The sequence below is a fragment of the Paenarthrobacter histidinolovorans genome (genome assembly GCF_014647595.1).
GTDB lineage: Bacteria > Actinomycetota > Actinomycetes > Actinomycetales > Micrococcaceae > Arthrobacter > Arthrobacter histidinolovorans.
On record NZ_BMPM01000003.1, the window covers coordinates 171206 to 401891 of the forward strand.

At 60.2% G+C, this 230686-nt stretch carries 186 protein-coding genes, 8 tRNA genes, 3 pseudogenes and 1 riboswitch (2 of these 198 cut by a window edge); of the genes and pseudogenes, 127 read left to right on the forward strand and 70 right to left on the reverse strand.

All coding sequences use genetic code 11. From position 1 onward, the window contains the following. The 5 genes in view from dxs to IEY62_RS08825 are tightly spaced (at most 54 nt apart) and all read left to right on the forward strand, a layout consistent with a single transcriptional unit that may run on beyond the window. Nucleotides 1-88: the 3' end of a 1-deoxy-D-xylulose-5-phosphate synthase gene (gene dxs / locus IEY62_RS08805; protein WP_189016197.1), read on the forward strand. Its footprint begins 1886 nt before the window's first position; only the last 88 of its 1974 coding nucleotides appear in the window; its start codon lies beyond the left edge, outside the window; its stop codon occupies nt 86-88. Next, the gene (locus IEY62_RS08810) at nt 85-654 is read left to right on the forward strand and encodes a DUF402 domain-containing protein (RefSeq protein WP_189016199.1); all 570 of its coding nucleotides are present in this window, start codon (nt 85-87) and stop codon (nt 652-654) included. Before dxs ends, IEY62_RS08810 begins: the two co-directional genes overlap by 4 nt. Next, complete coding sequence (locus IEY62_RS08815; protein ID WP_189016202.1) at nt 651-1211, forward strand: hypothetical protein; 561 nt, start codon at nt 651-653, stop codon at nt 1209-1211. Before IEY62_RS08810 ends, IEY62_RS08815 begins: the two co-directional genes overlap by 4 nt. Nucleotides 1212-1255: 44 nt before the next feature. Continuing rightward, nucleotides 1256-1480, forward strand: coding sequence for a helix-hairpin-helix domain-containing protein (locus IEY62_RS08820; RefSeq protein ID WP_189016205.1), 225 nt, complete (start codon nt 1256-1258; stop codon nt 1478-1480). A 54-nt stretch (nt 1481-1534) separates the two neighbouring features. Continuing rightward, nucleotides 1535-2512 (forward strand): aldo/keto reductase, encoded by a 978-nt coding sequence (locus IEY62_RS08825; protein WP_189016208.1) that lies wholly within the window; start codon nt 1535-1537, stop codon nt 2510-2512. 66 nt (nt 2513-2578) lie between these two features. Here IEY62_RS08825 and IEY62_RS08830 read toward each other — a convergent pair whose 3' ends face one another. The 9 genes from IEY62_RS08830 to IEY62_RS08870 form a co-directional block, all read right to left on the reverse strand. Next, a complete protein-coding gene (locus IEY62_RS08830; protein WP_189016211.1) occupies nt 2579-4723 on the reverse strand; it encodes a 3-hydroxyacyl-CoA dehydrogenase NAD-binding domain-containing protein in 2145 nt (714 codons plus the stop codon). Continuing rightward, nucleotides 4720-5997 carry a thiolase family protein gene (locus IEY62_RS08835; RefSeq protein ID WP_189016214.1) on the reverse strand — a complete coding sequence of 426 codons (1278 nt, stop codon included), beginning with the start codon at nt 5995-5997 and terminating at the stop codon, nt 4720-4722. Before IEY62_RS08835 ends, IEY62_RS08830 begins: the two co-directional genes overlap by 4 nt. Nucleotides 5998-6201: 204 nt before the next feature. Further along, the gene (locus tag IEY62_RS08840; protein WP_189016217.1) at nt 6202-7542 is read right to left on the reverse strand and encodes an HRDC domain-containing protein; all 1341 of its coding nucleotides are present in this window, start codon (nt 7540-7542) and stop codon (nt 6202-6204) included. 80 nt (nt 7543-7622) lie between these two features. Continuing rightward, nucleotides 7623-8279 (reverse strand): DUF3000 domain-containing protein, encoded by a 657-nt coding sequence (locus tag IEY62_RS08845; protein WP_189016220.1) that lies wholly within the window; start codon nt 8277-8279, stop codon nt 7623-7625. Between the two features lie 71 nt (nt 8280-8350). Then, the gene (locus IEY62_RS08850; RefSeq protein ID WP_189017234.1) at nt 8351-9424 is read right to left on the reverse strand and encodes a threonine aldolase family protein; all 1074 of its coding nucleotides are present in this window, start codon (nt 9422-9424) and stop codon (nt 8351-8353) included. A gap of 43 nt (nt 9425-9467) precedes the next feature. Beyond that, the gene (locus IEY62_RS08855; RefSeq protein ID WP_189016223.1) at nt 9468-10193 is read right to left on the reverse strand and encodes an SDR family oxidoreductase; all 726 of its coding nucleotides are present in this window, start codon (nt 10191-10193) and stop codon (nt 9468-9470) included. Then, the gene (locus IEY62_RS08860) at nt 10193-11560 is read right to left on the reverse strand and encodes a DUF6421 family protein (protein WP_189016226.1); all 1368 of its coding nucleotides are present in this window, start codon (nt 11558-11560) and stop codon (nt 10193-10195) included. The genes IEY62_RS08855 and IEY62_RS08860 overlap by 1 nt, the downstream gene beginning before the upstream one ends. 154 nt (nt 11561-11714) lie before the next feature. After that, nucleotides 11715-12155 carry a peptide-methionine (R)-S-oxide reductase MsrB gene (msrB, locus tag IEY62_RS08865; protein ID WP_189016229.1) on the reverse strand — a complete coding sequence of 147 codons (441 nt, stop codon included), beginning with the start codon at nt 12153-12155 and terminating at the stop codon, nt 11715-11717. 14 nt (nt 12156-12169) lie between these two features. Then, nucleotides 12170-12661 carry a hypothetical protein gene (locus IEY62_RS08870; RefSeq protein WP_189016232.1) on the reverse strand — a complete coding sequence of 164 codons (492 nt, stop codon included), beginning with the start codon at nt 12659-12661 and terminating at the stop codon, nt 12170-12172. A 119-nt stretch (nt 12662-12780) separates the two neighbouring features. Between IEY62_RS08870 and IEY62_RS08875 the strand changes: the two genes are divergently transcribed. Beyond that, entirely contained in the window at nt 12781-14067 is a 1287-nt protein-coding gene (locus IEY62_RS08875; protein WP_189016235.1) for an alpha/beta hydrolase family protein, read from the forward strand. A 2-nt stretch (nt 14068-14069) separates the two neighbouring features. Here the strand turns inward: IEY62_RS08875 and ybaK are convergent, their stop codons facing one another. From ybaK to IEY62_RS08890, 3 genes are read right to left on the reverse strand one after another with little or no spacing between them, the layout of a single operon-like run. After that, nucleotides 14070-14567 (reverse strand): Cys-tRNA(Pro) deacylase, encoded by a 498-nt coding sequence (gene ybaK, locus IEY62_RS08880; RefSeq protein WP_189016250.1) that lies wholly within the window; start codon nt 14565-14567, stop codon nt 14070-14072. 18 nt (nt 14568-14585) lie between these two features. Continuing rightward, nucleotides 14586-15044, reverse strand: a complete 459-nt coding sequence (locus IEY62_RS08885) for a SufE family protein (RefSeq protein WP_189016281.1) — start codon at nt 15042-15044, stop codon at nt 14586-14588. Nucleotides 15045-15083: 39 nt separating this feature from the next. Then, nucleotides 15084-16010, reverse strand: a complete 927-nt coding sequence (locus IEY62_RS08890; RefSeq protein ID WP_189016284.1) for a sulfurtransferase — start codon at nt 16008-16010, stop codon at nt 15084-15086. Nucleotides 16011-16216: 206 nt separating this feature from the next. Here IEY62_RS08890 and zapE point away from each other — a divergent pair, with 206 nt between their 5' ends. Next, nucleotides 16217-17257 (forward strand): cell division protein ZapE, encoded by a 1041-nt coding sequence (gene zapE, locus IEY62_RS08895; RefSeq protein WP_189017238.1) that lies wholly within the window; start codon nt 16217-16219, stop codon nt 17255-17257. Between the two features lies 1 nt (nt 17258). Here zapE and IEY62_RS08900 read toward each other — a convergent pair whose 3' ends face one another. The 9 genes from IEY62_RS08900 to IEY62_RS08940 form a co-directional block, all read right to left on the reverse strand. Then, nucleotides 17259-18476, reverse strand: coding sequence for a benzoate/H(+) symporter BenE family transporter (locus IEY62_RS08900; RefSeq protein WP_189016303.1), 1218 nt, complete (start codon nt 18474-18476; stop codon nt 17259-17261). 114 nt (nt 18477-18590) lie between these two features. Next, complete coding sequence (locus IEY62_RS08905; protein WP_189016306.1) at nt 18591-18824, reverse strand: antitoxin; 234 nt, start codon at nt 18822-18824, stop codon at nt 18591-18593. A 94-nt stretch (nt 18825-18918) separates the two neighbouring features. Further along, a complete protein-coding gene (locus IEY62_RS08910; protein WP_189016309.1) occupies nt 18919-20373 on the reverse strand; it encodes an amino acid permease in 1455 nt (484 codons plus the stop codon). Nucleotides 20374-20548: 175 nt separating this feature from the next. Further along, nucleotides 20549-20624: transfer RNA gene (locus IEY62_RS08915), tRNA-Gly, on the reverse strand. Nucleotides 20625-20680: 56 nt separating this feature from the next. Continuing rightward, nucleotides 20681-20755: transfer RNA gene (locus IEY62_RS08920), tRNA-Val, on the reverse strand. A gap of 24 nt (nt 20756-20779) precedes the next feature. Further along, a tRNA-Gly gene (locus IEY62_RS08925) sits at nt 20780-20852 on the reverse strand. 56 nt (nt 20853-20908) lie between these two features. Beyond that, nucleotides 20909-20983: transfer RNA gene (locus IEY62_RS08930), tRNA-Val, on the reverse strand. A 39-nt stretch (nt 20984-21022) separates the two neighbouring features. After that, nucleotides 21023-21093, reverse strand: a tRNA-Cys gene (locus tag IEY62_RS08935). A 46-nt stretch (nt 21094-21139) separates the two neighbouring features. Then, a tRNA-Gly gene (locus IEY62_RS08940) sits at nt 21140-21212 on the reverse strand. A 249-nt stretch (nt 21213-21461) separates the two neighbouring features. Here IEY62_RS08940 and IEY62_RS08945 point away from each other — a divergent pair. The 15 genes from IEY62_RS08945 to hisF all read left to right on the forward strand — a co-directional run bounded on the left by IEY62_RS08945 (nt 21462) and on the right by hisF (nt 33461). Next, a tRNA-Val gene (locus tag IEY62_RS08945) sits at nt 21462-21536 on the forward strand. Nucleotides 21537-21866: 330 nt separating this feature from the next. Further along, nucleotides 21867-22769 carry a cytochrome gene (locus IEY62_RS08950; protein WP_189016312.1) on the forward strand — a complete coding sequence of 301 codons (903 nt, stop codon included), beginning with the start codon at nt 21867-21869 and terminating at the stop codon, nt 22767-22769. A gap of 49 nt (nt 22770-22818) precedes the next feature. Beyond that, the gene (gene def, locus IEY62_RS08955; protein WP_189016315.1) at nt 22819-23391 is read left to right on the forward strand and encodes a peptide deformylase; all 573 of its coding nucleotides are present in this window, start codon (nt 22819-22821) and stop codon (nt 23389-23391) included. Then, entirely contained in the window at nt 23388-24308 is a 921-nt protein-coding gene (gene fmt / locus IEY62_RS08960) for a methionyl-tRNA formyltransferase (RefSeq protein WP_189016318.1), read from the forward strand. Before def ends, fmt begins: the two co-directional genes overlap by 4 nt. Continuing rightward, nucleotides 24305-25855: an RsmB/NOP family class I SAM-dependent RNA methyltransferase gene (locus tag IEY62_RS08965; protein ID WP_189016321.1), complete on the forward strand. Its 1551-nt coding sequence runs from the start codon at nt 24305-24307 to the stop codon at nt 25853-25855. Before fmt ends, IEY62_RS08965 begins: the two co-directional genes overlap by 4 nt. A 79-nt stretch (nt 25856-25934) precedes the next feature. Further along, the gene (gene rpe, locus IEY62_RS08970) at nt 25935-26609 is read left to right on the forward strand and encodes a ribulose-phosphate 3-epimerase (protein WP_189016323.1); all 675 of its coding nucleotides are present in this window, start codon (nt 25935-25937) and stop codon (nt 26607-26609) included. Nucleotides 26610-26704: 95 nt separating this feature from the next. Next, nucleotides 26705-26861: riboswitch (FMN riboswitch) on the forward strand. An 89-nt stretch (nt 26862-26950) separates the two neighbouring features. Next, a complete protein-coding gene (gene pnuC, locus IEY62_RS08975; protein WP_189016325.1) occupies nt 26951-27643 on the forward strand; it encodes a nicotinamide riboside transporter PnuC in 693 nt (230 codons plus the stop codon). Further along, on the forward strand, nt 27640-28779 hold the full coding sequence (gene ribD, locus IEY62_RS08980; protein ID WP_189016327.1) for a bifunctional diaminohydroxyphosphoribosylaminopyrimidine deaminase/5-amino-6-(5-phosphoribosylamino)uracil reductase RibD: 1140 nt from the start codon (nt 27640-27642) through the stop codon (nt 28777-28779). The genes pnuC and ribD overlap by 4 nt, the downstream gene beginning before the upstream one ends. Next, nucleotides 28779-29408, forward strand: a complete 630-nt coding sequence (locus IEY62_RS08985; protein ID WP_189016329.1) for a riboflavin synthase — start codon at nt 28779-28781, stop codon at nt 29406-29408. Before ribD ends, IEY62_RS08985 begins: the two co-directional genes overlap by 1 nt. Continuing rightward, nucleotides 29405-30100 (forward strand): 3,4-dihydroxy-2-butanone-4-phosphate synthase, encoded by a 696-nt coding sequence (gene ribB / locus IEY62_RS08990; RefSeq protein ID WP_189016331.1) that lies wholly within the window; start codon nt 29405-29407, stop codon nt 30098-30100. Before IEY62_RS08985 ends, ribB begins: the two co-directional genes overlap by 4 nt. After that, complete coding sequence (gene ribA, locus IEY62_RS08995) at nt 30097-30804, forward strand: GTP cyclohydrolase II (protein ID WP_189016333.1); 708 nt, start codon at nt 30097-30099, stop codon at nt 30802-30804. The genes ribB and ribA overlap by 4 nt, the downstream gene beginning before the upstream one ends. A gap of 17 nt (nt 30805-30821) precedes the next feature. Further along, nucleotides 30822-31307, forward strand: a complete 486-nt coding sequence (gene ribH, locus IEY62_RS09000; protein ID WP_189016336.1) for a 6,7-dimethyl-8-ribityllumazine synthase — start codon at nt 30822-30824, stop codon at nt 31305-31307. 104 nt (nt 31308-31411) lie between these two features. Further along, nucleotides 31412-31675 carry a phosphoribosyl-ATP diphosphatase gene (locus tag IEY62_RS09005; RefSeq protein WP_018778638.1) on the forward strand — a complete coding sequence of 88 codons (264 nt, stop codon included), beginning with the start codon at nt 31412-31414 and terminating at the stop codon, nt 31673-31675. An 86-nt stretch (nt 31676-31761) separates the two neighbouring features. After that, entirely contained in the window at nt 31762-32622 is an 861-nt protein-coding gene (hisG, locus tag IEY62_RS09010; RefSeq protein ID WP_189016339.1) for an ATP phosphoribosyltransferase, read from the forward strand. Nucleotides 32623-32684: 62 nt separating this feature from the next. After that, on the forward strand, nt 32685-33461 hold the full coding sequence (hisF, locus tag IEY62_RS09015) for an imidazole glycerol phosphate synthase subunit HisF (protein WP_189016342.1): 777 nt from the start codon (nt 32685-32687) through the stop codon (nt 33459-33461). Between the two features lie 84 nt (nt 33462-33545). Here hisF and IEY62_RS09020 read toward each other — a convergent pair whose 3' ends face one another. Further along, on the reverse strand, nt 33546-34190 hold the full coding sequence (locus IEY62_RS09020; protein ID WP_018778635.1) for a TIGR03085 family metal-binding protein: 645 nt from the start codon (nt 34188-34190) through the stop codon (nt 33546-33548). A 90-nt stretch (nt 34191-34280) separates the two neighbouring features. Here IEY62_RS09020 and hisI point away from each other — a divergent pair, with 90 nt between their 5' ends. The 11 genes from hisI (at nt 34281) to pyk (ending at nt 49511) form a co-directional block, all read left to right on the forward strand. After that, nucleotides 34281-34697: a phosphoribosyl-AMP cyclohydrolase gene (gene hisI, locus IEY62_RS09025; RefSeq protein WP_189016344.1), complete on the forward strand. Its 417-nt coding sequence runs from the start codon at nt 34281-34283 to the stop codon at nt 34695-34697. A 59-nt stretch (nt 34698-34756) separates the two neighbouring features. Beyond that, entirely contained in the window at nt 34757-36337 is a 1581-nt protein-coding gene (locus tag IEY62_RS09030; RefSeq protein WP_189016346.1) for an anthranilate synthase component I, read from the forward strand. Then, nucleotides 36334-36936: a Trp biosynthesis-associated membrane protein gene (locus IEY62_RS09035; RefSeq protein ID WP_189016348.1), complete on the forward strand. Its 603-nt coding sequence runs from the start codon at nt 36334-36336 to the stop codon at nt 36934-36936. Before IEY62_RS09030 ends, IEY62_RS09035 begins: the two co-directional genes overlap by 4 nt. Before the next feature lie 131 nt (nt 36937-37067). After that, nucleotides 37068-37340, forward strand: a complete 273-nt coding sequence (locus IEY62_RS09040; protein ID WP_090825336.1) for an HGxxPAAW family protein — start codon at nt 37068-37070, stop codon at nt 37338-37340. 2 nt (nt 37341-37342) lie between these two features. Then, nucleotides 37343-38161, forward strand: coding sequence for an indole-3-glycerol phosphate synthase TrpC (gene trpC, locus IEY62_RS09045; RefSeq protein WP_189016350.1), 819 nt, complete (start codon nt 37343-37345; stop codon nt 38159-38161). Between the two features lie 114 nt (nt 38162-38275). After that, nucleotides 38276-39652, forward strand: coding sequence for a tryptophan synthase subunit beta (gene trpB / locus IEY62_RS09050; protein ID WP_189017241.1), 1377 nt, complete (start codon nt 38276-38278; stop codon nt 39650-39652). Beyond that, nucleotides 39652-40464: a tryptophan synthase subunit alpha gene (trpA, locus tag IEY62_RS09055; RefSeq protein WP_189016352.1), complete on the forward strand. Its 813-nt coding sequence runs from the start codon at nt 39652-39654 to the stop codon at nt 40462-40464. The genes trpB and trpA overlap by 1 nt, the downstream gene beginning before the upstream one ends. Nucleotides 40465-40484: 20 nt before the next feature. After that, nucleotides 40485-41639, forward strand: a complete 1155-nt coding sequence (gene lgt, locus IEY62_RS09060; RefSeq protein WP_189016354.1) for a prolipoprotein diacylglyceryl transferase — start codon at nt 40485-40487, stop codon at nt 41637-41639. 259 nt (nt 41640-41898) lie between these two features. Further along, on the forward strand, nt 41899-46512 hold the full coding sequence (gene gltB / locus IEY62_RS09065; RefSeq protein ID WP_189016357.1) for a glutamate synthase large subunit: 4614 nt from the start codon (nt 41899-41901) through the stop codon (nt 46510-46512). Next, nucleotides 46505-47962: a glutamate synthase subunit beta gene (locus tag IEY62_RS09070; protein ID WP_189016360.1), complete on the forward strand. Its 1458-nt coding sequence runs from the start codon at nt 46505-46507 to the stop codon at nt 47960-47962. Before gltB ends, IEY62_RS09070 begins: the two co-directional genes overlap by 8 nt. Before the next feature lie 55 nt (nt 47963-48017). After that, a complete protein-coding gene (pyk, locus tag IEY62_RS09075) occupies nt 48018-49511 on the forward strand; it encodes a pyruvate kinase (protein WP_189016363.1) in 1494 nt (497 codons plus the stop codon). Between the two features lie 155 nt (nt 49512-49666). Here the strand turns inward: pyk and IEY62_RS09080 are convergent, their stop codons facing one another. Then, on the reverse strand, nt 49667-50272 hold the full coding sequence (locus IEY62_RS09080; RefSeq protein WP_011774540.1) for an ANTAR domain-containing response regulator: 606 nt from the start codon (nt 50270-50272) through the stop codon (nt 49667-49669). A gap of 187 nt (nt 50273-50459) precedes the next feature. Here IEY62_RS09080 and IEY62_RS09085 point away from each other — a divergent pair. From IEY62_RS09085 to IEY62_RS09105, 5 genes are all read left to right on the forward strand, one after another. Continuing rightward, nucleotides 50460-50541 (forward strand) — tRNA-Leu (locus IEY62_RS09085). A gap of 87 nt (nt 50542-50628) precedes the next feature. Beyond that, nucleotides 50629-51759, forward strand: coding sequence for a tyrosine-type recombinase/integrase (locus tag IEY62_RS09090; protein WP_189016366.1), 1131 nt, complete (start codon nt 50629-50631; stop codon nt 51757-51759). Between the two features lie 801 nt (nt 51760-52560). Beyond that, entirely contained in the window at nt 52561-52746 is a 186-nt protein-coding gene (locus tag IEY62_RS21665; RefSeq protein WP_229785155.1) for a recombinase family protein, read from the forward strand. 160 nt (nt 52747-52906) lie between these two features. Further along, complete coding sequence (locus IEY62_RS09100; protein WP_189016369.1) at nt 52907-54055, forward strand: AlbA family DNA-binding domain-containing protein; 1149 nt, start codon at nt 52907-52909, stop codon at nt 54053-54055. 677 nt (nt 54056-54732) lie between these two features. Then, nucleotides 54733-55695, forward strand: a complete 963-nt coding sequence (locus tag IEY62_RS09105) for a hypothetical protein (protein ID WP_189016372.1) — start codon at nt 54733-54735, stop codon at nt 55693-55695. 40 nt (nt 55696-55735) lie between these two features. Here IEY62_RS09105 and IEY62_RS09110 read toward each other — a convergent pair whose 3' ends face one another. Together IEY62_RS09110 and IEY62_RS09115 are read right to left on the reverse strand one after the other, a co-directional pair. Next, nucleotides 55736-56575: a hypothetical protein gene (locus IEY62_RS09110; RefSeq protein WP_189016376.1), complete on the reverse strand. Its 840-nt coding sequence runs from the start codon at nt 56573-56575 to the stop codon at nt 55736-55738. A 134-nt stretch (nt 56576-56709) separates the two neighbouring features. Continuing rightward, nucleotides 56710-57654 carry a hypothetical protein gene (locus IEY62_RS09115; protein WP_189016379.1) on the reverse strand — a complete coding sequence of 315 codons (945 nt, stop codon included), beginning with the start codon at nt 57652-57654 and terminating at the stop codon, nt 56710-56712. 366 nt (nt 57655-58020) lie between these two features. On the opposite strand from IEY62_RS09115, the gene IEY62_RS09120 reads away from it, so the two are divergent. From IEY62_RS09120 to IEY62_RS09135, 4 genes are all read left to right on the forward strand, one after another. Further along, nucleotides 58021-58512, forward strand: coding sequence for a hypothetical protein (locus IEY62_RS09120; protein ID WP_189016382.1), 492 nt, complete (start codon nt 58021-58023; stop codon nt 58510-58512). After that, entirely contained in the window at nt 58509-59531 is a 1023-nt protein-coding gene (locus tag IEY62_RS09125) for a hypothetical protein (RefSeq protein ID WP_189016385.1), read from the forward strand. Before IEY62_RS09120 ends, IEY62_RS09125 begins: the two co-directional genes overlap by 4 nt. Further along, a complete protein-coding gene (locus tag IEY62_RS09130) occupies nt 59521-59979 on the forward strand; it encodes a hypothetical protein (RefSeq protein WP_189016388.1) in 459 nt (152 codons plus the stop codon). The genes IEY62_RS09125 and IEY62_RS09130 overlap by 11 nt, the downstream gene beginning before the upstream one ends. A 298-nt stretch (nt 59980-60277) precedes the next feature. Further along, the gene (locus IEY62_RS09135) at nt 60278-61174 is read left to right on the forward strand and encodes an alpha/beta hydrolase (RefSeq protein ID WP_189016391.1); all 897 of its coding nucleotides are present in this window, start codon (nt 60278-60280) and stop codon (nt 61172-61174) included. On the opposite strand, the gene IEY62_RS21905 is transcribed toward IEY62_RS09135, so the two are convergent. Beyond that, nucleotides 61143-61427: a winged helix-turn-helix domain-containing protein gene (locus tag IEY62_RS21905; protein ID WP_189016394.1), complete on the reverse strand. Its 285-nt coding sequence runs from the start codon at nt 61425-61427 to the stop codon at nt 61143-61145. The two genes, IEY62_RS09135 and IEY62_RS21905, sit on opposite strands and share 32 nt — an antisense overlap. A 133-nt stretch (nt 61428-61560) precedes the next feature. On the opposite strand from IEY62_RS21905, the gene IEY62_RS09145 reads away from it, so the two are divergent. After that, nucleotides 61561-62118 carry a hypothetical protein gene (locus IEY62_RS09145; protein ID WP_189016397.1) on the forward strand — a complete coding sequence of 186 codons (558 nt, stop codon included), beginning with the start codon at nt 61561-61563 and terminating at the stop codon, nt 62116-62118. Here the strand turns inward: IEY62_RS09145 and IEY62_RS09150 are convergent. Next, the gene (locus tag IEY62_RS09150) at nt 62072-62395 is read right to left on the reverse strand and encodes an ArsR/SmtB family transcription factor (protein ID WP_091466822.1); all 324 of its coding nucleotides are present in this window, start codon (nt 62393-62395) and stop codon (nt 62072-62074) included. The genes IEY62_RS09145 and IEY62_RS09150 overlap by 47 nt on opposite strands. 182 nt (nt 62396-62577) lie before the next feature. Between IEY62_RS09150 and IEY62_RS09155 the strand changes: the two genes are divergently transcribed. Both IEY62_RS09155 and IEY62_RS09160 read left to right on the forward strand, forming a co-directional pair. Further along, nucleotides 62578-63477 carry a sigma factor gene (locus IEY62_RS09155; RefSeq protein ID WP_189016400.1) on the forward strand — a complete coding sequence of 300 codons (900 nt, stop codon included), beginning with the start codon at nt 62578-62580 and terminating at the stop codon, nt 63475-63477. Between the two features lie 1325 nt (nt 63478-64802). Further along, on the forward strand, nt 64803-65348 hold the full coding sequence (locus tag IEY62_RS09160) for a C40 family peptidase (RefSeq protein WP_229785208.1): 546 nt from the start codon (nt 64803-64805) through the stop codon (nt 65346-65348). 74 nt (nt 65349-65422) lie between these two features. Here the strand turns inward: IEY62_RS09160 and IEY62_RS09165 are convergent, their stop codons facing one another. From IEY62_RS09165 to IEY62_RS09175, 3 genes are read right to left on the reverse strand one after another with little or no spacing between them, the layout of a single operon-like run. Then, on the reverse strand, nt 65423-65887 hold the full coding sequence (locus tag IEY62_RS09165; protein ID WP_189016405.1) for a hypothetical protein: 465 nt from the start codon (nt 65885-65887) through the stop codon (nt 65423-65425). Next, nucleotides 65884-66300 carry a helix-turn-helix domain-containing protein gene (locus IEY62_RS21910; RefSeq protein WP_407671489.1) on the reverse strand — a complete coding sequence of 139 codons (417 nt, stop codon included), beginning with the start codon at nt 66298-66300 and terminating at the stop codon, nt 65884-65886. Before IEY62_RS21910 ends, IEY62_RS09165 begins: the two co-directional genes overlap by 4 nt. Then, entirely contained in the window at nt 66291-66653 is a 363-nt protein-coding gene (locus tag IEY62_RS09175) for a hypothetical protein (RefSeq protein WP_189016410.1), read from the reverse strand. Before IEY62_RS09175 ends, IEY62_RS21910 begins: the two co-directional genes overlap by 10 nt. 258 nt (nt 66654-66911) lie before the next feature. On the opposite strand from IEY62_RS09175, the gene IEY62_RS09180 reads away from it, so the two are divergent. The 8 genes from IEY62_RS09180 (at nt 66912) to IEY62_RS09215 (ending at nt 75692) form a co-directional block, all read left to right on the forward strand. Continuing rightward, complete coding sequence (locus tag IEY62_RS09180; RefSeq protein WP_091551245.1) at nt 66912-67226, forward strand: hypothetical protein; 315 nt, start codon at nt 66912-66914, stop codon at nt 67224-67226. A gap of 12 nt (nt 67227-67238) precedes the next feature. After that, the gene (locus tag IEY62_RS09185) at nt 67239-68657 is read left to right on the forward strand and encodes a type IV secretion system protein (protein ID WP_189016413.1); all 1419 of its coding nucleotides are present in this window, start codon (nt 67239-67241) and stop codon (nt 68655-68657) included. Continuing rightward, nucleotides 68650-70140 carry an SCO6880 family protein gene (locus IEY62_RS09190; protein WP_189016416.1) on the forward strand — a complete coding sequence of 497 codons (1491 nt, stop codon included), beginning with the start codon at nt 68650-68652 and terminating at the stop codon, nt 70138-70140. The genes IEY62_RS09185 and IEY62_RS09190 overlap by 8 nt, the downstream gene beginning before the upstream one ends. Next, the gene (locus tag IEY62_RS09195) at nt 70137-71597 is read left to right on the forward strand and encodes an ATP-binding protein (RefSeq protein ID WP_189016419.1); all 1461 of its coding nucleotides are present in this window, start codon (nt 70137-70139) and stop codon (nt 71595-71597) included. Before IEY62_RS09190 ends, IEY62_RS09195 begins: the two co-directional genes overlap by 4 nt. A 485-nt stretch (nt 71598-72082) precedes the next feature. Then, on the forward strand, nt 72083-73393 hold the full coding sequence (locus IEY62_RS09200) for a type IV secretory system conjugative DNA transfer family protein (protein WP_189016422.1): 1311 nt from the start codon (nt 72083-72085) through the stop codon (nt 73391-73393). Then, the gene (locus tag IEY62_RS09205) at nt 73390-73890 is read left to right on the forward strand and encodes a hypothetical protein (protein ID WP_189016425.1); all 501 of its coding nucleotides are present in this window, start codon (nt 73390-73392) and stop codon (nt 73888-73890) included. The genes IEY62_RS09200 and IEY62_RS09205 overlap by 4 nt, the downstream gene beginning before the upstream one ends. An 84-nt stretch (nt 73891-73974) precedes the next feature. After that, nucleotides 73975-75132: an ImmA/IrrE family metallo-endopeptidase gene (locus IEY62_RS09210; RefSeq protein ID WP_189016428.1), complete on the forward strand. Its 1158-nt coding sequence runs from the start codon at nt 73975-73977 to the stop codon at nt 75130-75132. A gap of 53 nt (nt 75133-75185) precedes the next feature. Then, nucleotides 75186-75692, forward strand: a complete 507-nt coding sequence (locus IEY62_RS09215) for a single-stranded DNA-binding protein (RefSeq protein WP_189016431.1) — start codon at nt 75186-75188, stop codon at nt 75690-75692. 2018 nt (nt 75693-77710) lie between these two features. Here IEY62_RS09215 and mobF read toward each other — a convergent pair. Continuing rightward, nucleotides 77711-81277, reverse strand: coding sequence for a MobF family relaxase (mobF, locus tag IEY62_RS09220; RefSeq protein WP_189016434.1), 3567 nt, complete (start codon nt 81275-81277; stop codon nt 77711-77713). Between the two features lie 693 nt (nt 81278-81970). Beyond that, the gene (locus IEY62_RS09225) at nt 81971-82597 is read right to left on the reverse strand and encodes a TetR/AcrR family transcriptional regulator (protein WP_189016437.1); all 627 of its coding nucleotides are present in this window, start codon (nt 82595-82597) and stop codon (nt 81971-81973) included. 161 nt (nt 82598-82758) lie between these two features. Between IEY62_RS09225 and IEY62_RS09230 the strand changes: the two genes are divergently transcribed. From IEY62_RS09230 to IEY62_RS09250, 5 genes are read left to right on the forward strand one after another with little or no spacing between them, the layout of a single operon-like run. Then, complete coding sequence (locus IEY62_RS09230; RefSeq protein ID WP_189016440.1) at nt 82759-84102, forward strand: ABC transporter substrate-binding protein; 1344 nt, start codon at nt 82759-82761, stop codon at nt 84100-84102. Nucleotides 84103-84111: 9 nt separating this feature from the next. Further along, entirely contained in the window at nt 84112-85047 is a 936-nt protein-coding gene (locus IEY62_RS09235; protein ID WP_189016443.1) for a carbohydrate ABC transporter permease, read from the forward strand. After that, nucleotides 85044-85928, forward strand: coding sequence for a carbohydrate ABC transporter permease (locus IEY62_RS09240; RefSeq protein ID WP_189016446.1), 885 nt, complete (start codon nt 85044-85046; stop codon nt 85926-85928). Before IEY62_RS09235 ends, IEY62_RS09240 begins: the two co-directional genes overlap by 4 nt. Before the next feature lie 50 nt (nt 85929-85978). Then, entirely contained in the window at nt 85979-86740 is a 762-nt protein-coding gene (locus IEY62_RS09245; protein WP_189016449.1) for a sugar phosphate isomerase/epimerase family protein, read from the forward strand. Next, nucleotides 86737-87858, forward strand: a complete 1122-nt coding sequence (locus IEY62_RS09250) for a Gfo/Idh/MocA family protein (RefSeq protein ID WP_189016452.1) — start codon at nt 86737-86739, stop codon at nt 87856-87858. The genes IEY62_RS09245 and IEY62_RS09250 overlap by 4 nt, the downstream gene beginning before the upstream one ends. A gap of 248 nt (nt 87859-88106) precedes the next feature. Here IEY62_RS09250 and IEY62_RS09255 read toward each other — a convergent pair whose 3' ends face one another. Further along, nucleotides 88107-88667, reverse strand: a complete 561-nt coding sequence (locus tag IEY62_RS09255; protein ID WP_189016454.1) for an OsmC family protein — start codon at nt 88665-88667, stop codon at nt 88107-88109. A gap of 345 nt (nt 88668-89012) precedes the next feature. Here IEY62_RS09255 and IEY62_RS09260 point away from each other — a divergent pair, with 345 nt between their 5' ends. Beyond that, nucleotides 89013-89804: an IclR family transcriptional regulator gene (locus IEY62_RS09260; protein ID WP_229785157.1), complete on the forward strand. Its 792-nt coding sequence runs from the start codon at nt 89013-89015 to the stop codon at nt 89802-89804. Between the two features lie 84 nt (nt 89805-89888). Here IEY62_RS09260 and IEY62_RS09265 read toward each other — a convergent pair whose 3' ends face one another. Next, the gene (locus IEY62_RS09265) at nt 89889-91394 is read right to left on the reverse strand and encodes an amino acid permease (protein WP_189016458.1); all 1506 of its coding nucleotides are present in this window, start codon (nt 91392-91394) and stop codon (nt 89889-89891) included. A gap of 418 nt (nt 91395-91812) precedes the next feature. On the opposite strand from IEY62_RS09265, the gene IEY62_RS09270 reads away from it, so the two are divergent. Further along, the gene (locus IEY62_RS09270) at nt 91813-92229 is read left to right on the forward strand and encodes a RidA family protein (protein WP_189016460.1); all 417 of its coding nucleotides are present in this window, start codon (nt 91813-91815) and stop codon (nt 92227-92229) included. A 71-nt stretch (nt 92230-92300) separates the two neighbouring features. Next, nucleotides 92301-93470 (forward strand): MalY/PatB family protein, encoded by a 1170-nt coding sequence (locus IEY62_RS09275; RefSeq protein ID WP_308424485.1) that lies wholly within the window; start codon nt 92301-92303, stop codon nt 93468-93470. Nucleotides 93471-93508: 38 nt separating this feature from the next. On the opposite strand, the gene IEY62_RS09280 is transcribed toward IEY62_RS09275, so the two are convergent. Together IEY62_RS09280 and IEY62_RS09285 are read right to left on the reverse strand one after the other, a co-directional pair. Further along, nucleotides 93509-94306, reverse strand: coding sequence for a helix-turn-helix transcriptional regulator (locus tag IEY62_RS09280; protein ID WP_229785159.1), 798 nt, complete (start codon nt 94304-94306; stop codon nt 93509-93511). An 85-nt stretch (nt 94307-94391) separates the two neighbouring features. Further along, nucleotides 94392-94982 carry a TetR/AcrR family transcriptional regulator gene (locus tag IEY62_RS09285; protein WP_189016462.1) on the reverse strand — a complete coding sequence of 197 codons (591 nt, stop codon included), beginning with the start codon at nt 94980-94982 and terminating at the stop codon, nt 94392-94394. Between the two features lie 107 nt (nt 94983-95089). On the opposite strand from IEY62_RS09285, the gene IEY62_RS09290 reads away from it, so the two are divergent. The 4 genes from IEY62_RS09290 to IEY62_RS09305 all read left to right on the forward strand — a co-directional run bounded on the left by IEY62_RS09290 (nt 95090) and on the right by IEY62_RS09305 (nt 97916). Then, nucleotides 95090-95839: an SDR family NAD(P)-dependent oxidoreductase gene (locus IEY62_RS09290; protein ID WP_189016464.1), complete on the forward strand. Its 750-nt coding sequence runs from the start codon at nt 95090-95092 to the stop codon at nt 95837-95839. A 23-nt stretch (nt 95840-95862) separates the two neighbouring features. Next, entirely contained in the window at nt 95863-96255 is a 393-nt protein-coding gene (gene trxA / locus IEY62_RS09295) for a thioredoxin (protein WP_268241113.1), read from the forward strand. Between the two features lie 68 nt (nt 96256-96323). Continuing rightward, nucleotides 96324-96701 (forward strand): carboxymuconolactone decarboxylase family protein, encoded by a 378-nt coding sequence (locus IEY62_RS09300; protein ID WP_189016468.1) that lies wholly within the window; start codon nt 96324-96326, stop codon nt 96699-96701. 126 nt (nt 96702-96827) lie between these two features. Next, the gene (locus IEY62_RS09305; RefSeq protein ID WP_189016471.1) at nt 96828-97916 is read left to right on the forward strand and encodes an alkene reductase; all 1089 of its coding nucleotides are present in this window, start codon (nt 96828-96830) and stop codon (nt 97914-97916) included. Nucleotides 97917-98197: 281 nt separating this feature from the next. Here the strand turns inward: IEY62_RS09305 and IEY62_RS09310 are convergent, their stop codons facing one another. Further along, nucleotides 98198-99232 (reverse strand): LacI family DNA-binding transcriptional regulator, encoded by a 1035-nt coding sequence (locus IEY62_RS09310; RefSeq protein ID WP_189016474.1) that lies wholly within the window; start codon nt 99230-99232, stop codon nt 98198-98200. 265 nt (nt 99233-99497) lie between these two features. Here IEY62_RS09310 and IEY62_RS09315 point away from each other — a divergent pair, with 265 nt between their 5' ends. From IEY62_RS09315 to IEY62_RS09330, 4 genes are read left to right on the forward strand one after another with little or no spacing between them, the layout of a single operon-like run. Next, a complete protein-coding gene (locus IEY62_RS09315) occupies nt 99498-100697 on the forward strand; it encodes an MFS transporter (protein ID WP_189016477.1) in 1200 nt (399 codons plus the stop codon). Nucleotides 100698-100725: 28 nt separating this feature from the next. After that, nucleotides 100726-103215, forward strand: coding sequence for an alpha-L-rhamnosidase (locus IEY62_RS09320; RefSeq protein ID WP_189016480.1), 2490 nt, complete (start codon nt 100726-100728; stop codon nt 103213-103215). After that, complete coding sequence (locus IEY62_RS09325; protein ID WP_189016483.1) at nt 103212-105476, forward strand: glycoside hydrolase family 3 C-terminal domain-containing protein; 2265 nt, start codon at nt 103212-103214, stop codon at nt 105474-105476. The genes IEY62_RS09320 and IEY62_RS09325 overlap by 4 nt, the downstream gene beginning before the upstream one ends. Beyond that, nucleotides 105473-106921, forward strand: a complete 1449-nt coding sequence (locus IEY62_RS09330; protein ID WP_189016487.1) for an NAD-dependent epimerase/dehydratase family protein — start codon at nt 105473-105475, stop codon at nt 106919-106921. Before IEY62_RS09325 ends, IEY62_RS09330 begins: the two co-directional genes overlap by 4 nt. A 191-nt stretch (nt 106922-107112) precedes the next feature. On the opposite strand, the gene IEY62_RS09335 is transcribed toward IEY62_RS09330, so the two are convergent. After that, on the reverse strand, nt 107113-108057 hold the full coding sequence (locus IEY62_RS09335) for a LysR family transcriptional regulator (protein WP_189016489.1): 945 nt from the start codon (nt 108055-108057) through the stop codon (nt 107113-107115). Between the two features lie 396 nt (nt 108058-108453). Between IEY62_RS09335 and IEY62_RS09340 the strand changes: the two genes are divergently transcribed. From IEY62_RS09340 to IEY62_RS09440, 21 genes are all read left to right on the forward strand, one after another. Continuing rightward, on the forward strand, nt 108454-109047 hold the full coding sequence (locus tag IEY62_RS09340; RefSeq protein WP_189016492.1) for a cupin domain-containing protein: 594 nt from the start codon (nt 108454-108456) through the stop codon (nt 109045-109047). Between the two features lie 344 nt (nt 109048-109391). Further along, the gene (locus IEY62_RS09345; RefSeq protein WP_189016495.1) at nt 109392-110168 is read left to right on the forward strand and encodes an enoyl-CoA hydratase/isomerase family protein; all 777 of its coding nucleotides are present in this window, start codon (nt 109392-109394) and stop codon (nt 110166-110168) included. A gap of 68 nt (nt 110169-110236) precedes the next feature. After that, complete coding sequence (locus tag IEY62_RS09350) at nt 110237-111154, forward strand: LysR family transcriptional regulator (protein ID WP_189016498.1); 918 nt, start codon at nt 110237-110239, stop codon at nt 111152-111154. A gap of 217 nt (nt 111155-111371) precedes the next feature. Continuing rightward, a complete protein-coding gene (locus IEY62_RS09355) occupies nt 111372-112991 on the forward strand; it encodes a class I adenylate-forming enzyme family protein (RefSeq protein WP_189016501.1) in 1620 nt (539 codons plus the stop codon). A 12-nt stretch (nt 112992-113003) separates the two neighbouring features. After that, nucleotides 113004-113966, forward strand: a complete 963-nt coding sequence (locus tag IEY62_RS09360) for an amino acid ABC transporter permease (RefSeq protein ID WP_189016505.1) — start codon at nt 113004-113006, stop codon at nt 113964-113966. Beyond that, entirely contained in the window at nt 113963-114721 is a 759-nt protein-coding gene (locus tag IEY62_RS09365; RefSeq protein WP_189016507.1) for an amino acid ABC transporter ATP-binding protein, read from the forward strand. Before IEY62_RS09360 ends, IEY62_RS09365 begins: the two co-directional genes overlap by 4 nt. A 38-nt stretch (nt 114722-114759) precedes the next feature. Beyond that, nucleotides 114760-116010 (forward strand): aspartate aminotransferase family protein, encoded by a 1251-nt coding sequence (locus IEY62_RS09370; RefSeq protein ID WP_189016510.1) that lies wholly within the window; start codon nt 114760-114762, stop codon nt 116008-116010. 252 nt (nt 116011-116262) lie between these two features. Beyond that, nucleotides 116263-117111, forward strand: a complete 849-nt coding sequence (locus IEY62_RS09375; protein WP_189016514.1) for a transporter substrate-binding domain-containing protein — start codon at nt 116263-116265, stop codon at nt 117109-117111. Nucleotides 117112-117524: 413 nt separating this feature from the next. Further along, nucleotides 117525-119477, forward strand: a complete 1953-nt coding sequence (locus tag IEY62_RS09380) for a flavin-containing monooxygenase (protein WP_189016518.1) — start codon at nt 117525-117527, stop codon at nt 119475-119477. Nucleotides 119478-119601: 124 nt separating this feature from the next. Beyond that, complete coding sequence (locus IEY62_RS09385) at nt 119602-120009, forward strand: RidA family protein (RefSeq protein WP_189016520.1); 408 nt, start codon at nt 119602-119604, stop codon at nt 120007-120009. Further along, nucleotides 120009-120488 carry a MaoC family dehydratase gene (locus IEY62_RS09390; protein WP_189016524.1) on the forward strand — a complete coding sequence of 160 codons (480 nt, stop codon included), beginning with the start codon at nt 120009-120011 and terminating at the stop codon, nt 120486-120488. The genes IEY62_RS09385 and IEY62_RS09390 overlap by 1 nt, the downstream gene beginning before the upstream one ends. Nucleotides 120489-120558: 70 nt before the next feature. Continuing rightward, nucleotides 120559-120924 (forward strand): hotdog family protein, encoded by a 366-nt coding sequence (locus IEY62_RS09395; protein WP_189016527.1) that lies wholly within the window; start codon nt 120559-120561, stop codon nt 120922-120924. A gap of 62 nt (nt 120925-120986) precedes the next feature. Further along, the gene (locus IEY62_RS09400) at nt 120987-122363 is read left to right on the forward strand and encodes an aminotransferase class III-fold pyridoxal phosphate-dependent enzyme (protein WP_229785161.1); all 1377 of its coding nucleotides are present in this window, start codon (nt 120987-120989) and stop codon (nt 122361-122363) included. Nucleotides 122364-122420: 57 nt separating this feature from the next. After that, entirely contained in the window at nt 122421-123131 is a 711-nt protein-coding gene (locus IEY62_RS09405) for a CoA transferase subunit A (protein WP_189016530.1), read from the forward strand. 261 nt (nt 123132-123392) lie between these two features. Next, nucleotides 123393-124202, forward strand: a complete 810-nt coding sequence (locus IEY62_RS09410) for a nitroreductase family protein (RefSeq protein WP_189016533.1) — start codon at nt 123393-123395, stop codon at nt 124200-124202. 7 nt (nt 124203-124209) lie between these two features. After that, the gene (gene cofD / locus IEY62_RS09415; protein WP_189016536.1) at nt 124210-125169 is read left to right on the forward strand and encodes a 2-phospho-L-lactate transferase; all 960 of its coding nucleotides are present in this window, start codon (nt 124210-124212) and stop codon (nt 125167-125169) included. A gap of 38 nt (nt 125170-125207) precedes the next feature. Next, nucleotides 125208-127760, forward strand: a complete 2553-nt coding sequence (locus IEY62_RS09420; RefSeq protein WP_189016539.1) for a bifunctional FO biosynthesis protein CofGH — start codon at nt 125208-125210, stop codon at nt 127758-127760. Between the two features lie 206 nt (nt 127761-127966). Then, the gene (locus tag IEY62_RS09425; protein ID WP_189016542.1) at nt 127967-129007 is read left to right on the forward strand and encodes a YeiH family protein; all 1041 of its coding nucleotides are present in this window, start codon (nt 127967-127969) and stop codon (nt 129005-129007) included. 93 nt (nt 129008-129100) lie between these two features. Then, nucleotides 129101-130216, forward strand: a complete 1116-nt coding sequence (ald, locus tag IEY62_RS09430; protein ID WP_189016545.1) for an alanine dehydrogenase — start codon at nt 129101-129103, stop codon at nt 130214-130216. A 68-nt stretch (nt 130217-130284) separates the two neighbouring features. Beyond that, the gene (locus tag IEY62_RS09435; protein WP_189016548.1) at nt 130285-130551 is read left to right on the forward strand and encodes a hypothetical protein; all 267 of its coding nucleotides are present in this window, start codon (nt 130285-130287) and stop codon (nt 130549-130551) included. Between the two features lie 142 nt (nt 130552-130693). After that, nucleotides 130694-132850, forward strand: a complete 2157-nt coding sequence (locus tag IEY62_RS09440) for an amylo-alpha-1,6-glucosidase (protein WP_189016551.1) — start codon at nt 130694-130696, stop codon at nt 132848-132850. A 205-nt stretch (nt 132851-133055) separates the two neighbouring features. Here the strand turns inward: IEY62_RS09440 and IEY62_RS21915 are convergent, their stop codons facing one another. The 4 genes from IEY62_RS21915 to IEY62_RS09460 form a co-directional block, all read right to left on the reverse strand. Then, complete coding sequence (locus tag IEY62_RS21915; protein ID WP_407671491.1) at nt 133056-133493, reverse strand: ACT domain-containing protein; 438 nt, start codon at nt 133491-133493, stop codon at nt 133056-133058. A 462-nt stretch (nt 133494-133955) separates the two neighbouring features. Beyond that, the gene (locus IEY62_RS09450) at nt 133956-135170 is read right to left on the reverse strand and encodes an NAD(P)/FAD-dependent oxidoreductase (protein ID WP_229785162.1); all 1215 of its coding nucleotides are present in this window, start codon (nt 135168-135170) and stop codon (nt 133956-133958) included. Next, a complete protein-coding gene (locus IEY62_RS09455) occupies nt 135167-135364 on the reverse strand; it encodes a ferredoxin (protein WP_189016557.1) in 198 nt (65 codons plus the stop codon). The genes IEY62_RS09450 and IEY62_RS09455 overlap by 4 nt, the downstream gene beginning before the upstream one ends. Next, nucleotides 135361-136308 carry a cytochrome P450 gene (locus tag IEY62_RS09460; RefSeq protein ID WP_229785163.1) on the reverse strand — a complete coding sequence of 316 codons (948 nt, stop codon included), beginning with the start codon at nt 136306-136308 and terminating at the stop codon, nt 135361-135363. The genes IEY62_RS09455 and IEY62_RS09460 overlap by 4 nt, the downstream gene beginning before the upstream one ends. Before the next feature lie 1390 nt (nt 136309-137698). Between IEY62_RS09460 and IEY62_RS09465 the strand changes: the two genes are divergently transcribed. From IEY62_RS09465 to IEY62_RS09480, 4 genes are all read left to right on the forward strand, one after another. Beyond that, the gene (locus IEY62_RS09465; RefSeq protein ID WP_189016563.1) at nt 137699-138661 is read left to right on the forward strand and encodes a LacI family DNA-binding transcriptional regulator; all 963 of its coding nucleotides are present in this window, start codon (nt 137699-137701) and stop codon (nt 138659-138661) included. A 129-nt stretch (nt 138662-138790) separates the two neighbouring features. Further along, nucleotides 138791-141022, forward strand: coding sequence for an MMPL family transporter (locus IEY62_RS09470; protein WP_189016566.1), 2232 nt, complete (start codon nt 138791-138793; stop codon nt 141020-141022). Beyond that, the gene (locus IEY62_RS09475; RefSeq protein WP_189016569.1) at nt 141023-142159 is read left to right on the forward strand and encodes a sensor histidine kinase; all 1137 of its coding nucleotides are present in this window, start codon (nt 141023-141025) and stop codon (nt 142157-142159) included. After that, entirely contained in the window at nt 142156-142827 is a 672-nt protein-coding gene (locus IEY62_RS09480; RefSeq protein WP_189016572.1) for a response regulator transcription factor, read from the forward strand. Before IEY62_RS09475 ends, IEY62_RS09480 begins: the two co-directional genes overlap by 4 nt. Nucleotides 142828-143138: 311 nt before the next feature. Here IEY62_RS09480 and IEY62_RS09485 read toward each other — a convergent pair whose 3' ends face one another. Next, entirely contained in the window at nt 143139-143807 is a 669-nt protein-coding gene (locus IEY62_RS09485; protein ID WP_189016576.1) for a GDSL-type esterase/lipase family protein, read from the reverse strand. A 528-nt stretch (nt 143808-144335) separates the two neighbouring features. Between IEY62_RS09485 and IEY62_RS21795 the strand changes: the two are divergent. Both IEY62_RS21795 and IEY62_RS21675 read left to right on the forward strand, forming a co-directional pair. Further along, nucleotides 144336-144470, forward strand: a pseudogene (locus IEY62_RS21795) (LacI family DNA-binding transcriptional regulator); the annotation flags it as partial. Between the two features lie 222 nt (nt 144471-144692). Then, a complete protein-coding gene (locus IEY62_RS21675; RefSeq protein WP_229785212.1) occupies nt 144693-145298 on the forward strand; it encodes a substrate-binding domain-containing protein in 606 nt (201 codons plus the stop codon). Nucleotides 145299-145549: 251 nt separating this feature from the next. Here the strand turns inward: IEY62_RS21675 and IEY62_RS09495 are convergent, their stop codons facing one another. From IEY62_RS09495 to IEY62_RS09505, 3 genes are all read right to left on the reverse strand, one after another. Then, nucleotides 145550-148186 carry a glycoside hydrolase family 3 N-terminal domain-containing protein gene (locus IEY62_RS09495; RefSeq protein WP_189016583.1) on the reverse strand — a complete coding sequence of 879 codons (2637 nt, stop codon included), beginning with the start codon at nt 148184-148186 and terminating at the stop codon, nt 145550-145552. A 37-nt stretch (nt 148187-148223) separates the two neighbouring features. After that, nucleotides 148224-149396, reverse strand: coding sequence for a glycoside hydrolase family 1 protein (locus IEY62_RS09500; protein WP_189016586.1), 1173 nt, complete (start codon nt 149394-149396; stop codon nt 148224-148226). A gap of 69 nt (nt 149397-149465) precedes the next feature. Further along, entirely contained in the window at nt 149466-150833 is a 1368-nt protein-coding gene (locus tag IEY62_RS09505) for an MFS transporter (protein WP_189016588.1), read from the reverse strand. A gap of 296 nt (nt 150834-151129) precedes the next feature. Here IEY62_RS09505 and IEY62_RS09510 point away from each other — a divergent pair, with 296 nt between their 5' ends. The 3 genes from IEY62_RS09510 (at nt 151130) to IEY62_RS09520 (ending at nt 156655) form a co-directional block, all read left to right on the forward strand. Continuing rightward, a complete protein-coding gene (locus IEY62_RS09510) occupies nt 151130-153493 on the forward strand; it encodes a glycoside hydrolase family 2 TIM barrel-domain containing protein (RefSeq protein ID WP_229785164.1) in 2364 nt (787 codons plus the stop codon). 75 nt (nt 153494-153568) lie between these two features. After that, on the forward strand, nt 153569-155782 hold the full coding sequence (locus IEY62_RS09515) for a glycoside hydrolase family 3 C-terminal domain-containing protein (RefSeq protein ID WP_189017260.1): 2214 nt from the start codon (nt 153569-153571) through the stop codon (nt 155780-155782). An 18-nt stretch (nt 155783-155800) separates the two neighbouring features. Continuing rightward, entirely contained in the window at nt 155801-156655 is an 855-nt protein-coding gene (locus IEY62_RS09520; RefSeq protein ID WP_229785165.1) for an SDR family NAD(P)-dependent oxidoreductase, read from the forward strand. A 397-nt stretch (nt 156656-157052) separates the two neighbouring features. On the opposite strand, the gene IEY62_RS09525 is transcribed toward IEY62_RS09520, so the two are convergent. From IEY62_RS09525 to xylB, 3 genes are read right to left on the reverse strand one after another with little or no spacing between them, the layout of a single operon-like run. Then, entirely contained in the window at nt 157053-157601 is a 549-nt protein-coding gene (locus IEY62_RS09525; protein WP_189016590.1) for an SIS domain-containing protein, read from the reverse strand. After that, a complete protein-coding gene (locus IEY62_RS09530; protein ID WP_189016592.1) occupies nt 157598-158290 on the reverse strand; it encodes a beta/alpha barrel domain-containing protein in 693 nt (230 codons plus the stop codon). Before IEY62_RS09530 ends, IEY62_RS09525 begins: the two co-directional genes overlap by 4 nt. Then, a complete protein-coding gene (gene xylB / locus IEY62_RS09535) occupies nt 158263-159729 on the reverse strand; it encodes a xylulokinase (RefSeq protein WP_189016595.1) in 1467 nt (488 codons plus the stop codon). Before xylB ends, IEY62_RS09530 begins: the two co-directional genes overlap by 28 nt. A gap of 259 nt (nt 159730-159988) precedes the next feature. Between xylB and IEY62_RS09540 the strand changes: the two genes are divergently transcribed. The 7 genes from IEY62_RS09540 (at nt 159989) to IEY62_RS09570 (ending at nt 168290) form a co-directional block, all read left to right on the forward strand. Next, a complete protein-coding gene (locus IEY62_RS09540; protein ID WP_189016597.1) occupies nt 159989-160927 on the forward strand; it encodes a sugar-binding transcriptional regulator in 939 nt (312 codons plus the stop codon). A 155-nt stretch (nt 160928-161082) separates the two neighbouring features. Continuing rightward, nucleotides 161083-161736, forward strand: coding sequence for a KpsF/GutQ family sugar-phosphate isomerase (locus IEY62_RS09545; protein ID WP_189016599.1), 654 nt, complete (start codon nt 161083-161085; stop codon nt 161734-161736). Between the two features lie 132 nt (nt 161737-161868). Next, the gene (locus tag IEY62_RS09550) at nt 161869-162915 is read left to right on the forward strand and encodes an ABC transporter permease (protein WP_189016602.1); all 1047 of its coding nucleotides are present in this window, start codon (nt 161869-161871) and stop codon (nt 162913-162915) included. A 22-nt stretch (nt 162916-162937) separates the two neighbouring features. Continuing rightward, nucleotides 162938-163939, forward strand: a complete 1002-nt coding sequence (locus tag IEY62_RS09555) for a substrate-binding domain-containing protein (RefSeq protein ID WP_189016605.1) — start codon at nt 162938-162940, stop codon at nt 163937-163939. Between the two features lie 48 nt (nt 163940-163987). After that, nucleotides 163988-165523 (forward strand): sugar ABC transporter ATP-binding protein, encoded by a 1536-nt coding sequence (locus tag IEY62_RS09560; RefSeq protein ID WP_189016610.1) that lies wholly within the window; start codon nt 163988-163990, stop codon nt 165521-165523. 344 nt (nt 165524-165867) lie between these two features. Then, complete coding sequence (locus IEY62_RS09565; RefSeq protein WP_189016613.1) at nt 165868-167274, forward strand: glycoside-pentoside-hexuronide (GPH):cation symporter; 1407 nt, start codon at nt 165868-165870, stop codon at nt 167272-167274. Then, complete coding sequence (locus IEY62_RS09570; protein ID WP_189016616.1) at nt 167271-168290, forward strand: Gfo/Idh/MocA family protein; 1020 nt, start codon at nt 167271-167273, stop codon at nt 168288-168290. The genes IEY62_RS09565 and IEY62_RS09570 overlap by 4 nt, the downstream gene beginning before the upstream one ends. Before the next feature lie 386 nt (nt 168291-168676). Here the strand turns inward: IEY62_RS09570 and IEY62_RS09575 are convergent, their stop codons facing one another. Beyond that, nucleotides 168677-169720, reverse strand: coding sequence for an alcohol dehydrogenase catalytic domain-containing protein (locus tag IEY62_RS09575; RefSeq protein WP_189016619.1), 1044 nt, complete (start codon nt 169718-169720; stop codon nt 168677-168679). Between the two features lie 787 nt (nt 169721-170507). After that, complete coding sequence (locus tag IEY62_RS09580) at nt 170508-173987, reverse strand: putative Ig domain-containing protein (RefSeq protein ID WP_189016622.1); 3480 nt, start codon at nt 173985-173987, stop codon at nt 170508-170510. 484 nt (nt 173988-174471) lie between these two features. Here IEY62_RS09580 and IEY62_RS09585 point away from each other — a divergent pair, with 484 nt between their 5' ends. The 9 genes from IEY62_RS09585 (at nt 174472) to IEY62_RS09625 (ending at nt 186180) form a co-directional block, all read left to right on the forward strand. Then, nucleotides 174472-175455 (forward strand): ABC transporter permease, encoded by a 984-nt coding sequence (locus IEY62_RS09585; protein ID WP_189016626.1) that lies wholly within the window; start codon nt 174472-174474, stop codon nt 175453-175455. Continuing rightward, on the forward strand, nt 175452-176450 hold the full coding sequence (locus tag IEY62_RS09590) for a carbohydrate ABC transporter permease (RefSeq protein ID WP_189016629.1): 999 nt from the start codon (nt 175452-175454) through the stop codon (nt 176448-176450). The genes IEY62_RS09585 and IEY62_RS09590 overlap by 4 nt, the downstream gene beginning before the upstream one ends. An 84-nt stretch (nt 176451-176534) precedes the next feature. Then, a complete protein-coding gene (locus IEY62_RS09595) occupies nt 176535-178091 on the forward strand; it encodes a DUF3502 domain-containing protein (protein WP_189016632.1) in 1557 nt (518 codons plus the stop codon). A gap of 41 nt (nt 178092-178132) precedes the next feature. Further along, on the forward strand, nt 178133-179953 hold the full coding sequence (locus tag IEY62_RS09600) for an alpha/beta fold hydrolase (protein WP_189016635.1): 1821 nt from the start codon (nt 178133-178135) through the stop codon (nt 179951-179953). Between the two features lies 1 nt (nt 179954). Continuing rightward, nucleotides 179955-181652, forward strand: a complete 1698-nt coding sequence (locus IEY62_RS09605; protein ID WP_189016638.1) for a family 43 glycosylhydrolase — start codon at nt 179955-179957, stop codon at nt 181650-181652. Further along, nucleotides 181649-182731 (forward strand): LacI family DNA-binding transcriptional regulator, encoded by a 1083-nt coding sequence (locus IEY62_RS09610; protein WP_189016641.1) that lies wholly within the window; start codon nt 181649-181651, stop codon nt 182729-182731. The genes IEY62_RS09605 and IEY62_RS09610 overlap by 4 nt, the downstream gene beginning before the upstream one ends. Then, a complete protein-coding gene (locus tag IEY62_RS09615) occupies nt 182728-182991 on the forward strand; it encodes a hypothetical protein (RefSeq protein WP_229785167.1) in 264 nt (87 codons plus the stop codon). The genes IEY62_RS09610 and IEY62_RS09615 overlap by 4 nt, the downstream gene beginning before the upstream one ends. Before the next feature lie 17 nt (nt 182992-183008). Then, nucleotides 183009-185258: a glycoside hydrolase family 36 protein gene (locus tag IEY62_RS09620; RefSeq protein WP_189016644.1), complete on the forward strand. Its 2250-nt coding sequence runs from the start codon at nt 183009-183011 to the stop codon at nt 185256-185258. A 4-nt stretch (nt 185259-185262) separates the two neighbouring features. Continuing rightward, complete coding sequence (locus IEY62_RS09625) at nt 185263-186180, forward strand: glycoside hydrolase family protein (RefSeq protein WP_229785169.1); 918 nt, start codon at nt 185263-185265, stop codon at nt 186178-186180. On the opposite strand, the gene IEY62_RS09630 is transcribed toward IEY62_RS09625, so the two are convergent. Both IEY62_RS09630 and IEY62_RS09635 read right to left on the reverse strand, forming a co-directional pair. Further along, a complete protein-coding gene (locus IEY62_RS09630) occupies nt 186149-187201 on the reverse strand; it encodes a LacI family DNA-binding transcriptional regulator (RefSeq protein WP_229785171.1) in 1053 nt (350 codons plus the stop codon). The genes IEY62_RS09625 and IEY62_RS09630 overlap by 32 nt on opposite strands. A 385-nt stretch (nt 187202-187586) precedes the next feature. Beyond that, the gene (locus IEY62_RS09635; RefSeq protein WP_189016648.1) at nt 187587-188957 is read right to left on the reverse strand and encodes an NAD-dependent succinate-semialdehyde dehydrogenase; all 1371 of its coding nucleotides are present in this window, start codon (nt 188955-188957) and stop codon (nt 187587-187589) included. Nucleotides 188958-189142: 185 nt separating this feature from the next. On the opposite strand from IEY62_RS09635, the gene IEY62_RS09640 reads away from it, so the two are divergent. Together IEY62_RS09640 and IEY62_RS09645 are read left to right on the forward strand one after the other, a co-directional pair. Next, nucleotides 189143-189904, forward strand: coding sequence for a FadR/GntR family transcriptional regulator (locus tag IEY62_RS09640; RefSeq protein ID WP_189016651.1), 762 nt, complete (start codon nt 189143-189145; stop codon nt 189902-189904). Then, a complete protein-coding gene (locus IEY62_RS09645; protein WP_189016654.1) occupies nt 189901-190611 on the forward strand; it encodes a cache domain-containing protein in 711 nt (236 codons plus the stop codon). Before IEY62_RS09640 ends, IEY62_RS09645 begins: the two co-directional genes overlap by 4 nt. Nucleotides 190612-190615: 4 nt before the next feature. Here the strand turns inward: IEY62_RS09645 and IEY62_RS09650 are convergent, their stop codons facing one another. The 13 genes and pseudogenes from IEY62_RS09650 to IEY62_RS09710 form a co-directional block, all read right to left on the reverse strand. Beyond that, complete coding sequence (locus tag IEY62_RS09650; RefSeq protein ID WP_189016657.1) at nt 190616-191473, reverse strand: gamma-glutamyl-gamma-aminobutyrate hydrolase family protein; 858 nt, start codon at nt 191471-191473, stop codon at nt 190616-190618. After that, on the reverse strand, nt 191470-192276 hold the full coding sequence (locus IEY62_RS09655; RefSeq protein WP_189016660.1) for a gamma-glutamyl-gamma-aminobutyrate hydrolase family protein: 807 nt from the start codon (nt 192274-192276) through the stop codon (nt 191470-191472). Before IEY62_RS09655 ends, IEY62_RS09650 begins: the two co-directional genes overlap by 4 nt. After that, the gene (locus IEY62_RS09660; protein ID WP_189016663.1) at nt 192276-192989 is read right to left on the reverse strand and encodes a substrate-binding periplasmic protein; all 714 of its coding nucleotides are present in this window, start codon (nt 192987-192989) and stop codon (nt 192276-192278) included. The genes IEY62_RS09655 and IEY62_RS09660 overlap by 1 nt, the downstream gene beginning before the upstream one ends. After that, nucleotides 192986-194407 (reverse strand): glutamine synthetase family protein, encoded by a 1422-nt coding sequence (locus IEY62_RS09665; RefSeq protein ID WP_189016666.1) that lies wholly within the window; start codon nt 194405-194407, stop codon nt 192986-192988. The genes IEY62_RS09660 and IEY62_RS09665 overlap by 4 nt, the downstream gene beginning before the upstream one ends. 19 nt (nt 194408-194426) lie before the next feature. Beyond that, complete coding sequence (locus tag IEY62_RS09670) at nt 194427-195686, reverse strand: NAD(P)/FAD-dependent oxidoreductase (RefSeq protein ID WP_189016670.1); 1260 nt, start codon at nt 195684-195686, stop codon at nt 194427-194429. Further along, nucleotides 195683-195877: a ferredoxin gene (locus IEY62_RS09675; RefSeq protein ID WP_189016673.1), complete on the reverse strand. Its 195-nt coding sequence runs from the start codon at nt 195875-195877 to the stop codon at nt 195683-195685. Before IEY62_RS09675 ends, IEY62_RS09670 begins: the two co-directional genes overlap by 4 nt. A gap of 41 nt (nt 195878-195918) precedes the next feature. Further along, nucleotides 195919-197118 (reverse strand): cytochrome P450, encoded by a 1200-nt coding sequence (locus IEY62_RS09680; RefSeq protein WP_189016676.1) that lies wholly within the window; start codon nt 197116-197118, stop codon nt 195919-195921. A 10-nt stretch (nt 197119-197128) separates the two neighbouring features. Continuing rightward, the gene (locus IEY62_RS09685) at nt 197129-198679 is read right to left on the reverse strand and encodes an APC family permease (protein ID WP_189016679.1); all 1551 of its coding nucleotides are present in this window, start codon (nt 198677-198679) and stop codon (nt 197129-197131) included. A gap of 925 nt (nt 198680-199604) precedes the next feature. Continuing rightward, nucleotides 199605-201034: pseudogene (locus IEY62_RS09690) on the reverse strand (NAD-dependent succinate-semialdehyde dehydrogenase). A gap of 179 nt (nt 201035-201213) precedes the next feature. Continuing rightward, on the reverse strand, nt 201214-202053 hold the full coding sequence (locus IEY62_RS09695; RefSeq protein ID WP_229785172.1) for an alpha/beta hydrolase: 840 nt from the start codon (nt 202051-202053) through the stop codon (nt 201214-201216). A gap of 110 nt (nt 202054-202163) precedes the next feature. After that, nucleotides 202164-203651 carry a flavin-containing monooxygenase gene (locus IEY62_RS09700; protein ID WP_189016685.1) on the reverse strand — a complete coding sequence of 496 codons (1488 nt, stop codon included), beginning with the start codon at nt 203649-203651 and terminating at the stop codon, nt 202164-202166. A gap of 32 nt (nt 203652-203683) precedes the next feature. After that, nucleotides 203684-204838 carry an alcohol dehydrogenase catalytic domain-containing protein gene (locus IEY62_RS09705; protein ID WP_229785173.1) on the reverse strand — a complete coding sequence of 385 codons (1155 nt, stop codon included), beginning with the start codon at nt 204836-204838 and terminating at the stop codon, nt 203684-203686. 371 nt (nt 204839-205209) lie between these two features. Continuing rightward, on the reverse strand, nt 205210-206649 hold the full coding sequence (locus IEY62_RS09710) for a PucR family transcriptional regulator (RefSeq protein ID WP_189016691.1): 1440 nt from the start codon (nt 206647-206649) through the stop codon (nt 205210-205212). Between the two features lie 123 nt (nt 206650-206772). Between IEY62_RS09710 and IEY62_RS09715 the strand changes: the two genes are divergently transcribed. The 3 genes and pseudogenes from IEY62_RS09715 to IEY62_RS09725 all read left to right on the forward strand — a co-directional run bounded on the left by IEY62_RS09715 (nt 206773) and on the right by IEY62_RS09725 (nt 210598). Further along, nucleotides 206773-208131 carry an aminotransferase class III-fold pyridoxal phosphate-dependent enzyme gene (locus IEY62_RS09715; protein ID WP_189016694.1) on the forward strand — a complete coding sequence of 453 codons (1359 nt, stop codon included), beginning with the start codon at nt 206773-206775 and terminating at the stop codon, nt 208129-208131. A 34-nt stretch (nt 208132-208165) separates the two neighbouring features. Then, nucleotides 208166-209314, forward strand: a pseudogene (locus tag IEY62_RS09720) (CaiB/BaiF CoA transferase family protein); the annotation flags it as partial. An 81-nt stretch (nt 209315-209395) separates the two neighbouring features. Further along, nucleotides 209396-210598, forward strand: a complete 1203-nt coding sequence (locus IEY62_RS09725; RefSeq protein ID WP_189017275.1) for an acyl-CoA dehydrogenase family protein — start codon at nt 209396-209398, stop codon at nt 210596-210598. A gap of 727 nt (nt 210599-211325) precedes the next feature. On the opposite strand, the gene IEY62_RS09730 is transcribed toward IEY62_RS09725, so the two are convergent. Both IEY62_RS09730 and IEY62_RS09735 read right to left on the reverse strand, forming a co-directional pair. Continuing rightward, the gene (locus tag IEY62_RS09730) at nt 211326-212213 is read right to left on the reverse strand and encodes a carbon-nitrogen hydrolase family protein (RefSeq protein WP_189016696.1); all 888 of its coding nucleotides are present in this window, start codon (nt 212211-212213) and stop codon (nt 211326-211328) included. Then, entirely contained in the window at nt 212210-213538 is a 1329-nt protein-coding gene (locus tag IEY62_RS09735) for an MFS transporter (protein ID WP_189016700.1), read from the reverse strand. The genes IEY62_RS09730 and IEY62_RS09735 overlap by 4 nt, the downstream gene beginning before the upstream one ends. 115 nt (nt 213539-213653) lie before the next feature. Here IEY62_RS09735 and IEY62_RS21920 point away from each other — a divergent pair, with 115 nt between their 5' ends. Next, nucleotides 213654-214679, forward strand: a complete 1026-nt coding sequence (locus tag IEY62_RS21920) for a LacI family DNA-binding transcriptional regulator (protein ID WP_189016703.1) — start codon at nt 213654-213656, stop codon at nt 214677-214679. 824 nt (nt 214680-215503) lie between these two features. Beyond that, nucleotides 215504-216790, forward strand: coding sequence for a carboxylesterase family protein (locus IEY62_RS09745; protein WP_189016706.1), 1287 nt, complete (start codon nt 215504-215506; stop codon nt 216788-216790). A 128-nt stretch (nt 216791-216918) separates the two neighbouring features. On the opposite strand, the gene IEY62_RS09750 is transcribed toward IEY62_RS09745, so the two are convergent. Then, a complete protein-coding gene (locus IEY62_RS09750; protein WP_189016709.1) occupies nt 216919-217950 on the reverse strand; it encodes a DUF4192 domain-containing protein in 1032 nt (343 codons plus the stop codon). Between the two features lie 694 nt (nt 217951-218644). On the opposite strand from IEY62_RS09750, the gene IEY62_RS09755 reads away from it, so the two are divergent. The 5 genes from IEY62_RS09755 (at nt 218645) to IEY62_RS09775 (ending at nt 228497) form a co-directional block, all read left to right on the forward strand. Next, entirely contained in the window at nt 218645-218830 is a 186-nt protein-coding gene (locus tag IEY62_RS09755; RefSeq protein ID WP_189016712.1) for a hypothetical protein, read from the forward strand. Further along, nucleotides 218791-220656, forward strand: a complete 1866-nt coding sequence (locus tag IEY62_RS09760; RefSeq protein ID WP_456152520.1) for a DUF4209 domain-containing protein — start codon at nt 218791-218793, stop codon at nt 220654-220656. The genes IEY62_RS09755 and IEY62_RS09760 overlap by 40 nt, the downstream gene beginning before the upstream one ends. A 161-nt stretch (nt 220657-220817) precedes the next feature. Further along, the gene (locus IEY62_RS09765; RefSeq protein ID WP_189016717.1) at nt 220818-224693 is read left to right on the forward strand and encodes a hypothetical protein; all 3876 of its coding nucleotides are present in this window, start codon (nt 220818-220820) and stop codon (nt 224691-224693) included. Nucleotides 224694-225449: 756 nt separating this feature from the next. After that, nucleotides 225450-226352, forward strand: a complete 903-nt coding sequence (locus tag IEY62_RS09770; protein WP_189016720.1) for a hypothetical protein — start codon at nt 225450-225452, stop codon at nt 226350-226352. Between the two features lie 303 nt (nt 226353-226655). After that, nucleotides 226656-228497: a zinc-ribbon domain-containing protein gene (locus IEY62_RS09775; RefSeq protein WP_229785174.1), complete on the forward strand. Its 1842-nt coding sequence runs from the start codon at nt 226656-226658 to the stop codon at nt 228495-228497. 1140 nt (nt 228498-229637) lie between these two features. Here IEY62_RS09775 and IEY62_RS09780 read toward each other — a convergent pair. After that, nucleotides 229638-230686, reverse strand: partial view of a glycerate kinase gene (locus tag IEY62_RS09780; RefSeq protein ID WP_189016723.1) — the 3' portion only. Its footprint extends 112 nt past the window's final position; the window shows 1049 of its 1161 coding nt (coding positions 113-1161); the start codon falls outside the window, past its right edge; its stop codon occupies nt 229638-229640.

Sequence of the window (230686 nt, forward strand, 5' to 3'; positions counted from 1 at the left end):
TGCCCAGGTTTTGGGGACCAAGGTCCCCTTCGCACGCCCACTCCCTGGTCAGGAGCACCCGACCACCGGCAGTTTGCCCACTCTGTGAGGGAGGAACGCGGACCGGGCGCCCTGCAGCCCGGAGACCTTGTGGTGGCGCGGAACAGGAAGTGGGACGGCACCGCCCACTGGGTTGTTCCCAGCCGTTATCTTGGTGAAGACATTCACGGCTGGTGGATATTCCAGGGAGCGGGGGAGTTCTGTTCCCGGCCGGGGGCGGCGTTCTACACCGCTTCCGATGCCGTGCTGCTGGTCCCCAGGACAGGCGAGTACGTGGCAACGTTCTACGACGACAGCTACCCGGGCGACTTCCGCATTTATGTGGACCTGGCAACGGCGCACGCCTGGACTCCCATCAAGGCCGGTGTGACCGAGTTCCACATGATCGACATGGATCTGGACGTCATCCGCTCCACCAAGCACGGGGTGTTTGTGGATGACGAGGATGAGTTCGAGCAACACCGGGTGGCCATGGGCTATCCGGAAGAAACCGTGGATTCCATGCGCGCCGAGTGCGCAGCGCTTTTCGAAGCAGTGGACACCATGCAACCACCGTTCGACGTTCCAGGGTCCAACAGTCCCAGCGCCGAGTGGTTCAGGAAAGGACGCGCATGACCGGGATTATCCGGACGTACAAGACAGATGACGAGGGTGTCCTTCACTTTCGTGAAGCCTGGTACGACGACGAAGACCAGCAGTTCGTGGTTAACCACGGGGTAGTTGGCCACCAGAGCAAGACCAACGAAACCGGAGTGGATGACGAGTCCGCCGTTGAGGGGCTGATGACCGCCTTCGCTGCCCAGTGCGAGGAAGACGGCTACGCGGAGATTCCCGAATCCGAACAGTTCTGGGTGGTGGCGCAGATCGCGCTGAAGACCAAGGACGGCACTGAACGCGACAGGCACCTGGAACGGAAGGCGAAAGCTGCCCTGACCGGCGAACTCGCCTGGCGTGGCCTGGGGATTGTGGACCGCTCTGAAATCGGCAACGGCCACCTCAACATCTTTTGCCTGTGCCCGGACGTCAACAAGGCGGTCAACGCCATCAAGATCTGTGTACGCGGCGAAGACCTGGACTTCACCAAGCTCACGGTGGCTGCAGCGCCCCATGGCGATCCCACCGCGTTCAAGGTGAAGCACTCGCCCAAGCAGGGTATGGGCTTTAGTCTCTAAGTAGCACCCAAAGCACTGGCTTCATCGCACAAGGAGGGATCCCCATGTCGTCCAAGAGCAATTGGCCCGGACATACGCCTTTGCCCAAAGGCCTGGCAGCGCCGGCCAAACGGGCACTGGCCCATCAGGGCATAGAAACACTGGAGCAGCTTGCCGAGTACGGTGAGGGCCAGGTCTCCAAGCTCCACGGCATGGGGCCCGTGGCCATCGCCCAGCTTGAGGATGCCATGGAGGAATCGGGAATCTCGTACGGCACCGCAGGAGGCTAGGGTTTTGTTGCCCGGGGTGACTATCTTCCCGTGACGGCGGGATAGGGTGAATTCATGACTGAATACCGACGCCTTGGCCATTCCGGACTGACCGTCTCAGCTGTAGGGCTGGGCTGCAACAACCTGGGGCGTGCCAACACGCCCACGGAGTCCCAGGAAGGCACTGACGCAGTTGTCCGCGCCGCCGTTGAAGCCGGGGTGACGTTCTTCGACGTCGCCGATGTCTACGGACGCGAGCCGGGGCTCAGCGAAACCATGCTTGGAAAAGCGTTGAAGGGTCACCGGGACGATGTCGTGATCGGCACCAAGTTCGGCATGGACATGCGCGGGGTTAACGGCAACGACTTTGATGCCCGCGGTTCACGGCGGTACATCGTGAAGGCTGTGGAAGCGTCCCTGAGGCGGCTGGACACTGACTGGATCGACCTTTACCAGTTCCACACACCGGATGCCCGGACCCCGATCGAAGAGACCTTGGCTGCCTTGGATGATTTGGTCTCAAGCGGAAAAGTCCGCTACATCGGCCATTCCAACTTTGCCGGCTGGCAGATAGCACAGGCAGAGTATGTGGGACGCGAATCAGGTGGCGTCCGTTTCGTTTCCACCCAAAACCACTACAACCTCCTGGACCGCCGCGCTGAACTCGAGGTCCTTCCGGCGGCAGGGGCTTTCTCCCTGGGGGTGTTGCCGTACTTCCCGCTCGCCAATGGATTGCTCACGGGAAAGTACTCGGCCGGGAAGGCGCCGGAAGGCTCCAGGCTGAGCCACACCCGGACCAACCTGGTGCACGATGCCGACTGGGAGCAGCTGGGCCGTTTTAGCCAGTTCGCCAAGGAGCGCGGCATCAGCGAGCTGCAGTTGGCTTTCTCATGGCTCGCCGCCCAGCCCGGAGTCAGCAGCGTTATTGCCGGTGCGACCCGGCCGGAACAGATCCGCGAGAATGCTGAAGCGGTCTGCTGGGTACCAACACAGGATGACCGTGATGAGCTGGACGACATTTTCCCGAAGTCACCCAAGGTGGCGCTCTTCTGATCCAATGCAGAAAACGGGCCGGGCCCGGAGCAATTGCTCCGGGCCCGACCCATTTAATCGTTTGGCCTAGGCCGGGGCTGAAGCTGCTCCCGGTGCCAGGAACCGCTTGCCGTTGACCCTTTCAGAGGCGCCCACCCGGTCCAGGTAGGGGGTGATTCCGCCCAGGAACATCGGCCATCCGGCGCCCATGATGACGCACAGATCGATATCCTCGGGACCAGCCACGACGCCTTCTTCGAGCATGAGCCCGATTTCTTCGGCCAGGGCATCCTGGGTGCGGCGCAGCACTTCCTCGCCTGTGGACGGCGTGTTGCCGAATGACATGATGGCCAGAGTCTCGGCGGGAATGACCGGTTTCCCCTCGGGGCCCGGGACCCACAGGGATTTCACTCCGTTGTCGATCAGCTTCTGCAGGTTTTGCGAGACCGGGAAGCGGTCACCGAATGCTGCGTGCAGGGACTCTTGCACATGCTGTGCCACCGGAAGTCCCACCATGGCGCTAAGGGTGAACGGCGACATGGGCAGGCCCATGGGACGCAGTGCGGTATCGGCAACCTCTGCCGGGGTTCCTTCGTCGAAGGCTGCGATGACCTCGCCCATGAGGCGAAGCAGGATGCGGTTCACCACGAAGGCGGCCGCGTCCTTGACCAGCACCGCGGTCTTTTTCAGTCCTTTGGCGAGTTCGAACGCCGTGGCGAGGACGGCGTCGTCGGTCTTCGGCGCTTTCACGATCTCAAGAAGCGGCATGACAGCCACCGGGTTGAAGAAGTGGAAGCCCACCAGGCGCTCCGGGTGCTTCAAATCTTCGGCCATGGCGGTCACGGACAGCGAGGAAGTGTTGGTCGCCAGAATGCACTCCGGGGAGACGATTTCTTCCACCTCGGCGAAGACCTGCTTCTTGATGTGCAGTTCTTCGAAGACAGCCTCGATCACGAAATCAGCGTCGGCAAAGGCAGCCTTGGACACAGAACCGGTGACCAAGGCCTTGGTCCTGTTCGCGGCGTCGGGCTTGATCCGCTTTTTCGCCAGCATTTTGTCCACTTCCGCGTGGACGTAGGCTACGCCCTTGTCCACTCGCGCCTGGTCGATGTCCGTCATCACAACGGGGACCTTCAGTTGCCGCGCGAACAGCAATGCCAACTGGCTGGCCATGAGTCCAGCACCCACTACGCCGATTTTGCTTACAGGACGTGCGAGCTTGCGGTCCGGGGCGCCGGCAGGGCGCTTGGAGCGCTTCTGCACCAGGTCCAGGAAGGCGTAAACAGTGGAACGGAATTCGTCCGTCTGCATGAGTCCGGCGAGCGTTTCGCATTCGAGTTCTGCCGACTCCTGCTGCGTCATGGTCCTGTTGGCTTCCATGACGTCCAGGACTTTGGCCGGCGCGGGCGACGCGTTGGAGGTTTTGGCCTCAACGAACGCCCGTCCTGCCGCCACCGCAGCGGCCCAGCGGGCGGCCACGGCATCGTCGGCGGCGTTCACGGCGTTCTTTCGCTCCGGTGTGGCTTCCCCTGCGATGACACGTGCGGCCCACGCCAGGGACTGTTCCACGAAATCTGCGGGCTCAAAGAGAGCATCTGCTATCCCCAGCTCGTAAGCCTGCGGCCCGGTGAGTGTCCTGTTGTTGGTCAGCGGGTTCTCGATCATAACCTTGACCGCGTTCTCGGGGCCGATCAGGCGCGGAAGGATGTAAACGCCACCCCAGCCGGGGACCAGGCCGATGAAGGCTTCGGGGAGCGCCAGCGCGCCGGCACCCGTGGAGACGGTCCTGTAGGTGGACTGCAGGGCGATCTCCAACCCGCCGCCGAGGGCCAGTCCGTTGATGAACGCGAAACTGGGAACGCCGAGATCGGCCAGCGTCGCGTAGACGGCGTGCCCGAGCTGGGCCATCCAGAGACCATGTTCGCGCTCCTTGAGGGTCTTCACAGCCGAGAGGTCGGCGCCGGCCACAAGGAAATACGGCTTGCCCGTGACGCCGACACCCACAATTTCGCCCCGCGAGGCGCGCTCTTTGAGCCCGTCCAGGACGTTGCCGAGTTCAACCAGCGTGTTGGGGCCCAACGTGGTGGGTTTTGAATGGTCCAAACCGTTGTCCAGTGTGATGAGTGCAAAGGTTCCCGCCCCGCCGGGGAGCTGGATGTCCTGGACGTATGAATGCGTGACGACCTCGTCGGGGAACAGTGCGGCGAGCTTCTGGAATTCTGAGGCGCTCATGCGGCGGCTCCTTCAGTGGGGGCGGAAATGGCGGTTGTGTCCTCAGAGGTGGACGATGCGTAGTCGGCGTGATGGGGGTTCTCCCAAATGACCGTGGCGCCCATTCCAAGGCCAATGCACATGGTGGTGATGCCGTAGCGGACGGAAGGGTCCTCTTCGAACTGGCGCGCGAGCTGGTTCATCAGCCTCACGCCTGAGGAAGCCAGCGGATGTCCGACGGCGATCGCCCCGCCATAGCGGTTAACCCGCGGGTCGTCGTCGGCGATTCCGAAGTGGTCCAGGAAGCTCAGCACCTGTACGGCGAACGCTTCGTTGATCTCGAACAGTCCTATGTCCTCGATGCCGAGCCCGGCATTCTTCAGCGCCTTTTCCGTGGCCGGGACAGGGCCGATGCCCATGACTTCGGGCTCGACGCCGGCGAAAGCGTAGGATACGAGGCGCATTTTGACGGACAGACCGAGTTCCTCGGCCGCTTCCGCTGAAGCCAGGACGGCGGCAGTGGCTCCGTCGTTCAACCCGGCGGCGTTTCCTGCGGTCACCCGACCGTGTGCGCGGAACGGAGTGCGCAGTTCAGCCAGGTCCGCCACGGTGGTGCCGGGGCGTGGCGGTTCGTCGGTGGTGTGCAGGGCCCATCCCTGGCCCGGTTTCATGGTGGCAACCGGTACGAGGTCGTGCTGGATCTGCTCGTTGGAGTAGGCGGCCGCCAGCTTGGCCTGCGAGGCTGCTGCGTAAGCGTCCGTCCGGTCCTTGGTGATTGCCGGGAAGCGGTCGTGCAGGTTTTCGGCGGTGTTGCCCATGTTCAGTGCTGCGGGGTCCACGAGCCGCTCGGACATGAAGCGCGGGTTGGGGTCCGCTCCAGCGCCCATGGGGTGGTTGCCCATGTGTTCCACGCCGCCCGCGATGACGACGTCGTAGGCGCCGAAGCCGATGCCGCTCGCCGTCGTCGTTACCGCGGTCATGGCACCTGCGCACATGCGGTCGATGGCGAAGCCGGGAACGGAGCGGGGGAGACCGGCCAAGAGGGCCGCTGTGCGGCCGATGGTCAGGCCCTGGTCTCCGGTCTGGGTGGTGGCGGCGATGGCTACTTCGTCGACGCGCTCTGCGGGAAGGGAGGGGTTTCGCCTCATGAGCTCGCGGATGCACTTGACCACCAGGTCATCGGCGCGGGTTCCAGCGTAGATACCCTTTTCGCCTGCTTTGCCAAAGGGTGTACGGACACCGTCCACGAAGACGACGTCCCGGACGTTCCGCTGAGCACTGCGTGATGGACTCATGTATTTACTCCTCGTTGAGACATGGCACCGTGTCCCGCTGGGCGGGAGCCGGGTTGGCATTACTGCAATGTTACTCGTGGGTAACTTAGCGTGCAAGGCCAGTGGCCTCACGCCGTCCGAGCACCACGCAAAAGGCCCGCCGCCACGAACATAGGTTCGGGCGGCGGGCCGGTGCGACGTGGGTGGCCACCAAGCTGGTGGGCACTAAGAGTCCTGGGACTGCTGTGCTTCTTTGGCCTTGGATTCCTTGGCCGGCAACGGATTCGGGTTCAAGCAGGACTCGGTCAGGATCGGTGCGGCGATGGCGATCTGCCACTGCCTTGCACCAAGTGTCTGCAGTTCCTGTGAAACGGACTCCAACGAAAGGTCCGCTGGCGGCCGCCACGTTATCCGCCTGAGGTAGTCAGGGGTCAGCAGGTTCTCTACGGGCAAGTTGAGTTCGTCGGCCTTGGCCTGGAGCGCCGGCCTCGCCGTGGCCAGTCGTGCAGCTGCTTCCGGGTCCCGGTCTGCCCACACCCGCGGAGGCGGTGGAGCGTTTGTTGGCAGGTGCAGGGGAGGCAGGTCCGTCATTGACCTGGCGTTCGTGATGCAGCGCAGCCAGCGCGGAGCTTCCCGTTGGGCTGACCTGCCGTGGAAGCCCTTGGTGGCCAGAAGTTGGGGGACGGTGGTTGGCATGGCCTTGGCCGCCGCTACCAGGGCAGAATCGGGGATGAGCCGGCCTGGCGCGACGTCGCGTTTGCGGGCCAGCTGGTCGCGTTCCTGCCACAGTTCCCGGACAGCAGCCAGTTGGCGGCGGTCGCGGATCTGGTGGAGGCCGGAAGTCTTGCGCCACGGGTCGACCCTGGGCGCCGGAGTACCGGCGGCGAGGATACCGGCGAACTCCTGTTCTGCGTATTCCAATTTGCCGTCGGCCTCGAGCAATTCAATGAGTTCTTCGCGCAGTTCGGCGAGGACCTCGACGTCGAGCGCTGCGTACCGCAGCCAGGGTTCCGGCAGCGGCCGGGTTGACCAGTCCGCGGCAGAGTGTTCTTTGGCGAGGCCGAAACCGAGCAGTTGCTCGATCACAGCCGCCAGGCCGACGCGGGGAAGTCCGGCGAGCCTCGCGGCGAGCTCAGTGTCGAAAAGCTTGTCCGGCCACATGCCAAGCTCCGACAGGCAGGGCAGGTCCTGCGTGGCGGCGTGCAGGATCCATTCGACCCCGCGCAGGGCGTCATTGACGATGTCCAGGTTGTCGAAAGGCTCGGGGTCGATAAGCCAGGTACCGGCGCCTTCGCGCCGGATCTGTACCAGGAAGGCACGCTGGCCGTAGCGGAACCCGGAAGCACGCTCGGCATCGACGCCGGCAGGTCCAGTGCCGGCCGCTATTGCAGCTGCGCATCGTTCCAGGCCGGCCGGTGTGTCGATGACCAGGGGGACACCCTCTCGTGGGGTGTCGAGATCAATGACTTCAGGGACGTGGCTGTCAAAGCCGTCAACCTTGATGTGGGTGGTGGGATCAGCAACCGGATCGCCGGCTGTGGTGTTTTCCAGGTTTTCAGGGGTCATGGTGGCTTAAGCTTACCGATTCGTCCCGCAACGGGGCGCTTTTGCCTTGCGGAGCGCAGGTGCCACGGCGAACCTGGCAGTCAATTGCGCCTCCTGTTGGGCAGGCCGGTCACCCCTGGCGGCAGGGGAGGCAGCCCGGCGAAGGTGCACACCATGTCGGACCAGGCTTCCAGGTGCGACTGGACGTCTGAGCTGGCAGGGGTCCAGGAAGCTCGGAGCTCGATGTCGATGGTGTCGGGCCGCTCAGCCAGGGTGCCGAAGCTTTCGGAGAGAATGCGGGTGGCCGTACCGCCGGCAGCCCTGTAGGGGGCTGAGCGGTGCTCCAGTGCTTCCACAAGCCACGTCCATGCCACCGATCCGAGCATGGAGTCGTTTCCCATTTCGGCATCCATCTGGGCCCGGATATACGTGACGATCCTGAACTCGCCTTCCCACACTGCCGAGCCTTCCGGATCGTAGAGGAGGATGAAGCGGCCGGTGGCCAGTTCGTCTTCGTCTTCGCTGGATGGGCTGCTGGCCTGGCTCTTGGCGAAAGCCTTGGCTGCGGGTCCGTGGACGGGAACCTGGCGGGTTTCGGCGGTGGGGCTGAAGACTTCAGCGCCCAAGGCCACTGCGTAGGGGGCCAAGCGTGCGGGGGCGGGGATTTCGTCCAGCCGCAACTCGCTGCGGCATTGGGCTTTTCGTAGCGTTCCCAAGGCGAAGAGAAAGTCCTGGGGAACTTGTGCGAGGGCGTTCACACTCGCAGATTATGCGTCCGGGGCGGCGAAGCTGTGCAGGCTCGCCGCCCCGGGCCACAGGCGAATCGGCGTTACGCCAGTTCCTGCTTGATCGCCGCAACGAAGGTGTCGATGTCTTCTTCGGTGGTGTCGAAGGAGCACATCCACCGGACCTCGCGCCGGGCGGCATCCCAATCATAGAAAGCGAAGGACTTCCGCAGGCGGTCGGCAACGCCTTCCGGGAGGACGGCGAAGACGCCATTGGACTGGGTCGCCTGGGTGGGCTCGACGCCGTCGATCCCTTCAACGGCGCTGCGCAGGCGGGTGGCCATGGCGTTGGCGTGAGCCGCGGACCGCAGCCAGAGCCCGTCCTCCAGCAGTGCAATGAACTGGGCCGAAATGAAGCGCATCTTCGAAGCCAACTGCATGTTCATCTTGCGCAGGAACTTCAGGCCGTCGGCGGCTTCAGGGTTGAGGGCCACCACCACTTCGCCGAAGAGCAGCCCGTTCTTGGTCCCGCCGAACGAGAGGATGTCCACTCCGGCGTCACGGGTAAATGCACGCAAGGGTACGTCCAGGTGAGCCGCAGCGTTGGCCAGCCGCGCGCCGTCCATGTGCAACTTCATGCCCTTGGAGTGGGCGTGGTCGGCAATGGCACGAACTTCTTCCGGCGTGTAGCAGGTGCCCAGTTCCGTTGTCTGGGTAATGGAAACAACCAGCGGCTGTGCGCGGTGTTCGTCGCCCCAGCCCCATGCCTCACGGTCGATGAGCTCCGGGGTGAGTTTCCCGTCCTCGGTGGGAACCTGCAGGAGCTTGATTCCGCCGATACGCTCCGGTGCACCGTTCTCGTCCATGTTGATGTGCGCGGTGGAAGCGCAGATCACCGCCCCCCAACGTGGCAGCAGCGACTGCAGCGACAGGACATTGGCGCCGGTGCCGTTGAAGACGGGGAAGGTCTCGATGCCTTCGCCGAACTGTTGTTCCAGGATTGACTGCAGCCGGGCCGTGTACACGTCCTCGCCGTACGAGACCTGGTGACCACCGTTGGCGGCCGCCAACGCTGCAAGAATCTCCGGGTGCACGCCTGAGTAGTTGTCGGAAGCAAAACCCCTGACCGCGGGGTCGTGCAGCTGGCCGGCCTCGGAAATGTGGCCCGTGCTGGGCATTGCCTCTGTTGTGCTCGTCACTTGTTCATTCACGCTTTCAAGTCTATTTGGCCAGCAGGATCCGCTGGCCGTTCAGGATAGAGGCCGGTTGATCGAAAAGGCCGACGGCGGCCGCGGCCAGTTCTTCGACGTCGGTATGTCCAGGGAACCGCCGTTCGGGATGTGCACGTCTCATGGCGTCGTCCACGAGCGCCTTGACCACGAAAACCACTGCTGCACTGTGCTGTGAGCTGGTGTCTCCGTCGACGGACTGCCCGCGCCGAAAGCCGTCAGCCACCGCAAGCGTCCAGGCCTCGGCAGCGGCCTTCGCCGCGGCGTAACTGGCCGCTGCCGCCGTGGGGGTGGCCACCGCGGTTGATGACACCATGGCGAAACGGCCATGGGGCGAGGCCTCGAGCTGGCCGTAGAAAACCCTGGACACGTTGCGCAGAGTGGTGATGGCGCTGTGTTCCAGCACTTCCCAATCTGCGTCCGTTTGGTCTTCAATGCCCTTGGCCCCGCGCCAACCACCGACGAGGTGGATGACCCCGTCGATGCCCCCAAAGCCGCGGTCCGCGATCACTGATGCCAGCCCACGAACGGCGTCCAGGTTGCCGAGATCGCACACAAGGGCAGTGACGGTGTCGCCGGCCTCCCGCGCTGCCGCCTCGATCCGGTCCTGGTCGGAACCGACAGTCAGGACCTGATGGCCGGCGGTGGACAAGGCCCGGGCGGCAGCGACGCCCGAAGCGCCGCTGCCGCCCGTTACCAAAATTGTCAGTGGGGACATCAGGCCGCCGTGGCGCCTGTGATGCCGGTGGTGGATTCGATAACAGGACGCATCTTCTTCTCCAAGGCTTCGTAGAACATGGACAGCGGGAATTCATCGTCCAGGACCTGGTCGGTCAGCCCGCGTGGGGCGCCGTCCAAGGGCAGGGCGTCCGGACCCTTTGCCCAAACCGAAGCCGGGTGCGGGGTCACGGTGCCTGAGATCAGTTCATAGGCGGCCAGCCAGTGGGCAGCCTTGGGACGATCAATGGAACGCCAGTATAGTTCCTCGATTTTGGCGCCGAGTTCGACCACAACCGCAGCTGCGTCATCCCAGTCAATGGAGAGCTTGCTGTCGGTCCAGTGGAGCACATGGTGCTGGTGCATCCACGCGAACAGGAGCTGCCCGCCCAGGCCGTCGTAGTTGCGTACGCGGTTGCCGGTGATGGCGAAGCGGAAGATGCGATCGAAGATCACTGCGTACTGGACAAGCTTTGCGTGCTTGCGGGCATCGGGATCGGCGTTTTCGTCCTTCTCGATCAGGACGGATTCGCGGAAGGCGGTCAGGTCGCAGCGCAGCTCTTCAAGGGAGTAGAGGAAGAACGGCATGCGCTGCTTGATCATGAACGGATCAAACGGAAGATCGCCACGCATGTGGGTGCGGTCGTGGATCAGGTCCCACATGACGAAGGTACGCTGCGTGAGCTCCTGGTCCTCGATCAGCTGGGCCGCGTCCTCGGGCAGCTCCAGGGAGGTTGTTTCCGCGGCAGCCTTGAGCACACGGCGGAAGCGGGCGGCTTCGCGGTCGGCAAAGATGGCACCCCACGTGAACGTGGGCGTCTCGCGTACGGCCACGGTCTCCGGGAAGAGTACTGCGGAGTTGGTGTCATAGCCGGGGGTGAAATCGATGAACCGGATGGGGACGAACAGCTTGTTCGAGTACTCCCCGGCCTCCAGGCCGGCGATGAATTCCGGCCAGATGACCTCGATCAGTACGGCCTCGACCAAACGGTTGGTGCTGCCGTTCTGGGTGTACATGGGGAAGACCACCAGGTGCTGGAGGCCGTCGATGCGCTGCTTCTGTGGTTGGAAGGCCTGGAGGGAGTCCAGGAAGTCCGGGACACCGAAGCCGTTGCCGGCCCAACGCTTGAAGTCCTCCACCAACAGCGCCAGGTACTGGGCGTCGTGTTCGAAGTCCGGGGCAAGGGCAGCGATGGATTTGGTGATGGTGGCTACAAGCTTTGCCGCTTCATCGTGGACAGCGGGATCGGCGATGGATCCGTCCTGCTCCTGGTACCCCTGGAGGGACGTGGCAGCGGCTTTGAGGGCTACCCATTCGGCGTTGTCGGCGGTGACACGCGGGAGGGTGGCGATTGTGGTGGTGGTCATGGTGCTCGGCCCTTTCCGAAGTTGTTGTTGCTTCTGGGCCGAGCGTAGCAAGCGAATAGCATCGCTAATTCAAGAATGAACTGAGCATAAGAAACTCTTGCTCATGGCCCCCGAACTTGGACCTTGAGATCCAGTCCGGGGGTCGCAGAGCCGCTTAGCGATCGTCCGGGTCCACCAGTCGGAGCGATATGGAGTTGATGCAGAAGCGCTGGTCCGTTGGCGTGCCGTAGCCTTCGCCCTCGAAAACGTGCCCCAGGTGCGAATCGCAGGTGGCACAGCGGACTTCAACCCGGTCCATGCCCATGGTGCGGTCATGGAGATACCTGACAGTACCTTCGGCCAACGGCGCCCAGAAGGACGGCCACCCGCAGTGGGAGTCGAACTTCTCCTTGCTGGTGAACAGCTCGCTGCCACAGGCCCGGCACTGGTAGACGCCCTCCGTGTGCGTATCCCAGTACTCTCCCGTGTAAGGGCGCTCCGTACCTGCCTGCCGAAGCACGCGGTATTCCTCAGGGGTCAACTCCTCGCGCCACTGGGCATCGCTCTTCTCCAGAGGCACAGAAGGTGTGTTGCTGATGTTTTCAGGAGTGTTCATGTCTTATGCAACGCTCACGAGTCGCCGATAAATCCCGAACCCGCGTACAGGTGGAGCACCGGTAGCCCCAACTGATCCTGTGCCTTGTTTGCCCAGTCCGTGTGGAACGTGTCAGAGATGGCATGGGGCCGGGTAATGACCACCGCCTGCGCCGCGCCCACCTCGCGGACCTTGGCCACCAGGCCGGCGACAGCACCGCCGTCGACGATTTCGCCGGCAACGCCGCTGCCCAATCCCTCCAGGGCTGCCAGGGAGGTCGACAACGTCTCTGCGGCCTCAGCGCGTTCAGCCGCGGGATCCGGTGACTGGGCAGTCAGTTCCCGGAACGCCTTCGCCACATCCAGCAACGAGAGGTTCTCGAGGAAGTCCACCAAAAGGTGGCGCTCAGTATTGGCGGGAACCAGCACTACCAACGGCGCGTCGCCGCCGTCGATCAGTTTGGCGATGTTCACGCGGTCGTCGGGGCCAAGGGGCTCTTCAGTCAGGATGACTATGGGATCACTCATGGCTACAGCGTAGTCCCGGGGGACGGCGTCCGCAGGGTTTCCGCGTCCGATTCGGCGCATCGTGCGCCGCGCGGGCCCGGCCTGCACCAGCCTGCGCAGACTCACGGCAAAATGGAACCATGGCATCAATGACAAGGCCGGCGAGCGACGCTGCTGAGAAAAAACTGTCCCCCCGCACCAAGTGGGCCATTGGAGGTTTCCTTGCAGGCGGGACCATCGCCGGACTTGTTGGTGCCGGTTCCTCTGCGCTCGCCGTCTACTTTGCCCGCCGGGTCATCACTCCTGCCGCGCGGCACGAGGACCAGGAAGTCCTGGCTGTCATCCGTGGAGACAACGGACTGCAGGTCATCCTTGCTGCCACCCCCGACTCCACCATCGACGGCGTCTTCAGCCTCTTCTTCTCGGGCGGCAAGGGACACGCCAGGATAGGCCGGATTGTCTCCTACTCGCCCGCCGAACAGACCGTCCTCCGGGAAGTCGAGGAGGTCTACAGCGGCGAACTGTCAGAAGCACGCCGGGCGTGGTGGAGCGGCGCTACCTATCCGGATCCGTCCGCGATCGGGCTTGCCGCCGAGGACGTGGACATCGACGTCGACGGCGGCAAGGCGCCCGCGTGGTTGATCCGCGCCGATGCCTCGACGCCGGCCCCGGTCTGGGCGATCATGGTCCATGGCCGGGGAGCCACCCGCCTTGAAGGACTCCGGGCAGTCCGCACCGCCCGGGACCTGGGCCTGGACAGCTTGCTGATCTCCTACCGCAATGATGGACTGGCGCCTTCTGCACTGGACGGCCGCTACGGTCTGGGTTCCACGGAATGGCGTGACGTAGAGGCTGCCATCGAATACGCCCTGGATCACGGCGCGCGTGAGGTGGTGCTTTTCGGCTGGTCAATGGGCGGTGCGATCAGCCTGCAGACTGCGGACCTCTCCAAGTACCGGCAAGTCATCAGGGCCCTGGTTTTGGATGCTCCGGTGATCAATTGGGTGGACGTCATGGCCCACCACGCCGAAATGAACAGGATCCCGTACACCGTAGGGCGGTACGGCCAGCTGATGCTGGGCCATCCCTTGGGGCGCAGGTTGACGGGGCTTGCAGCACCAGTGGACCTCAAAGCCATGGACTGGGACAGCCGCGCCGTTGAGTTGCGCACTCCAACGTTGCTGATTCACAGCGTTGACGACGACTACGTTCCTTTCGGCCCGTCGGCCAGCCTCGCCGAAAAGAACCCGGAGATGGTCACGTTCGAGCCGTTCCACGGTGCCCGGCATACCAAGGAGTGGAACGTGGATCCGGAGCGTTGGGAGCGGTTGGTGCGTTCATGGCTCCAAACCCAGCTCGCACCCCGAAACAACCCTGGCCAATCGGGCGAGGCCGACCGTCCTGCTGCTGCGGGGTCGACGGCCTGACGTCAGCTGCTTCCTGTGCCGATTGCTCCGGTGACACCGTTGGTGAGCCGGAGCAGGTCCGCAGGAGCGAGTTCTATGTCCAGGCCCCGCCGGCCGCCGGACACCAGGATGGTGTCAAAAGCCAGCGCTGAATCGTCCAGGACCGTGGGGGAAGGCTGGCGTTGGCCCAGTGGGGAGATACCGCCCAGTACATAACCCGTCCGGCGTTCAGCGGCCTTGGGATCTGCCATGGACGCTTTCTTGGACCCAAGGGCGGCAGCTGCGGCCTTCAGGTCGAGGTTCCCGGACACGGGGACAACGGCAACGGCCAGCTTGCCCTCCACCTCCACCATCAGCGTCTTGAAGACCCGCTTGGGGTCAATACCCAGGACTTCCGCCGCCTCCAGCCCGTAGCTGGCGGCGGCGGGATCGTGGGCATAGGGGTGCAGCACGAAGGGAACGCCGGCCGCAGTGAGTGCTGCAGTAGCCGGCGTTCCCTGTGAAGCCATCTTCCTGGCCATACCGTGTGGCGGTACCTTTCAGTGTTCCAGACGGCTTGCGGCCGCGACCTTCCGCTTGATGCGGCCAAGCATTGCCGTCATGCCCCGCATCCGCAGGGGAGTGATGGCCCGGGTCAGCCCCAGGAGCTCGGGCATGTCGTCCGGTACCGCGAGGATCTCCGCAGCGGTCAGCCCGTCCAGGCCCTCATGCAGCACGCCTGCGAAACCCCGGGTAGTCGGTGCTTCCGGTGGCGCTTTGAAGAAGAGGCGGTAGGCGCGGTCGCCGTCGGCGTTCTTCTCGGCCTCAATCGTCAGGAACAGCGGTGACTGGCACTCGACCACCTGCTCCAGCAGTTCCGGGTGGTCCTTCAAGCGCTCCGGCAGCTCAGGCAGGCCCCTGGAGAACTCCAGGAGGAGTTGGAGGCGGTCTGGTTCCGTCAACGCCTGGAAGTCGTCAACGATTTCCGCCAGGGCGGTGGGCAAAGTGTTCGTACTCATCTCTTCAAGCTTACGCACAAAGGTGACGGGAGAGCGGCTCTAGTTGTGGACCAGGGCGGACGGAACTGAGCCCCGCTCGGCTCCCTTGACGATGGGAACCCGCACTGCGTTGCCCCACTCAGTCCAGGAGCCGTCGTAGTTGCGGACGGTGTCAAAGCCCAGGAGGTACTTCAGGGCGAACCAGGTGTGGCTGGACCGCTCGCCGATGCGGCAGTACGCCACGACGTCGTCGCCCGGCTTCAGGCCCGCCTCACCCAGGTAGAGGGCTTCGAGTTCTTCCCGGCTGCGGTAGGTGCCGTCTTCGGCGGCGGCACGGGCCCACGGAATAGAAGCGGCCGTGGGGATGTGGCCGCCACGCAGGGCGCCCTCTTCGGGGTAGGCGGGCATGTGGGTGCGCTGGCCCGTGTATTCCTCGGGGGAGCGGACATCGATCAGGGGATTGCCCAGGTGCGCCAGGACGTCCTCCTTGAAGGCCCTGATGGGGGCGTCGTCGCGTTCGACGTCCGGGTATTCGCCCGCAGTGGGCCGGGCGACCTCCGTGGTCAGTTCGCGGCCTTCGGCGATCCACTTGTCGCGGCCGCCGTCCAGGAGGCGGACATCCTGGTGGCCGAACAACGTGAAAACCCACAGGGCGTAGGCGGCCCACCAGTTGGATTTGTCGCCGTAGATCACCACGGTGCTGTCCCGCGAGATGCCCTTGGAAGCGGCGAGGGCGGCAAAGGCCGCACCATCGACGTAGTCCCGGGTGACCTCATCGTTCAGGTCTGTGTGCCAGTCGATCTTGACTGCTCCAGGGATGTGCCCGGTTTCGTACAGCAGGACGTCCTCGTCGGATTCAACCAGTACCAGCTTGCCGTCGGCTACGGCGCCGTCGGCAATTGCTGCCGCGAGCCACTCGGTGGAGACGAGGCGTTCAGGGTTGGCGTACGAGGCAAACTTTTCGTTCTGTTCAACGGGGTAGGACATGATGGCCTTTCACTGACAACGGACGGAGCCAGGCCGTGGAAGGTGGTACAGGTGGGGGCCCGGCCTGCTTCAACACTAACCACGGGCTGCACGGATTGCTTCCCGGTGGTCATACGGTGAAACATGGGCTTGGTCACGTGTCAGTTAATGGGACGGCCGTAGCCGGTATTCTTGCTGGGGACCCAATGCCGAAGGAACGGACCACCGTGGTAAAGATCGAACAACTGGCTGCCCGCACACCGGCAGTCTCCGTGGAGGAACTCCTCAAGGGTTTCTACCCGTCTCCCCGATTCGGAGAGGTGTCGTTCGACAGTTACAGGCCGGATCCTTCGCAGCCCAGCCAGGCCAACGCTGTGAAACTCCTGTCGGCATTTGCCGATGGCGTGGGCAACGGCAACGATGCCGGACTCTTCAAGAAGCTTTTCGCCAAGAAGGCGCCGGCCGCCAGGGCCGGGATCTACCTCGACGGCGGCTTCGGCGTGGGCAAGACCCACCTTTTGGCGTCCCTTTGGCACAGGTCTCCAGGCCCCAAGGCTTTTGGAACGTTCGTGGAGTACACCAACCTGGTGGGTGCGTTGTCGTTCCGCAAGACCGTTGAAGCGCTCAGCAGCTACAAACTGGTGTGCATCGACGAATTCGAACTCGATGATCCAGGCGACACCGTGCTGATGTCCCGCCTCATGCGGGAACTCGCCGACGCCGGTGTGAAGCTTGCTGCCACGTCCAACACCCTGCCTGGTTCCCTCGGCGAAGGCCGCTTCGCCGCCGTCGACTTCCAGCGTGAGATCCAGGTCCTGGCGGACCAATTCGACGTCGTGAGGATCGACGGCGAGGACTTCCGCCACCGTGGCCTGCCCGCCGCGCCTGCGCCGCTCAAGACCGAAGAACTCAAGCACCGCATGAGGACTGAGTTCGACGGAAAGACCGTGGCAGTGGATGATTTCCGCACCTTGGTCAACCATCTGGCTGCGGTTCACCCCAGCCGGTACCGTCAACTCATCTCCGGCGTGGAGGCCGTGGTGTGGAGCGACGTCGAAACGATTACGGAACAGGCAGTCGCGCTCCGTTTTGTGGTGTTGGCCGACCGGCTCTATGACAAAGACGTGCCCATTCTGGCCAGTGGCGTTCCCTTCGACAAGCTCTTCACCGAAGAAATGATGACGGGTGGATACATGAAAAAGTACTTCCGTGCCGTTTCGCGCCTGACTGCGCTGGCCCGCGAAGCACAGAACCACGAGCCTGCCTGAATCAGGCCGCCTTTCGGGGTTCGCGGTCCTTCAACACCCAGCGGATGACGATCCCGCCAGCCAGGGCCCAGAACGCTGCGCCGACACCGGCGAAGGCAATTCCTGAGGCCGCCAGCAGGAAAGTGATGCAGGCCGGTATCCGCTCCTCAGCCACAGCCAACGCAGACGAGATGGAAGCGGCCAAAGTGCCCAGCAGCGCCAAGCCGGCGACGGCCTCCAGGAGCCCCGGGGGCGCTGCCGCGACAACGGTAACAAGCGCTGCCGACGCTGCTGCGAGGACCAGGTACGCCCAACCGGAGACGAACGCGGCGATCCAGCGCCGGCCGTGGTCCTTGCCTGCTTCCTCCCCGGCAGCAAGTGCCGCGCTCAGCGCTGCCAGGTTGATCGCATGGCCTCCGAACGGAGCGCCGACGACGGTTCCAGCTCCGGTAACCAGCATGGAAGGCCGCCACGGAGTGGTGTATCCAAAGGACTTCAAGACCGCTACTCCGGGGATGTTTTGCGACGCCATGGTGACGACGAACAGGGGAAGCGCCAAGCCGATGGCAGCTTCCACGGAGAATACCGGCGTGGTCCACTCCAGTCGCGGCAGGAGGCTCTCCGCCGGGATCTGAACGCCGGAGGACACGATGTGGATCCCAATTACCGCCAGTGCCACCAGCAGCGACGCAGGAACGGACCATCGGGGGGCGAATTTCGTCAGCACGATCCAGCACAGCAGCACCGGCGCGATCAACGCCGGCGCCGTACCCAGCGACTTGAAGGGTGCCAGGCACAAGGGGAGCAGGACACCGGCGAGCATGGCCTGGGCCAAGGCCGTGGGAATCTTTGCCATCAACTTCCCGAGCGATGGAATCAATCCCGTGAGGACAATCAGCACCCCGACCATCAGAAAGGCCCCCACGGCCGCCGGCCACCCGCCGTCGACCATTCCGGCCGTGGCAAGGAGCGCCGCGCCGGGAGTTGACCACGCAAGTGTCACAGGCATTTTGGTCCGCCAGGACAACCACAGGATGCCGGCGCCAAAAGTGAGGGTCAATGCCAGGAGGCCGCTGGATGCTTGCCCCTGGTCCGCGCCGACTGCTTTGAGTCCAGCAAGGACCACAGCGAATGATGATGTGAATCCCACCAACGCAGTAACAACGCCTGCGGTGACCTGGGGAGCAAGGGTCTCTTTCGTGGTGCGACTGCGGGTGGTCGGCGGGGTAGCGGAAGGCATGGAGTCAAAATTACCCGACGAGCGGGCCCCTGCCGTTAAACGCCAAGGGCACCGGTGGCGCCTCTCGGCGGGACCGGTGCCCCCTTGACGTATCTGGTACGGCGGCTCAGGCAGCTACGGCTGCGTCGGCTCACCCGTGACGGGAGCCTGATCAGGCTCACCATCGTTCTTGGCCACGAAATCGGAAGCGGCGTTCTGCACTGCATCGACCTGACCTGCGAACTTGCCGCCTGTCTTTTGGTCGACGAAGTCTCCGGCCTTTTCGATGCCATTTTGAATGGCTTCTTCGTTGCCTTGAATGAGACCCTGAGCCTTGCCCTTCAGGTCGTCAATTAAACCCACGGGCACCTCCCTTCCATCCCGGAGCCAGTTCGCTCCTCCGCGTCCGACCCTAACACCAGTTCCCTGAGGTGCCAAGAGCTCCAACGCGGCTTGTGGATAGCTAGGCCACCGGTTCGTCGGCGAGCTTGTGCCGCGGGCTGTCCGGGTTCATCAGGGAGTGCTTGCGGCCATAGGAGAAATAGATCACCAGGCCGATGACGAGCCAGACACCGAACCGTACCCAGGTTTCCCAGTGCAGCTGGAACATCAGGAAAGCCGATGCCAGCACACCGAAGGCGGGAACAACCGGCATGAGCGGCAGACGGAAAGTACGGGGCGCGTTCGGTTTGGTGTAGCGGAAGACGATCACCGAGACACACACCACGACGAAGGCTGCCAGGATGCCGATGTTGGTCAGGTCCGCAACTTCCTTGATCGGGAAGACACCTGCCAGGAAGGCTGAAGCAATACCTGCGATCCAGGTGACACGCTGCGGGGTGCCGTGGCGGTCGGTCTTGGCAAACCAGCCCGGCAGCAGTCCGTCACGGCTCATGGAGAACCAAACGCGGGTGACGCCGAGGAGGAAGGTCAGCATGACGGTAAGGATGGACAGCACTGCGAACACCGAAATGATGGTGGCAATGACGGGCAGGCCGACGCCGGTGAACGCCGAGGCGAAGCCGGCGGTCGGGTTGATGTCCTTGTAGTTCTGCATGCCTGTCAGGACGAGAGTGGCGGCGACATAGAGCAGCATGGCGATGATCAGCGAAAGGATGATGGCCTTGGGCATGTGCTTCTTGCCGTCCTTGGCTTCCTCCGCCGCAGTACTCATGGCGTCGTAGCCAAAGACCGCGAAGAAGACAGTGGCGGCACCTGCCACGACGGGTCCGAAGCCACTGGGCATGAACGGGTTGTAGTTCCCGGTGTCCACGTAGAAGATGCCAAGCCCGATGATGAACAGGATCAGGATGACCTTGATGGCCACGGCCACCAGTTCGAACCGGCCGAATGCCTTGGTTCCACGGCTCAGGATCCAGGTCACCAGAAGGCAGACAAGGATGGCGGGAAGGTTGATGATGCCGCCCTTGCCTTCATCGGCGGTGGACGTCATCCAGGTTGGCATGTGGATGCCGATGCCGGAGAGGAAGGCGTCGAAGTATCCGGAAATGCCGATGGCTACCACCGCCACGATGGCGATGTATTCGAGCAGCAGGTCCCAGCCGATGAACCAGCCGATGATCTCACCCAGTGCAACGTAACCGTAGGTATAGGCCGACCCGGCGCGGGGAATCATGCCGGCAAATTCGGCATAGGAGAGGGCCGCCGCGCCGGAGGCGAGTCCGGCGATCAGGAAGGAAAACAGAACGGCCGGGCCTACGCCCGGGGTGTCCTCGCTGCCGTGGGCTACCAGGCCTGCCAGCGAAAAAATTCCGACGCCGATAATTCCGCCGACGCCGATGGCCGTCAGCTGCCAAAGTCCAAGACTCTTAAAGAGCCCGCTGTGCTTGCTTTCTTCCTCGATATCGTCGATTGGCTTGCGCCTCAGGACGGACTGTGAAGCCGTCTTTACATTCATGGGGGTACTCCTGCCGGTAGGCGTGGAACGGTGATGAGCTCGCAGTACATTATGCGAGCCGAATCACATTGGATAAAGCGACTTCTTCCGAGTGGTATCGGTTACTTATCATGATGAATTGGGTCACATGTGGATGAAGGCATAAAAAAAGCAGCTCCAGGGAGCTGCTTTTTCGTGGAGCGGACGACGAGATTCGAACTCGCGACATCCACCTTGGCAAGGTGGTGCTCTACCAGCTGAGCTACGTCCGCACATGTTGCCTGCCAGAGCGAATCTGGTGTTCAACAACAAACAAGTTGCCTTGTTCTGGTGGGCGATACTGGGATCGAACCAGTGACCTCTTCCGTGTCAGGGAAGCGCGCTACCGCTGCGCCAATCGCCCGTTGCCGGGTCCTGCAATGAGGAGAGCGGACGACGAGATTCGAACTCGCGACATCCACCTTGGCAAGGTGGTGCTCTACCAGCTGAGCTACGTCCGCACATGTTGCCTGCCAGAGCGAATCTGGTGTTCAACAACAAACAAGTTGCCTTGTTCTGGTGGGCGATACTGGGATCGAACCAGTGACCTCTTCCGTGTCAGGGAAGCGCGCTACCGCTGCGCCAATCGCCCATGTATCCAGCCGGAAGCTGGAAGACATGGTTTTCACCGAGGTGGGTACGGGATTCGAACCCGTGTATACGGCTTTGCAGGCCGCTGCCTCGCCTCTCGGCCAACCCACCGTGTAAGCAGGATTCCGGGGAATACTTGCCATGACAGTGCCTTGCGAGCGGACGACGAGATTCGAACTCGCGACATCCACCTTGGCAAGGTGGTGCTCTACCAGCTGAGCTACGTCCGCAGTGCGGTTCCGACGGGCAACCCTGCAGGCATTCCGTCGCTTTCCGACGAGTAAAAACTCTATAGGAGGTTCCGGCATTCTCCAAATCGGTTGCTTGCTTTTGCATGCCATGCCCCTTGGATCCTTGTGTTGACGGGGATTCGGGGGAGTTTCACCGCTGTAATTCCACCGGTGTAGTTCACTGTTGATCCGGAGTCTTGCGTCCGTTTTGCAATCCGGCCGGGGTCCGTTAGTGTTTTCTATGCACCCGGGCGATTGGCGCAGTGGTAGCGCGCTTCGTTCACACCGAAGAGGTCACTGGTTCGAACCCAGTATCGCCCACCACCGGGAACCCCGCTTGGACTGATTTGATCAGTCCAGGCGGGGTTTTTCATGTCCCGGGCCGACTTCAAGGATTACCCCGGTCCAGGAATGGCCGGGTTTTCTGCGTCACGAATCCCGTGAATGGAACACATTCCCAACATGCGCGGAGACGAAAAAGCAGAGCGGGCCAGTAAATCATCCGAGCCCCCTGTTTCCCGGGAGTCAGGGGACCAGGAGCTTGCCCGAAGGGCGCCGATCCTGGCGGGCAAGCTTGCCCGGCTGACGCCGGAGCAGCTCGCAATGATCTTTCCGCCGGAGAATTCTGTCGGTCCTCTATGACACAGTCTTTATATGACTGCTCCACTGCTTGCCCACGCTACTGACTATGGCCGGATGTACGCCCGCTCCACTACTGAGCAATTCTCCGTGCCGTCCATCACCACGGTGATCGGGCAGCAGGCCCATTCCCTGGACGGTTGGTTCAGCTATATGGGCGCGAGCAGCCTGGCGGCGGACCCTGAGCTCCCGGCGATCCTGGGAAGTCCGGCAAAGGTGCGGCAGGCAGTCAATAAGGCGGCCAAGGCGGCCGAGGTTTATCGGGACGCGGCTGCGGCGCGTGGTGATCGCGTCCATACATATTGCGAACAGGTGGCTTTGCGGGCGCTGGGACGTCCGCACCGCATGCAGGAATGCCGGGAGGAATTGGCAGCCAACGGTGAGCAGGCCTTTGCCGCGAGGTTTGATGAGTGGTGGGAACTTTACCGGGTGGAGCCGCTGGCGCCGGAGATCACCGTCTGGAACAAGACAGTCGGCTATGCCGGAACGCTGGACCTGGTGGCCAGAATCAACGGACGTATTTGTCTTATTGATTACAAGACCAAGGGCACTACGCGGGACGGAACCGTTAAATCCCTTGACGACAAAGTTGTCATGCAGCTTACGGCCGGGATGAAGGCAGAGGAGAGCCTGGTGGATCCTGTCTCGGGTGAGTGGGAACCATGGAGGTACGGGGACAACCCCATGTTGCTGGCTGTTGCCATTGGGGAGACCGAGGTACGGCCCATGCGGGCAAACCCGGAGGTCCTCAAGCACCACTGGTGGAAGTTCTGCGCCCTGCGGCGGGTGTGGGAAATGTCGGCGGACGTCACTGCTGCCGGACAAGCGTTGCTGCCCGTTGCCCCGCCGGTGTTTGCCACGGCAGGTGCTGCACCAGCGAACAGCGGCAGTGCCATGACCTCAACTAAACTGGCTTAGGCTCCGGAACGCACGGACCCGGTTGGACGATCGTGAGGACAGGCAAAGCATGGCAATTTTGAGTATCCGAATCATTGGGGATCCGGTGCTGCGCACCGTGGCCGACCCCGTCACCGACTTCGGTCCGGAACTCGCCAAGCTGGTAGCTGACATGACCGAAACCATGGAGGACGTGGACGGCGCAGGCCTCGCCGCCCCCCAGATAGGCGTCAGCCAGCGCGTGTTTACTTACCGCATCGGGGGAGTGGAAGGGCACATCATCAACCCGGTCCTGGAAAACAGCGACGATTTCCAGCCTGACGAAGTGGAGGGCTGCCTCTCCATCCCCGGGCTTGGCTTCCCCGTCCGACGCTTCCGGGCTACGAGGGCAACTGGCGTGGACCTGAACGGAAACCCGGTCTCGGTGGAGGCCGAAGGAATGCTGGCACGTTGCTTCCAACATGAGACTGATCACCTTGACGGTGTGTTGTACACGGATCGACTGGAAGGCGAGGACCGGAAGGCCGCGCTCAGGGCCATTCGAAACGCCAATTACCACGCCATTACCGAGAAGACCACGTCCAAGCGTGCCAACACTGTGGGATCCAGCTTCGGCGGCGGCAGTTTCGGGGTTGCCGAGTGAGGGTGCTTTTCGCGGGGACGCCGGCTGTAGCCGTACCGTCCCTGGACGCCTTGATCAAGGCCGGCTTCGACGTCGTAGCCGTCCTGACCAGGCCGGACGCCCCACTGGGCCGCAAGCGTGTCATGACTCCCTCGCCAGTAGCTGCCCGCGCCGAGGAACTGGGCATCGAGGTCATTCGCGCGGCCAAGGTTGACGCCGACACTACTGCCCGCATTGCGGGCCATGCTCCGGATGTGGCCGCAATCGTTGCCTACGGCGGCATCGTTCCACGCGCTGCCTTGGGAGTCCCCACTCATGGCTGGGTCAACCTGCACTTCTCTTTATTACCGGCCTGGCGGGGCGCTGCTCCTGTACAGCGCTCCATCATTGCCGGAGACGATGTTACGGGTGCGGCAACGTTCCAGCTTGAAGAGGGCCTCGACACCGGGCCGGTGTTTGGAACCCTCACGGAGACTGTTCGACCCGAAGATACGGCCGGCGATCTCCTGGAACGGCTGTCCCTGAGTGGGGCCGTGCTCCTGAGCCAAACTCTGTCCGCCATCGACGCCGGACAGGCTGCTCCGCAACCGCAATCAGGAGAGGTGTCGTTGGCTCCCAAGCTGACACTGGATGACGGGCGACTGGACTGGCGGCAGCCGGCACTGGCACTGAACCGCCGGTCCCGGGGAGTGACCCCGGAACCGGGGGCTTGGACCACATTGGAAGGCCAGCGGATCAAACTCGAACCTGTGACGTCGAGGCCCGGGGTTGATGATCTTGCGCCAGGAACCATCCGGGTGGATGGTAAGTCCGTACTTGTGGGCACTGGTTCCCACGCCGTAGAGCTTGGCCGGATCCAGCCGGCAGGTAAGAAAATGATGTCGCCGGCCGACTGGGCCCGCGGCTTGGCAGCACCTGAGAGAGTGGTATTCGAATGAGCGAGTCCGGCCGTCGAGGCCCCAACAACAGCGGGAGCCGGGACGGCGCCGGGCAAGGCAACCGGGGAGCCAGGGGCGACAGCAAACGCAATGCCCAAGGCAGGGAGCGCAACAGGGGACCCCAGCGGGGATTCACGAACAATGCGCCATCGCAGCGGACCAGGCGGGCCGATCCTGCGCGTTTGGTCGCTTTCGAGGTTCTCCGGGCCGTCGCTTCGGAGGACGCCTATGCCAACCTTGTCCTCCCGGCGAGAATCCGTGAGCACCGCCTGGACCGCCGCGATGCCGGTTTCGCCACAGAGCTGAGCTATGGGGCGCTGCGTGGCCAGGGGACGTACGACGCCATTCTGGCCAGGTGTGTTGACCGGCCCCTTGAACAGCTTGACCCCGCGATCCTGGATGCCCTGCGGATCGGTGCGCACCAGCTCCTGTCGATGCGGGTTCCCGCCCACGCCGCGCTGGACCAAACAGTTGGTTTGGCCCGTGCGGTCATTGGCGCCGGGCCGTCGGCTCTTATCAACGCTGTACTCCGCAAGGTCACTGCCCACAGCATGGACGAATGGCTGGACATCCTGCTGGACCAGGAAACCGACGAGACCAGGATCGCTGCCCTCCGGCATGCACACCCTGAATGGATTGTCCGGGCATTGCGGCAATCACTGGTGAACCACGGCAGGCCCAAGGCCGAAATCGACGATCTCCTGGAGGCCGACAACGCGGCACCAGTGGTTAACCTGGTGGCTCTGCCGGGTCTGGGGGACCTGGAAGAGGCCTTTGACAACGGAGCTACTCCCGGTGAACTGGTGGAAGGCTCCGCGCTCTCTGCAGGCGGGGACCTGGGCCGCTTCGAATCGGTACGGCGGGGCACCACGCGTGTCCAGGACGTGGGATCCCAGCTCGTTGCCCGCGCATTGGCCGGGGTTGAGCTGGGGGAGCGTCCCGCCGGCGGCGAGAAGTGGCTGGACCTTTGCGCAGGTCCTGGTGGCAAGGCAGCCCTCCTGGCCGCTCTTGCCTACCGCGACGGAGCTACCCTCCTGGCGAACGAGCCGGCACCGCACCGGGCCAAACTTGTCCAACAGGCACTCTCCGCCGTCCCTACGGAATCCTGGAGCGTGCGCACAGGCGACGGACGCGAAGTCGGCGCTGAGCAGCCAGGAGCTTTCGACCGTGTCCTGGTGGATGTTCCGTGCAGTGGCCTGGGCGCCCTGCGCAGGCGTCCGGAATCTCGGTGGCGCCGCTCACCCAAGGACATCGGCGATCTCGGTCCGCTGCAACGGGACCTCCTGAAGTCGGCGATCGACGCCGTTAAGCCCGGCGGCGTCGTGGCCTACGTGACGTGTTCGCCCCACCCTGCTGAGACCACCGCAGTGGTTGGAGATGTACTCAACAAGCGTGAGGACCTCGAATTGCTCGACTCCGGGCAGGCGCTTGACCAAGTCAGCCTGACCGGAAACCTGGGCGCGGGACATGAGCTCACCGCCCAGCTCTGGCCGCACGTCCACCAAACGGATGCCATGTTCATGGCCATAATCCGCAAGAAGCCGTAGCCGCAAGATCCCTGGCTGATGCGGAAGCATCCTTCCGGCGCAGCCGTCCCATGACCCATACCGACCCGAAGGGGCTGCCTTGTCTCAGTGCTGTATCAACCCGAGCATCCTGTCCGCGGACTTCGTTAACCTTGAGGCGGAGTTGCAGAGGATCAGCAATGCCGATGCTGTCCACGTGGACGTCATGGACAACCACTTCGTCCCAAACCTGACGCTCGGACTGCCGGTGGTACAGCGGATTCAGGCCGTCAGCCCGGTTCCGTTGGACGCGCATCTGATGATTTCCGACGCCGACCGCTGGGCGCCTGCCTACGCTGACGCCGGCGTCGCATCCGTAACGTTCCATGCCGAGGCCGCCATGGCGCCGGTCAAACTGGCTCGGGAACTGCGGGCACGGGGAGCCAAGGCCGGCATGGCGTTGCGGCCTGCCACGCCGGTGGAACCCTACCTGGACATGCTCAGTGAGCTGGACATGTTGTTGATCATGACGGTGGAACCTGGCTTCGGCGGGCAATCATTCCTTGACATCACGTTGCCCAAGATCCGCCGCGCCCGTGCGGCCATCGAGGGCTCGGGCATTGGTGTGGCAATCCAGGTGGACGGCGGCATTACGGAGGAGACGATTATGCGTGCGGCTGAGGCGGGCGCCAACGTCTTCGTTGCGGGCTCTGCAGTCTATGGGCATCAGGATCCGGCGGCAGCGATCGACAGGCTCCGCGCGGCAGCTGAGGCAACCCCGGTGGCGACGGCCTGAGGATCGCCGCCGGATATTACGAAGCCGCCGGATATTACGAAGATGGCCGGGAATAGCCCGGTCATCTTCGCAGTTATGGCAGAATAACAACACACATACGTGCTCCGGGGTCGGTGTAAGTCCGAACCGGCGGTTATAGTCCGCGACCCGCGAGCCATTGATGTCCACAGCAATGTGGATGGCAATGGCGGACGGTTGAACCGGTGGAATTCCGGTACCGACAGTTAAAGTCTGGATGGGAGAAGCACGTACAGTCATGCCATGGGCGTTCTTTCAGTGACGCCCGGCATTGCGCTGTCGTACACCCCCGGAGTCATCGCGGCTAACTGGGAAGGAACGGCATGGACTTTCTGCGATGGCTCTTCGAAGCACAGATCCCCGTTGGAGGATCTGCTCTTGTCTTACGCGAAGTGCTTGGAAACATCTTTGGGTTGCTCAGCGCCCTCGGCGGAATGCGCCGGAAAGTCTGGGCTTGGCCGGTAGGAATCGTCGGCAACATCCTCTTACTTACGGTGTTCCTCGGCAACGTTTTCGGTGCTGCTGCGCCCGCTACCCTCTGGGGACAGGCCGGCCGGCAGGTCATGTTCATTGCCGTAGCGGTATATGGCTGGTACCGGTGGCAGCAAGGCCGGCAATCGAGCACCCAGGGACGGGCCGTAGTCCCAGGCTGGGCCGGGAACAAGGTGCGCCTGGTGCTGATCGGCGCAATGGTAGCGGGAACTGCTGCCCTGACGCCCCTGTTCGACGCACTCGGTTCCTACCCGCCTGTGTGGGCAGACGCCTGGACCTTTATGGGCTCGCTCCTGGCTACGTACGGAATGGCCCGCGGATGGACTGAATTCTGGTTGATCTGGGTGGCCGTGGACATCGTGGGTGTGCCGCTGCTGTTCAGTGCCGGCTACTACGCCAGCGCGGTCATGTACCTGTTTTACGGCTTCTTTACATTGACCGGATTCTTCGTGTGGTGGCGGGCCGAAAAACGTGAGCGTGTCGCCGTCCGCCCAGTCCCGGCCACTGCGGGAGCTGTGCGATGAGCGCGCACACCGTGGAGTTTCCGGCCGCTGAAAAGGCCGCCATGGACGCGGCCCTCACCGCCGCCTTGGCAGGCCCGCGGGGGGCGAATCCTTTGGTTGGAGCGGTAATCCTCAGCGCTGAAGGCGAGCAGCTCGCCACCGGCTACCACCGCGGCGCGGGAACCAACCATGCAGAGGCCGATGCGATCCTGGAAGCGCGGCGCCAGGGAATCGACACCAAGGGAACCACCATGGTGGTCACCCTGGAGCCCTGCAATCATGTGGGCCGGACCGGACCCTGCGCCCAGGCGATTATTGCGGCCGGAATCGCGAAGGTGATCTACGCCGTCGATGACCCGCACGACCCCGCTGCGGGCGGTGCGAAAACGCTCAGGGCGGCAGGGATCGACGTCGTGTCGGGGCTCGGCTTTGACGAATCATTGGACATGAACCGGGAATGGTTCGACGCCGTTGCTTCCAAACGCCCCTTCGTCACCTTGCATATTGCACAGACCCTGGACAGCCGGATTGCTGCGGTTGACGGCACCAGCCAGTGGATTTCCAGCGCGGAGTCACTGGCAGACAACCACGCGTTGCGGCGACTTATCGACGCGATCCTCGTCGGGACAGGAACCGTGCTCGTCGACAACCCCCGGCTGACGGCTCGCACGCCGGACGATGAACTTTCCCAACGCCAGCCCATTCGTGCAGTCATGGGCATGCGGGATGTTCCGGAGGCGGCAGCGGTACGTGGAACCGACGGACGCTTCAGGCATCTGCCAACCCGGGATCCTGCCGAGGCTTTGGGCATGCTCTTCGAGGAGGGTGTCCGGCACGTGATGGTGGAAGGGGGCTCGAGCATCCTGAGCACCTTCCTGGCTGCCGGCTTGGTGGACGAGTTGATCATCTACCTGGCACCTACCCTGCTGGGCTCCGGAACTCCGGCCCTGAATGACCTGGGTATCGGAACGCTTGCCGATGCCCAGCGCTGGGCGTGGGACGAGGCGTCAGGGGGTCCGGTCCGCACACTCGGCAACGACCTCCGGCTCCATCTCCGGCCAGCCGGACGCACTGCCAACACCACTAGGAATTCGATTCCGCAGCAAAGCCTGGTCTCACGCAGTGACGCCGCGGAATATGTCACAGGAGGACACTGATGTTTACCGGAATCGTTGCAGAACAAGGCACTGTCCTGGGCATTGACCATGACGGCGATGCCAGCGCGACGCTGCGCTTGAAGGCACCCACCACCACTGGGGACCTGCCGTTGGGAGGCTCCATAGCCGTTAATGGTGTCTGCCTCACGGCTACCCGCATTGAGGGCCAGGATTTCAGCGTCGATGTCATGGGCGAGACCCTGACGCGCACCACTATCGGGGAACTGGTGGCCGGAGACACCGTGAACCTGGAACGCTGTGTTCCTGCCGGCGGCCGTCTGGACGGGCACGTTGTGCAAGGCCATGTGGACGGCGTGGGGGAGCTGCTGGAGCGCGAAGCGCTGGGCAACTGGGACCGCCTGCGGTTCGGCGTCCCGGCCCCGCTGGCCCGTTACATCGCTGAAAAAGGTTCGATCGCCGTCGACGGTGTCTCGCTGACGGTGACCGCCGTCAGCCCGGCTTCCGAACAGGACGCGTGGTTCGAAGTCGGCCTGATTCCCACCACGCTGGAGGAGACCGGACTGGGAGCGAAGCAGGTAGGCGGCCACGTCAATCTGGAAGTGGATGTCCTGGCCAAATACACCGAACGGCTTCTGTCCTTCGCTCCGCAGCAGGGAGGCACCCGATGAGCGCCCCCACGACGCCACAGCCGGCAACGTCGCAGCGCCCCGGCCTTGATTCCGTAGAATCGGCCATCGAGGCGATGGCGGCCGGGCGGGCCGTCATCGTGGTGGACAACGAAGACAGGGAAAACGAAGGCGACATCATTTTTGCCGCTGAACATGCCACGCCGGCCCTGATGGGTTGGACCATCCGATATTCCTCCGGCGTCATCTGTGTTCCGTTGGAAGACCAAAGGGCCGACGCGCTGATCCTGCCTCCCATGGTGGAAATCAACCAAGATGCTAAGGGTACTGCCTATACTGTTTCCTGTGACGCTGCGGTGGGAGTCAGCACGGGTATTTCTGCCACGGACAGGGCTCTGACGGCCCGGATCCTGGCGGACCCGAGCAGCACTCCGGCGTCACTCACCCGTCCCGGGCATATTTTTCCGCTGCGGGCCGTTAAGGGGGGAGTGCGTGAACGTCCGGGACACACGGAAGCTGCCGTGGACTTGTGTCGCCTGGCCGGGCTCGCCCCGGTGGGTGTGATCGCAGAGTTGGTACATGACGACGGTGAAATGATGCGCTTGGACAGCCTGCGCGGTTTCGCCGCTGAACATGGATGCCCCCTCATCTCCATCGAGGACCTGGTGTCGTATGTTGAGGCGGCGGACTCCCAGGCGGCGCCTGTTTCACGGGTAGACGAGGAGAAGCGATGACCGCATCGACAACACGCAGCAGTGAGCACGCGGACGCCGGTCCGCACCCGGTAAGTGGTGGACCGATCGTCCAATTGCCGACGGCCTTTGGCGACTTTGTGGCGCAAGCGTGGACGGATCATGTCACGGGGGTCGAGCACCTTGCGGTCAGCTCGGCCACTCCGCCCGAGAGTGGTCGGGCTCCCTTGGTCAGGCTGCACTCCGAATGCCTCACCGGCGATGTTTTCGGTTCCTACCGATGCGATTGCGGTGAACAGCTCGCCTTTGCCCTGGAACTCATCCACCGGGAAGGCGGAACGCTGCTTTACCTGCGCGGTCAGGAAGGCCGGGGGATTGGACTGGCCAACAAGATCAAGGCCTACGCTTTGCAGGAAGCCGGTTTTGATACGGTCGAGGCCAACGAGCAACTGGGACTGCCGGTTGATGCCCGCTCCTACAGCGCAGCCGGTCAGATCCTTGCCGAAATGGGCCTCCACGAAGTCCGGTTGCTCAGCAACAACCCGGACAAACAGCACCGCTTGGACAAAGCCGGAGTGACTGTTGTGGAGATGGTGCCCACCGAGGTGCCGTCCCGGGAGCAGAACCTCCGGTACCTGCAGACCAAGAAGGACCGGATGGACCACCTGCTGACGCTCGATGTAGAGCCGGTCAGCAATGGCAAGAAGACAGCCTCACCCAATACCTCAAACAGCAACCAAGACTGAACGGACCCCTAGTACACATGAGCGGACACGGCGCGCCCACTATTGACCTCACTACCCTTAACCCCGAAGAAACCTCACAGCTCAAGCTCGCCATCGTAGCTGCGAGCTGGCACACCCAGATCATGGATGGCCTGGTGGATGGCGCCCTGCGTGCCGCGAAAGAAGCAGGCATCGCCGAACCCACGTTGTTGCGGGTTCCGGGCAGCTTCGAACTTCCGGTTGCAGCTGCCCGGCTGGCGCCGCACTTTGACGCCGTCGTTGCCCTTGGTGTGGTGATCCGCGGCGGAACCCCGCACTTCGACTACGTCTGCCAGGCCGCGACGTCAGGACTCACCGATGTCAGCGTCCGCACCGGCGTGCCGGTGGGCTTCGGTGTACTCACCTGCGATACCGAACAACAGGGCCTTGACCGGGCCGGTCTGCCGGGCTCCCAGGAAGACAAGGGCCACGAGGCAGTAACCGCTGCCCTGGCCACCGCCGTGACTCTCAAGCACTACAGCTGAGTCCGGCGCGCGGAGGGGATGTGAGTGTGTGTTCACTCACATCCCCTTCGTCATGCAACGCCCCAACAAGCGGCGCCGGGCCCGGAGCAAGTAGTCTGGAGGGCGTGAAGAATTTCGAGACGCTGTTCGCAGAACTGAGTGAGAAAGCAGCGACCCGTCCGGCAGGCTCGCGCACGGTAGCCGAGCTGGACTCCGGAATCCACGGCATCGGCAAGAAAGTGGTCGAAGAGGCCGCCGAAGTCTGGATGGCCGCGGAGTACGAATCGGACGAGGCCGCTGCTGAGGAAATCTCCCAGCTCCTGTACCACCTGCAGGTCCTCATGCTCGCCAAGGGCCTCAGCCTGGAAGACGTTTACAAGCATCTCTAGCCACGCCACTCCGCACGCTATGCAAGCGGAGTCAGCCGCGTGGCCGATGTGCCTGAAACCTCCATTCCAAAAAGAAAGTCTCCCCAATGCTCCGTGTAGCAGTCCCCAACAAGGGATCCCTGTCCGAAGCCGCCTCGGCAATGCTCTCCGAGGCCGGTTACCGCCAGCGCCGCGACTCGCGCGAACTGGTGATGATTGATCCCGACAACGACATCGAGTTCTTCTTCCTCCGTCCCCGTGACATCGCCGTTTATGTAGGCCAGGGAACCCTGGACGTCGGCATCACGGGCAGGGACCTCCTGCTTGATGCGAAGGTCGAAGCCGAAGAATTGCTTCCCTTGGGCTTTGCGCCCTCCACTTTCCGGTTCGCCGGCCCCGTTGGTGACTTCAGCGGCGTCGAACAGCTTGAGGGCAAGCGCCTGGCCACCAGCTATGACGGCCTCCTGCGCGACTACCTCGCTGAACGCGGCGTCAACGCCACGGTGGTCCGTCTGGACGGCGCCGTGGAGTCCTCGGTCCGCCTGGGCGTTGCGGACGCCATTGCCGATGTTGTGGAAACCGGCAATACGCTCAAGGCCGCCGGCATGGAGATCTTCGGCGAGCCCATCCTGAAATCCGAGGCTGTACTGATCCGCCGCTCGGGATCCGGTGGCGCGGCCAATGGGACCGCCAAGGAAATCGACATCCTCATCCGCCGCCTGCAGGGCGTTCTGGTTGCACGCCAGTACGTCCTCATGGACTACGACATCCGCAAGGACCTCGTGGAAGACGCTGCGTCACTGACTCCCGGCCTCGAATCGCCCACGGTCTCGCCGCTGCGTGATTCCGAATGGGTCGCCGTGCGTTCCATGGTTCCCAAAAAGGAAACCAACCGCATCATGGATGAGCTGTACGACCTCGGCGCACGCGCCATCCTGGTCAGCAGCATCCACGCCTGCCGGATCTGACGCCTGCCGGATCCGACCCACGCACTGATCGAGTAGAGCCCAGCAGAACTGAGGAGCAGCACATGGCTGTAGCCGTACGCGTCATTCCATGCCTGGACGTGGACGCCGGCCGCGTCGTCAAGGGTGTCAACTTTGAAGGCCTTCGTGACGCCGGAGACCCGGTGGAACTTGCCCACCGCTACGACAACGGCGGGGCCGATGAGCTGACGTTCCTGGACGTCACGGCGTCGTCGGGGAACCGCGAAACAACCTTCGACGTCGTTCGCCGCACCGCAGAGGAAGTGTTCATCCCCCTCACGGTGGGCGGTGGCGTCCGCGGTGTGGCCGAGGTGGACAAGCTGCTGCGTTTTGGTGCGGACAAGGCATCCATCAACACGGCCGCCGTTGCCAGGCCCGACGTCATCGACGAAATCACCCGCCATTTCGGATCCCAGGTGCTGGTGCTCTCCGTTGACGCGCGCCGGACCCGGGAAGGCGACGTCCCGACGTCGTCCGGTTTCGAAGTGACGACGCACGGCGGTCGGACCGGTACCGGAATCGATGCCATCGCGTGGGCAAAGGAAGCGGCAGACAGGGGAGTGGGGGAGATCCTGCTTAACTCGATTGACGCTGATGGCACCAAGGACGGCTTTGATCTCGAACTGATCCGCTTGGTACGCGCAGCCGTGAACATTCCGATCATCGCCTCGGGTGGTGCCGGCGCACCGGAGCACTTCCCGCCCGCTGTCCAGGCAGGCGCTGACGCTGTGCTGGCCGCTTCAGTGTTCCACTTCGGTCCCGACGACATGATTGCCCAGGTCAAGGCCGCCATCCGCGGGGCTGGCTTCGAAGTCCGCTGATTCCACGCACTAACAGCAACGCGGGGTCACTTATGGCCCATCATCCCTAGCAGGATGGGCCATAAGTGACCCCGCGTTGCTTGTTTAGAGCCCGATGTCCGCTGACTGCAAAAGCGCGACGGCGTCCGGCTGGCCTTCGAAGGTGACCAAGGCCTGGTTGGTGCGGCCGTGGGCGTGCATAAGGAGCTCGCCCGGCTCGCCAACGATGGCGACAGACACGGGTGCGCGTTTGGCCACATGCCGCGGTCCCGTGGGCCTGACCAGGACGATGCCGAGGTCAACACCGCGATACAGGAACGCTGCGCGCTTGATGAGGTCATTCCAGAGGGCGTCCGAATATGCCTCGTCCAGTGCCCTCGGCGCCCAGCGGTCGCCGGCCCGGCGGATGTCCTCGGTGTGCACGAAGTACTCGATGAGGTTGGAAGTCTCGTCCAGTGCCTTGATCTTTAATGGAGAAAAAGCCGGCGGCCCGGAGCGGAACGTCTTGACGAGGTCCGCGTAGGCGTCCGTGGTCTTCAACTGGGAGGCCAATTTGGAGGTGGCCTTTTCCGATGCCTTGCCCAAACTGGGAATCAAGAGGCCAAGACCGACGGCGATCTTACGTTCCCGCAAGTACAAGTGCGCGGCAAGGTCACGGGTCCGCCACCCTTCGCAAAGCGTGGGTGAGTCAGGCCCGGCCGCCAGCAGGGTTTCGGCCAGTACTTCTCGGGAGGGATCGACGAAATGCATCACTTGTGAAACTAGCACGATCGGAGCGCTCTTGCGCAGTGGAACCGCCGCAGAACGGCCAGTCCCGTCAAAGGCACTAGACTTGATCTGATGTCAGAGCAGTCCGCCCCCAGCCCCTCTCCCGCCGTGGAGCTTTCCAGCGACCCCGCGGGTCCGTTGCCGCAGGAGATCGCGGACGCACTCAAGCGCGATTCCGCTGGCCTGGTTGCTGCCATTGTGCAGCAGTACGACACCAACGAGGTCCTCATGCTCGGTTGGATGGATGATGAGGCACTGAACCGCACCATGACCACAGGGCGCGTCACGTTCTATTCCCGCTCACGCCAGGAATACTGGCGCAAGGGCGACACTTCCGGACACGTACAGTTCGTGAAGTCCGTCGCCCTTGACTGCGACGGCGACGCCCTCTTGATCCGCGTGGACCAGATCGGCGCAGCCTGCCACACCGGGACCCGGACCTGCTTCGACGGTCGCGACTTCACAGTCGTTACGGGCCACCGCGACTAAGGCACCCAGCACTTTCCACTGACGCACCACCTCAGACCAAAAGGCGGAGAACAATAGCCATGCAGGACCTTGGAATCATCAGCCCGGGCCTGGAAGAGTTCCGGGAACTCGCCGTACACAGCCGTGTCATTCCTGTGCGGCTCAAAGTCCTTGCCGATGCGGAAACCCCCATTGGCCTTTATCGGAAGCTCGCCAAGGGACAGCCGGGAACCTTCCTCCTGGAATCGGCAGCCGTGGGCGGGGCGTGGTCACGCTATTCCTTCATCGGTTCAAAGTCCCGCGCAACCCTGACCACCAAGGACGGCCAGGCGCACTGGATCGGTGAGCCGCCCGTGGGCGTTCCCGTTTCCGGAAACCCTGTCGAGGCCGTCCGCGACACGGTCGCAGCACTGCAGACCGACCGTTTCGAGGGCCTCCCGCCCTTCACCTCCGGCCTGGTGGGCTTCCTCGGCTGGGAATCCGTACGCCACTGGGAACGTTTGACCTCCCCACCTGAGGACGATCTGCAGTTGCCGGAGATGGCGCTGAACCTGGTCACCGACATGGCGGTACATGACAACGTTGACGGCACCGTTCTGTTGATTGCCAACGCCATCAACTTCGACAACAGCAGCGAACGCGTGGATGATGCCTGGCACGATGCCGTGGCCCGCGTGCAAGGACTCCTGGACCAGATCAGCACGCCCGTTTCCCAGCCTGTTTCCGTGCTGGACACGGCGGCTTTGGACTTTGCCTCCAGCGTGCAGGAACGCTGGGACGAAGCGAAGTACCTGGAAGCCATCGATCGCGGCAAGGAAGCGATAGTGGACGGCGAGGTGTTCCAGGTGGTGATCTCGCGCCGCTTCGAAATGGAATGCGCCGCGGATCCATTGGACGTTTACCGGGTGCTGCGCAACACCAACCCCAGCCCCTACATGTACCTCTTCAGCCTGGAGGATGCAGACGGCCGCGAGTACTCGATTGTGGGCTCCTCGCCGGAAGCACTGGTGACGGTGACAGGGGAAGAAGTCATTACCCACCCCATCGCCGGTTCACGTCCGCGCGGGAAGAGCGTGGAAGCCGACAAGGCCTTGGCCACGGAGCTCCTCGCGGACCAGAAGGAACGCGCCGAGCACCTGATGCTGGTGGACCTGTCCCGTAACGATCTTTCCAAAGTGTGCGTGGCCGGGACGGTCGATGTCACCCAGTTCATGGAAGTGGAGCGTTTCAGCCACATCATGCACCTGGTGTCCACCGTGGTAGGGCAGCTTGCTCCGCATGCGAAGGCATACGACGTCCTCAGGGCAACCTTCCCGGCAGGTACGTTGTCCGGCGCCCCGAAGCCCCGGGCGCTGCGGCTCCTCGACGAGCTGGAGCCGCACCGCCGTGGCATCTACGGTGGTGTGGTGGGCTACCTGGACTTCGCAGGTGACATGGACATGGCCATTGCCATCCGTTCGGCACTGCTCCGTGAAGGCCGCGCCTACGTGCAGGCCGGCGGCGGAATCGTGGCGGATTCGCACAAGCCTTCCGAAGCGCTGGAAACGGTCAACAAGGCAGCTGCGCCGCTCCGCGCCGTGCATACCGCAGGCTCGTTGCAGAACATTGCGGTCGATGCCGGCCGGGACGAAGTGCTCGACGACGGGACGCCCGCCTCGTGAGTGCTTCCGCATCCGCCCTTCCCGCCAGGACGTCACCACGCTGGGCACGCAAGTCCACGCTGGTGCTCGCGGCAGTAGTGCTGGCCCTCGCTGTTTTCGGTACCACGACCCAAACCTGGCTCGAGGTGCAGCTCGACCCCGCGGGGGCGTCCAGCAGCAACCTCCAGGTGCCGGGGAACAAGGCCGCCACCGCAGTCACGGCACTGGCCCTGGTGGCCTTGGCCGGTGGCCTGGCGGCGTCCATTGCAGGCAAAGTAGCACGCTGGATCATTGCGCTCATTATTGCTTTGTCCGCGGCAGGGATCATCCTGGCGGCCAGTACCGTCCTGGCTGATCCGCTCGGTGCCGCGCAGGGTGCCATCGCGGCCGCGACGGGCCTTGCCGGTGGGCAGGCGAGTGTCGCTGCGACGGCCTTCCCGGTGGTGGCCATGGTTGCCGGCGCACTGCTGGCTGTGGTTGCGGTGGCCTTGCCCGTGGCCGGTCGTTACTGGAAGACCCGAACCAAGTACGATGCCAACGCCGGCGGCAGGAACGACGGCGAGCCGGTTGATGAGATCGACAGCTGGGACAGCTTGTCGCGCGGCGAGGATCCTACGTAGGCAGCCGGGCGGCTTTCGCGCAGCTTCGCTGCGACTTTGCCGTCATCGTTGCCCCGGACGCCGGTCGATGTCCCCGGCTGACGTCAATAAATGGCAGAATGTAAGCAGTATTCATCCTGAGGAGATTTCACATGAGCAAAACCACAGTGTCCGCAAACCAAGCTGAATCCACCATGGCCAGCCACGCTGACGCCATCGGTCACGGAAACAGCCCGGCTGCCTGGACCTGCGTGATTGTGATGCTGGTTGGTGCCTTGATTTCCTCCATTGCCTTCGTCATCGCCAGCACCCCGATCTTCGTCGGCGGCCTGGTTGTCATGGTTATCGGCCTGATCGTTGGCCTGGTTATGCGCAAGGCGGGCTACGGAGTGGGCGGCAGCAAGCTGCAGAACAACGGCCACTAATCGTGACCGTTCTTGATGACATCATTGTTGGCGTCAGGGAGGACATGGAGGCCCGCAGGGCCCAAGTGTCCCTCGAGGAGCTGAAGGAACGCGTCGCGGGCGTTGCACCTGCACGTGATGCCTGGGCGGCTCTGGGCGGGTCTTCGCCCGACCGGAACGACCTCAAGGTCATCGCAGAGATCAAGCGGCGCAGCCCTTCCAAAGGCGACCTCGCTTCCATCGCCGACCCGGCATCGCTCGCAGCGCAGTACGCGGACGGCGGGGCATCCGTCATCAGTGTGCTCACCGAACAGCGCCGCTTCGGCGGCTCGTTGGCGGACCTCGATGCCGTGCGTGCCGCCGTCGAAACGCCGTTGCTCCGCAAGGACTTTACGGTTGACGAATACCAGATCTGGGAAGCCCGTGCCCATGGTGCGGACCTCATTCTGCTCATCGTCGCTGCGTTGTCCGACTCCGAGCTCGTCCGTTTCAGCGCCTTGAGCCACGAACTGGGCATGAATGTGCTCGTCGAGACGCATACGGAAGAGGAAATCGAGCGGGCGGTCGCGGCTGGAGCCAGGATTATCGGCATCAACGTGCGCAACTTGAAAACGCTCGACGTCGACCGCTCCGTTTTCGGTTCGCTGGCCGGTTTGATTCCGGCCGGGGCAGTCGTGGTCGCGGAGTCGGGCGTCAGGAGTGCCGACGACGTCGCGCACTACGCGGCCGGTGGCGCCAACGCCATCCTGGTGGGGGAAGCGCTGGTCAGCGATGCCACCCCGCGTGAACGGATTACGGAATTCAAGGCAGCCGGAGCTGCCGCCATCGCCGTCAGGAACTGAGGCAGTTACTGAATTACGGCGAGCAGTCATGAGGCAGCCCGGGCACCAGCCCGTGGCTGCCTTGTGGCACGTGGAACTACCCAAAGAACTAACTGGAACAGGACGGTGAGACTGATGGTCGACGCGCCAACAGCCGGCTCAGAAGAGAATGCGGCAGATGCATTCCTGCAAGGTGGCCCTTCGCTGCGCAACGCATCGGGACCCTACTTCGGAAGCTACGGCGGACGCTGGATGCCCGAGTCTCTCATCGCCGCCTTGGACGAGGTCCAGGACACCTTCGAAAAAGCCAAGGCCGATCCCGATTTCATCGCCGAGCTGAAGGACCTCAACAAGAACTACTCTGGCAGGCCGTCGTTGCTGACAGAGGCCAAGCGTTTCTCGGCGCATGCCGGTGGCGCCCGCATCTTCCTTAAGCGTGAGGACCTCAACCACACCGGTTCACACAAGATCAACAACGTCCTGGGCCAGGCGCTCCTGGCCAAGCGGATGGGCAAGACCCGCGTCATTGCCGAAACCGGAGCCGGACAGCACGGCGTGGCCAGCGCCACGGCCGCGGCCCTGCTTGGGCTCGAATGCGTGGTCTACATGGGGGCCGAAGACTGCCGCCGCCAGGCACTGAACGTCGCGCGCATGCAGCTTTTGGGTGCCACGGTTGTGCCCGTCACCAACGGCTCGCAGACGCTCAAGGATGCCATCAACGACGCCCTCCGTGACTGGGTCTCCAACGTCGAGGACACCCACTACCTCCTGGGTACCGCTGCCGGGGCGCACCCGTTCCCGGCCATGGTCCGCTACTTCCACGAGGTCATCGGTGAAGAGGCACGCAGCCAGATCCTGGAGCAGACCGGCAAGCTCCCTGACGCCATCTGTGCATGCATCGGTGGCGGTTCCAACGCGATCGGACTGTTCCACGCGTTCCTGGACGATGCCTCTGTGAAGATCTACGGCTTTGAAGCCGGCGGCGAGGGTGTGGAAACCGGCCGCCACGCTGCAGCCATCTCCCTTGGCCGGCCGGGCGTGCTGCACGGCGCGCGTTCCTACCTCATGCAGGACGAAGACGGCCAGACCATTGAGTCGCACTCCATCTCAGCCGGACTGGACTACCCCAGCGTCGGCCCGGAGCACTCGTACCTCGCCGACATCGGCCGGGTCACCTACGAGGCTGTTACCGACACTGAAGCGATGGACGCCTTCAGCCTGCTCTGCCGGACGGAAGGCATCATCCCCGCCATCGAGTCCTCGCATGCCCTGGCCGGTGCCATCAAGATTGGCCACCGCCTCACAGAAGGCAAGGACGATCCCTCGGAAGTCACGGTCATCGTGAACTTGTCCGGACGTGGCGACAAGGACGTGGAAACCGCCGCCGCGTGGTTCAACATGTTGGATGAAGAGGGGCACGTCAAGGGGACCACCTTGTCCACCCGTAAGCCCAAGGGGCCTTCAGAGCGCGCATCTGGAGCATCCGCGGATGAGAACGAGGACCAGAACTGATGAACGAACCAACCCCCAGCAAGTCCGCTGCAGCAATTGACAAGGCCAGGGCCGACGGCCGGGCCGCCTTGGTGGGCTACCTGCCCGCCGGCTACCCCACGGTCAAGGAAAGCATCGAGGCCGGCATTGCGCTGGCCCGGAACGGTGCGGACCTCATCGAAATCGGAATCCCATACTCCGACCCCGTCATGGACGGTCCAGTCATCCAGGCGGCAACTACCGAAGCGATTTCCAACGGCTTCCGCGTGGCTGATGTCTTCGACGTCGTTGCCGGGATTACGGCTGCTACGGATGCCGCCGTGTTGGTGATGACGTACTGGAACCCGGTCATGCGCATGGGCGTGGACGAGTTCTCCCGCCGGCTGGCAGAAGCCGGGGGAGCAGGACTCATCACTCCCGATCTCGTCCCGGACGAGGCTGCTGAGTGGTTCGAGGCCTCGGACAGGTACGGGTTGGACAGGGTGTTCCTTGTGGCCCCGTCGTCCACTCCGGAACGTCTGGACATGACGGTCAAGGCCAGCCGCGGATTTGTCTACGCCGTTTCGATCATGGGTGTCACCGGAACCCGTACTTCGGTCAGCAGCGCCGCCGAAGAAGTAGTGGCCCGTGCCCATGCCGCCGGCGCGGAGCGGGTGTGCGTGGGCCTGGGTGTCTCCAACCCCGACCATGTCCGTGAAATTGCGGCCTATGCCGACGGCGTCATTGTGGGCACCGCACTGGTGGCAGCCCTCCGCGACGGCGGGGTGGAGGCCGTCGGGCAACTCACCAAGAACCTCAGCGCCGGCCTGGGCCGCGCAGCTGCCGAAGCCTAGAAAAGGAAACAGCGAAGCGCATGCAGACGGTCCTCCACGCAGCGGCAATGGTCCCCCTGAGTATCCCGAGCCCATCCTGGTCCGGTTTCGACATTCCGCTGCCGTGGGGGACGTTGCGTATCCACGCCTACGCCCTGTGCATCCTGGCGGGCATCATTGTGGGCCTCTGGCTGACATCTGCCCGGTGGAAGCAACGCGGTGCGCCCGAGGGCAGTTTGTGGGACATCGCCATATGGGCGATTCCATTCGGCATCATCGGCGGTCGCTTGTACCACGTCTTCTCTTCGCCCGATGCCTACTTTGGCCCCGGCTTCGACGGAACTGGTGACCTCTCGCTGATTCCGCAGATCCAGCGCGGCGGACTGGGCATCTGGGGCGCGGTGGTCCTGGGTGTTGTGGGCGCGTGGATCGGGTGTCGTCGAGCCGGTGTCCGCCTGACGGCCTTCCTGGACGCAGCTGCACCTGGTTTGCTTCTAGCACAGGCAATCGGTCGCTTGGGGAACTGGTTCAACCAGGAACTCTTCGGCGCGCCCACCACTTTGCCGTGGGGCCTGGAGATCGATCCCGCCAACGCGAACTTCCCGCCGGACATGGCCGCCGGGACACTCTTCCACCCGACGTTCCTATATGAGCTGCTGTGGAACCTCGCCGGCGTGGCGCTCCTGCTGGTGCTGGACAGGAAATTCGCCTTCCGCTGGGGCCGCCTGTTCTGGCTCTACGCCATGTACTACACGCTGGGCCGCGTATGGATCGAGGCGCTCCGCATCGACGACGCCGAGCAGATCACCCTCTTCGGAATCACCACCCGGCTCAACGTATGGACCAGCATCTTCGTCTTCATTGCCGCCCTGGTCGTCTTTCTCGTGCTCGCGCGGCTCGGCCGACCGGTACCGGACAGCCCCTATTTGCCGGGCCGCGAGCCGGAAAAGGAGACCGGGAACGAGCCCGCTACGGTGACGAGCGTCACCAGTCATGATGTGGACGCATCTGTCTCGGATAGTGGTTCGCGTGATAATCTCCCAGATAACCAAAGTGATCCGGGCAACGTCGACGGGCCGCGGGATGCATCAGTGAAGACCGTCCAGGACACCACGTCCGCCACGGAGCCGTCATCTGATGCCACCGCCGCAAAGAAAACATCCGGATCCTCGCCTGGGGCTGACGACACCAAGTAGTCACCGAAGGTAAAGGGGCAACAGAGTCACCGCTCGTAGGGCCCAGTCCACAGCGTCGTGGCACCCCGGAAACCGGATCGCAGCATACCGATGTTCACTGGTCAAGCCGGGGCCAGAGGTCTGCGTAACTGTTCGTTGCGCTGGATCGACTGGCCTACAATTCCAATAACTAGCGCTTTGTTGTGCCCGTCACAGGGCAGGCAAGGTGGGGCCAACGTTGTCCCTTCCATACGCACGATCTCGAGGAAGGACGTCTCCCATGACCCATCTTCATAACCCCGGTTGGTCCGAAAACATCGAACCGCAGGGTGCCATGTCTCCGTTCAAGCGTTTTGCTGCGCTCCCGGAGGCCCAGGGTCTTTACAACCCTGATAAGGAGAAGGACGCCTGCGGCCTGGCTATCATTGCCACGCTCCGCGGGGAACCGGGATACGACATCGTGGAAGCGGCACTGACCGCCCTCCGCAATCTCGAACACCGCGGCGCCGTGGGCGCCGATGAAGGAACAGGCGACGGAGCGGGTCTGCTGATGCAGGTTCCCGACGAGTTTTTCCGCGCCGTCACCGAATTTGAGCTGCCGGCACCCGGACAGTACGTGGTGGGTACCGCGTTCCTTCCGGCTGAAACCCGCGAAGCTGCAACAGCGAAAGCCGGCATTGAGGCACTTGCCGCTGACGAGGGCCTCACGGTCCTTGGTTGGCGTGAGGTTCCCGTGGTCGCGGACCTCGTTGGCGCCATGGCACGGGCCTGTATGCCCTATTTCTCGCAGCCTTTCTTCGCCTCTGCCACCGGTGAGCAGCTGGAGCACAACGAGCTTGACTCCCGCGCCTGGCGGATCCGCAAGCGCGCCCAGAACAAGTTCGGCGTGTACTTCCCCTCGCTGTCTTCGCGCACCATCGTGTACAAGGGCATGCTGACGACGGCCCAGTTGGAGCCGTTCTACCCGGATCTTTCGGACAAGCGCTTCAAGACCAAGCTCGCCATTGTCCACTCACGCTTCTCCACCAACACCTTCCCGTCGTGGCCCCTGGCCCAGCCGTTCCGCACCATCGCGCACAACGGTGAAATCAACACGGTCAAGGGCAACCGCAACTGGATGCGTGCCCGCCAGTCGCAGCTGGCCAGCCCGCTGCTGGGCTCTGTGCCCGAGGAGCTGTACCCGATCTGCACCCCCGGTGCCTCGGACTCCGCTTCCTTCGATGAAGTTGCCGAGCTGTTGTGGCTCTCGGGGCGTCCCATCACGCACTCGATCATGATGATGATCCCGGAGGCCTGGGAGAACCATGCCACCATGGATCCGGCGCGCCGTGCCTTCTACGAATACCACTCCCTGCTCATGGAGCCGTGGGACGGTCCTGCTGCTGTGTCTTTCACTGACGGCAGTCTCGTCGGTGCCACGCTGGACCGCAACGGCCTGCGCCCGGGACGCTACTGGATCACCGAGGACGGCCTGATCATCTTCGCCTCCGAGGTGGGCGTGATCGAGGTGGAGCCCTCCAACGTGGTCAAGAAGGGGCGCGTGGCCCCCGGCAAGATGTTCCTGGTGGACACCGAAGCCGGACGCATCATTGACGACGCCGAGGTCAAGGCCGAGGTAGCCGCTGCCAACCCTTGGGCCGAGTGGCTCAAGGACAACCTGATCGACATCAACGAGCTTCCCGAGCGTGAGCACGTTCTTCACACGGCGGCATCGGTGAACATCCGCCAGCGGACCTTCGGCTACACCACTGAAGAACTGAAGATCCTGCTCGGACCGATGGCCCGCACGGGTGCTGAGCCCCTGGGCGCCATGGGTTCGGATACGCCGGTAGCCGTGCTGTCCAAGCGTCCGCGTCTGCTGTTCGACTACTTCGTGCAGTCCTTCGCACAGGTCACCAACCCGCCGCTGGATGCCATCCGCGAAGAATTGGTGACTTCACTGAAGTGCGCCATTGGCCCCAACGGCAACCTCCTGGACGGCAAGCAGGTCCGCCAGCCGCAGATCTCGCTGCCGTTCCCCGTGATCAACAACGACCAGCTTGCCAAGATCGCGAACATTGAAACCCCCGACGGCGACCGCATCGCCATGAAGGTCCGTGGCCTTTACCGCCCCGAGGGCGGGGAAGCGGCACTTCGTGCCCGCCTGACGGAGATCTGCGAGCAGGTTTCCGGTGCGATCAACCGCGGCGTCCAGTACGTGGTGCTGTCCGACCGTGACTCGAACGCCCAGTGGGCGCCGATTCCGTCGCTCCTGCTGGTCAGTGCAGTGCACCACCACCTGCTTCGCAGTGCGAACCGCACCAAGACCGCCCTGGTGGTCGAGGCCGGCGATGTCCGCGAGACACACCATGTTGCCGTGCTCATTGGTTACGGTGCGTCCGCAGTGAACCCGTACCTGGCCATGGAATCGGTGGAACAGCTGATCTCCAACGGCGACGTGACGGGTGTGACTGCCGAAGACGGTGTCTACAACCTCATCAAGGGCCTGGGCAAGGGTGTCCTGAAGATCATGTCCAAGATGGGCATCTCCACGGTGGCTTCCTACACGGGCGCCCAGACCTTCGAAGCACTGGGCTTGTCCCAGGAACTCGTAGATGAATTCTTCTCCGGCACGCATTCCCAGCTCGGTGGCGTCGGCTTGGATGTCATCGCCGCAGAGGTTTCGGCACGCCACCAGATGGCGTACCCCGAAGGTGGCATCGAGCACCCGCACCAGCCATTGCTGGGCGGCGGCGAGTACCAGTGGCGCCGCGACGGCGAGCCGCACCTCTTCAACCCGGAGACAGTCTTCCGTCTGCAGCACGCCACGCGCGAACGCCGCTACGACATCTTCAAGTCCTACACCAAGGGCGTTGATGACCAGTCGGAGAACCTGATGACCCTGCGTGGGCTCCTCAAGTTCAAGGACGGTGTCCGTCCGGCTGTGCCGCTGGAAGAAGTGGAACCCGTTTCCAGCATTGTGAAGCGTTTCTCCACCGGTGCGATGAGCTACGGCTCCATCTCCAAGGAAGCACACGAGACACTGGCCATCGCCATGAACCGTTTGGGCGCCAAGTCCAACACCGGTGAAGGCGGGGAGGACGTGGACCGTCTGTTGGATCCGGAACGCCGTTCTGCGATCAAGCAGATCGCTTCAGGTCGTTTCGGTGTCACCAGTCTCTACCTCACCAACGCCGATGACATCCAGATCAAGATGGCACAGGGCGCCAAGCCCGGTGAAGGTGGCCAGTTGATGGCGCAGAAGGTCTACCCCTGGGTGGCCCGGACCCGTCACTCGACCCCCGGCGTCGGGCTGATTTCCCCGCCCCCGCACCACGACATCTACTCGATCGAAGACCTCGCGCAGCTCATCTACGATGCCAAGCGCGCCAATCCTTCGGCCCGGGTGCACGTGAAGCTGGTCTCGGAAGTCGGGATCGGCACGGTGGCCTCCGGCGTCACGAAGGCGAAGGCCGACGTCGTGCTTGTTTCAGGTCACGACGGCGGTACCGGCGCCTCGCCGCTGAACTCGCTTAAGCACGCGGGCGTGCCGTGGGAACTCGGACTTGCCGAGACCCAGCAGACCCTCATGCTCAACGGGCTCCGCGACCGCGTGGTGGTTCAGGTGGACGGCCAGCTCAAGACCGGCCGCGACGTAGTCATCGCTGCCCTGCTGGGTGGCGAGGAGTATGGTTTCGCGACTGCTCCGCTGGTTGTTTCCGGCTGCATCATGATGCGCGTTTGCCACCTGGACACCTGCCCTGTGGGTGTTGCCACCCAGAACCCGGAACTCCGGTCCCGCTTCAATGGCAAGCCCGAGTTCGTGGTCAACTTCTTCGAGTTCCTCGCAGAAGAAGTCCGCGAAATCCTGGCCGAACTCGGCTTCCGGAGCCTGGAAGAGGCCATCGGCCACGCTGAAGTCCTGGACACCCGCGAGGCCATCGACCACTGGAAGGCCGAGGGGCTGGACCTGGATCCGATCCTGCATGGCCTTGAGTTCGACGACGACGTGCCGTTGCGCAACATGACCACCCAGAACCACGAGCTGGACAAGCACTTCGACCAGCGCCTGATCACCATGGCCCAGGAAGCTCTCAGCGACCGCATGCCTGTCAAGATCACGTTGGATGTCATCAACACGGACCGTTCCGTGGGCACGATGCTCGGCCATGTGGTGACCAAGACGTTCGGCACCGATGTCCTGGCGACCGACACGATCGACATCACGCTCAACGGCACGGCCGGTCAGTCGCTCGGCGCGTTCCTCCCTGCCGGCATCACGCTGCGCATGTTCGGCGACTCCAACGACTACGTTGGCAAGGGCCTCTCCGGTGGACGCATCATCGTCCGGCCGGACCGCACCAACGTGTTCCAGGCGGAGCGCAACGTCATTGCCGGCAACGTCATTGGTTATGGCGCCACCAGCGGCGAAATGTTCCTGCGTGGCCAGGTGGGTGAACGCTTCCTCGTCCGCAACTCCGGTGCCACCGCCGTCGTCGAAGGCATTGGTGACCATGGTTGCGAGTACATGACCGGTGGCCAGACGCTGATCATCGGCCGTACCGGCCGAAACTTCGGCGCGGGCATGTCCGGCGGTACCGCCTATGTGCTGGACCTGCAGCCTGAGCGCGTCAACAAGCTCGCCCTCGATACCGGTGAGCTCCAGCTCCGGGAACTCGACGCCGAGGACCGTGACATCGTCCACGGCCTCCTCACCAAGCACGTCGAGGAAACCGAATCAGTCCTGGCGGGCCGTTTGCTCGAGAACTTCGACGACACCGCCGCCCGCATCACCAAAGTACTGCCGCGTGATTACGCCGCAGTCCTGCAAACCCGTCTCGACGCCATCGAAGAGGGCCTTGACCCCGATGGCGAAGAAGTATGGTCTCGAATCCTGGAGGTAACCGGTGGCTGATCCACGCGGATTTCTGAAAGTCCGGCAGCGCGAGACGCAGCCACGCCGTCCCGTTCCCGTCCGCATCATGGACTGGAAAGAAGTGTACGAAGCCCAGGAGAAGGGCGTCCTGAAGAGCCAGGCCGGGCGCTGCATGGACTGCGGCGTACCGTTCTGCCACCAGGGCTGCCCGCTGGGCAACCTCATTCCTGAATGGAACGACCTCGTCTGGCGGGACAAGGGCGAAGAAGCGATCGAGCGTCTCCACGCCACGAACAACTTCCCGGAGTTCACCGGCCGGCTGTGTCCTGCCCCCTGCGAGGCGTCCTGCGTGCTGGGGATCAACCAGCCCGCTGTGACCATCAAGCAGGTCGAGGTCTCCATCATCGACCAGGCGTTCGACAACGACTGGGTCCAGCCCCTTCCGCCGACGCGCCTCACAGGCAAGACGGTCGCCGTCGTCGGTTCCGGCCCGGCAGGCCTGGCCGTCGCGCAGCAGTTGACGCGGGTTGGCCACACCGTTGCCGTCTACGAACGCGACGACAAGATCGGTGGCCTGCTCCGCTACGGCATCCCCGACTTCAAGATGGAAAAGGAACAGGTCGACCGTCGCCTCGAGCAGATGAAGGCCGAAGGCACGCGCTTCCGGACCGGCGTCGCCGTCGGAACCGATGTCACGTGGGAGCAGTTGCGCCGCCGTTACGACGCCGTCGTTGTCGCCACCGGGGCCACCGTCCCGCGCGACCTGCCGATCCCGGGCCGCGAGCTTGAAGGCGTGCACTTCGCCATGGACTACCTCGTTCCGGCCAACCGCGTGGTAGCGGGGGAGACCCCGGCGAACCACATCGACGCCCGCGGCAAACATGTCGTCATCCTCGGTGGCGGCGATACCGGTGCTGACTGCATCGGAACCGCCCACCGCCACCAGGCAGCCTCGGTGACGACGCTCGCGATCGGCAAGCAGCCGCCGTCGGAACGCGCAGCCCACCAGCCGTGGCCGACGTTCCCCACCCTGTTCGAGATGGCCAGTGCCCACGAAGAAGGCGGCGAGCGTACGTACCTTGCGTCCACCGTTGAGTTCGTTGGCGAAAACGGCAAGCTCACCGGCGTCAAGGTTGCCGAAACCGAGTTCGTGGACGGCAAGCGACTGCCCAAGGCAGGTACGGAGCGGATTATTCCGGCTGACTTGGTGTTCCTGAGCCTCGGCTTTACCGGCGCTGAGCCGGCAGGTATCACTGAACAGGTCAGCGCAGAATTCGACGGTCGGGGCAACGTTGCCCGCGACGGCTACTACATGACGAACACCGAGGGAGTGTTTGTTGCCGGCGATGCCGGACGTGGCCAGTCACTGATTGTGTGGGCCATTGCGGAAGGCCGCGCGTGCGCGGCCGCAGTGGACAGGTTCCTGATGGGAAGCACCATTCTCCCGGCACCGGTCGCCCCCACCGACCGGGCGATAGCGGTCTTATAGCGCCGGCAGGAACTGATCTTTTACTCAATCAGCATGAACTACTTAGGGTAGGTATATGAGACGCGCGAAAATTGTGGCAACTTTCGGCCCGGCTATCTCCAGCTTCGACAACACCCTCGCGGTGCTGGAGGCCGGCGTCGACGTTGCTCGCATGAACATGAGCCACGGCGACTACTCCGTGCACGACAACACCTACGAGAACGTCCGCAAGGCTGCCGCCCAGCTGGGCAAGCCCGTGGCCATCATGGCCGACCTCCAGGGCCCCAAAATCCGCCTTGGACGTTTTGTTGACGGCCCCCACGAGCTGGCTGTAGGCGACACCTTCACCATCACCACCGAAGACGTTCCCGGCACCAAGGACATCTGCTCCACCACGCTCAAGAGCCTCACCGAGGACGTCAACGTCGGCGACGCACTGCTGATCGACGACGGCAAGGTGGCGCTGCGCGCCATCGAAGTTGACGACGTCAAGGTGGTCGCAACTGTGACCGTCGGCGGCAAGGTGTCCAACAACAAGGGCATCAACCTTCCCGGCGTTGCCGTCAACGTCCCCGCGTTGAGCGAAAAGGACGAGGACGACCTCCGCTGGGCCCTCAAGCGCGGAGCTGACCTCATCGCCCTCTCGTTCGTTCGCGATGCCTCCGACATCAAGCGCGTCCACGAGATCATGGACGAAGAAGGCCGCCGCGTGCCGGTGATCGCCAAGATCGAAAAGCCGCAGGCCGTGGAGCAGCTCCACGAAATCATCGACGCGTTCGACGCAATCATGGTGGCCCGTGGCGACCTCGGCGTCGAACTGCCGCTCGAAGAGGTGCCGATCGTCCAGAAGCGCGCCATCGAACTGGCACGCCGCTGGGCCAAGCCGGTCATCGTGGCCACCCAGGTCCTGGAATCCATGATCGACAACCCGCGTCCGACGCGCGCCGAGGCTTCCGACTGCGCCAACGCAGTTCTCGACGGCGCCGACGCAGTCATGCTCTCCGGAGAAACTTCCGTGGGCCAGTACCCGATCGAGACCGTCAAGGTCATGGCCCGGATCATCGAGTCCACCGAAGTCCACGGCCTCGAGCGCGTACCCCCGCTGGGCACCAAGCCCAAGACCCGCGGTGGCGCCATCACCCGTGCCGCCGTCGAAATCGCCGACCAGCTGGACGCAAAGTACATCTGTACTTTCACCCAGTCCGGTGACTCGGCACGCCGCCTTTCGCGTCTGCGTCCGGTCAAGCCGGTCTTCGCGTTCACGCCGGTGGAGCACGTTTGGAACCAGCTGGCCCTCACCTGGGGTATCCAGCCGGTACTGGTTCCGTCCGTTGGGCACACCGACGAGATGACCGCACAGGTGGACAAGAGCCTGCTGGAAATGGACCTCGTGGAGGAAGGCGACCTGGTTGTCATCGCAGCCGGTTCCCCTCCAGGACAGGCCGGTTCCACGAACTCGCTGAAGGTCCACAAGGTGGGCGACCTCGCCGACACCTCCAAGACCGACGACGGTTCGCGCAAGGAACCCGTTGGCCCGTGGCCTGAAAAGAAGTCCAAGGCCAAGTCGTAATTCTTCGGCTTGGACGAGGGTCCCGCCTGTTGGCGGGGCCCTCTTTTTTGTCCCATTTCGTTTCCGGTGAGTACGGCGACTTTGCCAGGGACGACGTCGGCCGCCCACCTCGCGTGAGGTGAGCGGCCGACGTCGTGCGTTTGATTCTTGTGGCGTTAGTTGACCTGGTTGATGATGGTTTCGGCAACCTCGCGCATGCTGAGGCGGCGGTCCATGGAGGTCTTCTGGATCCAGCGGAAAGCTTCCGGCTCCGTCAGGCCCATCTTGGTGGTCAGGAGGCTCTTGGCGCGCTCTACAAGCTTGCGCGTGGCGAACTGCTCCTGGAGGTCGGAAACCTCGTTTTCCAGGGCCTTGATTTCCTCGTGGCGCGAAAGTGCAATTTCAATGGCCGGGATGAGGTCCGCGGGGGAGAAGGGCTTCACGACATACGCCATGGCGCCGGCGTCGCGTGCACGCTCCACCAATTCCTTCTGGCTGAACGCGGTCAGCAGCACTACGGGAGCAATGCGGGCCTTGACGATCTTCTCGGCTGCCGAGATGCCATCCATGACGGGCATCTTCACATCCATGAGGACAAGGTCGGGCTTGAGTTCTTCGGCCAGCTGCACGGCCTTCTCACCGTTGTCCGCCTCGCCTACGACGTCATACCCTTCGCCCTTCAGGATCTCGATAATGTCCAGGCGGATGAGGGTTTCATCCTCGGCTACGACAACGCGTCGTGCCGGCTGGGCTGTGGACGTGGACTCCGTCTGTTCGGTCACGGGATCTCCTTGAAAAGGTTCGGCGGGTTCATGTCCATCTTAGTGTGGACTCTTTGATGGCTGGTTTTGTTGCATCAGCGTGCCCGGTTCTTTGAATCAGCCTATCTGCATGTAGAGTAGTTTCGCGTGCTGGGAAAGGATCGCGTTGCTCACAGGAATGAGAGCAGCTGAACTCCCAGTATTCCGGGCCCGAGTGGCGGAATTGGCAGACGCGCCGCACTCAAAATGCGGTATCGAAAGGTGTGTGGGTTCGAGTCCCACCTCGGGCACTGTATTGTCGCAGGTCAGGGGCCTATATGGCCCCTGACCGTGTACAAAACCCCTAAAAGTGTGTACAGCGGCGTAGCGTTTTATGCATGGCCAGCATCTCCACACGCACTAAAAAGGACGGTTCCAAGTCCTTCATGGTGCGCTGGCGGGAACCCAAGACTGGCAAGGCCCAGGGCCTCACCGTGGCCACAGAATCCGAAGCAGAAACGCTCAAGCGACTGCTCGACGCCAATGGGCAGAACTTCGAAATCGCCGAGCATGCGATCCTTACCAACGCGAAGCGCGTACCAACTGTTGGTGAGGCTATTCAGGAACACATCGACCTGCTGATCCGGCCGTCCAGTGGCACGGTGAAGACCTATCAAACGATGCTCGATCTGCATGTGAAGAAGGTCATCGGGCACGTGCCCGTCGACAAGCTCGACTACCGACTCATCGCCTACTGGGTGAAATCGATGATGGCAAAGGGACGGTCACCCAAGACGATCAAAAATGTGCACGGCCTGATCTCTGCGTCGATGAACACCGCGGAGATGCTGGGGTACATCACACGCAATCCCTGCCGCGGCGTGCAGCTGCCGAGTGTCGAAAAGGCCGAGGACGAGATGATGTTCCTTACCCATGCGGAGTTCGGCTTGATTATGGAGGGCATGGGGGAGCGGTACCGCGACTTCACCAACTTCCTTGTGATGACCGGGACGCGCTTCGGTGAAGCGACGGCTCTGACGGTTGCTGACATTGACTTGTTGGGGAAGCCGGCGACAGCTCGGATCAACAAGGCGTGGAAGCGTGACGGGAAGAATCAGTTCTATATTGGTCCGACTAAGACAGGTGCCGGCAAGCGGACCATCGGACTGAACCCTGCCCTAGTGGACCTCTTGATTCCTTTGGTGGCTGGACGGCCGAGCAGTGATCTGCTGTTCACGACGCCTAAGGGGGAGAGAATCGTGCACAAGCTGTTCTGGCACCACTACTGGATGCCGGCGGTCAAGGTTGCCCAAGAGCGCGGCCTGAGGAAGAACCCACGAATTCACGATCTACGGCACACGCATGCTTCGTGGCTAATTCAGGACGGTGTCCCTATCTTCACGATCTCCCGTCGGTTGGGGCACGCGTCGACCAGGACTACAGAGGGCGTTTATGGGCACCTCATGCCGGAAGCCTTGCAGGCCGGGGCGGATGCCACGGAGCGGTCAGTTTCGGCGTTTATGCGGTGATGCGGCCGGGCCCGTTATCGGTCTTCTAGGAAGCTATGCGGTTACTGGCTCTAGTCCCGATAAGCCGAGTGTTGGCGTTGCTTCGCGCGCGGACATTGGGTGCCGGGTGCGAGCCGGGCAATATCTCGCTAATCCTGGCGATCTCCGCGATGTGCTCGGACGTAAAAACGATCTTCCCCTTGCCCCAGCAGGCGTGCGGGAAGCGCCCCGCAGCAGCGCCATCTCTCAGCCATCCTTCGCTGCATCGCATGAGGGTTGCAGCTTCGGCAGGTTCGAAAAATTCCAAGTCCATATCAACGCCCGTCGCTGGTTCATCTTGGCTGTACATTGCTGTGAGCACCCGCGGGAACATGACGAAAGTGCGAAGATCGGGATTCCTTGACAAGGAAAGGTGTAAGAGACGCTGGACGCGACCTGATGCAACGCCTATTCAGGCCGGAATCTACGCTTTTTTGACGTCTTGCTTACTCATCTGCCCGGTCAGTGCCTCAGATGAACCGCCAGAGCCATGTCGGAGGTAGCATGACCTTCTACTGCGACGACTCCGCTCTCGTTGGACCGCAACGACAGCATCTTCGCCACCTGTCGATCCGCATACCGTAAATCGCGCTCACTGCAATCCCCTCACCATGATCGCTGTCATTGGTTGGTGTCGCACGACGATATTCGCTCCGTTCACTTCTGGCACCAGCAGTGAACGAAGAATTAGCCGTGAGCGATCCTGAAGTTGGACCCCTTGGAGACGGCGGCCCTCAATAACGACCGTTCTGCGCCACGCCGAGAACGAGTGCAATTGAACAAGTGCACGCTTCCGGGGTCACGCAAGCCAGACCGCGGTGGCAGGCGTTTCATGAGGACCTGCAACCCGGCCACGTGCTCGTTACCACGGATCGCATGAGCCTCGGGAGGAGTACCGCAGATCTTTCGTCCATAGTTGCCGTGCTTGGCGAGTACGACGATCAAGGCTCTCGGAACGCACCAAGGTAGGCTTGGAAGCTGCACGAACAAGGGGGAGGCTGGGTAGGCCCACCCCGGGCGATGACTTCGGCCAAGGAAGAAGCAGCGACTCACCTTCGTTCCCAAGGGAAAACGCTGCAGGAAATTGCGACCGCCTTGGAGGTTGGCCTCTCGACCATGGTGCGGAGCTTTGGGCAAGGAATTCAACGACCGACAGTGGGGGCAAGCGCTAGTGGCTCAGAGAACTGTTTCTTTCGACGATGACCCATATCGCGAATGGAGCTTCGGCGGGAAAGCTCGAAGCTACGACAGGCACACGGACCAGCTCGTTGTTCATCGTTCAGACCTCGATCTATGTACCGCAACCGACCTGCAGTGGGCTTTGCGCCAAGCCCAGGAAGAAGGCGGACCGGAACGGGTAAATGTAGCGTCCGTCGACGAGCAGTACATGGGCGTGGAGGGAATAACGGTTGAGCCCGTTGAATTCCAGCTAGATGGGGGTGCCCTCACGGTCGCGTTCACGTTTGTGGACGAGTTCCCAGAAGCAGAACAAGACGGCGACGTAGGCCGGTTCACTGAGGCCCTCCAGCCCTTGCTGTCCAAGCATCGGGCCACCCTGCTAGCCATTGACGGGGACGATTATTCGGGAGCCCATAGAATCTGGAACGTCTGTCTGGGGTTCAAGCTCAGGGGTCGCAAATTGGCGGCCATGTTCCAGGCAGGCCTGGATATGTGTGATCTTATGGATGCCCTGGCGGGGGGAGAGCTAACCCGGGAGACGGCGGGACATTTAGTCCGCGCCGGACATGCCGATGTACTTATCGGACAACCCGAAGGGCAATGGCTTGAGGCAAAAAGTCAGCACTACGACTTCTCGACACTTAGGGGCGAGATTTCCCTTGCCCAAGCCGTCTCCAGGTTCTGCAACAGCGAAGACGGCGGGATAGTCGTGATCGGTATGTCAACCAAGAAGACTCCTGCCGGGGAGCATATTCGGCAGCTGAACCCTATGCCGGCTACGGCCGGGATTGTCCTCAAGTACCAAAGAATCTTGGAAAACCGGTTGTTTCCACTGGTCCGAGACCTACAAATAGACGCCGTCGCAGCCGGGCCGGGTTCAGAAATAGTCTTGGTAGACATCCCACCGCAGCCCGAGGAACTGAAGCCTTTCTTAGTCTCCGGAGCCATAGTCGATGGAAAAGTCGATGGAGCGTTCATCAGTATCGTTCGGCGCAGGGGCGAAGGTTCGGTTCCTACGACGGCTCAGGAGATACATTCGACGCTAGTTGCCGGCCGAGCCCTCTTACGAGGAGGACATTTCCCCCAAGTTCATCCCTGAGAGCGCCGACCCGCGATGACCGCAGCCTTGCTGAAATTGAGCGTTCCGCGAGCTCCGACGATCCACCGTTTGCTGTTCTTTGCGAGAACCCGATTATGGGGAACGTCGTCTGGGAGTTCTTCTCCGATCACGAGTAGCTAAGTGGGGGAGAGAGGGAATGAGATAGTGGAGATTTCGGCGCCGACGATTGGCCGCCAGAGCAGGACCGCGCCGTCTCCGGTGGCAAGTCCCCTTCCTTCTCGCACCTCCCACGGCCATTGTTCGAGTCCCAACGTGGTCAGCCTGAGGACATCCTGCAAGGACTGAGTCTTGCTGGGGAGCTACACATGCCACCCAAGAAAATAGCGGCAATTCCAAGGTGGTAACCAATGGACGCCAAAGGCCTTGCAGGAGCCCTTCCGCAATGAGGCGGCCCAGCGGCTGCACAGGCCTCTCGTGTCGATCCTTGTCGTTCCTGCATTTGAGGTTCTTCTTCTTAGCCATACCCTCTCTATGCCCATGACTCGAAGGAGGGGTGTGGGAAGGCTTGCGCAAAGGCGAACTGACGTTACATCGCGTGCACCTATTGCGGTGTCTCCTTTGATACGAAAGGCTGCCATCAGCGATATCAGGCCGCATCGCGCTGAGCAACTCCCGAGATTTGCAGTTGGCACCGCACCGGACCCTATGATTTGGTAATGGCGATTGAAGATGCAGGACTTGTCTGGCACTACACCGACGGTGGTGCGTTGATGAACATTCTAGAAAAGAACGAACTTTGGGCCGGTTCTGCTGCCTTCATGAATGACATGAACGAGCTGCTCAGCGGTAGCATCCAACTTCGAAACCACTTTGAGGAACAGCTTCCGGATCTCTCTAAAGACGCCACCCAGATGCTGGAGAAATACATCCCTGAGGTGAAGGCAAGATCAAGGGATTCCTTCGTTTTATCCGCGTCCTCCGACCCTGACAGTCTCACCATGTGGCGTTACTATGGCCGTCATCAAGTCAGTTTTGCCGTCGGGCTCGACCGAAACGAGTCCTTGGTTCCCTTGGCGCGGCTTAAAGGGGAAGAGCACCCGAACCCTCCGGCTGGCTACGAGGACGATGCGTTTGATTATGATGAGGAAGGGAACCGTTTTCGCGTCTATGATCCGGACGGCGTATTCATCGAGGGCGGTGACTGGAAACCCGTCGTCTACGACTTGAAGAGGCAATCGGAGATCATCACCAAGGTATTTGAGACACTTCGTGATGGTGTCGAGAAACGTTTGACGCCTGCTGAGGAAGGCAAGCTCAGGGTCTGGCTTTTTCCCTTTTTCATGAATGAGGACTTGGATCTCATCAAGAATGAGGGCTTCCGTGACGAACGGGAAGAACGAATTATCGTTTGGCCCAACCCAGCATGGAAGTTTGTCTTCCATCGTCCGGGCGCCTATGGGCTCGTACCCTATGTGAAGCTGACCTCGTTGCAGGGCGAGAATATTGATCCTGAAGAAAACCGTTTCGCCACTAAGGCAGGCAGACTGCCGATCCGGGAAATTCGTATCGGCCCAACCCCTTACAGCGTCGAGGCGACCGCCAGCTTGGAGCAACTGCTGGAGTTCCACGGTTTGCACGACGTCAAGGTCACTTGCAGCGAGATTCCGTTCCGTCAATAAAGTTGGTTGGTGTTCACACGCGCCGCCGCGGATTTGGCGATCAGAAGTTGGATTCGTCCGGCTCCAAGTCCCGGTCCGGTTTGGCTCGTTGGAATTTTGCCCACCACACCATGCTTTCGTAAGGCCAGTCACGCGCTGGGAAGCCTATGGGTCGGCGCCAAGGTTCTGGTTCTGCCCCCGGCGCAGGCGCATGCCCCCACAGGAATCGGGCAAAACGGGCCGAAAGTGGAATTCTTGGAGCCGTCTTTTGTAGACGCCATTGGGCGTACCAGATGGGAAACTTCACCGCCTTGCCAATTCCAGGAATCAGGGAAATTCGCTGATACCAAATGGACCACCAGCAATCGGGAAGCTGATGATTTGGCCAGAGTTTTCCATCCTGTAGGGTCCTTACCCACGACAGTCCCGCACCATCAGTGAAATGCAGCTCTAGACTGTGGCTGGAGAGTTGCCTTGCCCCGCAGTCCACTCGCTCGACTTCACCACCACCGAGATAGGGGAGCACGGTGGGAACAGGGTCATCAAGGAGGTCAAGTAGCCTCCACTCGTACTGTGGTGCGTCTTCCCAGTCCCAGGTTGGTTGCGCTGAAGAGGGAAGTTGATGAAAGACCTTTACTCCTGTGATTCCCGTATCGGAGTCGTTATAGATCTCCAGATACGACGCTACGGTCTGCCAGGTTGTATCCGATTCCGTCTTACCCACTGACTTGATCTTCGGCTGATTGATCAGCGCTGAGACCTTGGCGGCCTGTTCACGACGCCGATCTTCTTCGACCCTGCGGCGGTCTCGCTGCCCTTGAAAAAACAACCTCATAGTGAAGAACGCCAAGAAGCAATTTAGAATAAATTGTCCAATATCCACCAAGTCTTTGGTCGACACGCACGCCCCGTTCTTTAGTACCGTCCCTAAACCTATCGCGGTGGATCCCCGCTTTCGAACTACAACGCCCTGACGAGTAGTCGGGGTTTCGTCGGTCCGAAAAATAAGTACCGACTACTCGTGCGTCCATGTCTTTACCGAGCTGTCTTGTTTTGTTCGCCGGAGTCCTCTGCCAGGTCTTGTAGGGCGCGTAGTACGGATGCCATCAGCGTTGCGGCCACCAGTGCATTGGCAGGTGTGAAGTGGTCGGTACCTGCCGCGTGTACGGAGACGTGCCGGGAGAGTTCAATTGGTTTTGATCCACCCTGATCAGGAAGCCAAGTAGCGTAAAAGGTACCCAGGGGAGCCAGCGCTGCTTTTGCCCGTACGAGCTCGTAAGGGACTTGGATCTGGTCGAAATCCAAATGCACGATCTTCTCGTATGCCTTGTACCCGCCGTCTAGCTCCCTGTACCCGCCGATGACTGCACTTACCGCCGCGTCAGTCACTACCACAGCGAGGGCTTGGGCTGGCTCATCAAAGCCAGATTTTAGTGCGGCTAGAACCCTTCTTCCCAGCGGCAGCTGGCGTTGAAGGTAAGGGTGTGTGATGTGATCCAGAGCTTCGCAGCAATCGTCCAAAACTTCGTCGCGATTTTCGATGAGAATCTGAAGCCGGGCTTCTCGGTCGGCGGCGTGCAGCAACGAGGTGACTATCTTTTTCCGCGGGACCCACGCAAGTGGGAGGCCTTCTGCGTTGAGGATGGACGCGGCCAAGTCCAGATCCACGTGCAGTGGCCAATTTGGAGGAAATATTTCTTTCTGCGTCTCAAGGAATTCGTCCACAAAGCTGAAATTAGCCTTCGCCATGTCGATCAGACGCGTAGGGCCGGCTAACGTCGTTTGATCCGGGACTGGGCCCAAGACGCTGCTGTTGTCTTCCACTTTCACGCCAGCGAATGGGTTCGGCATCTTGAACATTGGCGGCGTTGACGTCGCCTGATTCCATTGGTCGCCGTTACCTGCGGAAGTAGGGCCCCGTTCAGGCTCATCTTCAGAGCCTGTAGGCTCATTTGAACCCTCCTGGTCGCCAGTGTTCATGTTGTGCCCTATCAGTTCACTCTGAATACGGACTTCAACGGTACCGCCCAGCGGACGTAGCTAAGCAGTGCGCTCGGGATCGAGTCGCCGATGAGAACTCGCGCTGTTCTTCTCACTGACTATGCAGCCCGCTTCTAGTAGCGCTCCTGGTGGTAACAGGAGCATCGACGAAGCGATTGAACTCGAGACTGCCGTTGTAGTTGATGGATGCGCTCTGCTCTTCACGGGACGCACGGCTCTGAGGGCCCACCCTCTGGACATGTCCAGAGGGTGGGAGTTCAATTGATCTGAGGGTTCGCGTGCTCTGGTAGCTCCATTCGCGTCGAAGCACTAACGAACCGGGAGAACGCATCATCGGGGATGCCCATGAACGACAATGCATATCCCGCAGGACAATCGCCGGCGGAGCGTGCCGCGAGAGCCTTCCACGGCCTGGAACTCCCTACTCACCTTAATCTGGAACGCCTGGTTCAGGTAGTCGAAGGCGTTCGGCATCGGCCTATACAGATCGAAGCTGCCGGAGCTCTGAACGGTGGTTCGATTTGCGGCTTGTGGCTGTCCACGGACGACGTTGAGATCATCTTGCATGCCACTAGTCCTTCTGGGCTCCACCGGCAGCAGTTCGTCCTTCACGAGCTGGGACACATGGTCTTGCGGCACGACGAGCTCGTTATCCCGGCAGACTACATAGAAGTGCTGTTTCCGAATCTTCCTGTGGGACTCGTCTCACGCGTCCTTGCCCGGAGCAGCTTCACTGATGACTTGGAAGCAGCCGCGGAATCGCTCGCGGATCTCTTTGCTGCGGCCATCAGGAATAGTGCGAGCGAGCCGAGATCGTTCGAGAGGGTTTTCGAATGAGCCAGATTGTGGCCGCAGCTTTGATCTGGCTGCTCGTCATTTGCCTCCTGCCTGGAATGTGGCAACGCCGTGACCACAGCGTGCTGACGGCAGCCATCACAATTTCAGTCGCCCTGACGCTGAACACCGATCAGATCTATATGGGCTTGGACTCTGTACTTGGTGGTCGCAACTTCGTTGACCTATTGGCCAATGTCTGTATGGTCGTTGGGATCTACTTTCTCGCGAGAGCGATCATTCGGGCGGCGACGCCAGACGAGACGGTCGAGAAACGACCCGCGGCTGGCATACTCCTCTTGGCCGCGGTGATCGTGGGCCTTGCATGCAGCTTCAGTGCCATCGTCACTCAGGGCAGTTCCACGCGTTTCATGTTGGATTACGGCGATCAGTGGCCTGCCGCCCTCTATTCATCCGTTCAGTTCCTGTACATCGGCTTCGTGGTAACCGTTACCGGCATTACATGTTTCCGGTTCCGCGGCGACATGTTGAGGCCGTACTTCCGCGCGTCGTTCACTCTCATCGGGGTTGGCTGTGCCTTTGCTGTTTTCCTTGTAATCCTGGTGCTGGTGATGGACGTTCTGCACCTGCAGGGCCGCTTGAATGCTATGCGTTCTGTCTCGCCTATCTATGATGCGGCATTCGTTGCTGCCATGGTCTTCTTGTGCGTAGGTCTAGCCATCCCGCCTGTGGCGCGTCGAGTTCTCCGCCGTAAGCAATCCGCGACCGAAGAGGAGCTCGTTAGCGATCTCACGAGAATCTGGGAAAAGACGACCAAGAAACGGCAAGACGTTCGGCTCGTGCGAGGCACCGAGATGATCACGCAACAGGACCGGGCCCAAAGGCTCCACAGGATGCTTGTTGAAGTACAGGACGCACTCTTAGTCGAGCCCAGTTTAGGCAGCTTCTTGGACATCCACGACCTCAAGGTCTTGAACGTTGCTGAGAACTATCTGGTGGGACCTTTGGTGCGCCAAGGTCCAGTTCGCAGGCGGAACGGGAACGGGCGATATGACGGATGATACCGGTTCCTCCGAAACCCCGCAGATCAGATTGGCACGAAAGCTCAACCTCCTTCTTGACCTCTATGAGGCTGAGGGATCGGAAACAATGACCTACCCCGAGATCAATCGGCATATGACTCAACGTGGAACGCCACTTTCCCGCTCCCGCTGGGCCTACATGCGCAGCGGGGATAGCTCAATGGCGACCGATCCCATGCTGCTTCGTAACCTAGCAGAGTTCTTTGGCGTGGACCGTGATTACCTCTTGGACGATGCCGGGGAGATACCAAAGCTTGTAGACGCTCAGCTGGAACTTCTTCGTACCCTCCGTGAGTCACGTGTGCGGAACTTCGCTGCTCGTCAGTTGCAGGGGATCTCTCCGGAAACCTTGGTGAGGCTTCGCCAAGTGATAGATGAACGGATGAGGGCCCAAGAGGTGGACGATGCTGACGGCCACCAGTCGTAGGGCTTTAGAAGCTGGATTCTTCGCTGCATCGGCGGCTTTGCTCGCAGGCGTCGCCGTTGCAGCGTACTTCGCGCGTCAGGTTGTGGTGCCGAAATACAGTCGTCGTGAGGATTTGGACGTCCGGGCCGTGCACACCACTGGAGATCGATATCTGAAAATCGAACTTCCCGCTACGGAACAAACGAGAGCGCCAGGACGATACAGCCTTTGGTTTCAGCAGGGGGAAGGTCACGCATGCCTCGGCCCGGTCGTTGAGTCCCACCCCGAGCGAAGGGCTGTAACCCGGGTAGTTGAGCGAGTGGACTCGGGGGACCTCGAACAAGCCAAGGCAGGTATCTGGAGTGGGTACGTCTACTCGAAACCGGAGCAGCTTGGTTTGCGGTACCAAGACGTTGAGATTCCAGTCGCCAACGGTGTTGCCCCAGCGTGGAGATTTGATCCGTCCGCTGGCGTCAGTGCATCCGGCGGATGGGCCATCCACATCCATGGCATGGGCGGCAAAAGGGCAGGCACTCTTCGCGGCATACCGGTCGCAAGGCGTCTGGGACTGACGTCGCTGGTTGTCTCGTTCCGCAATGATGGCGACGCACCGCCGTCGTACGATCGCCGTTACAGTCTCGGCCAGACTGAGTGGCGCGACGTTGATGCCGGCATCAACTACGCCATTTCCAAGGGCGCTGAACGCATTGTCCTTTTTGGGTGGTCACTGGGCGCTTCCATCGCCCTTCAAACAGCGGCCCTGTCGCCGAATTCCTCGCGAGTAGCTGGGATGGTTCTCGACGCGCCAGTTTTCGACTGGCGAACGACCCTGGCAGCGAACGCCAAGGCGGCCGGACTTCCTCGGCCACTCGTGCACCTGGGCTTCACTATTCTTCGATCCAAGGCCCTCCGGTGGGTGACTGGCCTTGCTGAACCCATATGTCTCGATTCCCTGGATTGGCTGGCGCGAGCAACTGAATTGAACAAACCGATCCTCGTACTCCATGGAGAGAAGGACGACACAACGCCCTTCGAAGCATCCAGGAAAGCTGCCAGTCTGAGACCGGACCTAGTCGAAATGGTGGAGTTTGAATCTGTGGGCCACTCTCTGGAATGGAATGTCGACTCCGAAAAGTGGGAGCGCTCGGTCGAGGAGTGGTTCCACGGGCTCCCGCTGGCTGGCTCTAGTCCTGAACAAGCGGGAGCGCAGTTGTAGGAGGCATTTGCGCTGAGTACTGGGCCGCTAGGTCAATGAGCTGACACTCGACGAATGAGGCGTGAGCGGAGTAACGCTCGTCGGCCAAAGCCTGAATGTAACCGGCCGATTCAAGGATGAGGAGATGACGCCGAACCGTCCTTCGAGAAGCTTGAAGCTGTGATGCCAAGACGCCAGGGGTCGATGGCCCACTTCTGATGAGGAAGCGAAGGATCTGGCTCCGTGTTCGGTTCATCAAGATGGATGTGGACATTCAAACCACGGCTCAGGTTTGTAAGGGATGCTTGCTGTAGACGGGTCTACAGCAACAGGATACGCCTCATGCAGGCCGCGGAACAGAATGAATGTGTAGTTGATTGTTTAGCTGCGACGCGCGCGGAATACTGATGGCAACGCAGCAGCATTTCTCTTCGAACGAGGCAGTCGAAAGGTGGAGCATGCCGGCAAAAGATGCTGGCCGCAACGGCGAGTTGTCACCACAGGCGACCCTCGCCCGTCGGCTAAACCTGCTGCTTGACGTCGTTGTGGCCGAGAGGGGTTCGCCCGTCACTTTCAGGGAGATTGAGGCCGGACTCCGAGCTCGAGGAGTCAAAATCTCCAGGGCCAGATGGTTTTACATGAAGGACGGGACAGGTCGCCTCGTCAGTGATCCGCAGCTGCTTGGCGCAATCTGCGAGATGTTCGACGTCGATCCCTCCTATTTGCTGAACGGCGTCGAAGGCGACGTTCCAGAACGCATCGATTCGCAGTTGGAGTTTGTGAAGTCTCTGAGGGCAGCCCGGGTGAAGTCATTCGCCGTTAGGGCGCTCGGGGACGTCTCGCCGGAAACGCTACGCGCCATCTCCGAGTATCTGAATAAAGACATCGACTTGCACCCGAACGGGGAGCGGGCCGCAGCTACTCCTCCAAGACATACCGAAGGTGGGCGTCCAGCAACTCCTTGATGCGGGCAGGATTTGCTGAGTAGCGAGGAGACCGGCCGTGGCGCCGTCCGGCCTCCACATCGACCTCAATGGCGCCGACCTGTTCAAGGGCTATGAGGTGTTTGGCGACGCTGGGTTCGCCGGCGCTGACCGCTGCGACGATGTCGCCCCTGGACGCAGGACCATTTGCCGTCAGGAACCTCAGAATCTCATTCCGTGAGCGGTTCCCGAAGGTTGCCACGGCGTCTTCAACGTCAGGCGACCAAGCGTCGTCGTGAGGCTGCGTGATCCGTGGCATGGCTCCATTCTTACTGAACAACATGCAAAAAGTAAGAACTGGGATCTTGACGATACTTTAATTATCTTCGACAATATTCTTTAGAAGCTTGTGTTGTGGTCAGTGTCGCCACTGCCACGTTAGGCCGCCACATCTGGTGGCACTGGAGATATTCGAATCCGTTAGTCGAAGCGGTGAGAGCCATGAGCCTGGAACACCTGGCGGGCAACGCTGAAATCGTAAACTCAACCCCGTCCCCGGTAGATATTTCGCTGCTGAATCCCGTGGCGCCAACCCTGACAGTTCCCGTCGACCAGATGATGGCAGCGGTAGAAGGCGTGCGTCGCTACGTCGTCTCGCACTTAGGTCGGATCGGCCGCTCGTGCGATGTGGACGATGTCATGCAAGACATCAGGATGGCTGTCTGGGACGGGGTGGCACGCGGACACTACCGGCAGATACCAGGAGTCTCATTCGGGGCGTGGGTGCAAGGCGTCACCGGGAATGTCTGCGCAGCGCACGTCCGCAGGGAACTCGGCCACAAGACGCTACCGCTGCTTTTGGATCCGGGCAACGGTGAGAGTCCGGGGCTTGTTCAGCAGCTAACGGTTCTGGTCATCTCACGTGATTACCGCGATGCCGAGGAGATCATCGACCAAGAATGGGCCCATATGGTTCTTGGGCTGACTCGGGCCGCTGTGTCGGCTCCGGTATGGCGCCTCGCGGTGGGCAGCCTTACCGAGCCGCGACGATACGCCCCTCCGTCGCCGCAAGACCGTCGCCGCTGGAATGCGGTCACGGCGGTTCGGCAGACTGCAAAGACAATAGGCCAAGCATTGGATGTAGATCCTGAAGCTGTGCACGACATGCCCGGTCTATGCCGGCACGCCGTTGGTTGTCTGCCGAGTCCGCTGCTGCGGGGAGTGGCCGAAGCAATCGTTTTGCCCGAACATCACGGCGTCGAACGGCAGGTTGCCATCGCCGCAGTTGCTGAGGAGTTCAAAGTCACTGATCGATATGTGGCAGTTCAAATCGGCACGGCCCGTCGCCTGTATCAAACGGCATGGAGAGTCATTCATAGTTCCATGACCTCGGCTTTTTGAGTCATGTTGCTCATTGGCGAGCTGAGGCATGAGCAGGCTAGGAGGCAAACGATGGTGGAATTCCTTTGGCACAGGCGAACAAGTCGTCGATGGGTCTTTGGCCTAGCGCTGTCAGCCATCCTAAGCGCCCTCATTCTCGTTCTGGCCGCACCGCGGGAGTCCCCATCTACGAAAGGGACGGGTGTCCCATCGGCTAAATCTTCGACGTCGCGGGCGCTGCCGAGTATTTCCCCGACGCCTACACCAAAACCAACAAAATCAGCATCGATTGCTACGGCACCAGCGTCCGGTCCGCCTAAGACGGCCGACTACAGGGTGCTTGCGTCTGCGGCCGCCGTGGCAATCTATAGCTGGGACAGTAGAAGTTCGTCGTATTCAGATGTGTACGCTCGAATTCGAGGTTGGTGGTTCGTTCTCCCTGACGGATCAAATCCGTTGGCGGTCCTGGTCCAGGAGTTTGAGGCAACGGGCATAAACGCGGGGTCCTTCGCTTCGCTTGCGGGCCAAGGTGCCTACAGGGTAGCAACGTTCGAATCCATGGCATGCGACAACGAACTAATAAGAGTTCGCGAACGCCCTGCTCCATGGGCGGGGCTTCATGTCTGCACGGTTCGACTCAAGGTCGTTGACCAGACAGTCAGTAGCAGCAATTCATACACAGCGCCGCTCAGTGTCATGGCTAATTGCCCGCCGGCAGCGACCGCCCCGCCTGATCGATGCCAAATGGTCGGCTTCTATGCCTCGACAAGCCGGATCGTCTACTGATGCCGCATCCCGCTTTGGCGATGGCCGTAGTTAGGCGCCGAACGCTCGTACGGGCTGCCACCGCCGTCGTTCTCGTCATCGTGCTTTCCGTTGGTGCTGTTGTCAGCGCCGTCGCTCTAGCCCTGGCAGGCGACAAGCCGGAATCGCCTGTCGGGTGTGTGTCGAGCAGCGGCGCTGTCACACAAAGCGTCCTCGAGAACAGTGGATCTCGGCCTAATGGTCAAGCCGTTGGACTCTCCGCAGGGCAGATTGCTGTGGCGCAGGGGTACATTTCCGTCGGGAAGCAACTTGGCGTTCCTCGGGAGGCGATGGTGATCGCCATTATGATGTCTCTCCAGGAGTCGACCCTCCGGATGCTCGCCAACGCGAATGTCCCTGCGTCATTTCAGTTTCCTCATGACGGGGTTGGGAGTGACCACGACTCAGTAGGTTCGGCACAGCAGCGGCCAGCGGCGGGATGGGGAACCGTTGCAGAGTTGATGGATCTTTCTTACAACGCACGGGCATTCTATGGAGGGCCGTCAGGGCCGAATCAAGGTAGTCCTCGAGGTTTGCTGGATGTGCCGGGCTGGTCTGCCATGAGCAAAGGCCAGGCAGCCCAGGCTGTCCAGGTTTCAGCGTTTCCAGAACTTTATGCTCGATGGGAACCACAGGCCAGGGCCATCGTTGACCTGCTCCAAGGTGTCACAACCGTCCCGACGTGCCGCGCGGGGGAGAGCGACCGGTTAGATCCGGTCTCGGCGGAAGGTTTGTCGCAAATCCGGCAAGACATTTTGCACTACACGCAGATGGGTGTGGGTGGTGCCTACGTCTGGGGTGGGACGGCTTTCAAGGCCTGGGACTGCTCGGGATTCGTGCAGTGGATCTACCGGCAGGTTGGGATCGACTTGCCGCGTGTGGAGCAGTGGAGGGTTGGCCAGATGACCGTTGCCCCGCAAATCGGCGACCTTGTCGTCCAAAACCCTCAGGTTCCCTACAACTGGGGGCATGTTGGCATCTACGCTGGGGACGGAATGATGTACAGCGCGCTCAATCCATCGGCGGGGACGTTGCTGCATCCGATCGACTGGAATCAGGGTACGGCGTACTTCGATCTGCTCGAGTAGCGCCGATATTCGGTTACGCTGAAGAAACTTAGCTCAACTTGTGCGGAGGGGTCTGTTGGCAATGCAAGTATTCTCTAGTCAGTACCAGTTGCAGACTCAGATTCGTCCGTCTCTGCGGGCTCTTGCTCCGACTTGCCCAGCTCAGTTATCTCTACTTCCGGCGCTTTGGATGGCATTTCAAATATCCCTTCCATGCTTAACATTCCAAGGGCAGTTCTAGCCTGCAGCCGACAGAGGTCGTAAAGCGACTCCAATGCCTCTGATTTTTCGAGCTGCTGGGCATAGTCGGCATTAACGTCATGCACGCCGCTGTCAATGAAAATCGATCCCATGGTGATCGTGAAACTTGCTTCTTCGTTAGCGCCATGCAGGGTGGCTATAACCACGCGAAAGTCATTGTCCCCGTCTTCGTCCATTTCTGGCGTTGAATAAGAGCAGCTCCAAGTCAAGTGTGGATCAGTGGCATGATCCGAATGAGCCTCAACCCCCAGAACTCTTGGGTCCGCAAGTATAAAAGCCTTATTGAACATGCTGATCATCGCTTGATCATCATCAATTCCACTAGGCGATCATTGCCAGGCCGCGCTTCGTGCCGCGGACGCACGTCGCGGCAAACCCAGTATGCCGATCGTATTAGCGTCGAGGGGTCTTGTTGTTCCTCAACCGGCTCTCGCTCGAGGTCTAAGAGTAACTTTGAACCAAGTGCGTGAAGAGTTTTGGCAAGATTTCGAACCGTGATATTCCGTTCGCCTGATAGGCGCGCTGTAATCTCGCTGCGTGGAACTCCCAGTTTTCTTGCTAGGTCCGATCGGCTTAAGCCAGCCTTCTCCATAGCTTCTGCAATGAGCTCGCCGGCATCAACCATCGCTGCTTCTTCAGCGTAAACAGCCTGGTAGTTTTCATCCCTCAACGGGAAGACGCTAGATGTTTTCATCGCGTCTCTCACTTCCATTCCCAAAAAATGTCTAATGCCTTCTGTATTTCCGTTGGGACTCTGCTGTCCTTTGGCTTATCTCGTCCGTGGGTCACATACCAAGTGTTGTGACTCTTGACCAAATAAAGCCGATACTTGTCCGCCTTCAATTCGTAGACGTCGGTTTCGTTTTCGCGTCTCAGGTGCCTGAGGTTTTCGGGGCTCTTGATGGCGTGGTGATCGCGCAACCTCTCGAAGTACCGCTGGTAGCGGGCCTGGAACCTAGGAAGCAATGAACCGATAAACTCTTCTGCATCGCATACCCCCGATCTTCGGACGATGCCGAGGACTGTGTCGCAGTCCGGCAACATTCTTATGCAGTGTTCAGTCATATCTGAACACTGCTGTCAAGGTATCACATTTGACTATCACGGGCGCCGTCGGGTGGATCACAGTTTGACGTCTCTCCAGTTCTTCCGACTCGCTCCAGCAATACATGTCAATTATAGTCGTGGGGCTCTGGTCAAGGCACTAAGGGCTCCGCTACACGGCGCAAGAAACGGGATACACCAGGACAAGAGTGTGGTGCGCCATCATGTCGTTCCCACCTTCCACCCCCATGAAGTCGTGAGCTTAATCGGCTCATTCCATTGGAAGACGACTGGATGGAGCACCAGATGGTACTGGCAGCGGTGGATCCTGGGATCACACCAAACGCGAACTTTCCTTTTCTTGAGTCACTCAAGCAGATCGGCGGCGGCATTCTCGTCGGCGCCTTCATCGTCATCGCGATCGTGGCGATCATCGGAGCTGCGATGCTGTTGGCCGGCAAACTAAGCCAGTCCTCGAGACTTGCCTCAGGCGGCGGCGTGATCCTGCTGTGGACAGGCCCTGTTGCGGCAATCCTAGGCGGCATCAACGGCTACATACTCTGGTCTCAGACGGCCTTTCCGTTGGGCTTCTAGCCGCTCGCGATCATGCCCATTGAGTGTGACCTCAACGGTTGGTGGCCGCCGGGCTGCGGACTGGTTTCCCAAGCCAACGACGGCGTCCAAGGTTCCATCACTTACATCTTCGCCAACGTCCTTCAGAACATCGCGTCATGGATGTGGGGGTTCATCACTGGGGCTTTCAGCGTCTCGAAGGTCGACGATTCTCAGTGGGCGGCTATCGGCGGACTGACTAACTGGTGGGTCATCGTGATGATGACTCCGCTGGTGGTTGTGATGATCCTTCAACTCCTCTCCGGACTGATCAGCCAGCAACCTCGCCGGCTGATCAGGGCTCTGGTCGGGGGAGCCGCAGCGGTTCCTTTGGTTGCAGCGGCGGTCTACCTTATCCAGCAGCTCACCCGAGTGACCGACTCTGCTTCGACCGCTCTCTTGGAGTCGATCGGGACAGATCCGTATGTCGTGTTCATGCGGCTCTTCGGCTTCGAACGAGCTCCCCAAGGCTCCGAGCGCGAATGGAATGTCATCTCCCTGGCGCCGGGCAATCAAGGCGGAGCCGTCGGCGGTGCAATAGTGACCGTAATGGCAGTCATCGTGGTGTGGATTCTGGCGTTCATCCTCATGTGCTCGATGATCTTCAGGACGTTCGCCCTCGCCGTTCTCGCGGCTGTCGCGCCGGTCGCCCTCATGATGATGCCCTGGGAGAAGTCAAAGGCCTGGACCGGGCGGTGGTGCGAAGTCGTCGTCGCGCTCTTGTTGGCGAAACCTCTGGCAGCGACGATTCTTGCAGCTGCCATCAAGCTGTTTGCGGATTCGACGTCTTTTGCAGGTTTGGCGGCCGGTACTGTCGGCATGGTCCTTGCCTGCGGAGCACCATTGATGGCGCTGAGGCTGGTGAGCTTTGCCGGTGGTGAACTCGCAGCAGCGGCTCAGACCGCTGGCGGTGGCCACGTTCTGTCTCGCAGCAGCAGCGTTGCCTCCAGACAGTTCAGCCGGCAACTCGGTGGCCGCATGACGATCGCATCAATGTTGGGCAGATCGTCACTGGCGCGACCAATTCCCTCAAGTCGCAGAGACATCCCCACGCGCGTGCTGTCACCTTCACTGCCCCTGCCGCGCAGCCTGACGAGCACGACGCCGATACTCACCTCAGGTGAAAACGCTTCTGCAGCGCACGGAGCAAACTCTGCTCGCGGAGGCGCCCCGAGGCACGGCGACGTGGTGAGTGGAGAGGTCATCACCGAGCAGAGCAAGCAAGCGTCGTCTGCGACATCTTCACCGGTAGGCCGGAACGCGGCCGCGGGACGGCCAAAGGCGAACCGCCCCCGGACCCCTCGGCAGCCCGAAGTGCGAAGTCCCGGCAGCGCGCTGCCCACATCCCAATTGCCGCCCATAAGGCCCAAGCCTTCTGAGGGGCACTTCCCTCTGGAGAAACCGCATGACTGAAGATTCCCGTGCCCTTGAGGCCGTCAAATTTCCCAGATACGAGCGTCGCGGCATATTCATGGGCTTGAAGTGGTATCAGCTCGTGTTGCTAGCCCTTGGCATCCTGACCGCGATTATTGCCTCTGCGACGGGAGGCCCGGTTGGACTGACGACGATGAGTCCCATCTGGCTGCTGCTCATGCTCATGGGCGTACTCCAACACGCTCGAATCCCTTATCCCATCTGGGTCAGCCTCATCACGCTGTTCTTCATTCGACTGATTCTGGGGCAAACCCGATACCTCGCCCGCCCCGAAAAGGCATTGAAAGCAGGGAAGCTTGCGCTGCCAGGTGGACTCGGCAGCCTTAAACTTCAGATGACCCGACGCGGGGAGTGCTTCATCGTCGACCCTCAGGGCAAGGAAGCAACGGTCGTCTTGCGTTGTACCACCAGGTCTTTCGCTCTCCTCGACGACGATGACAAAGCGTGGGCAGCCCAGGCGTGGTCGCGAGTGCAAGCTGGACTCGCCCAACGCTCGGACATAGCAAGAATTGCCGTTCAGGACTATACGGTTCCGTACCCTTCGTCAGCCCTCCAAGATTTCTATGACCACACCATCGTGAAAAATGGCGGCCGGCCTGGTGGTAGTTCGTGGGGCGAGTTGGCCTATCAGGACCTGATAGCTGCAGCTGGATCCGCCATGAGCCACGACGTGTTGTTGTGCGTTGTGGTGGATACGGCTAAGTCGAGGAGGCGCATCAAAGAATCGGGCGGAGGGATAGCCGGACTCGAGCGTGTTCTGCGTTTGGAGGTACAGGCAATCACTACATCCTTGGCAACTCATGGAGTCCGGGTGGACGAGTGGCTATCGGAGTCCCGGCTACTTGAGGTGTTCAGGGGTTCCTTTGATCCTGAAACGGTTTCGCGAGGGTCGGCAAAGAACGACACCGAGTCACAGGACGACCAGCCGACAGGGATCCGGCGACTAAGTTCAAGCCCGATGGCCGTAGAGGAGCACTGGACCTACCTCCGCACGGACTCCGGGTTCCATCAGACTTTCTGGGTCGCAGAGTGGCCTCGCCAGAAGGTCTATCCCGGATTCCTGCACCCGCTGGTTTACGTCGGCGACTTCCGACACACAGTGACGCAGGTGATTCGCGCCGTACCCACCTTGGAGGCGCTGCGCGACATCCGATCAGCCCAGGAAGCCCACGAAACGCGCCGAAGGATCAACGCCCGCTTCGATCGACCCACCACGGGGGAGCAGCGAGCCGAGGAAGAAGAAGTATCGCAACGGGAAGAAGAGATTGTTGCCGGACATGGCGATGTACGTCCGACCGCCTTCGTGACAATTACCGCAGCGTCCATGGAGGATCTGGCCCGACACCGCCACGAACTCGAGTCTGCAGCCGCCGGAGCGTTCGTGGAACTTCGATTGCTGGCCGGGCAGCAATGGGCAGCCTTCATCGCGGGTGGACTGCCGTTGGGAAGGGGATTGCGATGAGCCTCAAGAACCAAGAGGTGACCTATACGCCGTCGGGCACTCGCGCCGAACGCAGGAGTCTCAGAAAGGCGACAGCCGCTGAGTCGTTGCCGCAGAGGCGCAAACTCGGCCAGCGAATCGACGAAGCCTTGGAGCGACGCGGTGACCGCGAGCGCCTTGCCGGCGACTGGGGGAGCAGGGAACCGCAGTCACTATGGGGGCCGCATAGACTGCGGCCGGCACCTCACCGCGCCTCCACCATGACCTTCGCGGCGGCCTACCCCTTCATCACGGAGTCAGGTCTCGGCCACGAGGGAACCTACATAGGAACTGACGTCTTTGGTTCGGGAGCCTTCTCCTATGATCCGTGGATCCTGTACGACAAGGGGATCATCAGTGGTCCTTCGATTGTCGTGATTGGCACCGTAGGCACCGGGAAGTCCATGTGTGGGAAGTCGTTGGTTGCCCGCTCCATAACGTTGGGACGGAAAGCGGCTGTTGCGTCGGATCCCAAGGGTGAGTGGGTCGCGGTGGCCAATGCGGTGGGTGGCAAGGTCATTTCCGTTGGTCCTGGGCGCACCGCACGTGTGAATCCTCTGGATGCGGGTCCGCGGCCCAGCTCTCTATCGGACACTCAGTGGAAGGCTGTCGTCCGGCAGCGGCGCCGACAACTGATAGTGGCTTTGGTGTCTCTCATGCGTCAAGGAACACCGTTGCATCCCGTAGAGCACACCGCTCTCGACATGGCGCTCATGGAAACCACCGCGGAAAACTCGACGCCGACCCTTCCTATGGTGCTGGACCACCTTTTGAGTCCGTCCGCGGAAACGCTGGCTCTTGTTGGCAAGGACGGCGGAGCGTCAGTCAGTCACTCGCTGCGGCGCACCGTTTCAGGCGACTTAGAAGGTATGTTCGATGCTCCCTCTACGGTGGCCTTCGATGCCGATGCGCCGATGATGGTCATGGACACGTCCGCACTCATCGGTGCGTCCGAGCAGGCGTTGTCCCTTGCCGCGGCCTGCAGCGCGACGTGGCTGGAAGCTGCAGTGACAAACCCCGACGGCGGTAAGCGGCTTGTGGTGTACGACGAGGGTTGGCGGATGCTCGCCGATCCCTACATGTTGGCCAAGATGAGCGAGCAATGGCGCCTTGCGCGCACCTACGGAATTGCGAACCTCCTCATCATGCACAAAGTGGCTGACCTCAATGAGATTGGAGACAGCACGAGCGGTCACCGTCAGAAAGCCTTGGGGCTGCTGACGGAAGCCGACACACGCATCATCTATCGCCAGAAGCATGACGCCATGCGCCTGACCAAGGAAGCTCTGGGTCTCACCGAAGCTGAGTGTGAGCACGTCGAGAACCTGCCCAAGGGCGTCGGGCTCTGGAAGGTTGGAAACCGCTCGTTCATCGTCGCGAACAGAGTGACCACGGACGAGTTGGAAGTCTTCGGCACTGACGACCGGATGCACCTGTGAGGACGCGGTCGGCAAGCAGCAGTCCCTTGGTCTCAGTCGGGCTCTGGGCGTTGACCGGGTACGTGGCATTCTGCCTCCTGGTCCAAGCAGCCGCACAGCTTGCCGGCGCCGGGCGCTGCGGCGGCAGGCCGCCGTCGTACTTCAACCCCGCTGCTGGAGTGGGACTGGTTGCTGGCCGTCAGGACTGGGTTGTTGGTACCCGCAGCTGCACCGTAGATGTGGGGGCTATCTGGTGGATCGTGACTGTTGTTCTCACGTTGCTTGCGGCGCTCGCAACCACTGCGGCCCTCGCATGGAGAACCTGGAAGCAGTCCGGCGCATGGCTGCGACAGGACATCCTCGGCAGGGACGGGGTGGCTGGCCGGGCAGAGATCCTTCGGGACTTCGGAGCCAGAGCTGTTCGCAAGCGTGGGCAGTACACTCGGCCGGGTCTCAGCAAGCCGAGCATTCACGACGTGTCGTGGACACTTGGGCGTTCGCGTGGAGTGACCATCCATGTTTCCACGGAAGAGTCGATGGTCATTCAGGGGGCTCCTCGGTCGGGCAAGGGCCTATACGTGGTCATCAATGCGATTCTCGACGCGCCCGGCGCTGTTGTCACTACATCAACGCGAGCCGACAACCTGGTGGTCACGATGCGAGCGCGGATGTCTGATGGGCGGCCGGTTACAGTCTTTGATCCTCAGGGCATGTCGGGTCTGCCAACGACGCTGCGCTGGTCGCCGGTACGTGGTTGCGGTGACCCGGATATCGCAACCCGACGGGCTCTTGTGATCACCGCAGATACAGAGATGAAAGGCGAGAATGCTGCATGGCAAAAGCGCTCGCTGATCGTGCTCCAGTGCCTGCTCCATGCGGCAGCGCTGTCAGGGGAGGGAATAGCTGCATTTCGTAGATGGTCGTCCAGTCCGGTGTTGGCCAGGGAGGCGCTGGATATCCTGGGGCGTCCGGGTGCAGCGTTGGGTTGGCAGGCAGATCTGATGGGGATTTTGGAAGACGACCCGCGGAACACTTCGAACTCCTGGATTGGGGTCTCAGCCGCCGTGGCCCCGCTTTCATCTCCTAGGGTGTTGGCGGCGCTGAACCCACAGGACGAAGCTCAAGAGTTTGATCCCAAGAGTTTCATCAGGCGACGGGGGACTCTCTACCTTATTGGCACCCGCTCTGGAGCTGCGGCCGCTGGCCCTTATCTCTCGGCTCTGATTGACGACATCGACAACGCCGCGCGTGAGCTGGCCTTCGTCGCACCTGGAGGCCGACTCGATCCACCGCTTTCTCTGATCCTCGACGAGATAGCGAATCTATCGCCGTGGCCCGGCCTGCCTGTAGTGCTCTCTGATGGTGGTGGTATCGGCATCTCAACGCTCGTGGTTCTGCAGTCCCTTTCGCAGGCGCGGAGCGGGTGGTCGATCGAGGAGGCAGCCACCATCTGGGATTCTGCGATCATCAAGGTGATCTTCGGTGGAGGTTCGGATGAGCGTGACCTGCGCTCGCTGGCGGGTCTGCTGGGGGAGCGGAGCCTGATCCTCAACACCCGTTCCTGGTCATCTCAGGGCCGTCAGGACGGTGAACAGATTCGGGAGAGCCCGGTGATTCGTCTGGATGAGATCCGGCGCCTTCCTGTTGGTACGGCGCTCATGCTTGGCCGACGAACTCGTCCGATCCTCTTGGACTTGCGTGACTGGCATCGGCGGAAGGACGCCGCTGAGCTGGGTCGGTCGAAGCTAGAGACCGAGCGAGAGCTGGCCGCTGGCCACCTGAGTCGGCAGGAAGCGAACAGCGAGGCTGATTCATGAGTACCCAGGCGGACGATTCTGACTTCGAGGTGGGGCGGGTATCTGACTTGGATGATGAACTCACGGCGGAACTGTTCCGATCGTCGTTCCAGCCGTCGCCGCGCAGCGTCGGGGTGACGCATCGGTGGCGGGATATGTCATCTACGCAGGCGGAGGTGGTGTGGCAGAGCCTCTTCGATTGGGTTCGCTGGTTTGTGGCCACGTATCAGCTGACGACGTCGGTGGTGCCGGACTGTTGGTGGCGGCACTCGGAGATCGTGGCAGAGTTGTACGCGCTTCAGCGGGCGGAAGCGGCGTCCTTCACGTCAGACGACTCGGGATTCGGTCCGCTGGCGTTCCACGAAAGGCTGCCACACGGCGTCGAACGTCTCCGAACCCACACTCGGACCGCCGGGTGCGTTGGGCTGCAGAGCCATAAGGTACCGGTCGTGAGGATCTTGCCGGCCGAGCCGGACTTCGAAGACTGGAAACTGGGCACCCATCAGACCCGCAGGTGATTACGTCATGTAGTTGTGTAGTTCGCTCGACATGAATAGGTGATCCCTTTTTGGGGCCGTCTAGAAGCACTAAGGATGGCTGTCGTGGCCTCTGCATCTGAACCGAACGCCGACGCAAGCGGGGCTGAAGAAGCCGCCGCGCCGCCGTCGAACATTCGACTGTCGCCCGAGGAGCGCATAGCCGAACTGACCAGGGGACTTCACACAGCACTCGAGGAAGCGATCGATTCGCCGATGCGCTGGCAAGTCCTCCTCGACGCCTCCGCAACCCTGTGGCGTTATTCCGGAGGTAACGTCGCCCTTCTGATGATGCAGATGGCGCAGCGAGGTACCCAAGAGCCGACGCTGGTGGCTGGCTACAAAGAGTGGGCCAGGCATGGGCGAGCGGTTCTGCGTGGAGAGCACGCGCTCTGGGTGATCGCGCCTCGGACGGCCTCCATGCAGGAACTGATTTTGCCTGACGGACAGCGCAAGCTCGTGCCAGCGAATCAGACTGCACCTGATGATGCTGTCAGCAGAGGTAAGAAGAACGTGATCACAGGGTGGCGCGGGCAGGCTGTCTTCGATGTCACCCAAACGGAGGGCACGCCGCTGCTGGTGCCTCGCGCGGATGCTCAAGGTGGGGCGGACGTGGGTGATCTGTGGAGTTCCCTGCGGGATGTTGCGAAGGAACACGGCTTCCGGGTTGAGGTTTCGGGATTTCAACACGGCTATACCAGTGGCTATACCGATTTTGATGCTCGTCGAATTCAGGTTGGTGCCTGGATGAACGACGAGGAGCGGGTAGCGGTACTTGCTCACGAGCTCGGTCACGTTCTTTTGCACGGACCGGGCGACCGTCTAGGGCGACTGTATGGCAGCAGCGCGAACCATCGCGGACTAGCGGAGGTAGAGGCCGAATCGGTTGCCTATACCGTCCTGCGGGCCCACGGCATCGATCGTGGACCGCAATCAGCGTCCTATCTCGCTGGCTGGGCCGACGCTGTAATCCGAGCGGAAAGGGACTTGAAACACGACTCCTCAGAAGGTTGGATGCCGACGTCTCGAGTCGACATCGCGAAGTCCGTGCTGGGGAGGGTGACCGGGGCTACCAAGGGGATCCTGGCGGTCTCGGATCCTCCTGGTTTCGGCGGGAAGTTCGCTACCGCCAGTGCTGACCGGTCCGTCGTGGCGAGTCCGAGCTATGCAGGTGTCCCCGGACCGAACGCGTCATTGAACGGTCCGGAGAGCGCAGGTCCCTGAACGCGCAGATGTCCGTCGGGAGAGGCCCGTCGACTTAAGGAAGGTAACCCATCATGAATACGAAGATCCCCATCACTATCGCGGGGAACCTGGTCGCAGATCCCGAGCTGACCATCGGGGAATCCGGAACTCCGCACGCGAAACTCCGCGTTGCCGTAAACCAGCGGATTCAGAACCCAGATGGCACCTGGCGAGACGGCGAACCGGTTTTTCACAACGTGTCAGCGTTCCGGATGCTCGCGGAGAACGCTTCTACTTCTCTGAAGAAGGGCGACCCCGTGACGGTAGCGGGGGAGCTTGAGTTCCGTTCCTACGACAAGGACGGCGAACGGCGCGAAGTCCGGCGGATCATCGCTGACACCATCGGGCCGGACCTTCGTTTCGGAACGGCGACGTATCAACGCTCAGCACGAGCAGTTGCCGAGCCAGAGGCGGCTGTGGAGGCAACAGGGCCACAAGCAACGACGGCGACTGGATGGCCCGCGTACAACGTCACCACGAAGGGGCCGGTGGTTGCGTCCCCTTTAGGAGGAGCTCCCGTGAATGACATGACCGTCTGACCTGCCTTCGCCGTTCCGTGCCCACGTCTCGATTCCTGAGGCGTGGGCTCTTCTTGGTTCAGCATGAATACGCATTCGAATATATGTTCTAATCTTGGTGCTATGAGACCGAAGCAAGACTCCGCCGCTTTCGCCCGCATGATGGCGCAGATAGACGCCGACAACAGCCACCCGAAACCTGACGACGGCCAGATCATTGAGCTCGAGCCTGGTAGTCAGCCTCTCGTTCGCGTGGGGGAGATCTATGGTCGGGCGATCAAATATACGAGGAGCTTTGGGCTGGTTGAGTGGATGGATGACAGCCGGGACTATCACGTTCAGTGGTTCCCGGCGGGGCAGGTTAGGCGTGTGGACCAGGAATCGTGGAGGGGGCGGCCACTCTAGTGCTGCCAAGTGCCATCGCCGAGTGCGTCCCCGTTAGGAGTTGCCGGACAGCAGCTGAGCCTAAGCTATGGCTGTTCGATCGCCAACTTGGCTAGCGGTTGAGCCAAGCCACAAAGGCGGCTCTGACAGAATAGAGTGGTCCGTCTTTCGCACAGTTAGGTTCACCGAAATCCATGGCGACAAAAGATTGGGTTGACATCGCCCAACTAGGTTTGAACCTTTTGCTAGCAACTTTCACCCTGTTTCTGTTTCGCCAAGGACAGAGGGACCGCGGCAAGGTTCGGGTTGATCAGGAGCGGGACCAAGCATCAAAGGTTTCTGTCATTCGCAGTGAGGAAACCAAACCGACCTCTGGGGGAGGTTTCAGTATTCGTGGCGTGAGCTTCGAGATCAGGAATGACTCGAGCCTCCCCGTAACAGGCGTCCGCCTCTTCCATTGCAGGACTAGTAGGACACCCGAAGAGGACCTGGAATGGAAGGAACTTGATCTCGACAACAACCTTTACAGAGGTATGTCTCTACCTGGTGGGCAACACAAGACCTTCGCTGTAGACGCAGCACTGATGCTGGACGATTTGGAACTGTATTTCGTTGACGGGGCTGGAAGAGCCTGGGTTAGACGGGAATCTGACGGTACATTGTGGGTGAATACGAATATCCACCCGCAACAAAGATGGTGGCAGAGTTGGTTACGTCGCCGGGCCGCCGGAACGTTCGGAATCGTCTACCGGTGGCCCATCACCCACACCTTTTCACGCGCAGTCAAGGTTGCTCCCCGAATTCCATGGGAGGCCAGAGTGACACGCTTTCTTTGGGGGTCTGCCACTGCCGCTGAGGTTGATCCTCGACCGTGGCGCCGCCCGAATAGCGTGCCCGAGCGGGATTGGCCTTACCAGAATCTCCTGAACCAGGCTCAGTTCCGGCGTGAGAGGTCCACGGCCAAAACAATGATTGAAGCCTGACCGTAGACTTTTGAACGAATTCAGAGCTCGGGATGAAATGCGTCTAAGTCATGTTCTCCGATTTCCAGACTCCTGAACCATGCGTGACATCGACTCTACGGTCCGATTGTCAGTTGGGCAGGAATAGTAGGGAGCAGATCGTCCGCTTACAGGCACGGCGCCCATGCCAGAACATGGTCGCCGCTGATCCGGTAAGTCTCGGGCCACGGAGCTCCCGGTCGCACCTGCGCTGGATCTGGTCGTATCAGCAGAACGGATCCAGGCCAGATGGGCTCGGGAAGTGCTTCGATCCACGCCGGTTGGATGTAGTCGAACCGGTTCCAGCTGATGGTGACCCAGGAGCCCGTCGGCTGAGGTGCGTCGACGGTTAGGACCGTGACCTCAGTTGTAGTCCCGCTAGCCTCCTTCAGACCTTCGAGACGCGTCCAATGAGCGTGGGTTTCCGATTGCCACCGCCGGAGACCGTGAATGCGTCGACCCCAGACGGCAATGAGTACGACGCTTAGGGCGGCGATGATCAACAGTAGCCAAGTGGTACCGGTAACCGTAAAGGCCAAGGCGGCCAGAATTAGGGCAAGCACCAACGTCACTGCGCTCGCCACGATCAGAGCGGGTGTTGCTACTCTCGGCTTGAGGACTGGGTTCACCTGCATACTTGCTCCAACTTCCAGTTTAGAGCTGCCATCCGGCATTTGTCAGGCTTATTGGGGAGTCGAACCCATACAAGTTGCCGACATCTGTTAGCCCTGGCTCTGGTGTGGCGGCTTGGGTGATTTCTTGCCGTAGGTGGTCCCACTGCGCTCGCTGTTCCCATTCCCAGTCCGCCGGAGTCGGACCAAGGGCGAGTGCCGCGCTATTGACGCCCCACCGATCCCGGTACACCGCCACATCACGGAGCATTGCGGCCGCCTCCAACGGATCTGCACCGGCCTCGATGTCTTTTCGCAATAGTGTGGCCCATTCAGGGTCATCGAGTAGAACCGCGTTGGCGACGTGCTCCGCACGGTTCCCAATCCGCCGTCGTACTTGGTCCAGCAACGCTGTGAGGTCTGCGCGATCTATCGGCAGCTGCTCAGTCAACGGATCGATGGGTGATGGGGGCATCGCCGAGCAGAACCTGCGAAGCCGGGCATGGGCAAGTGCGGTTAGGTCCCGTGCCTTGGCTTCTGAGCCCAGAACCTCGTCCAAGGTGCTCAGGGCTCCCGGACGATTGACGTCGCTGGCACGTCGCCAGGCAGCGACCGTGGCGCCCCAAGCTGGAGATTCGCGCATCTCCTCAGAGCGGCCGGGCATAGGACTGTCGATAGCTTTCGAGAGATCCATACCCGCAGCGATTTGAGCCAGGTAATCGTACTCGCGGCTCAGACGCTCGAGGCTGTCGGCGTGCTGCCGTTCGAAGTCCCGTACCTCGTGAGCCGTTCGCTCCGCACCCTCAGCAGCAAGGACCTCGCCAAGGATCACCCGCCAGTTCGAACGGGCACTCGGGTCCAGGATCTCGTCCTCGTCCGGGTCGTTCTCGCTGACATAGGCCGTGTTGGAGTGCCGGCCCCGGGTCATGCTGACATACAGCAGTTCCCGCGTGAGGCGCCCAGGGGTGACGACGGTGTGGCCGGTGTCGACAGTGAGGCCTTGACTGCGATGGGCTGTGGTGGCGTAGCCCAGCTCCAGGGATGATTCCACATAACTGCTCGGCAAGAGTAGGGCAGCTCCGGTGTCTTTACGTATCGCATTTAGAGCACCTTGGCGTCTACTGACTCCCGTGACTTCGAGCAGCGCCCCATTGCGAAGGAACTCACCTCGATCGTCGCGAATGGATCTGTCATTCCGACGAGCTATAACGATGTCGCCACGACCGGCTCTCAGCCCGTCCCGAAGGGCTGCGGTGAGTTCCACATCCACATCGCCCAGACTTACCCGGTCGGCTTGAGCCCGTTCATTGAGCATTTGGACGGTCTCGTTATCAGGAGCTATCAAGACCGAGACTTGGCCAACCAGGATATCCGAGTGCCACGTGGAGTAGGCATGGTCGACCATGTCCGAGTAGTGGCCGTGCTTGATGCGACCATGGTCCTCGTACTCTGCGAGCACAGATGGACGCCCTTCACGTAGCCCGAGGGAAGCTGACCGTTCCCACGGATCCTTGAAACGCCAGATCGTGCTCAACCGGGCTGCCTTCCCTTGCCGATCAAGCCAGCCAAGCACACCCCCGGCATCGATGGAATCGAGCTGGGCGGGATCGCCAACCAAGAGGATCTTGGCATCGGCTTCCTTGGCCTGGCGGACCAGGGCTGCGAGCTGGAGCGTTGAGACCATGGAGGCTTCATCGACTATTACCAGCTGGTTTGGCCGAAACAGCCATTGGTTCTGCTGGGCGGCCAGACGCGCGACCTCCTGTTGAAGTCGACTATTGATTGGGCCGCTGGGAACTGACGCTCTACGCAGTCGATCGTCCGCCTTGAAGAATCGGTCTGCGCGCTCGGCCGCACCAGACCCAACAGATTCATGCAGCCACTTAACAACGTTCTCTGTCACCATCCGCAGCTCCGAGCCGAGAACCTCGGCGCTCGCAGCAGCCGGCGCCAGGCCAACAACGCTGCCCATCCCGTACGCCGCCTCCCACGTTGCTTTCACTGCGCCCAGTGTCGTCGTCTTTCCCGTCCCGGCCGGTCCAACGATGGCGTCGAGCACGCTGGAGCTCAGCAGGACATCCGACGCTGCCGTCAGCTGGTCATCGTGCAGGGGTGACCCTTCGCCGTTTCTGTATGAGGTGAGCGTCTGGAAGGAGAGCTCGACCGGCACGGCCGGGCCGCCGTCGTCGTTCTTCGCCGCCATGACTTCGTCCTCAAAGGCAAGCGTCGACCCATCCGTGTAGAGACGCGACCCGTGGAAATCGAAGACACTGCGCCCGGCGAATCGCACATCATCGGCGGCATCCGCGGGGACGCCGTACCGGTACTCGTTGAGTGGCACGGATTGACGTTCTGCCGCGGTGGCCGCGGCATCGATCATCGCGTTACGGTCGGCGGGGGAGGCGCAACGGATCTCAGCGCACACACGCTCACCTTCGGCTATCAGGTTCCAACGATTCCAGGTTGAGCGTTTGGCCGCCACGCGCTGTCGGGTGATAAGCCCGACGGCGGCAATCCAGTCAGGGGCGAAGTTGCCGATGCGGAATGGGCGTGAGCGGGAACGCCGGATGGTGGAAGCTACGACTGACTCGGGATCAAAGCCCTTGGCCGTTGCTCTGTCGCGCCACTGTGCGGAAAGTGTTCGTAGCGGAAACGGCTCATCATTCTTGGGAGTTCGAGTCGAGAGGGTGGCTTGCTGGCGCAATCTCACGATGGTTGTCGCTGTCGGGCGAGCTCCGTGGTCCGTGGCCCACTGTTCGACTAGGCGGTCGGTCTCGACGTCGATGAGCCTTGAGCGATTGGAGAATTCGCGGACAAGGCCTTCAGCGATGCCCGTGAGTTGCTGGCTTGGGTTATGAGTGTTTTGCGCTGGGGCTCGGATGTCCGTTTCTGTGCCGAGGCTGGTGTGCAAGGCATCGAAGAGCAGCCCGTTGTAGTGTTCGCTGGCGGCGACGACTGCCTTGTATAGGGAGCGGGAGTCCAGAGTGACCCATGCACCGTCCGTGACGCGCTGGACTCGGTTCGCGATGACCAGGTGGGTGTGGAGCTGAGGGTCGCCAGCGCGGGATTCCCAATGGTCGAAGGCTGCGGCGATCACTCCTCTAGTGCCGACGTGAGCAACTCCGTTCCGCCCAGATCTTGTGTTGATGACCTGCTCTTCCATCCAGGCCAGAGTTGCTTCGATAGCTTCGTGGTGGGTCTGAAGTATCTGGTCCTGGAGGCGACGCGGGCTAAGTGCCCAGAGCGTAGAGACGGACTTCGGGACGCTGAACGTGAGGTCGAAGCCGGCGACGGCATGCTTCGTCGCTTTCTGATTGTTGGCCTCTTGGCTGATCGGTGGCTGCCCGTGGGGCCTCCCTAACGGTTCACGGCTGTCGGGGTGGGCCGCGTCTTGGAAGACGGCGCGTGCATCGGCTTCATTGACTTTGTCTCCGGCTGCCCTGGCGATTCCTTGGAGACCGTTGCCCAACCAACGACCTTGGGGTGTTCCTGTCTTCATGTAATAGCTGATGTTGTCTGGGGGAGTAGGGGAGAAGTCGTCCAGCATCGTGGACTTAAAGAGGTACTTGAGCCCTGACCGGATGGATAGCCTGGCGATGGACATGGTCATGGCCGTGCTCCAGTGCGGTTTCTCGCTGGAAGCCAGCCACGCCGACGGAGAATGTCGAGTGTCACTGGGTCGAGGGCCACGCCTTTAGCGCGCGAAACTTGGAGCAAAACGGCCGCCACACGAGCGAGGTCTTGAACGTTTGTTCGCTGGGCACGCTTCAGCCGCAAGACTTCGTTGTGGAGGAGGCCGTTTCTGGTTTCCAGTTCGCCGTAGATGGCGTGGAGTCGTTCCAGTTCGGAGGACTGCAATCTCAGCTCGGTCAGGAGCCGGTCCGTGCGGTTGGCGCCATCTTCAGGTTTGCCATGTGCTTGCTGTTCGGGCTCTGCTTGTTCACACCAGTTCATGAATTCGGCCCGCCCCACCCGCATGATTTCCTGCGGACTCGCCCTTGGATGCCAGAGGTGTGAGTCTTTGAGGAGACCCGGTCATCGCAACTTTCACATCTGGTCGTAGGCTAAGTGTGGGCCTGGAGCTCCTGCTTGATTGAATGCACTGACCGGAGACTATAGTCCGGAGTTGGGCGTGCTGATGTTTCCGGACTTGCCTGTCTCTAGTAGCATCTACGCACCTACACATCTTCTGGGTAGCAGCTAAGCGAATGCACCGGACAGCGCACGGGTTTCGGAAACTCGTGGACCCATGGTTCCGGAAGGCGACAAGCTGCCGCACCCTCGCCGAGGCTGCGGCATTTCATTATGTGCCTTGCAAAGCCTCGGGAATCTTCCATTCGAAGAATGCTCGCATGGCGGCGTTCATATCGGCGGTCGGATCGATAAGCCACTGAAGTTGGATTCCGTCCCAGGCCCCGATGAGCAACCGGCTTAGAAGGATAGGATCCCGTTCTGGGTCTACTCGACCCATCTCCTGATCGTAGGAGAAAGCCTGTGCAAGTGCAGCGGTCTTTCGCCGATAACGTTCAACGAACCAGTCGTGAGCCGGATGTGTCGGTGCCGACGACTCGGCCGCCAGGATCGCGAAGAGTCTGAGCAGTTCCGGACGCTCAAGGCTCGAACGGACCCGACCAAGGGTTGCGTCCGCGACGCCCCGCTCCGCGCAGGCCGCATCGAAGTCGAATGATTCATTGCCCGTGGTTGTCTTGTCGGCTCGTTCGAGCACAGCTTCAAGTAGCTCGTATTTGGTGCCGAAGTGATGCACGATGCTCGTCAAGCTGAGATCGAGTTCTCTTGCGATGTCCCGCAGGGAACCTCCGCGATACCCGTGGGTCGCAAAGACCGTAGTTGCAGCATCGAGAATTTCGATGCTGCGTTGCGCCGACTTGGCGTACGGACCACGGGCCCGGGTGTGCTGTTGTTCCGTCATCGGTGCCATGTTACGCCACGCATCCGGGACGTGTTGGAGAACGGGAAGCGATGCTGGTGAGAGTCATTGAAGAAATTGTAGCAGTTGTACAAATTTCAGTGTAATGTGCATCACCAAGGGCGGCTTAAGGAAGAGTCCCCCATGCTCACAAGGAGGTACGCATGAACGCACAAACACGAATCAGCCGACGGATAATCATCCGCAGTCTGGCAATCGCTGCAGCCTTGCCGCTGGTGGCCGGATGTACCGTAGGCAGTCCCGGGAGTTCGTCCGGCGGCAATTCAGGCGAGGCCACGATCACTCTGATGGCCGGCGCCCAGGACCTCAGCGACAAGCAGATTGCCGAATTCGAGGCCGCAAATCCCGGCATCAAGATCAATCTGATCGTGACCGATCCAACGCGGCTCAACACGATGCTCGCAGCCGGTAGCCCTCCGGACATTGTCGCGGGTGGCGCCTTGGGCAGCGCGAACTTCAACGCACGCGGACTAGCAACCGACCTAACGCCGTTCCTGGAGAAAAGCCAGGTACTAAAGGAAGACGACCTGCAGCCCGTCAACGACGGGTTCCGATGGGATGGCAGCCACAGCGGAAAAGGTCCCCTTTACGGCATCGTCAAGGACTGGAGTCAGGACGCTTCACTCTGGTACAACACGGCCCTATTCGACAAAGCGAGCGTCCCGTATCTGAGCGAGACAGAGCCCACGAGCTACGACGAACTTCTACAAATCGCTAAGAAGCTGACAGTTGCTGATGGCGGCACGACCGCGTCGTATGGACTCGGCCTCGAGTGGGCGTGGACCCTCTACGGACCGATGTCGGCCATGGTTCTCCAACAAGGCGGGAACCTTTACAACGACGATCTCTCCAAGATCGACTTCACTACGGACCAAGCCCGGCGAGCTTTCCAGTGGTATGTCGACTTCGCTAATGCAGGGGTGGGGCCGACATCGCTGAATCCGCTGCCGGATGCTTCCGACTTCTCTACTTTCGCGGCCGGTCGGATGGCGATAACCCAGGATGGCTACTGGTTTGGCGGCAACTTCGCCACACCTGAGGCATTGAAGACCGTCCGAATGGCGCCCGCGCCGGTCATGGGTGAAACACGTGCCAATCCTACTTACTCGGGTCAGGGATGGTGGATTCCGGAGCAAGCCAAAAACAAGGATGCAGCCTGGAAGCTGATGGAGTACTACATGGCGGGGGCGCCTGCCCAGGCGCGCGCCTCGAGCGGCTGGGGACTCCCGGCCTTGAAGTCTCTGATGGCGAAGCTGCCGCAGGAGCTTCCGTATCAAAAGGCCGCGTACAACGTCGCACAGAATGAGCTTCAGTATGCCGTTCCGCTTCCTGATTCGCCGTACATCACGATCGATCTGCTGAATACAACGATCGACAAGTACCTGCAGAAGGCGATCAAGAACGAGATGAGCGTCAGGGACGCCTGCGCAGCGCTTACCGACGAGCTCAACCAGGCACTCGCTCACGGCAAAGAGCAGATTGGATAACTGAGAATCATGGCGCGCAAGTGGACCCGCTATCCCAAAAAGACGTTTTATGCGTTCATAGGGCCGTGGGCTATCGGTTTCGTTCTTCTGACGGCAGTACCCATGCTGTACGGGTTCCTTGTGAGCCTGACCAATTTCGATGGCAGTTCACCACGCTGGAAATGGGTCGGCCTCCGCAACTATTTGGAGCTGTTCAATGACGGCGACGCATGGGCGGCCCTCGGCAGAACAATGGCATTCACCGCTATCGTGGTGCCTCTCAGTGTCGCCGGTTCGCTCGGCTTGGCATTGATCATTAATCGACGGCTGAGGGCTGTGGGCTTATGGCGCACTGTATTCTTCTTGCCCTCGGTCGTCCCCGTTGTCGCGATGGCCATCATGTGGAAACTAGTGTTCAACAAGGACGCCGGGATACTCAACGCGGTTCTTGGAGTAGTAGGTATCGGACCTATTGACTGGCTGGTGGACCCGACGGTCTTCTACTCCCTGATCACCGTGATGCTTTGGGGTCTTGGGGGTGGCATGGTGATAATGCTTGCTGCCCTTCAAGGCGTGCCCGTTGAACTCGAGGAAGCGGCCGTCGTTGATGGCGCCGGCCGGTGGACGGTCCTACGTCACGTGACCGTGCCGATGATCTCGCCAATTCTCTTCTTCCAAGTGATCACCATGGTCATTGGATCTCTGCAGATCTTCGTGCAGCCGCTACTGCTCACCAACTCCAGCGGTATCGCCGGAGCAGGCACAGTTCCGGAGAGCAACCGAATGTACATGGTGCAGGTGTACCAGGAGTTCTTCCTTAGCAACCGGTTCGGTTATGGATCAGCGATGCTCTGGATCTTCTTCATCATCATCCTGGGCCTAACCATGGTGCTTCTCCGATCAAGCAGATCCTGGGTCCACTACGAGGTTGATACGGACGCCGAACGCGAAGGAGCCACCAAATGACTGTCACAACCCGACCTCGTGCCCAGCGTGCGGCACCTCCCACTAGCCACACAGCGAAAAACAGGCGCCGCCCGGCGACCGTCTATATTCTGATCCTTGCCCTCAGCATCTTCTTTGTCGGCCCCTTCCTCTGGTTGGTGCTGGCTGCCCTCAAAACGCCAGCGGAATGGGCTTCGTTGCCTATCAGCGTATTGCCCGAACATGCGCAATGGAGCAACTTTGTCGCCGCTTTGACCGATATGAACTTCCTCGGCTACGCGGGGAACTCCATGATCCTTGCAACCATCTACTCCGTGTTGGTCACTCTGTCGAGCGCTGCAGTTGGATTCGGATTCGCGCGGCTGACGGCTCCCGGAAAGAAGGCACTGTTCGTCGTTATTCTGTCGACGATGATGATTCCGCAGATCCTTACGCTGCTACCCACCTATGTGCTTTTCTCCCGCATCGGAATGGTCAATACCTATTGGCCGTGGGTGCTCTGGGGATTGGCGGCTTCCCCGTATCTGGTCTTCCTGTTTCGGCAGTTTTTCGCGGCGATCCCGCGTGAGCTCGAAGATGCAGCGATCATCGACGGCGCCGGTTGGCTTCGTATGTTCTTCACGATTTTTCTGCCGCTATCACGTCCCGTTCTGATCACCTCGTTCCTGCTTTCATTCACAGGAACCTGGGGGGACTACATCGCGCCAGCTCTCTTCCTCGACCTGGACCGCACAACTCTTGCTGTTGCCATCACAGCTTGGTACCAAGATCCTCACGGAAACGTCATACCGACTGTGCAGGCTGCGGGCGCCGTCATGTACATCATTCCGGTATTGCTGATCTTCTTCTTCACCCAGCGCTACTTCATTCGATCTGCGGTCGGCTCTGGGGTCAAGGGCTGACGCTGCCCCAGCACAACTCCCTACAGGCAAATCAAAAGCAAAGGAACCCAATGTCTTACTCACTCCAGCTGTATACCCTCCGCGACGCCATCCAGGAGGACCTGCCTGGAACCATCCGGAGGGTTGCACAGATCGGCTTCACGCAGGTTGAACCGTACAACTTTGTGGCCACGGCCAAGGAGCTCGGCGCGGCGTTGAAGGAGAACGGCCTCACGGCCCCGTCTGGGCACGCCCCGTTGTTGTCCCAGGACCAGGATGAGATCTTCGCTGCTGCAAAGGATCTGGGTATAACCACGGTTATTGAGCCGTGTCTCCCCGCCCATTCATGGCTAACTGCCGAGGACATCAGATCCAGCGCGGACAGGCTCAACGCAGCGGCAAAGAAGGGCGCTGAGTACGGCATTCGTGTGGGCTATCACAACCATGCCTGGGAAGTGGAGTCCATCATCGAGGGCAAGACCGCCCTTGAGTATTTCGCGGATTTGCTCGATCCGGATGTCGTGCTCGAGGTAGACACGTACTGGGTGGCTGTCGGTGGGCAGGATCCGGTGGAACTCCTGACCCGTCTAGGTGACCGTGTGACGTTTATCCACATCAAGGATGGCCCGGGCACTCCTGATACTAAGGCCCAGCAGCCGGCTGGTCAGGGCACTATCCCGCTGCTGGATGTTCTCGCTGCAGCCAGGTCCCTTGAGGTTGGTGTTGTGGAGTTCGATGACTACTCTGGTGACATTTTCCGAGGCATCACCGAAAGCCTGGCGTACTTGACTGCCACGGCCAGCGCCGAAGCAGTAGAAGGAGCGCAGCTATGAGCTTCGCCCCTTCTACCCGCAAAGGCCCTGTGGGTGTTGCTGTCATCGGTGCAGGCAATATCAGCAAGGCGTATCTGGACAACCTCACGGTCTTCCCGGACCTGAAAGTCCTGGTCATCGCGGATCTCTTCGTCGAAACCGCCGAGGCACGTGCCAAGGAATACGGGATCGCTGAGTTCGGTACGCCCGAGCTGGCACTGAACCATCCCGACGTCGAAATCATCGTTAACCTGACCATCCCGGCAGCGCACGTCGAGGTGGCCACTGCGGCAGTCAACGCCGGGAAGCATGTCTGGACCGAGAAGCCTTTCTCCCTGGACCGCGAGTCCGGGCTTGGCCTGCTCAAAGCAGCTGACGCCGCCGGTATCCGCCTCGGCACCGCCCCGGACACGTTCCTGGGCGCCGGTCTTCAAACTGCCCGCCGGATCATCGAACGCGGCGATATCGGCACGCCCCTGACCGGCATGACCACCTTCCAGACCCCCGGCCCCGAGTCCTGGCACCCGAACCCGGCGTTCCTGTTCCAGCACGGCGCCGGACCGTTGTTCGACATGGGCCCGTACTACTTGACCGCCCTGATCCATACCTTCGGCTCGGTCCGCAAGGTGGCCGCCGTCGGCTCCTCGGCCAAGGCGACCCGCATCATCGGTTCCGGTCCCAAGGCGGGCGAGGAATTCGCCGTCGAGGTCCCCACCCATGTCTCCGCGATGGCGCAGTTCGAAGGCGGCCAGTCCAGCCACAGCGTCTTCTCGTTTGAGTCGCCGCGCCTGCGGATGGGCTTCGTCGAAATCACCGGCTCCGAAGCGACCCTTTCCCTGCCGGACCCGAACTACTTCGACGGCGACCTGAAGCTGTGGCGTCCGGGCGCAGAAGAACCCGAAATCATCCCCGCCACCGGCCCTGCCAACGGCCGTGGCATGGGAGCACTGGACATGGCCCGCGCCATCCGTTCCGGCGGCCCGCACCGTGCAACGGGCGACCTCGCTTACCACGTGCTGGACACCATGGTCTCCATCACGGAATCCGTGGAATCAGGCACGTTCGTGGACGTCACCAGCAACGCACCCGCCTCTGTGGCCGTCGCGGTGGACTGGGCACCGGAAACAGCCACGCTCTAAGAACCGGCGAGGGCCGACACTAGCGCGACCACGCGAGCCTTCCCTGACCAGATGCCGTCCCATGGCCAGGTCCGCCGCCCCTGCCGCATCCGTGCTGCTTACCTGGCAGGTCTATGTAGGGCGCCGTGGCGCCTCTGCCCTCGCGCTTTCGTTTGAAGCTGTTCCTGCAACGACGCCCTTGGCGGACGGAGTCCGGCCAGCCCTCGGGCCCGGTCACGTTGATCCGGGCCGGACCCGGGGGTGCAGGGTTAGACGAGGCGGGTGGTCACGGTTACCGGGTTCGCGATGGTGTCCCGGATTGGGGAGGTCGCCTCCAGAGCCTTAACGAGTTCCTCGAGTTGTTCGCGGGATGTGCTGGCACTGTCGATTTCGACATCGACGGTCACTTGATTTGCTCCCTTTCGGACGGTTTCGTCGATACCGAGGAAGCCGCTGAGGTCAGTTTCGAAGCCCAACGTCAGGCGGACCTCATCGAGCGTGATGTCGCGAGCAGCGGCGAGGAACGCAAGGGTCGCCGTGTAGCAGCCTGCGAGGCTCTTCAGGAGGTACTCGGCAGGGCTGACAGCGGAGTCGGTTCCGAGCAGACCGAGGGGCTCGTCGCTATGCAGAGTGAATTTGCCGAGGCGGGATTCATCCGGGTTACCAGCCTGGATCATGGGGCCCGTCTGCGTCTTGGCGGTGAGGCCACCGGTGGACTGGCTTTGCATGGTGAACGTTACTTGGCCCAGTTCTCGCTGAGCGGTCACTGCTGCGACGGTTGCTTCGACGGCAGTCTGGTCGACACTGGGCTGGGTGGTTGCGGTGCTCATTTTTTCCTTAGGTTGCTTGATTTGTTTGATCGATGGGTACCGGAGACCGGTCCACGAGTACGTTCCACTAGCAAATGCATAATCCGTGTAGCGGAACTATGTTCCACTGTACGGTACTTGTGTTTTCGTAGGAACAGCGTCTGTGGCTCCGGTATTAGCCCTGGTTTGCGTTTGAGGCGGCGTATGCCGCGACCGCCTTCCTGTCACTGTGAAAGGACCGGCGCAACACTGGAGAGCAACATAGACTGGAGTCGGCAGGCGGGTTCGTCGATGGCAAGCGGTTAACGTGTCCACGAAGGATAGTTTCGAGATATGAAGCAAGAAACAGCTGACGGCGTCAGAAGCGTGGAACGTGCCGCCTCAATCATCCAGGCGGTTGCCGATGCCGGGGAGGCAGGCGCGAGGCTCACTGACATCGCAATAAAGACTGGGATGTCAAAAACGACGATCCACAGGCTCCTGGGAACCCTGGTTAAAGTGGGATGGCTTGATCAGGAAGACAAATCGTCCACGTTTTACCTCGGCCTCCCACTCGTTGCCATTGGGAACACTGCGTCCGACCGTCACGGCCTGTTGGACTTGGCTGCCCCGCATCTGAAGCGCTTGGCCGAGCTCACAGGCGACACCGTCTACCTCGCAGTTCGGATGGGCTCTCAGGCGTTATGTGTGGACAGGGTTATTGGGAATTTTCCGATCAGAACAGCCACCCTGCGGATCGGTGATCGGCGTCCGTTGGGAACCTGTCCAGGAAGTTTGGCGCTTCTCGCCGGGCAGCCGCAAGACCTGATCGAGGAACTGATGCTCAGCGCATCGCATTTGCAGATCGGGTCCCTCAAAGTCGACACCGTCGGGCTGCCGCGGTTGATAGCTCAGTCCAGAGCAAGCGGTTATTCAATGTCCCCTGAAGTTCTCGTTCCGGGCGCGGACGGTCTCGGTGTTCCCGTCATGGGAGCGGGTGGTTCTGCAGTCGCTGCATTGTCACTTGAAACCGTAGACTCCCGGTTATCCGAGCCCCGTCGAACCCAGCTCGTTGAATGGCTTCAGCGCGAAGCGGCCGAACTTTCCGAGAACCTCCTCAGGCTGAGCCCCGGATTTAGTCAGCGCGAGGTTCATAGGATGCTCGCGGACGCCATCTAGAATCTAGCCTAGGGTCAGTAAACCAACTAGCTCCGGAGGCAGGCCCCAGGAGCTAGTTGGTTGTCACACATCTTCGGGAGCAGGCTACGTTTCTTGTCTATGCGGGCGGGCCAGTGTGGGAACTATGCCGGTGAAAGGGTCCCGCTCAGAAGCTATCGCTCTGATGCGGTCGCGGCATGCGAACCACCCTCCGATAATGAGGCCCACGGCCACTAGGGTCACGAGGAGAGTAGGCGGTGAGTCGACGAAAATCATGACGAGTACGGCCCCCAAAAACGCGAGTGAGATGTAGCCGGTATAAGGCGCACCGAACATTCGGAAGGACGGGCGAGTCAGTCGGCCTTTATCCGCCCAGCGCTTGAGTTGGATCTGGCATAAGAGGATGGTTGCCCAGGCGACGATGATACCGACTGCCGCAACGCTGAGGACGATTTCGAAGGCATCGCCGGGGACAAGGTAGTTAAGGGGGACGCCAAGGAGCGAAACGCCTGCGGTCAGGGCGATGCCTCCATAAGGTACGCCTGCCTTGTTCATGCGAGAGGCGAACCTGGGGGCTGAACCGTTGACCGACATTGAACGCAGGATGCGGCCGGTGGAGTAAAGGCCGGCATTGAGTGAAGACAAGGCAGCGGTAAGGACTACCAGGTTCATGACGACGTCCATGCCTTGGATACCGACGGAGCCGAAGAACGTCACAAAGGGGCTCACGCCCTTTTCGTATGCCGTGTGCGGAAGTAGCAGCGAAAGCAGGATGACGGACCCGACGTAGAACACGGCGATCCGCATAACTACAGAGTTGATGGCTTTCGGCATGGTCTTCTCAGGGTTCTCAGTTTCACCTGCGGCCGTGCCCACCAATTCGATAGAGGCGTACGCGAAGATGATGCCCTGCATCAGAACGATCATCGGCAACAATCCGGACGGGAAGAAGCCGCCGTTGTCCATGATTAGTTGTACGCCTACGGGGGAGCCTGTCGGCGTGCCGAAAACGACGAAGTATGTTCCGATCAGGAGGAAGGCGACGAGCGCTGCAACCTTGATAAACGCAAACCAGAATTCCAACTCGCCGAAGACCTTGACGGAGACAAGGTTCAGGCCTAGAACGGCGATGAGCGCTACCAGTGCCCATACCCATTGCGGAACGGCTCCTATCCAAGCTACGTAGTTACCAAAGAAGTTCATGTACAGGGCGACGGCGGTTATGTCCGCCACGGTGGTCGTCGCCCACGCAACCCAATAGAACCAGCCGGACACGAAGGCGGCCTTCTCGCCATAGAATTCGCGGGCATATGACACGAACGATCCTGAAGTAGGGCGATGCAGTACCAACTCTCCAAGAGCCCGGAGGATGAGGAAAGCGAAGAATCCACATAAGGCGTACGCAATGATCAATGATGGTCCTGCTGCTGCTAAGCGGCCGCCCGCGCCCAGAAACAGTCCGGTACCAATGGCGCCGCCGATGGCGATCATCTGGATTTGCCGGGGCTTCAGGCTCTTGTGATAGCCCGAGTCTTCGGCATGAACGGTGGGGGACTGACGGAGATTCGGTCGACCTGACGGCAGGTCAAGGTCAGGTAAAGGAGAAGACATGGGGACCTTTCTTGGGGCCATGGTTCTGATGCGATCAGAAGAGAGATTGGTAATTCAGGTGGTGAGTGCGCCGCCCGAGGTCGGGGTTCATACATCCCTTGGACCGGAGTTCGGGCGAAAGGAAGGCAAGGTAGCAACGAGTTCGGAGCTGGTAGTCGGGGCGCTAGTGAACGACGTGCTCTCAATGGTGAGTTGAGGATATGCCCTAAGTCACACTTATATCAACAGAAGTTGCAAAATAATTCAAAAGTTTCGACAACAATGCGTCCAATTCCTGCCTTCAGCGAACTTCTTCGTTGCAGGATCTCTACGTTTTGTGTAATCATTGGGGGGATGACGCAGCGCCCACCCTCGCATGGGTCTCGATGCGAACTCCCGGGGATCTCCCCGGTTTTCAACTCTTTTGGAAGGCCACACCATGACAAGTCCAGTTACTACTCCGCCCCTGTACGCCCGAGCGCGTCGCGTAGGGGAACTGCTGTTCGTTTCGGGGCAGCTTCCGATCAGCGAGGTCGGGCTCCTCCACCCTGGACGCGTCGGAACGGACATCACATTGGAGCAGGCGCAGGAAGCGGCGGCTTTGGCAGCCCGAAACTGCCTTGCTGTAGTCCGTGATGCTTTGGGCTCCCTGGATGCCGTGAAAGGCGTTGCGCGTCTGGGCGGGTATGTCGCCACGAGTGAGGGTTTCAGCAACGCACCAGCTGTAGTGGATGCGGCCTCACAACAGATATTGGAGGCTCTAGGCGACCGCGGGCAACACGCACGCTTGGCGCTCGGAGTGGCATCCCTCCCGTTGGGAGCCAGTGTCGAGATCGAGTTGGCAGTCCAATGCTGACATCAGAGAGCATGCTTTCCCGGGGTACTCATACTGGCAGGCGGATTCCGAACCCGCTGGAGGAGCTGACCTTGACCGAGCTTCGGCAACGCACCAGCATGAAATGGCGCGTCCACCCTGAGGACGTGCTGCCGCTCTGGGTCGCCGAAATGGATGTCCGGCTCGCGCCCGCCGTTGCTGAAGCCCTCCATCGCGCCATCGACGCGGGCGACACAGGCTATCCGGTAGGCACGGCCTATGCAGAGGCTTTCTCCGCATTCGCCGCCGACAGGTGGTCTTGGAGCAACTTGGAAGTTAGCCGGACTGCGATTGTCCCCGACGTGATGATGGGCGTCGTCGAAGTCCTGCGCCTTGTCACGAGCCCGGGTGACGCTGTAGTAGTCAATTCGCCTGTGTATGCACCCTTCTACGCCTTTGTCACTCACGACGGTCGGCAGATCGTCGAGGCGCCTTTGGGCCAGGACCTCCGGGTTAGCCTTGATTCACTCGAGGAGTCCTTTCTCCGAATCAGGCAGCAGGGACGCAAGGCGGCGTACCTGCTCAGCAACCCCCACAACCCCACCGGGACTGTTCATACCATGGCCGAGTTGACTGCGGTTGCTGAGCTCGCGGGTAAGTACGACGTGCGGGTGGTCTCCGATGAGATACATGCTCCGCTTGTGTTGCCCGGTGCGCAGTTCATCCCGTATCTGAGCGTTCCTGGGTCCGAGAATGCCTTCGCCGTGATGTCAGCTTCCAAGGCGTGGAACCTCGCTGGGCTCAAAGCCGCTCTGGCCGTCGCTGGACCTGACGCCGCAGCAGACCTGGCTCGCATGCCCGAAGAAGTCAGCCACGGACCAAGCCACCTTGGACTCATCGCCCACACTGCCGCCCTTAGGGATGGGCAGGACTGGCTCAATGCGCTCATCCAAGGACTGGACTCAAACAGGACCCTGCTTCGACAGCTCCTTGCAAAGCATCTACCCGAGGCTGGGTACAAGGAGCCCGAAGGTACCTATCTGGCATGGCTGGACTGCCGGTACCTTGAAAGTGAATCTCAGGATAGCCCCTCGGGACTCGGGGTGGTGACCGATGTGGCGGGGCCAACCAAGATGTTCCTGGAGGAGGCCCGGGTGGCCTTGAGCTCAGGGCATGTCTTCGGCAGCGGTGGAGCGGGCCACGTTCGGCTGAACTTTGCGACGTCGCAGGCGATCCTCACCGAAGCAATTGAGCGGATGGGGCGCGTTCATCCACTGCGCTGACTTGCCGGGCGGGCCTGAAAAGTGATCTCGGGCCCGCCTTAGTCGGCAGCTCCCGACGTCCCATTCACTTCGTTGAGGTAGTTGTAGATCGTGAACCTCGTCACTCCCAGGGCTGCGGCAGCGGTCTCTGCCGCCTGCTTGATCAGGAAGAAGCCGCGGCGATCCAACTCCGCCACTACCTCGACCTTGTGTTCCTTGCGCATTCTCTGGGGCGGTACCCCTACAGCTGCTATGGCTGCCTCAATGAGGCGCCCGCTCAGATCTTCAACACTGTGCGGAAAGTACTCGCTTCCGTCAGCCGAGGCTGATGACGCCTGCGTACGCAGAGCAGCCATAGACGCGTGATTCTGAGCTGGGGCGGATTCGTGACCCAGGACAAAACGGTCCATCGCTGCACGCAAGGAGACCCACGCTGACACATCGGTGTTCAAGCACAAGGCTGCTGCCGCATGGCCGTCCTTGTCTGTATAGATGATTGTGCTGCTTTGAAGCGTTCGGCCGTCGGGCAACTGGGAGCGGTAGCCGATTTCGTGGCTGAGATCGCCTGCAGCAACTCGTTCCAGCAACTTGTCTGTAGGGGGATCGCCGATTTGCCGTCCCGTCACTATGCCGGCAATGGCCCGCACTGTGTCCGGAATGCGTTGAAGGTCGTGCAGCACTACCTCCGTTGGCTGGGGAACGGCGGTTTGTAATGGCGCCACCAGAAGCTCAAGGACGCAGTTAATGGACTCTGCATCCATGCCTTGGAGCCCCTCTGGAGCCGGGGCCATCGAGCCCGTCGTTCCTTCCATCATGCCGATCCTCCCTGTGACCATTTGACCCACTGTTGAGTTCATTTTAACACCTTGTTAAAGGCGACAGGGGGAGTATCTCATCAGCGCGGGATTAGGGGCGGCAATGGCATCCGGAGCGCCCCACCATTCATGTCCGTGGTACCACTTGAGCGGCGAGTTCGGCAGCTGCCATAAGTTCCTCCTGAGGAGCGCCGGAGGCTGCTTCAACACTGAGTCCATAGATGGCGGCCATGACATACCGCGCGAGGGCTGTGCAATTGGTGTCGACCGGAAGATCGCCGTCCGCCAACGCCTTATCAAGCCGGGTCAACACCGCTTGCCGAATTTCCTCGCGGGCGGCCGCTAGCAGGTCGACTATTTCATGGTGCGGCTCGCCCGATGACAGTCCCGCCTGCACTGTCATGCAGCCGGCGGGCTGGTCGGGGGAGGTGAACACCCTGACCCTGCCGGTCAGAAGGTCACGAACCGCCTCGTGCGCGGTGGGCTGCGCCATTGCGTCCTCCAGCTGGACGCCGCGTTCGCACATATACCGATCCAGTGTCTTTTCGAACAAGTCCCTTTTGCTGCCGAAGGCTGCGTACAGGCTTGGTGGGTTGATGCCCAGCGCCTTCGTCAGGTCGGCGATGGACGTGCCCTCGTATCCCTGGCGCCAGAACAACTCCATGGCTGTTTGTAGGGCCAGCTGATCATCAAAACCTCGCTTGCGGCCTCCCGGCATGGCATGCCCTCCTCATCCATTCAAACTCTCGATTTGCATTTTCTGTAGTGACCGCTACAGTATATCTCATCAGTTCTTTAGCGAACACTACAGAAAGGCCGAGTTGGATGGGCAAGCTGAGTAACAAGACAGCAGTGGTCACTGGAGGCAGCAGCGGCATCGGCCTGTCGACCGCGAAGAGGTTTGCCGCGGCGGGGGCAACGGTCTTCATCACGGGTCGCCGTGAAGAGGAACTCGAGAAGGCCAAAGCTGAAATCGGCGGAGATGTTATTGCCGTGCAGGGTGACATCGCTAATTTGGCCGACCTCGACCGGCTGTGGGGTCAAGTGAAGCAGGAACGCGGCTCGGTCGACATCATCGTCACCAACGCTGGAATCGCTGAGGCTGCCTCACTGCCGGAGGCAACGCCGGAGCACTTCGACAGGACGTTCGCCATCAATGCCCGTGGAACATTCTTCACTGTACAGAAGGCTTTGCCTCTGCTTAACGAGGGCGGGTCCATCGTCTTGGTCGCCGGCGTTGGGCACATGCTTGGATGGTCGGATTTCCCTGCTTACTCGGCCAGCAAGGCTGCTGTACGGTCGTTTGCCCGCAGTTGGGCAGCCGAACTGTTGAGCCGCCGTATCCGGGTGAACTCAGTGAGCCCAGGTCCGATTGAGACGCCGATTCTGGACGGGCTGTACACCGGCGGCTCAGATCCTGAGGCTGTTCGGGCCGGGTTGGTCGGCACCGTACCAATGGGCCGCATGGGAGGGGCCGATGAGATTGCATCCGCCATCTTGTTCCTGGCCTCAAGCGAGAGCAGCTTCATCACCGGGACTGACATGGCCGTTGACGGCGGGACAACACAGCTCTAGTTTCAACGGCCCCGAACTGTGCAGTGAGTTACACCGGCGCCAACGCAAATCACCAACAACAGATGAAAGAGGAACTTATGTCTGTACGTTCTACAACCACTTCCACATTCCAAACTGATGTCCTCCAGAACGACTTGCCGGTCCTGGTCGACTTCTGGGCCCCTTGGTGCCCACCGTGCCGCGCCGTTGGGCCAGTTCTCGACCAGCTGGCCAAAGAGCAGGCCGGCAAAGTCGACGTCATTAAGGTGAACGTCGATGAGAACCCTGAGCTCGCGCAGAAGTACGGCGTCACCTCCATTCCCGCTTTCCGGGTGTTCAACAACGGTGACGTCGCCGGCTCGTTCGTCGGCGCCATGCCAAAGGAAGCCTTCGAAGACCGACTCGCCCCATACCTGGGTTCGGCAGTCCGAAACTGACGGCACCTGTGCCCCGGTATTGGATACCGGGGCCCTCTCGCAATCCACCCACAAACGAAGGAAAGAACTTGGCCTACCACGAGCACACTGACCACCGCTATCTCCGCCACCTCCGAAACGCCGCCCCCGATGCCGTGAAGGCATTCCTTGCGTTCGACCAGGAAGCGCTGAGTGGCGCAGGTAAAGTCATCTCCCGCAAGAACACGGAACTCATGGCAATTGCCGTGGCCCTCACTACCCAGTGCGCATACTGCATTGAAGCGCATGTGAAGGCCGCCAAGGCCGAGGGTGCTACCGCCGAGGAACTGGCTGAAACAGTGATGATTGCTTCAGCGCTGCGGGCTGGCGGCAGTTTTGCCCACGGTTTCATGGCCATGAAGTTTTTTGAAGGCGCACCTGACGCCGTTCCCGCTGGACACTCCCACGCTCCGGCTGAAGTTTCCTGACGTCCTGACATCCCCCAGATGGGAAAGTGGTGAAGGGCCCTGGACGAACATCATAATCTCCGGGCCCTTCATCGATGCCTCGCAGGCTATATCACGCAATTCTTCCGCCACTAGAAAGGCGCCTAAATGCTGTTTTCTCCCTTGATTCTCGGCGAGCTTGAGCTTCCAAACCGACTTGTTATGGCTCCGTTGACGCGCACGCGTTCCGGGGACGAAGGTATTCCTGGTCCCTTGGTGGCAGAGCACTACCGGCAGCGGTCCTCCTTGGGGCTTATTGTGAGCGAGGGCATCTACCCAGTACCGTCCGGTCGCTCATATCCTGGCCAGCCGGGGATCGTCACCAAGGACCAGGTCGCTGCCTGGAAGAAGGTCACGGGAGCGGTCCACGACGAAGGCGGCAGGATCTTCGCCCAGATCATGCACGGTGGACGTGTCACACATGAGGACATCACCTGGGGCCATCGGGTCGTGGCCCCCAGCGCCGTAGCCATGGATGGCGAAGCGCGGACTCCGGAAGGCAAAAAGCCCTACCCTGTCCCGCATGCCTTGACCATCGATGAGCTGCCGACTGTGATCGATGAACTGGTAACAGCTTCCAATAATGCCATTGAAGCTGGATTCGACGGGGTTGAACTGCACGCCGGCAACGGTTTTCTCCTGCACGAATTCCTTTCTCCCAACACAAATGTTCGCGCTGACAGCTATGGCGGAACCCCGGAAAATCGCGCCCGCTTCGTGATCGAAACCGTAGAGGCGGTTGTGGCGGCGGTGGGGTCCCATCGTGTCGGAATCCGTATTTCCCCTGAAAACGAGCAGCACCAAATGGACGAAGCCGACAGTGCCGAAGCCCACGCCACCTACGAGGTACTTGTGGATGGTCTATCTCCGCTTGGTCTCGCTTACCTGAGCATGCTTCACCATGACCCGACAAGCGAACTTGTCCAAGACCTGCGCTCACGTTTTGGTGGAGTATTTCTTGTCAACAGTGGTTTTGGGGTAGTCACCACCCGTGAGGAAGCAATCACGCTCGTCGAGGAAGGCTATGCCGACGGAGTAGTAGTGGGCAGGCCAGCCATTGCCAACCCTGATCTAGCCCGGCGCTGGGAACGCGGACTCCCGCTGAACGAACCTGACGGGGCGACCTTCTACGGAGAAGGTGCCAAGGGCTCCAAGGGATACACCGACTATCCCTTTCATCAAGAGTCACTGACTTAAAGTCTTCCCACGTTCAGGCTCCCGGCATCTTTCTCGACGAGAAAGTGCCGGGAGTCGCTCGTTGCAGTCGTGGTGCTTCCATCCTTAAGCGACGGTCCATATATACGGTCGTCGCTAGCGGCATTGGCCGACGGTACTCAGTTCCTTCGGTTGTGGGGGACGGTGTGTGGAGGTCGAAGATGGACTGGCGGAAACTGTCCGTGAAGAGGACTTAAGCGCCTTGGCGAGTTGCTCATCGTTTAAAGGCGAAGGCCGGAATGCCTGAAGGGTTCGCCACCAGATCAGCTACGCGGTGACTTCCTGAGGACGCTATCATTACGCGTTGTATGCGTGGTCGACTCCCTATGAACCAAAGAAGCCGCGGACAGGGGCGATGCCGGCATCGGGTACCCCTCGGCTAAGTTCAGGGCGAGGTGCGCTGATTGCTTGCCGAGGCTTTCCATATCTATTTCCACACTGGAGATGGACGGAATGTACCTGCTCGCCAAGGGGGAGTTGTCATGCCCGACGACACAAAGATCGCCCGGGACGCTTAGACCACTGCGGACAGCTCCGGCGATGACGTCTGCAGCAACGTCATCGTTGTACGCCACGACTCCGGTCACCCCCTCGGCAACCCAGTGTGCTGCAGCCGAAGGGCCGGAACCGTCTCGGTAATCAACTTGCCGCACGACTGGCGAAGATAGGCCGGCCCTGATGCAGACTCTTGTGACGACATCGAGTCTTGTCTTAACGAAAGCTGCCAGCCGGGGATCGGGTGGGCAGGCAAAGCCGAGCTTTGTGTGGCCAAGGCTGAGCAGGTGCTCTGCCTGCAGTCTGGGTCCTGACTCGAGGTCGGCGGCCGCGCCCATCCCTGGCGTCTCGGGATTCGGGATGATGTTTCGGATGCCGAGAGCTTTCAGCTCGGCGAGATCTTCCGCCGAGAATGGTTTATATCCTATGACTACTGCAGGTTCCAGCACTGCCCACAAAGGGGTGGCGCTGCTATGCGGCTGCGGCGTGAACGTGATGAGAGCGTATCCGTTGTCACCCAGCGTATGGGTAAGGGCCTCCAGGTTGGTACGAAGGCTATGCTCCAGCGGCCAGTCCGGCAGGACGAGCAGCACAATCTTGCTCTTGCCGCTCCTCAAGGCGCGCGCTGCGTGGTGGGGCTTGTAATTTAGGACTTCTACTGCTGCCAGAACACGTGCACGCGTTTCTTCTGAGATGGTCTGGCCCTTTGTCCTGTTTAGAACGAAGCCAACGGTTGCGGGAGATACTCCGGCCTCTCGGGCAACATCTGCCGCGGTCGTTCTGCGGGTCAAAGTCCGGGTCACTGGCACTACTCCTTGAATCGTTACAAATAAATCTTGCCACCATAAAAAAGCCTTGCTAGCATCATACCCAATCACTAGTACGTACTAGTGGTTCTACCCACTTTTCTTTGACAATGGAGTCCCCATGAATTCCGAGACACCCCCAGTCTCCGTCTCGCCGGAGTCCCCCATAACCGGCGTCCGTGGCATTGAGCCTGACACAGTACCGGCGGCACCCATCCAGGAGTCCGATCTTCCGAAGGTCTCCGCAAAGTACATCTGGCTAATGGTCCTGGCCCAGTTAGGCGTTTTCATCGCCTTCATCACCCCAATAGCGATTTCATTAGCGGTTAAGGTGAACCAGATCGCTCCGGGTCAGGAGCAAAACCTCGGCTATATCCTTGGTGCCGGATCTCTGACCGTTATGCTTACGGGTCCCCTTCTTGGTGTTTTGAGCGACCGGACCCGCACGAGTCTGGGCCGGCGCGTGCCCTTTATTGTGGGCGGCACAGGGCTTGGCGTTGTCTCCCTGGTCGTGATGGCATATGCGGATTCCATCCCGGTGCTGATGATGGGCTGGATGCTCGCCCAACTCGGCTGGGGACAAGCACTTGCCGGCCTAAATGCATCACAGGCTGACCGCCTGCCCGAGTCCCAGCGCGGCAAGGTCTCAGGCCTCGTCGGATTCGCCACCCAGATCGGACCTGTGATCGGGGTTATCTCCGCCGGTTCATTGATGGGCAATAGCTTGTTGCTTTTCCTTGTCCCCGGCATCGCTGGCGTCGTCTTCTGCTTGCTCTTTGTCCTGTTCTCCCGTGAAGCCTCCAGCAAAGCCCTCGTAGTGGAAGACCGTCTTAGTCTCCGGCTCATTGCTTCCAAATACCTCTACAATCCCAGGCAGTACAAAGATTTTAGCTGGAACTGGTTGGCTCGGTTTCTGTTCTATTTTGGTCTGACTCTGAACACGACGTTCACGGCCTTTTTCATGGCATCACGGCTCGGTGTTTCCCTGCAGGAAGTTGCCGGTGTTATTGCCACGCTTGGCGGCATAGGCATCCTGGCTACCACTGCTGGAGCAATCGGTGGCGGCTTCCTCTCGGACAAGATCCGGATGCGCAAACCGATTGTGCTTGCGGCCGCCCTGATCTTTGCTGCCGGCATCGTTGTCATGGCCTTCGCACACGACCTGAATATCATCATGATCGGCTCGGTCCTGACTTCGATCGGCATCGGTGGTTTCTCGGCCGTCGATCAAGCACTCCTTCTTGATGTGCTTCCGGAAAAAAAGACCAACGCTGGCCGTTTCCTTGGTATCACCGGTTTTGCTACTTCCATCCCACAAGCGGCAGCACCTCTCATCGCTCCGCTCTTTCTCGCGATCGGTGCCACTGCCACGGAAAAGAATTACACCCTGCTGTACCTGGTGGCAGCCGGTATCACCCTGCTCGGCGGACTAGTGGTCCTCCGTATCAAGTCTGTCCGCTAGCCGTAACGCCCAAATACAAGGATTATTCATGACCTTCCAAGACCACGGTGCCCACTTCATCACCGCAACCGGCCACAACGGTGTTGAGGGAGCCCCCGCGCTTTACTTCCGCCGCGCTTTCGACACCGGCAATGACCTGCGGCGCGCTACGCTGCGGATTACAGCTGTTGGGGTCTTTGAAGCACACCTCAACGGCACCGTAATCGGGGACGAAGTCCTGGCTCCCGGGTGGACCTCCTACCGTAACCGGCTGATCGTGAGCACTCACGATGTCACCGATCTTCTGGTCCCGGGAGAGAACGCATTGGGCGTAATTGTCGGTGAGGGCTGGGCGCTCGGCCGTTTGGGCTGGGAAGGCAAACGCAACCACTACTCCGACCAGGCCGGCGTCTACTTCGAACTCGCCCTCGAGACTGCTGATGGTACGGAGTACATCGTCAGCGATACAACCTCCCGCGCGAACATCGGCGGGCTGCGCGCGAACAGCATCTACGACGGCGAAGACTACGACGCCACCCTCGAATCCCATGGTTGGGATGCGCCTGGGTTCGACGACGCTGCATGGGGCAGCGTGGAGGTCCTTGATTGGCCGATGGAGTCACTGGCCGAGCCAATCGCTGAACCTATCCGCCGTACCGAGGAACTCACCCCGGTTGCGGTACTCACTACCCCTGCCGGACGGTCGGTGCTGGATTTCGGTCAGAACGTCTCGGGCCGCGTGCGGTTCACGGTGGAGGGGCAACGGGGTAGCACCATCGAGTTGCGGCACGCCGAAGTGATGACCAACGGGGAGATGGACTACGAAACGATCCGCGGCGCGAAGGCTACCGACCGCTACACCCTCTCCGGCAGAGGACCGGAAACCTGGGAACCACGATTCACCTTCCACGGTTTCAGATATGTCGATGTTGAAGGCTGGCCTGGCGATTTGAAAGCCGCCGACATCGTGGCCGTGGTGACTCACACGGATATGGAGCGCATCGGCTGGTTCGAAACATCAAACCCGCTGCTGAACCAGCTCCACTCCAACGCCGTATGGTCCATGCGTGACAACTTTGTTGGTGTCCCCACTGACTGCCCCCAGCGCGACGAAAGACTGGGCTGGACCGGGGACCTAAACGCCTTTGGCCCCACCGCAGCCTTCCTCTATGACGTCCGCGGAGTCCTTGGATCCTGGCTGACCGACCTGGCTATCGAACAAAAGCTCTCCGGCAACGTTCCCTGGGTTGTCCCCGACGTGCTGTCCACCCCATCCTCACCGACAGCCTTGTGGAGCGATGTGGCCGTCAGCCTGCCATGGACTCTGTACCGGGAGTACGGCGATGAGGACATCCTTCGCGCATCCTACGAGTCGATGACTTCCTTCATCCGCCAGGTCGCGGGTTTGCTTGATGAAAACGGGCTGTGGAGCAAAGGGTTCCAGTACGGTGACTGGCTGGACCCCGACGCGCCCATGGACAACCCTGCCGGAGGGAAGACGGACCGACACCTGGTCGCAGCCGCCTACCTGTGCAAGAGCACACGAGAGATGGCACAGACCGCGAAGGTCCTCGGCTACACTTCCGATGCCGACGAATTTACGGCCTTGGCAGAGAAAGTTCGTGACGCTTTCCGGCACGAATACGTCGCCCCTTCAGGTCGGGTCGTGAACGAAACAGTCACCGGCTACGCGCTGGCGATCACTTTCAACATCCTCACTCCTGAGGAGAAGGCCCACGCAGGCAAGCAGCTCGCAGGAATGGTGGCCAAGGCCGGCTACCGCATCTCCACCGGATTCGCAGGCACTCCCTTGGTCACCGATGCCCTGTCAAGTACCGGCCACCTCGACGAGGCATACATGCTGCTTCTTGAAACCGGTTGTCCGTCCTTCCTCTACCCGGTCACCATGGGCGCGACGACCATCTGGGAACGTTGGGACTCGATCCGCCCGGACGGCTCGGTCAACCCTTCCGGCATGACCTCCCTGAACCACTACGCCCTGGGAGCAGTCGTCGACTGGATGCATCGAACTATCGGAGGCCTTACGGCGGACGCGCCCGGTTACAAGAGCATGCGCATCGCCCCCCACATTGGCGGGGACCTTACCCACGCGACCCTCAGGCACAACACCTCCCACGGTGAGGTGTGTGTGGCGTGGAAGCTCGAAGACAACCGGGTGATTCTGAACGTCAGCATCCCCGCAGCCACCACCGCCATCGTGGACCTTCCCCTACACCCGGACAACACCACTGTCCACATTGAAGCCGGGGATCACCAGTGGGACTACGAACGCATCGTCGCCGAACAGCAGAGCTACTCCATGGACACACCCTTGGGTGTCCTTGCCGGAACACCGGAGGTCTGGCGTCGTGTCTCCGCCGTCTTTGCCGAACACCTGCCCGGTATCCCCATCGACGGCACAGCCCCGGAAGCGGCGGCAATGTCACTGAACACCATTGTTGAATTCATTCCCGGTGCCTCCCAGGCCCTGATTGACGACCTCACAGCGGCGGTCACCCCCGAAGGAGCTAACGCATGAACACCCCGAACCTGAGAACCCTGACCCTTGAGCAAAAAGCATCTCTGCTCTCTGGTCGGGACTTCTGGAGCACCAAAGAACTCGACGACGCCGGCATCCGCTCCATTGTCCTCACCGACGGACCCCATGGGATCCGGCGGCAGGCGGGGGAGACTGACCACCTCGGCATCCACGACAGTCTTCCCTCCACCTGCCTTCCACCGGCAGTGGCTGTCGGATCCAGCTGGAACACGGACATCGCAGCACGGGTCGGTGCGGCCATTGGGCGGGAAGGACGGGCCTTCGGCGTAGCCATTGCCCTGGGCCCGGGCGTCAACATCAAACGCTCTCCGCTGTGCGGGAGGAACTTCGAGTACTACTCGGAAGATCCGCTCCTCTCCGGAGTACTGGGTGCCGCGCACGTCAATGCCATGCAGGGCCAGGGCACCGGTGCTTCCGTCAAGCATTTCGCCGCGAACAACCAGGAAACCGAGCGAATGCGCGTCAGCGCAGAGGTCGATGAACGGACTCTTCGCGAAATCTATCTCCCGGCTTTTGAGCGTGTAGTAAAAGAAGCAAACCCGGCCACCGTGATGTGCTCCTACAACAAAGTCAACGGAGTTTACGCGTCGGAGAACTCCTGGCTACTCACATCAATACTGCGGGATGAGTGGGGTTTCGGCGGCGCCGTCGTCTCTGACTGGGGCGCGGTTAGCAACCGGGTAGAGGGCGTCAAAGCAGGCATGGACCTGGAAATGCCAGGCAGCGGGGGAAAAACTGATCAAGAGATCGTGGACGCCGTCCGTTCGGGAGACCTCAGTGAAGAACTGGTGGACGCCAGCGTGCGCCGCGTCGTAAGACTCACGGAATTTGCCCCCGAAGAACAGTTGACTTACGACGTCGAGGAGCACCACGCCCTGGCACGCGAACTGGCAGCCGAGGGCATTGTTCTGCTGCGCAACGAAAAAGAGACCCTGCCCCTGACGGCCGGGCAACAGATCGCGGTCATTGGCGCGTTCGCTGACGCCCCGCGCTACCAAGGCGGCGGTAGCTCCCACATCAACCCCACCCGCCTCGACAGCCCGCTCGAAGCAATCCGCGACCAGGCGCTGATAATGAATTCCATAGTCGCCTACGCTCCTGGATTCACTGTCGACGGTTCAGGTGATGAAGTGGCCCTGCTTGAGGAAGCTGTCAGTGCAGCGTCCTCCGCTGACATCGCAGTCGTCTTCGTTGGTCTTGGGGACCGCGAGGAATCCGAAGGATTCGACCGCGATACGCTGGCATTGCCGTCGACACAGGTCGCACTGCTGCAGGCCATCGCCAAGGCAGCCCCTCGGACGGTCGTTGTCCTGTCCAACGGAGGTGTCGTCTCCCTCGAAGGATGGCATGACAACGTCGATGCAATCGTCGAAGGGTGGCTGCTTGGGCAAGGCGGGGGACATGCAATGGCCAGCGTCCTCTTCGGCTTGTCGAATCCTTCCGGGCATCTGGCCGAAACCATCCCCTTCCGGTTGGAGGACAACCCGAGCTACCTCAACTTTCCTGGCGAACAGGGCCATGTCCGCTACGGTGAAGGCGTCTTTGTGGGATACCGGTACTACGAGAGCGCCAACGTCCCGGTGCGCTACCCCTTTGGATACGGGCTCAGCTACACCCACTTCAGCACTACAGGACTGACAGTAGAGAGTAACGGTGTCGACGGGGCTTCAGTACGTGTCACCGTTAAGAACACTGGACAGCGGTCCGGAAAGCATGTCATCCAACTATACGTGTCCACGACTACCGGCCCTGTCCGCCGCCCGGTGCGTGAGTTGCGGGCTTTCACCAAAGTTGAACTTGAGGCAGGGGAAGAGCAAACCGTCAACTTTACCCTTGACCGCCGAGGCTTTGCATACTGGGATGTCGAACTTGGGCAGTGGGTGGTGCCCCCTGGAGACTACAGCGTTCAGGTGGGAACCGACTCCTCAACCGTCGTTGCCGAAGAGGTCATCCAATTGCAGGGCGACTTCATTACGCGTCCACTCACGATGCAGTCCACGGTCGGTGACTGGTTCGGCCACCCCGTCGTTGGGCAAGTACTGATGCAAGGAATGGCGACGGCGATGACACAGGAACAGGCCGACCAGGCAGAGCAGAACCCCGACGGTCTGAAAATGGTTGAATCGATGCCCATGCACCAATTCCTCGCTTTCACAGGAAGTGTGTTTCCCCTCGAAGTCCTCGAGTCGCTCATGGAACAGACCAGAGCGCAGTCATCCACGCAGGTGGTGCCGGCATGAGGCGCGCCCGAGTGTTCCTGACCGGTGCTGCGGGTAACTGGGGACGGAAAGTCTTGGAGGAATTCCGCACCCGTGCCGACCGACTCGAAGTCGTTGCACTCGTCATGCCAACAACAAAGGACCTCAATGTCATTCGCCAGTACGAGGACATGGAAAACCTGGAAGTTGTTTTCGGAGATCTTACAAACTACGAAGCGGTTGAACAGTGTGTCCGGGGAGCTGACTTTGTGCTCCACATTGGTGCCGTTGTCTCGCCATTGGCCGACGAACACCCCGAACTGGCAATGCGGGTCAACGTGGGCAGCATGCGCAACATCATTGCCGCTGTCAAGGCCCAACCGGACCCCTCAGCCATCAAAGTGGTCGGGGTAGGGTCTATAGCGGAAACTGGGGACCGGAACCCGCCCCACCACTGGGGCAGGGTCGGCGATCCCCTTCGCGTCTCCGAATACGACGAGTACGGTCAGTCCAAAATCATCGCCGAAAAGGAACTCGTGGACTCGGGACTTCCTGCCTGGGCATGGTTGCGGCAAACGGGGATCTTCCACCCTGGAGTTCTGGAAATCCGTGACCCCATCATGACCCACTCCACCTTCACTGGAGTAATGGAATGGGTCTCTGCTGAGGACGCGGCACGTCTCATGGCAAACATCTGCGAAGCCGACGTACCTGAAGAGTTCTGGTGCGGTATCTACAACATCGGGGGAGGGGAGGCATGGCGGCTGGGGAACTGGGAACTCCAGACCCGGATAAGCGCCGCCCTCGGGGTCAGGGATATCCGCGGCTGGTACGAACGCCACTGGTTCGCCACCCGCAATTTCCATGGTCAGTGGTACACGGACTCGGACAAACTCGAAGAGCTCATCCCATTTCGCCGTGATACCGTGGACGCCGCTCTGACCCGCGCCCTCGACCAAAATCCCGGGCTGCGCATGGCGGGAAAAATCCCTACCTGGATCATCAAGAATCTGGTCATGAAACCGCTCACGCTCAGACACCGCGGAACCATGGCTTACGTTCGGAACAACGACGACAAGGCCGTTACCGCCTACTTCGGCTCCCGGGCCGAATGGGAAGAAATAGGCGGATGGGACACATTCTGGCCCCCACGCCCTACGAGGAACCCAACCTTCCTTGATCACGGATATGACGAAACTAAATCTTCCTTGGATTGGGCCATCATCGATTATCAGGATGCTGCAGCTTTCCGCGGCGGAAGCCTGCTCTCTACCAAAACAACAGCCGGGGACATCAGCACACCTCTGAAATGGGCCTGTGCCGAGGGCCACACGTTCTCCGGAAGCCCCCGGCTTGTCCTACTCGGCGGTCACTGGTGCCCGGAGTGCGTCCGTACACCAGCGGAGTACCGGAAACAGGCAGAACAAAATCGTTTCCTGGCCCAAATTGAGATCGCGGGCCAAACCGCTCGGGTACCGACAGCATAGGCCGGGACCATCAAGATAGGGTGAGACCCTGTTCCGGGAGGTCAGACCCTAGCCTCTAATCGGATGTGGTCGACCCGCAAGGCTAGATGAAGAGTCTGGCCCCAGGACTGTCAAAGGAGCGTAGTGGGGAGGGCGGATGAGCCACCGCAGGGAACGTGTGGACGATCTGAAGGAAGCACAATTGTTGGAGGCTAGCTGGCTATCTTTTCAAGTCGCGGTGCCCGGCTCCGCGTGCGCCGATCCTCACGTGCGGTTTTCAGCAGGAGAAGACCTGCCTCGTTTGAGAATTTTGCAGCGTCTGACCAGACGATGGACAGGGGACGGGAAAGCGAGAGATCGAGAATATCGACTTCGATAAGCTGTCCCGTGTCCAGTTCCCGAGACATAGCGATTGCCGGCAGGACGACTGGGCCCATGCCTGCCAGGGCGGCCGACTTCAATGCGGTATTGGATGCGAGTTCGAGTGAAGGACTGACGGTCAGGCCTGTTGCTGCTAGGGCCTGGTCCAGAGTTTCACGGGTACCTGAGCCACGCTCCCGGACCAATAGGTCCGTGTTTACCAGTTCTTCCGGGGTTACGCTGCGGTTGGGCCGAGCCCACTCGTGATCCGGTAGGACTGCTACTGCCAGTTCATCGATGCCGAATGACTGACTCTTGACTGAATCGCGGATCTGAGGGCATTCAACGAGTCCAATATCGACCCGGCCCGATTCGACCATGGTGATGACGTCATAGGAATTGGCCATGCTTAGAGTCACCGCCGTGTCCGGATCAGCGGTTCGAACCTTCGCGAGCCAGTTGGGTGCATAGTACTCGGCAATCGTCATGCTGACTGCGACATTCAGGCTCGCGTTCCTCATCTGTCCGAGGGCGGACACTGAGTTCGTGAACTGCTCCGTGGCGCGCAATAGGGTGGCTGCCCAATCCACCACTACCCGCCCATTGGGGGTCAGAGTGGTCCCGCGCGGTCCGCGCTGGAGGACCTGGACTTTAAGAGAACGCTCCAGACTTGCAAGCCTGCGGCTGGCACAGGGCTGTGTGAGCTGTAGGGCCGTTGCTGCTTGACCGATGCTTCCGGTGGCGGCGACAGTGACGAGGAGATGCAGATCGCTTAGATCCGGCTCTTTGATATTCATTGATTGGCCCCGTTCTCTCGACATCATGGAACCGCAGATGGTGGAGCACTGTGATCCCGGAGGCTGCTAGGTGTGCTACCGGATCGGCGGCGGCTCCGTGTGTCCGAAATATCGTACGAACGGAGCCTACGATTCCCTTGCTTATTCGTCAGCCTAGACCCGCTAGAACGTACAGTCAATGACTTATCTATTCAAATAACGCTGTTCTATCGAACGTTTCAGTCAAAAGGGCATCAAAACGTTCGATTTGAAGTCCAAAACTTGTTCCAAACCTCTGGTGAGGTGCATCGAGATGTGTAAGAGTGAGAGAGAATCGTCGTGGGAGCCTTACGCAGACTGTTCGCTAACGCCGGACAAGGGCCTCCTTGGATGTGGGTCTACGCAGTGGGAGGCAGAATGAATAGCAAGCAGGAGAGCCAAAGCGCTCTGGGGGAACGTCTACATGAACTCCGCAGTCAGCATCGGTACAGCATCAGAGGGCTTGCCGCGAAAGCAGGAGTCTCCGCGTCATTGGTCTCTGACGTTGAAAAGGGGAAAGTCGAACCATCGATCTCAACCTTGACTCGCCTGGCCAGCGCCATGGGCACGACAATCACCTACTTCTTTTCGCCTCAGGCCCAGTCCATGGGGCGGGTAGTGAAGGCCGTGGACCGTGTGCCGTTCGGAGGTCTTGCCGACCCTGCTTCAGGTACGCGCCCAGCATCGGGAACCCGCTTTGAATTGGCGTCTCCCACTGAACTGCATTCCATAGAGGCCATATATGGTCACTATGAGGTTGGTGGCTGGTTCGGGGAGGAGCCGTTCACCCATGAAGGGGAGGAATGGGGCTTCGTTTTGTCGGGACGCCTCAAAGTCATACTCGGCGACGAGGTTCACTTCCTGGACCCTGGAGACTCCATCTGGTTCCCGAGCACCGTGCCGCATCGCATGGAAAACGTCGCAGATACTCCTACACAATACATTTGGATCGACATCCCGCCGCGAAATTAGTCGGTTTGCCGTCCGTCTGCTTCACATCCCAAACCCGAGTCTAGGGCTGGCCATGGCCTGCACATGCCCGCACTAGGGCCCCGGTACAAAATGCCCTCCGCTTTCAGGGGTCTTCGCCTCCGGCGTCCCCGTTCTCAGGCGCCCATACGATGCCCCAACAAGACGCAAGCTCATGCATGCCGCGCATGTCCCCATGACAGTAATTCGTCTACCGGCACTCGAACCCTGATGACACGCTGGGAATCGCACTGCTAGAAGTGCCTCATGCTGCACCTTCATGCACCGCCCCGAAGGGCTGGCCTAGCCCGCCGACCCTCCCTGTCCAACTTGAAAGCGGGATTTTTATGAGCGACGGCCAGATTCGACTCGACATCGTGGACGGCAGCACTGCCGTGGTGACGATGGATAGGGAGGAGAAGCGCAATGCCCTCACAGATGTCATGTCAGCTAGGCTCTTCGATTTGTTTCACGAACTCGATGACCGCAAAGACATCCGCGTAATCGTCCTGACGGGAGCCGGCGAAAAGGCCTTCACCTCCGGTCATGACCTTAAACAGGCACTCGAAGGTGACATCGCTGTCCTTTTCAGCGAACCCAATATCAAAGAGTTCATCGTTCCTGGGATGATTTCGAAACCCGTTATTAGTGCTGTAAACGGTGCCGCGTACGCGGGCGGATTCTGTCTTGCCATCGCCAGTGACCTACGGATTGCTTCCCATAATGCCAGCTTCGCATCCCCGGGTATCAAACTGGGCATCGTGCCGATTGGAGGCCAACTCTCAATGCTCCCGCATCTGCTGCCGCCGGCAGTTGCCGCTGAGGTGCTGATGTTGGGTGTTCCGTTGAGTGCTGAGCGGGCAGAACGACATGGCTTTGTCAGCGAGTTGGTCGAACCAGGCCGATTAGTTGACCGTGCCTGCGAAATGGGCAAAATCATTGCCGATATGCCGCCTGCATCGGTGGCCTCAGTAAAGCGGGTTATTCGCACAACGCTTACTCAGAGCGTGCCTGCTGCCGATGCCATGGAATTTTGGCGGGGAATGGTCGCGGGAACCGGTCCGGATGTACAGGAAGGACTGCGGGCTTTCGTCGAGCGTCGCAGCCCGATCTTCTCGGCCTGAAATGTGCCTACGAACCCCACTAACCGGAGGCAGCGCGTCTCCGCTTCGACAGCGCAGAGGGGCTGGGTATGCGTGTCAATGTTCCTGACCTTGATGATCTGTATCTGCTCGTCACCATCGCTAGGACGGGCAGTATCGGCCAAGCCTCTGCCGAACTGCGAGTGGCTCAGCCAAGTGCCAGCCGCCGGATAGCGGCGCTGGAGCGCAACCTTAAGGTCGGTCTGCTGCATCGCGGCGCACGCGGTTCTACCCTCACTCCGGCGGGGCGTGTGGTGGTGGACTGGGCGACAACCCTGCTGAGGGCGGCTGAAGACTTTCGTCATTCAGTCGATGCATTGAGCAGGCAACGAAACTCCTCGCTACGAGCAGCAGCCAGTATGACAATCGCCGAACACTACGCATCGAACTGGCTCGCGATGCTCCGCTACGAATCCCCCGATACGGCGGTCTCTCTCTCAGTCGGTAACTCGCTGGAGGTCATGGAGCTCGTCGAGAGCGGAAAAGTCGAAGTGGGCCTGATCGAGACCCCCAATGTTCATTCGAACCTGCGACATCGCCAGATTGGTACCGACAGGTTGGCCGTTGCTGTTGCACCAGGCCATCCTTGGGCCGAACAGCTGGTGGTTACGACAGCTGATCTGGCGGGCACTCCGCTGCTTGTTCGCGAACCGGGCTCCGGCACTAGAGACACACTGGACCGAGCCATGTCCGAAGCAGGGCACGAAACAAAAGTAAGCCTCGAACTAGCGTCCAACACTGCACTCAAGTCAGCTGCGATCGCTGGAATGGGGCCGGTCGTTTTGGCTGCCATCGCCTTGGCTGACGACTTCGCCAGCGGAAGCCTGGTGCAAGTTGCAGTGTCCGATTTGGTCCTTAGCCGCCCCCTCACCATCGTCTGGACGGACAATACGAGCCTCTCGCAGGAGGCGGTGGGACTCTTCCTCGGCGCGATCCGCAATGACCGTCGGAAGGGCCGACCGGCCTAGGGCAACAATTTGCTCACCGTGGGCGGGGCGATCGCGGGCCCCATGCCCAGGATGCATGACCCGCATGCACAACTGGGGCCTTGTGAGGAGGCCCACATGGCGCGGAGACTGACTTTGAAGGTTTGGCCGCGCGAGATCGAGTTCTCAGGCCCACGCGTTGATGCTTCACAGCCGACGCAGAGCCGGCATCGCCGGCCGTAAGAGGAAAGGCAGCTACTTGAACCAGAATTTGAAGACCACTCAAGGCTCATCGTCACCTGAGGTTGGTGCGGCTGTGCAGGCGCTGCATGCCCACGCCCTGGAAATACCTGATCGCATTGCCGTCCGAGACAGCCGGACAGCCCTGACATGGCGGGAACTTGAAGCGGAGGTCCTTTCTCTGGCGCAGTCACTTCAGGCTGACGGTGTCGGCAACGGCTCTCCGATGCTGCTGTTGCTCGACTCCTGTGTGGAATCCATCGTGGCCTACTGGGCCGTGCGGGAACTTGATGCCACCGTGATTCTTGCTGATCCGGGCTGTACGCGTGCAGAGTATGACCACTATGTGGCGGCCACACAGCCGGGATGGGTTTTCTCGACCCGGTCAGGAACCTGGGAGCGGCTTGGCCTGGCCGATGACGCGCAGCTGCAACGCCCGTCCATGACGTGGTTCATCCAGGATTCTTCAGCCGAGTTGCCATTGCTTCGCCCCTGGCAACGGCGGGAGCTCCGCGGTGAAGCCCCCAAGAACCGCTTCGAGGAAGCGCCCAGCGCACGCCTCGTGTTGTTTAGTTCGGGCACTACCGGTCAGCCTAAAACCATTTTGCACACAGACGCCAGCGTTCTGGCACTGCACAACGTCCATACTGAGGTGTGGAAATTGAGCTCGGACGATGTTGTCCTGGGCTGCCTGCCGTTCCACAACATTTACGGATCCATCTACACGGCTGCCTCTGCAATTTTCAACGGCGCGACCCTCGCGCTCATGGAACGGTTTAAGCCAGATATTGCCATGCGGCGAATTCAGGAATGGCGCGTGACAACCATGGCGATGGTGCCCGCAATGATGGTCATGATGCTGAACGCGGAAACGCGGAACGAAGCGGACTTTTCAACACTCCGGGTCAGCTACACCGGCGGCGCTCCTGTCAGTGATCCCGTAATGGAAGCTTTTCAAGCGCTTTCCGGGGCGCCCGTGCTCGCTTCCTATGGGTTGACTGAGTGTCCGGGGGCTGCCGTGGAACCTTTCGGGTCGACACATGGCAGTGGCGTAGCCGGGCGCATTTGTCCCGGATTTGAAGCTGTTGCAAGGAATTCCTCGGGCGACGAGCTGTCGCCCGGCGAGGTCGGAGAGATAACTCTCCGCGGCCCGTCGCAAATGTTGAGTTATCTTGGCCAACCTGAACTAACACAGCAACGCATCCGCGGAGGTTGGGTATACAGCCAAGACATTGGATTCGTCGACGAAGAGGGCAACATCCACGTCTCAGGGCGGGCAGGCGACATGATTATCCGCGGCGGCCTCAATATTGCCCCCAAGGAAATTGAAGACGTGCTGGTCGAGCACCCTGACGTCGTGACAGCCGCGGTGGTCGGCGTGGAAGACGCCGTCCTTGGACAAACCGTCAAGGCGTTCGTCGTACCGCGGCCGAACTCAGACCTAACCACGTTGGCCGACAGCCTGCGACGGCACTGCGCCGAAAAGCTCAGCCGAGCAAAGATCCCGGAAAGCACTGTTTTCCTTGCGAAGCTACCCATGAATGCCGGCGGAAAGGTCCTGCGAAGCATGCTCTCCGATCCCGATGTCGGCCAGCGGATCACAGTCCTGGACGCGTCCAGCCTCCCAACCCGTGTATAGCGGTGGTGTCACGTGTCAGAACGCCATCCACCAAGAAAATCGAAGGTACAAGATATGAGTTATGTCATTGGTGTAACGCAAGAGGAATCCGTCCCTAAAGCTCCCCTGCGGGAGATACCGCCAATTGCCAGACAATTCCACGTGTGGCGGCTTATCGGCGCAGCAGTGACTTTGCTGATTGCCGGATCCATCATTTTGAGCTTGTCCCAGAACGAAGCGTTGAACTGGCCCGTCATCCAAGAATTTATGTTCCAGGAGCGTGTCGTCGCCGGCCTGCGATTGACACTGGAACTTACGGTCATTTCCATGATCGGCGCTCTCATCCTGGCGACAATTATCGCGAACATGCGGCTCTCGCCCAATGTCGTGTTGCGTTCAATCAGCTGGGCCTTCGTTTGGTTCTTCCGCGGAATTCCCCTTCTGGTCCTTCTGGTCCTCATGTTCAACGTGTCTCTGCTCTACCCGGAGGTCTCAGTTGGCCTACCCGGTCAGACACCCATCTGGTCCGCGTCATCCGGCGACTTGCTCAATCCTTTCTGGGCAGCCGTTGTTGCCTTCGTCTTGCATCAATCCGCGTACACCTCGGAAGTCATTCGGACCTCGATCCGGGCAGTACCCAAGGGGCAAATTGAAGCGGCCGAGTCTTTGGGGATGACGCACCTTCGTACGCTCCAGAGGATCGTCCTTCCGCAAGCCCTGCGGATTGCTATTCCTCCCATCGCCAATGACGCAATCAATCTTCTGAAAGCGACGTCCCTCGTTGCCTTCATCGCCGTTTCGGATCTGCTGTACTCCGTACAGCAGATCTACGCGAGCAATTACCAGATCGTGCCGCTGCTCGTAGTCGCCGCCCTCTGGTACCTCATCATTGTTTCGATCATGTCCGTCGGCCAGTGGGCGCTTGAACGCCGCTTTGGTCGTGGGACCGCCCGACTGGGCACCACCGTAAAGGCTGCAGGAGGCAAAAACCGATGACCGTTATAGAAGCCCGATCCATCAGCAAGCAGTTCCACCATCACACCGTTCTTGACAACGTCAGCCTCAGCGTGGCCAAGGGTGAAACCGTCTGCCTTCTGGGGCCCTCGGGAGCCGGTAAGAGCACACTGCTTCGCTGTCTGAACCTGCTGGAACCGCTGGAAGCGGGTGCAGTATTCCTGGAGGGGGAGCTCCTCGGTTTCCGCGAACAACACGGAAAGCTCTATGCGCTGTCCAAGCGAAAAATTGCCCGGCAGCGCCAACATATCGGCATGGTCTTCCAGCACTTCAATCTGTTCCCTCACATGACAGTTCTCGAAAATGTCATCGAGGCACCTGTAGGTGTGCTGAAACAGTCAAAGCTTGAAGCAAAGCGGCATGCCACGGAGCTCCTGGACCTTGTAGGCCTGTCAGATAAGGCCCATGCGTACCCGGCTTCTCTTTCCGGAGGACAGCAGCAAAGAGTTGCCATCGCGCGAAGTCTCGCCATGCGACCAAAAGTGATGTTGTTCGACGAACCTACATCGGCACTGGACCCCGAGCTGGTGAGCGAGGTGCTCGAAGCCATGAAGAAGCTCGCCCTGGAAGGTATGACCATGGTGGTGGTTACCCACGAAATGGGGTTCGCCAGGGAGGTCGCTGACCGCGTGGTGTTCATGGCAGATGGTGCGGTCGTCGAAGAAGGCCCCGCTCGGGAGATGCTCACAAACCCAAAGGTTGACCGAACGAAGGACTTCCTCGCCCGCGTCCTCTAGGCCTCCTGTCCCGATTAGAACGAAGAAAAGGCTGCTGCATGGTCAGTGCGAAGTGTTTCGAAGGATTGGTCCGCGAATTCCAAGGCCGGACCCACCGTTCAAGAAAGGTAGCTGAACGAGCAAGACGCGTACTTCCAGGGGGTGAAACACGGTCGATCACCTACTATTCCCCTTATCCCGTCAGTATCACCAGTGCCTCCGGTCCGGTCATCACTGATTGCGATGGCAACAGCTACCTGGACATTCTGAACAACTACACCTCTTTGGTCCACGGGCATGCTTTCGGGCCAGTGGTAGCTACAGCGATAGCTGCAGCCAGGGAAGGCATCGTATATCCCGCACCTCACGAGGCGCAATTGGATCTGGCAGAGCACCTTTCCGAGCGGCACCCAACTGCCGAGAAGGTACGTTTCACGAACTCGGGTACCGAGGCCGCACTGCTGGCTATTCGGATTGCCCAGGCAGTGACCGGCCGGGACCGCTTCGTCTTATTCGAAGGTGGTTATCACGGCTCTGCCCCGCTCATCAGCGGGCCCCACTCCCAAGTGATCAGAGTGCCCTTCAACGATGGGGCGGCCGTAGAAGAGGCTTTGGATGACAGCATTGCGGCAGTGCTCTTTGAGCCGTGTTTGGGAGTTGGGGGAGTCATCCCGGCCGACCCCGGGTTTGTTCGAACACTGCGGAGCCAGACACATAGAGTGGGTGCTTTGCTCATCACCGATGAAGTACAGACGTTGCGGGCTTCCTATGGAGGAGCGACGGAGGTGTACGGGTTGGAAGCTGACCTCGTCATCATGGCTAAATTGATCGGGGGCGGGTATCCGATTGGAGCCGTCGGTGGTCCGGCCAAGCATCTTCGGATCCTCGACCAGTCCGCACCCGGAGCGATCACACACTCTGGAACCTTCAACGGTCATTTGGTGTCGGCCCGTGCTGGCCTTACCGCCCTTGAACACCTCAGCAGATCAGCCATTGGAAACATGAACGCGTCCACGGAGAAGTTGGCCGATCGGATCGAAATGTCGGGCCGCGCCCACGGCTTGCCGGTCATTGTGACCCGCTTCGGTTCCATGATGCATGTTCACCTGCAGGAGATGAAACCGACCCAAGCTGCGCATGTCACGCCCAACTCCACGGACACGGCCGCGCTGCACCTGGCTCTTCTCCTGGAAGGCATCTTTGCGGCGCCCAGAGGGCTCGTAGCCCTTTCCACCGTGCTGACGGACGTCCATTTGGAATCGATAGCAACAGGTTATGACCGTGCCTTTGCGCGCATGGCGGCCGGATAACTGCCATATCGACGACTCGTGGCTGACCAACGGCGGCGGATGGTTTGGCTGAGGCACGATGGTGCGATTGTCCCCGCAGGCGCTGGCAGGTTCAAAAGTTTTGTGATCTAAGTCATACGTTCTGCGCATGGCGGGCATAGCCAGATGGCGTATAGCCAGCCGTCCAGGTTGCTCGCATGATTGAGCCAAGAGGTCGGCAACCGACCTCGAAAGAATTAGCTGAAGCAGTTCAGCTCAGGTTTGAGGAGCTTCATGAAGAACAAAATGTTGGCCATTGGCCTTGCCGCCGTTCTCTCGGTTGGGGCATTGGCGGGCTGCAGCAGCCCCCAAGACGTTTCTTCGAAGACAGAACTGAAGAACGGTCTCCCGGAGAAATACGCAGACGGCTTCACCGTTCCGATCATCAATTATCCGCCGTACTCCATCGTGGACGAAACCGGCAAAGTCAGCGGCTTCGACTATGACTTCGCCCAGGCAATCAGCGACTATTTCGGAGTGAAGTTCGAAACCAAGAACGCGACCTTCGAAGAGAGCCTTCTGGGCGTCTCACGCGGTAGTTACTCATGGGCGCCGGCAGCGTCCGCGACCACTGAACGAAAAAAGACCTACTCATTCGTCAGCTATTTCAAAGACGGTTACAAGCTCGTGGTCCAGGACTCTGCGCCGGAAATTGGCAACACGACCTTGGACATGTGTGGACACTCCATTGCAGACGTGACCGGTGGGTACACATTGAAGTACCTCCAGGACTTCAGCAAGCAGTGCACTGATGCCGGTAAGTCGGCCATCGAGATCATGACGTTCCCGGACCAGGGGGCCATCCAACTTGCCGTCAAGAGCGGTCGAGTAGACGCAGCTGCTCTGACCCTGGCAAACGGCAGTTACACGGTAGGCAAAAGTGGTGGTCTGAAAGTCACCGGTCCAGTCTTTGCGCCAACTGTTGAGTGCTTCACCTTGAAGAAGGACAGCGATCTTCGTGAACCCATGATGAAAGCAATGAACGCCCTGATCGAGAACGGCACTTACGACAAAATCCTTAAGAAGTACGGTCTGGAAGACGCCGCTATCCCTAAATCGGAAATCGACCCGGACGCCAATTAGTTCACGGGTTCGCGCGCAACTGAACGGAGCCAGCCCCATCCAGTGGGCTGGCTCCGTTTACCCGTTAAACTGGCTCGATCCTCCGACGGGGCTCCTCGACTTTCTGCGCCGGCGGCCGAGGTTCTGACCGCCTTGTTAGGGCCCCCGCTGCAGCCTGAACGTTCCATCTTGGCAGAGATCTTTTCACCCGTTGCCGGCCGTCTTGCCAGATGCTCGCGGTTCAGCTCGGCGGGCTTTGTCATGGCAGGTCATGCATTTGGCGCATGTAGGCATAGCAACGCAGCGTCTACTGGCCGGGTCGTGGGGCTTCCATACTGATTTCGTCCGAACTTCCCGTTTTAGGACGCCAAGCCCGAAGGTCTATGGGTTGGAACGCCGGGAACCATACAGTGCCACACGGCAGGAGGGCATTCATGCCGACACCAATATCAGAGTTCGTTTCAGCCGCACGAGCCAGCGAGCCAACAGTTTTGGCAGCCGCGCTCTCGCAAATCACAGGCGACATGAAGTGGGCAGAGGACGCGCGTTTGTGCGGCTTGCGTCGCTGGAGCGCAGGGCAACAGCAACACATCGACGAAGATGGGCAGGCGTTCCTGGATGAAGCGGGAGCCGAACTGGAGCGTCTGGCGTCCAACGGTTTCAAGACCACAAACGTAATAAACGATCCGCAGGCGCTTCTCCACATCGCTCGGACCGCCATCGACGAACGCCTAGATGGGTCATTCACGGCGAAGCTGGAACATCACCTTAACCCCGAACTGTGCAAAGTGACCTTTGATCCGGCCGCCGTGAAACGCAGGAATCTCAAGGTCACCATCGTCGGTGCCGGCATGAGCGGTCTGGGGCTGGCTTTCAGCTTGGCGGAAGCGGGGATCGATTTCGAGATCCTCGAAATGAGCCAAGAACTCGGTGGTATCTGGTTCGACAACACCTATCCCGAATGCGGCGTGGACACGCAGGCCTTCCAGTACGCATGGGATGTCGAGCCCAATCTCGACTGGACTCGCTATGACGTCAAACGCGATGAGATCCTTCAGTACATCCGTGATTCAGCCTTCAAGCGCGGCGTCATGGATCGAATTCAGTTCGGAGTGAAGGTCGGAATGGGCACTTGGGATGCAGAGAAGTCTCAGTGGCTACTCGACATCACCCGGGACGGAGCCGCCGATACGATGAGCACGGACGTCTTGGTGGTCGCTGTTGGTTCGTTGAATCAGCCGAAAATCCCCGACCTCCCCGGCTCTGACATCTACGGCGGAGAAACGTTCCATACGGCCCGCTGGCGGGATGACCTCCAACTGGAGGGTAAGAGGGTAGCGATCCTCGGAAGCGGCTCCAGCGGAGTGCAGGTTACGCGCACGGTAGCCCAGGTTGCAGAGGAACTCTTCATCTTCATCCGCAGTCCACACTGGATGCGCCCGCGCAAACCCACCGAGATAGGTGAAGTGAGCGATGGGAAGCGCTGGCTGCTCCGGAACCTTCCGAACTATCTGGCCTGGTACCGGTTCTACCTCGACTTCGTGCTCGGTGACAGGGAACACCGGCGCATGATCCTGCAGGAGACCCCCGAAGGGTTGAAGCCGAGTCCGGAAAATGATGCTGTCCGCGACGAGCTCACAGCTTACATCCGTAGGGAACTGGGCGACCGCGAGGATCTTATTGAAAAGGTCACCCCGAACTATCCTCCGTACTCGAAGCGATTGGTAGTCGACAACGGGTGGTACAACGCCCTGACCAAACCCAACGTCGCTCTCGTCAATGATCAAATCGTCGGTCTGGATGAGACGGGCATTTTGACGGCGGACGGGAACCATTACGCGGTCGATGTCATTGGCTATGCGACAGGGTTCCACGGAACCCGCTATTTCTGGCCTCTAGATTTGGTCAGCGCCAAAGGAAAGAAGCTTGCTGAGACGTTCGGGAGCGATGATGACCTTCGCGCATACCTGGGAACGGCAATGGCCGACTATCCGAACCTGTTTGCCCTACAGGGACCAAACACAGCCATCGGGCACGGTGGCGGGGCAACCTTCATGTCTGAAGGCCAGGGACGCTTCATCCTGTCATGTCTCAAGACCCTGATCGAAGAAGACAAGCGGTCGATCGAAGTCAAGCCCGAAGTCGTCCAGGATTACAACGAGGCCATTGATGAACGACTGAACCGGATGGTTTGGACTGAGCCCGGCCTGGTTAGTCGGTTCCGGAACAGTACCGGGCGCGTCATCACGAATCATCCGTGGACACTGCTGGAATTTTGGGAGCGCACCCGTTCCCCACAGATGGACGACTTCATTATCGACGGCGCTGGTCGTACCGATACAGGGGAAGCCATGCCAGAGAATCACCCCGCCAGGTCCATGGCTTAACAGATCAGGGGATCAGTAAAGCCCCATCGAAGAACTAGAAGCCCCGGCATTCGGAATCGGTGTTGAAGAGCAGCATCGCCGAGGTCGTTGGCCACCGCTCAGGTATTAAGGAAAGAGGACAACCATGACGACGAACGCACCTCTGCCCCCGTACAGCAAAACTCGGGAGACGGACGGTCTGGTGTTTACGTCCGGCCATATAGGCCGCGATGCGTCCGGCCACGTGAAAAACGGCCTTGAAGCCCAGATGGACCTGGCACTCCAGAATCTGGAAGAGTCCCTGTCCCGGCACGGGCTGAATCGGGCAGATGTAGTACGAACTACAGTCTATTTGGCCGAAATGGATGACTGGGAGCAGATGAACGTGCCCTACCGGGCGTTCTTCGAAGAGCCTTACCCTGCCCGCTCAACAGTATCGGTCGGCTTACCCAAGGGCCTGCTGGTCGAGATTGACGCCATTGCAGGCAAGAGACGAACCGAAAGCTCAGTCGACGCCTCGACTCACACCGCCTCTCCGGCGGAGGCGCGCTGATGGGGACACTGCTAACCAGCGACGCTCTCGAATGGATCGGGCGGCAAATCGAAGTAAACGGCGACGAGATCACCGAATCAATGGTCCAACAGTACGTCTACGCGTCCGAAGACGATCATCCCGCCTACGTCAGTGACACTTCAGCGGAAGCCGTGGGCACCTCTCGCGTCGTCCCACCGATGCTGTATCAAGCAGCGACTCGACCCTATGTGCCTTTGAACAAATACTCTTCGGACGGGATTGTGATCGAAAACCGACCGGTCATCGGCACCGGACAGTCGGTGGGCGGAACTCTCGCCGTCGAGTGGGTCCGTCCGTTGAAAATCGGTGACCGGCTCTCGGGACTGAAAACCCTTGTCTCGATGGAAGAAAAGGCCGGATCACGACGGACATTTGTTGTCGTGACTTGGGAAACCAATTACACGGATCAGAAAGGAGAGGTGGTCATTCGTGAAAGCTACGAGCAGATTTGCTTCTGATTACAGTATCCAATCAGAGGTTCCCGCCGAGTATCAGCCGGGTGCGCCGCTAGATGTGTTGGAGCGGAGCGTGAACCGGGTGCAATCGACCCTCTACAGCGCCGCTATCCGGTTCGCCCATCAGGTGCACTTTGACGATGAGCTCTGCAAAGCCCAGGGATGGAATGGCGTCATACTTCCGGGCTTCCTCCTGGGAAATTGGTGCCTGGAAGCGGTCACCCGGACCCTTGGGCCACGCTCTGTGGTGCGGTCCGTCAGTTTCCGGCTCACTTCGGTGGCCTACCCGGACACTCTGCATCGCATCTCCGGGGAGGTAGTCAAAGTCGAAGATGAAGGCGAATGGACCGTGGTTACCTGCACGGTGACCGTCAAAGATTTGAGCGACAACGTGGTGACAAAAGCGACGGTGGCCGCAGCTGTCCCCAACACTGCCTGATAAGCCCGGCAAGGCCGCCCAGAGACCCGACAGAATCCCGCTGCTGAAAAAGGACGTGCACCGTGACGATTTCCACCGCAGACCTCCGGGCACAGGCCCGGGAACATCTACTTCCGCACTTCACAAGGAGGGCCACATGGCAGGATGAGGCCTTGCCGGTGATCGTTCGAGGAGAAGGTTCCCATGTGTTTGACGACACGGGGCGCCGCTATCTGGATGGGCTTTCAGGACTATTCTGCGTCAACATGGGCCACGGCCGGTCGGACATTGTCGCCGCGGCAGCCGCCCAGATGCAGCAGCTGGCCTACTGGACGAACTGGTCCGCCACGCATCCTTCCGCGGTGGAGGCGGCGACCCTGATTTCCGGGCTCGGGCCGGCCGGCCTGGGTACAACGTTCTTTGTGAGTTCAGGTTCCGAGGCCGTGGAGTCTGCACTCAAGTTCAGCCGTCAGTACCACCTGAGTCAAGGTGAGGGACGACGGGTGAAATTCATTGCCCGTGACATGGCCTATCACGGAACGACCATGGGGGCGCTCAGCGTCACGGGCATTGATCGCTTTAAGGACCCATTCGGTCCGCTCCTTCCGGGCGTCCGTCATTTTCCGAACACCGGCTACGACACCCTCGGCAACGGGGAGTCCGCTGCGCAGCTTCCCAGCCTGCAGGCCCTTCTTCAAATCATCGAAGAGGAGGGCGCGGATACCATCGCGGCCATCATCGCCGAACCTGTGCAGAATGCCGGCGGCGCGCTGGTACCGCCCGAGGGATACTGGCAGGAACTTCGTCGCATCTGCGACCGGATTGGGTGTCTTCTCATTGCCGATGAAGTCATCACGGCCTTCGGTCGAGTGGGCGAGTGGTTTGGGAGCACCAGATTTGGCGCGGATCCGGACATCATCACCTTTGCCAAAGGAGTCACCTCGGGATACGCCCCGTTCGGCGGAGTTCTCATCCGTGATGGTCTCGTCCGCTCGTTAATGGACTCCCCGAAGGCGGGGATGTTCTCCCATGGCACTACGTGGGGCGGACATCCGGTCTCTTCAGCCGTGACCGTCGCAAATCTCACCGCAATGCGGGACGAAGGAATCCTCCACCACGTACGTGATGAGGAACCAAGACTGCAACGGGGCCTGACGGAGATCCGCGAAAATCATGCGTGCGTGAAGGACTGGCGGGGTACTGGATTCTTCTACGTCGTAGAATTCACTGGCAATCGTCATACCGGAAGGGAACTGACTGCACTCGAAACTGCATCAATCACCCGAGAGGTACTGCCCGCTGCCATGAAGAGGGTCAACTTGCTGACCCGTGCAGATGATCGAGGCGGTGCAATGCTGGTGCTCTGCCCACCCCTGGTCGCTGATGGGGCCGTATTGGACGAGCTACTCCTTAGCGTTGAAGCAGTGGTGTCGGCAGTAGAGCACTACCTTGGCTCCTAGACAGCAGCCCCTCGCAGTCCATTCCAGGATTCTGCTTTTGGATACAGGGAAGTCCGCGTGGACGGGCTGATGGTCACTGCCGCCGCAGCGGTAGTCGACGTTCGTACTGGCTCGTCGATAGCTGTAGGATTCGGTGGCACCGGGAGCGGTGATTCCAGGCTCGTTCAGGCTCTTCATGATTCCGGAGTAGGGGACTTGAGAATTGTCTCCGACTATTCGGAACTGGTTGGTTGGGGCCTCGACCCACTTATTTTGGACGGCCAAGTCAGGCGCATCATCGCCCAAGACGTTGGAGACAACACCGAAATCGGCAGGAAGTATCTCGGAGGTGAGCTCGAAGTCGAGCTTACTTCGCATGACACCTTGGTCCAAAGACTTAGGGCTGGAGCGCGGGGAGTCCGCGCGTTTTATGCACCAGAGGCTTCAGCCAGACAAGCTTCGGTTGGCGACCGGCCTTGGAAACACGACACCGCAGGTGGTGTTTCTGTAGTCTCGCCGCGTAAAGACGTCCGTAAAATTTGTGGCGCCTCCTACATCCTCGAACGAGGTATCACCACGGATTTCGCCCTCATAAGGGCATGGAAGGGGGACCGTCATGGCAACCTCATTTACCGTGAATCAGACAGGGAACTCAACTCTCTTTTCGCGCTTTCAAGCAGAGTCACGATTGCTGAAGTTGAGGAACTGGTGGAGCCCGAGGACCTCGACCCGGACTCGGTGCACACGCCAGGTGCGCTCGTACACCGACTTACGGTTCGTGGGAGCTGACTGAACGATGAAGGCCGTAGCCGCGGCTCAGTGGCGCGGTGCGTCACCTTCCAATTTTTCGCCACCTTGACGAGAGGTGCCCGCGGTGGCCATGGCTCATGCGTATTGGGAATGACTCCATGACAAATGACCGGCTACCGGAGGGAAATCGTAGCGACAATACTGCAAAAGTACCCCCGTTCTAAAAGTGCCCTGCAGAAATCGTTCTGCACAGGCAATCGAGGGCGGGGCAGTGAGCAAGCAAAACTATTGAGGAGCGTAATGGACTTCAAGCAGGTTGTCGGAGACAGGCGAGCGATCCGCTACTACAAGCCGTACCGGCCCGTGGAGAAGCAAAAGATCCAGGTCATCCTGGAAGCAGCCCGACTTCAATGCTCCCAAGCCAACACGCATCAGCTTCGTAAAGCGGTGGTGCTGACCAGGGGCGAGACTCCGGACCACATCTTTGACGGGATCGTCAATGCGCTGCACAACCAGACGATGGCCCAACTGGCTCCGGTCATCATTGTGTGGGTCGTTGATTTGAGCGCGTGGAACAACATGCGCGATCTCCTTATGGAACTTATTGACGTGGGAGCACTGAACTCGACTCAGGGCTGGACCGAGGAGAAGGTGGACTCGGGGGTCCTGCAAACACCTGAGTTCAACGTCATGAAGGGTGACAGGCACTTCGCGGAGTGGCTCAGTGCCATCGAAGTTGGCCTCGGGATCGGAAGTGCGGTCTTGGCGGCCGTCGATCAGGGGCTGGGGTCGTGCCTTGCGTCTGGAGATCGGGATGCCATGAAGCCGATTCTGGGCCTGCCGGACGACGTGACACCTGCTCAGCTCCAACTGGTCGGCTATCCCGCGGAGGACGCCCAAGCCGGCGGTCAGCGTCCACGGGCACCTTTTGAAACGCTGTTCTTCGAGCACACATGGGGAAACCCTTTGGAGCAAGATGAAGCCACTCTTTCTTACCTTAAAGAAACAGGAATGATCCAGGAGCCGGCGCCAGCCTCTTGGCGCAAAGCCGAGGTAGAGGCCCTCAGCAGGATGTTCGATTTCGGTGAGAACACCATGACGAAGGACTAGGCAGCTCATGTCCATTGTGTGTTTCGGGGGCGGAATCGGAGCAACGAGGCTTTGGCGTTCCCTAGCCGACGGGATCGGCCAGGAGTCACTGACGCTGGTAGTTAATACTGCCGATGACCTTTGGCACTACGGCCTGCGTGTGTGTCCCGATATAGACACTGTGATCTATGGCCTGTCCGGAAAACAGGATGTGGAACGCGGGTGGGGCCTGCAGGATGAGTCCTTTACTGCGATGTCGTCGCTCGCCGAGCTGGGCGAGGACGTATGGTTCAATCTTGGGGATCGAGACCTTGCCACACACCTCATCAGAACCCGCATGCTGGGCCGGGGCAGTTCCCTCACGGACGTGACCTCGCACTTGGCCGGGGCGAATGGCGTGACCACCCGGGTACTGCCGATGTGCGATGAAGAAGTCAGCACAGAAGTCCTCGAGCAGGGCGGAGACTGGACGTCATTCCAAGAGTTCCACGTCCGGCACCGGGCGGAACCACTGGTCCGGGAGGTCCGATACAACGGAATTGACCTGGCGAAGACCCCGCCCGCAGTCTTGGAGGCACTTGATTCGGCTTCGCTGGTGATACTGGGTCCAAGCAGTCCAATCGCCAGCATCTTGCCCATCCTTTCTGTTGGTGAGACCCGTGCGGCCATGAGGGATTCCGGCGCTCCCGTAGTTGCAGTGACGCCGATCGTGTCAGGTACACCGTTCAGCAATCCTGGTGACGCCCACCGCGCAAAACTACGCGAGCGTCTGATGGCTGCGACTGGACTTCCTCATACCGCTTCGGCTGCTGCTTCGCTGTATGCGGGTCTTGCGGACTTCTTCATCGTTGACGACGCCGACGAGAGCGAGACGCCGAGTATTGACGCTCTCGGTATGAGGGCAGTGGTGGCCCCCACGTTGACGCACACTAATCCGAGCTCCACTGCTGATCTCGTCAGGGCAGTGACGGAGCTTGCAAGGACATAAGAATTCGTTCAGAACGAACTAGCTGAAAGTACTGGCTCATGACCACAGCAAACGTACGAGAAGTTCGCAGGGCCATCGCCCGTGCGGAGAAGGGGGCTTCCCTTGATTTGGCGGAGGCTACTGCCCTTCTGGACGCCCGCGATGGGGAGTTGGATAGGCTTTGCGTGGTCGCGGCACGAGTTCGTGACGCTGGCCTCCGCGAAGCGGGCCGCCCCAAGTCGATCACCTACTCTCCAAAGGTGTTCATCCCGATCACAAGATTGTGTCGGGACCGCTGCCACTACTGCACGTTCGTGGAGACGCCTGACCAAGCAGCCCGGGAAGGCCGGGGACCTTACATGTCCCCGGACGAGATCGTCAAAGTTGCAAGGGAGGGCGCTCTGGCCGGATGCACAGAGGCACTGTTCACCCTCGGGGACAGACCCGAAGACCGGTGGCCCGAAGCTAGCACCTGGCTGCATGAGCACGGTTATGATTCGACCCTGGATTATGTTCGGGCGATGGCGGTGAAGGTTCTTGAGGAGACGGGGCTGCTGCCCCACTTGAACCCGGGTGTGATGTCATGGGAAGAAATGGGCCGGTTGAAGCCTGTAAGCGCCTCGATGGGAATGATGCTGGAGACCACATCCGAGCGGCTTTACAGGACGAAGGGCGCCGCTCACTTCGGATCACCTGACAAGGACCCGGCGCTGCGTTTACGTGTTCTGGAGGACGCCGGGCGCCAATCGATTCCGTTTACAACGGGGCTGTTGGTAGGCATCGGCGAAACCACCGAAGAACGGGCCGAGACCATCTTTGCTTTGCGGAAAGTGGCCCGCGAGTATGGTCATATCCAGGAGGTCATAGTTCAGAACTTCAGGGCCAAACCAAAAACAGCAATGCATCTTGTGCCCGATCTCGGCCTCGATGAGTACCTTGCAGTGATAGCAGTTGCGCGGATTCTCCTGGGGCCGAAAATGCGGATTCAAGCCCCACCCAACTTGGTGGATGTCGATCAATGTACGCGACTGCTAGCGGCCGGCGTTGACGATTGGGGTGGTGTCTCGCCAGTTACTCCCGATCATGTGAACCCCGAACGACCGTGGCCTTCGCTCGATGTGCTTCGGCAAGTTACACAGCAAGCGGGCTTCACACTTCGTGCCCGACTGGCTGCTCAGCCCGAATATGCCATGACGGGGGAACCGTGGATCGATCCGAGGGTCTCTAAGCATGTCAGCGCCCTGATGGACCATGAGGGGTTGGTGCACCGGTCGATCACCAGCGGAACCAGACGCCCCATAGGCATGCCGTGGCAGGAGCCCGACTTGGCCTTCGAGGGGTTGGGACGCACCGATTTGCATGCAACAGTGGACACCGAAGGGCGACGGGCTGCAGTTCGAAGCGACTTTCAGAATGTCTACGGTGATTGGTCTGCGGTCGGAGACCACGCGGCCTCTACCTCGTTGCCAAAATCATTTCAGGGCGCCATACCCCGGGTGAGCGGTGACGGTATTGCCGCGCTGCGGGCCGCTGAAGCTAACCCTGGGCAGTTATCTGACGAGCATGCGTTGACCCTGATGACGGCGGAAGGTGATTTGCTGGCTCAGGTGGTGAAACTGGCCGATGACCTGCGTCGGGAGGTGGTTGGAGAGAATGTCACTTATGTGGTGAACCGCAACATCAACTTCACCAACGTCTGCTACGTGGGCTGTAGATTCTGTGCGTTCGCCCAGCGCCGCACTGACCCGGATGCCTACTCGTTGTCCCTCGAACAGGTGGCGGACAGGGCAGAAGAAGCTTGGAAGCTTTCGGCAACGGAAGTTTGTATGCAGGGCGGCATCGATCCGCAGCTGCCTGGTACGGCATATTTCGATCTTGCAAGCGCGGTAAAGCGCCGGGTTCCTGGCATGCACGTCCATGCGTTCAGTCCCATGGAGATCGTCAATGGAGCCAGCCGCACGGGGCTCTCGATCCGCGAGTTCCTCATCCGCGCTAAGGAGGCCGGACTGGATTCCATTCCAGGAACAGCGGCAGAGATTTTGGATGATGATGTCCGATGGGTACTGACCAAAGGCAAGCTGCCCACAAGCACGTGGATCGACGTAATAACCACAGCGCACAAGGTTGGGATCCCTTCATCGTCAACGATGATGTACGGTCACGTTGACCACCCCCGGCACTGGGTCCAGCATCTGCGCGTGCTTTCCCGGATACAGGATGAAACGGGTGGTTTCACAGAATTCGTCCCGCTTCCGTTTGTTCACAATTCGTCCCCGATTTACTTGGCTGGCATTGCCCGCCCAGGGCCTACGCCCCGCGACAACCTGGCGGTGCACGCCATGGGCAGGATCATGTTGCATGGCCGCATCAACAACATCCAAACATCGTGGGTCAAGCTTGGCACCGCCGGCACACAGGCCATGCTCAACGCAGGGGCAAATGATGTCGGGGGCACCCTGATGGAAGAGACGATTTCGAGGATGGCCGGTTCCGAGCACGGGTCGGCGAAAACCGTGGAGGAACTTGTAGCCATCGGTGCCGAAATTGGCCGTCCCGTGGTCGAACGCACAACGACGTACGGTTCTCGGTCCCCGCTGGCCAAAGTTTCCTAAGCCCGGAAGGCGTCAACAGAGCCGCCTCCGCAACGCGGAAGATCGCCGAGATACGTAGCCGAACTGCCCTAACTCGAGGGGTCTCCAAGCCGTAGCGCTTAGGGGCCCCTCAGCAGTTTCGGGCAGGCAAAGTAATGCCTGAAATGCATGCTTGCATAGAGGACTGGCCTCTACTGGCCGAGTTCGTACTGCGTGAGCATGGAAACATGGAAGCTCTTGATGACAAGACAGCAGCGGCGAACCGGCCCGTAAAAACCGACAATCGACGCCGTACCTTGACGCTACTGGCCCCTGGTCTCGGCCTGGCCGTCGGTGGTGCGGTTGTGGCGATTGGAATCACACTCTTAATGCGGGGGGTCAGTCCGCTTTTGGTCGCAATCGCGATGGGTTTGGCGGCCCGAAATCTCGGCCTGCTTCCCGAGCGACTCACCGCCGGACTCACAGTTGCCAGCAGGGTTCCCTTGAGGCTCGGCATCGTCGTCCTGGGTCTGCAACTGTCCCTTCAAGACCTCGCCGGATTAGGTTGGGGAATCCCGATCCTGGCTGCAGTGGTGGTAGCCGGGGGCATCTTCGGCACCTTGGGCCTTGGCCGGATCCTCAAGGTTCCCACACGGCAGAGCCTTTTGGTCGCCTGTGGATTCTCAATCTGCGGCGCTGCCGCCGTCGCCGGAGTCCAAGGGGTTCTTGACGCGGATGAGGAAGAAACAGTCACAGCTGTCGCACTCGTGGTCCTGTTCGGCACCCTCATGATTCCAAGCATTCCGCTGCTGGCCGGACTCCTGGGCCTGCCCAGCGATGCCGCCGCAGTCTGGGCTGGTGCTTCCATTCATGAGGTGGCCCAAGTGGTCGCTGCGGGAGGAATCATCGGCGGCACGGCGCTGGCTACAGCAGTCACAGTCAAACTCGCCCGTGTCCTCATGCTGGCCCCCACGGTCGCAGTTCTATCCTGGCGTCAGCGTCGGTCCGGCACCGCAGCCGGGAAGAAGCGTCCTCCGATTGTTCCCCTGTTCATGATCGGGTTCATGGTCATGGTCCTGCTCAGGAGCACGCTGCCTGTGCCTACGGACGTATTAGCTGCCGCATCAACCATTCAAAGCTTCCTGCTTGCAACGGCGATGTTCGCACTGGGTACCAGTGTCCGGTTGAAAACCTTGCTGAAGCGCGGCGGTCGGACACTTGCGCTGGCGGGAGGCTCCACGGTCATTGTCTGCGCCCTGGGCTTGGCAGGGGCTCTCATCGTCACCTAAGCCGCAGTCCGCGTCGTCGAAATAGCCAGTCGTGGCGGTCGGCCCAAATCGCCGCCGTCTCAGCCCACTCCTCTTTATAAAGAAAGCAAAAGAATGATCATCTCAGTCCCCAAAGAAGTCAAGAATAACGAGTTCCGTGTAGCTGTTACGGCAGCTGGAGTGCATGAGCTCACGGCAAACGGTCACGAAGTCCTCGTTCAGGCAGGTGCCGGTGAAGGATCCGGAATCACCGACCAGGAGTACCTCCTCGCCGGCGCTGAGATCGTCACTGACGTCGACGCCCTTTGGCTTCGAGCCAGCATGGTGCTGAAAGTCAAGGAGCCCGTTGCTTCCGAATACCGTCATTTCCGGCGGGGGCTAACGCTTTTCACCTACTTGCATCTTGCTGCTGAGCCGGCCCTCACCGAAGCCCTGCTATCTTCGGGTGTCACCGCTATTGCATATGAAACGGTCCAGGAAGGACGCTTCCTGCCGCTCTTGGCCCCTATGAGTGAAGTCGCTGGAAGGCTTGCCGTTCAGGTGGGCGCCAACTCCCTCATGGCACCGGCCGGCGGCAAAGGGTCCTTGCTCGGTGGTGTGCCAGGAGTTCGTCCGGCCAAAGTGACTGTCCTCGGAGCCGGGGTCGCCGGTACAAACGCCGCCGCCATGGCCATTGGGTTGGGAGCCCAGGTAACCATCCTCGACATCAACGTCACCCGTCTGCGTGAATTGGACGCTCTATACGGCGGCCGTCTTCAGACTGTGGCTTCCAATAGCTACGAAATAGAACGCTCCGTCGTTGAATCCGACTTGGTCATCGGATCCGTCCTCGTTCCAGGGGCCAAGGCCCCCAAACTGGTCAGCAACGACCTGGTCTCCCGAATGAAGCCAGGCAGCGTCCTCGTCGACATCGCAGTTGATCAAGGTGGCTGCTTCGAAGACAGCCGACCCACAACGCACGAATCACCGACGTTCCCCGTGCATAACTGCGTTTTCTACTGCGTGGCCAACATGCCCGGGGCCGTCCCGAACACATCGACCTACGCTCTGACCAACGTCACCCTTCCTTACGCTCTCGCGTTGGCGAACCACGGCGTCAGAGCGGCACTGCAGAAGAACCCATCCCTCGCCGCGGGTCTCAATATTGCGGCGGGGAAGGTATGCAACAAGTCGGTGAGCGACGCCCACGGATTCGAACTCGCATCATGGCAGGACCTAGTTACCGCGTAACAGTCCTCGGGGTTCCTTGCTTTGGCAGCCAAGGCAAGGAACCCGGGCTACGAGTTAGGAGCATCAGAATGGCATTCCATCTGCAGACCGAGTGGTTCCCCCTCGTTGGTCAACGGGTAGTGATTCGGCGCCACGGCCAGATAGTGCGTCACGGTACGGTAGATGCCGTAACACTGGACGATGCGGTGCTGTGGCTGAACTCGGATGGAACAGCACACCGGCAGCTGTACGAGAGGTCCGCTGGCTTCGAGGTATGGATCGCCTATCGGTGGGAACACGGGAGCCCGAAGGACATCGACTGGATCGAGAGCTCTTGGCATGGCGCTACTGAGTAGCCAAGCCGTGCCTCATGGGAATCTTCAGTATCTGGCGTGTTTGGTTCCACAGGAGTAGCGTCCGTTCGTAGAAGCAAAGCGACAGGAGCTTTACGAACCATCGTTGATGATGGATCAGCGCGTTGCCTTGGAGGAGCCGACGATGGCTGGCTGGAATTCCGATACTGGGGCTGGTCCCTTGGGTCCTGGGACGGTGACTCTCGTGGAAGGATCCTCCTTCTGCATTTCGCTGCGCAACGGGGATTTCCGAAGCGGCGATCCACACGGACTTTTCGTCCAGGACACGCGGATTCTGTCCGGCTGGCAGCTCATGGTGAACGACCAGCAGCTTGAACCCCTGGCTGCAGAAACGCAGGAGCCGTATCGTGCCCTGTTCGTAGGCCGTATAACGCGATCCGACAACTACGCGGATAGCCCACTTGTTGTGGAGCGACTGCGTGATATCGGCGCCGGTCTTCGAGAACAGATCACCATTTACAACCACTCGACAGCAGTAGCTGCATGCACTATTGCCCTTGGAGTTCAGGCGGACTTCGCAGACCTATTTGAAGTAAAAGAAGCGCGGATACAACGTCGGTGGCAGGAAACGCGCCGGGTCGGCGGTCAAACGCTAACCATCGCCGCGGCCTGGCGAGACGCACGAAAGAGTATCGTTGTGCGGGCTCCTGGAGCTGAGATCTCGCCCGACGCTATTGCGTACTCGGTAACTGTGCCGGCGCACGGTAGTTGGAGTACGACGTTGACGGTAGTGCAGACCACTGAGAACTCCGGCCGGGAGCCGCCCTTCCTCCATCCCGATCAGAATGGGTTGTCGCCGCGGGACCAGCGGCGGCGGGAATGGGTTGCAAAGATTCCGGTGCTCCATATGGGAAACGGGTCCATCGAACGCACGTTGCGTCGCAGCTACGATGACCTGGGTGCTCTTCGAATTGAGGACCCCAACCACCCGGATCGAGTTGTAGTCGCCGCCGGGGCGCCATGGTTCATGACCCTGTTCGGACGCGACTCTCTTTGGGCATCGGAGATGGCGCTGCCCGTGGACCCGTCCTTGGCACTGGGGACCCTGCAAACGCTTGCGGAGCGTCAAGGGGCTGTCGTAGATCCGGTGTCCGAGGAGGAACCGGGAAAAATTCTCCATGAAGTCAGGCTCGACATCTCCAGCCAGCTCTCCCTTCACGGAAAACCGGCGTACTTCGGCAGCGTCGATGCGACGCCTCTATTCGTGATGCTTCTCGGAGCAGTCTGCCGGTGGGGCTTTGCCAAGGACACCATTGCCGCGCTGATTCCGCACGCGGACCGAGCGCTCGGCTGGATCCGCGATTACGGGGACAAGGACGGTGATGGGTTTGTCGAGTACGAGCGGCTCAATCCCCGGGGACTGATCAATCAAGGCTGGAAAGACTCCTGGGATGGCATAAATTTCGCTGATGGCACCCTGCCAGAACCTCCGATAGCGTTGTGTGAGGTTCAAGGCTATGTCTACACCGCGTTGATGGCTCGAGCGTGGATGGCCTACGACGTCGGCGAAGTGCCTTTGGGCGATGAGCTGACGGATGAGGCCTCGAGACTCAAGAAGCAGTTCAATGAGCAATTTTGGATGCCGGAGCGAGGCTACTACGCGGTGGCTCTGGATGGGAAGAAGCGCCAGGTGGACTCATGCGCGTCCAACATGGGTCATTGTTTATGGCTCGGCATCGTTGATGATGACAAAGCACCGCTGGTGGTCGAACATTTGATGTCGCCTCAGATGTTCAGTGGTTGGGGAGTGCGAACGCTTGGCAGTGATATGGGCGCCTTCAATCCGGTCAGCTATCACAACGGATCAGTTTGGCCGCATGACAATGCGATTATTGCCGCGGGCCTTTTGCGCTATGGATTTGTAGAGGAGGCTCAGCGGATCTCAACAGCGCTCTTGGAGGCCGCTGAATTCTCTGAAGGACGGCTGCCCGAGCTTTTCTGTGGCTTTAGTCGCGACCGCCTGATTGCACCGGTGCCGTATCCCACGGCCTGTTCACCTCAAGCGTGGGCTGCGACCACTCCGATTCTTCTCATCACCAGCCTGATGCGATACGACACACATGTCTCTCGCGGCGGGCTGTGGATGGACCCCGTTCTTCCTGCCTCATACGGCGACCTGCACATAACGAATGCCCCGTTGGCCGGTGGTCGCATCACGATAGATGTCGTCGATTCCATCCCAACTGTGCTTGGTCTCCCGGAAGGGATGTCGCTGAACCGTGGCCACAGACCGTGGATGACTGAACTGGTTGAAGAGGCAAGACTGCGCCGGGAGTTCTAGTCACTGCCCTGCTCCGGGCGTCCAAGAGTGACGACCAGGCTCTGGTACGAGCAGCCCTCCACCTCCGGGTGAACCGAAGGCACGGCTTGCCAAGGGCCTGCGTAAACGGGGTGCGGCTAGACGGCGCGCCATGAATAAGCTCAGCAAGAGGGCCGCGTCAGGAGTAGCTACTCCTGACGCGGCCCTCTTGCTGAGCATGTGTTCGCTACGTGGTGGCTGGTGTTGTCACCGAATAGCCACTACTGTTCAAGGCCGCAATGGCCTTGTCCAGGCTCTCCCCTCTGAGGAGCAGCAGGTCGCTGTCGAACGTTGAAAGGACAAAGACGGGAAGGCCTGCGGCTGCGACGGCCGAGGTGATCCCCGCTACAACCCCGGTTAGGTCAAAGGAAATAGGCCCTTCAACGTAAAGGACTCGCCAGCCGGACTCAGTTCGGCCTCCCGCGGGTACTGCGGCAGTGCTGCATACAAGCGATGTTTCCAGATGCGTGGTAGTTAGGGAGTAAATCTCGGAGGGACCGCTAAGCGGAGGAATTTGGGTCTTCGGCTCGAACCGGCAAACCGAGTAGTCACCGTCAAGCAATACAAGGCTAACGGAATGAGCCGTATCGGTTGATGGGCGAAGGGGCTTTGAGTTCATGGACATATGTCCTCACTGCAGCGGAAGGCGTCTGGGAAAGGGCGCGCCACGTTAATCGCAGAGCCTATTCTCGCATACGGCAGCAGCTGCTGGCGCTGAGGATTTCCGCCGCTGCTTTATTTCTTCCCACTCGCGGTTTCGTCCCTGCTGAGCTGCGCTCTTTGACTTTCTGTGGATTTCCGAGGGAGTGCCAATGCACAGCGCGTGCGTCCGTTGGGTTTCTCGGACGCACGCGGCGGCTGCTGATCCATTCATCGATAGTTTCGGATTTTAGGGGATTATTTGCCTTGGGAGGTGCTTCCGCTTCGGTACCGCCAAGTTCGTGAGATTCGCATCGCGAGTCGCACAAGCAACACTAAGACGCCTAATCCTGTAAGACCTGCTACGAATAGGAGAGCTGCCGCCAAAATAATGCTCATGCCATCCGTATTCTTCCCTTTTCGACGTGTGAGTTCCTGAGTTTGATGGTCAGCTCAGGCTGATGGCATCATGCCAGTCCATCTTGGTAGCTACGTGTCCTCGCCATTGACGCAACGCTTTGGCTGCGCCCACGGCGACGACCCCGGTCAGCGTCCCGCCTGTTCGGTAGATCGCGATCATGCGTCCATCATCCAGACTTCCCTCAATGACTTTGACTTCATCATGACCGCGAAGATAGCCGTGGGCTTGAATTTTCACGTCGAACTGGTCTGACCAGAAATAAGGTACGGGTGCATAAGCGGTGGTGTCACCGTTTAGAATGCGCTCCGCCACATGGATGGCCTGGTCAGTGGCATTCGTTCTATGCTCAATCCGCATAGAGACATTAAAGAGCGGATTATGCCATCGCGCGACGTCTCCTACGGCGTAGATTCCTTCCCCGGCAGAGCAATCGGAGCTGCAGTCCACGCCGTCAGTCAGGGACAGAGAACTTGAGCGTAACCAGTCCACGGCAGGTTCAGAACCAACCGCAAGGATCACGAGGTCAGCCTGCACGAATTCACCTGAACGGAATTCGACACCAGTGACCTGGCCGTCCTTGACCCGCAGTTGGTGAACTGTTGCGGCGGGGCCGGTCATCAACTCTACACCCCTGGATGTGTGCAACCCGGCTACCTGTTCTCCGACAGTGGCGCCCAAGGCACCCTCCAGCAAAGTTGACGCTTTGCCTGCCAATACGACATCTACTCCTAGAGCTACTGCCGCGGCGGCGATCTCCGTGCCTAGAAAACCACCTCCGACGACCACGACCCTTTTGGCGTCCGCAATCGCCGATTGCAGAGCGACGGCCTCGTCGAGTGTCCGAAGCGTATGCACGCCGCCAACTGAGTTCCGGATGGGCAGTTGTCGGGCTGATACCCCGGTAGCTATAATGACCCGGTCGTAGTCCGTGTTCGTCCCATCTGCCAACGTCACGGTCCGGGCTTTGGTGTTCAGGGCGGTAGCGGCGACGCCAAATCGTTCCGCCACGTTCAGATCCCGAAGGTGGGTACTGGCCCTGAGAGCAACGTCAGAGGCCAGCAATTCGCCTTTGAGGAGCTGCTTGGATAGAGGCGGACGATCGTAGGGTGCATGTTTCTCGGCACCAATCAACTCGATCGGCCCCGTATGGCCGCGTGCTCTGAGCGCTTCAGCGGCGCTGACGCCGCCGGCGGACGCACCCACTATGACGACTTTGGCGTCCATGCCGCCGGAGCGGCTCATAGCTGAACGTTGGTGATGACAGCTGCCGGACAGCGCGTCGCAGCATCGTGGACTAGCTGCGCCTGCTCCAGAGGCGGGTTCGGGTCCAAGACAACGATGATGCCGTCGTCGTCATTTTGGTCAAACACCTCAGGAGCGGCGATGGCGCAAACTCCGGCGCCCACACATTTGTCCACGTTGATGTCGAATTTCACGCGATAACCTCATCCCAATCGATCATTAGTTTCTTGATTCCATAAACAAGCATGTCGTTCTTGAAGGGGATCTCCTCGTCCGGAGTCACGACCCTGAGACCTTGCAGACGGCGGAAGAGTTCCGGGAGTGCGATGCGCAGCTCCAGTCTCGCGAGGTGTTGCCCCAGGCACTGATGGGGGCCGTATCCAAATCCGACGTGCGCCGAATGGCGGTCAAGATCCAGTCGGTCGGCGCCGTCGAGGAATCGGGGATCCCGGTTGGCTGATTCAAGCACGACGGCGACATGGTCACCGGCACCGATTTTCTGACCCGCGATGGTCACGTCCTTGACGGCTTTGCGTAGGACTCCATTGTGGATGATGCTCAGGTAACGGATGAGTTCGTCAATGCCGGTATCAAGAACAGCGGGTGATTGCAGTTTGGCAGCCTGTTCGGGATTTTTCAGCAACGTGTAAGTGCTGAGGGTAATCATGTTCGCCGTCGTGTCATGCCCGGCAGCCAGCAACAAAAGGGCGAGTCCTTGCAGTTCCTGGGCGTCCATCGGGCGCTCGGTCGGTTGGCTGATGAGTCTGCTTAGCAGATCGTCGCCTGGTTCTTCCATCTTGGCCTGAACCAAGCGGACGAAGAACCCTGCACTCTCCATCGCCGCTGCTTGACGTTCTTCCAAACTCAAGGTCAGGTCAACCTGGGAGGCCGTCGCGCGTTCAAATTCATCCCGCTGTTCTTCCGGGACCCCCAGAATTTCACTGATAACCAAGGCCGGCACCGGTAACCCAAATTCCCGGTAGAGGTCTACCGGGCCTTTGCGTTCGGCCAGGCCGTCAATATGTTCCTTCACCAGACGGCGAATGTAGGGCTCAAGCTTGGCGACACGTTTGACCATGAATTCGCGGGCAAGACGAAGACGAAGTCGCGAATGTGAGTCGCCGTCGTGCCTGATCATTACACCAGGAGGTGGGGGAGCGCCCAAGTTGTCTTTGTCTCCCATCAGATGCGACGAACTGGCGTCGACGCTACTGAATGTCTCAGCGTCAGCCAGAACAGTCCTTGCGTCCTCGTAGCCGCTAACCATCCACACGTCGAAGCCCGCAGGTGTGCTGACCTTGAGGACAGGGGCCTCCGTCCGGATGGTCTCGTAGCGTGGGTCCGGATCGAACGGGCATCGGTTCGTTGGTAGCGCCCGGATCGACTCAAGTGGTGATTTGGTGTCTCTAGTCATAGTCCCTGCTTTTGCTTAACGCCGGTTGGCTACGGCACTGGAGAGTTCTGAACTCGTTGTATCAATCCTTTGCCGAAGGAGGTCATGGCACATCCGGCGGTGGCAGTACATCGTGTACTGCAGGCGCGGTACCTCCGTCCTCACCACCGGTGCCGCCTGATTCGGGGCCGATTAATCTTCCGCCGCCGAGCTGGAGTTCGGTCCGGTACGGTCCGGATGTCCAGACGAATGTATAGGCCAAGGCATTTTGTCCAGTATCTCCGCTATTCGCCGCACGGCGACCTACAACCTTGGTCTTGGGGGGTCCTGAGCCCATCTCCTGCGGTTGCGGCTGAAAGAAGTCCGGCGAGGTTGGTCGCTGCTGTGGCATGAGTTCCTTCGTGGCGCGGGAGGTCCTTATAGGGAGGATCCACTCTTGTTCGTGGACCCATCGGAAGCCCTGCGTGCGACGCTGCCCAACAGAGTCGACAGTGCGGGGGCCCACGCGGGGTTGACGCTTCGTAAGCGCACCAGACGACGTCAGAGCGTCATATGCACCGAATCATGGGTCGTGAGCCCGGGTACGGCCTTTCGCAGGATTCACGGCGTCGGGTGCCTGCCACCGTTGGTCGGAAATGGTGTTCGTCAGGACCTGAACGGTCCGCTTGCCGTGTAGTGGTTGGGTGGGGAGGGCTTATGAAAGCTCTGCCAGATTCGGGACATGGCTGTGGCGTTCATGGATCTGGCCGCAGGGGACTGTCATATCCACTGCCACGTTGTACTCCGTCCCGCTATGTCGGGTTACCGAGATGCCTGTCCGCTGTCTCAGGGCTTCTGGAATGAGTTCCTGCACGGCCTCACTAAGGGCCGTGTCGCGACCCCGCGCGTCTTTGATTATCACTGCTCGGTGCAATGGGTAGAAGCGAGTCATTTGCCCTCCGGCTATAGAGATAGTGCGGACGGTCGGTCCAGGTATTTGGAGTCGGCAAATCGGCACCTTAACGCCTTCCAGTGAAACACGCTCATTGTCACGCGTCAACGCCCGACCACTAGGCATTTTTTGCAATCTCAAATAGGCTGTTGTTGCGCGTCAATGGGAAACCTCTATTGTGGCGGAACGACGGATGGGGAATGGATGACCAGCAGTGCTGATGTGGCGACACGCGCTGGCGTTTCGCGATCGACGGTGAGTCAGATTCTAAATGGCCGCGGCCACCTGTTCACAGAGGAGACTGTAGCGCTCGTCCGGCACACCGCCGAGGCTATGGAGTACAGGCCATCGTTGGCCGGACGAACTCTTGCGCGAGGGAAAAGTGACATCGTGATCACTTTGATCCCTGACATCACCTTCGGTCCTCCGGTCCGGGAATTTGTGGACCTCCTAACGGACGGTTTGGCGAAGGCGGGGCTGACCAACCTTCTCCGCCTGGCCTCGTCGGGGAGCTCCCTTCAGGACGCGATCCTTGGATTGCGTCCCCATGCAGTCGTCGCCATGGCCCAGCTCAGCGATGAGGAGACATTGCGATTGAAGCGCCAGGGAGTGCATGTTCTGGGTTTCATTCCATCTGCGCAAGCAGCTGTGGATCTCGAGATAGGCCGCTTGCAGGCCGCGCACCTGAAGTCGCAGGGTTATGACCAGATCGTTGCTGTCCGCCCGATGGATAAGCGAGAGAAGTACAGTGCGCCACATCGGGTAGATGGGGTGATCCAGTTCGGCGGCCGGAATGACATGGTTGTTCTTCCAACTCTGGAAATAGGCTTGACCAGCCATGAAGCGCTGGCAGCATTGGATTCCTTACCCGTCGGGAGGGTGGGGATGGCGTGCTACAACGACGACGTTGCACTGGCGATCGTGGGGGCGGCCCAGCGGCGTGGCCTCGGGATTCCAGGCGATGTCGGTGTCATCGGCGTCGACAATTCTGTCGTGGCCCGGGCCTCCACTCCGACCATTTCGACGATTGACATTAGCAATGAGGTGAATGCCCGCGAACTGATAGGGCATATCCTCTCGGGTGACCAACTGGAAGTGGAGCCGGAGTCGATGAGTGAGCACATCAGTGGCCTGAAGGTGATTGCCCGCGAGAGCACCGGAGCGTGAAAGACGCGGGCTACTGCGAACACGGTAGATCGCTACCCGCAACCGGAGGATGTCCAGACCTGAGCGAATGGTGAGTATTGGAAGCAGCGGTTCTGTTCGAACCATTTCATTTCCCATAGTTAGGACACCATGGCTTTGTTTCTCGCCCGCATAGGAAGACTGGCGGGCCGCCACCGGATCGCGACGATCGCTGCCTGGTTGGCGGTGCTGGTCAGCTTAGTGGCGGTGGCCCTAGGCGGTATGAAGTTCAGCGAAGACACGTTCGATGTCCCTGGTACCGAGTCCAGTAAGGCCATGAGCCTTCTGGAGCGGCATTTTCCTTCCGGCTCGGAAGAGGGCTCCGGAAGCCTTCAGTTGGTTGTACAGACGCCGTCAGGTGACTTGATCACAGCCCCGGGACCGAGTTCCGAGATGGCGAAGGCCATCCAATACCTTCGGGTCCTTCCCAACATCGAGAAGGTTCTGGATCCACTGGACCCGCAGCACCCGTATATCTCCGCTGACAGAAGCACGGCGGTCGTCCAGCTCACCATCTCGGGCATGTCCGAAGCCGATCGCGAAACGATCCAGGAACGCGTCGAGGACGTCGCCGTTTCACTCCGTGAAGAAGGATTGACCGCCGAAGTGGGCGGTTCCCTCGCTCCGGCAGTGCCCGATATCCTAGGCCCGTCTGAAATTGTGGGTGCAGGGCTGGCGTTTGTGGTGCTGGTCCTTACCTTCGGTTCTCTCGTGGCGGCCGGAGCCAACATGCTCAGCGCCTTGGTTGGCGTAGCCACCGGTATTGTTGGGATTCTCGCGTTCTCGGCTGTTAGCCCCATCGGGAGCGTCACGCCCATCCTGGCGGTCATGCTGGGGCTGGCCGTCGGCATTGACTACTGCTTGTTCATTCTTGCCCGCTTTCGTTCCGAACTACGTGACGGACACGAAGTTGAAGCTGCCATAGGAAGGGCCACCGGAGCCGCAGGGTCATCGGTGGTGTTTGCCGGGGCGACGGTGATAATCGCGTTGGCCGGCTTGTCTGTCGTCGGAATACCATTCATTGCCGAGATGGGCGTCGCTGCAGCCTTCGCTGTCGGAGTAGCCGTCCTGATGTCCTTGACGCTATTGCCCGCTCTGATGGCATTCATGGGACGTCGAGCTCTGTCCAGGCGCGAACGGCAGCGCGGTGGTTCCGGTGCCCACGAAACACCCCGGATTGGCAGAGGATTTCTCGCAGGCTGGGCAAAGTTTGTCGTTCGTCGGCGCGTACTTTCCCTGTGCGGTGGTGCCCTTGTACTGGCAGTCGTCGCCATACCGCTCCTATCCATGAAGACAACTTTGGCGGTCCCCGGAGGAGAGGACCCGAAGTCGAGCCAACGGGCGGCCTACCAGATTGTCAGCGACAAATTCGGTGCCGGCGCCCAGGATCCTCTAGTCGTTCTGGTGGAGTCGACAACCGGCAGCGTGGCAAAGAGGTTACCCGAAGTGCAGGAGCTCCTTGCCCGTCTCGACAACGTTGCGGCCGCCATGCCCGTAGGGAGTTCGTCCGGCGGAGACGCCGCAATCATTTCTGTGATCGCGAAGAGTGGTGCCCTTGACGACCGGACGACAGACCTGGTTAAAGACATCCGGTCCAAAGGCCAGAGCCTTACAGGCATAACATTGTCGGTGACCGGAGCTACTGCAATCGGTCTGGACGCGGACGCCCAACTCCGGCAGGCGTTGGGGCTGTACGTAGCCCTGATTGTCGGACTTTCGCTGATCCTGATGATTATTCTGTTCCGTTCATTACTCGTTCCCGTCATCGCCACCGCAGGATTCCTGCTTTCCCTTGGTGCTGGGCTGGGCGCTACGACAGCCGTTTTCCAATGGGGCTGGCTGGACGCAGTAGTGAATGCGCCTCAGGGGAACCCACTCTTGAGCTTGTTGCCGATCATTGTCACCGGAATCTTGTTCGGCCTGGCCATGGACTACCAAGTGTTCCTCGTGTCGCGAATCCACGAGGCTTACAACAAGGGTCTTAGTCCGCGGGAGGCCATCGTCAGCGGCTTTTCGAAGTCAGCGATAATCGTGGTCGCAGCGGCCGCTATCATGGCTGCAGTTTTCGGCGGCTTCGCACTCAGCAATTCATCGCTGGTCGGCTCTATCGCCTTGGGACTTGCCGTCGGCGTCCTAGCCGATGCGTTCATCGTACGAATGATCATTGTCCCCGCTGCGCTGGCCCTGTTGGGTGACGCTGCGTGGTGGCTGCCTGAAAGCCTCAAGCGCCGCTTGCCTGCGCTCGACGTCGAGGGCCACGCTCTGGACGAAACCGACCGGCGAACGGACCCCCTGAAGCCATCGGCGGCCAGAGACGACGTGCTGTCGGGAAGCCGGGGCTAGATGAGCCACGCCCTTCAGCCCGGTTCCCGGTGGGAGATAGCCCTGGACGCTGCGGTCGTCGCCGCCTTTGCGTCGGAGCTGTCCACCACGCTGTCCACCGGCAGGGTTGAAGGGCTTGCGGTGATGGCCGTCATGGTCATTGCCGCCCTTGCCCGGCGCAGAATGCCTGCTATCGCCGCCGTGACAGCAATCGGGGCAAGCGGCCTTGTCGCGGTTCTCCCTGAGTCTGCAATTCCCGTCTGGGTAGCTTCGCAGGTGTGTATCTTCTCCCTAACGCTGCGCCGGCAAGGTCCACTTTCGGTGGCTCTGCCGATAGTCCACGCGTCCACCCTCTACGCAGCAGGGCTTGTCGCTCTGCATCTGCTGGCGTTCGAGCCGCTGTCCTTTGGACTTCCGCTTTGGACAGCGGCAGCAGCTTCTGCCGGTTATGCCCTTCGCTCTCAGAAGGCAACCATTGCTGCACTTCACGAAATGGTCCGCGCCACGGCGGAGGCGAAAGATAGCGAGATTCAAAGAACTCTCGGCGAGGAACGAATCCGCATCGCCAGGGACTTGCACGATGCCGTGGCACATAATATAGCGGTAATCAATGTCCACGCCGGAGCCGCTGAGAAGGCGGTAAGAGTTGACAGCCGTCGGGCCAGTGAGTCCCTGCAACAGGTGAGAATGGCGAGCAGGGCGGTGCTTCAGGAGTTGCAGGACATTCTCCTGATACTCCGCTCTCCGGGCCAACTCGACGACCTTGGTCCAATGCCCACGGTTGAGGGTATTCCAGCGCTGCTCGAATCCGGCAAGGATCTAGGCCTGGAGATCGATAGCCACCTGGACGAGCTTCCTGGCTTGGACGCTGCGACTGAAGCAGCGTTGTACCGCGTGGTGCAGGAAGCTCTCACCAACGCCCACCGCTACGGCGACGGTCATGCCCGACTCGCGCTTGAAGCGCATGACCGTTCCGTGTCTTTGATCATCACCAACGGGTACACCCGAACACAGGAGTCCTCGGGCAGCGGCCACGGGCTCATCGGAATGCGGGAAAGAGTGGAGTCGGCCGGCGGCGAACTCCGACTGGATGACCGCGACGGCAGGTTCGACGTCCACGTCACGCTGCCGATCAAATCAGGTAGGGAGAAGCAATGACCACAGCAATTATCGTCGATGACCAGTCCATGATCAGGGCCGGGCTGAGGGGTATTCTCGAGCATTCCGGTATCCAGATCCTAGGAGAGGCAGCTAACGGCCGGGACGGAGTGCGCATGGCGAGGGCACTCCGGCCTGACGTGGTCTTAATGGATCTTCGCATGCCCGTCCTGGATGGAATCGCAGCGATCAGGGACATCCGCGCAGATGCCGAGCTGGAGGGTATCAGCATTCTCGTATTGACCACCTTCGATGGCGACAGGGATGTCATAGTTGCCCTCGAGGCTGGCGCGTCCGGCTTCCTGGGGAAAGCAGCGAGCCCTGATGAACTGGTTGCAGCGGTCGAACGGGCGGCTTCCGGGATCACCACATTGTCGGCAACAGCAGCCAGCGCCGCTGTTCGCCACATTTCAGCTTCTGCCAGTGCACCAACGCGGACTCCCGACCCTCACCTGGTCGCCTTGACGAAGGAACTGACACCCAGGGAACTGGACATGGTTGCGGCCGCCGCAACCGGAATGGACAACCTCACCATTGCACGAGCCCTTCATATCTCCCCCCTGACAGTGAAGACCCACCTCAACAGGGCGATGGCCAAACTTGGCGCAAGGGACCGAGGCCAACTGGTGGCAATAGCCTATAAAACAGGTATAGCCAGAGGGGCATAAGGCGCGATCGCAGGGAACTGGGCGGTTACCCAAAACACGTCGGCTTTCGCGGAAGTGGCCGCTACCGGGTTAGGACCCGCGTCGATGAGAGCCGTGATAGGAGGCGCCACACAGGGCTTGCGGCCTGCCATATGTTCTTGGACCGTACTTAGAGTGCCGGCTTCCCCCATACAACCCTTTGCGAACTCCACTTAAGGCTTCGACAAAACGCCAGCACCCGCTCATAACCTGCGACTACTGGCGTTCTGTCGCTGGCCGCGGCCTAGACCTGGCCGGATGGCAGGGTGCTACCGCGCTGGGGACGTATGCGCTTAGTGGGTAAAACCAGCGGAAGGTTGATTCGACGGCTCAAGGACAAGTGGGCGGATGAGGTCGACCCATGCTCGATAGCCGTCTCCGTTGAGGTGGAGGTTGTCCTCCGAGAAGTGCGGATTGAGCGTTCCCTCACTGGTTGCCAATACCGGCCAGAGATCAATGAAACGGGTGCTTGGCGTGGCCGCCCTGCACAGCTCCAGGAGCCTTTGATTGAGTTCCTGAAGCTCCTCTTTCCGGGCTGCTGTTCGTGGCATGACGCTTTGCACGAAGACGGTGCATTCCGGGGAACGCTGGCGGATGCATTGAAGGATGCTTCGAACGTTCCTCTCGATCACATCGATCGTCAAACCCCGTGTGAGGTCATTAGTCCCGATGAGGAGAAAGACGGCACGTGGTTCGTTAATCGCCGTGTCCAGCCGATCCAGGACCTGAGCGGAAGTTTCTCCACCAATTCCTCTATTCAGAACCTCTACGGTCGGAAACCACTCCTCCCACAGTCCGCCCTCACTGATGCTGTCTCCCAAAAAGACAATACGGCCTGGCTCAGCTCCGAGTGCAGCAAATTGCGAGCGGCGATGCTCCTGCTGGGGACGCATCATAGGGTCGAAGATTGAACTTACCCGGCCGGCCACGGCTCGTTTCGTACCGGCCATCCAGCCGCTCATGACGCTGCTTCCTGGATCGGAGCCGTGCTGGGCGCGCTGGCGGTGCGCGCCTTCAGGACCTCGGTCCCGCGCGGAGCTCTTGAAGAGAAAGGCAATAGGCCTCCTAAGTAGATTCGACAGGAGCTGCAGTTACGAATCCTCAGCGCAAACCCCCGCACGTAGGACTTGCCCATACCCAGTACGGGTCCGAAGGTCGTCCACAGCGAGAAACCGTTGGCCTCGTAGAACTTTGTTCTACTCCTAGTCCGATAGCTTCTCGCGATCATTGACGCGTGTCAATACCTTGGGGACAATTGATTACGCAGCAGCGACTCTGCGCGCATAATGCTGTGAGCGCTGCGTGCAGAACCTGCCGCTGGGAGTTCCCGCTCGCTGCCGCCCTTGGCGTCCCGGTGTGTGGCTGTTGCCTAAAGAACAATGTGTCCCTCAGGGTTGATAGCAAGGCTCTTCCTGTACTCTGGTGCTGGCGATTGTTACGCGTCAACGCTTCGGTGAGAACGCAAAGGCACAACGGGAAGGGTGGCCCTGGTGACAAGCAGCGCTGAAGTTGCATTGCGCGCGGGTGTTTCACGGTCGACGGTGAGTCAGATTCTGAATGGCCGAGGGCACCTGTTTACCGAGGAAACTGTGGCCCGGGTTAGAGAGACCGCGCAGAGCATGGGCTATCGGCCATCACTGGCTGGGCGGACGCTAGCCCGCGGGCGAAGCGACATCGTCATTACGCTAATCCCTGACATAACGTTTGGACCGCCGGTTCGGGAGTTCGTCGATTTACTGACCGAAGGACTCGCCAAGTCCGGTCTCACGAACCTCCTTCGACTCTCATCATCAGAGCAGACACTTCAAGATGCGATCGTTGGTCTCCGTCCGCATGCGATAGTGGCAATGGCTCATTTGAGTCCCGAAGAGGCTTCCCGCCTCAAGGATCAGGGAATTCAAGTCGTGGGGCAGTCCCCGGCTGTACAGATCGCCGCTGACCGAGCCATTGGCCGTCTTCAAGCCGAGCACCTCCAAGCAAAGGGATACTCGAGGATTGTCGCGGTCCTGCCGCGCTCCAAACGCGAGCAAATAAACGCTCCGCATCGCGAAGCCGGGGTACTCGAATATTCCCGCCTTCACAATCTGGATGTCCTGCCTACCCTGAAAATCGACTTAAACAGCGAAGAAGCCGTGAGGGCTGTGCGTACTTTGCCCGCAGGCAGAGTAGGACTGGCGTGCTACAACGATGAGGTGGCGTTGGCCATGCTGGGGGCTGCCCGGCATGTTGGATTGAGCGTCCCCGGCGCTGTGGGCGTTATCGGTGTAGACAACTCGGTTATTGCCCGCGCGTCTACGCCCACGATCACGTCTGTGAACATGAACCTGGACTTGAACGTACGTGAGCTGATCAGCCATATCGTTTCCGGGCAGGACCTGCAGGTCCCCGACGGGGAATTAGACGAGTATCTTCGAGGCCTTGAAGTCGTACCCGGAGACACCACGGGAAGATAGGGGACAGCGGTACAAGGGGCAGGTCCAAGTACGAGAACGCACCTGGATTTTTTGATCGAGACTGCGTTGGAACAAAGGCTCTCAGGAGCAGTCGGCGGGCTCGCGGACGCAGTACTTCTCAGTCCGTTGCCGCCTTACGTCTCCAGAATCTAAAAATGTAGGGATCTTGCTTGGAACCGACATCCGCTTCGCGAAGGGCAGGCACCGGTCGTGCAAAAGTTACACAGACTGATGCCCGCCTCCGCCCGGGTTTAAGCCGAATCAGTAACGGACGCGTGCTGGGCCTTAGCGACCAGCTCATCAACAGCAGAATCCGAGATTTGCCCCTGGCTGTAGTACGCCACCTGCTTCAGAGACATGCCCATCGCTGAGGCAAGCATGTCCTCGTCCACGCCGCCCATCATGGCGCGCAACAACTGCCCACCCACGGGGTGGTCAAGCCAGTCGCGAATGGTGCTTTCGGCGGTTACAGGAACAACAGGTATGGACTCTGAACTCCGAGTCGCAGCGATCTGAGCTGCAAATGCCTCGTAGTCGCCGGTTTCAACTGACACCGCGCTGAAGAGGTCCCGATCCGGTCCGGGGAAATGATCATTCCCTGTCAGCGTGACCTTGGTTTGCAGAGGGGTGTTAGCCGATGACGCACCAACGTAGAAGCGGATCATGCCCGGCTCGACCACCCAGCCGTCTTTGGAGTCCCAGAGAGCGAACATGCTCGCCGGAACGTCGACGGTGATCTTCGCGGCGGCACCCGGACCGAGGAAGATCCGGCGGAAGCCCGCCAGGATTCTGCCGCGCCGGGCGGTGCGTCCAATGACGTCGCGGCCATACACTTGTACGACTTCTTCTCCCGCAGTATCACCCACGTTCGTCACCGTGAACGTGAGTTGGATTGTTGAGTCCGTTGCTACCTCGTGGGATGACACCACGAGATCCCGGTAATTGAATTCCGTGTAGCTAAGCCCGTGCCCGAAGGGGAACACTGCCGCAGTGGTGCTATCGAAGTAGGAACTTTGCTGGAGGGTACGCCAGTAGGGAAGAGGCGCGGCGGCAGCTGACTGCAGCATCGCCATCGGCAAACGCCCGGCAGGATTAACATCGCCGAATATCACGGATGCGACAGCGCTGCCTGCTTCTTCGCCGCCGAAGAATGACGAAAGGATCGCCGGCACTGCTTCAGGCATCCATCCCAGGGCGTATGGGCGGCCGTGGCTGAGGACGACGACAGTAGGAGTGCCTGTAGCAACGACTGCTTCGACCAATTCCCGCTGGACTCCAGGAAGGGCGCACTCAGTGCTGTCAATGCCTTCGCCTACGGTCCCATAGGACCCAATCCCTGCCTGGTCGCCGACCACGAGCACGGCCACGTCTGCTGATTGCGCCGCAGCGACTGCAGCCTCAAACCCCGAACGATCTTCAGCTGCGACGGGGCAGCCACGTTCATAGAGGACATTGGTATCGGATCCAGCGCGGCGCCGGATGCCTTCGAGGAAGGTCACGACCGGCACCGATTCTACGAGGAGCTCGGCGCCGTCCGCACCGGCAGCAGCTGCCTCGGAGTTATTGAGACGGGCTTGGGGGTCGGCCGCCAAAGCGAACCGCTTAGTCATGCTGTCGAGCACCTGGTAGCTGTAGTTTCCAAGCTGTCCCAGGGGCCGGTGGGCGTTGGGCCCAATGACGGCGATGGTGCCACCGTTTTGGCGAAGGGGCAGCAGGGGTGTCCCATTTAGGGGCTTATTCTGCAGCAGGACAATCGATTTCTCAGCGAGCTTACGGGCTAGAGCCCGTTCCTGGTCGGTATCAAGCGTTTCGGGCACCTCGTCCAGGTTCGCATACGGCTGCTCAAAGAGCCCAAGACGGAATTTAGCACGCAGAACGCTGGCGACTGCCCGGTCCAGGTCTGCCTCCGCCAGCACGCCGTTCCTTACCGCTTCAGCAATGAGGTCAGAGTTCACAGCATTGTCCAGGTCAAGGTCTACGCCCGCCCGTAGAGCCTGCGCGAACGCTTCGGCGCTGTTAGCCGCTGTGCCATGTTTGGTGTAGAGCTGGGAGACCGCATTTAGATCGGACGTGACGAGTCCATCGAACCCATAGTCCGCGCGCAGCAGGTCGGTCAGATATGTTTTTGACCCTGTGACGGGAATGCCATCAAGGGTGTTGTAGGACGGCATGACTCCTTTTGCCCCGCCGGCCCGGATAGCCATTTCGAACGGGACACCGTGAACCTCCCGAAGTTCATTCTGGCCAATTTGTGCCGGGTCAGTGTTGCGCCCACCGTCGCTGGCGCCGTATCCGATGAAGTGTTTCAGAGTCGCGATTACGGGTGCGTGATCGGTCGTGTCTTGAAGACCGCGGACGAAGGCCGTTGCCATGGATCCTACGAGATAGGGTTCTTCCCCGTAGGTTTCTTCGACGCGTCCCCACCGAGGGTCCCGGGCCACATCTGCCAAAGGGGAGAGGGCTTGTCGGACACCCATTCGGGTCATCTGAGTCCCTATGGCCCGGGACATCTCTTCGATGAGCTCGGGCTCCCAGGTGGCGGCTTGGGCAATCGCATCCGGGTAGGTTGTTGCGTCCTGTACTTTCAGCCCAACGAGTGCTTCCTCGGCGAGCAGTACGGGAATGCCCAATCGAGTGTCTTCCACGTGCTTTCGCTGCAGCTCGTTTCCCTTTTTTGCCGCTTCACGGGGCGGAAGGCCCAGTGTTGAAAGGGCAGCGGTTGCGCTTCCCCACCCCGTGGACGGGGGATTGTGCACGTCGACGGCTGCGCCGAAAGGAGACGCAGTCTGGGCCGCCTTTTCTTCGAGGGTCATTCTGCCGAGAAGGTCCTGGATCCGTTCCTCGACGGGTAGGGCGGGATTTCGGTAGGGATGATCTTCGGAAGTCATTAAGTTCTCTTTCACGGGGTATTGGTGATTGCTGGGGTTAGAATGCGTTCGCTTTTGCCACAGATCCCAGGAAAGTTAAGCTCGGTTTGGGAGTGCGTTCAAAGGTTTCGCGGTTGACGGCCACAAGTCCAAAGGTCGGAGCCCAGCGGCCCCATTCGAAGTTGTCGAGCAGGCTCCAGTGAATGTAACCGCGAATGTCAGCCCCTTCCTCGATCACGTCATGCATGTGGCCTAGAGCCTCGCTGGTGTAGGCAATGCGTCGTTCGTCGTCAGCAGTGGCTATGCCGTTCTCCGTGACCATGATGGGGGTGTTGGGGAGCATCTCGCGGGTGTGGCGTAGCGCGATGCCCAAGGCGTCCGGGCGGTAGGCCCACCCCATAATGGTGTTATCCGGATGCTCCGGATGCCGGACGATTCCGTCTGCATCGATGGGCTGGCTTGTGTACGACTGAACGCCGACAAAGTCGTCTCCCCGGGCGGCTTCCAGGTACATGTCCTCGAAGATGTACTGGATTTCGGCGTGTTTGTCCTGAGCTCCCGGGCTGGCTGTAAATGCCTGGTTCGCCACGGTCCAGCCAACCTTGGCCTTGGTGTTGCTCCGGACTATTTTCGCAGCGACGCGGTGCGCTGCAATGAGAGCCTGGCCAACTTCAGGGTTCGGAAGGTAGCTCCGATTTGGGTCATATGCTTCGCCGGCCGCGAGACTGAGCTGTATACCGTGGTTGATGGCAACGATGTTTGGCTCGTTGATGGTGCAAACCCATTCGACGTCGTCCAGGATCGTGCAGACCTGTTCGACGTAGCGGGCGAAGTGATCCACCGCATCCTCCGCGAGCCATCGCTTCGTGTCAAACCACAGGGGGTGTGTGAAATGGTGGAGCGTCACAACGGGCTTGAGGCCTAGGCTGATGCAGGTGTCAATCATTCGACGGTAGTGAGCCAACTCCGCTCGTGAGAACTTCCCTGGGCTTGGTTCGACCCGTGCCCACTCGATGCTGAAGCGGTAGGTGTTGAAACCTGCATCCGCCAGAAGCTGCATGTCCTCCGCGTACCTGTGATAGCTGTCGAGTGCATCGCCGCTGAATTCCACGCCGTAGTCCGCGGCATCGTGCTCGAATTTCCACGCGTCGCTGTTGATGTTGTTTCCTTCTACCTGGTGGGCTGCCGTGGCGGCGCCCCAAAGGAAGTCGTCAGGGAATTTTCGAGTCATTTGGGTGGCTCCTTGCCGGTTGTAATAACTGTGAAGTGCTTGCCGGTCCTGTCCGGGAGAGAAAGGGCGTTACCGTACGCCTCGGATCCTCCAGGTCGTGACAGCGGTTCCGACCGCCAGAAGAGCGCCGGAGATAAAGAGTGCCGGGTAGTTGCCTCCACCGCCAAAAGCGATGATGACCGGCGCGATGATGGGTGCCAAGGCGCCGGGAATTCCGGAGGAGAGGTAGTAGATGCTCATGTATTTGCCGGCCTTTTCAGGTTCCGGGAGCAGGTCCGTGGCCATAGCGAGGTCTACCGACGTGAAGGCTCCGGTGCCTGCTGACAGCAGAACGCCGCCGACGATGAAGAGCGTAATGTCCGGCGCAACTGAAACCGTGACGAGGCCAGCGGCGATGAGTGCCACAGCCAGATAGATGAATGGCTTGCGGCGCTTCAGGCGGTCGGAGAGAAAACCACCAATCACGGCAAAGCCCATCATGGCGAGCAAGCTGATGCCCCCCGCGGCGGCAAGGCTTTGCCCGGCCTGCTCGGGTGTGAAGCCGAGCCTGTCAAGCAGGAAATAAAAGGAAAACGTGCTGAAAAAGCTGAAGCCGAACTGCAGGAGGAACTTTCCGAGGAAGACCAGAGCGAAGTCGGCGTGCTTGCGGGGGTTGAACCAGAAGCTCTTGAAGACATCGGCGACCGCGAGTCGGGGAGTTCCAGCGGGGGCGGGAGTGTCCTTGACGACAAAGACGAAGAGCAGCACTCCAATGGCGAACACGACCGGCGGGAGCATGAACAGCAGCAGGATATTGCCGGTCAGGAAGCTTCCAATGAGGCTGGCCCCAACACCGGCGAAGGATGCTGCCACGCCGCCGAGCGCTCCCACCTTTCCGCGCTGGGCGGAAGGCACACGCTCGGCCAGCACGGGGTTGAATCCGGCACTGATTACGGCCACTGCGAGCTGGCAAATCGACCACCCGGCGATCATCAGCGGGATGGTAGGAACAACTGCGACCACCAGTGCGCCCGCCGTAGCCAGAAGAAGTCCTCCGAGAATCCAAGGGCGCCTCCTGCCCCAGGCCAGTCGCGTGCCATCGCTTAGGACGCCGGCGATGGGTCCGAGGACCAGGCCGATTATGCCACCCAGACCAATGACCAGCCCCAGGCTCGCGTCCTTGCCGGCAGGATCGATGAGTTGGACTTTGTAAGCGAGGCTGAATAGTGCTGGCATCAACATCACCAGGTTCAGCCCAAAGTAGGCGAACATGTACGTCGCAATGAAGCCGGCTCCAACGCGCGGAATATTTTCCGGGTCCTGCTCCGGGCGGAGTGCGTGGTGTGGTGAACCGGGGGCTGTATCTCTGTGCAAGGCGTGCTCGGCAACTGCCTCAGACGCGTCAGGCAATATCTGTGCAGGGGAGAGGTCGGGTAAAGAAGGTTGTTGGGTTGTCATCGTGACTCCATTGGCATCCGGTAACAGATGAATCTAAAAGTGTGATCTGGCGAACAGGGTGAGCGTACTCGGCGTTTTGACGCGTGTCAATAGCAGTTCGCGTGCTCATTGACGCGCGTCAATTCATATGGTTTTCTGGGTCTAAAGACACAACCAGCGGCGACGATGAAGCGCGCACCGGAAGGACAATGATGACCGTGGTATCCCGTGCCACCGAGACGAGTAATTTGGATGTCTGGGAGTTTTCCGTCCTGGGTTCTGACCTATGGTCCCCCATTCGGCTTCCCCATGACGCGATGATCCGCGAACCTCGCCAAACAGATGCTGCCGGCGGCGCAGACGTCGCCTATTTCCCAGGGGGGCAGTACGCCTATAGGACGACTTGGCTGGCGGGAAAAGACCCCGTTCCTTTCGCGGCCCTCCGGTTCGAGGGCGTACAGGGTGAGGCTGCCGTTTTCGTGAATGGAGCATCGGTGGGCTCGCTGCGCAGCGGCTACACCGAGTTTGAACTGCCGATTCAGGACCACGTCATTTGGGGCGAAAGCAATGACATAGTCGTCGAAGTGGATAATTCTGCTCAGCCCGCGAGCCGGTGGTACCCGGGCTCCGGCCTGTACCGCGCCGTTTCCGTCACTCTGCGCCCTGAGGTCCACTTCGGGCGTGACGGTTTGCGGTTGCGCACCCGTGCCATTGCCCCCGACGCTGCCATTGTGGAAGTTACGTACGAGATCGCTCATGGCAAGAACCATGACGTTCGTGTCGTGATCGATCTCCTGAAGGGAGACGAAGTGGTCGGCTCAGGCACCGGCACCGGCAGTGCCGGATCCGTGGTTATGCGAGTTGAAAAGCCACGCGCCTGGACTGCTGACACCCCTTACCTTTACGAACTCGATGCCCGACTCGAGTCTCAAGGCACGGTCGTGGACGAACGGCGCGAGATGGTAGGACTGCGAACGATCTCAGTCGATGCCCGCCACGGTCTGCGGATCAACGGCAGCACCGTCTTGTTGCGTGGCGCCTGCATTCATCACGACAACGGAGTGCTCGGCGCAGCCACCCATCGGGCAGCAGAGTATCGGCGTGTCAGGTTGCTGAAAGAGGCAGGCTTCAACGCGATCCGCAGCGCCCATAATCCTATGTCCCGGCACCTCTTGGATGCCTGCGACGAAATGGGTATGTACGTCCTTGATGAGCTCGCTGACTATTGGGTCGTTTCAAAGTCAAAACACGATTCCGCGTGGCGTTTCCGCACCACATGGCAGGAGGACGCAGACCGCCTGGTTGAGAAAGACCGCAACCGTCCGTCGGTGATCATGTACGCCGCAGGTAACGAGATCCCAGAGACTGCAACGCCCGAGGGCGTTGCCTTGACACGGGAAATCACGGAATACCTCCACAGCATCGATTCGGACCGACCCGTTACCTTGGCGACCAACCTGTTTCTCAACACGCTGGTGTCCATGGACAAGTCCCCGTACAAGGAGACACCTCCCACAGACGGTGAAACTTCCATGGCCGGTTCTACCGAGGCCAACGTGATGATCAACCAAATTGGCCGCATGATGAATCTCGTCTCACGGCTGCCCCGTGCGGACAAGGCCTCCCGAGACGCCTTCGCGGTAGTTGACGTGGCTGGCTACAATTATGGCCTGGGCCGCTACAAGCGGGACGTCCGTGCATACCCCGACCGCGTCATCCTAGGATCCGAGACCCTTCCTGGCGACGTGGCAAATGCTTGGCACCTGGTGCAGGAACACTCCGCCATCATTGGTGACTTCGTGTGGGCCGGATGGGAATACCTCGGCGAGGCAGGCGTTGCCGTCTGGGTGCCGGGGAAACGTGCCGGATTGTCCAAGCCGTTCCCACATGTGATCGCCGGTCCAGGAATGTTCGACCTCACCGGAAAGCCGGACATCACCCTTCGGCTTGCCCAAGCCGCCTGGGGTCGACTTGAAACCCCTGCCATTGGCGTCCGCCCCCTGGACCGCAGCGGTGTCCCCATGGTCAGATCGGCGTGGCGCAACACCGACGCCGTGGAGAGTTGGTCCTGGAGGGGATGCGAAGGACGCAAGGCGGAGATCGAGGTGTACTCGACAGCCGATCAGGTCACCTTGTTGCTGAACGGCCAGAGCATTGGGCGTCGTCGTGCAGGGCGCCGCCGCGGCTACCTGGCCAAATTTACTGTGCCCTACCAACCCGGCATTCTGACTGCCGTCGGTTACCGCAACGGCGTCGAAGTTTCCCGGTCAGTGCTCAGAAGCGCCCAAGGAGACCTCGGGCTGCGTATGGCCAGCGAGGAGCACTCAATTGCTGCAGACGGCAATGATCTCATTTTCGCTGAAATCTCGATCGCGGATCAGAACGGTCTTGTCGAGATGCTCGCCGATGAGAAAGTGGCTCTGAGGGTCGCTGGGCCCGGCGAACTTATTGGTTTCGGAACTGCGGCACCTGCACCCGATGAGGAATTCATCGCAGAGGCCCGCACTACGTACCGGGGTCGGGCCTTGGCCGTCATACGCTCAACGGGAAAGCCTGGCCGCATAACTATCACCGCCACCTCCCAAAATGTGGGCTCAGCAAGCCTCGTGATCGAAGCTGTGGCACCGGCAGATGCGGCAGTTGAGTCCATTGTCCGCGGCGCTGACGCGCTGACCCGATAACGCAAACTTCGACTTTTGAAAGTACAAGCAATGAACAATCACACGACGATTTCGACAGAGGTCACGACCGACGGTATGCAGCAAGGCATTGCCGCCATTCCTGCTGAACGGAAAGCTTCTCTGCTATCAGGGCAAAACTTTTGGGAAACCGAACCAATCGAAGAGCTTAATCTTCCTGCCGTGACCTTAGCGGATGGCACCTACGGCTTGCGACACCAGTCAGGAAGCCATGACCATCTGGCTATGTACGACAGTGATCCCGCCACATGCTTCCCGCCAGGTGTGGCGATAGGCTCTAGTTGGGATCCAAAGGTCGCCGCCCGGTTGGGCTCAGCAATCGGGAAGGAAGCGCTTGCCCAAGGTGTCCACATCGTTCTTGGCCCCGGAATCAATATCAAGCGCTCACCATTGTGTGGTCGCAACTTCGAATACTATTCCGAGGATCCCTTCCTTACGGGTGCTCTGGGGGTTGCGTTCACCCGTGGGCTGCAGAATGAAGGCCCCGGCGTGTCGATCAAACACTTCGCTGCCAACAACCAGGAAACCAATCGGCAGACAATCAGTGCAGACGTAGACGAGCGCACGCTCCGCGAAATCTATCTGCCCGCCTTTGAACGCGTCGTCACTGAAGCCCAGCCCGCTACTGTCATGGCGTCCTACAACAAGATAAACGGCGTTTTCGCCGCTGCAAACCCTTGGCTCCTCACAGGCCTGCTGCGAGACGAATGGGGCTTCGAGGGCGTTGTCGTTTCGGATTGGAACGCAGTCACCGATCGCGTAGAAAGCCTGAGGGCAGGTCTGGACTTGGAGATGCCGGGAGGCAGCGCAGGCCATGACGAGGATGTTCGTGCGGCCCTTCGCTCAGGCGAGTTGCAAGGATCTGATCTCGACGCCACTGTGGCTCGTCTCGCTGGACTGGTCAAGTACATCCCCGCGGCACCGACGGCGGCCAATTATGAGATCCACCACCAGATTGCCCGCGAACTCGCCGCTGACTGCGCGGTGCTGCTTAAGAACGACTCACAGACCCTGCCTTTAAGACACGGCACGCGGTTGGCCGTTCTCGGTGAATTTGCTGAAAAGCTCCGATACCAAGGGGGAGGCAGCGCCCACGTCAACGCCACCCAGGTTGACCAGCCGATCGATGCCATTACGGTGCTGGCCGCGGATCGTGGAGTATCGGTGACTTATGCGCAAGGATTTGCAATCGATGGTGCTGAAGACCTTGAGATGCTTGATGAAGCACGGGACGCCGCCCGTGAATGCGACGTGGCCGTCATCTTTGCAGGGCTGGATGAGCGGGCGGAATCCGAGGGAATCGACCGCGAAAACTTGGACCTACCCGCGAACCAGGTGGAGCTTATACGGGCCGTGGCAGCCACCGCCCCACGGACTGTCGTGGTCCTGTCCAATGGTGGGGTTGTGTCGCTGGAGGGCTGGCATGATGACGTCGACGCCATTCTTGAAGCATTCCTTTTGGGCCAGGGCGGTGGTCATGCCATCGCCGACATCCTCTTCGGCGTCACAAACCCCTCAGGTCACCTTGCAGAAAGCATCCCTCTGCGCCTCAATGACCACCCCAGCAGCCTGAACTTCCCTGGCGAACGGGGCCACGTGCGCTACGGCGAAGGCGTCATGGTCGGCTACCGCTACTTCACGACCTTCGATGCCCCAGTCAGGTACCCGTTCGGTCATGGCCTCACCTACACCACGTTCACCAGTTCGGCCCCCCACGTGGCGGTCTCAGCAAACGAAGGGATCACGGTCAGCCTCGAGGTGACCAATACCGGCGACCTCGCCGGGAAACACTTGGTGCAGGTTTACGTTGCCACCGAATCCGGACCTGTCCGCCGCCCGGCCCGTGAGCTCCGGGGATTCTCCAAGGTCTACCTCGAACCAGGGGAGACGAGCACTGTCAGCATAGATCTTCCCCGGCGGGCATTCGCGTATTGGGACATCCAGTACGGTCGTTGGGTCGTTTCCCCCGGTGACTACCGCATCCAAATCTGCCAAGATGCCGCGACGGTTCTGCACGAAGAACAGATCTCCCTCGTCGGCGAGAGGGTCTTCGCCGAACTGACAATGGACACCCCCTTGGGAGAGTGGTTTGAACACCCGCAGGTCGGTGCGGAGGTGTTCGATGCCCTCGGCCTTACGGGTGTTGATGTCTCTCCTGAACACCTCGCAATGATGTCCTCCATGACCATGACCCAGTTCATCCACATCTCAGGCCTGCCGGTCGAAGCAGAAATTTTAAACCGCCTCATGCGCGACAGCCGCCCCGCCTGACGGCCGACAAAGACCGAGATGCCTGGGAACTACCCAGACATCTCTGAAAGACCGACCAGCTTCGTTCAAAGGAATGACGAAATGCAGATTCAAGGTAGGACGTTCGTAGTCACTGGTGGCGGCAACGGCATCGGCCGTCAGGTAGTGCTGGGCCTCCTCCGTAGGGGCGCAACCGTCGCAGCAGCGGACCTGAGTGCTGATGCACTCAACGGCACAGCCACCGCGGCATCGGGAGATAGTACTGCGCTCACGACTCATGTATTGGACGTTACCGACCGCCAGGCTGTCCTGGCGCTATTGGAGGACGTCACTACGCATCACGGCGTCGTCGATGGCATCGTCAACGTGGCAGGAATTATCCAACGTTTTGTCAGAATGGCCGATGTGTCCTTTGAAGAGCTTGAGCGCGTCATGAACGTGAACTTCTGGGGCACGGTAAACATGTGCCAAACGTTTTTGCCCGCTCTGAGCACGCGCCCCGCAGCGGCTATCGTCAATATCTCGAGTCTGTCAGCATTGCTACCGTTCGCGGGACAGACTTTCTATGGAGCGTCGAAGGCCGCCGTCAAACAGTTCAGTGAAGGCCTATACCAAGAACTAAACGGCACGAACGTGGCTGTCACGACCGTGTTCCCGGGAAACATCAGTACCGACATCAGCGGTAACTCCGGGGTGAAAGCAATCGACCCCAAGGGCCGAAAAGCACCATCGACCACTCCGGAAGCAACAGCGGCCAAGATCATCCAAGGACTTGAAAAGGGCAGCTTCCGCGTCTTGGTCGGCGCAGACGCCAAGATACTCGATGCCGCAACACGAATGTCCCCACGAACTACGACGGAGTTCATTGGCCGTCAGATGAAGTCTGTGTTGTGATGGCTCCATCCGGTCCCTGGCAGCCTGTAGAGGACTGGACTTCACTCACGGGCTTCGAAATCGAAATCTGGGACCGGGACCGGCTCATGGACAGAGGCGTCGTGGATACCGTGACTGTTGACGGTGCAGTCCTCTGGTTGGCCCAAGATGGTGTCGCTCATCGGAGGGCAGTTGAGAAGGACTTGGGTAGGCATATCAAGAGAATTGCGCCGGCCACGTAAATCCAACTCACGTGGGCCAAATTCGAACCAAATCAGCTCGACCGCGATCTCCCCCGGGGCAGCAGCAAAACTCACACCAGACTGGCCCTTGGACGCCCTCGCGCGGTATTGACCCTGCGATGACGCTCTTGGTGCCGTGCTCGGCCAAGCCATGGGTTTCCGGTTTCGTCCGTGGATTACTGCATGTTCGTGTGGCGGCGCCTCATTTTCTCATATGTTGCAGCGTCATTGGTGGCTAACTCGAGCACCAGGGCGTCCAAGGCAATCAACGATGCTTGCTCGAAAAGGCTGCCTCCGAACTGTTCGGATGTTGAAGACGCCAGTGTGAGGGTGGCGTCTGCCAGCTTTGCGAGAGGGCTGCCGGGGCCGGCGGTCAGCAGGACGATCATGGCGCCTTCTGTCCGGGCAATTTCGGCGAAGGCAGCACTGAGGGGTGTCTTGCCGGAGTTCGAAATGATGAAGAGGCCGTCGTCATTGCGCACGGCCGGTGCGGTGGCTTCGCCGAGTACGTGCGTTTCGAACCCGAGATGCATGAAGCGCATGGCGGCCATCTCTGCGACGAGCCCCGAGCGGCCTTGGCCCGTGAAGAACCAACGGCGACTTTGGTCGTGGAAGAGCTGAGTGAAGTTCCCAAAGGCGAGAGGGTCAATATTCTCCAGTACCTGGCTTACTTCTATGCCAATCCTCTGCCAAGCGGCCGACGGTTCGTGTGCTGTGAAGGTCATGGTTTTGCCTTATTGATGGGTCGGTGACTGGAAGTGGAGGGGCGTGCGGCGCGAACCAGTGCCCGTCCTGCGACGGCATAGGTAACACCTGCCTCCTGGAGCAGCTTGAAGTTTTCCTCGTTGACGCCGCCGTCCACTCCGAACGGCACCTTCGTGCCGGCCGCGTTCTTGATGGGGTCAAGGCGCCGCAGGTCCGCGGCGTGGCCGGCCTGTCCGGGAGGGGTGAGCATGGCCAACAACCCGTCGGGGCCACAGGCCAATGCTCTGCTGAGTACCGACGTCGAGGGACTGTCCAGTGCGATCCAAACTGACCGGGCCTTCGGGCGGGCGTGTGCCATCGCTTCTTCGATGGCATCCACCGCAGGATACTGGATCGTGATGCGTCCGATGTCCTGAGGCAGGTGACTGATTGTCTCAACCATGTTGTCGACCATCAGATGTGCATCAAGCCGCGGACCGGCGAGTTCGGCGAGGCGGATGATCTCTTCGATCGTGACGCCTTCCTGGCCCAAATAGCGCCCTTCGATCATGTCTGCGTGTACCCAGTGTCGCGCGTCCAGAAGTCGTCCAGTCAGGCTGTCCCGCTGGTCAGCCGGTACCGCTATGACACTTCCGGCCAGCATGATTCCGGCATTGCGGGCGCTAGCCTCAAGCGCTGTGTTCAAAGCAGCCGGTCCGATCCGCGCCACTCGGCAGCAATTTTGTATCTTTCGAAAGCCTGGTTGCTGCTTTCGGAGTCTCTGGACGAGGCTGCCAGGGTCGGCTCGGGAGCCCAGGCATCGCGGACGTGGTGAACGTCGAGGCCTTGAAGGCATGCAGAAGCCTGAATGGCGGCGCCCACGGCGACCGATTCCAAGCTGGCCGATGTGTGCACGTCCGAATCGAAGGCATCTGCCGTTAGTTGTCGGTAGGCCTCAGACCGGGCCGCGCCGCCAGTGAGGATGATTTTCCCGCCTGAGGGTGCTCCGACACGGTCCAGATGCTCTGCTCCTCGCCTGAGGCCGAAGATGACCCCTTCGATGGCAGCCCGGGCCATTTGATCGCGGGTGATGTCGGTGCGGATGCCCGCCAGAGTTCCTGTGGCGTGGGGTAGATTCGGCTTGCGTTCGCCGTCGAGGAAGGCGGCTAGGACGGGCACGTCCATCGGTGAAGCGGACAAGGCCATTTTGGACAGTTCCTGGTGATCCACCCCCAGGATCCGGGCGAAAGCATCCGTCACTCTGGCGGCGTTGAGAGTGGATACCAAAGGAAGGTATCCACCTGTGGCATCTGCAACGCCGTCGACGATGCCTTGGTCGTCGTGCACTGGCGTTTCGCTCACTGTAAACAGCACCCCGGACGTTCCCAAGGACAGGACGCGGTCGCCGCGACGCGCGCCCAATCCCAGAGCGCTTGCATGCTGGTCCCCGGCGCCGGGACCGACGATCATGGTGGGGCTGACGCCCAGAGCTTCCGCCGCCTCGGCGGTTACAGTTCCAACGGTTTCAGCCGGGTTCATGACCCGGGGGAGCAACTGGTCCCAGGATGTGTACTCATCAATCAGAGCCAGTATGTCGTGATCGTAGCGGCCGTGCTCTGCGCTGTAATAGCCGGTCCCGCTGGCTTCGGAACGGTCTGTCGCGAACTGCCCTGTGAGTTTGTAGGTCAGCCAGTCGTGAGGCAGCAGGATCTGGGCCAGTCTCTTGAAGTTCTCGGGTTCCGCTGTCCTGAACCAAAGCAGCTTGGAAACGGTGAAAGCAGCCGTCGGAACAGAGCCGACGCGGCGTGCCCATTCGCTGGAGGGCAGTGCCTCTCGGAGTTCCTCCATTTCCGGTGCGGTCGTGGTGTCATTCCACAGTTTCGCGGGCCTGATAACCGCGCCGGAGTCATCCAAGGCGACGAGGCCGTGGCATTGTGCAGCGACCGAAATCGCCTTGACGTCGGTGCCGGCGGCGTTGGCCGCGATAAGGGCCGCGTGCCAGGCTTTCAGCAAGGCTTCCCACCAGGAAGACGGGTGCTGTTCGCTGAGCGGGGGAGAGGTCCGAGGGTGGGGCGCGGACCCGGTGCCCAGGACCTGTCCGGTGTCGGAATCGCAAAGGACTACTTTTGTGGACTGGGTCGAGGAGTCGACGCCGGCTATGAGGGGCATGAGTGTCCTTTCGTTGGCCGCCGTCCTCCTGAGCCCTCCGGCAAAGCCAAGATCGCATCGCGTCGAGCCGATCGGGATGGCATCGCGGGTTCAGACCTCTGACCGAGGTCTGAATCAAGGGAGAAAGACTTCAGCATCCGCGTTACCGTCAAGTATTCGAGCACTGCACTCAAATGACAACTCCAGCCCTCATTTGAGCGGTATGCTCAGATGAGAGGCATCCAGAGGGGTGCAGATGACGGTTCTAAGGAGTGCGCCTGTGCCCGTAAATTCCGGGGAAGGAATTCTCGCTGCCACGGTTGCGCAGCGCTTCTACGTTGACGGTGAATCGAAGGTCAAGATCGCCTCAGATCTGGGAATCTCGCGCTTCCGGGTGGCCCGCCTTCTCGAGGTCGCCGTCGCCGAGGGCATTGTCCGGTTCACCATCTCGGCACCATTGGCGCTGAATATTGAGCTTTCAGAGATGGTCCGGAAGCGTTTCGGCTACCGCCAGGTTGTTGTCGTGGATGCCCCGGAGGATGAGCGACACCCCGCCCGGCTTCGGCGGCGTGTCGGGGCTGCCGCCGCGAAGCTGATCAGCGACCTGATTACCGACAAGGATGTGTTGGGCATCGGCTGGGGTCGAACAATGAGTGCCATGGCCGTTGAATTGACCCACATTGCTCCCTGTCCGGTTGTCCAACTAGGAGGTATGGCAGGTTCGGTCAACGAGAACTCACTGGAGCTGGTTCGTCGCGTCAGTGAAGTCGGCGGCGGCCGTGCATTCCCTATGTTCGTTCCCCTCGTCGTTCCCGATGCGGCAACTGCGGCGGGTCTTCGCCACCAACCCGGGGTCGAGTCCGCATATCGGCTCTTCGAAAAGATCACGGTGGCAGCGGTCGCCGTGGGCAGCTGGGACCCGCCGGAGTCGCAGATGCGCGATGCGCTGAGCGCCGAGGTCCGTGATGCCCTCACCAAGCGGGGTGTCGCTGCCGAGATCCTGGCGACACTCATTAGGAAAGACGGAGGCATTGTGACCGACCTTGACGAACGAACTAATGCCCTCGACTACGAGGGCATGAAGAGGATCCCGGAGCTGATTCTCGTCGCCGCCGGGGCGAACAAGGCCAATGCCATTCGTGCAGCACTGCACGCCGGACTAGGGACAACTTTGGTTACGGACAGGTCCCTCGCCCGGGCACTAATGCGCTTGCCGTAGATCCAATCATGAGGCAGGAGAGACGTCGTCCTCCGCCGGAAGATTAGGGGCTCAATTGAGCCTAGCGCTCATTTGAGAGTATCGCTTGTCAAATGAGCCCTCGGCTTCGAATACTGGAACTGTGGCCCGTGCCACAGGAATAGAAGGGTTCGAAGATGACCGACTCACAGACGGAGCAGGTGCTCGACGCCGCACGAACGTTTATCGCGGCCGAAAGCCAAGCCGTGCTTGAGGTCGCCGAGCAACTTGACGAATCATTTGTCAAAGTGGCTTCGCTTCTACTGGACGGCGTCGGCAAAGTGATCGTCACCGGGGCAGGCACCAGCGGCTTCATCGCCCGGCGGGCGGCCCACCTGCTGTCGGTCTCCGGAACCCCGTCTTTCTATATGAATCCCACCGACGGTTTGCATGGCTCAATGGGCGCAGTCCGAAAGAACGATGTCCTGATTGCTCTCTCCAAGGGCGGCAGCAGCAGCGAAGTCAACGAATTGGTCGAACGCGTACAAGGCGAGGGCGTGACAGTGGTCGCGCTGACGTGCTCCCGGGAATCCCGTCTCTATCAGCTAGCCGACATTCCGATCATCCTGCGGCATTATCAGCCAGCAGACCCTGGTGGATTGATAGCCATGGGCAGCACCTTGGCCCACAGCGCCTGGCTGGATGCAATGGCGTTGATGCTGATGAGAGCAAGGCAGTACAGCTGGTCGCGGGTGCAATACACCCATCCCGGAGGGGCTGTCGGCGACCGCACTGTTCTGCCGGTCGCGCTCGATCCGTTGCACATTCCGCCCTCGCCGGAACACTCATGAACGGCACTTACGAGCGGTCACACAGGATCGAAGCGAACTCAGCCCCCTACCCTTGCCGGCGTTACTCAATCGCATCCACAGAATTCTCAGTCTCATTTGAGCAAACGTTCTACCCCTACAGAGAGGTTTCCCATGAATAAGCGACGCATACCTGAAGAAGCGGGTATCTTCGCCGTTCTCATCGCTATTGTGGCGGTGCTCAGCGTCCTGTCGCCGACTTTCCGCACCCTCGACAACGGGCTTGTGCTCCTTGTCAACGGAACTGTCATCGCGTTTCTTGCCCTCGGGCAGGCCTTTGTGCTGCTCACAGGCGGAATCGACCTCTCCACGGGGGCCAACGTAGCAATGACCGGCGTGGTGGCGGCACTGTTCATGCAGGCTGGGCTGCCCTGGCCTGTAGGAGCCGCCCTTGCGGTGCTGGTCGGCACCGCCTTGGGAGTCACGAACGGTCTCCTCATCCATTACCTGAGGATCCCTCCGTTCATCGCCACCTTCTCAACTCAAGGCGTCGCCCTGGCCATCCCGCTCATCATCACCGGAGCCAATTCCGTAGCGGTACGTGAGGCTGGCTTCTCGTGGATAGGGCAAGGCCGCATCGCCGGCGTGCCCGTTCCCGTGTTGCTTCTCGCCGTGGCCGCTATCGCGGCAGCGTTGTTCCTGAAGATGACCCGACCCGGCGTCCACGTGTATGCCTTCGGTGGCAACAAGGCCGCCGCCCGCCTAGCAGGTGTCAGCCTTTCCCGCACGACGATCCTGGTCTATGCCGTTAGCGGCTTCTGCGCAGGAATGGGTGGGCTCATAGCAACCTCGCGCCTCATGGTCGGGTTCCCCTCCACAGGAACGGGCAACGAGCTCTTTTACTCCATCGCAGCCGCGGTCGTCGGCGGGATCTCATTGTTCGGTGGCACTGGCAGCGTCCTCGGCGCCATGATCGGCGCTGTCCTCATCGCCGTTGTCTCCAATGGCATGAACGTCCTGAACGTTCAGAGCTACTGGCAGTCACTGGTCATCGGTCTGATCATCCTTGCCGGCGTCTCGTTCGACACGTTGCGGCGGTACCGGAGCGGAAAGCCAATCCTCCGACGCCCTGCTTCCGGGACCGGGTCCGGGGCGACCCCCTCTCCTGCAACAGCCCCCACCACCCAAGCCCAAACCCCCATCACCCAGCAACACCCATAGCGTTTCCCTGAAAGGAAAATCAATGAAGATCCGAAAAGCCTTTGGCCCGACCATTGCCGTAAGCCTGCTGGCCGTAAGCCTCGCAGCCTGCTCAAATCCGGCCCTCGAGGCACCTTCAGCCGACAGTAGCTCCGGAAAGCTCCCCGCTTCCTGCTCCACTGACAAGCCGACCATCGGCGTTGCGCTTCCGAACACGATCAACCCTTACTACGTCGCGATGCAGGACAGCTTCAAGAAACATGGTGAAGAACTGGGCTACGACGTCAAAGTCGCCATCGCGAATGACAGCGACTCGACCCAGCTCTCCCAGGTCGACTCATTCATTCAGCAGGGCGTCTGTGCAGTAGCCCTGAACGCTGTGAACTCCGGCCCGGGCGCGGCAAGCGTCAAGGCATTGAACGCCGCGGGCATCCCGGTTTTCACAGTAAACGTGATCATTTCACCCGATGACCTCAAGACCCAGAACGCCTCCTTCGTGCAGTATGTGGGCGCCGACCAAGTTGCCGGCGGCACCCAGATGGGCGAACAGGTTCTCAAGGACCTGGGTGCTGATGCGAAGATTGTTGCCGGAATCATCGGTAACCCTGATCAAATCCCGACAAACCAGCGTGACCAGGGATTCAAGGATGCCCTGGCCAAGAACTCCAACGCCTCTACGGTCCAGACCGTGAACGGCAAGATTGACCCCAGCGTCAGCCTCCAGGTCACCGGCGACCTCCTGCAGGGCAATCCCGACATCAATGTTCTGTTCGCAGATGCCGGTCCTCATGCTGTAGGCGCCCTCCAGGCAGTCGCCCAACAGGGTAAAGCCGACAAGGTCAAGGTCTACGCCTTCTGCGCCGCGGATCAAAAACTCACCAGCACCTACGCTGCCTGCGCGGCCCAGGAGCCAGCTAAGTACGCACAGATTGTCCTGGACAACATGAAAAAGCACTTGGCTGGTGAGAGCGTTGAAAAGGAAGTTCTTGAGCCGTTGAAGGTTTTCGTGGATGGCCAGACCCCCGGTCAAGGCGAAGTCGGCTAACCAAACAAACGTTCTTGAAGGGAGACCATCGTGGCCTCAGGGCTTATCGTGACCAGCATTTCCAAATCTTACGGGCAGACTCGGGCGCTCACTGACGTCAGTCTCAACGTCCAACCAGGCCAGGTGGTCGCCCTCATCGGACATAACGGTGCAGGTAAATCTACGCTGCTGCGTTCCCTTTCCGGCGCCGAAGTCCCCGACAACGGGACCATCGTCGTCGACGGGACTTCAGATCAGTTCCATTCACCTGCAGACGCGACAGCCGCCGGAATCGCCTGTGTCTATCAGGAGCTCAGCCTTGTTGATGAGCTGACCGTAGCCGAAAATCTCTTTCTTGGAACCGAACGGGTGACCGGCCCTTTCCTGAACCGAAAGGAAATGAACCGCAGGGCAGATGAACTGTGCCGCGAATACGGGATCCCGGCCCGGGCGACCGATCCGGTAGGCAAACTGCCCGTCGCGCAACGCCAGCTCCTCGAGGTGGTCCGAGGAATTAATCGTGATGCCAAATACCTTCTGCTCGACGAACCCACAACAGCGTTGGAGCAGGAACAGGTCGAGAACCTGTTGGCCATCATCAGAAGGCTGACGTCAGAGAATGGGCTCGGTGTCCTGCTGGTGGATCACAAACTCGACGAGGTTTTTGCCATCGCCGACCACATTGTGGGCCTGGCGAACGGAGCCATCGTTCTGGACAGCCCTGTTGACACCGTTGACAGGCTGGCAGTAATTGATGCAATCGTTGGAGACCATGGCAGCCTCGATGACGGCCTCATGTCCCACGCCGAGCTGTCCATCGCTGACTTGGAAATCCTCGACGATGCTGCCCGGGCAGACCGCTTCGGTGAGGTGGTTCTGCGAGCCGAGAACGTCATCGGCAATGGTTTGGCAGGGGTTTCGTTGGATGTTCGCGCAGGTGAGGTCCTCGGCATCTATGGGCTCATCGGGGCTGGACGCTCCCGGTTCCTTCGGACGGTCTTCGGCGCGGAGCCGGTAGCGCCCGGGCAACTCGCTTTGAACGGGAATCCGTACCGCCCCAAGGAGCCTGCTGAAGCCATCGCGAAGGGGGTGGCTTTTCTTTCCGAAGAGCGAAAGTCTGATGGTTTCATCCCTCAGATGTCGTCCGTGGACAATGCCGTCTTGCCGGTCCTGAACCGCTTCCAGTCCTCCGGCGTGCTGCATTGGAAGGCTTTGCGCGACGCTGCACGACAGTCGCTGGCTCAAGTAACGATCCGGGGGGACGTGACTAACCCCATCACCTCGTTGTCCGGTGGCAACCAGCAGAAGGCACTTTTCGCTCGCGCAACTCTGCAGAACCCCCAGCTGCTGCTTTTGGACGAACCGACCAAAGGTGTGGACATCGGCGCTAAGAGTGAAATTCACAAGATCGTGAGGGACCTGGCCCGTGAGCAAAACGTTGCGGTCATAGTTGTCTCCTCCGAAGAAGAGGAGCTAACCATGCTAGCGGACTCGATTGTGGTCTTCCGGCACGGCGCTTGCGACGGCATGGTGTACCCCCGCAACGGGGTCACACCGGCACAGCTACGCGAACTTGCCTGGGCCGAAGCAAAGGAGGGCGTGTAGAAGGTAGGGTCCCGTCGCCAAGCCTTTGAAGCTAGAACTGCCAAGAGGCGCCGTCGGATTTATCGACGGCGTCTTTCTTGTTTAGGGAGCCACCGTTGCGTGGGCGTGAAGGTGCCAACACCTGGCGGGTCGTGCTGGGCCTCACCTGAAGAGTCGAGAAATGGTGGACGCACCGGCTCACCTCGCGCTGGCTGACGTAAGCCGCCGGAACCTCAACGGGACACGCAGTCCGTGTCACCAAGTTCATCTTTCAACATTTCATTGACGCGCGTCAATGGTCATGTTTGAATTTGTTTTCCGGCGCTGTTGGAAGCGCCGCCACTGTTTCCCACAAAGGAGTAGGAATGTCTGTTGTCGCCCCCGCGCCCTATGGAACGCGCGGTATCGGTATCAAGCTCCCAGAGAAGGTGGCCTATGGAGTGGGAGACATCGGCTCGAATTTCATTTATGTCCCTCTGTCGACGTTTGCGCTCTTCTATTTCACGGATGTAGCCGGCATTGGGGCCGCGGTCGCCGGGACAATCCTGCTTGTAGGCCAGCTGCTCAACGGAGCGACCGATCTGGTCATTGGCTATCTCATAGACAAGACATCCACCCGCTGGGGAAAGGCTCGACCTTGGGTGCTGTGGACTGCGTTACCGCTTGCAATTGCTTTCGTTGCCATGTTCTCGATACCAGCGAACCTGGACGAGAACGCGCGCGTAGCCTGGGCCCTTGTGTCCTACACGCTCGTTACTGCGGTGTTCTTTACTGCCTCAAACATCGCATACAGCGCGCTCATGGGTCTGATGACCACCGACTCGCGCATGCGAGTGACGCTGACCTCTTTCCGTTTTTTCGCGGCGCTCCTTACCGGCCTCGTAGTTAGCGTCCTTACTCTACCGCTTGTCGAGGCGCTCGGTTCTGGACAGTTTGCGTGGACTATGGCGGCCGGTATCTATGCGATGTTTGCGATCGCCGCGATGGTTACAGTGTTTTTCGGAACACGCGAGCGGGTCTACGCTGCCCGGGATGGTGACAGCAGCGTCAAGCAACCCGCCCGTGTGCTGGGGTCCGCCCTTTTGCACAACACGTACTTTTTCCTGGCGGCAGGGCTGTTTCTGACGTTCTACCTGGTGACGTCGCTCATGGCGGTGGGAGGGGTATACCTTGCAAATGATGTGTTGGGCGACCCTTCACTTTTTGGAATCTTGAGCGCGGCAGCACTTCTCCCACCCCTGTTGACGATCGGCTTCATGCCAAAGCTCATTGAACGGTTTGGGAAGCGCCGGATGTTCCTGGCCGGTATCGCGGTCATGATCCTTTCCATCGTCGTCGCTCTCATCGCGCCCTCGAACGCCCCCTTGGTTATCGCCTGCGCCATGGTCCGTGGGCTCGGGATGGTGCCGCTGATGGCCGGTATTTTCGCGATCGTGGGGGATGTTGTCGATTATGGTGAGTGGAAGTTCGGCGTTCGAACCGACGGGCTCATCTACAGCAGTGTTGTCTTCGGTCAGAAGGTCGGTGCCGGTCTGGGCGGCGCGGTTGGTGGCTGGTTGCTCGCCGCCGGCGGTTACAACGCCGCTCTTCCGGCCCAGGAGTCAGAGGTCATCCAAGCCATCCTCGCCTTATCCTTCTACATCCCGCTGCTCGGTCTTGTTGCAATGGGGGTGTTCGTGTGGTTCCTGCGGGTTGAACGCCATGCACCGGACGTTCAGGCTCGTATCGTTCGTCACGCAGAAAAGGCAATCGATCCGGAGGGCGGCAAATGACTAATGTTCAACAGCCGCTGCGGTGGGCAGTCGTGGGCACGGGCGGGGTAAGCGAATACTTCGTTTCTGACCTTAACACCGTGGAAGGCTCTGTCCCTGTGGCCATCGTGTCCCGCGACGCCGCGCGGGGTCGCGAATTCGCCGATCGATACTCGGTCGCCTCCTCCTACGAATTCAGTGACGCATTGAGTGACGAATCTGTTGACGTGATCTATATTGCGACGCCGATGGCCACACATTACACAATGGCCGCCGCCGCGTTGAAGGCCGGAAAGCACGTCGTCGTGGAGAAGCCCATCGCGATGAATGCTGATGAGGCTCGAGAACTGTTCTCTATCGCTCGAAAGGAGGACCGATTCCTTACGGAGGCAATGTGGATGATGTTCAATCCCATCTTCCACGCAGTGTTAGCCGCGGTGAATGCAGGAGGAATCGGCCACCTGCGGAGTATCCGGGCATCGTTCGGCCTGCCGTTTCCCAAAGATGATGGCAGCCGGCGGGACGCGGTATTCGGGGGTAGTGCTCTTCTTGATCAAGGGATCTACGCCGTCTCCCTCGTTCGTGCGCTAATGGGAGACCCTGAACGCGTCCATGTTTCGGGTGATGCGCAGGGAGGTGTGGACCTCACTCACTGGATCACGCTCGAGTTCTCCGACGGTCGTTTCGCGCAGATCGCGGGATCCATGCAGGAATACACAGATCCGAGTGCGTCGATCAACGGAACAGGAGGATGGATCTCCGTTGATCAGCCCTTCTGGGCGGCGGCAGGATTCACTGTGCGCAGTGGCGACATCGCCAGCGCGTTCACCCAGCCGGTGCGAACAGAACGACCGGCAGATGGGTTCGGATACTCTCCAATGATTCGCGCGATTGGCGACGCCATAAACGCTGGGGACCGCTACTGCAAAGAGCATTCACCCGACGACACCGTGGCAGTCATCGAGCTCCTAGAGCGGATGCGCGCCAAAATACTGAATCAAGCCAGCCGCTCCCGAGCAGCAGTAGGGCGAGATTGAGCCGAGCCAAGCCCGGATAGACTCCAGTGTCGTTAGTGTGAGCAGCTCTGACGCATAGGAGAGTTGCCCAAACGACCTTGTCTTCCCCGCTGGGGGCTGCATCAGGCTCGGCAATGACCAGGTGCTGCGTGTCTGATCCTCAGTGATCACCCTGGCAAAGACCTGTACGCGCATGGAAGGGGCACGCCTCGGCGCGACCCTTCGACGTGCGGCGCTGCCTGCGGGCAGCACCGCACGTCGTTCTTACGGGGCCTTGCACTTGAGCCCGGGCCGATAATATTTAACGGTGGTGTGAAGGGCCGCATCGATGCTTGGGGCCGGAATGCGGATAGCGCACCGAGTTGAGCCCCAATCCTTCCGAGGGCTCTCGAACGGGAATGAAATGCTTAGTCGAAAGTGATGACAGCCCGACCACGCAAATTTCCTTCGTGGAGGCGGGTGTAGGCCTCCTCGACCTGATCCGCGTTGAACGTTTCTACGGGGCTCGTGATGAGGCCTCGTCCAGCGAGTGCAATGACCGATTCTGCGTCAGCAAGAGTGCTCCCTTGGTAGCTGAACACCTGCCCGTCCCTCGGGAGCAAGTGATACCAGCCCCCGGGGGTACTCAAGCTTCCGCCCCCGGCCCCGACCAGGCCGTAAGCACCACCAGGGCGTACCGCCGCCACGCCGGCGTTGATTGTTGCATCGATGCCAACGAAGTCGAGGACCACGTCTGCTCCACGCCCGGCGGTGCGCTCCCGAATCTCATTAACAGTAGCCTCCCCAACGCCCTCAAGAACTTCGTGGGCACCGAGTTCGCTCGCCAGGTTCAGCTTGTCATCGGACATATCGAAAGCGATCACCCGCGCCGGCGTGAGGACGCGGAGGAACTGCACTGCGAAAGATCCGAGCCCACCAGCCCCGATCACAACCGCAGTGGATTCGGCGCCGAGCAGTTCACGCACTCGGTTCACGCCGTGAAAGGCCGTTGCTCCTGCATCAGTGAGCGGTGCGGCGATAACGGGATCGAGGCCGCCGAGCTTCACGATGTCTCTCGGTGTCTTGACCAACACGTATGCAGCAAGTCCGCCGTCGTCCCCGAATCCGCGGCCCACAGTGCCTTTCACGCAGTTGTTGCTCTCTCCGCGGACGCAAAACCAGCAGTGCCCGCAGCTCGGAGAAGCCACCGCCACCCCTTCGCCGATAGTAAGACCATCAACGCCTTCACCGATGTCATGGACGTAGCCGGAGATCTCATGGCCAAGCGTGAAGGGAGCAACCCACCCAAGAGATTCACCGAGAGCGGCAGGTATCGTTTGCATGGCTAAGTCGGAGTGGCAGAGTCCTACGGCAGCGACGCGAATCACCACTTGCCCAAAACCGGCAACTGGTACGGGGACGTCCTGCCATTCCGGAGTCGACTCGAAGGTTGGAATTCGGTAAGCCCGCATGGATTTAGCTCTCTTTCAGTGGTGAACCCCTGGAAGCAACCAGGGTGCTTTTTTCTAAACATGTTGTTCCGGCCTCGGGACTAGACCAATTAGGCGTGTTCCTCCGTGAGGGAGGACGTCACGTCATCGGTCTGCGGCCAAATCAGCTGGGTTGGTTATACCCGCCGTAAGCAGGAGGAGTCCCAGTAAACGTGGTGTTGCACCGCGTTGCGGCAATGGAGTCCTGAACCTCTTCCATGTGCCCTGACGTACGAGCGGTTCAGCGGCGCGCCTAAGGGAATCGTCACTCGAGCCGGCATCCGTCAGTGGAAGAGCAATAGAGACTGAGGCCTGTGCACATTCCAATAGGGGCCGGCAGAGGAAGAAGCCCTGCTTGAACACGTAGAGTCAAGCACTCCTATTGTCGCGTGTCAACGACAATACAAGGTTGGAGGGAAATCGGTAGGTGCTTCAGCCGAGAGGCGTGGGACGCAGTCAATCCAAGGCCGATCCCACGACCATGACTCTTGATGGCGGTACGACGATGGACAGCTGGGGCAGCGCCCCGGCCAATAGGATCTTCATTGCCGCCCTCTAATACGACGGCTTGTTCCCGGTGAGCGGACTTCGGTGATGCCCTGGCTTAGGAGATCATGGTTCGGGGGATAAGCAAATGTGGCATGGCCTGTGTTGGCCAACTCCACCACCTGCGCGCTAAGGATGGGGTTGCGACCCCATATCGGCCGGGACATAGGGACAAGGAAGCGAGGGCTGGTACAAACCGGCCCTCGCTTCCTTCCGCGTGGCTTTATGGTTCCCTTTGCAGGAACTCCACTTCCGCAAGGTTCGTGTTGCCACCATGTTCGTCGAGCACCCTGACCTGGGCGAACTCAGCACGCTGGGGAAGAGCGAAGGTGTACCAGTCGGCTGCTGCCATGCCAGTAATGCTCAGGAATGTCTGCCACGTAGCGCCGCCATCGTTGGAACCTTGGACAACTGTTCCATTTCCCCGGGCCACAAAGCCGGTTCGCGGGTACACACGGACGATGTCCGCGGTGATGCGCGTCGCGTCGGTAGGGCTCACCGTCACCCAGCCGTTCGCCGTCGTGGTGTCCGTGTACGTGGCGGTGTTGCGGTCGAACATCTTCCAGGCGTTCTCTTGTGTGGTGCCTGTTCCGGGCCACGCCCGGGTGGAGGCGTTGACCCATCCTTGAGCTACCGAAACCCGCTGTATTGCGGTGTTCCACAGGGCAAGGCGGCTGTTGTCGGTGGTGGCTGTGAGTGTCGTGCCGGTCTTGCCGGACACAGTCTGATAGTCCACGGTGAACTGCACGTCGCGGCCGTATCCGACGTCGTTGGGCAGTTGCGCAGTGGCCTTCCAGTTGATCCCGTCGGCGGATGTGGCGATCGCAGCCTGTCCCTCGACAACTACCTTCAGCTCGGACAATGGCTCCTTTGCGACGGCGCTGAGCGTCACCGTGTCGCCGTTGGTCGCCAGAGTCTTGTCCGCGTTGGAGGTGGAGATGGACAGTGAGGAAATAGCCATTGCCATCTCGTGCCGTTCGCCGTGGATATGGAACTCGCTGAAGGATGAGATGCCAGGGTACGCGGGGTCAGTTGCCACACCGGGATGGTCCACTTGGGCTTTGAAGTAGCGGAACGTCTGTCCTGCCACTTCAGCCCGCACGGGGATGGTTTCCATCGCGAAGCCGGTGGCGGCTGTGTCGGTGGTTTCGCGTTCGGTGAGAAGTGTCCACGACCGTCCGTCGCGGGAACCGTAGACGTTTGCGCCTTGGGAACGGTTGGCGAAGTTGTACCGGGCCTGAAGGCCGAAAGCGTCCGCTGAAACCTGGAAGCCTTGGCCGAAGTCGACGGTGAACGGTGCGCGCAGGTCTCCGGTGGTGGTGTCGAAGTTTCCGTCCAGCAGGTTCATGGGCTGAACGGTTGCCGGGTCGGTGGCGACGAGTCCGCGGTAGTCGATGGATCCGTCGCCGCCCAGGCGGGGTGTCAGGAGTTTGAGTGACTTGACCGCGTCCTGGAGACGGACGAGCTGGTCGAGGAAGTGGGCGTCGTCGGCCCCGTCAATGGCTGAGCGGACCTCGGACTGAACCTTTTCAAAGGCTGTCAAGGACGGCGTTTCATAAACGGCCTTCGGATCGAAACCAGTTAGCGCCGTGTCGACGGCGGCCTGCCGGTTCGCTGCAATGATCACTTTTGCGGGGCGCGTCGCCACGGATGTACCGTCATCGGCGGTGACCTGGAACGAGTATTGGCCGACTGCTGCCGTTGGCGTAACCCATGCAAGCTGGCCTGTGGCGGGATCCACTCCGGCCCCCGTCGGCAGCCCTACAGCGGAGTACTGGAGTGCATCGCCGCCAGCATCTGTTGCCGCGAGCGAGCGTGAGAGTTCTACCCCTGCCAGCCCGATGAGGGGAGTAGTGGTGTCTTTGGGAAACTGCGGGACGGTCAGTTGCGTCTTGGCCTCGAGGTTCACGTAGTCAAAGTCGACTTGTGTATCATCCCTTGGGCTCATGACCGTGAAGTAGGCCAGATTTTCGCCACCAAGGCTCATGCCGGTGAGCTTCTCGGCGTCGACGTCATAGGTAACGTAGCGCCACTGACCGTGGGTATCGGGAAGGGGCACGGATAGCCGGTTTGCCGGGTCCTTACCGATGGCCAGGGTCGCGGGGCCGTTGGTGCGGAACTGCACGCCAACGGGACTGTAGCCGCTTCGGCTGACGTACATGAGGGTTCGCACCGCGATGGTGCGGCCTTTGCCGGTGGCATTGACCTGAACATACGTACGTCCCTCTTCGCTGAGGACCTTGAGCTTCCTCCCGTCCGTTGCCGAGCTGCGGGTCTCCATTTGTACTTTGGCATCCGTGGCGACGGGCCGGGCCTGGCCGGCAACTGAGGGCGGCAGGGACAGCCAGAACTCGGGGCTGTAGTCGGGGTTGCTTTCCCAGGAGTTGTAGGCGCCTATGCCCCAGAAGAACTTCGGCCCGTCTGCTTTGGCGTGCAGTTCGGCGACATAGGGCGCCTCGCGTTCGACGTCAACTCCGAGCTCGTACTTGTAGACGTTGTAGAGCTCGTCAATGGGGTTGTACATCCGTCCGCGATACGCCTCTGAAAGCCGGCCGGGTCCGCCCGTGGTGTCAATCCAGGGGGTTTCGTAGCCGAGCATGTACCCCGTGAACGCGTTGGCTGCGCTGAGCAGGCGGTTGCCGAGGAATTTGTAGGGTGACACGGCATCCGGAGCCGTGGAGACCGTGCCTACAGCCGGATCCACCTTCGTCCCCTGGATCGTCAGGAACCGGGCAATCGCCCCGGTGGTGTTGATGCCGTCCCAGGCGTGGGCCTGGTCCCTGCCCATTTCCTGGTGCTGAACGAAGGAATAGCCAAAGGGATTGAGGGGATCATCGGCCGGTATGAGGGGGAACTGGGCTGCGATGGAGCCGTTCTGCTCCGGTCGGGACGTGGAAGCATTGACCGTGTACCACTCGACGGCCTCGGAGTAGCGGTCCCGGTTTCCGGTGAAGATGTACCCCGCGATGGAACCGAGCAGGGGATAAGTGTGCTGGTTCAGGTAGCGCCAGTTCGTGTGTAGAAAAGTTTCCGTCATCGGCACGATGAGGTTGGTGCTGAGTTTGCTCGTGTCCTGGTCATGCCAGCCGAGGTCGTAGGCCGTGTAGCCGTCCGGGACAGTTGTTGAGCGGAAGATTTCGGCTGCCGCGACAAGCCTGTACAGCGGAACGCCGGAGTGGATGTGCGCATCCGGGTAGTACGCGTACTTCGTTGGGTCCATATTGCTCCACGTGCGGATAATCCGCATGCCGTTTTCGCGGTACACGGGATCACCTGTGATGACATAGAGGGTTGCCTGTGTGTAGGCTCCGAACGCATCCCTGATGAGCTTGCTCTGTACACCTTGGGAGTTGAAGGCAGTGGTGCCCGGCAAGTCAATGATGCTGCTGGAATTTGAGGAGCGGAAATCCCGCGCCGCAAATGGTGTCTCCGCCATCGCAGCGTAGTAGCTCTTCCACGGTTCCGTACCTGCCTTGACCATGGCGCGGGCATTGCGGAGGCTCTCAGCGCTTACGCCAATTCCTGGGTGGACAAAACCGCTCGCGTCGACGCTTTCGGTAATGGTCACCTCCTGCCCGGAATCCGCAATGGCCGGTGTCACGCTCCCAATGACGGGAATGCCTCCGGCAGGTGCCACGAGGGCAACAGCGGCGGCAAGCCCGAGCAAGCGGGCCCATCGCCTCATGGTTGAAGGATGCTTCATCGGTCCTCCTGGAACGATATGTCTTGACTGAGTGATGTTGTGCAGTTCCGCAGCTATCTCCGGGCTCGCAAAATTCACGCAGGACATCGGGTGGCCCTGCGATATATGAACGGGCTGGAGTGGAACTGCCGGCGAGCCTGAGAAGCTCATCGCCGTAAATATCGGTCCGGTTCAGCGTCACGGGTTGTGCATGAGCAACGCCTGTAAACGGCCGATTGTCGGCAAGCTTAGCTGCGTGAGGGTGTTCAGGCAATCGTTTTCCTGTAGAGATTTCTCCGCCGTTGCGGAGCTGCCGGATTCTTTGTGAAGCCGTTTCCGGGAGCCTCTTGACAGGTTGTGATTCAGACCTCAATATTGGGGATAACGTTTTCCCCACGTTCGAATCCCAAACCTTCCCAGTCGGGAGAATGCCACGGCGGCATAGTCTCCCATCCCTGTGAGTCCTCACCTTCTAGAGTCAAGGGAGTGTGCCATGCAACAGCGCATGACCACCCACAAAGAAAATCCCGTAGACAGTGCGGTTCCCGTCTATAGGGCGCACGCCAGACAGTCACGAAAACAACGCAGCCGTGGTTCCGGCGTCCTGCTGCTTCTTGCAGCGCCGGGTATCGCATGGTTCCTGATTTTTGCCTATGCCCCCATGGCCGGCCTGATCGTCGCTTTCAAAAATTTCGATGTCAGTAAGGGAATTTTTAACAGCCCATGGAGCGGGCTGGATAACTTCAAGTACTTCATTGAAAGCGGCGATGCTCCGGCGATCGTGCTGAATACGCTTGTCCTGAATGTCCTGTTTCTCGCGGCAACATTGGGAGCTGGGCTGGCACTTGCCATCATGCTCAATGAACTTCGCGCCCGGGTCTTCAAGAAGTTCATGCAGTCCGCGATCTTCTTCCCGTACTTCGTCTCACCAATCGTGATCAGCATCATTCTGCAGGTCATACTCGCCGGCGCCGGGGGCCATGGGGGAGCGGTCAATGACGCGCTGGGATTGTTCAGCCTTCCCGAGGTCAGTTGGTATACGGAACCTGGACCGTGGCCGTGGATCCTGACCATCGTGAAGGTCTGGCAGTTGGGCGGATACATGTCGGTTATTTTCCTGGCAGCCATCACCTCTATTCCCGAGGACGTCTACGAGGCGGCAATGCTCGACGGCGCCACCCGGGCGCGGATGGCATTGTCCATTACGATGCCACTTCTCAAGCCGACGGCCGCCATCCTGATCGTGCTCGGCGTCGGCAGGATCTTCTACGGCGACTTCGGCACGATCTTCGCCATCATCGGCGACAACGGCACCCTCTTCTCTACCACTGACGTCATTGACACGTACGTCTTCCGTTCCCTCAGGACAATCGGTGACTTCGGTACTACGGCTGCGATTGGCCTCTTCCAGTCCGTTGTTGGATTCATCCTCGTCACAGCGGCAGTGCTTATTCAGCGCCGCTACTCCAAAGAAAGCAGCATCCTGTGAGCACCTCCACAACATCCGGCGTGGCAGCGGCGAATGATGCTGCTGCGGCAGATGGAACGACGCCGGCGAAACGTCGCAGTATTTTCTCCCGGGCAGCGAACCCGACCCCGGCCCCAGGTTACAGAGGCAGCAAGAAAGCCACAAAGCTTGAGCCCTTCACGGTCATCAGCTACCTGGGTGTCACGATCTTTGGCCTCTTTGCCTTGATCCCGTTGTGGATGATCTTGGCGGGCTCGTTGACGGCAGAATCCACGCTTGCCCGCAGCGGCTACAGCTTCTTTCCCGAACCGTTCTCGTTGGACGCCTACGTTGCCATTTTCAGCGGAACGGCCGTCTTCCAGGGATACGCGGCAACGTTGTTTATCACCGTGGTGGGCACAGTCCTGTCCCTGTTGGCCACGGCGTCGTTGTCCTGGGTCATCGCGCGCCGGATGCCCCGGATCAGCAGGCCTCTGACAATCTTCGCCTACTTGCCCATGCTCTTCTCAGGCGGTCTGGTACCCCTCTACCTGTTGGTAACGCAGGTGTTGCAGCTGCAGAACAACTGGTTCGCTGTCATCCTTCCCCACATGATGGCCCCCTTCCTGGTCTTCGTAGCGGTCAGCTTCTTTCGCCAACTCCCCGAGGAAATCCTTGATTCCGCAAAGGTCGACGGAGCCGGAGAACTCCGGGTCTTCTTTGAAATCGTCCTCCCCTTGTCGAAGCCCATCCTGGCTGTCATTGGACTGTTCTATGCCGTGTCCTACTGGAACGAGTGGTTCACGGCCATGCTCTTCATCTCGGATCCCGAGAAGTACCCCTTGCAGCTGATGCTGCAGAACCTCATCGCGAACGTCACCAACGCAGCTATGCTCCCGGGATCCGGCTCGGTGGCCCCGATCTACCAGCTTCGCCTGGCACTGACCGTGGTCACCATCGGCCCCATCCTCCTGGCCTACCCGTTCGCGCAACGTTACTTCGTCAAAGGCCTCACGCTTGGCGCCACCAAGGGCTAAAGCACAATATCTCCGCGTTCCATCTTCAATCCCAATAAGCAGATGTCTGGCCCGTAGATGCCAGCGTACAAAGGAGTGCAGCACATGATTCCCAATTCATCAGTTTCCCGGCGTGGTTTCCTTGGTCTTGCTGGCGGCCTAGGCGTCGCGGCAGCCCTTGCCGGTTGTGGCACCTCGGGTGGTTCCAGTAGCGGGGGAGCCGTGACGGGAACGTCGGTGGCTGTCCTGCCCAGTACCGCTCCGGCCACGTGGAATGCAGTCCTGGCCAAGGTGAACGGCAAGCTCAAAGGCGATCTGGGCTTTGAGCTGGACGCCCAGTTCATCAACTGGTCCAATTACCAGCAGCAGTCCCTGCTTAAGTTCACGGCGGGGGAGAAGTTCGACTCGGCGCTGCAAGCGCTGTGGCTGAACATGGCACAGCTGCAGCAGAGTGGATCCCTCGCGGACCTCACCAATGAAGTGGGCAAGTACAAGAACCTCAGCGCAACGCTGCCTAAGAAACTGCTGGAGGCCAACAGCTGGGACGGCAAGCTCTGGGGGATACCGCAGGTCAATAGTGCGGCGCGGGTGCAGCACTTCGTCATTCGCCAGGACCTGGCCGACTCCCTGGGCTTCTCCACGATCACAGACTTCGAACAGCTCGAGCGCTTTTTCTACGCAGTAAAGCAGAAAAACGATGGCACGGTGGCCTATGGGGCAGCGTCAAACAGCGGGTACCTTCACGCGCTTCCGGTGCCCACCGGAATGTTCAACGCCGCGTCCTGGGAGAATCCGGATACCATCGCCCGCGCATTCAGCGGCAAGGGCATGTTCTTCCTCCTCGCAAAAGATGCGGCAAAGACGGGGTCCACTGCGCCGAAGGCATTCTGGGACGATGAAGGCGTCGTGGACGCGCTTCACCGGATCCGCAAGTACTACAACGACGGAATCATCAACGCGGACGCCCTGAACACGGACGCTGCCACACTGAAAAGCCAGTGGACGGCGGGCAAGTATGCGGCCGGATGGGCCATGACCGACGGCACCTCGAGCAACTCTTTGAGTACGCTGCAAAAGGCCGTCCCCAGTGCAGCGCTGGCCAACATCATGCCGCTCACCGGTGGGTTGTCCGCCAAACCCAACCAAACGTTCCAAGCCGACAATATGGTGGTGGTCAATTCCAAAGGCGGCCACCTTGACCGGTCCCTGCAGCTTCAGGACTGGCTCTCCATCAAGGAAAACCACGACCTCATCACGTACGGCATTGAAGGCACGGACTGGGAACCTGCGGAAGGCAACAAGTTCAAGCCCCTTAACGACTACGCCTTCCCGGGCTACGCCCTGTCTTGGCGGACAAGCCTGGAGCGAAAGTCCCTGTCCATCAGTCCTACTGAAGAGAAGATCTTTGACTGGGCACAGAACTTCGATAACTTCACGCTCGACCCACTCGCGTCCTTTATCCCGGACACCACGCCCGTCAAACAGCAGGTAGCAGCGATGTCGAACGTGATCACACAGTTCGCCAACCCGCTCTTCTACGGCGTCGTCGACGTCGACGACCAGCTGGACAAACTGAAAAAGGCTGCCGACGGTGCCGGGGTTGCGAAACTGCAGGAAGAGATGGAAAAGCAGGCCAACGCCCACGTCAAAAAGCAATCCTGAATTAAGACACGCAAGAACCACGATCAGTAGAAAGGCTTGGGATGCTGTCATACCGGATGGCTCTGCCCGAGGCGCCGGCCACCGCCGTCGTCATCGCCCTCCATGGCTTGATGGAATCCGCCGCATGCCTCGACGCTGCTGTCACCCAGTGGACTTCCCACCAATGGGCGGTTCTGGCAATAGACCTTCGCGGACACGGCAACTCCCCGCGCTGGAGCGAACAAGACTTGTTGGAACACCCCGGCGATGTCATGGTCAGGGACGTTCTTGAGGTCCTGCAGACGGAGGACGTCAAGAGCCTTGCGCACCTGCCGGCACTGTATTACGGCCACTCGGCCGGCGGGTCGGTAGCAGCTGCAGCCGCGGCCAGCATCCTGGAACGGGCACCTGCCGGATTCCATCCGGCAGGTGCCCTCCTCGAGGACCCCTTCTGGCGGCTGCCCGTGACGGCATTGCAGGACCGAAGCGTCGCGGAAGCTGCTTACGCACATCTGGTTGATGTCCAGTCCCGCACACCGGCCGAGTGCGCCGAGATTAGAAGACGCGAATGGCCCAACTGGAGCGAGGCGGAGATCCAGCGAAGCTGCAAGGCTCAGGAGGATTGCGACCCAACCATCGTCCTCAATGGAAACGTTATTCCCACCACGCCGTGGCCGGACATAGTCGCCGCACTCACGGCTTCAGGAATCCCGTGCCTGATTATCACCGGCACCGTCAGAACCGGGATCACGCCACAACATCAACAGATCGCCCGGGCCGCCGGCGCCACGATTGAAGTTTTCGACGGCGCGTCCCACTTCATCCGTCGCGATATGGAAGACAGATTCATGCAAACCGCCACTAGGTTCTTTGCGGACACACTGGCGAAGCAACCAACAAAACCCATCACCATGGCAGTCATGGCACCGGCAGACCTGATGTCCAAGCTCATCTCGCCGCCAGCGATGCGCAAGCTCAAGCGGCTCGTCGACCTCCGCGGACCCGTCCTCGAAGACTTCTCAACGCCGGAAGCCCAAGCAGTGCTGGCCGACGTCGAAGTCCTCATCACTGGGTGGGGATGCCCTAAGATCGGCGCGGATGTCCTTACCGCAGCTCCAAAGTTGCGTGCCATCATCCATGCCGGCGGGTCCATCGCGGGAAACATGCTCCCGCTTCCAGCAGGTCGGAGCATTGCCGGATCCAACGCCGGGGAGGCGAACGCCCGCCCCGTCGCGGAGTACACCTTGGCCATGATCCTGCTTGCCAATAAACAAGCCTTCGAAAGCGCCCGGATTTACAAGCAGCACCGCGGGCCGATAGACCGTGAACAGGAATTCCCCCTGGCGGGAAACTACCTGAAAACGGTTGGACTCGTCGGTGCTTCCCGCATCGGCCGCCAAGTGGCAAAGCTGCTCCGGCCCTTCGAACTTGAGGTGCTTGTTTACGACCCCTATCTGCATGACGTAGAAGCCGCCGCCCTCGGCGTGAAACTGGTCCCACTGCACGCATTGATGTCCCGGAGCGACGTTGTGTCCCTGCATGTTCCCGTCACGCCGGAAACCACCGGCATGATCGGGGCATCTGAACTGGCGTTGTTGAAGGACGGTGCCACCCTCATCAACACCGCCAGAGGCGAGATCCTCGACCAGTCAGCTCTTGAGAGCGAGCTCGTCCTTGGACGTATCAACGCCATTCTGGACGTGGCCGTGCCGGACGTGCTGCCCCCTGCACATCCGTTCTACGAGCTACCCAATGTGCTGCTCACACCCCACATCGCCGGTTCCATGGGCACGGAGCTGCTCCGGATGGGAGACCATGTGGTGGCCGAACTGGAACGGTACGTCAGTGGCAAGCCGTTCGCCTACCCCGAAGAGCTTTCCTAGCATGGAGAAATTAGTGACCCTCATCAGCAACCCTGTCCTGCCGGGGTTCTCTCCCGATCCCTCCTGCATCCGTGTGGGTGAATGGTTCTACCTGGCCAACAGCTCCTTCGAGTGGTACCCAATTGTGCCGATCCACCGATCCCGGGACCTCCGGAATTGGGAGCTGGCTGGTTCATTCACTGGGCCCGACGCACTTCTGGATCTTCGCGGGCTCGGGGACTCGGCAGGCGTCTGGGCACCGTCGATGAGTTGGTCTGATGGCCTTTTTTGGCTGGTGTTTACAGTTGTCCGCAGTTTCGGTGGACCTCACAAAGACATGGATACCTATATCACCCGATCGGTGGATGTGGCAGGCCCATGGTCCGCGCCGGCGCGTGTGACCACCACCGGTTTCGATCCATCCATCTTTCACCACGAGGGCCGGCATTGGCTGTTGAACATGGAATGGGATCACAGGCCTACCGGGCGCGGAGGTTTCGCCGGCATTAACCTCCAGGAGCTGAATGCGACCGGGACAGCGACCATTGGCGAACCGAAGATTATTCATCGCCGTGCCGAGCTCATCGAGGGTCCCAATCTCTACTTCATCGACGGCCGCTTCTACCTGATGCTCGCAGAGGGTGGAACGGGGCAGAACCACGGCATTGCGATGATGCGTTCCAACGATCTCTTCGGCCCCTACGAACCAGATCCGTACGGCCCTGTTCTCACTACCCGCGACGATCCGACGCACGTTTTGCAGAAGGCCGGACATGGCGAGATCGCGGTGGCCCAGGATGGCGCCCTATTTCTGTTGCATTTGGCTAGCCGGTGGGCTGAAAAGGACGGCAAGCAATATTCCATCCTTGGACGGGAGACCTGCATCCAACGCATCACGTTCTCCGACGACAGTTGGTTGCGGCTCGAACAGGACGGCTGTCATCCCTCGCTGATAGTTGAAGGCCCGGAAACAACATTCGACGGCGACCCTGACGTCGCAGCGCCAGTCCCGTCTGGCTGGGCTGCTGAAAGCGGCGCTTATGGCGGCTTTGAGCCGGGGAAAGAGGCGGACGTCGATGATGGTCTGACCGTGGGCTGGCCCTGGAGTTCCTTGCGGCACCCCGCCACGGCACAATGGGCCAGCCTGTCCGCCCGCCCTGGGTGGCTTCGTCTCCATGGTCGATACAGCACAGACTCCGTCCTGGAACAGTCGCTGGTGGCGCGCCGCTTGACCAGCGACAGCCTGCGTGCGGGTGTAACTGTTGAGGCGAACCCATCGAATTTCACGCAAAGCGCGGGACTCATTTTCTACTACAACACCTCAAGCTATTTCTACCTCCGGACCACTGTGCGGGAAGTCGGAGGAAACCTTACCGATGGTGATGCGCCAGTCGAGAAGATTCTTGAAATCTTCGAGAGGGACCCCTACACGGGCTTGAATTCTCTCGGGGCGGTGGTCGTAGACCCAGACGTTCCCCTCCGCCTGGAGGGCACACTTGACGGTGCGGGATTGCAGTTCTCGTGGTCCTACCTTGGGAGGCCGCTGCAAGCAATCGGGCCGGAACTCAATGCGCTTCAGCTGTCGGATGACCATGGCGACGATCTGCGATTCACGGGAGCCTTCGTCGGCGTCGCCGCACAGGATCTTCGTGACCGGCGCTTTACGGCCGACTTCACAGACTTCCAATTCCGGCCACGCGCGGGTCGTGGACGCCCATGAACAACAACTCGAAACCCGGCACCCCCAGACCCAACACCGCTGCCCATCAGAAACCTCCGGTCCTCGGGGACGTCGCGAAGGCCGCCGGCGTTTCCGTGCCCACGGTCTCCCGTGTACTGACGAGCAGCAAATACGTTGCCCCCAGCCTCCGGACCCGGGTACTGAAAGCAGTCAGCGACCTCGGCTATCGTCCCAACGAGGCCGCTCGCGCCACACGATCGGGAAAACGTTCAATGGTGGCCGTTCTGACTGGTGCGACATCCAACTATGGATATGCCCAAACCATTGAAGGCATAGAGCGAGCTGCGCGAAAGGCAGGGATGTCTATCATCATCGCAGTCGTGGAATCCGGCGCCGAAGAAGCAGTCAACGCCGCAATCGACCTCGTCCTTTCCCAGCCTGTCGCGGGCGTCATTGTCCTCGAATTCGACCGCCCCGGGTTGGCCGCAGCGAAGGCCTTCCCCCAGTCCATCCCGATGGTGGTCGCTGGCGGAGGAACAGGCCGTTCAACCGGAACTATCAGCGCCCTGCTCGATGAGCAGGCTGCCGGCCGCGACGCAACTGACCATCTTCTTTCCCTTGGGCATCGGACAGTACATCACATAGCCGTGCCCACCATGGGCAAACAGTCGGGACGGACAGAGGGTTGGAAGGCTGCGTTGGCTGCGGCGGGGGTTCCCATTCCCAAGATTCTCCATGCCACGTGGGAACCTGCCAGCGGCTACAGAATGGGGTTAAAGCTCGCCTCCCAAAGCGACGTCACCGCGGTGTTCTGCGGGAACGATGACGTGGCGATAGGCGTCATCAAGGCATTTCTGGAGTGCGGGCGGCGAGTGCCCGAGGATGTTTCCGTCGTGGGGTTTGACGACCAGCCCCATGTGGCCATGTGGCGTCCGCCTTTGACAACCATCCGCCAAGATTTCCAGGACCTGGGCGCACGGGCTTTTCGGCTTCTTGAAAGGGTTTTGGACGGCGCCAAGCCGCAGTCGCCCTCCACCGTCAAGCCCCAACTCATCATCCGCGGCTCCACAGCTGTCGTCAGATCCGCTGCCATTGACCAAAGGAGCACCCCCGTATGAACGCCAACGTCATGACCAATGAACCCGACAAAGCGCAAATGGACGGGATTGCTTCGGGCCTCACATCCCTTCACCTGCAGTTCTCGACAGCAGACGAAGTGGTGCCGGGCTTGGATGCTGCCGTCCAGTCACTCATCAGAGACGCAAACCGGAATCGCACGTGCGGAATTTTGATCACCCGGAACAGCCCAGGGGACTACATCGCAACCCTGGATCCCTCAGTGCCGTTCGGCGAGACCATGACCAGGATTGTTGGTTAGATTTTATGGAAGGCACCATGACCATTACGCACGCAACTTCAGAGCTTGATAACAAGCCGCCAACCGCAGCTGTTCCCCAAGGAGGGGATGTCCTGACGTGGGGTAATGATTGCCTGACCTTGCATGTTCTGCACGGCGAGCAGATTGCCCCGAGATTGCTTGGGGTTGAGCATGCACACGTCCCGCTGGCGGACCTGGAAGGGTTGCGTCGGTCATCCTTGCCTGTGGTGGAAATTGCTCTTGCCGGCGACGGGCGCCAAGGCACAGCGGGCAAGCGGCACGTCGACGGGGCTGCTGCGCAGCGGCTTCGACTGACCGACGTGCGCCACTCCCAGGCCAACGGGATTGCCCAATTGCACCTGCATGCTACCGATCCAGAGACGGGTCTTGAGGCAACTGTCCATTATGAGCTGGCCACAGGGTCCTCTGTCCTGCGAAGCTGGACTGAACTACGGGCCGGGACGTCCGCCGTCGGGCTTGATTATGTATCCTCCCTGGTTCTATCGGGGCTGGGCCATTCCAAGGAATGGGAAGAGGGCATGGGTCTATGGCAGGCCGCCAACCCGTGGTCCGGTGAATTTCGCTGGCGTCGCGCCACCCTGGCCGAACGAGGCCTGTACAACGTGGGGATGGTGGAATACGAGCAGGTCGGTTCAAAGAACCGGATCGCGTTGACCTCAACGGGCGCATGGTCCACGGCAGAGCACCTTCCCATGGGAATCCTGGAAGATCTTGCCACGGGGGCGATGCTGGCGTGGCAGGTGGAGCACAACGGCGCCTGGCACTACGAATTGGGGGACCGGTATAACGACCTCTATCTCGCAGTTTCCGGTCCGACGGCCGCTGAACACCAGTGGGCAGTAACGCTCCAACCAGGAGAAACCTTCACCACCGTTCCTGCAGCTGTGGCCGTAGTACCTACCGGCGGGATCGACGCTGTCACGGCAGAACTTACTGCCTACCGTCGCCGAATCCGTAGGCCGCATCTGGACAATGTTGAGCTTCCCGTCATTTACAACGACTTCCTCAACGGCCTCATGTCGGATCCCACAACCGCAAAGGAACGTCCGCTGATTGCAGCAGCTTCAGCACTTGGCGTTGAAGTCTTCTGCATCGACGCCGGCTGGTACGACGACGAAAACGGTGGTTGGTGGGATTCGGTGGGGGAGTGGGAGCCCTCCGTTACCCGCTTCCCCGACGGCGGTCTGGCTGGCCTGATTGCAGAGATCCGGGCCGCTGGCATGAAACCGGGGTTGTGGTTGGAGCCCGAAGTTGTGGGTGCTCGGAGTCGAATTGCTGAGCAGTTGCCTGCCGAGGCCTTCTTTGTGCGCAGTGGCCGACGGATTAAGGAATGGGGACGGTACCAGCTGGACTTGCGGCACCCCGCTGCGAGGTCACATCTGGATGGGGTAGTCGACCGGTTGATGGCGGACTTCGATCTTGCGTATCTCAAACTGGACTACAACGTCGATATCGGCGCTGGCACCGATGTGAACGGTGCCACTGGTGCAGGGCTCCTGGAGCACAACCTTGCCTATCTGGAGTGGGTGTCCGCTGTCATGGATCGGCACCCCGGCCTGACTATTGAAGGTTGCGCCGCGGGTGGATCCAGAACCGACGGCGCTTCCGGGGCCGTCTTCCCCATCCAGTCGCTGACGGATCAGCAGGACTTCGTCAAGACCCCGCCCATCTCAGCGGCCGCACCCCTTGCGATCACTCCCGAACAGTCCGGCGTCTGGGCATCCGTAGATGGATCGATGGGTGATGAGCAGCTGGCCTTCTCGATCGCCGGTGCGTTGCTGTCCCGCGTCCACCTCGGGGGCCGCATCGACACCCTTAGCCGAGAGCAACTGGCCGTAATTCGGGCTGGACTGGACGCCTATAAAGCGCTTCGAAGCCGTCTCAACACGAGCCTGCCTACGTTTCCATTGGGGGTGCCTGGTTGGCGTGATAACTGGATTGCCCAAGGTGCGCGGCTGGGGGAACGAACTCTTGCCATCGCTGTTCACCGGCGCCGGGGAGCCGTGGAAGAGACCATTGAGCTGCCTGATTGGCTTGGGGAGCACCCCAGCGTGACGGTGGCGTATCCCCCCTGGGGTGCGGCAGACGCCGTCGTCCTTCCAACTGCAGCCGGTACGGCCACGCTCAAAGTCACACTCTCGGAAGAAAACAGCGCAAGGCTGATCCTCCTGGAAGCACAAGAAATCGCGGCGATGGGCCACGCCTCTGGCCCATCACCGCGCCCCCAAATCCATGAATGCAGGTAGAAATATGTCGCCAAACCTTCAGCCGACGGCAATCATCAGGACTGCCGCAGCACTAACCGACCAGCACGGTCAGATTGCCCAGCTCCACGGTGTTGGCGTGCTCTTCCATGAAGGCCGCTACTACGCATGGGGTGAAGAAAAGAGTGAAGGGCCCTTCTTTTCTTCCATCGAATGCTACTCAACCCAGAACTTCGCCGTCTGGCGTTCTGAAGGGACTTCCCTTGGGCGTGAAGATGCGGGCGATCTGGGTCCGGACAGGGTCGTTGAGAGACCGAAAGTTCTGTTCAATTCGGCTACAGGATACTTCGTGATGTTCCTGCATATCGATTCACCGGACTACGCAGAGGCCAAGCTTGGGTTTGCCCGGTCAAGGTCGCTCGTGGGGCCGTACGAATACATGGGCAGTTCGCGACCTCTCGGCAATTCCAGCCGGGATATCGGCGTATTCCAGGAGCCCTCAGGCCTCGGTGTGCTGATGTCGGAAGACCGGAAAAACGGGTTGCATCTGTATCGCCTCGCGCCGGACTATCTCAGTGTGGAATCGATACTTTCAACCACTCTGAAAAACGATGGCAGTCATGGCTACGAATCGCCGGCTTTGGTGTGTGTTGATAGTTTATATTACTTGTTTGGGTCAGACTTGACAGGCTGGAACATGAATGACAACAAATACGCCACAGCCACCTCCCTTGCCGGTCCCTGGTCGGAGTGGTGTGACTTCGCGCCGGCGGGTAGCCGGACGCATGAATCACAGGTCAGCACCGTTGTCCCGATCCACGCCTCCGACGACGTTTCCCACGTCTACATTGGAGACCGATGGAACCAGCACGACCTCTATAACTCCCTTTCCGTCATCCTTCCAATCAGCATTGGAGGTGGGCGTGTCAGCCTCAGTTGGCGGGACGAGTGGTGGCTGGACTGACGGCGGCAGTTGACTCCCGGACAACGAGCTCGGGTTTAACGGCCGAGGAAGCGGGCGCAACACCGGTGTCCACTGTTGTGGCCAAAAGCGCGAAAGCCCTGGCTCCCAGATCTCGGAAATCCTGCCGCACAGTAGTTAGGGCAGGTCGCCACATCGCAACGTGGGGCTGGTCGTCGAAACCAATGACGGACACGTCCTCCGGCACGCGCTTGCCGCTGTCAAGGAGCGCACTGATTACGCCGATGGCAACATCGTCATTGCCGCAGAAGATGGCCGTCACGTCATCCCGCGAGGCTAGCTCTTTTCCCACACGGTAGCCGCTGGTTGGCTCCCATGTTGCATGCAAGACGGGCGGCACTGGTGCACCTGCTGCCATCAACGCAGCACGCCAGCCCTCAGTACGTCCCGAATGCTTGCCCATAGTCGGAACAGAAACGTGGTGAACCGTGCGGTGTCCAAGCGCCAGCAAATGGTTGGCTACGTCCCTCCCGGCACCGCGCTCATCGAGAAGCGCCGCGGGGGTCTTTCCAGTACGTCTGTTTCCTCCTCCTGCAGATACGAGGGGAACAGACTTAGGGAATGCTTTCACTGCTGCGAGTCCCGGCCTGTCGAACTCAAGGATTATGACGCCGGCCACGGGTTGCGACAGCACGAGGTCGATGGCCGAATTGACGGCGACATCGTCGTCGGACTCAATCACCGCGATGATCACGGACAAGCCCGCGGCCCGCGCCGCCTGCTCAATGCCTTCAATGGTCTTGGCGTAGCCGTAATTCGAGGTTGCTCCCGTCAACACCGCGACCATGGACCGTTTCCCGGATCTGGTTGCGCGCGCAGCGCCGTTAGGCCGATATCCGAGCTCCGCAACAGCTTTTTCTACCCGTTCGCGGAGTTCCGGTGCTACGTATTTGCTGCTGGTCAAAACGCGCGAAACCGTGGGTACGGACACCCCCGCTGCTTTTGCGACGTCGCTCAGCACGGGCATTTTCGGCTTTGAAGGGTAGTCCGGATCCTTGGTCACAGTCACCAGAGTAGCGCCAATCCCATGTGGGCGACTGAGACTCAAGACCGCTGAAGTGTCCAACGACATCCCGGCTATCTCTGGCGCACTTGATATGGCACGGGTCGTTGTCGGATGGGTACACGGTGAACCTTTCCAGGACATCCACTCGCCGGGACACGAAGTGAGGTGAACCAGCACGCTGCAAGTGGCGCTCCGTGCTAGGGGCACCGTGGGAAAGTTGGCCGGTGTTCCAGGCGCCCCCTTGGTCTGGCGGAATAATCAGCTCCTTTGGGGAACGGCGGGAGTCTGATGTTTTCACGGACTCCCGCCGCTGCCGACAGGGTGCCTCTGCCAGCCTTAGGGCTTTGTTGAATCCCCGCTCTCCACCCTGTGAGCTAGCTGTTCAAGGGGTTCGGATCAACTTCTTGTTCACGAACTCGTTCATACCGTAGCGCGCGAGTTCACGGCCAACTCCGGACCGCTTGATTCCACCGAATGGAAGGTCGGCCTGGGAATCGGTATTTCCGTTGATGAACACCATCCCCGTTTCGAGGCGATCAGCAACGGCCTTGGCCTTTTCCACATCCTTGCTGAAGACCGCGCCCCCCAAACCATAGGGGGAATTGTTGGCCAGCTCGACGGCTTCGTCCACGTCGGCGACCTTATACACAACGGCGGCAGGTCCAAAGAGTTCCTCGGAGAAGGCGCGCATGTCTGGGGTTACATCTGCCAGGACTGTGGGCTCGACAAAGGCACCGGGCCCTGGCAGGTGCTTGCCTCCAGTTTTCAGCGTTGCACCCTTGTCAACGGCATCTTGAATCTGCTCGATCAGGTCATCCGCCGCTGCCTGCGTAGACATCGGTCCGAACGTCGTGTCCGGGGACAACGGATCGCCGGGCTGGATTTGCGACATTTCATTGGTGAATTTCTGAACAAACTCATCGTAGAGATCAGCTACCACAATGAAACGCTTTGCGGCTGTGCAGGCTTGGCCGGCATTACTCATGCGGCCACTGACGGCAGCTTTCACCGTTGCATCCATGTCCTCGGTATCGAGCACAATGAACGGGTCACTGCCTCCAAGTTCGAGAACATATTTCTTGAGGTTGCGGCCGGCCACTTCGGCGACGGCTGCGCCGGCACCCTCACTGCCCGTCAAGGAGATACCCTGAACCCGCGAGTCGGCGATAATCTGCGCCACCTGCTCGCGCCGCGCAAACACATTAATGTAGGCAGCTTCGGGAAGGCCTGCGTCATGGAAGATTTTCTCCATGGCCAGTGAGGACTGCGGACAGTTGGCCGAATGCTTAAGCAGGATTGTATTGCCCAGTATCAAGTTGGGGGCCGCGAATCGGGCAACCTGGTAGTACGGGTAATTCCAAGGCATGATTCCCAGGAGCACGCCGACTGGGGTCGACCTGACGATGGCCTCACCGCCGCCTTTTACACTCAGGTGTTCATCCTGCAAGAAGCCAGGTCCTTCAGCCGCGTAGTAGTCGAAGATGTCTGCAACGAATGAAACTTCACCGCGGGCCTGGGCGAGCGGTTTACCCATCTCAAGGCTGATGATGCGTGCCAGTTCGTCGTTGCGTTCGCGATAAAGCTCCGCGACCCTGGCAATGATCTTTGCGCGGCTTGCTACCGGCGTCTCACGCCACTTAAGGAATTCCTCGTGAGCGCGAGCGATTGCGTCACTGATTTCTGCGGAGGTGGCTTCCGGAAATACACGGAGTGTCTCGCCAGTAGCAGGGTTAATGGTTTTATAAGCGGTCATTTATTTTGCCTTACCAATCGATAGTTTTTGAAGGATGGTGGAGTTAGAAGATCTCGAATAGGATAAGTTCGAGAGAAATATGCGATCAATATCCAACACGCTGGGGATGTCCGCTGTGTCGTTCGGGAGGGAATATATAATCGCATAGAATAGAAACGGTTTGGTCGAGAAGGAGGCTGACGCACGTGGCAGAGCTGGCTGACTTCAGTGCACAGATTTACCGCGCCCTTCCCGAGTTGGACAGGGCCTACGCCATCGTGCAGCGCATCAACACCGCAGTGTCGCTTGGCCTCATCCGTCCCGGCGACCAGCTTCCGGCCGAACTTGAGCTCGCCGAAATGTTCGGTGTCGCAGTTGCCACGCTCAGAGAGGCTCTGGCCACGCTGAGGGACCTCAACGTTGTTGAGACGCGGAGGGGTCGTTTCGGGGGCACGTTCGTCGTCGGTGCGCCCAGCCCCTCCTCGGAGCTGCTGCGCAAACGCATCACGTCCCTGTCCATGGCTGAGCTGCGGGACTTGGGTGATGAACACGCAACCATCGCCGCGGGCGCGATCCGTATGGCGGCCGATCGGGCGGACCCTACCGACCTGGACATGCTTGAGTCCCTGGCTCATGCGCTGGAGCGTGCCGATTCCCCGGGCGCCCGTACGCGTGCTGACAGCAGGTTTCATATCGGCATTGCGGTGGTTGCCCAGTCGGAACGGCTCATGGCCTCCGAGGTGCGCCTTCAGGGAGAAGTGGGCGAACTGCTGTGGGCGCCCCTTACCCGGGAATTCGATCAGGTCCGCGCGGCGGAGGATCACCTCGCCATCGTTGCGGCCTTGCGACGGGATGACCGGGAGCTGGCTCAAAAAATTGCGCTCGAGCACATACGTGCGAATATTTATCATCTGATTGACGTCAAACTAACGCTGACATACGCGACGCATGACAGGGACCAATTATGAGCAATGACGCTATCGCACAGAAGTGTGCGAACAATATCGGCCAATGGTTCAAATCTTTTTACCGTGACCTTGATTCCGCCTCCAATGAAATAAGTGAATCGCTGATGCGGTGCATGGATGACCGCCCCAAGATCGATAATTCTGATCTGCTTGACCTCCCTGAAATAGCGCGTACCTTCCTTGAAGGTCACCATGCTGCCGTTGGTGCTGGCGCAATTTTTGCGATTGCCAGTGTCAGCAAGGCTCAGGGGGTTCTTGAGTGGTGGCTCCGGGATGACGCCGGCCGGATCAGCAAGCGGGAGTTCGATCTGATTCCTGATACCGATGCCTTCTACGACTACGAGCAGCAGCCCTGGTTCACCATCGCTGCCCGTACTGGCCATCTCGCTCTGGTAGGTCCTTACGTCGACTACCTCGGTATGGGGGAGTACATTCTCACGCTGACGGTGCCCCTGTACATCGACGACAACTTCGTGGGTGTTACAGGCAGTGATATCCGCGTCAGAGACCTGGAAGGGGTATTCCTTCCCGCCATGCGGGCAGTTCCGGGAGATGCAGCATTGCTGAACAGTCAGGATCGGGTCATTGTGAGCAACTCGGGGCGATTCCTGGTGGGGAACCGGGTTAAGGAGACGCCGCCGGGTGCACGCAAAGTCGCGCTGGACGTCCCTGCTCTGGGTCTTCATTTCCTGTACCTGACCTCGTAATCGCTCACAACGGACCCCTTGTGTGCGCCATTGCCTGGTTCTGCATCTTTTGGCTATGGCTGCTGGCCTGATCGACGAATGCTTTGAAGAGCAGCTCCCGGTCCTCGGCGTTTCCGTTGGAGTCCTCCGGGTGCCACTGGACACCCACGACCCAGGTGTTGTCCTTATGCTCAGTTCCCTCGATGATGCCGTCATCCGCCACTGCGGCGACCCGGAGACTGGGACCGACGTGTTCGACGGCCTGGTGGTGACCCGAGCGGACAGTGATGCGCTCTCTGCCCAGAATGCTGTGGAGGCGGCTTCCGGGCAGGATAGTGACCGGCTCGTCTAGGAACATGCTCTCTCCCTTGCCGCCGCGGTGCAGCTCGTAGGGGTCCAGATCAGGGATGAGTGTCCCGCCGCTGGTGAGATTCAGGAGCTGGGAACCGCGGCAAATGGCCAGAAGGGGGGCATCACGGGCCAGCGTCTGGTCGATCAGTTCCATGCAGTATTCGTCTGCGCGGCGTTCCACTCCGTAGAGGTTCGGCACCGGCGCGCTGACCCCATACAGGCTGGGATCAACATCCCCTCCGCCGAGGAACAGCACACCGCCGGCGCCAGCGATGTGTTTGGGGTCTGGCAAGTTGGTGGCGCTGCTGTCCACCAGGACAGCCCTGGCTCCCGCTTTGAGCAGGGTCTCCAGAGCAGTCCTGGTGAAACGCTTCACTAACTGAGATACCTCGACGGTCATGTCAGGGAAGTCCAACGAAACCACCACCGCGATGATCGGCGCGTCCCCCGGGAGCTCGGCAAAGCCGTCAGGGGTAACATCAGCGGGTGTAATGGGAGCTAGGGGCCTGACGCCGCCGTCTCGGTTGGTCATGAGTGAATGTCTGCTTTCTTTTCTGCTACACGTGGTTCAGCCTTGCCCAGTTTCCTTGTCCTGGCTTCACGCACGACCCAGTCGAATAGTGCTTGATCGGAGGCCAAGGTCGCCGCGTTGTCTTCCGGGTGCCACTGGATAGCGATGATCGGGGCGCTGTCGTGCTCGATTGCCTCGACCACCCCATCGTCCGCACGGCCAACGATCTTGAGGCCGTACCCCAGTTTCGCCACTCCCTGATGGTGATAAGACGAGACCTTGGGCGTGAGTGTGCCAATTGCTGCTGCGGTTCTGGAGCCTTCCGAGATGTCCACGGTGTGGAGACTGTTGACATGGTCGATCGTCTCCGTATCCAGGTGCTGAGTGAGGGTCCCTTCGCACGCGACGTTCAGCAGTTGGAGGCCTCTGCAGATAGCGAGCGTCGGAATTTCCAGTTCGATGCAGTCCCGGATTACCGCGATTTCGGCAGCGTCCTGCCCTCCGTAGTGGGCTACGAGGGTAGTGTCAGCGGGCACCTCTCCGTAGAGTTCCGGCGACACATCTGCTCCGCCCGGCAGGACCACACCGTCGAGCAAAGTGTAGCGGGAGCAATCGTTGTGGTCTTCGCTTGGGAAAAGAATCACCGGTTCCCCGCCAGCGCGCAGAATCGACCTCAGGACTTCAACCGCCACTGCAATGCCATCGAATCGGAGGCCTTGGACCGAACCGGACCACATGCCGGGCACGCCAATCAGCGGCCGTGCCTGGTCGTTGGGCTCATGTTTGCGATCAGCCGCTGCAGCGTTGGTTTGCGGCGTTGTCATCACCACTCCTTTTGAGGTTGGTTTAACGGGAAGGCCAGATCGGGCATCCATTTCGTCCAGATGGCTTCAAGCCGCCCGTCGGCGATGACTGTCTCCAGTGCGTTATTCAATTGCTGAAGGAGTTCGGAGTTGCCTTTGGCTACTCCGACGGCCCACCGGTTCGCGGTCGGTTCCGTGAAAGCGATGGCGAAGACCGGGTCTGCTCCGAGCGGCACGGTAACGACGTCATCGTCCACGACGGCGTCGACAGTTCCTGTCCGCAGGGCGTCCAGCATGTCAGTGAAGACGTCATCACTGGCACCGAAGGGGACGGGAATGATGCCCGGAAAGGTTTCAGCCAACGCCATGTTCGTGCTGTTGGCGATGGCAGCAACGCGGTAGCCTTCGAGATCTTGGGGTTTCCGCGCGGGATCGTCTTGGCGGACGAGCACGGTCTCATTGAAGATCGCATACGGAACGGTGAAATCGACCTGGGCCTGCCGGTCCGCAGTGATGCCTTGGCCGCACCAGACGGCATCGGCTGCACCCGCTTGGACTTTCGGGATCATCTCGGTCCATGACGTGATGAGCCAGTCCACCTCACGGCCGAGCTCGCTCGCTACAAGGGTTGCAGCCTCTGGCTCGTAACCGGTGCGGCGGACGCCGTCGGGGCTGGCATTGAACAGCGGAGGGGCCTCGGAGTCGATGCAGGCCAGCGTCAGTCGGGCGCTCACGGCAGGGTCTCCCAGTACATGGCGCGGTCCCAGTCGGTGACGGCCCCGCAGTAGCGTGCCCACTCGTCATTCTTGAGCGCGGTGTAAATGTCTCCGAGTTGTTCGGGGAGTGCATTCAGGATGTAAGGATCGGCACTGAGCGAATCGATGGCATCGCCCAGAGTCAGCGGCAGCGGCTTGAACTTAGGTTCTGCCGAACCACGGACTTGGTCATCGAGGGGCTTGCCCGGGTCGGTCTGCTTGTTGATGCCGTCTTCTATGGCAGCGATCAACAGGGTGTGGGACAGGTACGGGTTGACGCTCGCGTCCGGCAGGCGGTACTCCATCCGCCCGTTAGAGGAGATGCGCACCATACACGCCCTGCTGTCCAGGCCCCAGTTCACTGCACTGGGCGCGAATTGTCCGGCGTCCCAGAACCTCTTGTAGGAGTTGACGGTGGAGGCCATGACCGACATGGATCCCGCGGCGTGCTCGAGCATTCCGCCTACCGCGTAGCGGCCGATGTCGCTGAGGTGAAGTTCAACCCGTCCCTCGTCAATCAGGAGGTTGGTGTCATCCTTCCAGAGGCTGATGTTGTGGTGGCAGCCATTGCCCATGGACCCGGTGTAAGGCTTGGGCATAAAGCTGGCGTGAACGCCGAGTTCACGGGCAACCTGCTTGCAGATCTGGCGGTAGGTAACGAGGCGGTCCGCTGTCAGTTCGACACGGTCATACATCCAGTTCAGCTCGAGCTGGCCGTCGTCCTCGTAGTCACCCTCGATCATGTCGAGTCCAAGGGCCTTTGAGTACGTCACAAGCTTCTTGTAGACCTCGCGCATGCGCTCGAGGTTTTCCACCTGGTAGGCAGGGCTGGAGCCTGGCTTCTTGATGACTTCCATGCCCGGACCGGTCCAAGTCATTTCCGGTTCGCAACCGGAGCGGACTTCCATGCCCGTGCGCTCGGTGAATGCCGCGTGAGCGCGCTTCAGGAGGCTGCGCGAATCCGTTGCCAGGGGGCGGCCACCCACTTCATTGAGGTGGGGAGGCTCGTATGCGCTGCAGAAAACACGGGCGACGCTGGTGTCCCACGGCAGGGGAGCGAAAGTTTCGGGGTCGGGAAGCCCGACAAATTCCTTCGCTTCGATACCGCCGCCAATGAGGTTGCCAAACCTGTCGGTCTGAAGGTCAGCAAGAGCGGTGCGGTGGAATGCGATGCCCTTTTCAAGGTTTCGTTTGAAGTGGTTGGCAGGCACCATCTTGGCGATGACGCGTGAGCCGATGGTGGGGAGCATGTAGTAGATATACTCAGCGCCCGCCTCATTGATTTTGCGCTGCATGTCCTCGATAACAGCGGCGCTGAGGTTCTTTTCCTGATGTGCGGCGAAGGCGTTGCGGTCGCTGACTATGTCAAGGACGGGGCGTTCGGAAAGGGTAGTCATGATGATCTCGGTCCTTGGGTCAGATGGCTTGAAGCTGAGTGTCTTGCTGCGGCTGGTCTGAATGCCGTTTGTCCACGAGCTGCCTATAGTGCAGCTGCCGGTCCGCCGGCAAGCCCACGCTTACTACTGCGACGAGAGCTTCGTCCTGGTAATACCCCATGACGACCCCGTCATGTGGGGTCTTTGCTGAGCCTTCCAGTTCCACGATCCTGGTGGCCAGATTGGGGCTTCCCACGCCCTGGATCTTGAGGTCGAACTGGTTGCTCCAGAAGCTGGGTAGGGGAATTGCCGGCTCTGGAAGTGCCGTGTTGTTCAGCTCTGCAATGAGAGCCTTGGCAGCGATTTTCGCGGTATCGCCCGGGATGGACCAGTGCTCGATCCGTCGGGCACCGGAACCGTTCCGCAGATCCGGGAATCGAGCGACATCGCCAACCGCCACGGCGTATTTTGTTCCAACAACACGCAGGTGTTCGTCGCAAAGCACGCCATTGCTGATGTCAATGTCGTTGCCCTCGAGCCACTCGATGTTGGGAATCGAGCCGACTGACTCGATGATTACATCGGCTCTGATCTCGGTGCCGTCCGAAAGCGTGATGCCGTTGCAGCTGGAGTCGCTTTCGGAGTCGGCCTGGTCGGAAAGAAGGCCTGCAACTTTGGCTTGTCCGTAGTAAGTCACGCCTTGTTGGACCAGATAATCCCGGATGCCGGCGCTAAGCTCTTCACCCAGTGCCCGCTGCATTGGGCCGCTGGTGCCCTCAATGAGGGTGACAGTGCAACCGAGCTTGGTTGCAGTTGCCGCTGTTTCACAGCCGATGAAACCAGCGCCGATGACGGCTACCTTGGTGCCCGGGCGGAGTTCCTGGTGCAGTTCAACTGCATCTTCGAGTGTCCGCAGGACATGGCGTCCGCGCAGCGGCCCAGTCAGTGGCAGCCTGCGGGGCCGAAGACCGGTGGCTATGACGAGTCCGTCGTAAGCCATGGTTTCGCCCGTGTCTAGGGTTAGGGTGTTTTCGGCCAGGTTCGCGCCGATAACCTCCGTGCCTAACTGCCATTGAACGTCAGAGACGGAAGACCGGTGGCGGAACTTCACCGAGTCAAAGGCCTCGGCGGTTGTCCCGGGCTTCTCGAGGAGCTCCTTTGACAGGGGCGGTCGGTTGTAGGGCAGGTGCGTCTCAGTGCCGATGACCGTGATGGTTTCGGTCCAGCCCGCGGCCCGGAGCTGTTCTGCAGCGCGGAGTCCGCCCATCGAGCCACCGACGATGACGATTCGGCGGGTCATGGCTGGTCTTGGATGAAGATTGCCTGGACAGGGCAGGCGTCCATGGCGTCTTCAACATCGGCGAGCAACGAATCGTTAACGTTCTCCTCGTATTCAAGGATGCCTTCGGAGTTCATTCGGAAGACGTCGGGTGCGGCGATGGCGCACTGGCCGTGGTTTTCGCAGAGCTGACGGTCAACAAAGATTTTCATGGTCATTCCTGTTCGTGTGGGTCCGTTGGGGACGGGTCCGGCTATTCGCCTTTGGTGAAGCTGATCGGCAGCCGGGTCGGGCCCGTGTTGCCGGAGTCCGGCATCCATTCGTCCGCGCCGTTGATTTGGGGGTTGCGGAGTCGCCGTGCCAAGAGCGGGAGAGCTTCGCTCATGTCTGATCGTGCGACGAAGTGACCGAGGCAATGGTGGACGCCGCCACCGAAGCCGTGGTGGGGTGCGTGCTCGCCCAGGAGATTCATTTCCGGTTCGGGGAAAGCTTTGGGGTCGGTGCCGGCGCTTTGTGTGAAGAGGTGGACGGTTGTGCCCTTGAGGACGTCCAGCCCTTCGTAGCTGAAGTCCTCAACTGCCTCGCGGGTCACCCACGTAACCGTGGGGTTAATCCGCATGACTTCTTCAAGGGCCTTGGATCCAAGCTCGGGGCGTTCTGCCAGAAGCTGCCACTGGTCCGGATTGCGCATGAAGGACTGCATCGCGAGTCCGAGCTGGTTGCGGGTGGTGTCCATGCCCCCGAAGATCAGCAGGACGAGAGCGTTCCGGAGTTCGGCGTCGCTAAGGCTGTCCCCGTCCCGGCTTGCGAGCACCAGACGGCTGACAAAGTCTTCTCCCGGGTTCGCCTGGCGGTCCTTGATGAGGTCCTCGGCATACTCGTACAGCTCGGTCAGAGCCTCTTCGACCTTGTGGAGATCCTGCTTGAGGGTTACTCCCAGGGCCAGGCCGATGGTAGATGCGAGGCGGGCGATGGTCGGCCATTCGGATTCCGGGATTCCGAGCATGATGGTCAGCACCCGGGTGGCGTAGGGCTCGGCAAAGTCACTGACGAATTCGCATTCGCCCTTGTTGATGAAGGCGTCGACAAGTTCGTTGGCCAGGGCCTGGAACCTGGGAACCAGTGACTTAAGCAACCGGGGTGAGAAGGCGGGATTCAAGAGGCGGCGGATGCGGTGGTGGTCTTCGCCTTCAAGCACCAGGAGGTTTTTGGTCCACCAGTCGTAGAACAGGCCGCTGTGGACTCCGTGGTGCTCGGGCCACTGGGCGCTGCCCTGCTTCAGCCGCGGGTCCTTGAGGAGCTTGGTGACTTCCTCATATCGAAGGACAGCGATGCCGTAGTTTGTGCGTGCGTACCAGCTTTGGTCCCGGGCGTTCCGAAGTGCCTCGGACTGCATCGCGAAGGTGGGATCGGAAATATCCAGGTACGGGGCTTCAGCAATAGGTGTAGTCATGATGGTTCTCTCACAGGTAGTTTTCAACGTTGCTGGACGGGGCGTTTTCTGCCACTGAGCGGCTACTCCCGCTGGCCGGGATGGCGTCCGCTGCGGGGGCATCGCTGTGGGTGTAGGGCTTCTTGACGAGGAGGTAGATCAGGCCTACTCCGACGACGACCACGGCGGAGAGCAGGACGAGGTAGTTCACGAACCAGGGGCCGTCGGGGGTTCGAGGCCAGACCATGTTGGTGATGCCCAATACGCCCCAGGTCAGGGCCGCGATATTCACCGGCACGCCCCACTTACCGAGCTGGAATGCTCCTGACGGCTTCCAGCCTTTGAGGCGTGCGCGCAACGCGGCGAGGACGACCAACTGGAAGCCCAGGTAGATTCCCAGCGCGGCGAAAGAGACAATCACGACCAAAGCGTCAGGAGAGACAACGGATCCGAGAATGATCAAAACCGGGACGATGCACGCCAGCAGCAGTGAGTACGGCGGAACGTGACGCTTTTCCTGGAACCGGGCAAGGAGGTGGCTGGCGGGGAGCATGCGGTCACGGGCCATGGAGTAACTCAACCGGCTCGCTGCTGCCTGAAGGCTCATGACGCAGGAGAGGAAGGAGATGAGAACGATGGCAAGGACGACCTTGTAACCGATTTCGCCGAAGGCGCCCGCGAGGACTGTGCCGACCGGGTCGGTATTCTCACCGGAGATGACGGCGTTGAAGTCAGGTACGGCAAGGATGAGGGACAGGCAGACGAAGGTGGCGGCGAAGCCTCCGATGTAAATTGTCATGCGCATCGCTTTGGGGATTCGGATGCCTGGGTTGGGAACTTCTTCGGCGACGTCGCCGCAGGCTTCAAACCCGTAGTACTGGTAGATGCCGATGAGGGCTGCTGCTGCGAAGGCGATGAAGTAATTGCTGCCGTCTCCGCCGGCGCCAAAGGAGTTGAAGAGGACACTCAGATCATGCTGGCGTGCGGCGACGAGGAGCCAGATGCCTACAACGAGCGCCCCGCCCAGTTCGGCAAAGAGGCCGAGCATCGCTACTTTACTGAGCAGTTTGGTCCCACCCAGGTTGATCGCAGTTGCCGCCAGGATGAGTGCGATGGCGCAAATGATGGTTGAAGTCGTCGTTGACTCCATGCCGGCCAGAGCATCAAGGAAAGTTCCTGCACCGTAGGCCACGCCCGCGATGGTGGTGAGAAGGGCGATGAGGTAGACCCAGCCCGTCATCCAGCCCCATTTGGCCCCCCACAGACGCCTTGCCCAAGGGTAGACCCCTCCAGCTACGGGGTAGTTGGAAACGATCTCGCCGAATACCAGAGCAACGAACAACTGGCCCACCCCGACGATCAGGAATGACCAGATCATGGGGGGCCCTCCCAGGCCAAGGGATGAGGCGAAGAGTGTGTAGACGCCTACGACTGGTGAGAGGTAGGTGAAACCGAGAGAGACGTTCCCCCAGAACGACATTTCGCGCTTGAACTGTTTTTCGTACGTGTAACCCAACCGGGCGAGTTGCTCGGCGTCTTCGTCTGTTGGAGAGTGGTCCGCACTCTTGGCATTGGTGGACATGGGGACTCCTTTGGACGGCTGCGTCGCCGTCTATCGCTGAAAGGAAAGAAATCTGCTTGGGGGATGGGATTAGCTCATTGTGATCCGCGTCACGGATAACTCTAGTTTTAGATGTTTTAAATCGCAAGAGATTACGTGGATGAATTTTTAGTAGTGTTCGACCGGAAGGGCTGGACGGATCGGTCCTGGGGTTGACATCACTAGTCTGGACGGGAAGTTGTCTACCTTTGGTTCCATCGTGTTACCAATGTGTAAAACATTTGATTTCAGATTGTTGAGAATGGCCACTCTTGAGTCTTCTTCCGCCGCCTTGCCCGAAGATCTGTATGGCGTTCCGGGTCTGGTAAGCAGAGTTGACTTGCAATGCCACTGGCAGGTGGCCGTCTGGTGCCGCCGGCTGCGGGTCTCAGTCGGTTTCCGGGCCAGTGCAGTAATGGCAACCATCTTCGCAGCCGTCCTGTGAGTCGAGGTTGTCGCGCATCTGAAATACAGCCTTCGCCAGACCTTTGAAAAGGTCTGCAGAATCCGACGCAGTGATCCGATGGCGGGCAGCATTGCCGGTAGCAAGCGCCTGCCGCTCAAGACTGTATGAAGGTGCGGGCCTGGTTGCTTTCATCTTGAGGGGACCGGCGGCAGGCCTGTTCCAGAGCGCGGTGCTTGCCGGAGCAAGGAGTGGGCGGGATACCCTTCGGCCGGGCACTGTGGCAAGACCCGAAGGGGCGTAGGCCTCTGCGGGTCGCCGGTCCGCTAGCCCACGTTCCCTACCCTGAGCTTGCCGATGAAGAATGCTTTTCATCAAGATTCCTTTTGAGTTTGACGATCAGGGGGATCGTCATGGATGAGGGGGTCGGGGCCGTCGGGGCCGTCGGGGCCGGATATTGAGCCGCTAAGCTGCTGCATTCCCGCTGACGGTGAACCCTGTCAGCTACCTGCCGGCGTAGGGATCCGCAATTCCGATGTACTGGGTGGTGGTGTACTCGGCGATGCCCTCGGAGCCGCCTTCACGGCCAAGTCCTGACTGCTTTACGCCGCCGAAGGGTGCGGCCGCGTTGGAGATGATACCGGCGTTGAAGCCGACCATCCCAAACTCAATTTGCTCGGCTACACGCAGCAGTCTGTTGACGTCCCGGCTGTATACATAGGAGGCCAGGCCATATTCGCTGGCGTTGGCCAAGTGGATGGCGTCTTCCTCGGTGGAGAACGTGGTGACGGGAGCGACGGGTCCGAAGATTTCCTGGCGGAGGATCTCTGCGTTGTTGGGAACGTTGCCCAGCACCGTCGGCCGGTAGAAGTAGCCGGCGCCGGCTACTGGCGACCCCCCGGTAACGGCGGTCGCTCCTGCGTCGATGGCGGCAGTTACGAGAGCGTGGACATCGTCACGGGCGCCGGCGTCAATCAGAGGACCCACTTGGGTGGCGGGGTCGGTGCCGCGGCCGATGGCTAGGGCGCCCATGGCCGCGGCGAACTTGGCGGTGAATTCTTGGGCTACGGACTCGTGGACGAGGAAGCGGTTGGCGGCGGTGCACGCTTCGCCCATGTTCCGCATTTTCGCGGCCATGGCGCCTTCCACGGCTTTGTCCAGGTCTGCGTCTTCAAACACGATGAAGGGTGCGTTGCCGCCGAGTTCCGTCGAGGTGCGCAGCACGTCTGCGCTGCGTCAGCTATTAGCCGTTTGCCCACGGGGGTGGAACCAGTGAATGAGACCTTGCGCAGCCGCGTGTCTTTCATAAGCGGTCCGGAGATGCTCGAGGCGCTGGAGGAGGACACCACGTTCAGGACACCGGCGGGAAGGCCAGCCTCGATCATGGTCTGAGCAAAAAGCTGGGAGGTCAGCGGGGTCAGCTTGGCGGGTTTGAGGACCATGGTGCATCCTGCGGCGATGGCGGGGGCGACTTTGCGGGTGGCCATCGCGAGTGGAAAATTCCAGGGCGTAATGAGCAGGCAGGGGCCAACTGGTTTGTGCTGGACCAGGATCTTGTTCTTGCCTTCGGGGGTGCTGAGGTAGCGGCCATAATCCCGGACCGCCTCTTCCGAGAACCAACGCAGGAACTCGGCGCCGTAGGTGACCTCGCCGCGGGATTCGGCCAGCGGCTTGCCCATCTCCAGGGTCATCAGTAGTGCGAAGTCCTCGGCCCGCTCCGTCACCAGGTCAAAGGCCCGGCGCAGGATTTCCGCGCGTTCCCGAGGCGCGCTGCGCGCCCAGGATGCTTGGACGGCGGCTGCCGCGTCGAGCGCGCCGATGGCGTCCTCGCTTGTGGCCGAGGCCAAGGTGGAGAGCACTTCTCCCGTGGCTGGGTCGTGAACATCGAACGTGCCGCCGTCGGACGCGTCCCGCCACTGACCCCCGATCAACAAACCGGTAGGGACAGAGGCGAGGAGATCGGCCTAACGCTCGCGTGAGAGACGGTCGGATCAACGAGGGCAGTAGTCATGAGACTCCTAAAGAAGCGTGAGTGACGGCGATAACCCGCCCTTAGGGTGGTGGGCTATTGCCGTCCTTGATTAATCAGATGAAGGGACATCTTCCAGCTCAGTCAGACAGTACGGTCCCTGATAAAGGCAGCGACCTGGTCTACTGTTTGTTCTCCACGGGGAATACGTCCCGATGAGGTGAACAGCCCGTGGGCGTACCCGGGAAGGTGCTGGTAAAGGACTTCGGTGCCTGCCCGGGCTAGTGCGGCAGCGTAGTTTGCGCCTTCATCAACCAGCGGATCGTTGTCCACAGTGATCACATACGTCGGAGGCAGTCCTGCAGGGAGCTGAGCCATGACGGGGCTGATATCCGGTGCAGAGCGGTCGACGTTCTCTGGCAGATAGTGGTCCGCAAACCAAGCAATGGTGTCCGCAACCAGGGGGAACCCATCGGTGACTCGTTGGTAGGACGGCGAGGACATGGTCAGGTCCACCATGGGGTACATGAGGACCTGACCAACTATGGGCAGGGGCTCTGTCGTTGCGGCGTTCTCGTTGGCCAGGACTGCGGCCAGCTGCCCCCCAGCGCTGTCGCCGACGAGCACAGCCTCTGTCACATCCAAGCCATGCTCGTTGCCGGCTTCAAATAGCCACCGCATCGCGCTGCGGCTGTCGTCGATCGCGGCCGGGTAGGGGTACTCCGGGGCAAGCCTGTAGTCCACTGCTATGACGGGCAGGCTGGCGCGGGAGGCTAATCGACGGCACAACCCGTCATGAGTTGAGAGGCTACCCATAACCCATCCCCCGCCGTGGAAAAACAGAACGGCGGGGGTGGGGCCTCCGGTGTTGCGGGGGTCATAGACCCGAACATTGAAGACCGCCACGTTGTAATCAATGACCGACGGCAGCGGGTCACCGCTCAGCCCGTTTGCAGCGCAGCTGCTCTCGTAGAGCTCGCGCACTTGCTTGACAGGATAGGAGTGAAATGGACGGCCGCCGGACGCCCGGAATCGCTGCAGAACTTCTGCTGCGTCCGGTGATACGGGCCTCCCGCTAAACCGGTCGGTTTTTGTCACTTTGCGGGTCCGGAGTTGGCCAGTTGCAGGTAGTCGTCAAGCTGGAGGTCGTGGGTGTGGGCTCGATATTCTTCGACGGTTCCGGACCAGTTGTTGATGACGCGGCCGTCCTCGTTCTTGTACCAGGAGGAGCATTCTGAAGAGAACGCGGACTTCTGGAGTTCTTCCTGGACGTGTGCATTGAACTTCTCCACTACCGCCCGGTCTACTTCCAGGATTCGTGATTCGTCGGCCGCGATGTACTTGACAGCCTGGGCGATGTAACGGTGCTGGGCCTCCAACATCGAAACGACGGAGTTGTGGTTGAGGTTGGTGTTGGGGCCGTAAACCAGGAATAGGTTGGGGAAGTTGTCGACGGTAATGCCCAGGTAGGCTTCCGGAGCGTTGCCCCACCGCTCGTGAAGGTCGATTCCGTCGCGTCCTGAGACGCTCATTGATCCCATGAAAGCGTGGCTCTTAAACCCGGTGGCGTAGATGATGACGTCAAATTCATGCTCGATGCCGTCGGCGGTGCGGAGTCCACGGGGAGTGAATTCCGTGATTGCCTCTGTCACCAGTTCTACGTTCTCGCGGTTCAGCGCAGGGTAAAAGTCGTCGCTCCGCAGGATGCGCTTGCAACCGAAGTCGTAGTCGGGCGTGAGTTTGGTCCGCAGTTCAGGGTCGGAGACCTGGGTCTCGAGGTGCTGGCGGGCCAGTTCGACCCCTTCTTCGGAAGCTGCCGTATGGCGCCGGGTACGTTCGAATCCGGCTTCACGGAACTCGTGGATTTCCTGACGCAACTGGCGGTAGGTATCCGGGTTTTCTTGGAATCGGGCGCTCTCTTCCTCGGTGAAGATGTACTGGTCCCGGGGAAGGATGTAGTTTGCTGAGCGTTGGAAGACGGTCAGGTTGGATGCGATCTTGGCAACCTCGGGTACGTACTGAACGGCGGTTGCAGCGGAGCCGATGGAAGCGACGCGTTTGCCGGTCAGGTCGAGGTCATGCCGCCACTTGGAGGAGTGGAAGGCCACGCCTTCGAAGGTTTCAGTGCCGGGGGAGTTGGGGATGTTCGGTTCGTTCAGCTGGCCCCAGGCGGCCACCACTGAACGCGTCAGGAACTCCGAGCCATCGGCCGTGTGCACGGTCCAAAGACGACGGCTTTGGTCCCATTCAGTCGCGGTGATGTTCTGGCCGAAGTGGATGTGCTTGCCGAGCCCGAATTCCTCAACCATGGAGCGCAGGTAGCCCTGCAGTTCCTCCTGGCCGGCAAACATCCGGCTTACCTTGAGGTTCAGGAAGTAGCTGTAGCAGTAGACCGGGGCCTGCGTATCACATGCGGCACCGGGATAGGTATTTTCGCGCCAAACGCCTCCCACATCGTTGCCGCGCTCGAGGATCAGGAAGTCCTCGATGCCTTCCTGGGCGAACTGGGCTCCCTGGCCCAGGCCGCCGAAGCCGGCGCCGATGATGATTGTGCTGTAGATGTGGTCACTTGTGGAGGTCATGGTGTTCTCTCTTCGAGCTGGAATATGGGTGGTCAGGAAAAGGTGATGAGCTGGCGCAGCGCGTGGCCGCCATCGAGCGTGTCCATGGCGCGGTTGATTTCTTCGAGCGGGATAGTGTCTGAGACGAGTCCTTCAACGGCCAGTTGGCCGGATCGCCAAAGCTGTTCGTAGATCGGAATGTCGTGTTCCGGGATTGCGGAGCCGAGGTAGCTGCCCACGATCGACCGGGCCTCCGCTGTCAGGGTTAGAGGGTCGATGGAGACGGACTGGCCCGGCGCCGGCAATCCCACGGTGACAGTGATGCCGCCGGGTTTTGTCAATGTGATAGCAGCTTCCAAAGCACGCGGGTGTCCTGCGGCTTCGATGACGGCGTCAAACTTTTCACCGCGTTCCAGGGCATCAGCAGAGGTCATGGCGTCCGCTGCACCAAGCTTCCGGGCAGCTTCCAGTTTGGCTGGCAAGGTATCGACACCGACAACATGTTCAACCCCGGTAGCGATGGCCGTAATGAGCGCCGCCATGCCTACTCCGCCGAGACCGACGATGGCTACCCGGGTGGAAGGTGCCGGCTTCGCGACATTGAGGATTGCTCCTCCGCCGGTGAGAAGGGCGCATCCGAGCAAAGCGGCGATGTGTGCAGGGACGTCGGACCCGACCGGGACAACGGAACGGCGGGAGACCACGGCATGGGTGGCGAAAGCCGAGACCCCAAGGTGGTGTTGGACCGGTGTACCTTCACGGGAGAGTCTGCGGTTCCCGCCCAGCAGCGTTCCTGCAGTATTCGAAGCGCTGCCCTGCTCGCACGGCGTTTTGCCATTGGAGTTGCATCCGGAGCATTCACCGCAACGGGGGAGGAAGGTCATGACGACGCGCTGGCCCAAGGAGATGTCGTTTACGTCCTCGCCAAGTTCTTCAACGATGCCTGCCGCCTCGTGTCCGAGCAGCATTGGCACTGGTCGTGGCCGGTTTCCGTTGACGACGGAAAGGTCCGAGTGGCATATGCCGGCCGCCTCGATGCGGACCAGGATTTCGCCCTTGCCAGGGCCTTCGAGTTCGAGGTTCTCGACATGGATGGGACGGGTGTCCGCGTAGGGGCGCTCTGCCCCGATGGCCTCAAGTACGGCCCCGCGGATGGTCCTGGTGCCGGTGGCTGGCCTCGCGGTTGACTTCGTATCTTCGATCGTCACGATGGTCCTCTCAGTGGTGCAGTAAAACTGTGCAGGGAAGTCGTTTCGGAAGGGACCGCGTGGGGCTATTAGCACCATGTGTGCTGCCTCGTGTGCTCATGGTTCCTCCTACGACGGTGTGCACATTCCCGAGGAGGGGTCCTTCCTCCGACGATGGACTGTCCATTGAGATTAGGCAGCCGGGCGGGCTGCGTCACGATGCAGAAAGTCGAGATATGCGCTTTTCTTTGTACGAAGCGTCAAAGGGCGCGGGGCGCAGTTGTGTAGCCGCCTTTTGGGGACCGGCGCATGTGGCGCGGGATAGGACAACTTTTCATGGGCAGTTTAGTCCACTGGTCGTTTTTTCCGGCCAGTGGGGCTTGCGCTGCGGTTTAGTCGTTTCGGGTTGCTTGGGGACGCCCTCTGAGGGCGAGCCAGAGCTGGGCGGCTACGTCGGGGTCATCGAGGTCGACCGCCAACAGTTCCTTTGCTTGGGCAATTCGATAACGGACCGAGTTCCGGTGGACTCCCAGTTCTCGACCGGCCGCCTCGAATTGTCCGCGGTGGGCTAGGTAGGAGCGAACCGTTTCAAGTAACTGTCCGGGGTGGGCAGCCAATTCGTCCAGCCATTCATCTGTCGGCAGGTCGAGGCCGTGACCAACGCGTATGAGCTGACCGGCGGGCGCCAAGGCGGCTACCTCGGCCACTTGGGCTCCGATTTCGTGAAGCCTCCTTAGGGGCATCGGACCGCCCCATGCACCGCGCACACCTTTCGGCAACGTCGGATAGGGGTTCGATGCTGCCTGAAGCACAAAGAGGACACCGAAACGTTGGAGTACCAGCCCGGACAGGGCGTGCTGGGTGGCCACCTGTTCGTTGTCTGGCAGGACGGCGACGAAAGCTGTTTCGGGCAGCGGGTCGGAACCCATCTGCTGTGCAAGGAGCCGGGCTGCATCGTCATGGCCTTCCAGGACCAGGGCTGCGAGCATTCCCTCAGCGCGTCGACGCTCCGCCGCGGCGTTGCGCTGTCCGGCTGCTCTAGCCGCCAGGAGCGTGGATGCGGTGAGGAACAAATGCCGCTCGGCAGCAGCCAGTTGCCCACTTCTGCCCAAGGCCAGGTAGCCAGAAGCTGTTGGACCGTCAGATACCGGGTAGAGGGACGCCACACCGGATGCCAGTTGAATGTTGCCGGTGGCTCCTCGGCGCGCATTTCGCAGCATGGCGGATTCCCGCGTGAGTTCACTCAGCAGGCCCGGCGGAAGTTCAGCACCATTGGCTGCCGAGGACGGGGCCCCGTCGCCTTCAGGAAGGTAAGCAACCCAGGTCCCCAGAGCTCTGGACAGTTCCCGAACGATCTCCGGTTCAGCGTCATCCTGCGCGGCGGCCCGAGTCAAAGCAACCTGAAGCCCTAGCAGAGCGGTGAGTTCGGCTTCGCCGCCCTGCCTGACAAGCTCCCAGTAGGCGCGCGATACCGCCAGGAACGGGGACTCGCGGGGAATGGTCAGAAGAGGGAGGCCGGCCTCCACGCAAGCTGCCCGCAGCTCGTCCGGCACCATGGCATGTCCTGAGCCCAGGCCGAGACCCAAAGCGGCCACGCCGCCGTCGACCAGACGTTGCACATACTTGTTCGCGGACTCTTGGCGCGCGTCTCTATCGAGGTCAGTGAGCTGCAGCCCGACAGTGAGGAGGAGCTCGCCACCGTAGAGGAACATCGTGGGATCCTCCAGCTCCGAGACATGCACGCCGGTCAGTTCAACGCGGGGGAGCGGGACGGGCCAATAGGGCGCCAGGTCGCGCTTTGCAGCCTCCACAAGCCTTGCGAGGGTGATCATGGCTAAATCATAGCGACCCCGTTTTGTACGTTGAGACGGATCCCTCATTTTTTCTGGACAGAATGTACAACGACACGTGCCCGGACTGTCCCTATCGTGGATTTCACCACACGAGGAGGACCTATGACTGCCACATCAGCACTCGCCGCAAACCATTCCAAAGATCCGGCCGCCGTCAGGGCCGCAGCACGCCGCCTACTCACCGAACTTCCAGGCCCACGTTCCCGCGAGCTTGAGGCCGAGCGCCGTCAGCACGTCACCGACGCATTTGGTGTCACTTTGCCGGTGTTCATCGATCACGCGCACGACGCGCTGCTCGTAGACGTTGACGGAAACCATCTTATTGATTTCGCCTCAGGCATTGCCGTGACCAGCGTTGGCGCTGCGAACCCAAAGGTGGCCAAACGGGCCGCTGCCCAGCTTGAGCGCTTCACCCACACCTGCTTCATGGTGACTGAATACGAGTCCTTCGTTGAAGTCTGCCGGTGGCTCAACGAACACACCCCAGGGGACTTCGAGAAGCGGACCGCGCTGTTCACCACCGGCGCGGAGGCGGTAGAAAACGCTATTAAGGTCGCCCGTGCCGCCACCCGCCGCGCCAATATTCTCGTTTTTGACGAGGCTTACCACGGCCGAACACAGCTAACGATGGCGATGACGGCCAAGGAGAACCCGTATCGGCTGAACTTCGGACCTCTGCCGGGCTCAGTTTTCCGGGCGCCGACGGCGCCCGCGCACACCTCTCCGGATGGACCGGCGAAGGCACTCGAAAAGATCGAGGCCATTTTGGCAGAACACGGCGCGGAAACGTTTGCCGCTATGGTAATTGAGCCGATTCAAGGCGAGGGTGGCTTCATTGTTCAGGCCCCCGGGTTCCTGAAAGGCATCCGTGAAATCGCGACCCGACACGGCATTGTGCTGGTCATTGATGAGATTCAGGCAGGCATGGGCCGAACCGGCACGCTGTTCGCTTCAGAGCACGAAGGTATTGCCGGTGACATCACACTATCTGCGAAAGCTCTTGGTGGCGGGTTGCCTCTTTCGGCGGCTACTGGCCGCGCCGAACTCATGAACGCCGTCCATACCGGTGGTCTCGGCGGGACCTACGCAGGCAACCCCGTAGCCTGCGAAGCCGCTCTGGCTGTCTTCGAACTCCTCGAAGACGGCAAGCTCCTGAAGAACGCCACTTTTGTCGAAAACGCAGTCAGGCGCCGCCTGGAGCCGCTCGTAGAACTTGACGGTGTTGCAGACGTTCGCGGCAGGGGTGCCATGATGGCAATCGAATTCCGCGACGCCTCAGGGCCCCGTGGAGACCTCGCTGTCACGGCCGCGAAGGCAGCCAACGCTCATGGTGTCCTGACTCTTACCTGCGGGACCAACGGAAACATCATCCGGCTGCTGCCTCCGCTCGGGATCGAAGCGGACGTCCTCGACGAGGGACTTGCAGTGTTGGAGGCATCCATTCGGTCGGTATTGTCATGATTTTCCGGGGAAGGTGGACCCTGGGGGGTCAGCTATGAGCTCCGGCGCACCATTGGAGGGGATCGTCGTCGCCGATTTCTCCCGCGTGCTCGCCGGTCCGCTCGCGACCATGACCCTGGCCGACCTCGGCGCACGGGTCATCAAGGTCGAGCGCCCCGGAACCGGAGATGACACCCGCCAGTGGGCACCACCTTCCTCAAAGACAGGTGCGACGTACTTCGAGAGCGTCAACCGAAATAAGGAATCCATCACCCTTGACCTGACCGACCCCGAGGACCTCGAGCTTGCCCGGGAACTGGCACGCCGCGCCGACGTCTTGGTGGAGAACTTCAAACCAGGAGGACTCGCCAAACTAGGCCTCGGATATGAGTCACTAGGCGAGGAGAACCCCGGTCTGGTGTACGCATCAATTTCGGGTTTTGGTTCGGAAGGAGGTCGTGATCTGCCCGGATACGACTTCATAGTGCAGGCTGTCGGCGGACTGATGAGCATTACCGGTGACCCGCGGGGCGACGCCTACAAAGTTGGCGTCGCCCTGGTCGATGTACTGACAGCGAAAGACGCCACGATTGGCATCCTCGCGGCCCTTTCCGAGCGTAGTTCCACGGGCCGAGGCAGGCGGATCGAGGTCAATCTTCTATCGAGCCTCCAGGGCGCCCTTGCCAACCAGGGCCAGGCGTACCTCGGCGCCGGTATCACTCCTGCGCGACTGGGCAATGACCACCCTTCCATCGTCCCTTATCAACTTCTTGCCACCGGTGATGACCCGCTCGCCGTTGCCGTTGGTAACGACTCGCAGTTCGCCAAGCTCTGCAACGCCATCGGCAATCCAGAGCTTTCCGCTGATCCCCGGTTTATCACCAACTCTGCACGGGTCAGGCATCGGCGGGAACTTGTCACGCTGTTGGAAGCCGGACTCACAGACGCTGGATCGAAGGAATGGCAGAACCGGCTGGTTTCTGTGGGAGTACCGGCCGGCCGCGTGGCCGGCATAGGTGAAGGCATCTCATACGCCGAATCCTTGGGTCTGGAGCCGACCATTCCCGTCCATGACGCCGACGGGAACGTTACCGGCCGCCAGATCCGCCATCCAATCACCTGGACGCCGGCACTGCCGCCTCGGACCCAAGCTCCACCCGCCCTCGGTGAGCACACCGCAGACGTCGTGGACTGGCTACGGCAACACCACCAAAACAAGACGTCTACCCATGCCTCTCAAAATGCCACCCAGTCAGAAGTCGTTTATGCCAGGAGGGACCACATCATGACTCTCGCCCCTAGTTCCGCCGACGTCGAGGCCGCTACCGCGCTCGAGCCCTCGGACCTGATCTCCTTCGATACCCTCCTCACAGACGAGGAAATCGCCCTGCGCGACCGCGTCCGCAATTATGTTCGCGAGGAAATCAAACCCAACATCGCCACCTGGTATGAAGAGGCCCGGTTCCCGCTGGAAATCGTCCCTGATCTCGCTAAACTCGGCCTTCTCGGAATGCACTTGAAAGGCTACGGCTGCGCCGGTAAAAGCGCTGTGGACTACGGGTTGGCAGCTGCCGAACTCGAGGCCGGAGATTCAGGCATCCGCACATTCGTTTCAGTCCAAGGCTCTCTGGCCATGTCGGCAATCTCGAAGCACGGTTCCGATGAACAGAAAGAGGAATGGCTACCCCAAATGGCCGCTGGCACCGCCATCGGATGCTTTGGCCTCACGGAACCCACTGCGGGTTCAGACCCCTCTGCCATGGCCACTTTTGCCCGCCGGGACGGCGCCGACTGGATATTGACCGGCTCCAAGCGGTGGATCGGACTAGCCAACATATCCCAGGTGGCAGTTATATGGGCCCAGACAGACACCGGCGTGCGCGGATTCGTCGTACCAACCCAGACTCGTGGCTTTACCGCCACCCCAATTCAGCCGAAGCTATCAATGCGCGCTTCTGTCCAATGTGACATCACTCTGGATGACGTGCGTCTGACTGCCGACGCGGTCCTGCCGAACGTCATTGGCCTCCGAGGCCCTTTTACCTGCCTGAATGAGGCACGCTACGGCATTGCCTGGGGCACCATGGGCGCCGCGCGCGACGCCTTCGAAGATGCCTTGGACTACTCCAAGAAGCGGCTCCAGTTCGAACGGCCCCTCGCCGGCTACCAGTTGACCCAGCAGAAACTCGTGAACATGGCGCTGGAGATCAACAAAGGGTTCCTTCTCGCATTGCAGCTCGGACGGCTAAAAGACGCCGGCAAGCTGCAGAACCATCAGATCAGCGTAGGCAAGCTCAACAACTGCCGGGAAGCTATCGAAATCTGCCGCGAAGCACGCACAATCCTGGGCGGCAACGGGATAACCCTCCAACACTCGCCCCTTCGCCACGCGAACAACCTCGAGTCCGTTCGTACGTACGAAGGCACTGACGAGGTCCACACCCTCATCCTCGGCCAGAAGCTGACAGGTATTGGAGCCTTTCGGTGAGTGCCGCCGTTGCCGGGCCCTGATCGACGGAGCCTGAGAACATATGATCCCGTCCTCGGCGGACAAAGTTACCGACGCCGGGGCGGCCTCCTCGAAGAACGCCGCGTGTGGCGGGGCTCAACCGGGACTCGAGCCGCACACACCCCCGCTGACGGGACCCTGCCCCGCCCTGAGACGTGGAACGCCCTTCCTTATCGCGTCAGCCCTTGGGCTTCATCGGGGACGTCACTCCATTCATTTCAAACGTCTGCAGACGGCTATCGCCGCTTCTGGGGAGAATGATGTAGTCGTTCTACATGGGTTAGATCCTGGGCAGTGGCGCGCCAGGTGATTCTGGGGCGTCCAATGCGCGGGGCTGATGTATTAATCATGGCGTCCGAGCGTGGCCAGGCCGCCGGAACATCAACTATGACCGCAATCGCCAGCAGTCCTTGCCGCGATCAAACAGCCCTGGTGTTACTGCAGCCAGCGGGGGCCAGATCCAGCGACGTCCTCTGCTGCAATTTTGCCTGCCTTCTCACTATGTCGAGACGAACCAACAAAAGGCTTTTGCATTGGACGAAGAGGCTAATCGAGATACCGCAGTATTTGCTAGTTTGGAAGGATCGTAGCATCAGGGAACCGCCCCTGGCTCGGCACACCTGTGACCTCGAAACAGAAGAGTTATTGCCCATGAGGAAGGGAAGGAACCGATCAAGCCAGTTCCTTCCCTTCAAGTGATGTCAGATTAAACCTTTGCTCTCTCGTGTGTTCCATTGGCCAGGAGCAAGCCATCAAAGCCAGTTGGTGCCGTGAGGTCTTTGTACAGTTCTGGGCGGCGCTGCTCGAGGAGGGGAAACTGCCGGCGGGTGTTATCGATGAGTTCAAGATCTAACGTTGCTGACAGGACACCTTGACGGTCCGAAGCTGTAGCGATGACTAGGCCCCATGGGTCGACGACCATGGATCGGCCGACAAACATCGTACCACTGGCTGGCTCCTGACCGAATTGCCCTGATGCAATTACGAAGACCTGATTCTCTACGGCGCGGGCGCGTAGCAGGAATTCCCAGTGGTCCGAGCGAGGTGCGAGGAAGGCTGAACAGTTGATTAATATCCTCGCCCCGTTCAGGGCCAGCACCCGATAGGGCTCTGGAAAGCGGAGGTCAGCGCAAATGGTCACTCCTAGCTTTCCGAAGGGAGTGTCGAACGTGGGTAGTCGTGAGCCAGCTGTTACCTTGTCGGATTCGTTAGACGGATTCGTGATGTCGGTTCTATTTCCTGCGTCAAAGAGATGCGTTTTCTCGTACGTTCCGACGGGCCCATCTGGCCCTGTGAGTACCGCTGCGTTGGTTGTCTTGCCGTCGCGTATGCGATAAGTCGAGCCGACGATGTAGCAGTTGTACTCCTCTGCTATTTCCTGAAGTTGTGCATCGACGGCGTCGTTCCGTTGCAAGATGTCCTCTGGTGTCCTGTGCGGACCTAGCCCAAGTCCCGTCCACAACTCAGGCAGCACGATGACATCTGCCCGATTCATCGCCGCCTGACGGGTAAGCCGGATGCCAGTGGCGATGGTTCCTTCCGGGTCCAGGTCAGACGAGGTGGTTTGAATAATGGCGACGTTAAGAGAGGTCATTTGGTATCCGCTTCCGTATAGGTGTCCAGCGTGCTCGCGTTCCGTGGCAGCAGGACGAGCGTCAGCGCAACGACCGCGGCGAGGGAGGAAGTATAGATGGCTGGTGCTAGCAAGTTTCCGGTGGCTGCTACGAGCCACGTCGCTACAAGTGGTGCAGTCCCGCCGAAGACGATGTAAGCCAGGTTGTAGCCTAATGCTGAACCACTGAACCGGACGGAAGCGGGAAAACGTTCAAGGTATGCGATGCCGACGGGGCCAAAGAATATTCCTAGGGCAAGCGCGAGAAGTGACTGGCCCATTACGGCACCGCCCAAAGTGCCGACGCCGGCAAGCATATAGGCAGGGATAGCAGCGACCGCGGAGAAGACGGCCCCAATTATGAGTACTTTATTCCGCCCCAACCTGTCTGACCAGGCTCCCGCAAGAGGAGTGGCCACCGCAGCGATCAGCAACGCGATGGAGTTGGAGAGGAGGGCTTCGTTGCCGGATAGTTTTACCGATGTTGTTAGGTAGCTGACGAAATAGCCTGTGAGCGTGTAAAACCCCAGTCCTGCCAAGGCCGCCACTACAAAGGTGAATAGCAGCGCTTTCCGGTGATACTTGAGAACGGATACGGCAGGTGCGGACTGGATGGAGTCCTTGACTGCTATTTCTTGGAATTCCGGTGACTCGTCGACCTGCCGTCGAATGTAAAGCCCAAAGAAGCTGATCAGTCCGCCGATTAGAAATGGGACGCGCCAACCCCACTCGCCGTAGGCTGCCATTCCCATGGTGTTTGTCAGACCGAGGATCAGAAGCGCTGCAAAGATAGCTGGAAGGTTTGCGAACGTATAGCTCAGGCCTACGAAAAAGCCGCGTCGTTCACGGGGCGCATGTTCGGCAACGAGCGCGTTCGAGCCCATGGCCTCGGCGCCAGCTGAGAGTCCCTGGACCAGTCGGCACACCACCAGGAGAATGGGTGCGGCGATGCCGATTGCCGCATACGTAGGAAGTAGACCGATGGTTACGGTCGCGAGTCCCATGATCAGAATGACCGCAGATAGAACATTGCGGCGTCCGCGTTTGTCTCCATGGTGGCCAAACAGGATCCCTCCCACTGGTCGCATCACAAAGCCCACCGCATAAACGGCAAAAGCGGAGAGAAGACCAGCTACGGGGTCATCTGAGGGGAAAAAGAGTTTGGCCAGCACTACGGCTGAGTAGGCGTAAATTACAAAGTCGTACCATTCGACGAACTGACCTACCGCCGCCGATGCAACCACCCGGCGTAAGCCCCCCACTTGCGCACGAGTAGTCGTCTGAATCTTGCTGCTTGAAGTAGCCATTTTGCCTCCAGTTGTCGTTTCAACGCCATCGTCAAAACGTTTTGATGAGCATAGGCCGACACGATGAAGGCGTCAAGGGGGTAAAGTTGTCGGCCCCCTACGGCACAATTGGAGAGTGCCTCAGAAAATCGGACGACAGCCAACCATCAAGGATGTAGCAGCGGTTGCTGGCGTCTCAATCAGCACGGTGTCGCACGTATACAGCCGTGCCCGGCCTATCTCACCGGAGACCGCGGCGCGGGTAACGGCAGCAGCGGACGAGCTTGGATACATTCCGAATCCTTCTGCCGCTTCACTGCGTGGCGGGCAGGTCGGAATTCTTGGACTTGTGCTGCGGCCACGGAATGCAATTCATGGGTCCCTGAGCGGCACCGAGACGTTCACGCGATTCTCTGGCGCCGCGGCCGCAGCCACCCTGGCCACAGGACGAGGTCTCCTTCACGTCCCGAACGTTCTTGCTAGCAGAGCCCGACGCGTGGCTATGGACGGCTGCATCGTCATGGGTCCCTACGAAGGCGACGAAGTGGTCATCGCCTTGGAGAAGAGACATGTCCCGGTCGTGTGCGCCGATATAGACCCGGCAAACCCAGACGACCCATGGGCTGTCCGCGTCGACTACGGCCCTGCCACCGAGAGTCTACTTTCAGCTGCCCTGGCACTCGGCGCACGACGTGTCGCACTAATCGCCGGTAGTGAAGCCAACAACTGGACGCGATCCACGAAAACCCTTATTCAGCAGTGGTGCACAGAAGCTGGGGTTAGTCTCAGTGCGCACAACCTTTATGAAGGTGAGGGCTCCGTCGGAGCGGCGGGACTGGCTTATGAATTATTGACTTCTTCCGAGGCGCCTGACACGATCATCGTCTCATCCACGAGATTCGCGAGTGGCGTACTTGCAGCCGCCAAAAGACTTGACCTGACGATTCCCGAAGACCTCCGCATTTGCGCACTGACTGATAGTGCACTGACAAGGGAGGCATCGCCACCCATCACATCCCTGGATCTGCTTCTTGAAGATCAGGCCAAGGCCTGTGTGGACCTACTTATCCATAGGCTCTCAGGCTCTGCCCCAACTGCGCGGCCGGTAGTTGTGACGCCGTCGGTCCGGTGGAGAAGTTCATTAGCGCAGATCGAGAACTGATTCAGAAACTTGGGAGTCTTGGGCACCTTGTCATTTGACGGCGGGGTGCAGCATATAGGGAAGTAGGGGGCCGCCTAGGGCTGAGTCGGTCTTGATCGGCTGAGACCACCATCCGCCCAGATGCCGTTGCCCAGTCTTTGCTGGCGGGATCGCAAACGCCCTTGGAACACAGGACATGGCGATGCATAGGAGGATAGCTGGTGACCATAGCAAAGTGCAGTCCTTGGCAAAGGCATGTCGAGCCGCATGTATTGGCGGCGCAAGGATCCTCGGCCCACCAGTCGATGCCCTTGAGGGTAGTGAGGATGGGTTCTGAGCGTTGCGGGCTGCTTTCTGGTGTAGGCGTAGATGAGGAATTGTTACACCCACTCGAACCTTGACCATTGGTGTGCGGTCTGGGTTTGGGCGAAGAAGATGTATTGGGTGGATCGTCTATGCCGGGGCCCGGATGTGGAGGAATCGGAAGTTCGCGGAGAGGGTGGTGCAGCCCCCGGGGGTGGGGTCGTATTTACTGTCGAGCATGGGCGTCCAGAGGTGGGACTGTGGCGCGGCTTGATGGGCGGCGGGAGAATGCAAGGCTCAAGCAAGACGCCACGACGGCAATCCTCAGCAAGCTTGAGGGAGCGTTCATCACGGGTGCCAAGTTAGCTGGCTGGAGAGGTGTGGAATGAAGTTACGCCATATATCGACGCGTGAATCGGTTTCTAAGCGATCTCGGAGTGGAGCTCGAATTTTCCGTATGGCGAGTGAAATGATTTAGATGGTTCCAGTTTACAAACTTCACAGAGTACTTGAAGTTACAACTCAACAGACGGATTCCGAATATGGGCACTATCCAAACCTCGTCCGGCCGACTTCACGTTGCTCAGTCGGGCAGCCTTCTTCATGCGCGGGGAGTCCCGTACGCAACAGCTGACCGTTTTCGGGCCCCAGTTCCTATCCTGACACCCGCTGTCAACAGGGAAGCGTTATCCCGCGGCCCTGTCTGCCCCCAAGAACGTTCGCGACTCGATTCCGTTACAGGGCCAGTCGTAGACATGCTAGAACAGCGCGAGGATTGCCTGGTGCTGTCAATAACGGCGCCCAGCGATGCAGAGAACCTGCCGGTCATGGTTTGGTTCCATGGTGGTGCCTATCTGTCCGGCGGTGGGGAGGCCCCAAAGTATGGCGCCGATGATTTAGCACGGAACGGTGTCGTGGTCGTGAGCGTCACGTATCGCCTCGGCGTCTTTGGATATTTGCCCCCGGGAGGGGAGGGTGTAGAAAACCTGGGTCTCCTTGATCAGATCGAAGCTCTTCGTTGGGTGGCAAAAAATATTGCGGCATTCGGCGGCGATCCTGCACAGGTGACCCTTTTCGGTCAGTCTGCCGGTGGTGATTCGATTATCGCGCTGATGCTGGCTGCCTCAGCACGGGGCCTGTTTCACCGAGCGATTGTCCAGAGCGCTCCCCTCGGTTTGAGGGTCAAAAGGGCGTCAATGGTTGCTGAGATGCGTCGTGTTCTGTCCAGACATCTCCCAGAGCCGGCCAGTTCGAGCACGATGGATGTGCTGGCGGCGCAGGGGCACGTTGTATCGGCTGCTAAGCGTTTCGGCCGTATAGGAGGACTGCCATTTGCGCCGACTATCGAGGAAGGACCCCTTCCAGCAGACTTTTATGATGCCCTTGGCTCCGCTACCGATATTGATCTTCTCATTGGCTCAAACCGCGCCGACGCTGCGCCCTTCGTCGCTATGAGTCCAATTTCAGCTCGTTTGGCACGCCTCGGCTGGTTAGGGTTGGCCTTGAAAGGGTTTCTAACCCTTGTGTTAACCAGGATGGTATTCGCTAATGCCGTAGACCGCATCGCTGCGATTTGGACCAAAGCAGGTGGGAGAGTGGCAACATATCGGTTCGACTGGTCGCCTAAAAATGGCGAACTAGGTGCTTGCCACTGCATAGAGCTTCCGTTCCTCTTCACCGGGGACTGGAGTGACGCACCTATGCTCGCTGACAACCCAATCCCGGAGGACCTCGCTCAAACCATGCGAGATGCTTGGACCGGCTTTGCCCGATCGGGCATATCTGCCCTGCCGGGCCGGTCAATTCGGTTCGGGGCCAACCAGCCGTAGTCCTCGGCGCCTTTGTCATTGGACGCCCTTCCTTCGGGTAGATGCATTCAACCCAAGACCGGGCCGAGCTTTGAACAAGTCTGCCGGAAGCCCACACACCGTTAATCAAAAAATTCGCTATGAAGCTTCTATGGCATGTCGAGTCGGGTTTTGTAGGCGGTGTTTTTGTTGGTGTTCCAGCCGGCGATGATGCCGGCTCCGAGCATTTGGTCGGTGAGGCGTGCGAAGCGGTAGCCGGGGTCGGTGTCGAGGGCGAGTTGCATGTATTGGTGTGCTTTGGATCCTCGGCCTTCCCACCAGTTGATGTAGCCGATGGTGGTGAGAATGGGTGCTGCGTGTTGTGGGCTGGTTCTGGTGTAGGCGTGGATGAGGAGTTGTTGGGCCCATTCGATACGGGACCATTGAGGTGCAGTCTCTGTTTGGGCGAAGAGGATGTGTTGGGGTGGTTCGTTGATGCCGGGGATGTCGGCCATGAGCCGGTCGCGGATGTGCGGGAACTGGAAGTTCGCGACGAGCTGGGTGCAGTCCTCGTCGGTGGGGAAGTCATTGCTGTCGAGCATGCCCGTCCAGAGACGGCTGGCTTGTAGCGCCGCTTGATCGGGTGCCTGGGCGCGGATTGCGTGCATGCAGTTTTCGACGGCGATGGTGTGTTCTGCTTCGCCGGTCGGTTTGGGGAGGACTATGCGGTTGGTGGGTTCTATGGTGCTGCCGCGGTAGATGAACTCGGCGTTGACACGGCTGTATTCCGTGGTGCTGAGGGGCAGGCTGATGTCTTGTCCGGGTTCGCTGTCGTAGGGGGAGTAGGTGTCGTCGCCGACGAAGATCCCGTCGCGGATGGTGATGCCGTTCTCGGCGAGGACTGCCGTGAGCGCGGCGATGGTGGCCGCGTGAGGTTTGGGTTGGCCTGGTTCACAGTGGGCTGAGGTGTAGAGGGCGAAGACGATGCTCGTCGCACTGGTGTCGCTCGTGAGGTAACTGCTGACCGTCCGGGCGTAGGGGAGTTCTGTCCCAGGGTATCGGGGGAGGTCAATGCGGAGCGTGGCACCGACTTTGCCTTTGTCCAGGGTGATGCAGACGAGGCTCTCGTCGGGCCAGAAGCCGAGGGTATGCCCGATGAAGCTCAGCAGGTCTGCGGGGTCTTTGATGGTGAGCGCATTCATTGTCCTTTTCCTTTGTGCGTGCGTTGTGTCTTTGGCCTTTGCGCCGTTCTGATAGGGGTCTTGTGCGCTGATACGGAGCTGGAACGCAACTAGGGTGCCCGGGGCAGGTCCACGGAAGGGGCCAAGTGGCGCGGGAGCACTGAGCCAATTTCCAGGGTTCGGAATCGGCGCGGTGACGCCATGGTTGCGCGGAGGCCCATCCAGCGATGATCGGGATATCAGAATGACAAACAGCGTTGTTGCTTCTGGCTATTCATGGGCAGGCCGCTGTGCAGCGTCATGACGTGAGCGGCCCTAGTATTCGGCATGAGGCATCGCTTGGCGGGATCGCTGCGCCGGATGAGCCGGGGCTGCTTCCAGTCCCGACATAGGCGCCGTTATCGGCATCTTTGTTTCGACATTCCCGAGGATCACTTAATCGGGTGGCACATGTGAGGGATGGAACGACGGCAGGCTCCACAACATAGTGCAGCCAGGGCAGGGGTCGACTCTGGCCCGACTCCTAGCGACAAACGAAGGATCGGGTACCCGTTTGCCAGCCACGGTTCACTGCCACCCAGAAAGCCACACGTGTTTTGCGACACGCAGCGGAGCAACAATGACGTGCAAAATGATGTGCAGGCGCCCCAGCCGCAAAAGCGGACGGTCGTGGGAGCAGCCGTGGATGTCCATTGCCATCGATAAGATCGAACATATGACTCACGCCAGAGACCTCGCCCTTCCCCACGGCTATACCGACCTTCTCGGTGACCTCAAGTCCCGGGGCCAGGCGGCCCGCCCACGGGCCGTGGCCATCGTGATCACAGGCTCGAACGCGGCAGGCGTCATCGCACGACTTGAATGGGCCGATCGAGATGCCCACTTGAATGGGAAGGGCTAGACGTGTCGAAGCAGTTGGGAGGCGTCGATTGGCAGTCGCGGGAGCCTCATTTTGCAGATGTTCTCCTTGGGGACTTTTATGACTTGGCTTGTGTTTGCCGCGAGCTCGCGGAGGCGCCACCTTATCCAGAGCGGGTTAGTGGAGCCACGTGGGATCTCGTTGCCGACGTTTGTTCACTTGCGCTTGATGGGTCAAAGACCGTACGGCCGTTCTCGCCCGTTGTCACCAATGGGACGCGACGTTCGTTTGATGTTCAGGACTTATCTCAAGAGGACTTAGAGTTGCTGTCGGCGGCGGTACAACACCTGACTCGCCCAGATATCGCGGCTCGGATTCACGACGTTTTGTGGTTACGGCGACACGGTCCAGGAATTCAGCACGCTCTCTCGGCCTTAGACCTTTACTCCAATATTCCTATTGACAGTAACGGGTATCGACTGGGTCTCGTGCAGTCATGGGAACGAGCTGTGACGCTCGCGCGAAGTCTGGGTAAAACGACGTTCGAAACAGCCCAGGACCTGGAAGCCCAGCTGTCACACATGCTGAGTTCACTCACGGCGGAGGGAGACATCCTGGCCCTCATGCTCTCGAGAATGATGATGAGGCAACGGATTGCCCTGACAGAAGCCAGCGATTTCGCAGATCTCATGGCAGTGCGAGGTCAGTCAGAGCCAGCAAAGGGACCTGTAGGAGGTCTTCAATTTCTCGAATGTGCCCGGGACTGGTACCAAACGGCGGGGCTGTCAGACCGGGCAGACGACATGAGCATCGCTTTGGCCGAAGCAGCAGTTGCAGAAGGCATCGAAAGAGCGAGCGGGGCCAGCTCCAGTCACATGGTCGCAGCCCATCACCTTGAGAAGGCCATTCAGCAGTACAGGCGTACCTCTCACGGCTACCGAAAAGAGCGGGCGTTGGAGTCACGTCTGGCAGACATTAGAACACTCCATCGTGACTACTCCCAGCGAGCGACAGAGGAATTTGAGCTCATAGAAGGTAGATCGTTTGACCTCACCGAAATCGCCGAAGCCGCCGAGGCTAGCGTCAAGGGAAAAGAAGCACTGCCGGCGCTCTTGAACTTCATAGCGGTCGCACCAATTCCTTCGGCGGAACAGCTGACAGAGATGCATAGAGAACGCCTAGCGCAAGGTTCGATAGCAGATCTTTTTGGCCGGTCGATCATCACAAACGGGGGGCGAGTAGCCTATAAGGTGCCTGCACTCGCAGAAGATTCGAAAGAACACGTGATTGCCTCCCACGTCGTGACTAGCCACCAAATGTATATCGGCGGACTAGTTCAGGGAGCGATTGCCCCGGCGCTGAGGGCACTAAGCCAAGAGCACAGCATCACCAAAGAAGTGCTGTACGAGCTTTGCACGCAGTCTCCGGCTGTGCCGCCAGGCAGGGAAACGATATTCGCAATGGGACTTGCCGCGGGTTTTGAGTGGGACTTCATCACAAGTAGCTACCTAGTCATACCGCAGATCGAAAACTTCTTCCGTTTTCACCTTAAGTCTCAAGGGATTATTACCACGTCCCTTGACCAAGACGGCACGGAAACCGAGAAAACGCTCTCCCCATTGCTCGACTTGGCCAAAGACTGTCAGCTGATTGACGCAGATATTGAACTTGCCTTTCGAGCCACCCTGGTCGACCCAAGGGGATCCAACCTACGTAATGACCTTCTTCATGGTCTGTCTGAGCCCCATACGGCAAACGGGGCCGCGGGGATCTACATATGGTGGCTGGTTTTGTACATAGTCCTAGTACCATTTTGGACCCGGTCTAGCGGTGAGATGGACGATTCCGCCTCCCGCCTCCGGCCTTAATCCAAGATGCAGTGCGGTTTCAGCCTAACCAAGACGTTTCCTCGCCACGACAGAAAAGAGTTGACGTGCCGTTGCCCGACGCCACAGAAGAAGTGCCCTCAAGAGACGTCTGGAGTCGGCACGGTGCAACTGCCGGGCGAGGGTTCCATTACCAAGATGCGGTGGGCGCGTGGCTCGTAGCCAAATGTTTGATCCAACATCACGAGTCAAGACGCATCGTTCCTGAAGGTTTCGAAGACATACACGTCGAGGGGCCGGACCCCGTATTCGTCCAAGTCAAAAGCCGACAGGAACAGGTTGGCGATTTCACTGTGGGCAAGGTCGCCGCCTTCATCAGGGAAATGTGGGACAAACGGATTCGCCGCCTCCAAGAAGGAATATCAGACGGCCGGCTCTTACTCGTGTTGGAACGGGGTGTTGCCGGGCATCAATTCGGGAGTTGGCGTGAACCCTTAGCTGACCTTGATCCACATCATGCTTTACGTGTTTCGCTCTCGAGAATCTTCGAAGACGACGAGCTTCAGGAGGTGCTGAAAGTTTCGAGCATACTTGTGCTCCCATGGGAGGAAGCCAGCGACGGGGTAGCCGAAGCTGTTGTTGCCTCCTTCGACTCCATGCCGGCTGGAGCCCGGCTGGTCGAGCGTGAGCTTCGGTTAGCCGTCGCCAATGCAGCCGATAGGAACACGGCTGCAGATGGGCCGCAGACCGCAGCTGGTATCGACCCCTTGATGACGCATGCCCTCATCAGCCAAGTCTTGGAACTCGTTGACCGGGAGGCCCTCCAGGCGGCGTTGAGTGACGGTACCTGCGAGATAGTTGACTTCAGGATTACCGCTAATGACGACGGTTACTTTGAGGGACTCGCCGCCCAACCGGGCCACATCGCAGCAGGCGTTCCTGCACCAAGGCCAATTCTTACCGGGCGGGTGATCCAGGCCCTGGCAGACCGGCAATCAGTGTTGCTGGCCGGCCCATCTGGTGTAGGAAAATCCACAGTGCTCTGGGCTGCCATCTACACGCGCCGCGACATGATCTGGTACCGCGTAAACCGCCTAGATTCAACGTCGGTGACAAAGCTCGTGCGGCTTGCCCGAGCATCGCGTTCCAACGACCGTTCTCAAGTCGGATTCGTAGTGGATGGAGTTGGGCTTGGTGAAGCGCAAGCATGGGATCAACTCAGTCGGGCGCTGGCACCGCAAAACGGAGTATTGCTCATTGGTTCAGTTCGGCGCGAAGATATGTTCTCCCTGACCTCTTTGGCCGACTCCGCAATCATCGAAGTTTCCCTCGATGAAGAAGTAGCCCAGGCGATCTACAGCAAGTTGCGCCTGGACGGAGCTACACAAGCGAGGCATTGGAGGGAGCATTTCATGGCCGCTAATGGACTCACTATGGAATACACGTATCTATTGACGCATGGTGCACGTCTTGTCGACGTACTAACTGCGCAAGTGCGCCGCCGAGTCCAAGAAGGCCGCGAGGTTGAGCTACGACTGCTGGCCATCGTCACCACAGCCCATCAATGGGGAGTTCAAGTTCCAGTGAGCGCCCTGACCGGGGCGGAGTTCGACGAGAGCGCGCTCCGTCCTGCACTGGCGCGGTTGCAGGACGAGCACTTATTGCTGAGCACAACCACGATGGTTTCAGGGCTGCATGCGCTTCGATCGCGGACCCTGTCAACGGCTGTTCACTCGTTTCCCCCACCAACCATCGAATCGACCATCGTCCGTCTGATGCAAGTTGTACCCCCCAACTCAATCCCTGCCCTCGTAACTGGTGCCATCAGGGATTATCCCCATCTGCAGGACGAAATCGTTAGATCCCTAGTGAGAAGAACGGCCCACAGGGATGCGGAACAAACCGTGGTTGCTGTGGCACGGGCCTTGCGGTTCGTGGAGCTCGAAAAGCGCAGTCGCGAATGGGTCGCCATCATGGACAGGCTGGAAGTCCCGATACCGAGCCGACCTGTCACCCTCCAACTCGCATTGTTGGAGGATCCCCAGAAAGACAACACGCTGACTCATTTCCCTGAGGCTATTCAAAGCGCCGTTTCTGAGCTATCGCTCAACGCAAGACAACCGTTTCGGCTGCTCGACAGCTATGTACAAACGCTGGGTGTCCACGAGGTCTGTCTGGCCATAACTCACTGCTCTGATCCCGCCATAGCGGCCAACCTCCTATCATCACTGACGGGGCTAGGCGAGGCCACGGTGGAGGCCATCTCATCTGGAATTAGAACTCACTCCTCGTTGTCGTCACTGGAGACGCTCCTGCACAGAAGCGGCGCAGAGACAGCAGGAAAAATAATCCTCGCGGCAACGCGCCTAGGTCCACCCGTAGCAGACGCCCTCCTCGAATTGGCAGGTGGCACAGACGTCCTACTAACAAAGATCACAGATGAGTGTGCCTGGCTGACCGAAATACGCATCCAAGAAAACCACGCGACATCGGTCGTGTGGGCAAGAACATTGCACATATCCGACGATCTTCAAGGAAATGCGGAAACCTACGTTCGAGAGTTGGCCCGCATAGCGCTTTCTTGTCTCCCGATGTGCGAGACTGCCGACATACAGGCACTGCTGCCCGGCGGAAATCCCATAGTCATGGGCGATTTCACCTTCGGAGTCTCAAAGCTAAACCGTAGGAATCTGCATGATCCAGGCGAAATTGATCTGAATCGCCGCACGGCCGCCATCGCCTGCGCGGCCTTCCAGACAGGCACAAGCACTGACCGCATCGCCCAGGCCCTCGAACACCTACCGGCGGTCGACGAGTACCTCGAACGCCTTTCCCGAATCTGGATCCTGGGAAGATCTGCTTCGCGGGAGACGTCCAGGACTGATGCCCTCCGCGAAGAATTGCGGCAATACGCGTCAACGATGATCAAAGTTTCCGGGACCGACGATTTTCTTAGGGATGACATCGAAGCAACAGGAAACGACTACCTCCATACTCTCGTTTCTGGAATCGTCGACAACCTCAGCCCACGATTAGCCAGACCCGACGGGAACTTGGCCCCGCTCGCCTCGTACGTGGACGACACTCTCCGCAAGGCTGTCCGCGAAGTCCAGCGCGAAGCATGGGATCTGCTTGACGCCGCAGTCCCGGCAGAGCTAACTTCCATCGACAAAAGACTCACGGACCTACACGCTATCCTCTCCGAGATTGCCTTTGGCAACACACCAAGCAGACAGTTAGCCACAGCTGCCCGGTCAGGCTCCAGCTCAACCGCGGTGCAGAGAGCTGCAGACCTGGCCGCCAGGAACGCGCACCGCCGCCACGAACGCGAATGGAACCAACGAGCCCAACCGCTCAGAAGTCTCGGCCATGAAGTGACGCTCTACAGCAGACCGGTGCGAAACGGAGGAAGCCATCTATGGCCCCCCGTCGAGATTGCAGTCGGCGTAAACATTCCACGAGTCCTTGACTGGCCCGAGACCTGCGCCCACATGGTTGCGGCTCTGACTCCGCCGGGCAACGTGCAGAGTTTCCAGCCGCCACTCGTGATCTTTCCGACGATCGACAGCCGCCGGGTTGATGAGCTCGCCATCAAGGTCATTAGCTCGGTTCACCCATACCCAGGTCTACGAGGGGACTGGACGGAAGGGCTACCAGAGTCGGCTCATACCCACCTGGCTGAAGTGGTCACACGAGCCCACCAATCACTCCAAGTGCTATCCGGGCTTGCCGAGCTTGCTGGTCATCGCGATATCTCACGACTACAGGACCCGTATGACGACGCCCTAAAGCAGTACTCTGAATCGATCAAAGAACTTCATTCAGGGCCGGATGACGAACTAACCGAAACCTTGGTCGAAATACTCAACAGCCACGCACAGGGAGTAGAGATCGAACTATCCCGCGCAGCTGAAAACCAAAGGATTGAAAACTCCCTGGCTCAATCAATAACATCCTTGTTAGGGCCTGAACCGTCACCGGAGGCGCTGGAATTGGCTGCAATCAGGTACTTTGCCCTCCAGGGGGACCTGAACCGCGCAGTTGCTCTGCAGGATCTCTCACAGCTCAAGGCGATGTAAGAAAATGGGTCAGGGAAAATGAATCATGGGACTCTTAGTTCAACTGGCAGATGTGAGGTATAGGCATGGCTAAATGGGGGGGATTGATCTGGAGTTGGGTGCGAAAGTGCTTAGCGGCGAGAAGTACGGAGACTGGTACAGAGATCCCTGGGGATGGCCTGAGTTCTCGGAGGCGTTTGTTAGATCTCTGGATGTTGAGAGCGACTTCGGGATCGTCAGAGGGAACGCCGGTGAGCCTTTCAGATTCTCTGATCCCCCTCACTTTCATCCGTTGGACGTTCCAAAGTCAAGACTGGGTACCCGTCCGGCGGTCGTTCAAGATCCTCGAAGCCGCCTTATCTATAGTGCAGCGTCGCGGGGATTGGTCGAAAGGCTTCATGCAGATTTACCTGACTGGGTGTATGGATGGAGGGCGCGAGGAGGTGTAATTCCACCGTCGTCAGAGGAGTGGGCCGCATACGGGGTGAGCATAGACGCGGTTCCAGAAGATATGTTCTCTCTACAGACCGACATCACGTCGTTCTTTGCGTCGATTGACGTGGAGAGCCTAATTGGGACTTTGAGTAGTTCTTTTGGAAGAAATGCCTCAGTGGGCCTTATCGCTGAGGTACTCCGCTCACACAATGGAATGATGTCGCGAAGCGGACTACCGCAGAGAAGTGCGGCTTCCGCCTACCTAGCACAGGTGTGCATCCTATTGACGATGAGATATCGTCTGCATTAGCTAATGGTCTAGTTAGCTCAGCAAGACGCTGGATGGATGACCTCAGCATAGAAGGTCCAGAGGATGAACTATATGCGCTCAGCCAACGAATTCAGGCTAAGGCGCGGCATGTTGGACTAGAAATAAACACGGCAAAGACTCATTTGTCTACTCACACGGAAGGTCTGGATCGATTCCGGTTGGAAGCGATTCGCAGCATTCGCGTCCCGGAGGTTATCGCCTTGAGAGGATCCGAGTACACCGACGATGAGCCTGAGTTCGCGTTCGAAACGGACCCCGCGGACCTTCTCGCACTGGAACGCGAAATACTGGATTCACCGTTGAGTGTCCCCAGACCAGTGGGAAGGGCAGTGTTGCGGTCGCTGAGAGACAACTTTCTGTTCGAACAAGTGCCTGAGTGGATTACCCACGCCCATCACTTTCCTCACTTGGCCGATGCTCTGGGTCGGTACTTTGCGGGTGCTCGCGCTTATCCGGGCATCTCAACCGGTTTGGAGACCTGGTTTTCCAACTTCGAAGGATCGAAATGGGGTCATTCCGATTGGGTTACATCCCAGTATGCGCTTGCTTTCGCCGCGGATGATTTACCATCTTCGGTGGTAACGATACTTAGGAAATGGTTAGCGGAGAGCTTCAACGTTCAAAAAATAGCAGTATCTATTCAACGTCTTTCGGTTGTGGATGCAAATTATGTTAGAAGCACCGTTAGTGCGCGTGTCGATCACGTAGCAGATCCTCAATTACTCCGATTGTTTGCCCTGGGCATGGTGAGTGCTAATGCTGAGCGCTCTACCGTTGAGAGCATTCTAAATCGGGATAGACGAAACCACTTAACCAACAAATATCTAGCCGAACAACGATGGAAGCTTCCAGCTACACCCATCGATTTCGATCATGTTCAAAAGGAAGCCAATGACAGCGAAGACGTGGGCTGAGAAGTAAATCCGTGCGCAAGATGACTCCCAAATGACACTGAAAACAGTATCTGTATGCCGCCAATCCGGGCCAAGAGTGCATACTGGGCGGTGGCCCTGGTTACCCCTTACCAGCACGGCGTGCGCTGATGCGGAGTCGAAAGGCTGGTCAGGGTATTCCTGAGCACTCCATTCTTGCGACCCGAAAGATTAGAGAGCATCATGCGCTATCGTGACCATCGGCGCCGCCGATGCCGGTAGGTTCGTATTGCCTGTCACGGCTTGACTGCGGACGGGCGGGTTCAGGGGGGCATGGAGACAAACATGAAAAACAACGTAGCGATGGCACAGACTGAAACCCAGCCTTGTTCGACGGACAGTTGCGGCAACTCGGCTGCCTTTAAAACTCGCAGTAGGCCGGCATGGTGCACTCAATGCATCGACGAGATACTGCGCGAAGGCGGCCTGAGGGCCGACGAGCCGTTCACCGGCCCCAAGGACCGGCGGCTGACGACCTGTCTGGACTGTGGTGTTCAGGCGCACTACAACTTCGAATACACCCTTGCCAAGAACGCCCAGCCGGAGAAAACCTGCAGAGCCTGCTACTGGACCGAATGGGCGAAACGCGACCGATTGATGTCGGGCGAGACGACGCCGCGGCGTATCTACTCCCGTGAGGAAATCATTGAGCACCTCGACAGGCACGGCTACGACCTGGTCGCCACAACCGTTGACCTCAATGACGGCAACGACCCCATCATTACGTGCTGCCGGGCCTGTAAGAAGCTCTCGGCCGAGCGAATGGGCGACATCAGTTGGGGATGCACTTGCACCCGCAACGTTCGCGCTAAGAATCCGATATCGAAGGCAGAGATGGCCGCTCCGGCCCGGAACATTCGTTCCGCGAACCCTGCAGCCGCAAAAACAACCAAGATGCTCCTGGCAGACTCCGACGATGCTGCCCTCGACTGGTGGGATCATGAACGCAACGAGGAGAAGTCGTTCCGCACCGTGACGCTCCGGGCCACACGGAGCTGCCACTGGATCTGTCCGGAATGTAGGCTCTCCTTCAGCGCCAAGGTCCTGGACATGACGGCAGGGCGAGCGTCTTGTCCGGATTGCAGCGAGCTCCGGAAAGCCGAATGGGAGATCGAGTACGAACGCTGGAAAAGCACCCCCGTTGCCGATGTACCCGAGTTGGCCGCGGCATGGGCGGACGAGGCCGACCCGCGGACCGTCATGGTCGCAGGACACTGGATGCTGCGGCGCTTCCGCTGCCCAGCGGGACACTACCCTCGTTTAAGCCCGTTGACCTTCCTGCAATCTGGGTGCCCGAGCTGCCGCGGAACCGAAACACGCAAGGCGCAGAAGAACTGGCTGGCCAACTTATTGCCCGAAATCGCATCCCAGTGGCACCCGACGCGCAACGGAAATCTCACCCCGCACAATGTAGTGTGGGACTCCCAGCGCACCGTATGGTGGCGGGCCGAGTGTTGCGGACACGAGTGGGAAGAGACCCCGCGTTCGAGGGACAAGTACGACCGGCTGCACTGCCCCCGGTGCAAGACTATTCTTGGGTCGCTGGCTTGGCAGGACCCGGGCTTGGCCGCCGAGTGGAGCCCGTTGAATCCTCTAACCGCATGGGATGTCCGGCCCCATGGGTCAACGCTTTTCGTGCCGCAATGGATCTGCTCCGCAAACACGGCGCATGTCTGGCGGAGTTCCCTTAGTGGACGGTCCAATGGGTCCGAATGCCCGGAATGCAAGGTGGCTGGAAAGTCGCAGGTCGAGCTTGCCCACCACGCTGCGGCGAAGGAAGTCTTCACGGGCGTCCGGTCAGGCGCCGTCTTGCGCGCAAGCGCTTTCATGACCCGCCGCTCCTGGACCGCTGACATCACCGCGGACGTCGACGGGCGCACCTTGGTTATCGAATACGACGGCGCCTACTGGCATTCTGCCCCGGCAAAAGTCCTCATTGACGAACGCAAGAGCGCCGACCTTTTGGCTGCCGGGTACCTCGTTGTCCGGCTCCGCGAGGATGATCTTCCGCTGTTGTCCGTCGGGAACCCACATTTCTTCGAGATCCGTGTGTACTCGTCAGTGCCACGGCCCGCGGCGGTCATGGAAGAGATCCGGATATGGTTGAGCACGAGATTCAAGGAGTAGCGCGCAGAGGGGCTTTCAGTGGTTTGCAAGAGTCATGTTGTCGCCGGGCCGAGAGGCTATGAACGTGTGAAAGGAGGAAATCTGATGACTATGTCTGGGTCATCGCTGGTCGGCTCTAAAAGCAACCTACGGGTATTAGCCGCGTGCCGCGCCGTGCGTTCCGATTCCTCGAGCCTAGAAGTCGTTCTGTTGGCTAACCGTCGGAGCAAAAAGAAGTGTGGACAATGTCCACACTTTCCGCCTCGGACTGGCCCGTACAGCCGCCGGACTGGCCCGGATTCCGCATTTTTCCGTCACATCCCAGCATTCACAAGGCCGGGAATCGCGTTCGAGTCCCACCTCGGGCACGGCATACCCCCTCGTCAGAGGGGGTTTTTGCTTTAACGTGTGTACATTCTGGGTGGTCAGGTCCCTCTGACACTGGCCGCGGGGTGTGCCTGGCGCCGCGGGTCGCCTGTGAAGTTGTGGGGGAGCGGGCTCAGGGTCCTGGCTGGTTGGCCCTCTGCGTGCTGTTAGCTGCGGTTATAAATTCCTCTCTTGGTTCGCTCGGTAGGTCGTGGTTGTCATACACCTCTTCATGGGTAGGAGGACTGCGCGCAACATGACATTGGGAACTTGCAATAAATATCCTGACTTCGGTTCGTTTGGAGTGAGGAGACGTGGCTGGTGGTTGCTTTGTCAGGCCAAAGGGGGTGTGGACATTGTCCACACTTAAATCTTCTTTATCGTGACTGCCTGCGGCCATTGGCTCTTCCCTCCTTGGGCCTTCATCTACTCATGCATGTGAGTGGCAGTGGCGACATGACGCGGATCCGGAAGCGCTCTACATGTGCAGGTTCATTCCGAAGTGAAAGTTCGGCGGCCACGGTCGGCCGAGTGCTATCAAATGGGTCCTGGCCGTGTCATCGAAGCGCATTGCGAAATCAAGCCGGACGCGGGCCCGACGCAGGTGACAGCTCCCAGTGGTGCCTCCGGAACATTCTTCGATGACTTCAAGGGGCGAGGAATCAAGTTCCGTTCCCTAGGGGATGGAATTGCCACGGACCCGGCCAGCGAGGTCGGGGGAGCGATGGACCAACGGAAACACCCGCCTGCGTTTCCCCGGGCGGGTGTTTCTGCTTCCGGCGGTATGTAGTTCGGCTAGAGGAGGCTTGTTCCGATGTCTTTGCCGATTTGTTGGAGCAGGGCGGCGGAGAGATAGGGGTCTTTGGAGGAGTCTTGATCGGTGTATTCGGTCAGGGTGTAAACCCGGGTGAGAGCCATCTCGGACCATCGGTCCTGGGGGAGCAGTGACCGGCCGGCGACGGCGATGATGGGGCGGGTTCCTGAGCGTCGTGCAACGGCGGCGGGGAGTTTCCCGGCCAAGGTCTGTTCGTCGATGCTGCCTTCTCCGGTGATCACCACATCGCAGTTGTCCTTGCGGGTGTTGAAGTCCAGCAGGTCTAGGAAGTAGTCCGCTCCGGAGACCTGTTTGGCCCCCAGGAGTAGGCAGGCGTAGCCGATTCCCCCGGCGCTTCCGGCGCCTTCATGTGCTGCCAGTGACTCGGCATCGGCCAATCCGGCTTCTGCCATCTTGGCCACAAAGTGCCCCAGACTCTCATCAAGGAATGCGACGTCCTCCCTCGTGGCACCCTTTTGTGGGCCGAAGACGGCAGGCGCGCCGGTGGGGCCACGGAGGGGGTTGTGGACATCGCTCGCCACGACAAGTTCGGTTTCGTGCAGTTCCGGGAGGGCTGTGCGGTGAACGGATTGAACCTGTCCCAACGCTGCTCCACCGCCATAGAGCTGGCGCTTTTCGGAATCCTGGAAACTGTAGCCCAGGGCGGTGAGCATACCCATTCCGCCATCGGTGCTCGCGCTCCCGCCCAATGCCAGGACGATCTTTGCTGGTTTAAGGCTGAGGGCGAACAGGACGGCTTCACCGAATCCACGGCTGGAGGAGTTCAGAGCTTCCAGTTTGCCGTCGGGTAGCAGTCCGAGTCCGCAGGTGTTGGCGACCTCGACGACCGCGGTGGCGCCGTCGAATGCGATGCTGGTTTGGACGGGTTGACCGGTGGGGCCGGCCACGGTGTAGTTGTGGCGGGTGAATCCGGAGGTGACGGCGGCATCGACGCTCCCGTCACCTCCGTCCGCCAGGGGAAGCAGTTCACAATGAACTGCTCCGGCCGTGCCTGGGACGTTCGCGGCGG

Coding starts and splice junctions, on each gene's coding strand:
- IEY62_RS09715 (WP_189016694.1), top strand. CDS start 206,773: ATGACTGCCACATCAGCACTCGCCGCAAACCATTCCAAAGATCCGGCC.
- IEY62_RS09655 (WP_189016660.1), bottom strand. CDS start 192,276: ATGACAACGCCGCAAACCAACGCTGCAGCGGCTGATCGCAAACATGAG.
- IEY62_RS09305 (WP_189016471.1), top strand. CDS start 96,828: ATGCTGTTTTCTCCCTTGATTCTCGGCGAGCTTGAGCTTCCAAACCGA.
- IEY62_RS09460 (WP_229785163.1), bottom strand. CDS start 136,308: ATGATCAGGCACGACGGCGACTCACATTCGCGACTTCGTCTTCGTCTT.
- IEY62_RS09610 (WP_189016641.1), top strand. CDS start 181,649: ATGAACAACAACTCGAAACCCGGCACCCCCAGACCCAACACCGCTGCC.
- IEY62_RS09755 (WP_189016712.1), top strand. CDS start 218,645: ATGACTCACGCCAGAGACCTCGCCCTTCCCCACGGCTATACCGACCTT.
- IEY62_RS09670 (WP_189016670.1), bottom strand. CDS start 195,686: ATGACCCGCCGAATCGTCATCGTCGGTGGCTCGATGGGCGGACTCCGC.
- IEY62_RS09230 (WP_189016440.1), top strand. CDS start 82,759: ATGAACGCACAAACACGAATCAGCCGACGGATAATCATCCGCAGTCTG.
- IEY62_RS09475 (WP_189016569.1), top strand. CDS start 141,023: ATGAGCCACGCCCTTCAGCCCGGTTCCCGGTGGGAGATAGCCCTGGAC.
- IEY62_RS08910 (WP_189016309.1), bottom strand. CDS start 20,373: ATGAATGTAAAGACGGCTTCACAGTCCGTCCTGAGGCGCAAGCCAATC.
- mobF (WP_189016434.1), bottom strand. CDS start 81,277: ATGACCATGTCCATCGCCAGGCTATCCATCCGGTCAGGGCTCAAGTAC.
- ribA (WP_189016333.1), top strand. CDS start 30,097: ATGACCGCATCGACAACACGCAGCAGTGAGCACGCGGACGCCGGTCCG.
- IEY62_RS08820 (WP_189016205.1), top strand. CDS start 1,256: ATGTCGTCCAAGAGCAATTGGCCCGGACATACGCCTTTGCCCAAAGGC.
- pnuC (WP_189016325.1), top strand. CDS start 26,951: ATGGACTTTCTGCGATGGCTCTTCGAAGCACAGATCCCCGTTGGAGGA.
- IEY62_RS08840 (WP_189016217.1), bottom strand. CDS start 7,542: ATGACCCCTGAAAACCTGGAAAACACCACAGCCGGCGATCCGGTTGCT.
- cofD (WP_189016536.1), top strand. CDS start 124,210: ATGTCCATTGTGTGTTTCGGGGGCGGAATCGGAGCAACGAGGCTTTGG.
- IEY62_RS08825 (WP_189016208.1), top strand. CDS start 1,535: ATGACTGAATACCGACGCCTTGGCCATTCCGGACTGACCGTCTCAGCT.
- IEY62_RS09290 (WP_189016464.1), top strand. CDS start 95,090: ATGGGCAAGCTGAGTAACAAGACAGCAGTGGTCACTGGAGGCAGCAGC.
- IEY62_RS09330 (WP_189016487.1), top strand. CDS start 105,473: ATGAGGCGCGCCCGAGTGTTCCTGACCGGTGCTGCGGGTAACTGGGGA.
- IEY62_RS09280 (WP_229785159.1), bottom strand. CDS start 94,306: ATGAACTCAACAGTGGGTCAAATGGTCACAGGGAGGATCGGCATGATG.
- IEY62_RS09410 (WP_189016533.1), top strand. CDS start 123,393: ATGGACTTCAAGCAGGTTGTCGGAGACAGGCGAGCGATCCGCTACTAC.
- IEY62_RS09440 (WP_189016551.1), top strand. CDS start 130,694: ATGGCTGGCTGGAATTCCGATACTGGGGCTGGTCCCTTGGGTCCTGGG.
- IEY62_RS09615 (WP_229785167.1), top strand. CDS start 182,728: ATGAACGCCAACGTCATGACCAATGAACCCGACAAAGCGCAAATGGAC.
- IEY62_RS09325 (WP_189016483.1), top strand. CDS start 103,212: ATGAACACCCCGAACCTGAGAACCCTGACCCTTGAGCAAAAAGCATCT.
- IEY62_RS08860 (WP_189016226.1), bottom strand. CDS start 11,560: ATGACCACCACCACAATCGCCACCCTCCCGCGTGTCACCGCCGACAAC.
- IEY62_RS09685 (WP_189016679.1), bottom strand. CDS start 198,679: ATGTCCACCAATGCCAAGAGTGCGGACCACTCTCCAACAGACGAAGAC.
- IEY62_RS09030 (WP_189016346.1), top strand. CDS start 34,757: ATGCAGGACCTTGGAATCATCAGCCCGGGCCTGGAAGAGTTCCGGGAA.
- trpA (WP_189016352.1), top strand. CDS start 39,652: ATGAACGAACCAACCCCCAGCAAGTCCGCTGCAGCAATTGACAAGGCC.
- IEY62_RS09265 (WP_189016458.1), bottom strand. CDS start 91,394: ATGTCTTCTCCTTTACCTGACCTTGACCTGCCGTCAGGTCGACCGAAT.
- IEY62_RS09150 (WP_091466822.1), bottom strand. CDS start 62,395: ATGCCACGGATCACGCAGCCTCACGACGACGCTTGGTCGCCTGACGTT.
- IEY62_RS09245 (WP_189016449.1), top strand. CDS start 85,979: ATGTCTTACTCACTCCAGCTGTATACCCTCCGCGACGCCATCCAGGAG.
- IEY62_RS09435 (WP_189016548.1), top strand. CDS start 130,285: ATGGCATTCCATCTGCAGACCGAGTGGTTCCCCCTCGTTGGTCAACGG.
- ribD (WP_189016327.1), top strand. CDS start 27,640: ATGAGCGCGCACACCGTGGAGTTTCCGGCCGCTGAAAAGGCCGCCATG.
- IEY62_RS09635 (WP_189016648.1), bottom strand. CDS start 188,957: ATGACCGCTTATAAAACCATTAACCCTGCTACTGGCGAGACACTCCGT.
- IEY62_RS08870 (WP_189016232.1), bottom strand. CDS start 12,661: ATGAGTGATCCCATAGTCATCCTGACTGAAGAGCCCCTTGGCCCCGAC.
- IEY62_RS09190 (WP_189016416.1), top strand. CDS start 68,650: ATGACTGAAGATTCCCGTGCCCTTGAGGCCGTCAAATTTCCCAGATAC.
- IEY62_RS09335 (WP_189016489.1), bottom strand. CDS start 108,057: ATGAATATCAAAGAGCCGGATCTAAGCGATCTGCATCTCCTCGTCACT.
- IEY62_RS08890 (WP_189016284.1), bottom strand. CDS start 16,010: ATGTCCTACCCCGTTGAACAGAACGAAAAGTTTGCCTCGTACGCCAAC.
- IEY62_RS09520 (WP_229785165.1), top strand. CDS start 155,801: ATGCCTGGGAACTACCCAGACATCTCTGAAAGACCGACCAGCTTCGTT.
- IEY62_RS09545 (WP_189016599.1), top strand. CDS start 161,083: ATGACCGACTCACAGACGGAGCAGGTGCTCGACGCCGCACGAACGTTT.
- IEY62_RS09165 (WP_189016405.1), bottom strand. CDS start 65,887: ATGATCAGCATGTTCAATAAGGCTTTTATACTTGCGGACCCAAGAGTT.
- IEY62_RS09425 (WP_189016542.1), top strand. CDS start 127,967: ATGGAAGCTCTTGATGACAAGACAGCAGCGGCGAACCGGCCCGTAAAA.
- IEY62_RS09725 (WP_189017275.1), top strand. CDS start 209,396: ATGACTCTCGCCCCTAGTTCCGCCGACGTCGAGGCCGCTACCGCGCTC.
- IEY62_RS09145 (WP_189016397.1), top strand. CDS start 61,561: ATGGCAACGCAGCAGCATTTCTCTTCGAACGAGGCAGTCGAAAGGTGG.
- IEY62_RS09700 (WP_189016685.1), bottom strand. CDS start 203,651: ATGACCTCCACAAGTGACCACATCTACAGCACAATCATCATCGGCGCC.
- IEY62_RS09495 (WP_189016583.1), bottom strand. CDS start 148,186: ATGACTTCCGAAGATCATCCCTACCGAAATCCCGCCCTACCCGTCGAG.
- IEY62_RS09175 (WP_189016410.1), bottom strand. CDS start 66,653: ATGACTGAACACTGCATAAGAATGTTGCCGGACTGCGACACAGTCCTC.
- IEY62_RS09480 (WP_189016572.1), top strand. CDS start 142,156: ATGACCACAGCAATTATCGTCGATGACCAGTCCATGATCAGGGCCGGG.
- ribH (WP_189016336.1), top strand. CDS start 30,822: ATGAGCGGACACGGCGCGCCCACTATTGACCTCACTACCCTTAACCCC.
- def (WP_189016315.1), top strand. CDS start 22,819: ATGGCAATTTTGAGTATCCGAATCATTGGGGATCCGGTGCTGCGCACC.
- IEY62_RS08850 (WP_189017234.1), bottom strand. CDS start 9,424: ATGCCCAGCACGGGCCACATTTCCGAGGCCGGCCAGCTGCACGACCCC.
- IEY62_RS09120 (WP_189016382.1), top strand. CDS start 58,021: ATGAACGACAATGCATATCCCGCAGGACAATCGCCGGCGGAGCGTGCC.
- msrB (WP_189016229.1), bottom strand. CDS start 12,155: ATGAACACTCCTGAAAACATCAGCAACACACCTTCTGTGCCTCTGGAG.
- IEY62_RS09250 (WP_189016452.1), top strand. CDS start 86,737: ATGAGCTTCGCCCCTTCTACCCGCAAAGGCCCTGTGGGTGTTGCTGTC.
- gltB (WP_189016357.1), top strand. CDS start 41,899: ATGACCCATCTTCATAACCCCGGTTGGTCCGAAAACATCGAACCGCAG.
- IEY62_RS08830 (WP_189016211.1), bottom strand. CDS start 4,723: ATGAGCGCCTCAGAATTCCAGAAGCTCGCCGCACTGTTCCCCGACGAG.
- hisF (WP_189016342.1), top strand. CDS start 32,685: ATGGCTGTAGCCGTACGCGTCATTCCATGCCTGGACGTGGACGCCGGC.
- IEY62_RS09365 (WP_189016507.1), top strand. CDS start 113,963: ATGACCGTTATAGAAGCCCGATCCATCAGCAAGCAGTTCCACCATCAC.
- ribB (WP_189016331.1), top strand. CDS start 29,405: ATGAGCGCCCCCACGACGCCACAGCCGGCAACGTCGCAGCGCCCCGGC.
- IEY62_RS09185 (WP_189016413.1), top strand. CDS start 67,239: ATGCCCATTGAGTGTGACCTCAACGGTTGGTGGCCGCCGGGCTGCGGA.
- IEY62_RS08855 (WP_189016223.1), bottom strand. CDS start 10,193: ATGTCCCCACTGACAATTTTGGTAACGGGCGGCAGCGGCGCTTCGGGC.
- IEY62_RS09555 (WP_189016605.1), top strand. CDS start 162,938: ATGAAGATCCGAAAAGCCTTTGGCCCGACCATTGCCGTAAGCCTGCTG.
- IEY62_RS09730 (WP_189016696.1), bottom strand. CDS start 212,213: ATGACCTCTCTTAACGTCGCCATTATTCAAACCACCTCGTCTGACCTG.
- IEY62_RS09665 (WP_189016666.1), bottom strand. CDS start 194,407: ATGACTACCCTTTCCGAACGCCCCGTCCTTGACATAGTCAGCGACCGC.
- IEY62_RS09105 (WP_189016372.1), top strand. CDS start 54,733: ATGGCGATTGAAGATGCAGGACTTGTCTGGCACTACACCGACGGTGGT.
- IEY62_RS09500 (WP_189016586.1), bottom strand. CDS start 149,396: ATGACTCGAAAATTCCCTGACGACTTCCTTTGGGGCGCCGCCACGGCA.
- IEY62_RS21905 (WP_189016394.1), bottom strand. CDS start 61,427: ATGTCCACATCCATCTTGATGAACCGAACACGGAGCCAGATCCTTCGC.
- IEY62_RS09370 (WP_189016510.1), top strand. CDS start 114,760: ATGGTCAGTGCGAAGTGTTTCGAAGGATTGGTCCGCGAATTCCAAGGC.
- IEY62_RS09760 (WP_456152520.1), top strand. CDS start 218,791: ATGGGCCGATCGAGATGCCCACTTGAATGGGAAGGGCTAGACGTGTCG.
- IEY62_RS09235 (WP_189016443.1), top strand. CDS start 84,112: ATGGCGCGCAAGTGGACCCGCTATCCCAAAAAGACGTTTTATGCGTTC.
- lgt (WP_189016354.1), top strand. CDS start 40,485: ATGCAGACGGTCCTCCACGCAGCGGCAATGGTCCCCCTGAGTATCCCG.
- IEY62_RS09125 (WP_189016385.1), top strand. CDS start 58,509: ATGAGCCAGATTGTGGCCGCAGCTTTGATCTGGCTGCTCGTCATTTGC.
- IEY62_RS09090 (WP_189016366.1), top strand. CDS start 50,629: ATGGCCAGCATCTCCACACGCACTAAAAAGGACGGTTCCAAGTCCTTC.
- IEY62_RS09600 (WP_189016635.1), top strand. CDS start 178,133: ATGCTGTCATACCGGATGGCTCTGCCCGAGGCGCCGGCCACCGCCGTC.
- IEY62_RS09510 (WP_229785164.1), top strand. CDS start 151,130: ATGATCCGCGAACCTCGCCAAACAGATGCTGCCGGCGGCGCAGACGTC.
- IEY62_RS09205 (WP_189016425.1), top strand. CDS start 73,390: ATGAGTACCCAGGCGGACGATTCTGACTTCGAGGTGGGGCGGGTATCT.
- hisG (WP_189016339.1), top strand. CDS start 31,762: ATGCTCCGTGTAGCAGTCCCCAACAAGGGATCCCTGTCCGAAGCCGCC.
- IEY62_RS09580 (WP_189016622.1), bottom strand. CDS start 173,987: ATGAAGCATCCTTCAACCATGAGGCGATGGGCCCGCTTGCTCGGGCTT.
- IEY62_RS09735 (WP_189016700.1), bottom strand. CDS start 213,538: ATGGCTACTTCAAGCAGCAAGATTCAGACGACTACTCGTGCGCAAGTG.
- IEY62_RS08965 (WP_189016321.1), top strand. CDS start 24,305: ATGAGCGAGTCCGGCCGTCGAGGCCCCAACAACAGCGGGAGCCGGGAC.
- IEY62_RS09570 (WP_189016616.1), top strand. CDS start 167,271: ATGACTAATGTTCAACAGCCGCTGCGGTGGGCAGTCGTGGGCACGGGC.
- IEY62_RS09525 (WP_189016590.1), bottom strand. CDS start 157,601: ATGACCTTCACAGCACACGAACCGTCGGCCGCTTGGCAGAGGATTGGC.
- IEY62_RS09380 (WP_189016518.1), top strand. CDS start 117,525: ATGCCGACACCAATATCAGAGTTCGTTTCAGCCGCACGAGCCAGCGAG.
- IEY62_RS09675 (WP_189016673.1), bottom strand. CDS start 195,877: ATGAAAATCTTTGTTGACCGTCAGCTCTGCGAAAACCACGGCCAGTGC.
- IEY62_RS09195 (WP_189016419.1), top strand. CDS start 70,137: ATGAGCCTCAAGAACCAAGAGGTGACCTATACGCCGTCGGGCACTCGC.
- IEY62_RS09650 (WP_189016657.1), bottom strand. CDS start 191,473: ATGACCAACCGAGACGGCGGCGTCAGGCCCCTAGCTCCCATTACACCC.
- IEY62_RS09585 (WP_189016626.1), top strand. CDS start 174,472: ATGACCACCCACAAAGAAAATCCCGTAGACAGTGCGGTTCCCGTCTAT.
- IEY62_RS09340 (WP_189016492.1), top strand. CDS start 108,454: ATGAATAGCAAGCAGGAGAGCCAAAGCGCTCTGGGGGAACGTCTACAT.
- IEY62_RS09020 (WP_018778635.1), bottom strand. CDS start 34,190: ATGCATTTCGTCGATCCCTCCCGAGAAGTACTGGCCGAAACCCTGCTG.
- IEY62_RS09385 (WP_189016520.1), top strand. CDS start 119,602: ATGACGACGAACGCACCTCTGCCCCCGTACAGCAAAACTCGGGAGACG.
- ald (WP_189016545.1), top strand. CDS start 129,101: ATGATCATCTCAGTCCCCAAAGAAGTCAAGAATAACGAGTTCCGTGTA.
- IEY62_RS09270 (WP_189016460.1), top strand. CDS start 91,813: ATGACAAGTCCAGTTACTACTCCGCCCCTGTACGCCCGAGCGCGTCGC.
- IEY62_RS09420 (WP_189016539.1), top strand. CDS start 125,208: ATGACCACAGCAAACGTACGAGAAGTTCGCAGGGCCATCGCCCGTGCG.
- IEY62_RS09255 (WP_189016454.1), bottom strand. CDS start 88,667: ATGAGCACCGCAACCACCCAGCCCAGTGTCGACCAGACTGCCGTCGAA.
- IEY62_RS09515 (WP_189017260.1), top strand. CDS start 153,569: ATGCAGCAAGGCATTGCCGCCATTCCTGCTGAACGGAAAGCTTCTCTG.
- IEY62_RS21675 (WP_229785212.1), top strand. CDS start 144,693: ATGGCTCATTTGAGTCCCGAAGAGGCTTCCCGCCTCAAGGATCAGGGA.
- IEY62_RS09595 (WP_189016632.1), top strand. CDS start 176,535: ATGATTCCCAATTCATCAGTTTCCCGGCGTGGTTTCCTTGGTCTTGCT.
- IEY62_RS09240 (WP_189016446.1), top strand. CDS start 85,044: ATGACTGTCACAACCCGACCTCGTGCCCAGCGTGCGGCACCTCCCACT.
- IEY62_RS09710 (WP_189016691.1), bottom strand. CDS start 206,649: ATGATCACCCTCGCAAGGCTTGTGGAGGCTGCAAAGCGCGACCTGGCG.
- IEY62_RS09575 (WP_189016619.1), bottom strand. CDS start 169,720: ATGCGGGCTTACCGAATTCCAACCTTCGAGTCGACTCCGGAATGGCAG.
- IEY62_RS09770 (WP_189016720.1), top strand. CDS start 225,450: ATGGATGACCTCAGCATAGAAGGTCCAGAGGATGAACTATATGCGCTC.
- IEY62_RS09155 (WP_189016400.1), top strand. CDS start 62,578: ATGAGCCTGGAACACCTGGCGGGCAACGCTGAAATCGTAAACTCAACC.
- IEY62_RS09115 (WP_189016379.1), bottom strand. CDS start 57,654: ATGAACACTGGCGACCAGGAGGGTTCAAATGAGCCTACAGGCTCTGAA.
- IEY62_RS09040 (WP_090825336.1), top strand. CDS start 37,068: ATGAGCAAAACCACAGTGTCCGCAAACCAAGCTGAATCCACCATGGCC.
- IEY62_RS09485 (WP_189016576.1), bottom strand. CDS start 143,807: ATGAGCGGCTGGATGGCCGGTACGAAACGAGCCGTGGCCGGCCGGGTA.
- IEY62_RS09550 (WP_189016602.1), top strand. CDS start 161,869: ATGAATAAGCGACGCATACCTGAAGAAGCGGGTATCTTCGCCGTTCTC.
- IEY62_RS09320 (WP_189016480.1), top strand. CDS start 100,726: ATGACCTTCCAAGACCACGGTGCCCACTTCATCACCGCAACCGGCCAC.
- hisI (WP_189016344.1), top strand. CDS start 34,281: ATGTCAGAGCAGTCCGCCCCCAGCCCCTCTCCCGCCGTGGAGCTTTCC.
- IEY62_RS09350 (WP_189016498.1), top strand. CDS start 110,237: ATGCGTGTCAATGTTCCTGACCTTGATGATCTGTATCTGCTCGTCACC.
- IEY62_RS09625 (WP_229785169.1), top strand. CDS start 185,263: ATGTCGCCAAACCTTCAGCCGACGGCAATCATCAGGACTGCCGCAGCA.
- IEY62_RS09225 (WP_189016437.1), bottom strand. CDS start 82,597: ATGACGGAACAACAGCACACCCGGGCCCGTGGTCCGTACGCCAAGTCG.
- IEY62_RS08900 (WP_189016303.1), bottom strand. CDS start 18,476: ATGCCTTCCGCTACCCCGCCGACCACCCGCAGTCGCACCACGAAAGAG.
- IEY62_RS08885 (WP_189016281.1), bottom strand. CDS start 15,044: ATGAGTACGAACACTTTGCCCACCGCCCTGGCGGAAATCGTTGACGAC.
- IEY62_RS09345 (WP_189016495.1), top strand. CDS start 109,392: ATGAGCGACGGCCAGATTCGACTCGACATCGTGGACGGCAGCACTGCC.
- IEY62_RS09375 (WP_189016514.1), top strand. CDS start 116,263: ATGAAGAACAAAATGTTGGCCATTGGCCTTGCCGCCGTTCTCTCGGTT.
- IEY62_RS09680 (WP_189016676.1), bottom strand. CDS start 197,118: ATGACTACACCTATTGCTGAAGCCCCGTACCTGGATATTTCCGATCCC.
- IEY62_RS09620 (WP_189016644.1), top strand. CDS start 183,009: ATGACCATTACGCACGCAACTTCAGAGCTTGATAACAAGCCGCCAACC.
- IEY62_RS21915 (WP_407671491.1), bottom strand. CDS start 133,493: ATGTCCATGAACTCAAAGCCCCTTCGCCCATCAACCGATACGGCTCAT.
- IEY62_RS09505 (WP_189016588.1), bottom strand. CDS start 150,833: ATGACAACCCAACAACCTTCTTTACCCGACCTCTCCCCTGCACAGATA.
- xylB (WP_189016595.1), bottom strand. CDS start 159,729: ATGCCCCTCATAGCCGGCGTCGACTCCTCGACCCAGTCCACAAAAGTA.
- IEY62_RS09605 (WP_189016638.1), top strand. CDS start 179,955: ATGGAGAAATTAGTGACCCTCATCAGCAACCCTGTCCTGCCGGGGTTC.
- IEY62_RS09470 (WP_189016566.1), top strand. CDS start 138,791: ATGGCTTTGTTTCTCGCCCGCATAGGAAGACTGGCGGGCCGCCACCGG.
- IEY62_RS21910 (WP_407671489.1), bottom strand. CDS start 66,300: ATGGAAGTGAGAGACGCGATGAAAACATCTAGCGTCTTCCCGTTGAGG.
- IEY62_RS08815 (WP_189016202.1), top strand. CDS start 651: ATGACCGGGATTATCCGGACGTACAAGACAGATGACGAGGGTGTCCTT.
- IEY62_RS08985 (WP_189016329.1), top strand. CDS start 28,779: ATGTTTACCGGAATCGTTGCAGAACAAGGCACTGTCCTGGGCATTGAC.
- IEY62_RS09565 (WP_189016613.1), top strand. CDS start 165,868: ATGTCTGTTGTCGCCCCCGCGCCCTATGGAACGCGCGGTATCGGTATC.
- IEY62_RS09750 (WP_189016709.1), bottom strand. CDS start 217,950: ATGAATGCGCTCACCATCAAAGACCCCGCAGACCTGCTGAGCTTCATC.
- pyk (WP_189016363.1), top strand. CDS start 48,018: ATGAGACGCGCGAAAATTGTGGCAACTTTCGGCCCGGCTATCTCCAGC.
- IEY62_RS08950 (WP_189016312.1), top strand. CDS start 21,867: ATGACTGCTCCACTGCTTGCCCACGCTACTGACTATGGCCGGATGTAC.
- ybaK (WP_189016250.1), bottom strand. CDS start 14,567: ATGGCCAGGAAGATGGCTTCACAGGGAACGCCGGCTACTGCAGCACTC.
- IEY62_RS09285 (WP_189016462.1), bottom strand. CDS start 94,982: ATGCCGGGAGGCCGCAAGCGAGGTTTTGATGATCAGCTGGCCCTACAA.
- IEY62_RS08875 (WP_189016235.1), top strand. CDS start 12,781: ATGGCATCAATGACAAGGCCGGCGAGCGACGCTGCTGAGAAAAAACTG.
- IEY62_RS09390 (WP_189016524.1), top strand. CDS start 120,009: ATGGGGACACTGCTAACCAGCGACGCTCTCGAATGGATCGGGCGGCAA.
- IEY62_RS09130 (WP_189016388.1), top strand. CDS start 59,521: ATGACGGATGATACCGGTTCCTCCGAAACCCCGCAGATCAGATTGGCA.
- IEY62_RS09450 (WP_229785162.1), bottom strand. CDS start 135,170: ATGAGCCGCTCCGGCGGCATGGACGCCAAAGTCGTCATAGTGGGTGCG.
- IEY62_RS09645 (WP_189016654.1), top strand. CDS start 189,901: ATGAGCAATGACGCTATCGCACAGAAGTGTGCGAACAATATCGGCCAA.
- IEY62_RS09215 (WP_189016431.1), top strand. CDS start 75,186: ATGAATACGAAGATCCCCATCACTATCGCGGGGAACCTGGTCGCAGAT.
- IEY62_RS09465 (WP_189016563.1), top strand. CDS start 137,699: ATGACCAGCAGTGCTGATGTGGCGACACGCGCTGGCGTTTCGCGATCG.
- IEY62_RS09315 (WP_189016477.1), top strand. CDS start 99,498: ATGGTCCTGGCCCAGTTAGGCGTTTTCATCGCCTTCATCACCCCAATA.
- IEY62_RS09775 (WP_229785174.1), top strand. CDS start 226,656: ATGAAAAACAACGTAGCGATGGCACAGACTGAAACCCAGCCTTGTTCG.
- IEY62_RS09745 (WP_189016706.1), top strand. CDS start 215,504: ATGGGCACTATCCAAACCTCGTCCGGCCGACTTCACGTTGCTCAGTCG.
- IEY62_RS08835 (WP_189016214.1), bottom strand. CDS start 5,997: ATGAGTCCATCACGCAGTGCTCAGCGGAACGTCCGGGACGTCGTCTTC.
- trpB (WP_189017241.1), top strand. CDS start 38,276: ATGGTCGACGCGCCAACAGCCGGCTCAGAAGAGAATGCGGCAGATGCA.